Source organism: Neobacillus paridis, from assembly GCF_016765675.1.
In the GTDB taxonomy this organism is placed as follows: Bacteria; Bacillota; Bacilli; order Bacillales; family Cytobacillaceae; genus Neobacillus; species Neobacillus paridis.
The window spans coordinates 288,358-519,043 of record NZ_JAESWB010000168.1 but is presented as its reverse complement, the minus strand read 5'-3'; the positions used below and the strand labels follow the sequence as shown (position 1 = coordinate 519,043).

Sequence of the window (230,686 nt, the reverse complement as noted above, 5' to 3'; positions counted from 1 at the left end):
TTTGACTGCCAAAGCGATATTTATTTCCCCGTGGATCAATCACCCAGCCGCCGCCAATCGTTTCCTGCGGACTTGGTCTGCGTAAAATAAATCGGTCTCCGCGTTTCGCCAGGATCTCTTCATCAAGCCGTAGCTGGCACAAGATTTCACCATTTTCCTGTTTCACTTCATTGCGGTCAAAAAAGACAATTCGGCCCATGACTTCTGTTGTTCCAATATGCAGCTTGATCGGCATCCTTTGTTTAATCAAATGCTCCAGCTTATCCACGACATGGATGGCCACATCGACGACCTTTGTGACAATAAAATGTTCCGTGGAAACAAGCACATCGCCGCGTTCAAGCTCCTCTTTGGAAACCCCCGAAAGGTTAATCGCCGCCCGTTGGCCCGCATAGGCTTTTGCGGCCGGTTTATGATGCACTTGAATCTGCCGCGCCCGGACTTCAAGCCCCTTTGGCATAATTTTTAACAGTTGCCCTTCCTCAACCGTTCCCTCATAGACCGTTCCCCGGACAACCGTCCCTTGGCCTTTCACGGTAAACACCTGGTCGATTGGCAGCCGGAATGCCCCTTTGGCATCACGCATATCCTGCTGTTTCAAGGTATCAATAATTAATTCTTTTAGCTCGGTGATGCCTTTCTTTGATAGGCTGTCAACGAGAACAAATGGGGCATCCTCAAAGACCGTGCCAGTAAGTTCCGTTAAAATATCGTCTCTTACAAGTTCGATAAAGTCTTCATCAACACGGTCAATTTTGGTAATCGCCACAATTCCATTTTTGATTCCTAAAAATTTTAAAATCTCTAAATGCTCTCTTGTCTGCGGCATCACTCCCTCATCAGCTGCAACGACTAAAACGACTAAATCAATGCCGGCAACACCAGCAATCATTTGCCGGATAAAACGCTCATGACCCGGGACATCGATTACCGAAATTTGAATTTCCTGATCCTCATATAATGGGGCAAATCCGAGTTCAATCGAAATTTGCCGTTCCTTTTCCTCTTTTAACCGGTCTGTATCAATATTTGTTAAAGCTTTTGTCAGCGAAGTTTTGCCATGGTCAATATGTCCTGCCATTCCGATCGTAAAATATCGTTTTTCCAAGCCCGCCACCTTCTTTACAGTCTTCTCCTTTACTGTAGCTCGAATAAGCTAATTGTTCAAGCGAACGAATTGATGACGAAAATTAGGTTCTGCACCAAGCTAAATATGTTCACAATTTGTTAAAAATAAACTATAATAATAATATAAATTTGCCTTAGGGAAACTTTTGTTGATGGACGAAACAAACATCCGCATAGGAAAAAAGAAAGGATGATTTCTTATGGGTCATACAAATTCACTGGCTGTTAAAAAGGCTCAAGCTTCGGAGCGACGAACCGTTTTAGCTGCAAGAGATGCCATTGAGGGAAAAGTAACAGGCATCCGTGCCTTGCTGCCATTTATCGGGCCGGCATTTATTGCCTCGATTGCTTACGTAGATCCAGGGAATTTTGCCACAAACATCCAAAGTGGTGCTCGTTTTGGTTATAAAATGCTCTGGGTAATTGTGTTAGCCAACCTAATGGCCATGTTGTTACAAAATATGTCGGCAAAATTAGGAATCGCTACGGGACAAAACCTGCCTGAGGTTTGCCGCCAGTATTTGCCGAAATGGCTGACGATGATTATGTGGATCGTCTCAGAACTTGCAGCCATGGCCACTGACCTGGCCGAATTTTTAGGAGCGACATTGGCTTTAAATTTATTGGCCGGGATCCCGATGTTTTATGCGGTGATTATCACTGGAATAGTTACTTACTTCATTTTGCTTATGGAAAAATACGGCTTCCGGCCCATAGAAAAATTTATCGCTGCATTTGCGATGATTATTGGCCTATGTTATTTAGTAGAAACCGTACTGTCAAAACCGAATTTTGCGCAAATTGCCTATCACAGCGTTGTACCATGGCTTGGTAATAAAGAAAGCATCATGCTTGCCGTCGGCGTCATTGGGGCAACCGTCATGCCTCATGCGATTTACTTGCATTCAAGTCTTACGCAAAACCGGATTGTTCCTCGCAATGATATGGAAAAAATAAAGATTCAAAAATTCAGTTCGCTGGAAATTCTGATTGCCATGTTTCTTGCCGGATTTGTAAACTTGGCGATGATGTATATGGCGGCTTCCGTATTTCATACATCAGGAAAAAGTGATATCGCCGACCTGACAACTGCTTATCACACGCTTACACCGCTGCTCGGTTCGGCCGCAGCCAGTGTGTTCTTGATTTCTTTACTTGCCTCCGGTATTTCCAGTTCTGTTGTCGGTACCATGGCGGGGCAAGTGATCATGCAGGGATTTGTCGGCTTTGCGATTCCCGTTTGGGTTCGCCGACTCGTGACCATGCTGCCGAGTATTATTATCGTTGCTATCGGTGCCGACCCGACGCAAACCCTGGTCATCAGTCAGGTAATCCTTAGCATCGTCCTGCCATTCCCTGTCATCGCCTTGATTTACTTTACCCAAAAAAGGGAACTGATGGGAGTATTAACGAATAAACGGATCACAACCATCGTTTCAAGCCTGTTTGCGATCATTATCCTAGGGCTAAATATCTGGCTGGTAATCCAGGCATTTATCGGATAAAAAAACCGAAATTTTGCACTCAACCGCAAAATTTCGGTTTTTTCTTTGGCCGATAGGAAAGTATAAAAACTTTCCTATCAGGCATAAGTGTAACTACGCCTCATGAACCGCCTTAAAGGCTCGCCAATCGGCGAGTTTTCTTTAAATTTTCCAAGGGATTTTCGCTAATTTATGCAGTTTCCCGCCATTTATCTAATTGGTAAACACAAATTCCGTCCTGCTGCCGGTTTGTCCGGCAATAACCTCGAGTCTGGCATCAATCCGCTCCTTCAATTCCGGAACGTGCGAGATGATACCAACCAAACGGCCACCGTTTTGAATATCCAACAAGGCCTCAATCGCCTGATCAAGCGACTCAGGATCCAAAGTGCCAAATCCTTCATCGATGAACATGGTCTCCAATGATACGCCGCCAGCATAATTTTGGACGACATCTGCTAGTCCAAGTGCCAATGAAAGCGACGCTTTAAAGCTCTCACCGCCGGATAATGTCTTGACATGGCGTTCCTGGCCGGTGTATTGGTCAAATACCAGCAAATCCAAACCGCTTTGGGCGTTTCCTTTAGCCCGGTCTGTTTTCCTGAGCAGCTGGAACCGTCCGGATGTCATTTTTCGCAGCCGCACATTGGCTTCGCGTAAAATATCATCCAAAAAGGCAGCCAAGACGTAACGCTCAAAGGTGATTCGGAAGATATTCTGCCCCTTTGTAATCTCATACAAATGTCCAATCAGTTTATAACGCTCCTCGAGCAGCTTCATCGACTCATTTAACTGTTCAATCCGCTGATAGATTTCTTCATTGTCGCGCTTTTTCACAAAAATATCAGTTCGTTTACTATTTAATTCAGCAATTTCTGCTGCTAATTTTTCCAATTCGGCTTTTAACCCGGCTACATCAGGCACCTTTACATCTTTTAACTTGATCGTTAATTCAGCAAAGCGATCGGAGACGGATCGTAATTCTTCGCGGTAGCTGCGAATTTCTGCTTCCAGTGTTTCGATGCTGGCAGCTGAAAGCTTCGAGTCATGATAAACCGTATAATTTTCAAATCCCTGTTCGGAAAGTTGATTTTTAAAGGTTTCCCGTTCAACCCTAAGCTCCTGTTGTTTCGTCTGAAATAACTTTTCGGCTTCCAGCAATCTTGCTGCCTCAGCGGCCTGCTTTTGTTTTACCGCTTGTACCCGCTTTTCGGCCTCCTCCAGCTGCTTCATCAGTAACTGCTGGCGTTCCTTTAATCCGGCAAGCGTTTTTTCATACTCTGTGACCGAGCGAAGATTTTCCGGGATAAGTGACATCATTCGCGAAAGATTGGTTTTCTTTTCAGTAAATTGCACGGTCAACAGCGTTACGTTTTCCGCTAATTGCTGAATGAGCTTCTGTAACTTCTGCTTGTCCGTTTCCTTTTTTTTGAGCTCCAGCGTAATTGGCTCAAGCTGTTGCAGCTGTTCTGCCAATTTCTTTTGCTTAAGGGCAAGATTATTTTTAGCCAGAGTGACTTCTGTTTTGACCGAAAGCACATCTGTTTCCGTAAAATCAATCCTTTTTGCCCGAATCTCTGCCAGTATTTCATCCAGCCCTTCCCTTTGGGTTTTCTCGTCTGACTGGCATTGATACAGCCTTGCTTCATCGGCCGATTTTTCTTCCTCCCATTTGGCAGCCTGGGCCTTGGCCGCTTTTAAGTCCTCCTCATTAGGAATGTTGTCACCAAGATGCCCCGCCGGTGAGGGATGGTGGACCGATCCGCAAACCGGACAAGCCTCCCCCTCTTGAAGTCTTGAGGCTAATAGGGCTGCTTGTCCATTCAGCCATTTTTGCTCCAAGTCGGCAACCAACGCCTTTGCGTCCGTTAATCTGGCAAGTGTATTCACAAATTGTTTAGAACTGGCTTCAAGATTTTGTTGTGCTTTTAAATAACGTTGTTGCAGAAGTTGGAATTTATCTAGGATGTCCAGTTCAGCCTGCAGCCTTTCCAGCTTTCGCTCATTTTCAAGATAGACAAGCTGCCCTTTTTCAATCTCCGTCTTCTGCTGCTGCAGGCGGCTGAGTCTTTCTTCTACTTGCGCCAAATTCTTTTCCGCCAATGACTGGTCCTTTTTGACAGCTTCTAATTCCGCTGCGACAGCCGACGTTTGTTTCATCAATGAAGCGAATGAATAGATGTCATCCTTCAAATTGCTTAAGCGATTGATTTCATCGAGGAGCGACTGTCGTTCACCCTCACGTGCAAGCTCCTGTTGCAGCTGTTCTTCATGTTGTTGAGCAAGACCCTGCAATTTTTCGATCGCCGCTTTGATTTGCTGAACATTTTCAGCTACTAGGTCGGCTTCGCGTTTTAAACGGTGGCATAGTTCTTCCTGTTTAGCTAAAACGGCTGCCCTTTGCCCCCTCCGGATCTGGTTTTCTTTTTCAGCAAAAAGATCAGCTTGTGAAGTCAGCAGTGCTTTTTGATTCTTTAATTTTTCGAGGGTTTGCAGTTGCTCCAAGATCGTTTCGGCTTCAGAAAGCTTGGCTTTCACCTGATCCTGCCGCAGGACTTGGGCTTTTAACTGTCCGTCTAATTGTTCAAGCAGTTCAGCCAACCCGCTGATTTCCTCCTGCAAAAGCGGCAAAATCAGCGTATCATTCTCACTGCCAGCCCCCACATACTCCCGCAATTCATCATTCGTAACAGCTTGGATCCTTCGTATCGCTTCATTTCGTGATTGAACTTGGGCATCAACCGATTTCTTCAGTTCGCTCGCTTCTTCCTTCAGTTTTTCCTCGACCAGTTTATATACTTGAGTGTGAAACAGCCGTTGCAGAATGACCTCCTTATCCTTGCTGTCGGATGTTAGCAGTTTGCGGAATTCTCCTTGGGGTATCATTAAAATCTGCCGGAATTGATTGGCATCTATTAACATGATCTCTTTTATCTTCTCTTCAACATCAGTAATTTTCGAAGCTAATAGTTTTCTCTCACCATCCGAACCCCAAATATATAACTCCGCCTTGGCCCCAATGGTAGTACACCCATCGCCTTTTTCTTTCTTTTTTAACTGCTGTGGCGACCGGGTAATGGAGTAAACCTGATTTCGTAAGGAAAAATCTAACGAAACCTCTGTCAGCAAATCATCGCTGGCAAAATGGCTCCGGAGTTCAGGACCATTGCGATCCTCGCCGCTTGCTTTCCCATAAATGGCATAGCTGATGGCGTCAAAAATAGTCGTCTTGCCGGAACCGGTTTTTCCAGAAATAACAAACATTGTTCGATTACCAAGTTCTGTGAAATCAATACATTCCCGTTCCGCATAGGGGCCAAATGCCTGCATCGTCAATCTTATTGGTCTCATTTGACAGCAGCCTCCCCTTTTAATACTTTTTCGATCATTTCCGCCATCACCGCTTTTTTCTCGCTCGTAAATGCGGATGTCGTCATTTCTGTGTAAAATTGTTCAAATAGCTCTATCTCCGATTTCTTCTCAGCGCGGATGGCATTAAAGGATTGTTTCTTTTTCAAATTCAAGACATCAATTTTTCGTTCAAGATGCAGGACGTTGGGGTATACCTGCCTTAGTTTATTGATCGGGTCAATTAACGCGCCTTCATCAAGCAGAGTTATTTTTAAATAATCATCTGTCCGTTCCTTTTCGTAAAATTGCGGATCAAGCAGTTGATCGATAAATCCGACAAGCTCCCGCATATCATGCTTCGGGGTTAGAGAGCGATAACGATGGGTGAAATTTCCACTCTGATCTATTTCAATAATCGAAATGGATTTATTTTGGGTTGCTTCGGAAAAAGAATATTTTAATAGTGAGCCGGAATATTTCACTGTTTCATGACGGATGGCATCGGGGCTGTGAAGGTGGCCAAGGGCCGTATAAGAAAAAGGAGCAAACAATTCCGCACCGACGCAACCGGAACCGCCGACCGATAGGACCCGTTCGGAATCCGATGTTTGCCCGCCCAACACAAAGGCATGTCCTACGAGGACATTTGGTTCATTAGGGTTAATCGTTTCTTCGATTCTTCCAATCAGCGCCTTCATAGCATCATGATGGGAATGGATTGAATCGTCCCCTAAAAGTTCCCGGACGACACCTGGTTCAGCGTAAGGAAGGAGATAAAAGTTCACTCCATTTATGCGAACCGGTTCAAAACAGTTTGCCAGTTTGCCGGATAAATAGAATTGACTATGCTTATACCATGAGCTGCCAAAAGAAAGCCGTTCGGCACTATCGTGGTTTCCGGCAATTGCCACAATTGGTGTCTTCGCTTCAACATTAATTTTAAATAAAATTTCATCTAACAATTCTACTGCATCGGTGGGCGGAACGGAACGGTCATACAGATCGCCGGCAATGACGACCGCATCCGGCTCTTCCTCTCGAACGACGTCGACAAATTGATTCAACACTTCCCGCTGGTCCGCCGTCATATAGACACCGTGCACCAGTTTTCCTAAATGCCAATCGGCGGTATGGATAAATTTCATCAGATCACCCTGTTTTTTGATAAACTAGATTTTTCAATATCTCTATTATAGCAAATTACCGATTCACCAGCTCTGGTAATTGATGATATGAATACTCAAAACAACAAAAAACAGCCCGGCAATTGTACCGGACTGTTATAGTCAGTATGAGAAATTACTTCTTAGTTACGTTAGCAGCTTGAGGTCCACGAGCTCCTTCAACTACTTCGAAAGAAACTTCTTGACCTTCTTCTAAGGTTTTGAAACCTTCTGATTGGATTGCTGAGTAATGAACGAATACGTCGTTACCGTCTTCTCCTTCGATGAATCCGAAACCTTTTTCTGAGTTAAACCATTTTACCTTACCGTTTTTCATTAAAAAAATCCTCCTATTGGCCATTCAGCCATGTTTAAAATTCACCAAATTACAACGTACCTAGCTTTACTTCATTACCTTATCCATTCTTGGTTTAAACCTTGAACAAGCTTGTAACATAAATCTAATAACGTGTAACGGCTGATTAAAATTTAACATTTCTAAGAAGTAATGTCAAGTTTAGGGCGCATGACACAAATTGACACCATTCTGCCCAGATAATTTAGAAATCTCGTCCCCACCCCTAAAATGACAGACATATGGGCGGTTTTTAACCAAAAATCGGTCAGTTTTATGATCTTCCCGAACGAAGACATAGCCTTCTTTGTCAATATTTGCTGAAAACTTTTTCACTCTTCCTGTTTTTTCTCGATGACGTTATGGAAAAACAGCGAAGAAATTAATTCTTCAGTGTCAGCGAAACCTCATCGTCTTCCTTAAACTTATCCAATATCGTAATCGTATCAACGAGGTGATTATTAAAAATTTGTTTTGCCACTGCCAAAAGCTCGATGAGCATCGGATCTTTCAGGGTATAAATGACTTTATTCCCATCTTTCGTACCAGAAACGATATTTTTGGCTCTTAACACTTGCAGCTGCTGTGAAACGGCTGATCCCTCACTGCCCGCAAGTGTCTGAATTTCGTTTACGCTTTTGTCTCCTTCAGCAAGAATTTCCAAAATGCGAATTCTTAACGGATGAGCAAGAGCTTTAAAAAATTCGGCTTTAAACCGCTGCACTTCTAAATTCAATTGATCAACTCCTTTACATCGCTAGAAAGTAGCAGTTAACTTTTTCCTGCCGCTTTCTACGCTCTCAGACTTGGAAAGTTCTTTACACTCATGAAAGGCAAAGTGCTTGCAGCCGAGGCACTTATTTTTGTTAATCTGTTCCAAAGCAAATTGAATCGCATCTCCCGTGTGCTCGAAGAAATGCTCTTTTCCAATCATATCGTATAAGCCCGTCTTCTTTAAAACCATTTCCGGCTGCGGATTAAGACCCGATAATATTACTATACCATTTTTCGAAAAATGATGGACAATCCTCGATAAATTTGCTTCTCCAGTAGTGTCCATAAAAGGAACCCGGCCCATCCGCAGCAGCAGGATTTTCGGACGATAATTAATCGTCTTCATAATCGTTTCCTCAAACGTTAAAGCCGCCCCAAAGAATAGTGGACCTTCGATATTAAAAATACTGATTTGTGGGCAGTCATGTGTATCGGAAACCATGCCTGTTTCCACCTTTTTACGTTTTGTCTCATAATTTGGCAGTGCTTTGGCGGTAATCATGATATCGCTCATCCGTTTTACAAACAGAATTGCCGACATGACCAGGCCAACCTCTACGGCCAACGTTAAATTGACAAACACCGTTAATAAAAAAGTCACCACCAACACTAGGGCATCAGTAGATTTTGTTTTTAAAATATGGCCAAATACTTTTCTTTCACTCATATTCCACGCCACCACCATGAGAATCGGGGCCATACTTGCAAGCGGAATATAAGACGCATATTGGGCAAAAAAGATGAGCACAAGCAGAACGACAATTCCATGAATGATTCCTGATAAAGGTGACACTGCACCATTCTTAATATTCGTGGCTGTCCGGGCAATGGCCCCGGTCGCTGGAATCCCGCCGAATAATGGCGTGACCATGTTGGCAATCCCCTGACCGATCAACTCCTTGTTGCTGTTATGGCGGCTATTCGTCATTCCGTCGGCAACCACAGCCGAAAGCAGCGACTCAATCCCGCCAAGCATCGCAATAATAAAAGCTGGTTTGATCAGATTCATCATGACGTCCAAGTTGATATCAGGTATATGAAACTTCGGCAGCGAACTTGGAATTTGGCCATAGGCTGTTCCAATGGTGGCGACCTGATCCGGAAAAAGCATGGTCGCGAATAAGGTAGAAACCATCAATCCAATCAAAGGACCAGGAACTTTAGGGGCAATCTTTGGAGTCAGGATTATGGTAACCAGACAAATGCCAGCCGTTAAAATACTATAGACATTGGTTGTATGCAAATGGACAAAAATTTCTTGAATGTTTTTTACAAACTCCTCATGTCTTTTCATGCCCTCTAAGCCCAGAAAACTGGCAATTTGTCCGGTGAAAATGGTCACTGCAATCCCGGTCGTAAATCCAATTGTTACTGGTCTTGGGATGTATTTAATCAGCGATCCTAGTTTAAAAATCCCTAATAAAAGAAGGATGATTCCGGCCATAAATCCGGCGATGAGCAGATTTTCATATCCGTACGTCATGACAATTCCAAATAAAATCGGAATGAATGCACCTGTTGGGCCGCCAATTTGATACTTCGATCCGCCAAATAAGGAGATGAGAATTCCGGCAACAATGGTCGTGTAGATTCCATACTCTGGCTTCACTCCTGAAGCAATAGCAAAAGCCATGCCAAGCGGGATCGCGATAACCCCTACAATCAATCCGGAAACCAGATCCTTTGGCAGGCTCTTTAAAGAATATTGATGGAACCTTTGGTTAATAAACATATTCACCCTTCTTATCTTATTATTTTTGTATATCTGATTATTTGAATATATAATAATAGTTGAGGATAATCAAGCTATTTTGGCAAAAAATGTTCACTTTACAATATTTTTAGGAAGTGATATAATGATCGGGCGATGAGCTGAATTGTGTAAGTCGAAAAACATTCCTTTAGGGAACACACAATGTGGAGTGTGGTTTTTCGCCTCAATCTGAGAAAAGTTTTAGCGCCTTGTCGCTGGAGCTGGACAATATACAAAAGACGTCTGAAGAATCAGGCGTCTTTTGTTGTTTTTATGGCTCTTTTTTCCTACTTATTTTAAAATAGAAATTGGAAGTTCATTTTAAGTGAGTGGAGGAGTAAGTGTGTACAATCACGAAATCGATTATAAGATTTACGGCGATGATATGCAGTTCGTTGAAGTTGAACTTGATCCGCAAGAAACGGTTGTGGCTGAGGCAGGCAGCTTTATGATGATGGAAAATGATATTCACATGGAGACGATTTTTGGTGATGGATCCGGTACTGGCGGCAGCGGCTTAATGGGAAAACTCTTCAGTGCTGGTAAAAGGGTCCTTACTGGAGAAAGCTTGTTCATGACCACTTTCACCAATACCGGTTCAGGCAAAAGACATGTTTCCTTTGCCTCACCGTATCCGGGGAAAATTATTCCGATGAATTTAAGTGAATTTGGCGGAAAAATTGTCTGCCAAAAAGATGCGTTTTTAGCAGCGGCAAAGGGTGTATCTGTCGGAATTGAATTTCAACGAAAAATCGGTGTTGGCTTCTTCGGAGGCGAAGGTTTCATCATGCAGAAACTCGAAGGTGACGGGATGGCATTCGTTCATGCAGGTGGAACAATCATCAAAAAAGACCTTCTTCCCGGACAAGCACTGCAGGTTGATACCGGCTGTCTGGTGGCGATGACGAGAGATGTTCAATACGATATCGAATTTGTCAAAGGCATCAAAACGGCCCTGTTTGGCGGCGAAGGTTTATTTTTTGCCACCTTAAGAGGACCAGGCTCTGTCTGGATTCAATCTCTTCCATTCAGCAGGCTCGCCAGCAGAGTATTTGCTGCAGCACCTTCGCGCGGTGGTTCTAAAGATGAGGGCAGCATTGCCAAAGGAATTTTTGATATGTTTAATGGAGATTAATTATTAAAAAAGGCAAAGTCGGTGTGACTTTGCCTTTTTTAAAGCAGTCTTACTTCAATTCTGAAAATTTTTTGCCTTTCGGGTAAATATAGCGGTTCTTCTTTATCCAGCCATCTGATCCTTCCGCCTTTCGGGCAATTAGAGCGGTTCTTCTTTACCCAACCATTCGATCCTTCCGCCTTTCGAGCAATTAGATCTGCAGATGTTCTTTTATTTCATTTTTAGGTCGTTTTTTTGTCGTTCAATGTATTGGTCGCGCTCACCGCCGTCGGCTAGTTCTTCGGAAAATTCATGATTGGTTTGCTTCCCGACGAATTTACCAGTCCGGAGTGTTTTCGGCAATAAATTATTATTGGGCGCAGACTGTTCATTCCAATCTCCCATTGTAATCACCTCAATTTTAGTTTCCTTCATTCCGGGAAAATTATCCTCAAAAGGATTCAACATCTTCATCATTATTTCCCATCTTTTGATACACAAATTACCGTTTCCAATAGTAAAATCACTCACCAAAACCGCTATTTCCGCATAAAAATATTATTATATAATAGCAATGCCCTTTAAACTCGTACCATAATAAGACCTTGTCAAGCATAAATATTCCATTTTTCCCCCATACTATTATAAAAGGATCCATTGAGGTGAAAAATATGGGACTGCTCAGCTCGTTTTATCAGTGGCGAGAAACAAGATATCAAAACCATCTCTCCAACATGAAAGACCAGGGTAAATGTCCTGATTGTCAAGGCCGAGGATATACGGTTTATCCCTATAATGAATTTGCCTACTTTAATTCGTTTGATTGTCCAAGCTGTCAAGGCAGCGGCAGTTATTCCGACTGGGAAGCCATGAATAATGAACCTTTTTAAAGTCAATCCCATTATAGCTCCAACCCTTTGGTATCTATAATGGGATTGGCCAGCAATGATTTAAATCTTTTTTAGATCAAGGAATTCTGACGAAGAGGATAAATTTTTGGGGGTGCTCTGCTTGTCTATCATCGTCTATCAGACATTTGTGATTAAACAGGATCAGTTTAAAGAAGGAATTGAAAATTTAAGAGAGATTAAAAAGTTCAGAATGGAGAATTACAATCATAAAGTCGACATTCTGACACCTGTTTCCGGAAAAGATCATACATATGCTTTGCTATCAACATATGAAGGTTTAGCGGAAATGGAATTGCAGAATAAGAAAATGTTTGAGGATGAAGAGTATTTAGAGCTTATTGGTCCTTTTTTCCTAGAAAACATTGTTGAAAATAGCCTTTATACCCAAATATATCGCTCGCTGCGCGATCAGCCGAAAGAAAAAAGCAAATAAATAATTGATCAAAAAGCGTGCAGAAAATCTGCACGCTTTTTTAACCGTTAATCGCGATCCAAAAGTTCGGCGCCGGCAATTCCCGGTTTTGTCATTTCGTAAATATTTAAAATGAGGTCCAATTCCTCTTCCGTTAAGACATCATGCTGCAGGCATAATTCGCGGACAGACTTGCCAGTGGTAATCGCCTCTCTGGCAATTCTTGCTGCTGTCTCATAGCCTAGATGCGGATTTACAGCGGTAATGATCCCAACACTTTTTTCGACATAATCTTTTAAACGTCCCTCATTTGCCTCAATACCTTTAAGACAATTATCGGTAAACGTGCGGAAACCGTTGTTCATAATACTAATAGATTGTAGTAAATTAAACACCAAAACCGGTTCCATAACGTTTAATTCAAGCTGCCCCGCCTCGGAAGCTAGGCAAATAGTATGGTCGTTACCGATGACTTGGAAGGCGATTTGATTGATCACTTCCGGCATGACCGGATTTACTTTTCCCGGCATAATCGAAGAGCCCGGCTGACGAGCAGGAAGACTGATTTCTGCCAGACCAGCTCGTGGACCTGATGCCATTAAACGTAGATCATTGGCAATCTTGGACATATTCATCATACAAACTTTTAAGGCTGCGGACACTTCAGTATAAGCATCGGTATTTTGGGTTGCATCGACAAGATGATCGGCATTGACTAACGGCAGCCCGGTAATGTCAGCCAACTGTTTCACCACATCTTTAATGTATTTCGGGTCGGCATTTAATCCAGTACCTACTGCTGTAGCGCCCATATTGACCGGATATAAATGTTTATACGACTGCCTGATCCGCTTCATGTCTCGTTCAATCACTCTTGAATAGGCTTCAAATTCCTGCCCAAGACGAATCGGCACGGCATCCTGAAGGTGAGTCCGCCCCATTTTGATGACATCCTCAAATTGCTTTGCTTTTTCCTTGAACACCTGATGCATATCCGCCATCGTTTCCAGCAATTTTTCCAGTAGCTTTAGTGCTGCAATATGGATCGCTGTCGGAAAGACATCATTGGTTGATTGTGACATATTCACGTGACTGTTAGGACTTAAATGAAAATAATCCCCTTTTTCATAACCAAGAATTTCTAGTGCCCGATTGGCAATGACCTCGTTGGCATTCATATTCATGGAAGTCCCCGCACCCCCCTGAATTGGGTCGACAATAAACTGTTCATGCCACTTCCCTTGCAATATCTCATCGGCTGCTTGCACAATCGCTTCGGCCAGACCGCTGTATAAACGCTTTGTATTCATATTGGCAATAGCCGCCGCTTTCTTTACCGCTGCCAGTGCTTTAATTAGTTCTTCGTGGATGCGGTAACCGGTAATCGGGAAATTTTCAACTGCCCGGAGTGTTTGAATTCCATAATAAGCATTGGCCGGAATCTCTTTTTTCCCTAAAAAATCCTGTTCGATTCTTTTAGTCTCTTCTAACATTCTGTTTGCCCCCAAGCTTAATCGTATATTATATTAAAATATCACATCGGTGGATTAGCCACCAAATCCTATTATACTTCTTCTATCCTTTAGCTGTAAACGTTTGCACCTTTATTACCTTTTTTAATTAGTAAACTGCTTTATATATAACAAAATCGTTAGCAAATATTAATTTTTAGTAAAGATTAATTATTGGAATTAGATGTATAATAAAACTAAAGGAATGAGTTTCTATTTATTTTTCAAATATTCGAGGAGAGAGATATGAAAGCACATGAAATTATGTTGACCGATGTCCATAAAGTAAAACAAAGCGATACGGTAAGAACGGTAATTGAAAAGTTTATCGAATATCGAATCAGCGGACTTCCTGTCGTCAATGAACGCAATGAAATTGTTGGCTTTATTAGTGACGGTGATATTATGAGTTACATTGGCAAACATGAGGACCGGGTTCTGGATAATTTCTATTATTCTTTTGTGATCAAAGGAGATCTGGAAGAATTCGAGGACAGAGAAAAGCGGCTGTTAAATTTAAACGTGATGGAAATTGCCAAGAAAAAAGTTATTAAAGTATCATGGAACGAAGATGTTGAAAACATTGCTGCGATTTTAGGAAAAAAACATATTAAAAAGGTACCGGTCGAGCGCAATGGGGTATTGGTCGGCATTATCAGCCGGGGAGACGTCATCAGGAGTTCATTTAAAGCCTTGCTATAATCCTTAAAAAAGATCTGACAACAACACGTCAGATCTTTTTATCGTTCCTAATGAATTCCCTTCTTCTTAAAACGTCCGCCGCGAACCTCGGAGATGTCGGCAATAGCGAGGAAGGCTGAAGGGTCTATTTCCTCGACAATGGTTGTCAATTTCGATTCCTCCAGTCTCGTAATGACACTAAAAATAACCTTTTTATTATCTCCCGTATAAGCCCCTTCTCCTTGTAAGTAGGTTACTCCCCGTCCTAAACGCGCATTTACCGCCTCGCCAATTTCCTCCGCTACGTCGCTGATAATCCAAACTGATTTCGTCCCTTCCAATCCGGCGACTACCCCATCGATCGCTTTTGAAGCGATGACATAGGCGAGCAATGAGTACATTGCTCTGTCCCAGCTGAAGACAAAACCGGCGGTTCCTAAAATAAAGATATTCATGATCATAATGATTTGCCCGACGGAAAAAGGGACCTTATTATTGATCACAATTGCCAGTATTTCCGTTCCATCTAACGCTCCGCCGTTACGGATTACCAATCCTACTCCGATCCCTAAAATCATCCCGCCGAAAACCGTTGCCAGCAGGATATCTTCTGTAAAAGGGGGAATTGGATGGAAAAAGGTTGTAAAAATGGATAACACAATAATTCCATAGACAGTGGATAAGGCAAAGGTTTTACCCATCTGTTTATAGCCTAAATAAACAAATGGCAGGTTTAAGATAAATAGAAAGATCCCCAGTTTCCAGCCTGAAAGATAGGAAAGCATAATCGAAATGCCTGTAATTCCACCATCAATGACCTTGTTAGGTACTAAGAAGATTTCTAGCCCAGTCGCCATGAGAATGGCACCAATCGTAATGCCAATGACACGAAGAATAATTTTTGAAAGAGGAAGCTTGCGATGTTGAATCGCCAGAGGTAACTGATCTGTCATAAAATCACACCTTTATTATTCAATTTCAGGATCCTAATGAAACCGATCTCTGTTTACAATGATACCATTTTTCAGAAAACCGGCGAACAGTTCCGACTGTTCGCCAGCTTTTTACATATATTAGTCAGTAAATCCAACCATCATAACATCCGGGTCAGAACCAACTCGTTCATCTTTGTTTAATCCATCGATGGTTTCCATGTCTTCGGCCGTTAATTCAAAATCAAAAATATTGGCGTTGTCGATAATTCGTTGCTCTTTGATTGATTTTGGAATCGTCACAACTTTGTTTTGTAAGTCCCAGCGCAGGATGACTTGTACCGCTGATTTTCCATACTTTTTACCAATTTCAGTTAAAACTGGATCGTTAACCAGCTGCCCCTGCTTCAGCGGTGACCATGCCTCTAGCTGGATCCCCTCTTTTTGACAATAGGCCAGCAAATCCTTTTGCGTTAAGTGTGGATGAAATTCTACTTGGTTAACCATTGGTTTAATTTCGCAATCCTTCAATAATTCCTCCAGATGGTGAATTTTGAAATTGCTGACACCAATAGCACGCACTCTTCCGTCTTTATATAGCTTTTCCAGTGCCTTCCAGGTCTCTTTAAATTTATTTTTACCAGGCCAATGGATTAAGTATAGATCCAAATAGTCTAACCCCAGCTTCTTTAGACTTGTTTCATACGCCTGAAGGGTAGATTCATAACCTTGATCAGAATTCCAAACCTTCGAGGTAATAAATATTTCTTCCCTTGGCACGCCTGATTCTTTAATCGCTTTGCCGACGCCTTCTTCATTTTGATAGACGGCAGCTGTGTCGATTGCGCGATAACCATGCTTTAGCGCCGCTCTTACGGATTCAATGACCTCTGAACCCTCTTTCACTTTAAAAACACCAAGTCCAAACCAAGGCATTTTCACGCCGTTATGTAATGTCGTAGTATCTGTCAAACTGGTTGCCATTATCATTACTCCTTTCTCTACATAACCTACATCTTTATAGTACATCAAATTAGAAAAACTATCCAACAAGAAAACTTCGCTAAAAAAGCACCCATCTTGAGATGAGTGCTTGATTAAAGAATATTTTTCTATACTGCCTCGGAATCGTGGGTCTCACTTTTTGATACTTCCCCTTGCTTGTTTCTTTTTAGGAAAAATGACCCGACAACTAAGACGGCAATTAACAGGGTAAGGGTTACTTGCGAACGCATTGAATCAAGTTTCCAAGAGCTTTGACAGCCCTAATATAGCGGCCGCCAAAGCCTTGATATATTAAAGCTCCCCAATACTTTCTTTAAGCGTCCTTACGATAAATGCAAGATCTTCTTCGGTGATACTTAATGGTGGTGAAAGCTGCAAAATATTATTGAAACCGGCAACTGTATCACCATTCTTACCGACAATTAAGCCCTTTGCCCTGCAGCTGTTCATGACTTTATTCAGTTTTTCGACAGCAGCTGGCTGTTTCGTTTGTTTGTCTTCGACTAATTCAATCCCTATAAGCAAGCCTTTGCCGCGAACATCGCCCACATTCGGATGTTCCTTTAACTCTGCTAATTCTTGTAACAACCGTTCTCCCAATTCTTTTGACCGCTCTACTAAATTTTCCTTTTCCATGATCTCGAGATTTTTCAATGCCAGAGCACAGGCCGCCGGATTGCCGCCAAATGTGTTGACATGGCGGAAACGATCATAGTCATCACTGCCGATATAGGTCTCATAAATTTCTCTTTTAACGGCTGTAGCGGATAATGGCAGATAGGCACTGGTAATGCCTTTGGCCATGGTAACAATATCAGGCTTTACCCCGTAATTCATGAAGCCGAAAGGTTTTCCGGTGCGGCCAAAGCCACAAATCACTTCATCACTGATTAACAGGGCACCATGTTTTTCACAAATTTCTTTCACCCTGGCCATATAGCCGTCAGGCGGCATTAATATACCTCCGCCGGTGATAATCGGTTCCATAATGACTCCGGCAATCGTCTCACTTAATTCCCATGTCATGACGCGGTCGATTTCTTCCGCGCTTGCTAACGTCTCCACGTCCTCAGGGTGGCGATACGTGTCGGGAGGAGCGACATGAAGAAATCCTTGACCGAGCGGCTCATATTTATACTTTCTTTGCGCCTGTCCAGTTGCTGCCAGCGCTCCCATAGAATTGCCGTGATAGGCACGATAACGCGAGATAAATTTATAACGCCCGGGATTCCCTTTTTGATGGTGATATTGGCGAGCAATTTTAAAGGCAGTTTCATTTGCTTCCGATCCACTGTTAGAAAAGAAAATAACGTAATCATCACTCAGCCATTCGTTCAGTTTTTCGGCCAGTTTAATAGCAGGCAGGTGGCTTTGGGATAATGGGAAGTACGGCATTTCCTCCAGTTGTTCGTAAGCCGCCTTCGCCAGTTCCTTCCGACCGTAGCCGACATTTACGCACCAAAGTCCAGACATTCCGTCCAAATAGCGGTTTCCGTTAATATCCGTGACCCAGGCCCCTTCTGCCTTGGTAATAATTAAATTGGACGGGCTTGGCCCTGCACCACGCATTGCATGCCACAAATATTTTTCATCGATTTCTTGAAAATTTTTCGTTTGCGTTTCCATTATCATCATTCCCATCTACATTTTATCTCGCTTTAACGGGCAGTAAGACCTCCTCCAAAGCTATAGTAAAAAACGCAGAAGTTCAAGTTGGGAGATAGCTACCCTTGTAGTTTCAGTTTATAAATAACGGGCTGTAAGCATTTTCTTGCGAGTATAGAATTCTACCCCATCTTTACCATTGGCATGGAGATCGCCATAAAAAGATTTTTTGTAACCAGAGAATGGGAAAAAGGCCATCGGTGCCGGGACTCCAAGATTAATCCCAAGCATGCCGGCGTCAATTTCATCACGGAATTGGCGAATCGCCTTGGCACTGTCGGTATACAAACATGCCCCGTTAGCAAACTCGGATTTATTGGTTAATTCAATTGCCTCTTCTAAACTATCAACACGGACAATGGAGAGAACAGGGGCAAAAATTTCATCCTGCCAAATTTTCATATTCGTTTGGACATGGTCAAAAATGGTTGGCCCCACAAAATATCCTTGATCCTCCACCTGATCTTTCCTGCCGTCACGGATTAATGTTGCCCCCTCTTTTTCGCCCAGTTCGATATAGTCAAGCGTCCGTTTTTTATGGGATTCACGAATAACCGGCCCAAGGAATACATCCTCATCCATGCCATTTCCAATCTTGATTTCATCTGCAGCCTGCTTTAAGCGGCTGATTAATTCGTCGGCAATGTTGCCGACCGCGACTACGACGGATGCGGCCATACAACGTTCCCCGGCAGATCCAAAGGCTGCGCCAATAATATTTTTCACGGCATTGTCCAAGTCAGCATCCGGCATGACAATGGAGTGGTTTTTTGCCCCGGCAAGCGCTTGGACACGTTTACCATTGGCGGCAGCTGTTTTGTAAACATATTCGGCGACCGGCTGGGAACCGACAAAGGAAACAGCCTTTACATCCTCATGTTCGAGAATGCCGTTTACGACATCATGTGCACCATGAACGATGTTTAAAACACCATCCGGCAGTCCGGCTTCTTTAAAAAGTTCTGCCAGGCGGTTCGCCAACAGCGGTGTTCTCTCAGATGGTTTCAGGACAAATGTATTTCCGCAGGCAATCGCTAGTGGAAACATCCAGCAAGGAACCATCATTGGAAAGTTAAATGGGGTAATGCCGCCAATGACCCCGATTGGATAACGGTACATCCCTGATTCAATCTCTGTAGCAATATCTGGGAGTTGATTTCCCATCATTAACGTCGGTGCTCCAGCGGCAAATTCGACACATTCAATCCCTCGTTGCACTTCCCCATATGCTTCCTCATAGCTTTTTCCATTTTCTAACGTAATCAGCTTGGCTAATTCCTGCCAATGATCTACTAACAGCTGTTGATAGCGGAACAGAATTCGAGCACGCCTAGGAACGGCAACCTTCCGCCATGATTGATAGGCCTTTTTAGCTGCTGCAACAGCCAAATCCAAATCTTCTCTCGTAGAAAGTGGAACCCGGGCAAGAATTTCCCCGGTTGCCGGGTTTGGTACCTCTTCGATTTGCGTGCTTGATGAATCGACCCACTGTCCGCCGATATAGTTTTTCAAAATCTGCAAGTCTTGTGTCACAGTCATGTTTAAACCTCCTGATATGATTTTTTGCCTGTGAAACTATTATATCCGTAAGCGAAAGCGCATTCATTAGACATAATGTCAGTTTATTTTTATAAATTTCTAAACATTTAGGCAATTATTAACCAAAATGTCCGATATTCAGATAAATGTAAACTCACCGACTGGCGAGTCCGTAAGGACGGTTCATGAGGTGTAGTTGAATTAATGCGATATAGGAAGTATAAAATTAGGATAAATTTTATACTTCCTATTAGCCAAAAAAAGGCAAAACCAACTGGTTTCACCTGATTATGTAATGCTGGCCGGGGATAGGTAACCATAAGCTGTTAGCGCAAATTCGATAGCTTGCCGTTTCGGGCTTCTCATAAAATCTTCACCCAGTAGTTCGACTATCTTTTGCAGTCGTTGGTACAGTGTTTGGCGGACAATAAATAGTTGTGATGCGGTTTCTTTTTTCGAACCATTACACATTAGATACACTTTTAATGTTTCTAATAATTTCCCATTATTCTCGCGATCATAGCTGATAACAGGACCTATATGATCATGGACGAAATCAATCAGTTCTGGCTCACCGATCAATGAAAAAAGCCGATAGATGTACAATTCATCGTAAAAGCGCTTGAAAGCTTCATGTTGGCTGCCTTCCAGAATATTCATGGTATCTTCCGCTGTTTGATAACTCTTTTTAACTTCCGTTACCTTATCAACAAACTTACCGACCGCAATTTGAGGTACAATCTCCAATGTGTTTTCAATTTGCTGGAGACCTGCTTCCATTCGTTGTTTCCAATCGTTTCTATTGCGCACATTAACCAGAATAAAAACAAGAAAGTTTTTTCTCATTGTTGAAAACAGGGCAAACCCTTGCGTTTGAAAAACGGAGCGAAAGAGAATTTTCAAATGAGTTTCCTCCAGATGATTGGCTCCAATATGCGCAATTTTCCATAAACAGGCGATGCAGCCAGTTGGTTTTCGATTTGGCTCCAACTCGGTAATACGGCGATGTATTTGGTCTTCGTTTAATACTCCATCAAGCCATTTTTGAATCCATTCGGCTTCGATCGTTTTTCGCCGTTCTTCAAAATATAATTCACGTAGTGCATTTTGTGCTAAAGCTGTAGTCGTTCGGTCTAAAATGATCTTTTCATACTCTGAAACCGGATTTGATTCTGAAATGATAGTTAAATCTGCCAATTTTTGCTGTAAGGCTTGGATTTCCCGGTGGACAATATGACTATTGTTTTCTTTGATTAAGGGGAGAATAGATTTCAGATCCTGTCCAGACTGCTTCGATAAATATTGTACTTTCCCTTGAACGGGGGTAAATAATACATCCATTTTCAAATGTTCATGCAGGAACCTGAGAATCTTTTGTTCCGAATGGGATGTTAGCAGTAATTGATTTAACTGATTAGAGTATTCTTCTAAATCTGAAATCATTTGATAGTGTTTCTTTATTAGAAGCGAGTTTACATCTTGAGTTATGTCGACGAAGCGTACTTTATGATGAAAAACAATTAACGGAAAATGATGGTGATTAGCTAGTTGAATAATTTCGTTAGGAATCGATGGAATGTACGTTCCTAATTCAATACAAATTCCAGATGCCCCGGAATCTATCAATTTTTCGAAAACAGTCAGAAAAAGCTGCTTGCTTTCCTTCCAACCCACCCCTGTGGAGAGGATTAATTCATTGCCGTTTAAAAGTTCTTCAATTCCCGCCACCTCCATGATGTGAATCCATTTGACAGTCCGCTCGAGCCCCTCTTTTCCCGCTATCACTTCAGCATCGCGAAAATTTCGATTTTCTAATATTTCCTTTACTGTTAGTCTGCCATCATGTCGCAAAGCTGATCACCACCTTCTTGTAGAAAACTATCACAATTATTCTTACAATTTACTACATTCTATCTGTAGAAAAAAGAGGAAATATTACACTTTCTATCCATATAACTTTGACCGAGGAAACTTTTTTAACCCGCATTACAAATGTAATCGCCGGCTAAAAAGGTTTCTCTAGACCCACCCACATCCGATTGATATGATTAAATTGGGACAAGACAAGTGTGGGGGCATTTATGATGAATGAAGAAAAATACCTATCTTTAAAAAAAGGAGAACAAGGGGCAATCCTTAGTATTTTTGCTTACTTGTGTTTATCCATAATCAAATTATCTGTTGGTTATGTGGCGAATTCTAATGCACTTAAGGCTGATGGACTAAATAATACAACTGATATTATCTCCTCAATTGTTGTCTTAATTGGTCTAAAATTATCACAAAAACCGGCAGATATGGACCATCCTTACGGTCATTGGAAAGCTGAAACTGTCGCCTCCATGGTTTCTTCTTTTATCATGATGGTTGTAGGGATTGAAGTTTTAATCGAAGCATTTACCACAGTACTTAACGGCAAGGAAGAATCTCCGGACCCGATTGCAGCAGTAACTGGATTAGTCTCAGCTGCTGCGATGTTTCTTGTCTACCGTTACAATCTGAATTTAGCCAAAAAAATCGACAGTCAAGCGGTTATGGCCGCTGCTAAAGATAATTTATCAGATGCCATGGTCAGTGTTGGCGCAGCACTTGGAATCATCGGTGCCCAATTCCACCTTCCGTGGCTCGACCCGGTTACAGCGGTAATTGTTGGGATCTTAATCTGTTATACGGCTTGGAAAATTTTTCGTGACACCTCTCATAATTTAACAGATGGCTTTGATGTCAAGCAAATCTCTGCCTTTAAAGAGACGGTCCAAGGAATTATTGGAGTGAAAGGGATTAAAGATATCAGGGCCAGAAGCTATGGCAATAACGCTGTTGTCGATGTTGTCATCTTGGTTAATTCCAATTTGAATATCCGCGAAGCCCATGATGTCGCGACCAAGGTCGAAACAGCACTGATGAACAAACATAATGTCTATGATGTCAATGTCCATGTAGAACCAAATTGAAAATAGATGTTGATCTTTTCTTAGCGGCAGACTATTAAATTGTCTGCTTTTTCATTTGCCTTAGACTTCTGCATTGTGCATAAACAAACGTTGTCTGTTTCAAACTATGTACATTATGTTGATAAGGAGTTAAGCTGATGGAACAAGAGTTGTCTTACGGTAGTGATTACAAGTTTATTCCGGCGACTTCAATTGGCAGCGGGGTGGGAGTTTCGGTGGCAGCGGATGTGTACTGCCATACTATTCAGATTGTCAATATTTGCTTAGTGGGAGCTCTAGGAGCAAAAGAGTTCGTTTTGGTCGATGCCGGGATGCCCGGTTCCGCCGATGATATCATTGCCTTAACCGAAGAGCGCTATGGCGCCGGTAGCAAGCCGCAGGCAATTGTTTTAACCCATGGACATTTTGACCATGTAGGCGCCATTATTGAAATAGTAAAGCATTGGCAGGTCCCTGTCTATGCTCATGAACTGGAGCTGCCCTTCCTAACCGGGAAAACAAAATATCCCGAACCTGATCCATCTGTGGAGGGGGGAATGGTAGCCAAAATGTCGTCTATGTTTCCTAATGAGCCGATAAATATCGGAAACCAGGTAAGCCCCCTCCCCGCGGATGGAACGGTTCCGCATCTGTCCGGTTTCCGCTGGATTCATACACCAGGACACTCGCCGGGACATGTATCTTTCTTTCGTGAGCAAGATCGGATGTTAATTGCCGGTGACGCCTTTATCACCGTCCGGCAAGATTCATTATATAAGGTCATAATCCAGGAAGAAGAAATAAATGGACCTCCCAGATACCTGACAACGGATTGGCAGGCAGCTTGGGATTCCGTTAAAAAATTGCGGGACTTGCATCCAAGTACTGCCATCACCGGGCACGGTGTCCCCATGTCCGGTGAGCCGCTGACAATGGGACTGGAAAGACTCGTCAATGAATTCGCTCAAATCGCCATTCCTGACTACGGAAAATACACTGACAGAAATACCCATTAAATGAAAACTCGCTGACTGGCGAGTTCTTAAGGACGGTTCATGAGGCGTAGTTGAATTTATGCGACATAAGAAAGGTGTCAGGCACTTTGTGTAATTTCCACATGGTGCCTGACACCCTAATTTCTTTTTTAAACCATGACTTTGCAGATGTTGTTGGTAAATTCTACTGGATCTTCGATTGGGAGACCTTCGATTAAGAGCGCCTGGTTGTATAACAGGCTGGTGTACAGCGCCAGCTTCTCTTTGTCGTTGGCAAAAGCATCTTTCAATGATTGGAAGACACTGTGATTAACATTAATTTCCAGTACTTTGTCAGCTTTAATGTTTTGATTATTTGGCATCGCATTCAGGACTTTCTCCATTTCAATCGAGACGTCTCCATCCGCCGTTAAGCAAACCGGATGTGATTTCAATCGTTTGGAAACGCGAACAGCCTTTACTTTGTCACCAAGGGCAGCCTTCATTGCTTCAAACAATTCTTTGTTTTCAGCTTCTTCAGCTGCAGTTTCCTTAACCGTGTCATCCCCCTCAATCCCTAAATCACCGCTGGATACGGACTTAAATTCCTTGTCCTTGTAGTTCATAATGACTTTAATCGCAAATTCGTCAATATCTTCGGTGAAGTAGAGAATCTCATAGCCTTTATCCGCCACTAATTCCGTTTGTGGCAGTTTTTCAATTCGTTCATTGGTTTCACCGACAGCATAATAAATATATTTTTGCTCTTCCGGCATTCTTGAGACATATTCCTCTAAGGTTACCAGCTTCTTCTCTTTCGAAGAATAGAACATCAAAAGATCCTGCAATTCCTCTTTATGCATGCCAAAATCGCTGTAAACCCCAAATTTCAATTGTCTCCCGAAGGATTTGTAGAATTCTACATATTTATCGCGTTCATTTTTTAATAAACTTTGCAATTCACTTTTAATTTTTTTATTGATATTTTTTGCGATCAGCTTTAATTGACGGTCATGCTGGAGCATTTCTCTGGAGATATTCAGCGATAAATCTTCAGAATCAACCATCCCTTTGACAAAGCTGAAGTAATCTGGAAGCAGGTCGGCGCATTTATTCATAATCAGCACGCCGCTGGAATACAGTTCCAGCCCCTTCTCATATTCCGGGGAATAATAGTCAAACGGAATTTTTTCCGGAATATAGAGAATCGCATTATATCTAACGGCTCCATCTACTTTGATATGGATAGATTTCAGCGGCTTATCAAAGCCGTAACGTTTTTCGGCATAGAAGTTATCGTAATCTTCCTGTGTTAACTCATTTTTATTTTTGCGCCAAATTGGCACCATGCTGTTGATGACTTGTTCACTGGTAACCTCCTCGTACTCACTTTCGCTGCCTTCTTTTAACTTGCTTGTGGTTACATCCATTTTAATAGGGTAGCGAATGAAATCGGAATACTTTTTAATAATCTCTTTTAAGTGGTACTCTTCAAGATACTCGTCATACTTCTCGTCTTCGGTATTTTCCTTTATTTTCAAAATGACTTCCGTCCCGACGGAATCCTTTTCGCATGGCGTAATCGTGTAGCCTTCCGCACCCTTCGATTCCCACTTATATGCTTCTTCACTGCCTAAAGCCTTGCTGATGACCGTCACCACATCGGCAACCATAAAGGCCGAATAAAAACCAACCCCAAATTGTCCGATAATATCATAGCCGTCTTTTAATTCGTTCTCGTTTTTAAATGCCAAAGAGCCGCTCTTGGCAATAGTACCAAGATTATTTTCGAGTTCTTCCCGAGTCATCCCAACCCCGGTATCAATAATTTTCAATGTTCTGTTGTCTTTATCTGCGACCACTTTTATGTAGTATTGATCTTTATCAAACGTTAAGGAATCATCTGTCAACGCCTTATAGTAAATTTTATCAATTGCGTCGCTGGCATTAGAAATAAGCTCACGTAAAAAGATTTCATGATGAGTATAAATGGAATGAATCATCATGTCTAATATCCGTTTCGACTCTGCTTTAAACTGCTTTGTTTCCATACTGATCTCTCCTTCAATTTTTGACATTGTCATTATAATCGTTAGAAAGGCGTCAAGGCAAACAATTAGCACTCTCCCATCAAGAGTGCTAACCACTATTTTCATACCACAAATTCAACTCTTAGTCAATTATCAAGTTACGATCGTTCGAGGATTTCGCTTTGACGAAGCCATTTCGTTGCCACCCATTTTTCTCCCTTGAGGACGGGAATACTGCTGTGCAGCGACATTCTGTCTACTTGCCCTTTACTGTTTCCATAATGAAAAAAGGCGGCCGCTCCTTTTTTCGGAGTGATCGAGACCCCGGCCTTTGGAAAAATCGTTTCACCGCCTTGAGGGACATCATTTAAATAGATTAAAACCGTTGCAATCCGCTGACCACCTGTATTCTCATTAATCTTGCTGGCGGGATAATAATCAAAATGCGGTTTATATTCTTCTCCCACTTTATAATGCAGAACCTGAAGCCCCTCGCCATTTTCGATCGGAAAATTGGTTAATTCTTCGATTCTCTTTTCTATTGTTGCAACGAGCGGCGTCTCACTCAGACGATAATAAGTACCTGAACTTGTCCGGCCGGGAACCGTTTTTATTTCTCCAGTTGCAGTATCCACCACCCGTGATGGCTTTAAACGATTTTTCGAGAGGGCAATCAATTCATCACACTCTTCTTCACTTAACAGATTTTCCAAATAAAGGATAAATGGTTTTTCCACTCTCATTAAGACTTTTATGTCACGGTCGGATGTAGCAATGATGTTTCCTTTTTGACCTATTTCCGGGATTTCATAGATATAAGGCTGTTGTTCACGTGCGAGTACCTCAACAGGTGTATTATTAACAAGCTTTAACAAGGTTCTATAAGCAAAAATCGGGTCAAAACCTTTTTTTATCATGGCATTGGCAATTGCCTCCGGGCTGGCACCAGTTTTCATCGTATTGACAATCCAGTCTCGTAACTCCACCGAAATATGGGTTATTTTTTCCATTTATTATCCCCTCTTTTTCAACGTTAGCTTTGAGAGTTATTTTATCATAATCTAGAAAAACGTTTTGAACAAAAAGCGCACAGAATTATCGCTGCTCGCCTTCACCGCAATTTTCATCGATTGGTAGGGTCACTTCAATGATTGTTCCCTTCTGATTACTGTGAATTTGGAAAGAACCATTATGATTTTCAATAATTTGCTTGCTAATCATTAGACCTAACCCGGTCCCTCCATCTTTTGTTGAAAAAAAGGGTTGACCAATTCGATCAAGATGCTCCTGGGGAATCCCGCATCCTTCATCAATGAACGTAACTTTCAGTTGTTTTCCTCCATCTGTTTCAACATTGATATTGATTTCTCCGCCATCGGGCATGGCCTCAATCGAATTTTTCAATAAATTGATAAATACTTGCTTTAAATGATTTTCATCACAGCGAACTGGTGGAATATCGGACAAATAATAGATATTGATCTTAATATTAGTCATGATCGCTTGTGTATCAATCAGTGCCTTCACATGTTCCAAGATTTTGCTGAAATCCGTCTGTTTAAATTTTAATTCCTGTGGTCTTGCCAATATGAGTAATTCACTTAGAATCAACTCGATTCGACTCATTTCAGATTTGATGATTTCAAGATAGGAAAGATTGCTATCAGAGTTTGCCTCCAGCAGTTGGAGAAAACCTTTGATCGCCGTCAGCGGATTTCTGATTTCGTGCGCAATCCCAGCCGCAAGCTGACCAGCAACGGATAACTTTTCAGATTGGAGTAGTAATTGTTGTGTTTTTTTCCTCTCCGTAATATCCCGAACAATAATGTGTCGTGCAGGTTCATGTTGAAAAATGGTCGGAATCGCTTTCACTTCGGCGTCAAAACTAGAACCATCATTACGGATCAGGATTTGTTCAAAAAAATCAACTGGCTTTCCATTTTCAACCTCTTTAATCCGGTTTTTTACCACTTCAATATAAGATGGATGGATAAAATCAAGCACCGTTTTCCCAATCAAATCTGCTTTAGTCGATACGCCAAATAATTTTACAGCTGTATCATTGGCAAACAATATATTATCTTTTCCGGAAATGATAACCGCATCCGGGGAGTGTTCTACAATTTCACGATAAATTTCTTCCCGTTGGCGAATTTCATCAGATATAACTTTTCGTTTTCGTTTAATTTCAGTAATATCTTTAGCAACGCCATAAACGCCGACAATTTCATCATTTATGACAATCGGGTAAATGGTAATATTGACATCGAGGATTTCCCCACTTTTATGGTTGATTTGACAATCAAAGTTTTGTAGTTTTCCTTCCAACGATTTATAAAAGTAAGAAAGTGCCCGGTCTAAATGATCTAATGCAACAATTTTCATATACGTCATTTGTGAGAACTGTTCCTCATTATAGCCAAACAACAGCGAGCATGCAGGATTTAAAGGGATAAAATAGCCGTCTAAATCCATAATATATATGGCATCGGAATCACTGGCAAAGAGCGGGTTGTAGCGGCTCAGTCTTTCTTTGATATAATTTTCTAGTATTTTCCTTTTTTCTTTTTTAATACTCAATATCGAACTGTCCATCTCTCTCTTTAAATTCCTTTCCTGAATACTATGATTATATGTAAACTCGCCGACTGTCGAGTCCGTAATGCGGTTCATGAGGCGTAGTTGAATTTATGCGACATAGGAAGTATAGAATTAAGAATAAATTTATACTTCCTATTAGCCAAAAAAGCCAAATTAAAAATAGACAAATTTTCTATTTCTAATTTGACTCATGACTAGTGCAAAGTTTGCCTAGCTCATTCTCACCATTTATTACCTTATAGGTCAAATACATTGTTCTCTTATCCTAATATAATTTTAATCTTAATTGATTTCATTTTCAATATAAGAATTACTTTTATTTTCCATATTATTCATTTATTGATTAGAAATCAGGCTTTCTCATCTACAACCTTTTCAACATATTCGGATTGCTCCAATCATAAAATGGACAAGAAGGCATGTCCTTGGGAGGAATGGATGTGAAAGTAAAGCAACTTAATCAACCAATTTGGGTGGATTTCACGTAACAATGAAAAAACAAATCTTAACTTATTTCTGTTTACTATTTGGTGCCACTTTGCAAGGCATGTCAATGTCCTTGTTTTTGTTTCCTCATTCCATCCCTTCCGGAGGAGCAGCAGGTCTGGCCATTTTAATGAATCATTGGTTTAATTTGTCGCTAGGTTTTTCCTTATGGCTTGCAAATATCGTTTTTCTTTTGTTTGCATTAAAATATTTTGGCTATTCTTGGACGTTTCGAACCATTCTTTCAGTGGCAACCACCTCCACAGTCGTTTCCATTATCACCTCTTACGTTCCCCATATACATATACATATTTTGTTCGATTTAGCAGCAGGAGCCGTTCTCTTTGGGGTTGGGGTCGGTTTATTGATTCGGGCAGGAGCATCAAGCGGCGGAATGGTCATCCCGGCGTTGATGATTGCTTCCTATAAACACTGGAGTCCCGGGAAAGTGATGATGGGAATTAATCTGCTTATTTTTGTTTGTACTGCTATGGTGATCAATTATCAAATCGTCATCTATGCGATCATTTGCCAATTTTTTTCTACCAATATTATCGACTTTATCTATCAGTTAAATTTTCATCAATTATTATTCTTATCTGCAAATTGGCGGAAAAGATAAGGAAGATCCCGATTTAAAGGATCTTCCTTTCAATTAAATATAACATAATCTGCTTTACCGATTGTTCAATTGTTAATTTATTTGTTTCAATCACAATTTCCGCCTGGCGAGGTGCTTCATATGGCGAGGATATGCCGGTAAATTCGGAGATTTCCCCTATTCGCGCCTTTTTATACAATCCTTTCGGGTCCCTTGTTTCGCATACGTCGATAGGGCAATGTAAATAGATCTCGATAAACTCATCCTTAGGAAACATTTTACGGACTAATTCCCGATCCTCAAGGAAAGGAGAAATAAAGGCGGTCAGAACAATTTGTCCGCTGTCTACAAACAGCCTTGCCACTTCACCAATCCTGCGGATATTTTCTCTGCGGTCTTCTTTGGTAAAACCTAAATCACTGTTTAACCCATGGCGGATATTATCACCATCGAGAACATAACTATTAAATCCTTGAGAAAATAAAGCGTGACCGACCGCATTGGCTAAAGTGGACTTTCCTGAACCCGATAATCCTGTAAACCATAATACACAGCTTTTATGACCATTCATTTCCTGTCGATTTGTTTTTGTTACTGTAGATTGATGCCAAGTAATATTCTTTCCCATCCATTACACCCTTTTAGTTTTTTGTGTAAATTTCCTTCATCCCTTGAATGAGGATTTCGATGACCTCCGGACGGCTGAATTCCTTTGGGGGCTGTTCTCCGTTTGCCAGCATCCCTCTTACCTTCGTTCCGGATAGAATCAGATGAAATTCTCTGCCGTGCGGACATGTTTTTTCTGAAGCCATGTTTTCGCATTTTTTACAGTAAAAGCTGTGTTCAAAAAATAACGGTTTGATCCCTAGCTCTTCTTCTGTAAAGTGACTGAATATTTGTTGAGCGTCATATGTTCCATAATAATTGCCGACTCCGGCATGATCTCTGCCGACAATAAAGTGGGTACAGCCATAATTTTTCCGCACTAATGCATGAAAGATCGCCTCTCGCGGACCGGCATAGCGCATTGCAGCCGGAAATACCGAGAGAAAAACCCGGTCCTTTGGATAATAGTGATCCAATAATACTTGATAACTTTTCATGCGAATTTCACCCGGAATATCATCAGCCTTTGTTTCTCCCACCAAGGGATTTAAGAATAATCCGTCAACAATCTCTAGTGCTGATTTTTGAATATACTCGTGGGCCCGGTGAACCGGATTGCGGGTTTGAAATCCTACTACGGTATTCCAGCCAAACTCAGCAAACTTTTGCCTTGTGTCAACAGGATCTAAATAGAAGTCGGAAAATTGCCTCTTTTCCGGTCTTTGAATAAGCGTTACCGGTCCGCCCAGATAGACAGCGGGGCGTTCGAACAGTTTTTTTACCCCGGGATGGGCCATATCTGTAGTTTGATAGACCATTGCCGCTTCTGTTACTTTATTAGGTGAATATTTTTCGGTTACTTCCATCACACCATAAATTTGATCATGGTCAACCAAATGGACGATTTCACCAATTTCAATTTCCGCTGCCTTTTGTTCAGTTACAGCCAGGGTGATTGGTAATGACCAGGGAAGGCCATTTGCTAATCGCATTTCGCTGACCACCGATTCATAATCTGCTTTTCCCATAAATCCCTCAAGCGGACTATAGGCTCCATTGGCGATCAATTCTAAATCACTAAGTTCAAGGCTATCTATCTCGATATCATTGCGCAAAAAATCGATTGGATACTCGGGGTTGAATCGATTGATCAACTTTCCACCGTGTGGAACACTTTTACTCATCCTTTCTCCCTCCCAAGTCAAATGTTGTAATTATAATTGATGTAGACCACATTCTGTTTTTGGATGCTCTGCCCATCTGCCGGCACGAAAATCTGAAGAATTGGTTACCGGCAGGGTGCATGGTGCACAGCCAATACTGGGATACCCTTGGTCATGCAAGGGGTTATAGTCCAGTTCATTTAGTTCGATATAAGACCTAATGTCCTCCCACGTCCAATGAATCAGCGGGCAAATTTTGATGTTATGAAATTTTTCATCTTTATTAATATATTGCGTTTTTTGTCTTGCAGGGGATTGTTCTCTTCTTAGGCCGGATATCCAGGCTTTTTTCTCCTGGAGTATCTCTTTTAACGGCTCAACTTTTCTCAATTGGCAACAAAGATTTGGATTTACTTTCCAAAGTTCCTCCCCATACTCGTGAGCTTGTTCGGCCAGCGATAATTTGGGCTTAACAATTAGAAACTCAAGAGATGGATAACGTTGTTTCACTTTTTCGATTAAATCGTACGTTTCCGGAAAATGTAATCCGGTATCAAGAAAAAAAATTTTTGCATCTTTATGAACTTTATGGATTAAATCTAGCAACACAATTCCTTCGGCCCCAAAGCTGCAGGAATACACGATTTCATCTTGATACTCATGAAATGCCCATTTTAATATATCCAGGTAATCCGGATATTGTTTTAAGATTTCTGTTAACCTTTTTTCGTCCCAGTTTTCAAACGTTAATGGTACCGGCATGTTTGTTTCCCTCCTATCCATCTTGGAACGGTACTGTGATGCAATCATTGTTTTCGACTAATATTTTATTCATCCTGTTGATATCGCCGTAACGGGATAGTGAAATGAGCGCTCTGATCCAAGAACCGTGACCAAACACTAATATATTGGAATAGGCCTGATATTTTTTTAAAAATAAGCTAATCCGTTCTTCGAAGTGGTCCATCCTCTCACCTAAAACAAGCACTTTCGGGTTTTCCAGCCATTCATTCCCGAAATCCTCGAAAAGTTTTTCCTTTGATTGGCCTTCAAATCGACCGAAATTCAATTCATCCAATAAACGTTCCGTCTCCGGATGATACCCATAAAGCCGGGCCGTTTGCTGTGTCCTTCTGAGTGTACTGGCCAACACGATATCAAATGGTGAAAGAGTTTGGAGAATTTGTTGATTGAAGGCAATCCTCCGCTGATCGGTATCGGAAACATCTGAAATTGGGATATCCCGGCTTCCTTGAAGCCTTTGTTTCCTGTTCCATTCTGTAGGAAGGTGGCGGATTAAAGTAATTCGCATTCAAGGTCCTCCAGATAAAATGTTTCACTTCTTAAACCGCAGCGCTGGGCCTCCAGGACTAACACATCATGAAGCTTTACATTGCCCAGATTGACATTCGGACCGATTTCCTTGATAAAATACATCTGCTGTTTGGCTGTAGGGGCTTCAAAAATGATTTTACTTGAATCGATTTTGTTACAAAGTTCCGCAATTAATTCGGATTTTACATGACCATCGTTTTCATAAATTCCGGAGGTGCCGGAATCCCTTCCTTCGGTAATGACATATTCACAGCCCGCTGCCAATAAACGCTTAATTTCTTCCTTCCATTTGGAAGCAGGCATAATATGATTAGCATCTTTTGAGCCAACCTCGGCGATGACATGAAATTCGTCTATTAAATTAGAAATAATTTCTATTCGTTCCATCAAGGGAATATCAAGCGTTCCATTCGAAATCTCGATCCATTCGATCCCTAATTGATGCAAATAAGCTTTATATTCCGCCAATTTATTTTGGTGGTAACATTTTTCAAATAAAGTTCCTCCACAATAAGGTTTAACGTCAAACTCTTGATAAAGTTCAACTTTCTTCTTTATATTCGGTGTCACATAGGCTGATCCAACCCCAATTTTCGCCAGGTCAATTAAATGACTATAGTCAGATAAATAATTGAATAGTTCTCCTATTGGCGTGCCTAAATCAATAATCGAGGTTAATCCATGGGCCCTTTTTCCGGAAGTTCTATTTGGCAATGTCAGAAAATCCATAGGAAACCGTTCGCCTCCTTCTTTTTTCTAGGATAGATTATTCAAAAATTGGGTGAAGGTGTAAGGATTAGGCATTTTCCTTATAAATTAGGCATTTGCCTTGTATAAACTTTCTTCCCATTTCAAAAGCTAAAAAAGCTTACTTTTACAGTTAGGGGTGTACATTCATTGCCAAAGCAAAAAAAGAAAGGCTTGACCATTTTCGCCATCAGCTCCATTCCGCTTATTCTTGTTTTGGGAAACTCAATGTTGATCCCAATTCTACCTAAAATGAAATCTGAGCTGGATATTTCCCAATTTAAAGTCAGTCTCGTCATTTCCGCTTTCTCGATTGCAGCGGCTATTGCCATCCCAGTTTTAGGTTATTTATCGGACCGTTTTTCAAGGAAAGCCGTTATCATACCGGCACTCATTTTATATGGCTGTGGCGGGCTTCTGGCTGGTGCGGCCGCGGCATGGTTCGGCAATTCCTACTTATGGATTCTGGCCGGGAGGATTATGCAAGGGATTGGTGCAGCGGGAACGGCACCAATTGCCATGGCCTTGACGGGCGATTTATTTAAAGGTGGAGAGCAAAGCAAGGTCTTGGGGTTGGTCGAGGCCTCCAATGGAATCGGGAAAGTCATCAGCCCAATTATTGGATCACTGTTAGCACTTTTATTTTGGTACGCGGCCTTTTTTGCTTTCCCAATTTTTTGCTTAATTTCTGTCTTATTAACGATCTTTTTTATTAAAGAAAAGAAGGCGGAAAAAGAGCCTCCGCCTGTCGGAAAATATGTGAAAGGGCTTGTCTCTGTTTTTAAAACGGAGGGCCGCTGGTTGTTTGCCGCCTATTTGACGGGAGCCACCTGTTTATTTACATTATTTGGGATTTTATTTTACATTTCTGATATTCTCGAGAAAGACTATAAAATCGATGGATTGTTAAAAGGGGCGATTCTGGCGATACCGTTATTATTTATGACCACCACTTCCTACATAACTGGAAGTAAAATTGGAAAAAAAATGATGCTGATGAAATCATTAATCATCTTTGGTCTGCTTTTAATGACGACCTCATTTGCCTGTTTGATCTTTTTTAAAAAATTGATCCCGTTTTTTGCGGTTCTCGTCGTCAGCAGTATTGGAACAGGCCTTGTCCTGCCATGTATTAATAGTTTTATTACCGGTTCAGTTCCTACCGACCGCCGCGGTTTTGTGACTTCCTTGTACGGATCTGTTCGATTTTTGGGTGTGGCCATCGGCCCGCCAATTTTTAGTAAGTTAATGGACTGGTCGCGACCGGGGATGTTTTTGACAACAGCCGGATTAACCTTATTATGTGGGTTACTCTGCATGGTACTAATCAAGGTGGCGAAAAAGAAGCCCACTAAAGAAAATGATTCACTATTTGAAAAACTGCAATTTACCTAGAAAAGCACAGGCGCCTCGGCGTGGCTCGCTTGAACATGATAAAGGAGTAGATTGACATGCAGATTTATTTTTCTCCTGAAGTGATTACACCGGAATATCAAGTATTAAATGTTGTGGATACAAAGAATAAAGGTGTCGGCAATGTGGCGTTTCTGTTTGCCGAAAAAAAATTATACGTGTATGGCATTTTGGAGGATGAAGAAGTAGGCGCTGATTTCCGGGATTTGGTTACCCCCTATATTAAAGGATTGGCCAAGGCCAAACCCGATCTTGATATTTTTGCCTGCTTATATGTTAGCTGTAAAAAAATAAAATTAAATGAGGAAGAGGAAAATTCCTAGGTTTGAAAAAGCTCCCTTCAAGGAGGGTTACATTCGTCTTGGATTGAGGGCTTTTTTTAAAAAATTGGGCTAACAAGGCGTTTGACCACTTCATACTTTATTGATGTAATATAGATTAGAAAAAATGGAGTGTGTGCCCAATGACGATTGGCATTATTTTGATGGGGCTTTTAATCGGCTTTATGGTGGGACTTACAGGGGTAGGCGGCGCGGCATTATTAACGCCAGTACTCATCTTATTAGGGATCAATCCAGCGATTGCCGTCGGGACAGATCTTGCGTATAATTCCATCACAAAGCTTGTTGGTTCAATCCAGCATTGGCGGCAAAAGACAATCAACCTGAAATTAATGAAATACTTGGCAATCGGCAGTATTCCTAGTGCGATTGCAGCGGTTGGACTGCTCCATTTATTCGATTCCTATTTCCATAACCAGGAACAAATCATTAAACATGCTTTAGGATATGTCCTTATTTTGGTAGCCTTGGCAACATTAATCAAAACATTTATGAAAAAGAAATTGGAATGGAACCGGATGCAGTTAAAGTCGATACATGAAAAAAGGGCTTTAACGATTGCCATCGGAGCCGTACTTGGCTTTATCGTCGGTTTAACCTCAATTGGTTCAGGATCCTTATTTGCTCTGGCAATGCTGTACCTGTATAAAATGAAACCTTCCGAGTTGGTTGGAACAGATATTGCTCATGCCTTTTTATTGGTAACAGCTGCCGGTATCATGCATGCGGGAATTGGCAATGTCGATTACTTATTAATGATTAACTTGTTATTAGGCTCTGTACCAGGAGTCGTAATGGGAAGTACCCTATCAGCGAAAATTCCGGCAAAACCATTAAGAGCCGTCATGGCGCTAATGATTTTATTCAGCGGATTGAAATTAATTTAAAGTCCCCAATATTGTAAAAACACGGTTGTATAACCGTGTTCTTTTTCTTTAAGTTATATCACTCCAGTTTTCTTGAATTGTAAACTTTTCCTCTTTGTTTCGCTTCCCGAAGATTTTTCAAAAAACTTGTCCTGCTATGGTAGAAGCCATCATATACTGTATTGGAACAGACATTGTTTAGGAGGAAACCATGTTTATATTTATTGAATTAGCCGTGCTGGGAATGGCTTTATTAAGAATTCTCTCAGGCAGTATTGAAATTATTGCTGCTATTTTAATGATGAAATTTAATTCCGTTGAAAAAGCTCTGATGATTAATAGTTCTCTTGCACTAGTCGGACCCATTATTTTAGTCTTAACGACAACCATTGGGGTTCTGGGGATGGTTGGAAACCTATCCATTGCGAAAATCGTCTGGATTTTTCTCGGAGTTAGCTGCATTTTAATTGGAGTAAATCTAAAATAAACAAACTTCAGATACTATCATGATCGAACAGTCAAGAGGAGTTCTCCTCATTGCGAAGAGAATGATAAAGCCCGAAAAAGACACTCCAACACCGGGAGTGCCTGCATTTTCGGCGGTATCATTTGGGTGGATGCCATTAGTCTTGATCACTATTAAACCATTCCTCTTCCCATTCATCCTCTTCATACTCACTACACCATTTATAATTTCTTTTTGGGAAAGTTAATACATAGTTTTTTAACATTTTATAGCGAATTAGTTTTTGATCCTGCGTTAACGCCCTAGCCCAGGCATATGTTTCGATTAGGTCAATATAGTCCATGTAAATTCGATGATAAATTTGATCGAGGCGTTTTTTTTGCGCCAAGGTAAAAGGAATATCCTTGGTACAATCTAAATCGGAATCCACTGTTTCTTCAAACTCCTGAATCGGACCGAGTTTATCGATGGCATTCTTGGTATCCCAGTTTTTCTTTACCGATTCTTTATGATTTGATTCCAAATTCTCCTGTGTATTCATGACCGCATTAGCAGCCTCAACAACTGGCTGGAAAGACAACAGCAAATACGAAACGAAAAAAAATCCGAAAAACAGATATTTTTTTCTCATCCATTTTCTCCTTCAAACCATCTGGAAATTGCATGTCAATAAGAACATGTAACTTACCATTTCCCATTAATCATCCATGTGGTCATCATCGTCATGCCCATCATCGTCGTCATGATCATCATGATGCCCATCATGCGAACCTTCTTTTTCTACTTCCACAACTTGGCCGGTTTTGGCATCCACTTCGACTTCATAAACGGTACCAGAGCTTTGAATGATGACCTCGTAATACTCCCTGCCATCGTCTGTTTCCAATTTCACTCTTACCACTTCACCTTTTACCTTTTTTAAAGCAATTTCTTCCGCTTGTTTTTCTGTAATACGCTTATTTTCTGCTTTTTCCAAATGGCCAGTATCGGCATATGTAGCGTGGAAGAAACCGCCAAAACTAACTGGAAGCAATAATACTGTTAACAAGATGATTCTTTTCAAAAATCTCACACTCCTTTATTTTTTATTATTTTTCGTAGTAAAGATGTTTCCTATTCATTAGCTTTCATTTATTTGTCCAAAAAATAAAAACAAGCTGGGTAAATACCGTTACGATTTTAGCACACTTCGCAAATAATACAGTATCGGTATATATACACCTAAGGGGAGAGGATGATGACGTCAAATGGTTTTTTTCGTTTTCTAAAACCATTTATTAAGAAAATAAACAAATTCAAAGGACGGCTGCATTTTTGGAACAAAAATGAAGGAAAGCAAATGGGGGATAAGTATATAAATTGGAAGCTTGGGATCGAGCGTCCCTTCTACCTAAGTAAAAAATTCTCGATCCACCAGTCCATTACAATTACTGGGTTTCAATCAGCCCATGGTAATTCTTGGCCGATTAAATACTCCATTGTAAAGATCAGCTATTTGGGAACTTCGATTAAATATTTTGACAGCGTTATTTTTTCCAGGGATTATTTGGAAAACGAATTCAAGCATACTTTTCACGTCCCAAATGGATCAGATTATCAATTGGAAATCTTTAATTATTATCAATATCATACGTGCGGGAAACTGCAGATTTTACAAAATGATAACGAATTGACGGATACAGAAAAAAATCCCAATAAACTCCAGCATTCTGCCAATTTTTGAAGGAAAAATAAAAAGGGAGTGTTTTGCAGTGTTTAGTTTAACAGGTGCAGAAATAAGTCATTTTTTACTAGCAATGGGGTGTTTGCTGGCAACAGCACATCTATTAGGATTTCTCGCTGAACGGATCTTCATACCGAGGGTAATTGGAGAAGTGGCTGCTGGTTTAGTTCTTGGGCCTACCCTATTAGGACACTTCTTCCCTGAAACCTTTAAATGGTTATTTCTTGGTTTTCCAACAGAAGATAAGTTATTCGGACTGCTTTATCAATTTGGTTTGCTGATGCTAATGTTTTGCTCCGGATTGAAATTTCAGACCCGATTTAATAAAGCTGATATAAAATTAACCTCTGGGTTAGTTATCGGAGCAACGATTCCCGCTTTCATTGTCGGATGGGTTGCCGCTGATCTTTTTAATATTACACCTTATCTTGGGACAGCCAACAATCCATTGGCAATGAAAATCGTAATTGCCATCTCCATAGCGATTACTTCCATTCCGGTGATCTCCAAGATTTTTAATGACTTGGGGATTATGCATACGCGTTTTGCCAAAATAGTTGTCGCTTGCGCCGGTATCCACGACATCTTGCTCTGGGTGGCCTTAGGATTTGCCACTGCTATTGCCAGCCAAGGCGGCATATTTACCATCGGCACGGCTTTCAAGAGTGTTGGAACATCCTTTGGTTTTATCATAGGTACATTTGTCCTCGGATATTTCCTGTTTAAACGTTTAACCATTATTAAACAAAATATCTTGTTTCGCTCTTCCAATTTGGGTTATTTCCTATTTATTATGTTCATACTCGCTTCAATTGCCGGCAACCTACACGTTGAAACGATATTTGGTGCACTTTTAGCTGGTATTGTGGCGAAAGTTGCTCTCCCTCAAGCAATGGCAGAAAGGCTGGAACAAGGGGTATCCAATATTTCATTCTCCTGGTTTATTCCCATCTATTTCGCTACAGTGGGACTGCAATTGGATCTCGTCAGACATTTTAACCCGCTGTTTTTCCTAGCCTATTTCTTATTCGCGACATTGACACAGACCTTGGCCGTTTATCTAACATCACGCAGCTTGAAGCAAGATCGTTTTACCAGTTTTAATTTGGGAGTTGCTATTAATGACCGCGGCGGCCCCGGGATTGTTCTTTCATCAGTGGCCTATACAACCGGAATTATCAACCAGGAATTTTTCGCCATCCTGGTAATGCTGGCACTAGTTACTTCCTGGATTCCCGGTACTTGGCTGCGGATTGTTGTAAACAAAGGCTGGAGGCTGATGCCAGGTGACGAAAATTTAATTCCACGCAAAAGGGACGACGATGAAAAAATCAAAGTCCTAAATCAAACTGTTTAGGAGTCTTTTGACTCCTTTTTTTACATATCTTTTTTTATTAGATCATTAGGCAGGATCATTTTTGCAGTGTATTTCTTCCGCCATTGAATATCTTAAAGGTTAGCTACTTCAGGCTGATCTACTACATCCGGGTTCAGTTCAGTTGTACTGCTTAAAATACTACTTGAAGTAATCACTCCTCCTGTGTTAAATATTCCTGAACCTCCTCGGTTTTTTATAGTTAATTTTGGTGTCGTGAAAGCAGAATCCCCCATATGGAGGACACCTCCGGTAACATTGATGATTTCAATGGCAGTAATGAGTGCAGGCATTAAATCCCTTCCTTTATACTTATTTTCATTTCATCCTATGCAGACAGTTATCCCGATGTTTATGAAATGTCTTTACATATTTTTACATGGCGTACTTCTTTAGCTCACATTAAAATAAACAAACGGGGCAGATTAACTGTCCCGTTTGTTTATTTCTTTTTTCTTTCTTGGGCTTTTAATGCCACCTTTTCAATTCCACTGTTGGCAAATTCAACATCTGTCGGAGGCAATGCCGGATTATTTGGAGAATGTTGATTCTTCTTTTTCGCCATTTTTTCAACTCCTTCTTCGTTTAGGTTACAGTGTTCCCTGAGAATACCAACATTATTTCTGTCTAAAAAATGATTAAAAAATTTTTTTGGATGCATTCTAGGAAATGTGTGTTTGAAAAAATTAAAGGAGGAAATACACATGACAAATCAAATCGACACCAATAAGTTAAAACAAGCGGAGGCAGCCTCTTCTATTGCTAAAGACATGATCACCTCGGCAATTGAACAATCAGCTGCGAACACCACTCTTGCGTTAGAATCATTAAAACAAGCATCTGCTGAAGTTGCCCAAGCTCAAACATTAATTAGCCAAGTCCAATCACAGCTACAAACCCAAGCATCTGCAACAAAGGAATAAAGTGAAACTTCCATCAGTGGGGGTTTTCTTCATCCCCACTGATGGTTAGTTGAACCAATCGGACCTTTACGGGCAGTTGATCCCCCACCTAGATTCCTTGTAGACTTAGACTCTCGAGGTGGGGGTCTTACTGCCCGTTAAGGCGGGATAAAATCCAACCGGAAAATTTTTCAACAGAAAAACGCATACAACAAGGGCTTCTTTAGATTCCAAGAAGCCCTTCCCAATTCTCTACATTAAGCGGATCATTCCCTCTTTCCTTTTGGAGGTTCTATAATAAATTCCTCATGAGCAACTCTTTCCCAAAATGTCCAGTGAATTAATCCATAAATTTGTGTGAAGCTGGTTTCTTCCAAGTACCACCCTACCTTGATATATAGGATTTTTTTTATTTTTGCTGGCAACCATGTGTTGAATATTGTCAAATGAGGGAGTATAATTGGAAATGTTTCGGGCAATTTGTTATATCATACCAACAATCTATGAATATATTCATTAAGCTACTATAGTTAAATGACATGATACATACAATTTTTATGATAGAAAAAGAAAATTACTTTGGTTTTAATTATTTCAATATTTTTATAATAAGGGGAGAAGGGGAATATGGGTATAGTTCTAATGCTAATACTTGCTGCTGCGTTGGTCGTTCTGTTTTTCTGTGGTTATTTTGTTGGAGTGTTAAAAGAAAAGTATGGCAAGAAAAATGTCGTAATTTTTGTACCTATCTTAATCTCAATGTTTATGTTTCACCTCATAATCGCGATTACAGAGTTGGCAAAAACTGCGAGATGGCAATAATTTTGGATTAAATAGTAATATAACGAAGAAAAACTAAACTTGGTTTAAAAAAATCATATTTGAAAAGCTTGAAAGCAGGAGGATCCACATCCCCTGCTTTCTTTCATCTATTTTTGCTGCCCCTGCCAAGGAATTTCATTTTACCACATTTTTTCTAACTTATCACCGAACTCGTCATTGTAAGATGTCTTTTTTAGCTACTCCATTTCCAAGCTTGCTGGTAAAAGCAGTTCTGCTTCGGTTCCTTCTCCTTCTTTACTTTGTATTTTTATTTCACCCTTGTGCAACTTCATGATTCTTTTCGCAATATGAAGGCCCAAACCAAAACCTCCAGTCTCTCTGCTCCGGGCTTTATCCACACGGTAAAAACGTTCAAATATGTTATTAATCTCTTCTTCTGGAATGCCGATCCCATAATCTTTCACACGAACAATGGCATGCAAATCATTTTTTTCTAAAAAGACATCAATTTTTTCATTGCTATATTTAATCGCATTATCGAGCAAAATAATAATCGCCTGTTTCACCTTTAATTCATCCGCCATAATAAGGATCGGTGCTTGCTCGAAATGAAGAGTGATTTCTCTTTTATAAACCTCTTTCAGCTGCTTTAAAATGGTTTGACATAACGATACAAGATTAACTACATCGATGTCCAAGTCAACCTCTTTTTCCAGTGAAGCCACATTCAAAAAGGTTTCTGTCATTTTTTGAATTCTGGTTGCTTCAGAGTGAATAGCTTGGATCGCTTCACTTGCCATTTCTTTGTCTTCCAGCCCATGCCGCCTTAACAAATTGGCATAACTCTTAATAACAGTCAACGGTGTTTTCAGCTCATGGGAGGCATCAGAAACAAACTGGGATTGCTTTTCAAAATTTTCCTCCAGCCTGTCTATCATTCGATTGAATGTATTGGCCAATGTTTGAAGTTCATCCTTCGTATCATTTTGAATAATAATCTTCTTCGGCACCCCGCTTCGCTCAATATCTTTCATTGTATTGATCATATTGAAAATCGGCCTCATAATGATATTAGATAACCATCTGCCGCTCAACAATGATAAAATAGCAGCAAACACTGTGCTTACCCCAAGAATCCATAAAAGGGTATCTTTCCGCGATTCCAGGCCTTCCAGTTCTTCACCAATCTCAATAATACTCCCCTTTAAAAGATGTCCGCCTTTTATCGGAACACGGACGATTAATACCTGCTTTTCCTTATCTTCTATTATAAATAATTTCCTCTCAGATTCCCGGGATTTTACCAATTTCCCTTTCACTTTTTTGGCTAATTCCTGTTCATTTGTGACTTCATACAGGATTTTTCCGTCTGACTGTATGATTCGAATATAGGAATCTTCCGTTAAATTATCCTTTAATTCACGGATGATTTGGTCAGAAGTTTCATTGGTATGGATATTTTTAATTATGTCCTCTGCCTTTTGAAACGCCATATCCTCTTCCATACTGATGGTTGTTTGCATAAATAAAACAAAAACGACAATGTTAATCAATATTAAGATGAACAGCATCCATGCGGTCGTTAACAGATTAATTTTTAATGTGATCCTCATTTGCGTGCTCCTTTATCGTATAGCCGATGCCTCTAACAGTAGTAATAAGTGAAGTTGAAAAACCGTCTTCTATTTTTTTACGCAAATGTCGGATGAATACGTCAATCACATTTGTTTCACCCTCAAAGTCATAGCCCCAGACATTTAGAAGGATGTTTTCTCGGGTAACCACTTTATTTTTATTTAAAATCAAATACACCAGCAGGTCATATTCTGTTGGAGTTAAGGTGATGGAGGTACCTGCCCTTGTCACTTCTCTTGTATCAGTGTCGATTTCCAAATCTCCTACAGACAGAAGGGAGTCATCATCCTTAAGTCCATTCTTCGAATAATGACGAAGACAGGAACGGATTCTTGCTAATAATTCCTCAATTTCAAACGGCTTTGTCACGTAATCATTAGCACCTTGGTCAAGCCCCGCTACCTTATCAAATGTGGTATTTCGGGCGGTTAGGAGAATAACAGGAATGTCCTCATTCTCCTTACGTAATCTCCTTAACACCTCAATCCCGCTTAATTGGGGGAGCATCACATCCAATAAGATTAAATCAATATCACTATGTAGAGCTTTTTCCAGTCCGTCTTTGCCGTTATGTTCAACCGTTACATTATATCCTTCATATTCCAATTCCATCTTTAAAACACGGGCAATTTGAATTTCGTCTTCTACGACTAAAATGTTGGTTTTCACGAATATCCCCCCTGCAACATCATAACCTTGTACAAGTAAATTTTCCAATAACTATCCTTTGCTTGAAAAACCTTTTGTAAATCGAGACGATTTTCTCTTGCATTTTCAATCGGAACCGCGGACAGGATATAATCTCCGCCCAGCTGTTTAAAAGCGTGGATATTTAAATTCAAATGACGGATAACCTTCGAAGAATGTTTTGAAAACATATAGTTTTTTCCCAATTCATCGACAAAGAGATAACACCGGCCGCCCCATTGATCAAAGTAGCTTTTTAGCGCTTTATTTTTTGCCAATTCCGGAGCAATGATTTTCCGAAATTGATGTTTATAAGACAACGGGTAAAAGTTATTGTACGTATCCAATGTATACAACCCATTATACTGGGCAATTGCCGGATGCAGGCCAATACTTGCGACTCGGTAATCCTGCACAGGCTTGCCGATAAACTTCTTAATCTCAGCAAATTCCTTCACAGCGTAAAACTCTCCAAATGACGGTGAAGTGTGATACCGAATTTGTTCGTTTGAAGGAATCAATACACCCATCTGCAGCACGGCGAAAACCACAGCTGCGATGCGCCATTTTTTCTGATACCGCCAGAGGATTTGCAATGATACGGCAAATAAAACATATATAATCATTGGCCGCAAATAATGATAACGCGAAAAATTAAACGTGTTTAAAATGCTGATTTTTTGCTTCAAAGGAACCCAGCCTTCATACCACCAAAAGGCATACCAGACCGATAACAAAAAATTAGCAAGGTGCAGGCCGATAAATAGTTTTTCTCTCTTCCAGCTTTTTTGGACAATCACGATTACCAGAGCGATCAAGGACACTGGCAGAATCACAAACTCAAAGAGGGTTTGATCCTGATTATGCCCGATAATATAATTCTTAAAGATAAGCATAATTGTTTGCATCAAGTTATTTTTCGATTCAAAAAACTCTGAGCGGTTCGTTTTTTCATGCGAAAAAATAAGGGAAGCGATCTCCCGGTATTCAATTGCTAAATAAATCACCGTCATATAGGCAATCGAGAATAACAGCCGTAACCTCGGTTTTTTAGTCCTGATGGCATCCACCAGCCAAACTACCCCCATCGCACTTAGAAAAAAGAAAAAGCCTAACATAAAGGTGGAATAAAACGGTAATAGTGTAATGGTCACAATGCTAATGATCATTTGTTCACGATTGCGGATATTCATGAAGGCCCATAAGGCTAATGGCATTCCTACTATACTTAACATTCCATTTGGCCAGAAGGGTATCAAAGCAAAAGTTAACGCCGAAACGATGATGATGAATCCTTGATTTTCCCCTTGAATCACGTATTTCTTTAATAATAGATACATTCCTAAAAAGGCGAAAAAGCGTGAGATGGCTTGATTAAGCCCATAGGCAATTACAGGAGGAAAAAAGCGAAACAGCTCGACAATCCCATAGTATTCTGAGTAAAAGGCATTTCTTGATAGTTCTCCATTAATAATCTGTGGAATATTTGCCTGAATGGGACCAAATAATTGACCGCTATCGACTAATACCTTGTACCAGGCGATATTCGAATCCAAATTGTCATGAATCCGCATATGGGCATGTTCACCAAGAATAAAGTACGGTGCAACCCAAAGGGCAATAATCAAAATAGCCAATAAGAAATAGATCCTCTCGCGTGTAAAAACAGTTCTTTTCATTTTCTCCAATCCTCCCCACATTTATAAACACCGGTTCTTTCAAGCCGGTGTTTTTGCGCTCTTTTGCGGGAAAACAATCCATTTTTGCAAAGTGTAATTTAATAATGTATAGAAACAAGTACTAACGAAAATGGCGAGATCCGTTGACATGGCAGCAGAAAAAATATGGGTATGATTCAATACCAAATGGACGGCCTGCTTTCCGATGGAGAAGGATACGAAATAGCAGAACAAAATAACGCATGCAAATCGAACCACACTCTTTGAAACCGAAGCTCTGCTATTAAAGGTAAAACTTCGGTTCAAGCAATAGCTGACACACGCCCCTATTGTATTTCCTAAAAAGGTGGCTATCCAATAGGATAGTCCGAACAAATGATAGAAGAGAAACATGACGGACAAGCCAATAATGGTGTTGGCAACACCTACCAAAATAAAGCGTATAAAAGTAAATTTCATTTTCCCACCTTATTCATAAGGACTTTTAGCTTCTGTTTTCCTTCGTTATGATTTGAAAAGGCATCCACCTCAATCGTATATCTTGGACGCCGCTTCACTTCTCGATAAATTTTTCCAATATATTCTCCAATAATTCCCGTGGCTAAAAGCTCTAAACCGCCGACGAACCAAATCGATATAATAATGGAAGTCCAGCCTGATTCCGTATGTCCGGTTAGTTCTTGGACAATCGCATACCCGCCGGCAAGCGCGCTAATGATCACAGCCAGAAATCCTAAAAAAGTCACAAAGCGAATCGGGGTAATACTAAAGGAAGTAATCCCATCAAACGCAAAGGCAAACATTTTTTTCAATGGATACTTGGACTCTCCTGCAACTCTTTCTTTTCGGTCATAGAAAACTTTCGTTGATGGAAAACCGATAAGAGGGATGAGTCCCCGTAGAAAAAGGTTCGTTTCCTTATATTTAAATAATTCATCCAATGCTCGCTTGCTCATCAAGCGAAAATCGGCATGATTTGGAATTAAATTGATCCCAATTTTATTCATAAATCGATAAAACCCTAAAGCCGTTGTCCGTTTGAAAAATGTATCGGTTTCCCGTTTATCTCTTACCCCATACACAACGTCAAAGCCATCCCGATATTTTTCCACGAACGTACGGATGACCCGAATATCATCCTGAAGGTCGGCATCAATGGAAACCACACAATCCGATTGTGCGGCGGCTGCTTCGAGCCCTGCTAAAAGGGCATTCTGATGACCAGCATTTCTGGCTAATTTTAACCCTTTCACCAATGGATTTTTTGCCATTTCTTTTTCAATTAAGACCCATGTCCGGTCCCTACTGCCATCATCGACAAAGAGGATTTTACTTTCGCTTGATATCAGGAAGTCATCGATTAAATTGGATAATACTGCTGATAATTGTTTCGAAGTTTCCGGAAAAACTTCTTCTTCGTTGTAACATGGAACAACGATAGTTAAGATAGGTCCTTTCATGATAATCACTCTCCCTTTTGATCAGATTTAGGATTTCCTCTGCAATGCCTACAAATTCTTTACTAATTCATCCACGCGGACACATGTGAAACCCTTTGTTTTCACTTGTTTTAATACATCCTTTAACGCATTAATGGTATTCCTGGGAGCTTCCAACTCTGCACCCAGTGTATCGCCGCAGTCATGCAGCAGGATGACATCCCCGCCTTTTATGCTTGAAAGGCGTTGTTTAATCTTTTCACTGCCGCCCGAGGTCCGCCAATCTTGCGCCATGATCGACCAGAGAATAATCTTGTATTTACTTCTATTGACAAAATCAAAAAGATTGAGCATTCCCCATGGTGGCCGATAATAAACAGGTCTAACCCCAATGACATTTTTGATAATTTCCGCTGTATCCTCGAGACCCTTGCGAACCTTCCAAGGGGACATGAACCAGTTCGAATGGTGTACATAATTGTGGATCCCAATTAAATGGCCTTCCTGATGCATTCGCTGGATGAGCTCGGGATGTTTTTCCGCTCTAGAACCGACCACAAAGAAGGTAGCTTTCACCTCGTTTTTCTTCAATAAATCAAGCAGAATTGGGGTATAAATCGGATCCGGCCCGTCATCAAAGGTAAAAGCAATCTTTGAGGACTCGTTGCCTCTTCTAAACACCTTTAGGCCTAAACCGTGTGTTAAAAAATAAGGGACTACGGTGTATAATAAAAAGAAAAAGATGATAACTGAAATCATGTAGCCCATCCTAAATACTCACCTCAATTTCCTCTCGCTTTTGCATGGTTCTTATATTTGTTGATTTGGGTGATTGACCGCGTTTCGCCGCCCTGACAATCACACGAAGGGCATCTCTGGACGAGGTTTTGGTTTGATATTTTTTGATTCGCTGTTGCATCCATTTTAACGGTGCGGAATCACGAACAAGATTCTCAATTTGCCCAATCAATTCTTTCTCTGACTTCGCAACGAAGGCGATTCCTGAACGGTATAAGTATTCCGCATTGTCTTCTTCCTGGCCAGGGAGCGAGTGATAGATTAGTAATGGCAAGTCCATCACCATTGCCTCAGAGGTTGTCACTCCCCCGGGTTTGCTGATCATTAAGTCTGATATGGCCATTAATTCATGAACATTTTCACAGTATCCTAAAATTCTCACATCATGCTTGGAGTCGTTAAATTCCCACTCTAATTGTTTTTTCAACTTCTTGTTTTTTCCACAAACAATGAAAATCTGTATTGGGATAGAAATTGATTCTAATGCCCGGAAGGCTGAAAGTCCTTTTCCAAAAAAGCCGTCTCCTCCTCCCATGATGAGAATAGTGAATATATTGGGATTAATCCTATATTTCTCCAGGAGAAGCCCCTTTGGAAGAACCTCCAAAAATCTTTTTCGCACAGGTATTCCAGTATGCTTGATTTTATCCTCCTCTACCCCTAATGCAATCAAACGGTCGCGCACCTGAGGGGAACCGACCACGTATTGGTCTGTATAGGGATAAATCCAATAAGAATGGTCCGTATAATCGGTGATGATGGTTACCGCTGGAATATCAATCAATCCCTGCTCTTTTAATTTCGAAATAATTCCGGCTGCAAATGGATAGGTACTGACCACCACTTTTGGTTTTATTTCCCGAATGATTTTAAGCATGGTCTGCATCCCCGATAAAAAGACCGAATTTAACGTGACGGAAAAGGAATTTTTCACACGGGTTTTCTTATACAAAAAGCTGTACACTTGAGGAAACTTCTTAATTCCTCTTTTATAAATGTAATGACTGATTGGATAAAGATAGGGATGAATCCACTCCATGATATCAATCGTAATAGGCTCCGCATCAGCAAGCAGATATTCTACGGCTTCGCTTATGGCATTTGCCACTTGTTTATGCCCCTCGCCAAAGGTGGCGGATAGAATCAGGTATTTATCCTTTTCACATTTAATCATGTCCTTTCCCTCCTCTTCTATGCCCTTAGGGTAAAAACAAAACCTTTTTCATATTTATTCTATCTCCTGTTCAACAGGAATCTTTGATGTGATTACTACCCTCTTAATCTAACACCGATTTTTTTTAGACCATTCATTTTCATCAATTTTTAATGAAAATGACAGGTGATTTTTAAATTGGATCCCGGGAAAAAGAAAAGAGTCGCACCAGTCTTTTTGTGGTGCGGCTCCTTCTTTAAGCCTTTCTTCTATAAAAAAATTCACAAAATCGATTTAAGCAAACCTGCTAATGGAATAGCGGTCAATCGGTATCGAAGTTTCTCCATCTAAAATCAGTTCGGTCATCAATGTGCCGACGAGTGGAGAAAGTGTAACACCGCTGTGCATTGCGGCGACATACAAATTTTCCACACCTGGGATTTTTCCTAAAATCGGAAAACCATCCTCTGGCATGGCGCGAATTCCCGAGAACGCGCGGACCACTTTCGCTTTTCTTAAGGAAGGCACATAGTGGATAGCCATATTCGCAGTCTCTTGAATCACATCCAATGTAGTTGCCCGGTTGAACCCTTCCTCCTCCATCGAATAGCCAATAAGCACCTCTCCATTAAATGCCTGTCTTAAGCCGCTAATGGTATAATTTAAAAAAGGTTTTAGCGGTTCGGTGACAAGAATTTGGCCTCTTAATTGGTTGATTGGAATCGTCACTTCTACAAGTTTCCCTAATTCTCTTGACCAAGTACCGCCGGCAAGCACAAGATTTTTACACTCAAACCTACCTTTTTCTGCCCTAACAATAAATTTTCCAGGCAGCTTTTGAATTTCGGTTACCTTGTTATATGTAGAGTATTGGACGCCATTTTTCTTGGCTGCCCGCATATAACGATCGACCAAGCGGAAAGGATTCACGTTGCCATCGATGGAACTATATGTCGCACCGACAATATCCGGGTTCAAGGACGGCTCTTTTTCAAGCGCTTCTTCACGGGACAATACCTTAATTTTGATCCCAATCGGTTCGTAGGCCTCTGCAAGACGCTCCGCTTTTTCCCTGTCGAGTTCGCTGAAAAATGGTGACAAACCGCCTGTTCGTTTGTATTCCACATCGCCAATCTTTTTTGAAAGGTATGGATAAAGCTCCGCACTATACATACTAAATTCGGCATACCAGGAAGGTGTTTTATTATGAACCCAAACCCAAGCTTGGGTCGAGCCGGATGTACCTGACAATGGAAATTTTTTATCCAGGACAACGATGCCTTCTTTGTTTCGTTCCGACAGATGATAAGCGATACTGCTTCCTACAACACCGCCACCGATTATAATCGTTTCATAGCTTGTTTCCATTTATTTCACCTTCCCATCCTCTAATTCCACCTCATCCAAAACAGATTTAACAGAAGAAAAAGTTGTACTATTGGTTGCCAATGTCTCCAGTTTAATTGGACTAATGGGCATTCTCATCCGCGGCAGCGGAATCTGGTGAAACTCCATTCCTGTTTGTTCGTGGATCACGCCCGCCACGAGGCAATTGCATATTTTCGATTGGCAAGGTCCCATGCCGCAGCGTGTCAATCGTTTAATATCATCGAATGTTCTCGCACCATTTGCAATAACTTCTACAATTTCCTCCAAACTAATTTCTTCACAGCGACAAATAATCGTGCTTTTATCCAATTCATTCACCTTCTGTCTCTTTTACTTTTGAATCAAGAGATAAACTGGTCCTTTAATACAGGATGTGCGAATTTTTCGATATGCTGATTTCTGGCCTGCCAAACTTTAAGATTAGATCTTGTTTCGATAGACTCCAGTTCTTTCCATAACGACTGTTTCCCTTCTTCCACCGCTTCCTTACTGATTGCACCTAAAGCTGCACAGACATTAATACCGGCAAGCATTCCTGTAACAAGTAAGGCACCTTGAGTACTGATGCCGGCCGCATTTCCCGCTAAAAAGACATTTTCACAATCTGTTTGGAAATCATTATTGTATTGCGGAACCCATCCGCCCAACTCTTCTTGGTGGCCAAATGAACACCCCAATTGATAAAAAATATCTAAAATCGGTGACCTGCCGCCATCGACACAAACCAAATCCACTTTTTCTGTCCAAATATCTTCCCCTTGTTGAATATCAACCTCCGACACCGCCCCAATTCCCCTTGCCTCCTTAATGGAGGAGTTCAACAAGATAGGGATACCGATTTTTCTAACCTGCTCTACTTTTTCCGTGCCGTTTGCTTTCACACCAGTATTTTTTTCAACAATCCCCCTAATCCGGACGCCTACTTTGGAAAGCTGCAGTGCAACATCCATGGCAAAATCACTCGATCCGACGATGACCGCATTCTTCCCAGGTTGAACAAAATTCCGATTCATTAACGTTTGCGCGGCGCCAATCGTCATCACTCCGGGAAGTGTCCATTTTGGAAAGGCGATGGCATTTTCAGACGCACCTGTAGCGACAATTGTTTTCTTCGCCCTAAGAGGAAAAACATTCTTTTCATCGGTAATGCCAACACTACCATCTTTATAAAAACCAATAACGCGGTGCCCCAATAAATAACGAATCTCAAAATCTTCTAATTGTCGGGACAAATGGGCAGCCAATTCAAATCCGCACATCGGTTGATAAATGGAAGGCAAGGAAGAAAGGACCTGCGTCTGTTGGACCAATTGCCCACCCATTGATTTAGACTCATCAACAAGCGTGACTTGCAAGCCCCTGGAAGCCGTCTCAAAGGCAGCAGCCAAACCGGCCGGACCTGCACCGATAATTAATACATCAGTCTCCACAGCATTCACCCCTTACTTCCGGGTCTTCATCATTCGGGTAAATTTTCATCCCATCTTCCACCATTGTCTGGCATGTACGCACATGGTCTTCGCCATTTATGGTCGCGTAACAGCTACAACATCTGCCTTTTGTGCAAAAAAGCCCTCGTGGCTGAACCAAATTTCTGCTTGAACCCAAGCGTTTAATCCCATTAGCCATTAATGCAGCGGCAACGGTTTGTTGTTCATAGGCAGTGTATGGAAGATCATTAAAATAGATGGTTATAGTTTTTTGTAGCTGTTCCCCTAACACTGGATGATGTTTAATATGCATAAAAACACCTTCTTCTCAGTTTTTCGAAGCAAACACTTTACCAACGCCCAGTACCCTTTCAATCACAACCATTAAAACAAAGGTTAATAGAATCATGATACTGGAGACGGAAGTGATGATTGGATCATATTGATATTGCATATACGTATATATTCGAACTGGCAATGTAACCACGTCTGTGCTGACAATGAATAATGCTACCGTCAAATCATCAAAAGAAGTGATAAAGGCAAAAATGGCCCCTGCGATGACACCGGATTTTATCATGGGCAAAGTAATTTGAAAGAATACTTTAAAACTGCCTGCCCCTAAATTCATCGCAGCCTGTTCGATTGAACGGTCAAACCCGACTAAACTTGCGACTACCAAACGCATGACAAAAGGAATGGTTAAAATAATATGACCAATGACCAAAGCAATTGGGCTGGCAGCAATTCCAATCCAGGAATAAAACTGCAACAGGGCCACCCCAAATACTACTGATGGAATCAAAAGTGGCGAACCCACCAACTGAACAATCGCCGTTTTCAATTTAAACTCATATCTGACAACAGCTATGGATGCCATCGTTCCGATAAAAGTCGCAATTATCGCCGTTCCGAAAGCAACGATAATGCTTAATGTGAATGATTGCATAAACTCAGGATGGTCTAGTAACTCCGTATACCACCTCAATGTAATTCCTTTCGGCGGAAACACTATATACTCGGTAGTTGTCAGCGATGACAATAACACTACTACTATTGGAGCTGCTAGAAAAATGTAGACCAATAGACAAAAGAGATTCAAGCCAGCTTTGGGCAATACCTTCCTCATTGTATGGCCACCCCTTTTTCTGATCGAGTAAGTAGTTTACTGTATACAACAATGGTAATCGTAGCAATAAAGATTAATAAGAAACCAATCGCCGAACCATATGGCCAATTCAACATGGTTGTTACCTGTTCATATGTCAGGAAGGACATGACCTTTACCTGTGGCCCGCCAAGAATCGCTGGGGTAACAAATGAACTCACTGCCAAACTGAACACCATAACCGAACCCGCAAAAATCCCAGGAAGTGTTAACGGCAAAACGACAGAAAAGAATGTTCTAATTGGACTTGCTCCTAGATTTTGGGAGGCTCTAATTACACTCGGGTCAATTCTTTCAAGTGAACCCATGATACTTAACACCATATATGGGAATAAAACATGCACCATTCCAATTACAACACTAAATTCCGTATATAACAGGGTAAGTGGTTTATCAATCCATCCCATCTTCATTAGGGTATTATTAACAACGCCATTATTGGACAACAAAATAACCCAGCCGTAACAGCGGATGACCATGCTGATCAATAACGGTGATAATACCAATAAGGTTAAATAATTTTTCAACCTGCCATTGGCTTTCGTAATCTGATAAGCAACCGGATAGGAAATGACAATCGCCACCAATGTCGTTAACAGACCGATTTTTACCGTTCTCCATAATACACCCAAGTAAAATTTGTCGAAAAGAAACTTTACATAATTTTGCAGCGTCCATTCACTGCCAATTCCACTTCCTGCGTCAAATGTCTTAAAACTTGTGATAAAAAGAAAAAACAATGGCAGCAGAAAGAAAAAGATAAAAATTGCCAAGGTTGGAAGCAGTAATAACCACGAATCAAGCTTTTTTCGTGTTAATCTTTTTTTCTCCTGCTTATATAAGATTTCTTGTTCTTGTTGCACTTCCACTTCCGCTTGCATTCGAATTCACCTCACTTTTTCACCAGCAATAATTCTTCAGGATTCCATACAGCATATACATCCTGTCCCTCTTTTATTAAATCGGGATTTAAAACAGTATTGGAAATGTCGGCAATCAACTGTTTTTCTTTGAATTGCAAAATATAACGGGTTTTTGCCCCTAAAAACATTTTTCTTTCCAGCTTAACGTGAAGACCCTCACGATTTGTTTGGGCGAGCTGGATTTTTTCAGGCCGTAGATAGAAATTCATTACAGAATCCTTCACCCCGAGTTTTGAAATGACCTGTTCATACCCATCAAAGGTTATCTTGCATTGCTGACCATTGTACGTCTCCACAACCTGGCCTTGAATCTGGTTTACTTCCCCTATAAACCGTGAAACAAAGTCTGTTTTCGGATGGTTATAAATCTCCACCGGAGTGTCCATTTGTTCAATTCTACCTTCATACATGACTGCTATCCGGTCGGAAATGGCGAGCGCTTCTTCCTGATCGTGGGTGACAAATATAGTGGTAATCCCGACTTTTTTCTGAATTTCCACTATTTCTTCACGCATTTCTTGCCGCAACTTGGCATCCAAATTGCTGAGCGGTTCATCCAACAGTAGTACTTTGGGTTTAATGACAAGAGCTCTGGCTAATGAGACACGCTGCTGCTGGCCGCCAGACAGTTCCTTTGGATAGCGTTTTTCATAGCCTGCCAAGCGCACCATTTCCAGCGCTTCCAAAACGCGTTCCCTTATTTCACCTTTTGGGACTTTCCGTAACTTCAAACCATAAGCGACGTTATCAAAGACCGTCATGTGCGGAAAGAGAGCATAGTTTTGAAAAACCATGCCCATTTCCCTTTTGTTCGGCGGAAGCAGGTGAACAGGCTTGCCGTCTACCACAATTCTTCCGCCATCAACTTCCAAAAACCCGGCAATCATATTGAGAGTCGTAGTCTTGCCGCATCCTGAAGGTCCAAGAAAGGAGACGAGCTCCCCTTTCTTGATCTCAAGATTCATCTTTTTTACAACTTCTGTTTTGTCAAAAGTTTTTACTACATTTTCAAGGCATAGATAACTCATGGTTTCACCTCATTATTAGTGGGCCACTTCGATTTCTTTATTTGCTCTCTCTGTCCACTCATCACGTTTTTGATTGATATACTCCCAATCCACTTTTACAAGCTTGGAAATTTGCTCTTCTCCATAAATGATCTTATCGAGAATCTCTCCGCTCAATTTCACCTTCTTATTAACTGGTCCGTCAAACAAGGATTTGGCAAATTCAGCCTGTACTTCTTCGCTTAAGACATAATTGACAAATTTCTGGGCAAGTTCTTCATTCGGTGCCCCCTTAACGACGCTGACAGTTGACATTAAAGCGGGTGCCCCCTCTTTCGGGATGACAAACTCGATCGGGAATCCCGTCTCTTTTAACGTAAATACACGACTGCTGCCCCAAGCACTAGCAACAGTTTGTCCTTGTAAAAAGTAATTGGAAACATCCGCTGTTTTATCAAATGTCACCGCATTCTTGGCAATTTGCTTCATTTTATTAAAGCCAGGTTCAATATTTTGTTCACTACCGCCATTTGCTTTTGCCGCCATGATGAGCATTTGCAGTCCGTAAGTATTAGAGATGGATGGCAATACCAGTTTTCCTTTGAACTTAGGATCCGCTAAATCATTCCAAGAAGAGATCGGTTCCCATTTGTTCTGTTCAAACATCTCTTTGTTATAAGCCAATCCAGTAGAAATAATCCCGAACCCAACGCCGATATTATCCTTGTCTTTTGCGATATCATAAACATTTGCTAGATTCGTTACGATTTTTTCATCCAAAGGCGCTAGCAAGCCAAAGGATTTTGCTTGTGCTTGAGGACCATCATCGATAAAGGCCACATCAATTTGGGGGTTATCCTTTTGTGCCTGTAGTTTGGAAACGGTGTCTACCGAACTACCGGTAATGTATTTCACTTTTACGCCAAATTCCTTTTCAAATTTTGGGATTACGGTTTCCTTCATTTTTTTCTCATAACTTCCCCCGTAAGCTGCCAATACAAGGGTTTTGCTATCTTTTTTTCCTGTCTCTTTAGAATCGCCGCCTGTTTGACTGCTGCTGCATGCCGATACAATTAGCAACATTAAACTAATCAACCCAATCAGTATCGATTTCCGTTTCACCATTTTTTCCTCCTCATTATCGGTCATTCACACTTTCTTTATTTCAATCATTAAATAGTCGTTTACAGTCGGTTTTCACCCCTCTTTTTCTCACTGGAGTTTGCAATTTTATATAAATATAATATTGCCAATTTTCAGATATATATTGCCAAAAAAATATAAAGTTATATATTTTAAAATATAATATTATAACTTTATCAGTTAGACCACTTTATCAGTTAGAATTTGATTTCTGTATAATAGGTAAGTTCTTGCCGGTCATAAAACTGTGAATATTCAACAATCTCCCCTTGTTTGGAGTAGGTAAACCGTTCCCATTTAAAAACCGGTGCACCTGGTTCAACTTGCATTCTTTCTGCTTTTTTACCTGTTACAATATATGGTCTAACAAACAACTTGGCCTTATCTAAGGCGATATGATATTTTTTAAGCAAAACATTGTAAATCAGTTCATTTTCTATGTCCTCTGGGGTAAGTCCTGGGCATAATTTATAAGGAAGATAAGTATATTCCAGTGCTTCAGGGATGTCTTTATTAATTTTTAATCGCTTAATCTTATATATCTTGGCTTTAGCTTCTAATTTTAGTTTTTCGGCGATTTCCTTATTCGAGTCTTCAATCGAAAAGCTAATTAATTCATGAGGATGTTCCTCATTATCCGTAATCAAAGAAAACATGGTGCCAATATCCTGCTCATTTTGGCCCCCTGCAACAAACGTCCCTTTCCCTCTCTGCCTGTACAGATACCCCTTATTAACAAGCTCAATAATAGCCCGCTTAACGGTTATTGTACTCACATCAAACAAGTCTGCAAGTTCTTGTTCCGTCGGCAGCTGATAGCCTACGTCCCATTGCTTGGATATAATTTTCTCCTCCAGTACCTCTTCCACCTGCCGATAAAAAGGAACGTGGCTATTTTTATCTATCTTCATTTTTCATTCACCTTTTAGTAATGTTATAACTTTATAATCTTATATTGTTTGAGTTGTTAATAAATATTTTATTAACATATATCTGAATTGTCAATATTTTTCTAATGTTTGCTACATTAATAGCTTTAGCGTATAAAGAAAACTACCAGTTGAAACAAACAGACTGTTTCCAGAAAATTAGTTTCACAAGTTGGTGTTGAATCATCTTGATGCTTTAACCCATTCCACTGTGTTTATGACGGATATTCCTGTTTTATTCCAGAACAAAGGAAGCCTCTCTATCACATACCAGTCAATGCGATTCAGCCATTTCTTGGCTATTGGGAAGATAATTGATTTGAAAAGTTAGCGGAGGGTATTTGGACTAACTATTAATGGTCAGCCCCCTGTTGCGTTAAAGTTATGGGGGCTGACCACAATACTCGTTTATATGTTATATTGTCTTTTAAATTCAAAAATTTCATTAACAGCCTGCTGATACCCGCCCGATTTTCGTAAGGATTCTTTCATTTTGGCCGCAGCTTGATGGAATGATGGCTGGCTCAACACCTGGTCTGCGGATTCGCGCAGCTGTTTTGCCGTCAAGCCTTGCATTTGTAATGGCATGCCGGCTCCGATTTTGGCAACTTGGTCGGCAATGACCGGCTGATCTGCACTCTGCGGAATGACAATGAGCGGAACCCCAAAATAGAGACCTTCGTGGACACTGTTCATGCCGCCATGTGTGATAAATAATTTCGTGTACTTCAGCACCTCTGTTTGTGGAAGATAATTTTTTACAATAAAGTTTTCAGGTATCTCTCCCAAATCAGCCTGCGGAACTTTTTCCCCAATCGACATGACCACAGTATGTTCCGTATTGCCAAATGCCTCGAAACACAGCTTGTAAAAATCAATTGCTTGATTAAAGACAGTTCCCAGGGATATGTAAATCGGGCTTTTTTCCATAATTCCTGGTAAATCGAAGTTCTCATCCGTCTTTCTTGAAGTGATGGAAGGACCTACAAATTTATATGTTTCGTCGAATTCCTCCTCAAAAGGTTGAAACTTCCTAGTTGTATAAACGATTGTTAACGGTTCAGGATTACAAAATACTTCATAGGGCGAATGGATTTCCACACCATACATTTCCTTTACCTTTGCTGTCAGCCTGTGATATTCACTGAATGTTTCTTGAGGAATATTTTTTGCAAGCTGTTTGAACATGTTATCGAATGAGCTTTTAGACTGTGCAAAAGAAGTACACGAATTGACGGCCGGAAGCTTAAGGATTTGCCCAAGTAAGCGTCCACAGCCAAACATCGAATCATGAATGATGTAATCAAAGTGCTCACCTTTGATTTGCTTAAGAACCTCAGGGATTATAATATCTGCCGTTCGCAAAAGTCCAATGATTCTTTCAAGTACATTATTTCTCCCACCTGAGATAAAAGCCTTTAAAAATTCTTGAACATTAAAGGTCCTCACTGTCGCCCCCGTTTGCTCCATGCGCTTGCGATAATCCTCAATTGTAAAATACACGACCTCTTCGCCGCGCCTGATCAGCTCTTGCACCACTCCGATGGTTGGATTGACATGACCAACTGATCCGCCATTTATAAATAAAACTCGTGCCATGATACCTTCTCCTTTTGTAAAAAGTCCTTTGGGAAGATCTAAGTACTTTTATAACCCCTTTTTAACATTACTTTGAACCTCATTCAATCCCTTATAAGCTTTCTGTAATATAAAACTCGGCCGCTTCTTTTGCTTCCTTATCATACCATAAATGTGGAACGTTCTTTTGATTTTTATCATATTCCTGTAACCTTAAAATTTTCTTAACAAAATATATATGATTGGCGAGGAGATATCTTGATCAAACCGAATCAAATAAATAGAGGGAAATAACTCAGACAGTTATTTCCCTACTATATAGCCAAAAAATATTATCGAAGCATGCTCTGTGGCTAACTTTTTCACTTGTTGGGTCACGTAGAACCCCTCCCCATCTTTTTTCACGTGAACGGTTCGGGCCTATTTTGCATTCTCATCGGGTTGATGAATTCCGAATATATTGCCTTCGGTGTCAATGTAGTATCCTTGCCAGGCCATGCCAGGTAAGGCATATTTGGGGATTGCAACCTTGCCGCCATTCTCAATAATTTTTGCTTCCGTTGCATCGTAATTTTCCACTTCCATTGTACAAGCAAAGGCATTTAAAGCTTGGTTTGCTTCCGGTGGAGCACTTTGACGCTGCATCAAAGCACCATTGATTCCCGGTTCATTTTCATCACCTGTTACAGCTCCAAAGTAAGGCATGCCTGCATAGTCACTCCAATCTTGAAATGACCACCCAAATACATCTCCATAAAACTTCTTTGCACGTTCCATGTCATTCACATGTATTTCGAAATGAACTAATCTTCCCATGACGCCTCCTATTTTATAAAAATTTTTTCCATAAATTATTTCGCTAACTAGCCCCAATTTTCCTCTATTATAATAAATATTATGGAAAAATATTCATTGTACAAATCTGCTTAGGCAATCATTACTTACTCACGCAATTGCTTGTTTTCTTCATCCTGCTTGTTGATACGTCGTTTCAAGGAATCAATGATGCGATCTATCCCTCGTAAGCTTTCTGTAATTCCGCAAGGTCAAATTTCTTCATTTTTAGAAATGCTTTTGTTAGGCGGGCAAGTTGCTCGGGTGTGCCCTTGCTCATCATCTCGTCCATCTCACTTGGCACGATCTGCCAGGATATACCAAACTTATCTTTCAGCCAGCCGCATTGCTCCGCTTCCGGTACCGCAGAGAGTTGATTCCAGTAATAATCGATTTCTTCTTGTGTGTCACAGTACACCATAAAGGAGATGGCCTCGTTAAAACTGAATTTATGCTCATAAGCGCTATCCATTGACGCAAACCACTGATTCTCTAGCATGAAATCCGAAAACATGATCGTTCCCTCTTTGTCAGGCTCCATTCCTTTAGGGTAACGGGCGACAAGTCCCTGTCTTGCGTTCTTAAATACTGATAAATAAAAACGCATTGCCTCTTCCGAGTTACCGCATTGATCCCCGACAAACAAAAGTGACGGCAATATTGGAGGCCTTTCTTCACCTTCTGGATTGGTTAGGATTAACTGCCAGGACAAACCATACTTGTCCTGGATCCAGCCATATCTTTCACTGAAAGGATATTGGCCAAGCGACATTAACACAGTTCCGCCTTCGGACAATTTGTTCCAAACCTCATCTAATTTGCCTCTTGCGTCTTTTTCTCGCGATGGGTCAAAATTAACGAAAAAAGATATCGATGGATTCATTTGGAAAAAAGGACCTGCACTGATTGCCATGAACTTCTGCCCCCATAGCTCAAAAGTGACAGTCTCAGAGTCGCCTGAGGGTGTTCCAGGGATGGTGGTTACATCGATAATTTTCGAGTCTGGAAAAATAGCAGCATAAAACTCGGCTGCTTCTTTTGCTTCCTTATCATACCATAAATGCGGAACGATCTTTTGATTTGAATTTGACATCGTTATCCCTCCAATATATTCTGAAAATAGATTTCTGTCTTATTTCATCAGGAATGTTTTTAGTAGCCTCGCCTATTACTAAAATATTCTTTATAACAGCATCAGAAATTAAATCATTATCCATAAAATCATCAAAAGAAAGTCCCTGTGTGTATTTTTCAACTTTTACTGCAGCAGTTAAAATATCTTCTAAAAATACTCTAGGCTCCCTCTGCATACTTTACACTCCTTAAAATACTGTCTTTCAATGCTGGCTTTATATCATCGATGATGACCAAATCAATGGGCTTTTGAAATCGATCTTCAAGATCAAATTTTAAATCCATGTAATGATCAAAAGATAATTTAGTACGGTCAAATTCCACCAGCACATCTATATCACTGGTACCTTTCTGTTCTTCTCGACTATAGGAGCCAAACAAACCAATTCGTTTTACACCATATTTTTCTTTCCATGTATTTAAATTTTTTGAAAGTTCCTCAAGGATTTCTTGTTGCGATAACATCAATATTGCCGCCTATTTTCTCCATAATTCTTTATGCTCATTATATCTCTCTTTAATAATTCTCCAAAGAAAGGAAAAAGCCTTGTTTGAACGTAGGGATCTTCTAAGCATTTTAAAATTCAAATAAATCTCTTTAGGTTTTACTCCATTAAATGACCCGATATGTACCTAGTTAAAGGAAACGCGGCACCTCCTTTTGAAAATTCGTACCCGTTAATGATACGGATGAATTTAACTTAATCGCTATTTACTACAAGTGAAAGTTCATCCAATGCGTTTTGGATCTCATCTTTGGTGTTATAAAAGTGGGGGGCAATCCGGATCACATCTTTTCTGGCGGATACAATAATCTTTTTTTCCTTTAGGATTTTTTCTGTTTTTGATGCATTTTTTGTGTAAAAAGACACAAGACTTGTTAATAGGGTCTTTTCTGTTACTTTATTTTCATATTCTTCCAAAGGTATTCCATTAGAGGAAGAACGTATAATAGAAAGATGATTTTTATACTTTTCCTGTGCATATAAGATATGGCCGATAGTAGGAAAATCGGAATCTGTAAAAACAATCTCTTTCCTATTTTGATGATCTGAAAAGGAAGAGACAATTGAAGAAAAAACATCGGAGACAGAACATAGTATAGCTATCTCTTCTTTTTCAGCTCCAATTAGTTCGGCAAATATGGCTCTTGCCTGGCCTGCTCTCTCCAAAGCAGCAACCCAATTACTTCCATTAAGAACCAAACTTTTATGATATTCGTCTATTGCTGTTGATACAGGTTTCGCTATTGCCCCTTGTGAGCAACTTGCAAGATGTATGTGACTCGACAATATCGGAAATAAAGACCTTGTCCCGGATAGATTCAATTTTTATTCACTCCCTTCAGATTTTTATCTCTCCTGTTCGAATATATGTTTCGATTCGATCGGAAATCTCTATTTTTGAGCCAGAAGCACTTAGCCAGTCGTTCCTACAAAATGCTTGTAATTCTTCTTTTAACCAATAGAAATCTTTTAAGCTGTGATCATTAATATCTTTAGTTAAATTAAGTCGCAAAAAATCATCTCCTAATATGCTTAATAAAAATATAGGACATTTATTCTTTTAATTCAAAATAGTCATTTGAAATAGCAAAAAATTTTTAAAAATGGTTCATTCTCCAACTTGTTGCTAATAATAAGGACGTTAAACAATGAATGGAGGAGGATTTGTATGCAACAGGATCAACAAGCTAAAGAGAATTTAGGTTCTGGCTCTAGTGGGAAAGCAGGATTTTCCGGGACTGATCCCCAAAAAGTAAAACAAGAAATTCAAAAAGATGTAAGCGCAGGACAAGGTGCCATGACTTCCCGGGAGGCAGGAGCAATGCGCGATTAAATTTTTTCAAAGAAAGGAAAAAGCCTTGTTCAAGGACGACAAGACTTTTTTCCTTTTAGTCGGATAGAGTGATATTGAAAAGTCATCACAATACCAATAAATATTGAATCTGATTTGGGGTGATTGGAGTTATTGCATGAATGTGATAGCCGATACTGAACAGCTGTGCTAAGGTTTCTGCACAATTATATCGGGGAGGTTCAATCGGTGCATGGAAGCTTTTATAAAGTGCAATAAATTCATTATGAGTAGTACAATGGAGCAAAACGACATGTCTCCCCGTCCATGCCTGACCAATTATTGACTCTGTTTGATTTTCATTATGATCCCACAATTTCTATACACCCTCATTTTTGATACGATAGTTTATGTATAGAAATTAGTTCATTGTTCACTTTTTTACTTAGAACATTACGACAAAAAAACCGTACGATCTATTTCACCGTACGGTCCGTTTTTAAGTCTATACTAATCATAGATTTTTATCCGTTTACAACTTCCCTTTTTCCCTGTCCTGTGTCACAATGGATTCAAGCAAATATGCCTTTTCAAAGCCGTCTCGGGTGGCTTCACCAAGGGATCCATAGCCTACTGCATCTCCTAATACAAACATATTTTCCATCTTATCCCTTAATGGTTCCTCTAATGGGTTATAGGCTTCGATTCCCATCGCAACAATCACATACTCCGATTCAATTTCCCGATATTTTCCAGATACCAAATCCTGTACAATAGTACTGTTCGGAAGAATTCTTTCCAATTTATGATCAGTCACAATGTCCACATTTATATTTTTCAGCTTATCAAGAAGTCTTTGTCTTGTATCAGACCCAATTCTTTTGCTAGCTTTTGTTGGAATTTCTACAAATGTGACAGCATTGCCAGCTTCCGCCAGGCGCCGGACTGTTCCATGACAGGTCATGCCGCTTCCTACCACTGTTACTTTATTCTTAGTGAAAACTTTTCCCTGTAAGACTACGTCTTCATAAGTATAAACATGCTCTAAATCATTGCCCTCTACCTGTGGGAGCCTCGGTCTGCCGCCTGTTGCCAATAAGACAGCATAAGGATTGTAAGCTGTGATATCTTCAACAGTAGCCTCTGTATTTAAACGGACATCAATATTTAAACGTTTCATTTCATTGCTAAGATAACTAATGTGCCATGTCATTTTCTTGCGATAAATGGGGTCAGATACAAGGTGCAATTGACCACCGAGCTTATTTTCTTTTTCAAACAGAGTGACATCATATCCTTTTAGTGACAGTGTTCGTGCCGCTTCCATTCCGCCCGGTCCGCCGCCAACGATCACAACATGGCGGTTCTTATTAGAAGGAAGGCGTTGCAGTTCCTTAAACTCCAGTTCTCGGCCTGTTCTGGCATTAATGGAACACCGAACATGCAAGTTTCCTGTTACTGAATGCAGACAATGAAGACAGTTGATGCATTTTCTAATTTCAGCTTCGCGTCCTTCCTTTGTTTTTTTTACCCACTCAGGATCAGCAATTAAACCCCTCCCGATGGCGACAAAGTCCGCTTTTTCCTCAGCTAAAATATTTTCTACAAATTGTGGTTCACGAATGGACCCGACAGTGATAACCGGAATATTTACTTCTTTTTTTACCTCCTCTGCCAAATAGACTCTCCAGCCTTGTTCAAATAACGGAGATTCAATCATTTTGTCCATAGAGTCATAGGTTCCGCAGCTAATGTGCAGTCCATCTACTCCTAGTTTTTCTAAGTACCGACAAATGGCCTTGCCTAACTCTAAATCGATTCCGCCATCAATAAATTCATCCACACTGAGACGAACGGTAATAGGGTAATCCTCACCGCATTTTTCTCTAATGCCAACGATGATTTCCTTGAGAAATCTCATTCGATTTTCAAAGCTTCCGCCGTACTCATCTGTACGTACATTGGCCTCAGGGCTTAAGAACTGGTTTATTAAATAACCATGGGCACCGTGAACTTCGACGCCGTCAATCCCTGCCTGTTTACACCTTACAGCAGCCTGAACAAATTTATTTACCAGTTCTTTTATTTCTTTTGTTGTTAATTCCCGAGGTTCTTCCCCCACTGCAGCACAAGCAACATTACTGGGAGCAACAATTTGTTTACCATTTATTAATGAAGAGTTTGACTGTCTGCCTGCGTGATGGATTTGAACAAAAGCCTTCGCTCCATATTTATGTATCGCATTGGCTAAACGATGGATCCCTGGAATGAAGCGATCTTCGTCCAGCCTTAATTGCCTGACAAATCCTTTTCCGTATTCATACTCAATACAAGTAAATTCAACGATAATTAACCCGGTTCCTCCCTTAGCTCTTTCTTCATAGTAGGCAATAAGATGATCCGTGACTTCGCCTTCAATACCAGCTAGATTCGTTCCCATTGGAGGCATGACAATTCTGTTTTTCAGTGTTAGATTGCCTATTTTGCCTTGTTTAAATGTGTTTTTGTAATGCATTTTACAGCCTCTTTTCTATACTTGTGAAAAAACTCACATAAACTATTAAAAAATTTAACCTACGTTTAATTATAAAGAAGTTGACAGAAATTTTCACAACTACATTTGATAATAAAGTGACAATCGTATTTCAACCACTACATGAGTCTCCATAACAATATGCTATAATTTTGAGGGGAAAATAAAGATAGAGGTGACCATTCTTGGCTATACATGTTGTACTATATCAACCAGAAATTCCGTCTAATACGGCAAATATTGCACGTACTTGTGCTGCAACGGATACCGCTCTGCATTTAATTCTGCCGCTTGGCTTTTCTACTGACGAAAAAATGATAAAACAAACTGGTTTAGATTTCTGGCATCTTGTCAACATCACGTACTATGACTCACTAGATGACTTTTTTTCAAAAAATCATGGGGAGTTTTACTATATTGAGACGTTTGGTGAAAAACCACATTCAGCCTTTGATTTCAGTGATGGATCAAAGGAGCATTATTTTATGTTTGGGAAAGAAACCACGGGTTTACCAAAAGATTTATTAGAAAAAAATAAAGATCACTTTTTGAGAATACCCATGAGTGATCATGTTCGTTCACTGAACCTTTCGAATACGGCTGCGATTTTAGTGTATGAAGCTTTGCGCCAGCAAGGATATCCCAATTTAACATAAAAAAATCTTCCGGATTGGAAGATTTTTTCGTTTTTGTCACTAAATCGTCTCACCAAGTGGGATCACGGCTCCCTGCCTTTTGCCTTTTTTTAGCTAATGATGAAAAATGGGACTTTAGTTTTTTTTCGTTTGGATGGTCATCGACATATGATAAAGTACCGATGATTCAAAACAGAAAGGCGGAGTTGATGTTGGGTGAGGGAAAAAAAGGGAAATCAAGCAAATCATTGTGGCAGCCGCTTTTGGCTGCACCTGCGTTATTTTTTCTTGCCCCTGTCGGCATTGGACTTTACCTCACTCATCCCCTACCGGCAAAAACCAGGAAAAACCCGAAGGATTACGGTCTCGAATTCGAGGAGATTGAATTTTTCAGTCGAAAAGATCAGGTAAAGCTGTCTGGGTGGTGGATCCCCGCTGCTTCCAAGCATAGTAAGAAAACTGTTATTACAGCACATGGTTATATGAATGAACGAGCCATGGAAGGGATTGAGGGCCTGCGGCTTGCCAAAGTTCTTTCGAGACAAGGATACAATTTGCTGATGTTTGATTTCCGCAATGCAGGAAAATCAAAAGGAAGAACCGTGGGGTTGGGGTACTATGAAAAACACGATTTATATTCAGCGATTGAATATGCTGCAGAGAAAAAAAATCAGAAAAAGATTGCTCTTCTTGGCTGGAGTATGGGTGCTGCTACTGCGCTTATTGCCGGATGTGAACATCCTGCGGTGTCAGTCATTATTGCCGATAGTCCCTTTAGTGATTTAGAACCTTTTTTAAAAGAAAACCTTTCTTATTGGACCAAATTACCAAAACGACCTTTTACACCGATAATTTATCATTCTATGCGAAAGCTCCTCAACATTGACCCTAAAGAAGTTTCCCCTATTAACAAGGTAGCCAGCACGAAAGGAAGAGCCATATTATTGATACACAGCAAAACAGATGAAGCAATTCCTTTTACCGAAAGCGAAAGACTATATCAATCCATACCATTTAACAACCATAAAGAATTGTGGCTGACGGAAAAAGCAAAACATATTCATTCGTATTTTTTATATAGGAGAGACTATGAGCTCCGTATTCTGCGGTTTCTTAATAAGCACTTAAGGTTTGGATGAACTCATCGTCATTAAATGAAAAGCTTTCAATTTTACGCAATGAACGATTGTCTATTAACAACATTGGATGCATGTCGAAAACGCAAGAAGGCAACGCCCACATTTTTCACTTCAAGTCAGTTGCCTTTCCTATCCAAAAATTTCTGAATTTTTTGATTCCAATACAATTAATAAACTCCTTCACCGATCACCCCCGAACAAAAAGCCTTGCTCCCTAATCGAAGCAAAGCCCCCATAAGCTTAAATATTAAACACTGTCCTTAACACACTTAGCTGGAAATTGCACTGCATCAATCGATGTTACATGTACAGCAGGTCGTCGTCCGTGGTTCCATTTCCCATTTAGGGCACGCTCGATTTGAGCCCCTAGTTGCAGAAGCAATCCATCTTCTCCTTGCCGTGTAAGCGCGTGAATTCCAAGTGGCAGCCCGTTCTCAAGCTCAGCCATCGGCAGCGAGATACCCGGAAGGCCGCAGAGGTTGGCAATCGGAGTATAAGAGAATATGCGCCAGAGGTTCTCGAACCAGTCGTAGACGGATGGATTTTCACTGATCGTCAAATACTCCTTCGTTCCAACCAAGGGCGTCGGTAAGGCCATCGTTGGGGTAAGGATGATATCCCAGTCTTCAAAGAAGGAGGCTAGCCTGCGGGAAGTATCGTTGAACACCGCCTGCATCTTCGCGCGCTGCCTATAAGAGTAGAAACGGCCTTCTTCCCAGACCCGAATACACATCGGTTCAATCAGGTTGGCTGGCGGCTGTTCCAAGCCTTTTTGCTCCAATAGACCCGAAATGGTTTGGGTAAAATTCATAATATAGCACTCGGTTTGTGCCCTATAGGCGGCATGAAAGTCAATGTCCGGGATCACCCACTCCACGTGATGACCAAGCGCCTCGAGAAAGCGGGCGGCCCCCTCCAATTCAGCAACAATATGCGGTGTGGCCTGATAATCACCCCACTCATGTGAAACGGCAATACGAAGTTTTTTCGGATCGCGCCGTATAAGCTCGGAGTAAGGCTCGGGTGGCAGCCAATAGGGCATGAATTCGCCCGGTGCTCCTCCTCTGCAGCTGTCCACAAAGGCAGCAGTATCACGAATAGTGCGGGAGTGGCAGCCCTGAACGGAGACTACTCCCATCAAATCGGAACTGTAGGGAGCAACCGAAAAGACGCCACGGGACGGCTTCAAACCGATGTTGCCGTTTACACCAGCAGGAATGCGAATCGAGCCGCCGCCATCAGTCGCATGTGAAAGCGGAATGATTCCGGCCGCAACCGAAGCTGCTGTTCCAGCAGAAGAGCCGCAGGTTGTATAGTCAAGATTCCAGGGATTTCGTGTAACATAAACGGCTGGATTCTCAGCTGAACTGCAGAGTCCAAACTCTGGTGTTGTCGTCCGCCCGATGATGTTGAGACCAGCTTGGCGGATGCGGCTGGTTAGAAAGCTATCGGCTGAAGAACGATTTCCTTGCATCAGAAGAGACCCCATCTCCTGTAAGCGCCCCTTAACAGTGGGCCCCAGATCCTTCATCAGGAATGGTATTCCCGCAAACGCCCCATCTGGGTTCGTTCCGTCTTTCATAGGGTCATGAACGGCATCATCGAAGACTTCAATGACAGCGCTAATCGCGGGATTTAAGGCGTCGATGGCAAAGGCAGCCTGTTGAGCTACCTCCTGCGGAGTAATCTGACCTTTCCGTACCAAATCGGCAAGACCGATGGCATCAAGGTTAGCCCATTCATTCCAGCTCATTGCTAAATTCACAAAGTTTCACCCCTTTATATTGGTTCATATCGGATCTTTATAAAAGGGCAGTCTCATCAGTGTATGCACCTTAATTTATAAAGACTCTACCTAGTCCAATGTCAGCAAATTTTGATTCAATAAGCCTTCTTATTACTTCCTGATCGTCCACACAGTTATATACAGGCCATTTTAACCGCTACGCTTTAAGATGACTGAATAAATCTTTATGAGCGATAATTCCTCCAACACTTTCGGCAGATTTAACCGCATCAATGATGGCACTCTCCATGACCTTTGCTGCCAGCCCGCCAATAACATCAATTGAGACCCTTTCCCCTCCGGTAGCAACAGCAAAAATAGTATCGCCATCAAACATCGTATGAGCTGGAAAAATAGTCCTGGCATACCCATCATGAGCCATTTGTGCCACCTTCGTAGCCTCTGCCTTTGTGAGTTCGGCATTCACGGCAATCACTCCAATGGTCGTATTTGAACCGGGCGAGATGGCAGGCTGATAGTTTTTGGCAAGAATTTCAAGACTGTCAATAATCCTTTCGTCCTTATACACCCCTGCTAAAATTTCTCCAGTCGCTGGTTCACGGACATCACCAACAGGATTAACGGCGACAATCGCACCAATGACAACCCCATTTTCCAAGCAAATTGATGCACTACCTAGACCGCCCTTCATACAAAACTCGAGTCCGGCTAACTTACCGACGGTTGCACCGCAGCCTGCCCCATAGTTTCCGGTACTAAACTTTCCGGTTGTTGCCACTTTTGCTGCTTCATAGCCCATTCGCCGATCCGGCCGGATCTTTGGGTCGCCAACAGGGAGATCAAACAGGACCGCCGCTGGAACAATCGGAACCCTGGCTACCCCTACATCCAAGCCGATCCCTTTTTCCTCCAGAAATTGCATTACCCCTGAAGCCGAATCCAAACCAAACGCACTGCCCCCGCTTAAAGTGATGGCATGCACTTTATCGACGAGATTAATTGGGTTTAACAGGTCGGTTTCCCGGGTTCCGGGAGCAGAACCCCTCACATCTACTCCCGCAACCGCTCCATTTTCAAAAATGACAGCCGTACAACCGGTCAATGCCTGATGGTTTTCTTTATTGCCTACCTTGACTCCCGGCACATCTGTGATTTGATTATACATGGCTTATAAATCCTGAGAAATCTTTGATTTTTTATTTTTGCCAATCTGTTTCCAAGCCAAAACAACCGCCAAGGTAACGATGGTCCCAACAATCGCTTCAGGAATCCCGTTTGTTACACCGACTGTCCAGGCGACTCCTGGAGTCATGTAATGACGGATGACGGCCATCGTTAAAACAAGAACGGTATTCGTTAATGTTCCAAGAAAGGCGGCAACTGCAACTGCCAGATATTCACTCTTGCGGCGAATTCCAGCATACACCAGCCAGGCGACAACTCCGATAAAAAGGCGTGGCAAAATGGCAACCATTGGATCCTTAAACAGGGGAACTGTAGCGTTTAAGAACGATGAGATTCCAAAAATGGCGCCAACAATTAAGCCGACAACCGGCCCCTGCATAATTCCACCAATAATCGCCGGAATATGCATAATGGTCGCATTCCCTGCCGCTGTCGGAACAGGAATATAGCCTAACCGCGTCACACCCAAAAGAATCGCTACTGCACCTAGCACGCCTGCAATTACGATATCACGAACCGTTAATGATTTTTTCATTCCATTTTCTCCCCTTTATTTTTGGTATTTAAATAGGAAACGGATAAAACAACAGCAGTAATGTCAATAGAAGGCCGACCAATAATATTAGATAATCCTTCGTCACAGCCTTATAAACAGAATAGGTGCTTCTTTCGCCCCCCGGCGTATAGCAGCGGGCTTCCATGGCAAGGATTAAATCCTCCGCCCTGGCTAATGCGATATTAAATAAAGGAATAATGATGGGAAACATTTCTTTTGTTCTTTGAATGATTCGCCACCAGCTGCCGCTGCCAAAGTCGGCCCCCCTTGAAGCTTGTGCTTTCATCATTTTTTCCATCTCAATCGCGAAGGTGGGTACGAACCGGATGGAAATCGTGGTAATCAATGAGATTTCATGGACCGGAAAGTTCATTTTCTTTAACGGACTTAATAGGCTTTGAATGGAATGGGTTAATTCTGTGGTGGAAGTTGATAATGTAAGAACACTGCTTAAGAAAATAATTTCAATAAAACGAACGGCGGAAACAATCACTAATCGAATACTCTCACTGGTTATTAAGATAAAGCCATAATCAACAAAAACCTTGCCGCCGGAAAAGAGCTGTCCTTGGAAAAGCAGCTGTAAAACGGCCAGGATGATAATAAACGGAATCGCTGGTTTCACCCCGGACAGCCCATAGCTGATCGGTATTTTCGAGGCCCAGAACAAGTAAAGTGACAGAATGAGTCCTACCGCGTTGCCGATATAACTGGTATTTAACGCTATTGCCACCACGAGGAAAACAAAGATCAGCAGCTTTATTCTTGGATCTAATCGATGAATAAACGAGCCCGTTGGCACGTACTGGCCAATGGTAATATTCCGGGAAATATCAAATTCGCTGGACATGCTCCGTCCCCTCCTTCCTGCCAGCAAAAAGCTTCATAATTTCGTCTGCTGCTTCCGTAATCGAAAAGGCATCCGTCCTTACCTGATAGCCAAGGTCAGTTAAGCGATACAGAACCTGTACCGTTTCCGGGGTACCAATTTGATGCCTGACAAGCTTTTCTTTATCAGTAAAAATTTCCTTTGGGGTGCCACTCAACACGTCCTTTCCGTCCGCCATCACATAGACTCGGTCAGCCAGCATCGCAACTTCCTCCATATTGTGGGACACAAAAATGACGGTTAACTTTTCTTCCTTGTTGAGCCGTTTAATTTTATCCAGCAGCTCATTCCTTGACCTTGGGTCGAGACCCGCCGTCGGCTCATCGAGAACCAGAATCTTTGGTTTCAAGGCGAGAATTCCTGCCAAAGCTACCTTCCGTTTTTGCCCGCCGCTTAGAGCAAAGGTCTGCCTGTCTTTCATTTCCTCAAAATCCAAGCCGACAACAGACATCGCCCACTTGACACGCTCCCTCACCTCCTTTAACGGCAAACCCATTTTAAATGGCCCATAGGCGATATCATCGCCAATGATTTTTTCAAAAATTTGATCCTCCGGATTTTGAAACACAATGCCTACTTTTCGCCTCAATGTTTTCAAATCGATTTTTTTCTTTGCTAAATCTTCACCATCAATCACCACCCTACCGGATTCTGGACGAATCAGCCCATTCAGGTGCTGGATTAACGTCGATTTTCCCGAACCGGTATGTCCAATGATAGCAATGCATTCCCCCGCCTCTACATACAGATTGGTTCCTTTTAAGGCAACATGCTCCATCGGAGTTCCTTTCATATAGGTATGCGTAAGGTTTTCGATTTCGATGATGGGTTTGACCGTCATGATCCCACCCCCCCGCTTAAGAATTCCTCGACTTCACCGATAAACTCATGTTCATGAATGATATCCCTGGAGAAATCGGCAAATTGGCGATGAATCACTTCGGCCATTTGGCTAACGGAAGGCACCTCCAATTTAAGAGCCTCCAATTCTTGCTTATGTTTAAAAATTTCCCGCGGAGTACCATCCATGACAATTTCGCCGTCCTCGACAACGATAATCCTACCAGCCTCCGCTGCTTCTGACATATGGTGGGTCACCGTAATAATGGTCATCCCCATATTGTTCATTTGTCGCATAACCTGAATAACTTCTTTTCTCCCAAAACTGTCGAGCATGCTGGTTGCTTCATCAAAAACAATACACTCCGGCTGCATTGCCAACACCCCGGCAATGGCGACCCTCTGCTTTTGCCCCCCAGACAGATGATGCGGCGGCCGGTGACGAAACGGAGACATTTTCACAACATTTAAAGCCTCATCTACTCTTTTTTTCATTTCTTCCCTTGGAACGCCAATATTCTCCAATCCAAATGCCACATCCTCCTCCACGATGGTCGCGACAATTTGGTTATCAGGATGTTGAAAAACCATGCCCACCGCTTGACGAATGGCCCGTTTCTTGTTGGTATCCTTGGTGTTATGACCATGAACCCAGACTTCCCCATGATCGGGGGTCAAGATCCCGTTAAGGAGTTTGGATAAGGTAGATTTTCCTGATCCATTGTGGCCGATTATGGCTACATATTCACCAGGGAATATGGAAAGGGAGATATTCTTTAGAACGGATACTTTCGTTTTTTCATTGATTTTGTAGGAAAACGAAACATTTTCCAAGCGAATAATCGGATCCATTTTACTCTCCTTTCGATTTGCTTTTAAAAAATCAGAAATCTATTAATGTATTATTACAGGAAATCTCTGAAGCTTTAAAACCTCTATTAACATTCACCAACGTAAAACAAACCCTTTGTATACCGCTAATATTTCAGGGCCACGTTCTTCACTTGTGTATAATTTTGCAATGCCTCTAACCCTTTTTCTCGGCCGAAACCACTTTTTTTGTATCCTCCAAATGGCTGCGCAATGCCTCCGCCGGCCCCATAGTGATTGATAAATACTTGGCCGCATTGAAGCCCGCTGGCAACGCGGTGAGCAACTCCGACGTTTTCAGTCCAAATGCCGGCAACAAGTCCGTACGGTGTGCCGTTTGCCATTTCAATTGCTTCTTCTTCTGTCTCGAAGGTGGTCACGGTCAAAACAGGGCCGAAGATTTCCTCTTGGGCTAGATCATGGCTCACAGGAACGTCATCCAAGATGGTTGGCTGCAGATAGTAGCCTTGTTCGCACCCTTCAACCAACTGACGCTCTCCTCCAGTTACGATCCTAATCCCGTCCTGCTTGGCAAGGTCAATAAAACCTTGGATACGATCAAATTGCTTTTTGGAGAGCACTGGTCCCAAATCGTGATCATCCATTCCGGGACCAATCGAAAGCTTCTCCATTGCAGCAGCCAGCTTCCGTACGAACTTTTCTTTTATTGATTTTTCAATCACCAAACGAGAGCCTGCAGAACAAGTCTGGCCTGCATTTTGGATAATCGACTTGAGCACCCACTTAAGAGCCTGCTCTTCATTGCAATCAGCAAAGACAATATTTGGGGATTTCCCGCCAAGTTCAAGGGTAACGGGGACGATATTTTGGGCAGCTGACTCCATGACTTTTTTCCCAGTCTCAACCGAACCTGTAAACGTAATATGGTTTATCTCGGGGTGAGCTGAAAGCGCAGCACCGGCCTCATGACCATAACCGGTTACAACATTCAAAATACCTTTGGGCAGCCCTAATGGCTCGATTACTTCAACCAGCTTAAGCGTTGTTAACGGTGTATCCTCTGCTGGCTTCAGGACAGCGGCATTCCCGGTAGCGATGGAAACAGATATGCTTCTTGCGGCAATTTGCAAAGGATAATTCCAAGGAATAATATGTCCGACAATCCCAATCGGTTCGCGAACAGTATAATCAATGATTCCTGGTTCAACTGGAATGGTTTCTCCAAGAATTTTATCGGCGATCCCAGCGTAGTATTCAAAATAGCGTGCCGCAATCTCGACATCTACAGCGGATTGGGACAGTGGCTTTCCGACATCTAGCGTCTCTAATTTTGTTAATTCTTGTTTATTCTCGCGAATGATTTCCGCTGCCTGGTAAAGAAGCTTCCCCCGATGATAAGAACTAAAGGTCTGCCATTCTTTTGAATGAAATGCTTTTTTTGCTGCTTTTACGGCAAGGTCAATTTCTTCCCTGTCCCCTCTTGGAACATACGCTAAAATGGAACCATCCCCTGGATTTTTCACTTCTATTAATCTAGCTTTTTTAGGGACTACCCATTCACCATCTATATAACAGCCTCGAACTTGGGCATCGACTGGCTTCACCCGTTAAATCCCCCTTCCTCCATCTACATTTAACACAGCACCTGTCACAATCGACGCTTCCTTTGAACATAAATATACAAGGGAATTAGCAATATCGATTGGCTCGATCAGCCTTCCCATCGGGACACTTTTCTTAAAAACAGATTCTTTTATAATTTCAAAATCCTGTTCCTTTGCCGTAAAACCACCAAGCATATCCGTATCTGCCGGACCCGGGTTGACAACATTTACCCTAATCCCGTACTCGGCTAATTCAATGGCCAATGCTTGTGTAAAGGAGACCAAGGCACCCTTTGAAGCGATATAGGCATTTAAGCCGGGCCTTGGTCTCACCATGGAAATGGAAGCGATATTGACGATCACTCCGCCCCGATTCTTTTTCATGTATGGGACAGCCGCACGGCAAGTTAAAAATGGAGCCGTTGCGTTGACACGAATAATTTTCTCCCAATCTGCTAAGCTCACTTCTTCAATCGGCGTTGCTGGCTGGGCAATGCCTGCAAGATTCACAAGCCCGTCAATGCGGTTAAAGTTTGCAACTGCAGTTGAAAAAACATTCGTTACTTCCTCTTCCTTTGTCAAATCCGCTGCAATCGGCAATAATTGGTCACTTTCCTCCACTCCGTCCACATTGAGATCAACAGCCACAACTATAGCTCCTTCTTCTAAAAACCGTTTAACCGTTTCTTTCCCCATTCCTCCCTGTGCACCTGTGACAACAAACACTTCATTTTCCAATCTCATCGTGATCGACCTTCTTTAACAAATTGTAATTGTTGTATTGCAGCTCGAATGCTTGAGCCCATTTCACTTGTCGTTGAACTGCCGCCTAAATCAGGTGTTCGTACTTCTTTTTGGACAAGGACCTGTTCAATTGCGTCCAAAATGACTGCTGCTAAATCCTCTCTCCCCAAATGCTCAAGCATAAGTGCTGCCGACCAAATTTGGGCGATTGGATTGGCGATGCCTTTGCCGGCAATATCAGGAGCAGAACCATGGACCGGCTCAAACATGGATGGGAAATCTCCCTCCGGATTTAAGTTTGCCGAAGGGGAAAGCCCAAGCCCTCCTACAACCGCGGAGCCTAAATCACTTAATATATCCCCGAACAAATTGGAAGCAACCACTACTTCAAAATCTCCCGGCCTCAAAACAAAATAAGCTGCTAGAGCATCAATGTAATAGCTTTGCAGATGAATAGCCGGAAAATCTTTTCCTACCTCGTTTACAGCCTCATCCCATAGTTTCATGGAGTGGATGATTGCATTTGATTTTGTCGCGCTTGTGACCGTCCTTTTCCCCTGCCTTTTAGCATATTCAAAAGCAAATCTGGCAACCTTTTTCGTACCGGTCCTTGTGATGATGGTGTTTTGGACGGCAATCTCCTGTTCCATGCCCGGATACAATCGGCCACCGCTATTGGAGTATTCACCTTCAGCGTTTTCCCTGACAATGACAAAATCGATATTTTCATCCATATACCGGCAAGGCACTCCCTTCAATAATTTAACCGGACGTAAATTAATATACTGCTTGAAATTTTTCCGGATTGGCATGATCAACTCCCATATCGTCACATCATCAGGCACTCGTTTATCGCCGATCGCCCCGAATAAAATCGCATCATATTTTTTTAAAGTATCAAGAGCATCTTCCGGCATCATTTTTCCATGTCTTAGATAATACTCACTACTCCAATCAAATGTCTCAAATTCGATTTCAAATGAAGGATCCAGCTTTTTGAGTAGTTCCAGTACTTTTACTGCTTCATTCACTACCTCCGGGCCGATACCATCCCCAGGAATGACAGCAATCTTATGGGTTGTCATATTTTCCACCTCTTATTCTCCAAATTTTAGGAGGGTACTATCAGACCAAATAAAGCGTTTACAAAAAGGAATAGAGTAAGAACAGTTCCAGCTTTACTTTCCTGATTCAGCTATTTTTGCCGAAAAGACCTTTTCAGGTAATTCAAGATGATTTCGCATAATCACTGAAGCCTTCCTGCAGTTTCCATGTAAAATTTGATAATAGATGCTTTCATGCTCCATTAATATCGTTTCAATAACACCTGGAACTTGAAAAAATTTGGCTATCTCTGAACGGTAACTATCAATCAGAAGCGTTGTAATTTTTTGCAACACTTGATTATTGGAAGCTTTTGCGACAGCGATGTGAAATTCAACATCCCACATTGCAAAATTTTCATAATCGTTTAAGCTTTTCTTCATTCCGTCGATCGTTCTTTCTATTTCTAAAAGATTGTTATTGGTTCTTCGTTTGGCCGCTAATGAGCTTGTTTCACTCTCAACTATTTGTCTCGCTTCGACAATTTCAAGAAGGTTATTGATATTATGGAAAATTAATGATGAAAATTCGGGCGAAGCAAACGTTCCTTCTTCTGATTTATTCAGGTACGTACCTTTCCCTTGATGAAAACTTATAATCCCTACTGCAGATAATTTAGTAAGAGCTTCTCTGATAACGATTAAGCTGACCTGATAGCGGTTTGCCAATTCCTTCTGGGAAGGCAATTTATCACCATATGTATAAACTCCATTTTCCACATCTTTCAAAAAGACATCCACTACATCATCGACGAGGGATTTACGTTTTATTGCCATGTTTTCCACCTCCGTTTCACTGTTCATATGATATGATAACTTAAGAATACTGTACAAACACAATTCAGAATTGTCAATATATTTTTATAATTTCAGCAGTCTAACAATTAGCATAATGAGAGCTAGCATTGATATTTGAGATAGTAGGACGGAACTAACATTCAGATTAAGGTTTCACTTTATTCATGAAATAGCAAAATTCATATAATTGAAAAATTCACCGTGTAGTTATAAACGCTGATATCTTATTAGGTTCCTAGTCGTATTTAGTACTAACCGAACCGTTCGAATCATATTTTTATTAAAAACAATGGGAAGGAGTGTCATGTTAAGTGAGAAAAGTAAAGGTTCGGTTACGGCCCATTGTTAGCAGGATCAATTTACCCACCGTTTTGAAAACAGCGATCCTCCCGGGTGAATCAACTGAAAGATTATTCATTGCCACCCAGCCAGGAGAAATCTTTTACATAGGAAATGGAGATGTTAGGACCTTTTTAGATATTCGCCCGCAAATTATCAAACTTGGTACTTCTGGTGGTTATGATGAACGGGGACTGCTCGGACTGGCGTTTCACCCCGGATTTTCTTATAACGGTTTGTTTTACCTTCATTATTCGGTAGCCGGAACACAAGGTCCAGGTGCTCTTTCTGAACGTTTTCAACCTGACCCGTGTGATCCCAAAACCTTAAACCTAAGGTGGACAAATAGAGAAGCTCATTATGATCATATCGATACAGTGGAAGAATGGATCCTACAAGCGAATGGTCAACCTCAAAAACGACGGACATTACTTAACGTTAGAAGACCATTCTATAATCATAATGGTGTCAATAGTTTAAACTTTTCACCTGAAACAGGAAAACTTGTGTTAACAAGCGGAGATGGCGGAGCAGGCTATGATCACTTTAATTTAAGCCAGGATAATATGGAAATAGCCGGTAAAATAATTGAAATCGACGTAGTAAAGAATACCAATATCTCTAATCCCCCCGCGGTCACACGTTTTAACGAACTCCCCGCCCCGATTCAGGAAACTCTGACGGTAATCGCCAAAGGGGTTCGCAATATACCAGGCATTTCCTTTCAAAGACTTTTTAATCAGTATGTCAAATATATAGGAAATGTCGGTCAGGATCTGGCAGAATCAATTTTTTCATTCGTACATTATAAACCAATACCGGTTACGCAGCTTATTCAAGCTTCTTTGAGGAACATCGAACCTGACCAAGAAGGATTTATTAATTTTGGCTGGCGAGGATGGGAAGGGGCATTTCCCACTTCAATTATAAAGGGCTGTTCGGCAAATCCGACTTTGGATGAGAAGATAATTGCTTATTACGATGAAGCGGTCATAACTTCAGTGAAGCGTCTTCCGCCTCTTACTAGTTATTTTCATCAAGATCCCCGCCCCGATAAGTTTGAAGGAACTGCACTTACAGGAGTGCAACCCTATATGGGGGATGAAATCCCCGCTTTAACGGGAAGCGTTGTGTTTACTGATCTTGCGAGACATGAAGAATCTCGGCCTCCGGTCAGAGGGGTTTTAGCTTATACAAGGGTAAGAACAGATGGTAAATTAAATGATTATCGTATCATTGAAACCGATGATCACTTTGGGTCTCAATCAGCCTATTACGTTAGTTTGGGAACAAATCTGGATCAAACAAGACTATATTTAGGGGTGTATGGCTCTACAAAAGTGACTGATTTTAACCAAGGTACTATTTTTGAAATTGTTCCATAAGAAAGCAGCTCCAGCCATGCCTCAAAAATCTATTTTCAGCACGATCCTCTATCGCATGAAATATATCATTCATTCGAATTTCAACTCGCTTTTTTGAGATTTTGCCAAGAAATAAAAAATCCGAATACCAAAAGTCTATAAGTAAAGTTATTTATTTTTGAGTTCTACAAAAAAACTACATCTAATGCCTTGCAGTAATACCATTGTAATATGAAAGGCACTAAAGATAGATATTTGCCTACTTGTAGTGGCTTTCAAAGTATTAAATTTATGGAATGAAATTGACCTTTTCAATCAATTAATCCCAACACTTTTCACAAGCCCAATAACTTTGCTTCGCGGGATGGTTGGGTCATGCTGGACAACAAATGCTTTTGCGAACTTGTCCAAATATTGCGGCTCATGGGACTTCGGTGTCAGGATAACCAGTTTTCTCTTTAATTCCTGCACATACAAATCAAATACCTTCACTTTGCGGATCTCATCTAGCGCACTGTCAAATTCATCCATAACAATAAAGTCTGGGGTTGTTTGGAGATTTTGTAAAAGAGCTAAAGCAAATAGTAAAGAGCTTAAAGATTCCTCTCCCCCTGATACTCCTTTGCCCACTTTTCCCCCTCTGGCTTTAACACTTACATCCTCTAAAGCACCGCGATGACCTTCTTTACGAGCTTTAATATACAAATAAAAATGAGTGCGACTTCTTCTGTCTTCAATTGATTCCCAGCTGATTTCACCTTCAAATTGAAACTGGCTCATATAATATTTAAAACGCTTCTGAAGCTCGAGCACACGCATATTAATTGTTGTTTCCAGCTGCTCCTTCAGGTTTTCCATTCGCTCAATATCCTGTTCAAGCAAAATTTTTGTCCGTTTGTATTCATTGTCAAGCCGCTCATATTCAAGTTTAACTGTTTGATAATTTTCTTCGGCTGCAGGGTCAATACCCGATTCTGTCCGTGCATTCTGAAACTCAATTTTTCCATTTTCTCGGTTTTGTTTTATTTTTGCAACAGAAGGCAGTTGTTCAATGGAAGTTTTAGCAGCCGTAGTGGTATAAATATCAGGGACTAAATACTTCAAATCCTCTAATTCTTTAATCGTTTTAACAAGCTCTAATTGCGCCGCTTCTTGATCATCGGAGTAGTTTTTCTGCTGCTTTTCAAGAGAAGAAATTTTCTGCTTAGCATCCTCCAAATGATCATGCCAGTTTCGAATATCCCGCTCCAGCTTCGTCATTTTTCGGTCCAACTCATCAAAATCATCTTCAAGGCTTTCAATTATATCCTTTTGTTTTTTCAAAAACTCCTTTTCTTCGTCGGCCTTCTTTTGCAGACTGTTCCGTTCCTCATATTTTTCCTTCATTTTTCCTAGTTCAATATATACAGCCATTTCATCGTCTAAAACTCCTTTAAAAAAGGATTGCCTTGCCTGCATCTTTAATAGTTCACTTTCCGCTTCCTTTAATTTCGTAATTTCTTCTTCAATCGTCTTTTGCGCGGCTATTTCATCCTCATATTTCTGATTCCGAAATACCCGCTCGTGTTCGGCAACCATAAATGCTTCTGATTCTTTCACCTGATGAATGACACTATTCAGCTCTTGGATGGATTTCGTATCCACGGCTATTTCTGTTTCAATAACTTCCAGCTTCGAATTCAAATCGATTAACAGCTTCTCTACTTCCTGCTTCCTGTGCTTTAAGGCTTTTACACTTAAAATATATTGATTTTTCTCCTGGGAACCACGGATTCCCATCGGGTCGATTAATACTCCATTTTTAATCGCGAACAGACCGTCTTTAAAAAATTGTTCCACCCACCATAATGCTTTCATGGCCTGTGGAAGGTCTTGTTCCAAAAGGGTTTCTTTCACCTTCAAATGAAGTGCCGGCAGATTGGTGATTACACGCTCAGGTCGAACTGTCATTAATGGCACATGATATAAATCATTTGGGGGTGTACACTCCTTACCGTCAAAAAAGATGGTATATTTGATTGCTTCAAACAAATGCTCATCCTTCACCTGTGCCGCCTTGTCCAACTCGATTAATTCACGGAGAGGATAGGCTTTGATTTGCCGCTTACGGAAATAGCGTATTGATTCCTGCTGCCTGGACGATAAATTGCGCTCATCCACAAGCAAATTGTACTCCTCTTGAAGCTCGTCCCTTTTTCTTAATAGGCTGTACTTGTGGTCCTTATTACCTTCCACTCTTTTATCCAGCCTATCTATTTTCTCTTGAACCTTATAGCTGCTTCCATATTGCTGCAGTCTCTCAAGATGGATCACTTTTAATCTTTCATCCGACTCAATTTCTTGTTTAAGGCGGGTTGTCAGTTCCACCTTCTTTTTCCAGAAGGTATTTTTCATTTGTAATGCCGATTTGTTCTGCTCCAAGCTTTGACTGATTTGCTCAAGCTCCGCTGAAACAGCTGCTAGCGCTGCTTTTACTTCTTCTTCTGTTCTCATAATCTGTTTTTTTCGCACCGTAATCTCTTCTAGCTCCACATTAAGGGCATCAATTCTTGCTTGGATTTGTTTAAGGCCAACGCCTGTGTCCTTTACTTTTTGCTGTTCCATTTTAATCTTTAAATCCAGCTGTTCTTGTTCAGTTTTATAAGCTTCCAACTGTTGCTCATCTTTTTCTTTTAAGCTCTTTTTTACAATCAGATCATCTTTAGACTCACTGATATCATCATCAAATTGGTCAATTAACTCCTCTAACCGGGAAATTTCCTGCTTGTAATGGGCTTCCAAAAGCAGCAATGATTCAATATAAAGCCTTCCGCCCTCATGAAGCCGTTTTTGATTATCCAAAAAGCGGTCTAATGCGCTCTTTTTCATTGATAGCTCTTGTTTCAAAAGCTTTACGTTCGTTTCGGCAATGCGGACCGTTTCCTCTGTATCTTTCACCTTTTCCATGCTTTCTTCCCAATCGCGCTGCACCCGATCGATCCCATGCATTTCGCTAAAAATACGGAAGCGCTCCTCGGGATGCATGACGGCAAATTGATTTACTTCCTGCTGATACCATATTAAATAAAAGAGATCGGGATCGACCTTATATTTATATTGCAGGTCCCGTTTGTAGGCAGAAAAATTAAACACACGATCCCCTGAAGTGTAGCGTATTACTTCTTCCCATTCATCAATCCGATCTCCGGTAGAAATACTGTATTCTTTTTTCACGGGCTGTCCCGGATCCTGGACAATTTTTAAGGTGAATTCAATATACTCAGGAGCATCTATCTTCATTAAGCCATCATTTTTGAAAAGGAAGGATATTCTCGCCTTCCACGTTTGGTCTATGGGTAAATTTCGTGATTTTAAACCCTCGACGTCAACTTTTGCGGAATATAAAACGGCCCCCATACAAAAGGTAATCGTTGACTTTCCCGCTCCATTTGGTCCAGTAATCATAATATGGTCATTGGCACCAGATAAATCGATTAATGTCGGGGAATAGTCTCTAATCCCAGAAAATTGAAAGCGCCATGGAATCATTCGTTTTCCCCTTTCTGATATAAGTTATATCGTTTAAAAAATTTCAACACTTCTTCTTTATTTAATTGATTGGACTGGCTGAACTCCGTCATTCTTCTTAAAAAAGAGTCTGAAAACATATGAACACCGATTGCCGTCAGCTGATAGGCTTTTTCCTGAGAATTGGTATCGTACTCTTCAATCGCACCAATTTTTTTAAGGGGATCAAGGTTGATCAAGATTCGCTGATTGGCTTTTGTGGTTTCATGACCAAAAGCATCAAGGAGTTGATCAAAAAGGGTGAATTCCTGCTGTAAAACCTCTTGCTGATAAAACATGTACAAAAGAATGGCCAAACTTTCTTTTGTCAGTGTACTGCGGGCTGCTCTTGCCGGCACTCGCATCATTACAATCACCTGGTCGCGCCGTTCATCATAAATGACCCTCATGTAACGGCTGAGCGCCTGATTAACTCTTGTTAAAAAAGAATGAAATTTTTCTTCATTCCCTTGGATTTTTAGCTGCTTCTCTACTTCTTTTCTAGAAAGCCCAAAGTTCCCTGAACGGATTGAAGCGGAGGATGAAAATAAAATGTTCATAAAGGTCAATTCCTCTTCCTCCGTTAAGACTCCTTTTAAAGACTGCATCACATTGAGGGGACTCACATTCAGTTCATCATTCTTCATTTTTATCTGAGTCGATTCGTTTATTTCGTTTCCTGATAATGCTGGATCCATCGTCACGGTTCAACCACTCCCATTTCCGTTCATATTTTGGCAGATTGATATTTTCGTGCGCTTTCGTTATCGTAACCTTTTTACTCCCTACTAAAGCTGAGATCGCCGTAATGGCATTTATGGCATCGCCCCATTCGGATGAAGTCGCTTCAACGATGACCTGCTCCATCGGCGCTTCTTCATGATCTTCAAAAAAAGCTTCAATGGCTTCTGTATTAATCATTGATTTCGTCAGCAGCCAATTGGAGTTTCCCATTAATTCGTCCAATTCCTCCTCAGAAATCTCCTCCGCAATAAAATCAATCTCTTCGTCCGTTACATCCAACGGTGACACATATGGCTCATACGTTTCTAAATAATGAACAGCTTCATCAATTGCTTCTGGCGGCAGGGAAGGAGCAAATTTAACCGGAAACCACATGCCGTCTACCGCCTCATCCTCGTACTGATTTTGTTCCATAAAGCTGAATAATTGAAAAACATTCGGGATGTCTGATTCAAGTGGAGGATTGTACATCTGAATGATAAATTCACGTACTTTTTCCGGCCGAATGGTGGAAGACAGCGGTGTCTTTTGCATATGCGTAAACTTTAAATACTTGTTAATCATTCCTAAGCTTAAGTTCGTTCCCTCAGCAAGAATGGCTGTTCCTTTTTGCATTAAATCAGAGAGAACTAAGCTTTCTTCGAGTGTTTGAAACTGGCGGAAGCGTTCCTGCAGCTTTCCTTCAAGCTCTTGCATTAATTGATGGATCACCTCAAGCTGCGGAAGCGCATTGCGGTCGGCCAGTAATTCCAGCTCACGTTCTTTGATGATCTGCAGGGCATTCTCCACGTTCCGGACCATGCTGGCAATTTTGTTGCCTCCGGAAATGCCGTGATCATCATAGGCTTCGCTCAATTCTGCATCACGTCTCGCTTGAAAAAGCGCTCGGCCAATGTCATCGTGAAGATAGTATGCCAACGAGTCATTCGCCAAACGAATAAGGGCATCCATCATTCTTTTTCCGGTATCCCGCATTTTCAATAGCCGTGATTGCTTTGAAATCCAATTATATTTAAGCAGTACATTAATAATCTGATCAACCTTCTTTTTACTGGGCGGTTCCGGGTCGGAATAGCGGTTCCGGTAGCGATAATAAACGGTCTCCGAATTTTCAATCGGGTCATCCAATCCAAGCGCTTCCTCATTGATTAATTGGATGATACGCAGAAAACGTAATATTTCCACCGGCGTTTGAAAAGTATTCTGTGACGTTAAATCTCCCAACACTCCCGATAAGCAAGCAAGATCCCACATCGACTGCATTACTTCCGGAGCTGATTCATCAGCTTTGAAAATGGAAATCAATGATGGATCCACTTTTTCCATTGTGCTACACCTCCTAATACTACTTCTTGTTCCATCCTTTTATTTTTTAGGAATACCCGCATATAGTTTTCGTATTTCTCCCAGTTTGTCAACGTCTCCCCATCTGCAGTAACCCATTTTACCAGCAGTTGATGAGAGACAATGGAGCACAATTCCTTTGCAATCTGCAACCCGTCCGGATCATAATCACTCCAAATGAGCACCTGCTCCACACTGCTGTTTTTTAACAGCTGTTCTATACAAAGCTTATGGGAAGAACGGACATGCCCGTCCACACAGATGACGAGCGAATGATTTTCTTTTAAGAAATCCTTCTCAGCAGCCATCCGTGTTAATACCGCCCGATTTTCAACAAGCCAGATGTTCGTTGCATTGGTTGAATAGTTTTCTTCAGAGATGGATAGATCTGTCAACGCATGAACCGGGCCATATTGATAGGTAGAGTACTGCCCGGTTATTTGTCCTGAAAAATAGAGCGGAGTGATTTTTCCGAGGCTGATCATCCCCAATAAGGCTGCTGGGCATTGTGTAATGATTTCCAGTTGTTCGAGAAATTCTTCCTTATTCGCGTCGAATTGCTTGGAACCGCCTATTTCTTTGTAATAGCCAGCACCGATCTCTTTCCAATCGAACTCTTCCTTTTTCAGGCATATCTGTAAAAAAGCGGATAAAAAATGAAGAAATTTTAGTTTCTTAGAAACTGGCCAAGTTACAGAAAAGTAGTCATTAAGATCGTTAATTTGGAGCCGGCACAGTTCATGAATGAACGCTTGGCATGCTTGGATAGCACTGCTTCTTCTTTCCTCCGAGAACTTGGAAGGAACCTCAACCAGCATAACCGAGTTATTTTTCCAGCTGGTAAATTCCTCTTCCAGTCTCGCTTCTTTTACACGAAGTTGTTCTTGATGATAGCAATACAAACGAAAGCCCATCCTATAGCTTTGGGATTCAGGTGTTTTACCATCTTTTTTAAAACGGATTTCTTTCATGATCCAGCCTTGTTCAAACCACTTTATCGTGTTTGGATGATGGTCTTCCAGCTGAACTTTCTTCTTCGGTGTCAGGCTGAGCCTTAATAATTCTTCATCAACTGCTTCAAGTTCTTCACTATTCATTTGAGCGAAAGTTAATAATCCCGTCAATCGAAAGGTTCTTTCCGTCCGTTTGATTATTTTCGCATCAATAAAAGTATCACCATTCATCGAAAAATCGAGCTGTTCCCCACTTTTCAAGATATATTTTTGAATAAAATTCATTTCATCTTGTTTTAACATGTTTCTTTCCTCATTTTCTTCCTTTACGTTTAATTTTAACAAATTCCTATAATGGATATGATCTGGCATTGCGTATGCTTCGATTATTTCTACATCTTTCATATCACATAGTTTTCTTAAAATCGCTCCAATATCTTTTCTTAATTTTCCGTACACAATTTTCCTTCTATATTTTGGAATGAAAACGATATGGTACTTACAATTCCACCTTGTATGTGATAAACTATTGTCGCTCGACATGAGCAGGACTCCTCTCGTTATTTGAAGTTGGTTTGACGGCCATCTTCTATTATAACGATTGGAGTTTTTTTCTGGTACAGCTCTACAAGTTTTGTTTGCATACAGGCAGAGCCTGTGGTTTAAAAAGACTAATTATTAAAGCCTCCTGAAATTGGAGGCTTTATTAAATCCATTTATTAAATCTTTTAAAACAGGAATCTTTCTAACGATGATATCACTTTGTTCACGCTTGAGTGATGGAATGTCGATTGTTTCCTCATCCAGTCGCTCTTCTTTCAATACTTTTAACAGTTTTAAGTTTTCTTCAGAAATGGCTTTATCCATTCTTGAAACGACATCATCTAACTTCTCCCGATGTAAAATTGCTTCCTGCATAAGAGAAGATAAGCTGTCAATAATATAAGTCAAGTTCCTCATCTGTTAAGTGGTATTGGATCGTTTTTGTCGTCCGTTTCGGGAAAATCGGAGTGCCATCAAAATTCACCAAGTTCTCTTTTAATCTTCTTATGATAAACGGATTGCTTTTCTCCCTCAGGGTTTCATTAACGCCAGTACTTGAAAAAATATCTTCATCAATGAGCCTCATTAGGTGGCGGAAATTTTCCATATCACCTTTGTGAGGAGTCACAGTAAGTAACAAACAATTCGGTACTTTTCTTAAAATCATTTCACCCAACTGATAAAGCTTTGTCCGTGTCGTCTTTTTCTTGATTGTTCCATGTGTATAAGCCGCCATCTTATGGGCCTCATCAACAATAATTAAATCGAATTGGGCCTTATTAATTAGCTGTTTAACATCATCCTTAGCGGCCCAATAGACAGAAGCTAGGCAATGATTGTTTGAAATAAATGGATTTTTACCCCCATATTCATTCACAACGGCCCGATTAATGATATGGAATGACTCTTGGAATTTTTCCTGTAATTCTTCCTGCCATTGCTTAAGAACAAGAGGTGGAACCAATATCAATATTCTCTCGACACTATGCCTTGCTTTAAGTTCCTTAATAAGCATACCAGACATGATTGTCTTTCCTGCCCCCTGGATCATCCGCCAATAAAAATCGGATCTGCGGTACTTGCAGCATTCGTCCATAAACTGCTTCAATTTGGTGTGGTAATGGTAAGACATTTGCATTCCCTAGTGCCCTTGTCTTCGCATACATCACTTCATTTTGCATTGTATTATAAAGCAAGTAATGGTGGATATCTCGCGAACTTAATTGTTGGTTTTCAGTTTCAGGCGTATTTAATCGCTCCATTGAAGTAAATGCATCTTTTTCTACTAACAGTTCAAAGAATTGATTCGAATTTCTCCCTATCGCTTCGATCACATAAAAAGTATCATCGATAGCTTCACATTTCTTTATTTCCACTGTCTCGGGAAATTGCGGCCCCTTGACTATATCACCAATTTTCAACATAGGAATCCCCTCCTACAAAAGAACCCCTATTCACAGGAATAAGGGAATTAGCTTTTCAATTCTACCATAGTCATATCAATGCTTTTTATAAGCTCAAACTTATTTTTCATTAAATCGCTTACTGAAATGTCGTAATGAAACGGAAAGAAAAGGACATTGTTGTTCATTAGTTCAATCGGGAGTATATGCGAATCATTAATAGTAAGCAATACTTCCGCCATCAACTGCAACAATTCCTGTGAATGGATTTCCATTTTTTTTGCCATTGAATAAGCACGATTTTTTTGAAGTTCAGTAATACCCCAAGACTTTATACTCGTCAAAACCGCACTAGTTGCTACTTCCACTTTACGACGCTCTCCATATAGATTTTTCATTTTACTTCCTAAAGTCTTGCTGGGAATGACATCTTGCATCCGAAATTGAAGCCCTAATTCTTTAACTAAATCTTTAAAGAAAGGATATGCTAACATTGTCATACACCAATGAAGCAATAATCTCTCAACAGGTTTTATAAATGGCATCATCTCAAGTGCCCGGTCGCGAATTAATCGATGATCTTCTTCAACTAAATACCATATTTTCATCAGTATTGTTACTGTATTTTTACGCGACTTGGGACCGCTGATATCTGCCCGTAGGAAGTTGTCCAAAACCTCATACATTTCCTTTCGCTGCAACCTGCGTGCTTCATTTGCAGTAAAATCAAGGTGATGCAGTAACACCTTTTGATCAAATCCAATTGGTTTTGCCATCATAATCTACCTCAAGTTTAAGAAATTACTTTAATAAAAGGAACAATAACTTCCTCCATACTAATACCGCCATGACTTATAATGGTCTCCCCTTTATTCACAAAGGCTAAACTATCCTTAGCTAATAGTACATGAAATTTCTCCGGCAAGCCAATATCGTGCCATTTAATTGATTGATCAAATTTTTCTGCAGCCGCATCTCGTAATTCTACTGAATCATAAATACGGACCCGTTCACCTTTTGTCTCAGCAATAACTCCTTCATTTATTCTTCCAATTCCGACACTTTCCCTATTTCCATGGTCGGCAGTTATATAAACCGTAAAACCTTCATTTTGCAAATCTTGAATAAGTTTTAGTAGGTAATTCGTTTCTAACCAAATATTTAATTCGGAAAATACACTTTTTGATCCTTGAACCGCTCCATGTAAAACCTTATCGATTATGTCTATAACCGCTCCATAAACCCTTATATTAGATTGTTTTAATGGCGAGATATTCTCCCTTTGATAGAATGCCTGTCCTAAACCTCTTTGATAGGAAACATTTATCCGTGAGATCCCTCTATCCTCCCAAAACGTAGTCCAAGCAAAAGATTCTTTATTTGTTGTTGATATAGAATTAGCAAAATAAGATGGTCTAAGTCCAGAAAATATCGCTTGTCTGGAAACTGCTGTAAGCGTAGGGACCCAGGCAAATACCCCATTTTCTTCAAAAGATAATCCGTCCTTTGCGAGATGATCGCGAATCTGAAACCATTGGACAAAACTCATTCCATCCATTACCAATAAAGCAACCTTATCCTCATTCTGGCTTGCAATATAATGAGGTATCTGGTGAACCATTTTTGGAACCGGCAAATGAGGTAACGATATCAGCGAACCATATTGATAAAGCATCCATTTTTCAAAATGTTCATCTATTATATTGCTTATTCCATTTACCTCTTGAGAATACAAACCTGTTGATAACGAAAGAGCCTTTAACTGCCCATAAGCTTGAGCAATCTTGGTCCAATCCTTATACCTATTTTCAGAGAGTTTAGCATCCTTTAACTGTAAGTAGAGATATTTTAATTTTTCATCATTATCTTTCCCATTATCTATTTCAATCCCGACATGCATCCAGGCTGGGAATTTAGCAGGCTGATACCCTTTTACACGTTTGATTAACCCTTCCAAAAATAAATTATCTAAAATACTCCGAATAAGTGGATTAGAAAAAGAATAGGCAGAATATTCAGCAAATTGTTCAATTGCTACACCATTTTTTTGCAGTGGAAATTGATTAATTTGGTCTACAAAATGATTCCACTCATCTTCTAAATATTTATAAAAAAAATGAGCAGACATTACCAAATCTTGAATAGGAAGTTTCCTTAAATCAGTCTTTAGATTTAGGTTATCAATAACGAATCTTTTTATAACCTTAGGGACAGAGTCTAATTCATAATGAATCGTCAATAACAATTTCCACAATTCAGCCCGGCTATGGATCATATCATATGGCAACTTATAAATATTTTTTGCAATAAAATCCAAAGTTTCTTTATCAGAAGAAGAGCCTTGATACCGCTCCTGGGCGGCATACAAGGCATCATATACTTCTTTATCAAGCTCCCTGATAACAGGTGTTGAGAATTTGGGAAAGATGATCGAAACATCTAAGCGCGTTCGCTGCCCCGACTGAATTAAATCATAGGGAAAAACATTATAGTCTTGCCCTTCAGCTCTAACAAGGAGACAGATTTTTTTATTTTCAATTTTGATTCGATAATCACGTTCAAATTCATACCGAAATAAAATACTTTCGTTAAAATTAACTACATAAATATTTTCCTCTTTCAATTTTCCAAGTATCCATTCATCTAAAAGTAGCTGATCATTGTCAAGGACAAGATACAATGCGTTATTTGCATTGAATTGTTTCAAAATTTGGTCACGCCAATTGGCCATTTTCATCTTCTCCTTGCCCTACATTATAATCCTAAGCGAATTTGTGCATTATCATAGTACATTAACAGCTTATCGTCTTCTTGAATCACACTTCCAGGCAGGCGATCACCTACGGTAACAATCTTTTGGTAATCCTTATCCCCCCAAGCTTTTTTAAAGCCGGCACGAATGGCTTCCGTACGGAACTGCTTGAGTTTTTTCTTACTCTTTGAAAGTTCCTCAACATATCCTTCAAATTCACGTAGCAAGGATTTTTCACGCAATTTTTCCAAATCTGCTTGTTTATTCGGATCTGGAACATACCAACGATTTAGCGCCTTTTCTTTTAATTTTGCATCATCGTTTTCTAACCCGCGTAAATCCTTATAATTCTTTCGAAGATAGCTAGCAACTTGGTCAGGAACTGGTTCGTCTCCATCGTAACGCAAGAAATTTTGGTTTAGCAAATCATCTAACTCCGGCAGCATTTCATGCTTAGCTATATGTTGAATTTCTTTCATAAAATTCGGATGTATATCTTGACGTGTCTGAGGTTTTTTCATAAGTTGTTGACGAATCCATTCTATTGCACTAGTTTCATCTGTTACTAGCCAACTCGATTGAACAAATTCCTTGGCCAAAATTCGCTTTTTATCATACTCCACTACCTGACTTTCTAAAAAGGCCATTCCATCCCTGATTGGGAACTTCTGTATGATACCTTCTTGGAATTCTCCAGAAGAAATTGGTACAGATAATCCATTTTGAACATGGTAGGCAACCATTCTATCAAATAAGACACGAGGGGTTCTTTCAATAATAACTTCAGCTTCTCCTTTTTTTCCGAGAAATATCGGTAACTTTTCTAAATGATTTCTCACAAAATTCCATGCAGTTTCGACAGAATTTATCGAATCTGACATACTTTTTACCATTTCCTTTGACGGCTTATAAGCTGAGATTACCAAATCTTGTTTAACTGCTGTGGTTGAAGTTATAGCCTTAAAGCTCCCCTGCTTTTTATCCAGCGCTGCAACATTAGCAATAATAAAACCTGCACGTTCTATGGCTTCTCGAATAATATTCCAGATAGATGCTTGTGAATTACTAAATTCTACTGTAATCCACCGACCCGGTTTCAAAATCCGATAATACTCTTTGAAACTTTGTATCATCATTCTCCTATAGAAATTGTTATCTTTATGATAAGAGGAGTTTACTATCGCTTCATGCTGATATTGGGTTAATACTTTTAACCACGATTCCCATAAAAAATTCAATTCAGAATACATTAAGTTTCCGCCAAATGGAGGATCAGTGAATATATAATCGATAGAACTTTCACTAATACCCGTCAATGTAACAGAACCTGTTGATTGAACCTGAATTAATTTTGATGGTTGAAGTTTTCTTGCTCTAAGGACTCCTTGTAGTTTTCCTTCTAACCATTGGATTACATTCCATTCCCTAATCATTGATGAAACGTATAAAGTCCCTGAAAGTATCATATTTGGAAAACTAGATTTTGGTCTAAATCTTTGTAACAAAGTCAGACCGAGCAAACCTCCAGTCATTACACTCAAAAGTAGATCCTTAATATCATCAGATTGATTAGATTCTTGAATTTTATGGTAAAATGCAGAAAGCAATAATAAATTCCTTTTGGTATAAAAATGATGAACATGTGTTATGCCGAAATGATACCCTGCTCTCCATGAATCCCCCCACTTTTCACCTATTCCCATCATAGGATTTATAGGAAACCAATATGGTATCGAAAATTGTTTAATCTGTTCTAAAGTTTGCAAATCCTGCTCACTTGGAGTTTTCTCATATTCTACGTCACGGTATGAATAATTAATTAAGACTGGAATTCTTTTTGTAGTTTGAATTACTTTTGACGTACTTTCATCAAAGTATGATTCAATTGCTCTTTCTAAAGTCTTCTTCGAAATTTCAGTATTGCAATGATTACATTTAAATTCTGAGTAAACCTTTCCAACATCTTGGTCTACAGCAACATCCCAAAAAACCACTTCTTCCGTACAGTTCGGACAAACGAAAACATCACTCCATACTGTATAATTTATATTTCCCTTTGCATTCTGATGTTTCCCGTCAAAATTGTGATCTGTCTGATATAACCATCCAAATTCATCTTTTAGTTCGCTTAATATTCGTCTTGCTTCCCTTTCAAAATTATTAACATTAACAGGAGTATTATAGACCTTTCCAATAAATGTAGCTGCCGTTGACAAATCATTAAGAATTGCTTTCCTGTCACCTAATTTTGACACGGTATTGTTTTCATCGTCTACTATGTCTCCGTTGTCAAGAATACGATACCCTAGGTTCTCCACAATAGATTTATTCGAACACATTTGTGCTGCAATACCAGTCATACCTGTTCCTGAGAAACCATCAAATACAATATCACCCGGAGAAGTATAGTGAAGTAAATACCTCATTATTGCTTTATAAGGAACCTTTGTATGATAGCTATGAGCATTATAAATAGGATCCTTCTTCCCCTCGCTCACATCTGATGCAAAAGGTTCTCTTTTATAATTATCGTGGGTTATCTGATTATCTTTTTTTTCCTTATTCCAATCATTAATAAAATTATTTAACCAAGGATTAGGGCACGCAGTATAATAAGGGGGATTTGATAAATTAATAATATCTTCATCGTTTCCTATTGGGAAACCTTCAATTTTTTTTAATTCAGGCAATTTTTTTCTTAATTCTTCTCTAAAATACTCTCTTCTCTCTTCATCATTTTTAAAAGTCATACCCAAACAGACAACCGGTTGATTGTCTGTTTGGGAATCTGTATTTTCAAACGATAACTGCTCTGTTTCATATGACATTTTAGTACACCTCGTCATTTCTTAAGCATAACCCGAATTCGATTTGTTGGTTGGTTTCTAACTGTCTGTTGAATAAGCATCTCAAATCTTCTTCGGAGTTCTTCCACCGTTAATGGACTTCCATTCGCCATCATGTCTGTAATTTGATCTAAAGTGATTTCAACTTTATTAATCCCTTTTAACAAATCATTAATGGCTTGAATTAATCGTATATCAATTGGCAGACTAAATGATTTTTGTGAAATGAACTGTTGAACCAGTTCTTGCTGTTCCGGTCTTAGTAATGCAATATTTTCTTTAATGGTTGGATCATTAAAGTTATTTAACAACGTATTTGTCCAGTTATTCAGTAATTCGCCAAGTTCATCTTCTAATGTCTCCAACTTATATTGATTTAAAGATGCTTCTTCTTTCGGTCTGAATTTACAGTGCGGACATGTTGCGGAATGCTGTAAATCCTCTCTTTTCAATTGATAGCAGGTAATAAATGAATCCAATCTTCTTTGCCAATCAGAAAGGACATGATTAGGCAAAATATCAATTTTTTGAGCTAATTCCCTTAAAGCTTTCAAACGTTGATCATTTAGCAAACCGCTCTTTTTCATATCTTGGGTTGCATTTAGCCTTGATTTGTCATGCAATCCCATATATAAACGAATATATTCATCTTTTAGTTGTTCAATTGTACGGCTTTCTGAAGAATAGTCCTCTCCTTCTTTTAAAGCAATGGATAGGTCGTATAACGCCGCATCCACTTTTTGACTCCATTCATGATTTCGATCAAGATGAAGTTTCGCCTGAGTAAGGTAATTGGCCACATTTGTGAATTCTCTTACTTTCGTCTCAAGCTTCTCCAATTTTTCTAATTCTTTTAAATGAATATCTTGTGCCAAGATCTCCTCGGCGGAATACCTTAAATTATGCATTTTAGCCGGCGAATCATAGCGCCCAATTCCTTCTAAAAATCCTTTTAAGTCATCCATTTTTTGAACATACTGTCCAACCTCTGCTGTTGAAAAAAGTGTTCCGTCCCAAATTGGTAAACCTGTTCGAATGGTAGGAATCATCCTAACAACTTTTTGTAATTTGTTGTTAGCAAATTCCATTACTCGACGAATGCCAAAAGCTAAGTTTTCTCCCTCAAGGTTCGGTATCCGAACATCGGATATTTGAAAAAGTGCATTAATTGCAGCAACCGGAAGGCCACTTGGTTTTTTTACGTGATTAAAATAGGTAAGCTGTCCTAACGGTAATCGAGAAAATTCTGTATAATTCATTGCATCATAAGACTTGCCGTCTACGTTAACAACCAATTCTCCAGCATGGACAAGTGCGGCAAGCACAACTAGGAAAAGTTCCGGTTCTAGCTTAAATTCATAAGTAAGACGCGTGTCTTCCGTTCCTTTAATTGTAATGGTTTCAATTAATTCGGAAGCATTTAAAACTTGCCCGTGTCCTTTTTCATTTAATTTATTCATTACCCATTTGGCATAGCCTGACCTATGAACATTTATCTTACCATTTTGGTCAAGTAAGACCAATCCATCTAATATTGCAGTACCTTGTCTCGTCTCCCTGCCGGAGATTTGAACAAGTGCATCTGATACATAGGAAGGCAGGTTCTCTTTGTTCAAATAAACATTTTGCAATCTTCTGAATGAGGGGTAATCAGGATATTTTTGTTCAAACCAATCTGTCAATAGACCTTCAGAAACGGAATTTATAATTTCAATCACACTGGCATTTTGCGGCAGCATCATGCCGAACTCTAAAATATTTGCTGTTTTACCGCGATAAGTAATTTCATAAACATGAACGAAGTTATCACTTAACCATTTTACAAGTTCCTTAAAATAAGTTTCCGACTTTCTTACATACAATTGCTTTGTTGCAGAAGTAGCATTTATTCCCAGTTCCCTAGAGCCAGCATACATCTTTAACAATCTTATAAATTTCTCTTCTTTTATAGTCAGCTTAAAAAAGACTTCATCTGCATTTTGTTCATCCTTAAATTTCACTTCACTGAACGGCTTTAACATATAAATATAAAAATCTCGTTCAGGTTGGGCGGTTGACCGTTCATTCGGTGCACCAAAGAATAGGTACCCCTGCCGAGTCACTTTATGGGCTTCCCAAGGCAGATTATGTTTCCAGATTTTATATCCCGTAACATAGGTATTATCCGCTACCCCTGTGGCTTGTTTAAGCACTTCAAAATAATAGCTATCCAGTTTATCGTCTTCAATTGTTTCAGCTTTCTGCTCAATTAAATCATCAACAGCAATATCTTTTTTCAAATCCAAATAATATTGTCCATTGCTTTCGTTCGTTGAAATATATTGAAAACTAACTGTTTTTTGGATTTCTCGTAAAGCTGCCTCGACAGTGGTTTTTAGAAAATCAGACGGATTATCATCTTCTAAAAGCATTTCTAAGCTCATTGTGGAATGCAAAAACAAATCATCACGAAATTCCTCTGGTGTTAGGCCAACCTTATCAAATATATCACTTGTAGCAAGACGGTAGATTGCCAAGGCATTTACAATTCTAATGGCCATCGGCTGATAGATTTTTTTGGTAAACGCATTTTGAATACGATCCTTTAATATGCGCGACTTGTCCAGTACTTCACGGATATCAGGATTACTTTTGTAGGAAGGGTCTTCTTCAATGTATTTCCAGTAGCTGTCATAGGAAACAAGTCCTGGGGCTCCCTCTGGAACATCGTCCTCAAGAATCCGCTTAATTTCATTACTTATTGTTTTCAATGCCACCCTTTTTTCAGCAACATTTACTTTCTCAAATGTGGTTAAATAAGCTGGATGGATTGGGAAGAGATTAACATACATTTCTAGATCTTCACTTAAACGGGTATATAATGAAGTAAACCGACTCAAATGCTCACGAATAAGCGCTTTTTGTTTTTCATCCTTTTTAAGTAATCTTTGTGAAACAACAAATGCAATATCTTCACGGACAATACGAACTTGTTCAAAACGTTCTTTAACTCTTCGTAAAGAATCCGCTACGAATCCAAATTTAGGATTATCAAATAGCATTTCTTGAATACCTGCAATAAAACGCAAGCGAGTTTTACTACAAACTTCCCCTACTTCCCGTAAAAAGCCAAGATCTAATGTAAGTTCCTGTTCTTTTCTGCTTCTTAAGTAGTCTAATAACTCATCTACCACAAGCATAAGCCCTTGGTCCGGAAATGCCTCTTGGAAAAGCCCCATCATTTCAGTAAGTGCATCTTTATTATTGCGGACTTGATCTATAGACGGGAATTTAAAATCAACCCCCATATCATATAGTCCCTCTTCTAATGCTTCACATAGTATATCTCTCAGTGAAGTCCGAACGCTGCCAATTTCAGTACGAATAACTTTAAATTGCCCTTCGATTTCTTTTGCCTTTTGTGCAACACGCTCATTCTTGATATAATTGCTTGCACCGTCCATTTCGGCAATCGTTGAAATGACACTCATTAAGTGTGATTTACCTGTTCCATAATTACCGACAATGAATAATCCCTTATTATCTACTGGCCGACGGAACTGTAAATGTTCAATGACAGCTTCATCTAGCTGCTCCGCCATTCTTTCTGAAATAACATATGTATCAATTAAATGAACTGCTCGATCCTTATCATTTGCATCTGTTAATTGAATAACCGATTCAATTGGTTCAAATTGGACTAAATCACGATATTTCATTTGTCTCTTCCCCCTTTATTCCGTCACTACAATTCCATCGAATTCTTTGCACTCATAATATTCAGGATGCCCAGGCACCGCATACGCAAAACGTCGGCCATCGTAACTGCCTTTCCATGAAACGACTAGCGTATAGTTCCTGCTAAAAGACTGTAAAAGCTGAATGACATCTTGTTTTAAGGTCGGGTCAAATAATACCTCAATATGATCCAAGCAAAGTGTTCTTCTCCCCGCATTTCTTAAGATATCGCTTAGCAGGTTATGGACTCTTCCGGCCATACGCTTACTTGGATACTCTTTTAATTTTTCACTTAACAGCAAACTAATATTTAGAAGTGGTATTCCCAAGTTTTCAGCAGCGTTTTTAACAGCGATTCCTTTAGGATGCTCACAAACAAGAATCATTTTATAATATTTTGATGAGATACTACTTAACTCCTGCTCAATCTTTTTTACGAGGTCAGCACTCATTACAACACCTTCAAAGTATTTATTTCCTTCATTAAATTCTACCTAATTTCAATGATCTTTGGTATATGTGTTCAAAAAAATTATCCCAGTTCCCTATCTTTCCAATATATATCCAACCGGTTCGGACATTCAACAATCGGGATAACAATGGACACATACACTCATGTATTGCCAAACATGCAAAAGAAGCTGCCCAGTAGTTTGAGCAGCTCATTAAGTAAGTAATATGTAAATCTGACATTGTGTCCATTTGGTGTCCGCTTAAATAAGCTTTGCGGATTTTAGGACAGAAAACCTTCTATTCACAACTGCAAAAAAAGCATCAAAATCCTTAATATAACTGGTTTGGCGGGACCGTGTGGGAATCGAACCCACCTGACCTGGCACGCAGGTCACAAGCGGTTTTGAAGACCGTGGGGGACACCAGTACCCCATCCAGCCCCATTTAGAAAACAAATGTACAATTCCTATTAAAATCTTTAATGCATTTCCTATATTACAATAGAATATAGTATTAATCAATGAAACAGCTTAAATTGTCAATCATGCGTCATTACGACTATTCAAATTAAGCAAGCAGTCAAACAAACTATTCCCTTTCTTCTAGTGAATACTTGTCTTTTCTTCCTTAAAAATACTATAATTTATCTAACGATATTATTTGTAGGTGAAATAGAGATGCTTCATGGTTGGTTTTTATGGTTTATTCTTTTTTGGGTTGTGTTTCTCGTTGGGTCGATGGCAATCGGCGGATTCTTTATGTTCCGCAAGTTTTTAAAGAAATTGCCAAAGGAAGACGGCAAATCGGACATGGAATGGGAAGTCCATTATGTAAATGAGTCTCGTCACCTTTGGGGACCGGAAGAAAAATCGCTGCTAGAAGATTTAGTCAGTCCCGTTCCAGAGTTATTCCGTGATGTGGCAAGACATAAAATTGCCGGAAAAATTGGCGAACTTGCCCTAAAGGAAAAGGCACCCAAAATCACCGAAGATCTTGTCATTCGCGGATATATTATGGCAACGCCAAAGCGGGATCATAAATTTTTACGAAAAAAATTATTTGAGAATCACATTGATGTCACTCCATATGAGCATTTATTCTAATCGTTCCATCCTGGGACGGTTGTTTTTATACTAAAAACACTGACCGCTGCCGATCAGTGTTTTAAAATTATACCATTTTGATTCCATGAAGCTCTTTATAAAGCTTCATATAGGAACGATACATGGCCACCCGCCACGGGACAATCATGCTGTAGGCAAGCAGGAAGAACATCCCGCTTAACTGGCCAATATCAATGGTACTGCTTAAAATGCCCTTCAAGGCAAGACGAATCACTAATAACCCAATGAGAATGAAGATAAACGCCTTGGACCGCTTTAAATAAATATCATTGTCACGGATTTCAAATTTAGAGGTTTTGATCAGCAGGATGGAAAATAGCATTCCCACCACAACAGCCTCGAGAATTTCCATTGGCGTTAATCTAAATTGCGGCATTGTGTACATGATCGCCCCAGTCGACATAAAAATGGGCGGTAAAATTATTTTTTTCACACTTGTCGGTTTCTTCGCTGCTTTCATCCGAACAAACAGGACGAAGAAGCCCATAAAAACTGCACCTATCGAGGAAAAAACCACATAATTCATACTTTACATTCTTCCCTTATTAACGTATTTATGTTACTCATTATACTTTAAAAGCTATGAAATTGAGAAAGATTTTTACTTATTTTCTGTTCCCAAATTTTCATGAACGAAGGAATCGGATACATAAAAAGGAAAAACCATCTAACTTTACGTTAAATGGTAATGAATGGGTGAAACTATCTTACTAGTACTTAAAACCCGGTAAAACCGCCAAACAAACTTTGAAAAATATTAATAATCTTTGTCATCCAGTCAAAGTATAAGACAATTCCCATAACAATCATAATGTAGCCGCCGACTTTCATGATTTTACCGCTATGCTTCCGAATCCATTTCATCCGGCCGATAAAGAATGATAAAATTAGGAATGGTATCGCGAAACCGAGGATATAAGCGATCATATAGATCATCGCTGAGCCGGGATTCGTCGCAGCAAGCATAATAACAGCCGTTAGTATGGGGCCGGTACACGGTGTCCAGCCCGCTGAGAAGGCCATTCCGATTAACGCCGAGCCAATATATCCCGAAGGACGGTTTTTAAATTCGAAGCGGCGGTCCTTCATCAGAAATTCCGGTTTTAAGATACCTACAATCACCAATCCAAAAAAGACTATAAAGATCCCGCCAAGCTGGCGAATTAAATCTTTGTATTGGGTGAAGAAGTTACCGACAAATGAAGTGGCAAATCCCATTGCGATAAAAATAACCGAAAAACCCAATAGAAAGAAAATGGTATGTAATAGGCTGCGTTTTTGTAGTAAAGCATTTTCAGTTTGCAATTCCGCTACCGACATCCCGGTAATATATGATAAAAATGCGGGATATAATGGCAAGCAGCACGGAGAAATAAAGCTTAAAAAACCGGCTCCGAAAGCTAAAAATATATTTACATCAGACATATTAACACTCCCAATATAGTCGATACCCTTTCATTCTAACAAAACATTTACTTAAAAGATAATAATTATTATGAAAGAAACACATTTCCATTCATTTGTTCACAAAACGTTCAATAATTAAATCTTTGGTTAAAGAATTTTTTATCCGCCTCCTTTGAAATATTTTACAACTTAGGTTATACTAGTAAAATAGTAACAAAAGAGAAATGAATACTTCTTTTCATATCATTTATCATGATTTTCCAGAAAGGACATCGGCTGTGCTAAAAAATGAATTAATTGCTCTAATTGAAAAAAAACGCGCTGAATTAGTTCAGGCTGCTAATATGAACGGCTTCACCTCCACCATCGCTATCCGCCGAAGTCAAGAACTGGACCAATTAATCAACGAATATAATCGAAATTATATAAAGAAGGTCCCTTCTCAACCTATTAGTGGCTGGACAAGAACCAAACAACTCATGTAAATATCGGAAAAGCCTGGAACTTGCTCCAGGCTTTCCTTTTTAATTGGCAACATCTTCGAGATGTTCCACGCCCCCATTCTGCAGCAAGAACATTTTATGATACAATCCTCTTTGTGCCAGCAGCTCTTGATGGGTACCGCGTTCAACAATTTCTCCCTTGTGAAGAACAAGAATTAAATCGGCATCTTGAATGGTTGATAAACGGTGGGCGATGGCAATCGTTGTTCTTCCTTTACGCATTTTCGCCAACGCTGTTTGAATCGCTTCTTCTGTTTCTGTATCGATATTGGCAGTTGCCTCATCGAGAACTAGGATTTTCGGATTGGCGGCAATTGTCCGTGCAAAAGCAATTAACTGCCGCTGGCCGCTGGAAAAAGTGGCGCCCCTTTCGACCACCTTATGATCATAGCCATCCTCAAGGCGTTCAATAAATTCCTGCGCCTGAACAAACCTCGCTGCCTCCTTTACCTGTTCATCCGTCATATTACTTTGATGGAGACGAATATTATCTTTAACTGTCCCATAGAACAAAAACGGATCTTGCAAAACTAATCCCATTTTCTTTCTTAACTCACTTTTTGAATAATCGCGAATCGACTTCCCATCGATGAAAATCTCCCCCCGTTCAAACTCGTAAAATCGCATCAACAAATTAATGATGGAACTTTTGCCGCTTCCGGTATGACCCACAAGCGCGACTGTTTCCCCGGGATTAGCCGTGAAAGTAATATTTTTTAACACATCACGCTTTCCATCATAGGAAAAGCTTAAGTTGTTGAACTCAATTTTCCCGTCAGTAATTGAAACATGCGGGTCATCACTTTGAGCCGGGGCTATTTCCTCCTCATCCAATAATTTGAATACCCGGTGCCCGGCGACAATTGCTTGCTGATATAAAGATAACCGCATCATCATTTGATTAACCGGTTCAAAAAAGCGATCCAAGTAATTAATAAAGGCATAAATAACCCCAATTTGAATCGACTGGTGCATCGAAGTAATCCCAAAGTAGCTTAAAACGATTATCAAGGCAAAGATATAAATCAGGTCAATCGCCGGCCGCAGCAGCAAGCCATCTATTTTGATATTCTTCATTCCAGCATTATAATGCAACTCATTAATGTCACCAAATTCTTTGCGCAGTCGTTTTTCCTGACGAAATACTTGGATAATCGACATTCCTTGAAGTGACTCGCTTAGCTTGGCATTTAGTTGACTCAATCTTTCACGCATATCGAGATAGAATTGAGAGCTCCATTTTCGGTAAACCACCATGACCAAAAGCAGGATTGGAATAAGAATTGTACAAAAGATCGCTAATTTTACATTCAAAATAAACATCGCAATAAATATTCCGGAAAGCAGAAAACCGCTTTGAATAAAAGTAGAAATAACGGTGACAAACATATCTTTAATTGCTTCGGTATCATTCGTGACCCGTGAGACAATGCTTCCGGCAGGCGTTTTATCAAAATATTTTAAACCAAGCGCCTGTACCTTTGAAAAAACATCAATTCTCAGCTGTTGAATGATATACAAGGCAATTTCCTGAAATTTAACTAGTTGAAAAAACAGTAGGATCGCTTTGACAATTTGAATTCCCATATATGCTGATCCGAGAAGCAGCAACGGCTTAAATTCTAGTCTGCCGGGCTGGAGGTAGTCATCAATAAAAATCGCCACCAAGATTGGCAGGACAATATCGCCAATTGTCGTTAACAGCAGCAAAAAGAATGCCCAAATGATAATCCGTTTATGCGGCTTTGTATAGGAAAGCAGGCGCACTAACACCTTTCGTTGTTCACGTCCAGAGAGCTCTATTTTCTCTACCATATTAATGTCCCCCCTGCTCGACAAGTTCTTCAAGCTGTTGATGTAGGTACATATGCCTGTACCAGCCGTCCAATTCCATTAATTCCTCGTGAGTACCGCTTTCGATTATTTTGCCCTCTTCCAAAACGATAATCTGATTCGCATGTTGGACAGCACTTAGACGATGTGATGTTATGATTGTCGTTTTTCCTTCACGATTTTGTTTCAACGATGATAAAATCGCTTCCTCTGTTTTTGCGTCAACAGCTGACAAGGAGTCATCCAGAATTAAAACTTCCGGATTCATTAACAGGGCACGGGCAATTGAAATTCTTTGTTTTTGTCCGCCCGATAATGATACGCCGCGCTCCCCGACGACGGTTTGATAACCGTCGGTAAATTGAAGGATATCCTCATGAATATTAGCTATTTTTGCTGCCGCTTCTATTTCCGCCTTGTCAGCATCCGGATTGGTGAAGGCGATGTTTTCCGCTACGGTAGCTGAGAATAAAAAATGATCCTGTGGGACATAGCCGATAGCTTGGCGTAATTTATCGATCTTGTAATCTTGTAATCTTGCACCACCAAACCAAATGTCCCCTTGATAACCTTCAAATTCACGGATTAACAGCTTCAATAAGGTGGTTTTTCCCGCACCTGTTTTACCGACAATCCCTAATGTTTCTCCGCGGTTAAGTGTAAAATGGATGTCCTTTAAAACTGGGGCCGTTTCACCTGGATAGGTAAATTCTCCAATCCTGTATTCAATATCACCGTGTGGAACAAGATCCAATGCATTTTCTTGATCGATGATTTCTACTTTTTCCCTCAGCAAGGCTGAGACACGGTCATAGGAAGCACGGCCGCGTTCAACAATGTTAAATAACCAGCCAAAAGCCAGCATCGGCCACACTAACAGCCCTAAATAGGTCGTAAACGAAATGAGTTCTCCAATTGTTAGTTCACCAGCAAGGACATACTTAGCTCCAAAGACAATCGACAAGAAAAAGGAAATCCCAACAATGATGGAAATGGTTGGATCATAAAGAGAATCAATTTTAGCAACAAGCAAATTCTTTTGAACGACATCTTCCGATTGCTTGCGGAAATCTTCAATATCTTCTTGTTCCTGTCCAAAAGTTTTGATAACTTTTATTCCCATTATACTTTCCTGGGTTTTATCGTTTAAAGAAGAAAAGGCTTCCTGCGCCTTATAAAAACTTCTATGCAGCATCGTTCCAAACCAACTGGTTAACATCGCCATAAACGGCATCGGAATTAAACAAATAAGGGTAAGTTTCCAGCTTATCGTAAAGGCCATGGCAATGATGACAAAACCTCCGGTCGAAAGCGAGTCAACCAGTGTTAGAACACCCGATCCCGCAGTCTGTTGAATCGCCGCCAAGTCGTTAGTTGCATGAGCCATTAAGTCGCCAATCCGGCTTTTTTGGTAAAACGCTGGGGACATATTTGTAAAATGATGGTATAATCTATTTCTCAAAATTTTGCTTAGCTTCACAGACGAACCAAAAATCATTATTCTCCAATAATACCTTAAGACATACATCACAAGGCCGACAGCTATGAGCACGAATACCCACTCCGCAAGCAGCTTCATCGTCATGGTTCCTTCATTAATATGATCAGCGACAATTCCAATAATTTTTGGAGGCACCAGTTGCAGCAGAGCTACCAGCAATAATAGGAAAACTCCTAATAAATACGACTTTTTTTCTTGTTTAAAAAACCAGCCTAGTTGAAAAAACACTCTCATCACAACACGCCCCCCACACAGTTGAAATCTTTGTTCTATGTAAATTAACACCATTATCAGATATTTAGTCTATCGAAGTTTAATTTTATCAAACATTAGCAAAATAATAAAGATTAAGACATGTGGTTTAAAAATGAAAAAAAGCACCCAATTGTGAGTGCTTGTCCAGTTTCCTCATTTCATTTGCTTGTTCATGGCGTTCATCATTTGTCGGATCTTCTTTTCCGATGGTTTCATACCCATTTGCATCATCATCGTCTTTAACATTTGTTCATTAATTGGTGGATTTTTCTTCAAATAGCTCATCATATATTTGCGAGCGATGAAAAATCCTAGTGCTACACCAGCAAGTAATGCCAGTATACCAACTAGAATATACATACCCATTAAACTTCCTCCTTCATGTTGTCTACCATACAACAGTGTACTAGAAAAAAAACAATTAGACAATATTTCATTGCATTGAAACAAATTTTCTTTCTTTTATTGGCTTTAACCAGCCAAAGCGCTCATGTTCGAGATCGATGGCTAAAAAGGAAGCTTCACATTTCCGCAGAACCTCAAAGAAGGCAGTCTCAGCTTCATAACTACCTTGAGCTTCCACAGTAATCAAGTCTTGATAAACTTCTAGCTTGGCCCTGCTTATTTTTCCACTTATCTCAATGGTATATGCACCACGTTCTGCTTTATAGCCCCTCATCCGGCCCAATTGTTTTTGAATCAGTTGATGAATTTTCAAAACTTCTAATTTCTTTGTTATAAAGTCGATTTGTTTATGTATAATGAATTTCAGCTCGCCGTTTGCGTTTTGATATTCTTGAAAAAGCCGAAAAAATAACCGTTCTCTTCCGAAGTAATGAGTGGCAAATTCCTCTTCAATTAAGTATAGTTGATATTTTCTCACACGGACCTCTCCTTCGCAGACAACCTTTTTTCCATTATAGAAAACAAGCAACAAAACATTTGTCTTACGGCGGCAAAAAACGACACTAATTTTGTCGAAACCAGGATGAAATCCCTATTTTTATTAATTCGCTGTCTTTACAAAGAATCCTTTAATTTTCCCAAAAAAATGAGAATGGAATTAATCCATTCTCATCGCTTCAAAACTGTTCATTATAATAGGCTCTTTACGAGCGAAACCACATTGTTTACATTAAATCCATATTCCTCCATCACCTTTTCACCAGGAGCAGAGGCGCCAAATTTATCAATCGCTAAGACAGCTCCTTCATCGCCGACATATTTATGCCAGCCGAATGAAGCACCCATTTCAATGCCAAGGCGTTTTTTCACACTCTTTGGCAAAACAGATTCTTTATACTCTTGCGATTGCTCTTCAAAGCGATCCCATGAAGGCATGCTAACGACGGAAACATGGACACCTTCACTTGCAAGGACCTTTTGCGCTTCGACTGCCAAACTTACTTCGGAACCGGTCGCTAATAATAAGGCATCCGGAGTTTCCTTATTTGCAGGGGAAACCACATATGCACCTTTAGAAACACCTTCATAAGCATTTTGATCCGTTCCTTTTAAAGTAGGCAGATTTTGGCGGGTTAATACAAGTGCCGTTGGTTTGTTAGTAGACTCCACTGCCAATTTCCATGCTGCTGCTGTTTCATTCCCATCTGCCGGACGAATTACTGAAAGATTAGGCATTGCTCTTAATGCTGCCAACTGCTCAATCGGTTCATGTGTCGGTCCGTCTTCCCCCACAGCAATACTATCATGAGTGAACACATAAGTGACAGGTAAACCCATTAATGCTGCCAGGCGAATGGCCGGACGAAGATAATCGGAGAAGACAAAGAAAGTTCCGCCAAATACCTTCACTCCACCGTGCAGGGCAATCCCATTCATCGCTGCTCCCATGGCAAACTCACGAACACCAAACCAGATATTGCGGCCTTCATATTCGCCAGGTTTAAAATCACCCGTTCCTTTTATTGTTGTTTTGTTGGAACCGGCAAGATCTGCTGAGCCTCCAATTAGGATTGGCAGGTTTTTAGCGATGCCGTTAATGACTTCACCAGAAGAAGCACGGCTTGCCAGGCTCTTTCCTTCGCTATAAACCGGAATATCTTTATCCCAGCCTTCAGGCAATTCATGTTTGATTGCCGCTTCCAGCTGGCCGGCGAGTTCTGGATATTGGTTTTTGTACTGGGCGAAAAGTTCGTTCCATTCTTTTTCCTTTTTCGCACCATTTTCACCAATTAGTTTATTGAAGTTTTCATAGACACCCTCTGGAACATAGAAATCTTCCTCAAACGTCCATTTATAGGCCTCTTTTGTCAGCTTTAATTCATCGGCACCAAGCGGAGCACCATGAACACCGGATGTGCCGGCACGGTTTGGTGAACCATAGCCAATAATCGTTCTTACCTCAATCATGGTCGGATGTTCCAAATCATTTCTTGCCTCTTCAAGAGCAGCGGCAATTTCCTCAAGATTATTCCCATCTTCAACACGAAGATATTGCCATCCATATGATTCAAAACGGCCTTTAACACTCTCGGTAAAGGACTTATCTAGATCCCCATCAAGTGAAATATCATTTGAATCATAAAGAACTACTAAGCGGCCTAATTTTAAATGGCCGGCAAGTGAAGCGGCTTCAGCAGAAACGCCTTCCATCAAGTCACCGTCACCGCAAATGCTATATGTAAAATGGTTGACCAGTTCATATTGATCCTTATTATAGACACTGGCAAGATGTCTTTCAGCCATTGCCATACCAACCGCCATGGCAATTCCTTGTCCCAGAGGACCTGTTGTAGCTTCTACTCCTTCAGTATGACCGTACTCCGGATGACCAGGTGTCTTGCTGCCCCATTGGCGAAATTGTTTTAAATCATCCATTGTCAAATTATATCCCGATAAATGCAGCAGGCTGTACAACAACGCAGAACCATGTCCTGCCGATAAAATAAAACGGTCGCGGTTAAACCAATGCGGATTTTTAGGATTGTGGTTCATAAATCTTGTCCACAAAGCATACGCCATTGGGGCTGCCCCCATCGGCATTCCCGGATGTCCGGAATTCGCTTTCTCGATTGCATCAATCGCAAGCGTCCGGATGGTCGTAATGGATAAATCATCAATAGTATTAAACATTATTTACATCCTTTCTATCCCTAGGATTATGAATACATCATTAATAATATAGTGACATAAAATTTAATTCAACAAATTACACCAATTCAGGTAGTTTGTTATTATTTTGACACAGAAATTCTTATATATGTAGAAAAAGGAATACAGCATGATTGTATTCCTGGTTAACTTAATGAAGTTTATTTTGTTTTCTTGCTTTAAGTTTGGCCGGTGTTACATCGTTCCCCAGTGGATCGATAAATGTCGCATTGGTTAACGTGTCAAGCATATTGGCCCGAAATGCTGCCAAATATTCACTTCTTAACTTTGATTGTTCTTTTGCTTCTGATTCTGTTAATCCGGTTGTTTTTGCTTTCCTGGCAAGTTCATTAATTCTTGCGATTTTCACTTTGGATAGCATTGAAGCACATCCTTTCAAAAACTGATTGCAAGAATTAATGTACTAAAAAAACTCCGTTCTGACAAGGGAAAGGATTACTCATCCTTATTTTCTATATATTCCTGATATCTTCTATGTACAGTAGCTTTTGATATCTTATAGCCGAATCCCCTCATTGTGGCGGCAATTTCAGCAAAAGTTAACCCATTTTTTCGCAGTCTGTCAATCTCTTCAATTGGGACTTCAATTTTTTCTCTCCCTGAATGCTCGCCAAGATTCTTTAAGTTTCGCTGCGGCTTATATCCATGCTCGACAGCACGCTTCATTCCCCGTTTTATCTTCACATTATGAAGCTTTCGCTGATACTCTTCCACCATTCCGACAATTTTTAATACCATTGAATCTGATTCGGAAAGCTGCAATTCTCCATTATGTGCGATGCTGTAGAGCTTGATTCCTTCTTTTAAAATACAATGCAGCAGCGCTATTTTGGCGTTGCCCCTTCCAAGCCGAGTTTCATCTTGAATTAATACAGCTTGGACTTCGGGGTCCTTGATTCTTTCCAGCAGTTCAAGGATGCCTTCCCTGTCAAAATCATAGCCGCTTGCCTGCTCTTTAATAATTTTGTCAATTTCAAATTGATTCTGCTTGGCTAGTTGGATTAATTCTTCCTCTTGACGTGCAAGAGAAGTTTCCTGTGTTTCCTTATTCGTGCTTACACGACAGTAAATAATCGCTTTCATTGTTAATTCCTTTCTATTGTTTAGAGACGCTTGCAAGCTCAGTAGCGGCAGGAGCTTTATTTGAAACAGGTATAACAATCTTTTCGCCTGGATAAATCTGATCATCAACTTTTTCATTATGCCTTTTTACCCAGTTAACGAACTCAGCCTTTGATAGTGAATGCTGTCCGGAATACTGTCCTGCTATTTTCCAAAGTGAATCTCCTTCGGAAACAGTTACCTGCAAATAATCGTTTTGATCTTCGGATCCATGTTGAAAGGATAAAATGATGGCAAAGGAAAAGCTTAGTAAAATAAGAATAATAGCATACGAGAATTGGTTCCATAGTTTTTTCATTGAAAACACCTCTTCAAAGAATATACGTTCGCTTAATTTAGTTTTATTATAAAACGAACATTTGTTTTATGTCAATATATTTTCGAACTTATGTTTGTATTTACGGTCAGATCATGGTATAATTATGGTAACAAAATGAAGATGAGGTGCATTTTATCATGGTAAAAATATCAAAGCGGCAACGGGATATTCTTGATTTCATTAAAGACGAGGTTAAGAGTAAGGGCTATCCCCCTTCCGTTCGAGAAATTGGCGAAGCTGTTGGACTAGCCTCCAGTTCGACTGTTCATGGTCATTTGGCTCGTTTAGAAAGCAAAGGACTGATCAGACGAGACCCTACGAAGCCTAGAGCGATCGAAATTTTAGAAGTGGATGAAAATGCCCATATACCGAAAAACAAAGTAGTAAATGTACCGGTTGTCGGGAAAGTAACCGCCGGTCTGCCGATTACGGCGATTGAAAATATTGAAGAATATTTCCCGCTTCCCGAACGGCTTGCACCTTCGGAAGAACAAGTATTTATGTTGGAAATCATGGGCGAAAGTATGATTGAAGCCGGCATACTTGATGGCGATTATGTAATCGTCAAACAGCAGCAGACTGCTAATAACGGTGATATTGTCGTGGCGATGACTGAGGAAGATGAAGCGACATGTAAGAGATTTTTTAAAGAGAAGGATTATATCCGCTTACAGCCGGAGAACTCTACAATGGATCCAATTATCTTAAAAAATGTTTCCATTTTAGGAAAAGTCATCGGTGTCTATCGGCAAATTCATTAAACAGAAAAACGCCTGGCAATTATTTTAGTTGCAGGCGTTTTTTATGGGGCAATTTTGGGGCAACCTAAATTTTTACCTCGATAAATACGACCTGCCCCACAAAAGAAAAAGCCCAAACGCTTAGAGCGCCAAGGCTTTCCCAAATTAATACATGCTCATATATTGCTCGCGTTCCCAAGGGTGTACAACTGACCGAAACATATCCCATTCTATTTCTTTGGCATCAATAAAGCGTTCGAAGATATGACCGCCAAGTGCACTGACAATTACTTCATCCGATTTTAGGAGATCTAATGCATGTGCTAATGTAGCCGGCAGATCGATAATCCCCTCTTCTAACCGTTCCTCCTGGCTCATCACATAAATGTTACGATCAACGGCTGCTGGTGGGGTAAGATTATTTTTAATCCCATCCAATCCTGCTTTGAGAAGGACTGCCATGGCCAGGTATGGGTTCGCTGACGGATCAACACTGCGCACCTCAATCCGCGTACTTAAACCGCGGGATGCCGGAATTCGAACTAGTGGTGAACGATTTTGCGCGGACCAAGCAACGTAGCACGGTGCCTCATAGCCGGGAACCAAGCGCTTGTAGGAGTTAACAGTCGGGTTGGTTACAGCTGTAAAGCTTGGGGCATGCTTAAGGATTCCGGCAATAAATTGACGTGCCGTTTCACTCATTTGCAAATCACCCGTTTGGTCATAAAAGGTATTTTCACCATTTTTAAATAATGAAAGGTTCATATGCATGCCCGATCCCGCAACTCCAAACAACGGCTTTGGCATGAAGGTAGCATGTAAGCCATGCTTCCGGGCAATTGTTTTGACCACCAGCTTAAAGGTTTGGATTTGATCACAAGCGGTTAAGGCATCAGCGTATTTAAAGTCAATTTCATGTTGTCCGGGTGCAACTTCATGGTGGGAAGCTTCAATTTCGAAGCCCATTTCTTCCAATTCAAGGACAATATCACGACGGCAGTTTTCACCAAGATCTGTTGGCGCAAAGTCAAAATAACCGCCTTTATCATTAAGTTCTAATGTCGGTTCACCCTTATCATCTAATTTAAATAAAAAGAATTCTGGCTCAGGTCCAAGGTTGAAATCAGTGAAGCCCAGCTCCTTCATTTCTTCTAGTACACGTCTTAGATTATTGCGCGGGTCCCCGGCAAATGGAGTGCCATCAGAATTATAAATGTCACAAATTAAGCGGGCCACCTTGCCTTTTTCCGCTGTCCACGGGAATACAACCCATGTATTTAAGTCCGGATATAAATACATATCAGACTCTTCAATTCGAACAAACCCTTCAATCGATGAGCCATCAAACATCATTTTGTTTTCCAAGGCTTTTTCCAATTGACTGATTGGAATTTCTACGTTTTTAATCGTTCCCAGAATATCTGTAAATTGTAGACGGATAAATTTTACATTTTCCTCATGTGCCATCCGTCTAATGTCTTCTTTTGAATACTTTGCCATTTTCCCTTACCTCCGCTGATTTTGAGTTTAGTGAAAAAACCTTGAAAGATCGCTTTGCCGTAATGATGAGCGATTCAATCTGCCTGCGTGCAGCATTTCATTTCGCAGCAGCCTGCGCAGCTCCTCATCTGTTAAATCACGCTTAACTTTGGTTTCATGCTGTTCCTTCCCATTTGCATGCTGCTCCTTGACCAAGAAGAGCTGTTTGATGCCTGCCATGTTCACGCCTTGATCAATTAAATCTTTGATTTCTAATAATCTGTCAATATCATTCAAACTGAAAAGCCGCCTATTCCCCTCAGTTCTTGCTGGAGAAATTAATTGGTGTTCTTCATAATATCTGATTTGCCTTGCTGAGAGTTCAGTCAGCTGCATAACTGTACCGATGGAAAACAGCGGCATGGAACGGCGAATCTCCTTTCCACTCACCTTAATTTCTCCTCCCTTCAAAATTTATAATGTCATTATATTCCGTGTAAGGAAAGGTGTCAAGTTCATGTTAGAAAATCTAACATAGGAATTTTTATAAAAAGAACAGCTTGGAAAAAAGCTGTCCCATGGGTTAAGCAAGTGTAATTAATTGTTTCTCAAGTAAATCATCGATGGCCAGACAAACCGCCAGTTTTACATGTTCATATGTCAGTCCGCCCTGCACATAGGCAACATAGGGAGGGCGTATCGGGCCATCAGCAGTCAGCTCAATACTCGCTCCTTGAATAAAAGTACCAGCGGCCATAATGACATCATCTTCATACCCCGGCATATAGCTTGGCTGCGGCGTAACATAGGAATTAATCGGCGAGGCAAATTGAATGGCCTGGCAAAAAGCAATCATTTTATCGGGATCATCAAATCGTACCGACTGAATTAAATCTGTTCGCTCTGCATCCCATCTTGGCGATGAATTCATTCCCAATTTTTCAAGGAGTGCGGCTGTAAAGACTGCCCCTTTTAACGCTTGGCCAACTACGTGGGGAGCAAGAAAGAAACCTTGATACATTTCCAATAGGCTATATAGGGATGCACCGGCTTCAGCGCCAATCCCTGGGGAAGTCAAGCGATAGGAGCAAGCTTCCACCCACTTTTTCTTGCCGACGATGTAACCGCCGGTTTTGGCGATACCGCCGCCGGGGTTTTTAATCAAAGAACCAGCCATCAGATCTGCGCCGACGTGACAAGGTTCCTGTTCTTCTACAAACTCGCCATAGCAGTTGTCCACAAAAACAACCACATCCGGTTTTATTTCTTTGACGAAACGAATCATTTCTTCGATTTGCCGGATGGTAAAAGAAGGCCTGGTGGCATAGCCTTTGGAACGCTGGATTCCAATCATTTTCGTATTTGATGTAATTTTGGAAGCAACCTGATCCCAATCTACTTGACCATCAGCCGTAAGTGCAACACTGTCATAAGAAATACCGAATTCCTTTAACGAACCGACACCATTTCCACGGATGCCGACGATTTCTTCAAGCGTATCATACGGCTTGCCAGTCATGTAAAGCAGTGCATCTCCAGGGCGAAGGACACCGAATAGGGCCGTCGAGATCGCATGGGTCCCGGAAATAATTTGTGGACGAACAAGTCCAGCCTCACCACCGAAAACATCAGCATACACAGATTCCAGCGTATCTCTGCCGATATCATCATAACCATACCCTGTCGACGGAGTGAAATGAGTATCGCTAACCCGGTATTTTTGAAAGCTTTGTAACACCCGGAATTGATTTATTTCCGTCCGCTGATTAATTTTTTTGTGCACCTCAGCGATTTGTTGTTCAACTTCGATTACAATCGGCTGAAGTTTTTCCCCATTTTTCAATTGTTGAAACATGTTATGATTCTCCTATCTCAGCTTGATATTTCTGTAATTGTCCGGTAATTTGATGGTCAGAAAATGAATACCCTTTGCAGCAGTATACCTGCTTTTCTTCTTCAAACCTCAGTTCCCGTAAGATTGTTTCATTTTTAAGTTGTGATAGCAATTTCCCTTCTGTCGACGGAATTTGTACCTCGTATGGTTTCATCATCGCTACCATCATTTGTTCAATTTTCACTTTTAGATTGTGACGATCCTCCTCGTTAAAGGCACTGATAAAAATGCTAGGCGAGTCAGCCGTCGGAACGAAATCAGGATGTCGGATATCCCGCTTATTGTAAATAGTCAGCTGGGGAATATTTTTTACATCCAGTTCCTCTAAGAGTTTGCCAACCGTTTTTTCATGCTGATAATAATCAGGGTTGGACATATCGACAACATGAAGAATAAGGTCTGCCTCCTTCACTTCCTCAAGGGTTGAACGAAATGCGGCAATCAACGTTGTTGGCAGGTCCTGGATAAACCCGACTGTATCAGTAATCAGTGTGTGAAAACCGCTTGGTAAAATCATTTTTCGCGTCATCGGGTCAAGCGTGGCAAACAGTTGGTTTTCTTCATAGGATCGCGCTTCCGATAGACGATTAAATAAAGTGGATTTGCCGGCATTTGTATAGCCGACGATTGCCATTTGGAAGGCTTTATTCTTCTTCCTTCTTTCGCGATATCTTTCCCGATGCTGGACAATTACGGATAGCTGTTCCTTGATATCATCTATCCGGCGGCGGATATGTCGCCGATCCGCCTCAAGCTTTGTTTCCCCCGGTCCTCGGGTTCCAATTCCCCCGCCAAGACGAGATAATTCGGTTCCCTGTCCGGCCAGTCTTGGAAGTATGTATTGAAGCTGTGCCAGTTCCACCTGGAGTTTTCCTTCTTTGGAGCGGGCCCGAGTAGCAAAAATATCTAAAATAAGCTGCGTACGGTCAATAATGCGAGCATTGATTTCATGAGCTAAATTGCGCTTTTGACTTGGTGATAATTCATCATTAAAGATCACGATTTCCGCTTCTAGTTCATCAACAAGTACTTTTAGTTCTTCCACTTTCCCTTTCCCGACATATGTAGCCGGATGTGGCCTCTCCCGTTTTTGAACGACAGTAGCAACAACCTCCCCCTGTGCTGTTTCCGTTAAGGAGGCAAGCTCTTCCATGGAGTAATGAAAACGTAAATCATCCTCTAATGTTTGACAGCCGACCAGAACCGCTGTTTCCTTTGTATCCTTTTGCTCCAAACATATCCTTCCTTTCCAAAAGGTCTCTAACACATCATAACAAAAAATTCCCTGATACTCTAATACGATAAAAAACAGGTAAATTGCTATTTTTCCAAATGAATCAATTAAGAGTTTTTTATTACAACTTCTATGTTTTAATACAATATTAAACAAGAATTGTCAGCACATATCCAAACAACGCAAATAAAACGGCAGCAACTCCTGGTTAGTGATGTCCCCGAATCCTGCTTGCACGATCGAAACAGTGCTCGCATAGATTTTCTTCTTCAACTGCGTAGATGAGCACATCATCCAAACGGTCATGTGGAAGTAGCCGTTTATTCACGAAGAAAATTAATGATAAAAGGCTATTCGTGATGCGTACCGAAAAGGATCGCTTATTTTTTATATTTCGGGCTTACCAAGAATTAGCCAAAATGATATTGGTTGCATAATTAACAAACGAATTCAGAAAAATTAAAAGGTTTAAGTCAAGTGTAATACCTAACCTAAACCTTAGAGTTTTCCTAAACAAAAATCCATGTATAATAATTTGGGAAAAATTCATTGAAAGATGGTTAGTTTTTCCACCAACCGTTTACTTCATATTCACATTTTATTAGGTAATAAGATAATTGAGCACCAATGGCTATTGCATTACCTTTTACTCCTAATTTTATTAGTTTTTTAGCTGCAAGTTTATATTGTCCATCAACAATATATGTTACGATAGAAGCTATTGCATTAACTGATAGAATTTCACCAATTCCATTTTTTATTTTTTTCTCAATACAACGATCTACTTTGATATCCATTGGTGAAATAATACTTTTGTCTCCTTTAGTAGGGATTAATCTACTCTGCATTAAACTCATATCCTGTTTTAATTGTTCTAACTCTGGACTTGAACCAAAATTGTCTTCGATCATTTTAAAATCTAACGTTAATAAATTTCCATTGCTATCTTTAATCGCCGCATCTTCAAAAATAAATTCTAGCTGTTCAGCCATTTCCTGAATCTGATTTTCCTCTGCTCTGCTAATTTCCTCAGCCCTTGCAATCGTAGAAAAAGAACTTCCGAATAAAGTAAGTACAAATGTTATTAATAAAATAGTTTTTAATCTTTTTTTCATTTTAATACCAATTCCTTTCACTTACTCAAGTGATAACAATACACATTTTATCTGTTTGTGCTCCTTGAGCGTATTTTTATTAATCTTGTGTCATCGGTGTTAACTCCAATTCCCGCGAAAATGTGTGGACATTTCTATTTATGAAATAATCCGATTTGTCATGCCCCATATTTAGTGAATAACTGTAAGTAATATTTCTGATATCCTCCTCTCTTATTTTATTATCAATTAATATATTACCATATAAAACCATTTTTTCAATTATTTAATATAATTTGAAAAAAACTAGGATTATGGTAATATAAGTTTATTAGATTCAAACATTAGGCATATTGAAACTCATACAATACTGCACCAGTATAGAACTTTATCGACTCTGAATTTAAGCGTCTCATTCCCTCCCTACTTCTTAAGGAAATTTAGCTTACCAGCAAAAATCTCATCAAAAAGATGGGCATCAAGGAAAAAAACGCCACTTAAAGTAATAGTAAAAGTGGGATAATCTATACAGCAAGGTATAACAAGTAAACTTTTTATAATTTTGATTATCGAGGAGGAATAGTTTGAAAGAGCGATGTACTTCATCATTAATAATATATGGGCATAGCAAAACAAACCTACCAAATAAGTAACTTGGAAAGGATTGTATTAATTTTTAGATTCTATACGTACGTAAGCTTATCGGGGATCTGATAACCTAGATTTTCTAGGAAACGTATTGCTATTTCTTCTGTTATCAGGGGGTAAGTTGGTTTTGGCCTAGACTCTATATTTTATAACTATTCTTTAAATGGCAAGTTTTATCCGGCATATGGTAAATAAAAATGAATATCTTGTATGCTATTGCAATAATTGCATTAATTCTCTTTCATTAAATTTTGTAACTTGGGCACAGCGAAAGGAATGATACTTAATATGAAGTTTCTTTATAAGAATATTATTTTATTTATATCAATATTTATAGTTTTGATTTTTTTTGATTACTATAGGGATAATACTTTTAATTGGCTTGAGAATATTATACAATCTTTACTCTTTGTTTTGATTTATAGTTTGTTTATGTGGTTGTTAGATAGTAATAAGAATAAATAATACCTGAATTATTCATACTTCCTTACAAGTGGAAAATTAAAGCCCTGCCTGGAAATTCTACGCCCCTTTGGTAATAATTCAGGGGGAGATCTCTGAATTATCGGAAATACCAAACTGTGGGCTTAGAAAAACTACTGTTTTTGGGTATACTTCCCCCTTGGTCTAAAAACAGGTTTAAAAAAAATGGCTGTTTTCGTATTGTTTGTAGTTTTTGCGGATTAACAGCGACCGTTCCTTTCCCAAACCTATTAAATAGCAATAAAGTTTACGAAAACAGCTTTCATTTTTTGGGTGCATAACTAATTTAGCTGGATTCCTTGATTGGTATGCATTTTTAGGTGATCAGAGAATTTTCATGAATAATTCAGGTAATAATATAAAAATCATTAGCAAACAGATTGACCTTAACAATATGATTTCGTAAACACCGACACCAATATCGATACCTAATTATTCTTAATCCAAAGTATGGACGAAAAAATATACAATTAGTATTGATATTGGTGTAAATACAACCAGTACTTTTCCAATACCTGATACAAGTATATGGAAATTAAAGAGACATCTCATGTCTAACCATTTGCAAATGATTGAGACTTTCCCATCAAAGATTTCTGAATCCCCAGATTAATGAGAAGAAAAATGATGCTTGAGCATTATATGATAGCCAGCGCTTTTGACGCTGGCCAGTAGAATTATATCTTTTGTGTTAAAAAAATTTGAAAGAGAATTAAGGGGTTGATCCTAACCATCTTCTTCAAATACCAGATCATTGCTCCTGATGGTCATTAAGTCATGACGGTCATAGCTGTTGAGCATTAATAGCCGCATCGCCTGGGCGCGAATCGACTTTTCAATGATATTCCGAACGTAGCGACCGTTGGAAAAACTGTTCGGACTTAAGACCGACTTTACCCAGATAAGGTGATCCTTTAACTTTTTTTCAGCCCCGTGACTTAGCATATACTCCCTTTCCACAAGCATTCGCGCCGAAATCTCCATTAGCTGATCGATATTGTAATCAGGAAAATCAATAACTAGGGGAAAGCGTGAATGGAGCCCCGGGTTCAATGATAAAAAGTAATCCATTTCCCGCGAATAGCCAGCAAGAATCAGGATGAATTCATGCTGCTTATCCTCCATATGCTTTACCAGCGTATCAATTGCTTCTTTTCCAAAATCCTTTTCTCCACCGCGTCCCAAGGAATAAGCCTCATCGATAAACAAGATTCCTCCCTGTGCCTTCTTAATCAAGTCTCTTGTCTTTTGCGCGGTATGACCGATATATTCACCAACAAGATCCGCTCGCTCCGCTTCAATTAGATGTCCTTTTGAGAGGACATTCATTTTTTGGAACAACTTTCCGATTAACCTGGCAACTGTTGTTTTTCCAGTACCGGGATTTCCTTTGAACATCATATGAAGCGCCTGCTTTTTGGCTTTTAAACCCATTTCCTCACGTTTTTTATTGACATAAATCCAGGCATAAATTTCTTTTATCATTCGTTTCATTTCTTCCATTCCAACTAATGCCTCAAGCTCCGCTTCAATTTCTTTAAGGGCCGAATGCTCAGGGGGAATGTCCTTTGGAGCAACTTGAAAGTCAGGTAAATCTTTCGTAATCGCTTTTCGTGTTTGGGAATTGAGAACAATGCTTATTTGTCCGTTGCTTTTCATGCGAATCGGTTGTTCCAAAGCTTTCACCTCTCAATCTGCGAACAACATGGCGAATTTTGCATAATCCTTCATTTTATTTGTATTCACAATTTGCTGAAATCATTATTATTTCCTAGATAAATAAAAAGAGCCCGAAAAAGGGGCTCAGGGTTCGTTCATCTATTTTATTGCTGTTCCAGTTCAAGCTGGACATTTCTTTGCGGGGCAAAGGTTGAAATCGCATGTTTAAACACTAATTGTTGTTTTCCCTCTGATTCAATTAGGACCGTAAAATTATCAAAGCCCTTAATTTGACCGCGCAATTGGAAACCATTCAGCAGAAAAACCGTAACATGAATATTTTCTTTTCGGCACTGATTTAAAAATTGATCCTGAATATTAATCGTCGTTTTCATTATATATATCCTCCTCTTTTATCTCTACTAATATGTATTCGATTTTACTTGAAGCTTTCCTTCAATATATTGTGAAATTTCCATTTCTTTTTTTGACAAATCGTTCACATTTGTTAGATCAAACCACTTTACCTCCATTTTATTCCGAAACCAGGTTAATTGTCTTTTAGCATAACGGCGCGAGTTTTGTTTTAACTTCTCGACAGCTTCTTCAAGTGAAATTTCACCGTCCAAATATTGATATATTTCTTTATAACCGATGGCCTGGATGGATTGACAGTTCCTCAAGCCCAGCTGATACAGCTGCTTAACCTCCTCTAAAAGTCCCTCCTCCATCATGGAATCAACGCGGGCATTAATTCGTTGATATAGCTGCTCCCGGTCCATCGTCAAGCCTACAACAGCAGCGTTGTACAGAATGTCGGCAGGGCCGATGTTTTCGAACTCGTTCCTTGGCTTACCCGCTTGATAATAAATTTCAAGAGCTCGAATGACTCTTCTAACATTATTTGGATGAATCGCTGCGGCACTAATCGGATCAACTTTCATTAACTCTTGATGTAACGCTTCATGCCCGATTTCCTTTGCTCTTTGTTCAAGCTCCTGCCGTAATTTTTCATCACCGGACACATCTGAAAAGCGATAATCATAAATAACCGACTGAATATAGAGTCCCGTGCCGCCAGCTATAATCGGCAGCTTTCCTCTTCCGGCGATCTCCGCTATTTCTTCGCGAACAAGCTGTTGAAATTCAGCGACGGAAAAACTTTCGTTTGGCTCCTTTATATCAATTAAATGATGGGGAATACCTTCCATTTCATCCTTTCTGATTTTAGCTGTACCGATATCCATCCTACGGTATATTTGCATCGAATCTCCGCTGATAATTTCACCATTAAAACGTTTTGCCATTGCAACACTTAGCTTTGTTTTTCCTACAGCTGTAGGTCCGATGATGACCAGTAACTTTTGCTTTAGATTCAATCTTTTCACACTGCCTCTTGTTTATTTTCAATGGGAAAAATATTCCGTTACTCATATCGTAACATAAAATTAAAAAGCAGTTGAACATCAAATAAGTATATACAATAATTTCGGTTTCTATGCGTGATTTGATTTATTTTTACGATTCTGTATCAAAATTAGAAATCCTTTCCTGCTTGATTACATTTCCTTGACGGTTTATTTACAATCTACATTCTACCCTCAAAACCATGTTAACCTTGTTCGTATGTTATTTTGTAAAAACACGAATGTCAGCAACAAGACAATTTTTGCAAAAAAATATGAAAAAAGGTGAAAGTATGTTATCAGGATTTGATATTGGAATTGATCTCGGAACAGCAAATATTTTGGTATATAGCAAGAATAAAGGAATTGTGTTCAACGAGCCCTCGGTTGTTGCCATTGATACGGTTACAAAAAATGTCGTAGCGGTTGGCTCGGAAGCGAAAGAAATGATTGGTAAGACTCCGGAAAAAATTGTTGCACTCCGTCCCTTAAAGGATGGAGTTATTGCTGACTTTGATGTAACAACTGAAATGGTCAAGCTGGTGATGCGAAAGGCTTCAAAAAAAGCAGGGATTTCACTGCGTAAGCCGAATGTTGTCGTTTGCTCTCCGTCCGGTTCTACCAGCGTCGAAAGGAGAGCCATTCAGGATGCCATCAGAAATGCCGGTGCAAAAAAAATAACCATGATTGAAGAGCCTGTTGCTGCAGCGATTGGTGCCGGATTGCCGGTCGATGAACCAGTTGCTAATGTAGTGGTTGATATCGGCGGCGGTAATACCGAGGTGGCAATTATTTCCTTTGGTGGTGTCGTTGCCTATCATTCCATTAAAATTGGCGGTGACCGTCTCGATGATGATATTGTTCAATACGTCCGTAAAGAATACAATGTTTTAATCGGTGAAAGAACTGCTGAAAATATAAAGATAGAGATCGGCTATGCCCTTGTAGATCACGCGGAGGCCTTTATGGACGTCCGCGGTCGTGACCTAGTAACGGGTTTGCCGAAAACCGTAACTCTATCGTCCTATGAAATTAGGGATGCAATGAAGGAAGCATTACTGCATATTTTGGAAGCTGTCCGCGCGACATTAGAGGATTGTCCCGCTGAGATGAGCGGAGATATCGTTGACCGCGGGGTGATTTTAACTGGGGGCGGCTCCCTGTTAAAAGGGATGGAAGAGTGGCTAAGCAAGGAAATCTTTGTTCCCGTTCAGCTTGCCGAAAACCCGTTGGAGTCGGTAGTACTTGGTACCGGAAAAACGCTGAAATATGTAGATAAGATTGTAGCTGCAACTGCCACGAAATAAGTAGGATTGGCTTGATGAAGGACTGTTCTTCTATTTTTGGATAACGTTTTGTCCTTCATTAGCTTGATGAAAGACAGTTGTATTGTTTTTAAACATTGTTTTGTCTTTCATTCACTTAATGAAGGACAGTTTTCTGGGGTTTAACTGCAGTTTTGTCTTTCATCCGCCTTTTGAAGGTCGGCTGCCTTGTGTTCAAACGCCTTTTTGACTTTCATCGGTCTTTGTGGGTCATTCCCCATGTTTTTAAGCAATGTGTCTCTCATCAATGCCATGAAAAAAAGGAAGTCCGATTACGCAAATTGGACTTCCTTTTTTAATCATTTACATCACGCGTTTGAACATCTTTTCCATCTCATAAATCGAGTAGTGGATGATGATCGGTCGGCCATGTGGGCAGGTAAAGGGATCCGACGCCTTTCGCAAATCATCGAGCAGCGTTTGAATTTCATCATTACGCAAATGGCGGTTGGCTTTAATCGAGGCCTTGCAACTCATCATGATTGCTGCTTCTTCCCGCAGTTTCTTGATGTCAACCTTTTTCATCGCTAATAACTGTTCAATCATTTCCTCGATAATCTCCTTTTCCTCACCCTTTGGGAACCATTGGGGATGAGCACGAATGATAAAGCTGTTCACCCCGAATTCCTCCAAAAACACCCCCACCTTCTCCAGTTCGGCCCGGTGTTCGATAATCTTCAAATACTCATCCGTAGAATATTCAAAAGTTAAAGGAACCAGCATTTCCTGTAATTCGGAGGCAACCTGTCCCACTTTTTCACGAAAATATTCATATTTTAACCGTTCCTGGGCTGCATGCTGATCAATGATATATAAACCATTTTCGTTTTGAGCGAAAATATAGGTTCCATGCATTTGCCCGATTGGATACATACGCGGCACACGGCTTTCCTCTTGTTTGGCTATGGTTGGTACTTCGGGTTCACCAAACGGTTGAAAATCCTCGATTGCCGGCCCGCTATGAAAAATAGGCTCCCCATTTGACCATGCCTGTTCTTGGTGATGGCTATCAACCGGATCAGGACTCGTTAATTCCAGTTCACAAAAGCCCGGTTCTTCTTCCTTTTTGCTAACAGATGTCCCCAGATTGGGCTGCTCCTCACGCAATACCGCCGCAGATTCCATCGCTGCAGACGGCTTAGATTGTGGTGTCCCTTCATTAAGATCCAAAGCGGTCTGTTCGGAAACCTCAATTTCTTTTTTCACAGAAGAATAGGCAGTTGGAATGAGGATCTTGGATTTAAATACATTTTTTATCGTTTCCGAGACCAATTGATTGAGATCAGCCTCTTTACTAATCCTCACTTCCATTTTCGCTGGGTGAACATTCACATCGACCAGCAGCGGATCCATTTCAATATTTAACAGCACAATCGGATAGCGGCCGATCGGCAGTAATGTATGATAGCCATCCTGAATGGCTTTAACAAGCGGATAATTTTTAATGAACCTGCCATTAATCATCGTCGAAATATAATTTCGCGATGCCCTAGTCACCTCAGGCATTGAGGCGTAGCCGCTGATTTTAAAATCCAATGACTCTGCAAAAATAGGAACAAGTTGCTTAGCTATACTCATTCCATAAATGGCGGCAAGTACTTGACGAACATCACCATTGCCGCTTGTTTGCAGCAGCTTCCGCTCATTATGGATTAACCGAAAGGCGACATCGGGATGGGCCAGTGCCAACCGGTTGACGACGTCGGTAATATTCCCAAGCTCAGTATGAATTGTCTTCATATACTTAAGCCGGGCCGGAGTATTGTAGAACAAATCAGTAACGGTGATGTCGGTCCCTCTTCTGCTTGTAGTTTTTTCAAACGTGACCACCTTGCCGCCTTCGATGACCACAAGACTACCAGGCCCTTCCCCCGTGGAGGTCTTCATTTCAAGTTTGGAAACAGAAGCGATACTTGGCAGAGCCTCACCGCGAAAGCCAAGTGTGCGAATCCGGAATAAATCCGTTTCGTCTTTGATTTTACTGGTCGCATGGCGTTGAAACGCCAGCAGGACATCATCTTCTTCAATGCCATTGCCATTATCAATAATCCGGATTTTTGCCAAACCGGCCTCTTCTACCTCAATTTCGATCACGGTACTTCCGGCATCTACGGCATTTTCCACCAATTCTTTTACAACTGAGGCGGGGCGTTCGACTACTTCTCCCGCCGCTATTTTATTAGAAAGGACATCATCTAATTGAATGATTTTCCCCATATTTTCCGCCTCCTAACTTTTCAGCCTTTTAACTTTTTGTGTAGCTCATACAACATGTTAATTGCCTGAAGCGGTGTGACATCTAATAAGTCCAGTTCGCGGATTTTATCCAGCACCTTTTTCTCCTTGGAGGAAAATTCCGGTTTCTTAACTTCCTTCGGTTCATCAAAAAAGGATAACTGGGCAGCCTGTTCAGAAAAATTCTCGACCTGTACAGCTGGTTCACTAGGTTTTACTGCTTCCTTCACGGTTGGAACCGTCTCCACTGGAGACTGTTCAAGGGCTGATAGTATTTCATTGGCGCGGTCGATTACTTCCTTTGGCAAATCGGCTAACTGGGCAACATGGATTCCATAACTTTTGTCGGTTGGACCCTGTTTAATTTTATGAAGGAACACTACCTTGCCATGATGTTCAATCGCACTGACATGAATATTTTTCAATTTACTAAGCTCTTTTTCTAAAACTGTTAGCTCATGATAGTGGGTTGAAAATAAGGTTTTCGCGCCAATTCGGTTATGAATATATTCGATAATTGCCTGTGCCAATGCCATGCCATCATAGGTCGAGGTTCCGCGACCGATTTCATCGAATAAAATTAAGCTGTTTTGCGTAGCATAAGCAATCGCATTCTTTGCTTCCAGCATTTCCACCATGAAGGTACTTTGACCGGAAATTAAATCATCAGCCGCACCGATGCGTGTAAATACCTGGTCAAAGATGGGCAGGACCGCCTCACTTGCGGGAACGTAACAGCCAATTTGCGCTAAAATCGCCATTAAGGCAATTTGCCGCATATACGTACTCTTACCGGACATATTTGGCCCTGTAATCAATAGAATTTCCCGTTCGCTGTCCATATAGCAATCATTGGGAACGTACTCCTGTGAGTTCAGCACCTTCTCCACCACCGGATGCCGGCCATCTTTAATGACGACCCGGCGCTCGGCAGAAAATTGTGGTTTAATATAGCGGCGGTCTTCACTCACCTGGGCAAAGCATTGCAGAACATCAAGCTCGCTGACGACCTTGGCAAGCGCCTGCAAGCGGGGAATATACTCCTTAACAATTTCCCGTATTTCCGTGAATAAATCATATTCGAGTTCGCTGATTTTTTCTTCTGCTTGTAAAATTAACGCTTCTTTTTCTTTTAATTCCGGGGTAATAAAGCGCTCGGCATTCGTCAGTGTTTGCTTCCGTTCATATCTGCCCTCTTCTAAAAGATGAAGGTTGGCCCTAGTAACCTCAATATAGTAGCCGAATACCCGGTTATAGCCGACTTTCAATGACTTAATTCCGGTCTTCTCCCGTTCTTCCCGTTCCAGTTGAGCAATCCATGTCTTGCCGTTGCGGCTGGCATCGCGATATTGATCCAGCTGTTCATTATATCCGTCACAAATGATGTTTCCTTCCTTTAACGAGATTGGAGGATTTTCGACAATTGCCCGCTCCAATAAGTCCGTGACTTCTTCGCACGGATCAAGACCTTCCGCCACTTCGTTCATTTTTTCATTTTTCATGTTTAATAATATTTGCTTTAACGATGGCACTTGCATCAAGGAGCGTTTCAACTGTACTAAATCGCGAGCATTGACATTGCCAAAGGCAACACGGCCAGCCAACCGTTCTAAATCATACACTTCCTTTAATTTATCCCGCAGTTCTTGACGTTCAAAATAATGGTTAAGAAATACAGCGACCAATTCATGACGATGCTCAATTTTTTCACGATCAATTAACGGCCGGTCGATCCAGTGCTTTAACATCCGGCCGCCCATCGCCGTAATCGTTTCATCCAGGAGCCATAGCAATGACCCTTTCTTTCCTTTTGAACGGATCGTTTCCGTCAGTTCGAGATTCCGTTTGGAATAATAATCAATTTTCATATACTGATGAATTTGATAGGTGGCAACGGGCTGCAAATGGTCAAGACTTCTCTTTTGGGAACGAAACAAATAATTCAGCAGCCTTGCGGAAGTTTGCTTTAATTTTTCCTGATTGAGTTGTTCCAGCAGTTGGGCAAATTGAAATTCTACGGAACTATTATCCTCAAATGAAATGACCAATACATCGCGTTCCCGCAGTTTTTGCTGCAGCTCGCCGGGAAAGTCGCTTGCAACGACAACTTCCTTAGCCCCTAAAACAGCGATCTCATTCAACACTTCTTCAAAATGATTGGAAAGCAGGGTTACTCTGTTTTCTCCGGTAGAAATATCAGTGTAAGCTAAACCATATGTCCGATCTTCAAAGGCGGTGACCGAAGCAATATAGTTGTTCTCTTTTTCGGCTAGTCCTTTGCCTTCCATCATCGTTCCCGGGGTGATTAGCTGAATGACTTCCCGCTTTACCATGCCCTTTGCTTTTTTAGGGTCTTCCATTTGTTCACAAATCGCCACTTTATAGCCTTTGGAAATAAGCTGTTCAATATAATTGGAAGCGGAATGATAAGGAACGCCGCACATTGGAATTCGTTCCTCCGCCCCGCCGTCACGTCCAGTCAAAGTAATTTCTAATTCCTGTGAAGCTTTGATCGCATCATCAAAAAACATTTCGTAAAAGTCGCCTAAGCGAAAAAATAAAAAGGCATCCGGATAATCTGCCTTAACTGATAAATATTGCTGTATCATTGGCGTGTAAGCTGTCATCATGACCCTCCACTGCTTTAAATTCTTCGAGTATCTTCGACAATCTATTATAACATAAACTGAGCTTACATTATGAGAATGAAAAATCTTCTTTAAGTGAATAGGCCGATGAGACATATAAATGCAGAAATTAATGTCGTAATATTCAGATTCAATTTCTTTCCATTACATGCTATGATTTTATTAGGGATGGTGGGCAATATGGAGTGGTTTGGCGGCAGCTATAAGGAAAATCCATTTATAATGTTTTCTGCTAATCATCTTATTATGTTAGCATTTCTCTTGATCATTTCGGCTTGGATTTTTTTATTTCGGACAAAACTAAGAGCGAAGGATTGGCGTTCTAGCGAAATTGGATTAGCGATATTGCTCACTCTTTTTGAAGTTACCTACCATGTCTGGTTGATCCGAAATAGAATCTGGCATGTCAGTGACTCGCTTCCATTAGAATTATGCAGCATTAGTTTACTTTTAACGATTATTTTGTTATTAACCAAGAAAAAATGGGTTTATGAAATTCTGTTATTCACTGGGCTATTGGGGGCAACTCAAGCATTAGTTACACCACTCTTGTATTATGATTTCCCACATTTTCGCTTTTTGCATTTCTTTTTTACTCATTTTATGATGATTTGGGTGCCGTTGTATTTTACCTGGGTGAAAGGCTATCGGCCGACCATCTGGTCTGTGGTAAAACTGCTGTTGTTTTTGAATGTGTTACTGCCGATAATCATGGCCGTTAATAAACTGGTGAACGGCAATTATATGTTTTTACGCCATAAGCCAGAGAGTGCCAGCTTGCTGGACTATTTAGGACCTTATCCTAACTATATTTTTTCGATGGAAGGACTGCTTATTGCCTTAAGTTTACTCATTTGGCTGCTATTTCGAAAAAAAGCAGGAAATAAACCGATTCGTCCAAAGGGTCTTCCCCGTTAAAAATTTTTATTTGACGTTTCCGGGCTAACTCTTTATAATAGATAACGTTCCATTAATAAGTTCATATTTGTCCTAGTAGCTCAGTTGGATAGAGCACGATCGAAATTGCTGCCCTGACTTTGCTACAGCGTACTGATCGAGCCGCTCCTTGAGTAGTCTTTCTGAGATCAGGACGACAAAGAACAAGGTATTAGTGAAACAAAAAGTTAATAAATTATTATCATGTCCTAGTAGCTCAGTTGGATAGAGCAACAGTTTCCTAAACTGTAGGTCGGAGGTTCGAATCCTCTCTGGGACGTCACTGAAACCCTTGCATTGCGAGGGTTTTTCTATTTTTTGTATTAAATTTCACTATTATCCTTCACTCCAAGTATTCTTCCCTTAGCACACACCTTGTTTTTTCTGTCCACATTTTAAAAGGTACTTGTGTTATCATAAGAGTGGGACTCTATGGGAGAGTATCAAGAATCCAAACGAGGAAACATGAAAGATATCATTTAAATAAATAAATTTAAATATGAGGAGGAATAAGAAATGACTGTAGAACAAATGTTCGAACGGCTTTTGAAGGAAATCACTGGGGTAAAGGATGATCTTGGTACTGTTAAAAATGATCTCGTTGCTGTTAAGGATGAACTTGGTACTGTTAAAAATGATCTCGTTGCTGTTAAGGATGAACTTGGTACTGTTAAAAATGATCTCGTTGCCGTTAAGGGTGAACTTGATACTGTTAAATCTCAACTCGATGAAAACACAGAATTGATAAAAGCTGTAATCCACCGACAAGAGGAAACAAACGCAAAGTTAGAATCTCTTTCAATGGATGTTCATAAAGTGCACGGCGAACTAACCTCCTTAAAAGAAGGTCAAGAACGACAAGATAAGATTCTCGAATCATTGGCCTTGCGTTCACTTGAACAAGAAACAGAACTTCGTGAATTAAAAAGAGTAAAATAAAAAAGAATTGGACCGTTCGAAAATATTATGGCATGCCCGTAGAAAGTAACTTGCACGCGTTGATGCGTGTTTTTATTTTATACAAACAACAAACAGGAGAGAAAAATTACGTACAGAAATTTATTATAAGAAGAATTGAAAAATGGCTCATAACCACCCTTTCATTCAAGGGTGGTTATGATTTGATGTGGGATGGCCGTTGGACATTAGCCTCGTCCCAATACTTCCTTTGCTTTTTGTAAAGCAAACTCGACAACATTGTCCATATCGTAATATTTATATTCGGCTAACCGGCCGCCAAAAATGACGTTGCTCTCGGCATTCGCCAGCGCCTTATATTCTTGATATAGGGCGCTGTTTTTTTTATCATTGACAGGATAGTAAGGCTCATCGCCGCGCTTCCATTCAACGCTGTACTCACGACTGATGACGGTTTTAGGCTGTGTGCCAAATTCAAAGTGCTTATGCTCAATGATACGGGTATATGGGGTCTCGCGATCAGTATAATTGACGACCGCATTGCCCTGGAAGTTGGACATGTCGACAATCTCAGTTTCAAACTGTAAACTTCGGTATTCCAAAACTCCAAATTGATAGTCAAAATAAGCATCAATCGGGCCCGTGTAAACCACCTTATCGGCAATGCTGTCCCATTTATCTTTGGCGGCCAAATAGTCTGTATTGAGTACCACTTCAATTCCTTCGATCATCCGCTCTACCATCGCGGTATAGCCGCCAATCGGTATGCCCTGATATAGAGCGTTAAAGTAGTTATTATCGTAGGTAAATCGAACCGGCAGCCTGCGGATAATAAAGGCCGGAAGTTCATGGCATGGGCGCCCCCACTGCTTTTCGGTGTAGCCGCGAATTAATTTTTCATAAATATCAAGTCCAACAAGATTAATCGCCTGCTCCTCTAAATTTTGTGGCTGCTCCACATAATTGGCACGGCGCTGCTCGTCAATTTTCCGCTTAGCTTCTTCCGGTGTTACTACGCCCCACATTTTGTTAAAGGTATTCATATTAAATGGCAAATTGTATATTTCGCCATGGAAATTGGCCACCGGGCTATTGGTATAGCGGTTAAATTCGGCAAATTGGTTAACAAATTCCCATACTGCTTTATTATTCGTATGAAAAATATGGGCTCCATATTTGTGGACCTGAATACCTTCCATTTTTTCAGTATAGATATTTCCTGCAATATGACCGCGTTTATCAATGATGAGGCAGGATTTTCCGGCTTTTTTCGCTTCATGGGCAAACACCGCACCATAAAGACCAGCACCAACAATTAAAAAATCATATTTACTATTCAATAAGATCATTCTCCAAACAAATAGTTAAGCTATTTTTTATTTTTGACTGTTAATTAAAGCCCACCATTTTTTGTGATATTTTGTATGCTCCGACAGAGATGCTGCGACCAACCCGGCCGGGTAAATTAATCATTTGTCCCATAATACCGTATTTGAGACTATGGTAAAGCAGTAAATCCTTTTCCTTAATATAGTTCCACAATTCTTTTTTCTTTTTCAGATTCTCTTTTGTTCCTGAACGTATTAACAAAATAGCAGACACGACGGTCACAATTTCCAAATGGTGGAGCAAATACTGACGAAGCTTTGGATTTTCAATACTTTCAATTTGTACCTGCTCAATCATTAACTTATTTACTTTGATCTGTTGATCGATTCTTTTGATCATGACACTTTCATGAACCGATTGGTCTTCCCTACCGATAAAATAGCGATAAAAATCGACATTGAGATAATACATTCTCTTAACATGCGGAAGCGGAACATAAACAAACAAGTTGTCTACATAGAAGGTGTGTTTTGGCAGTTCTAACCCGCAATCTCTTAATAGTTGAGTTCGGTAGATAACAGAATGCATTAAAATATATTGTCCTTTACGAAAATTCCTAATCTCATTCCAGGTAAAAACCTTTCCTTCAGGAAGAACATTTTCATATTTCATCACTTTTTTATAATGTGTACCTTCTTTTTCATAAACAAAATTGCTGATGATCATATCAACCATTTTTTGTTCCGTTACAAATTCACTAATTTTTTGCAAGAGTTTAAGATACGCTCTAGTATCTACCCAGTCATCACTATCGACGACCTTTAGATAGCGTCCGGTTGCATTACGGATACCGGCATTTACGGCTTCACCGTGTCCACCGTTTTCCTGGTGAACCGCCTTTACAATCGTGGGATATTTTTTTGCATATTCATTGGCAATTTCAGCTGTTTGGTCAACGGAACCATCATTTATAATCAACAGCTCTACGTTTTCCCCACCTGGTAGAAGCGATTCTATACAATACCTCATATATTCTTGTGAATTATAGCAAGGAATGACTACAGATAATAATTTCATATTTTCCCAACCTTTACTATTTCTATTAAATCCCTTCATTTAAGAAGGTTTCCAAATATATAAATCGAAAATTTTATTTTAAATGATTTATGTCCTATACGATTAATCCATAGGATAATAATACACCGTTTGCAAAAAAGTAACACGTTTATACAATAGAATAACAGGAAATGCATAATCTTGGAATACTTGGACTAATTTTGTTCCATAATATTATTGTACCCTTTTATATTATACTATGATATTTGGTTTTTTTGTTAGTCACATTTTACCTTTGCCTTGGCTGCTTTTTCTCGGTATACCCGATATGAAAAGTACCCACAGCCCTTTATGACACTCTCCGCTATTATGTTGGCACCAGTCGCTAAGTGATCCAATAAAATAAAACTAGCTATATCATTATAAAATGACCAGAAGTGATAAGGAGTGGTTATATGGGAGCCATTAACGGAAAGGAATTTATTGAGCGGATTGACTGGCTTCATGCAAATATTTGGCTTGACGGCAAAAAAATAGACGGAAAAATTTCTGAGCATCCCGCCTTTAGGGGACTTCTCCAAAGTAAAGCATCCCTTTACGACCTACAGCATTTACCGCACCTCAAACGCAAATTAACCTATATTTCCCCAGAAACAGGCGAAACGATTGGGCTCTCTTATTTACAACCAAAATCATGTGAAGATTTAATGAAAAGACGAACGATGATGGAAATTTGGGCGAGACATACCCATGGGTTGATGGGAAGAAGCCCGGATTATATGAATTCAGTTGTGATGGCTTTTGCCTCTTCTGCAGGCGCTTTGGAAGGCAAGGAAAACTGTTTTCCCGATAATATTCGCTCCCTGTATAAACGGGCTAGAGAAAACGACTTATCATTTACCCACACCTTTATAACTCCTCAGGTGAACCGCTCTCAGATTAATCTAGATTTTTCAACAGAGCCGATTTCGGCACGTGTAATAGATAAAAATAATCAAGGGATTATTGTAAAAGGAGCCCGCCTGTTGGCGACACAGGGCGGTTTGACCGATGAAGTGCTGGTTTATGCTGCCGGGGGATTTTTTAATGAAGCGGAGGCCTTTGCTTTCTCTATCCCTACAAATACAAATGGGTTAAAGTTTATTTGCCGGGAATCGTTTGTGGGTGGAGATTCTTCCTACAATTATCCGCTCAGCTCGCGTTATGAAGAAATGGACACCATTCTCGTTTTCGACAACGTCTTGGTTCCATGGGACCGGGTCTTTTTTTACGATAATATCGATGCGGCCAATGATTTCATCCAGCAAAGCTCTTTCCATCATTTTGCCACCCACCAGGCCGTGACAAGGCAAATCGTAAAAACAGAATTTATCCTAGGGCTGGCCGGGCTTTTGGTCGAGACAATCAATGTCAGCAGCTATCAACATATACAAGAGAAACTGTCTGAGATCATTATTGGCCTGGAAACGATGAAGGCCCTATTAATCAAGTCGGAAGTAGAGGCAGAAATAGATCAATGGGGATATATGCGGCCCAGTATGACAGCACTGCAAGTTGCAAGCAATATTTTTCCAAGAATCTATCCGCGCTTTAGTGAAATTATTCAATTAATCGGGGCAAGCGGAATGGTGACCTTGCCGACAGAAGAAGATTTTAAATCAATGATTCGAACAGATTTGGACCAATATCTTCAAGGTTCCTGTCGATCTGCTGAGGACCGGGTAAAAATCTTCCGCCTTGCCTGGGAATTGACGATGAGCTCCTTTGGTACCAGGCAAACCCAATATGAAAGATATTTTTTTGGGGACCCCATACGGCTTTCCAGTCTGCTTTACAAAACCTACCCAATCGAGCAACATATTACGCAAGTCACCGACTTTTTAAAAATTGCAGATTAACAGCACCATGTGATCTATTCACATGGTGCCAGAAACTACCTGCTTTTTGGATAGTAAGGGTCTATTATTCTCCCAAATGACATTTACCGGAATATCGAAGTAACTGGAAAGCTGCTCGCTTGACAGCATTTCTCTCGTATTTCCGGCAGCGAATACTTGTCCTTTTTTTAACAATAGGGTTTTGTTGAAAACAGGCAATATTTCTTCGACATGATGGGTGACATAAATGATCGTCGGCGCCTTCGGTTTGGCGGCAATTCTTTCGATAGATTCCAACAATTGTTCCCGGGCAATAAAGTCCAAGCCGTTTGTCGGTTCATCGAGAATGAGCAGAGACGGATCTGCCATTAAGGCCCGGGCTATTTGCACCCGTTGTTTTTCCCCCTGTGAAAGTGTTTCATATCGTCGGTTGGCATAATCGTTACATCCCAACTCCTCGAGCAATGCACCTGCCTTTTGTCTCATTTCATCAGTAGGTATTTCATAGAGACCAATGGAGGCAAATGCCCCGCTTAAGGTGACTTCAAAGGCATTATCATTTGGATATAATTTATCCTGCAATGATGAGGAAACAAAACCAATTTGCTTGCGAAGCTTCTCGCCTAAGTAAGTTTTCCCAAATTCCATCCCAAGAACGGTGATCTTTCCTCTGGTAGGAAAATGATAAGCATTTAGTAAATTTAAAATGGCGGTTTTCCCGGAACCATTTAAGCCGAATAACACCCAATGTTCTCCTTGCTTTATTTCCCAGTTAATATTTTCTAAGATCCATTGCCCGTCCCGTTTTAAAGAAACATCCTCTAGCTGTAAAACCATTGCCATTCTCCTCTCAACTGATAGAACTATATCCTATATGGTATCAAAATTTTCAAAAAATAAAAATGAAGAATCTTGATTTTTCATATATACAAGAAATACCAGCAAACACTCAGGGTTATGCTGGCATTTCTCAAACGCGAACTATTCTTTTGCTAATTGTCTGTATTTCCCACTAAAATAAATAAGCGGTTCTGAATCTTCCATATGAATGTTTGTCACTTTCCCAATAAATAGCGTGTGATCTCCCTCTTTGTGGGCAGCAGATACTTCACAGGTTATTTGCGCAATGGCACCTGGTAAAACAGGAGCATCACCAAGGCGGTTAAATACAATATTCCTGTCTTCCTGCTTCATTTGTCCGGCAAATATCATCGACATTTCTTTTTGATCAGCTGCTAGAATATTTACCGAGAACTTGTTGCTTTCTGTAATTTTACCAAGCATTTGCGCTCTTTCGTCAATCGAGATAACTACTAGTTTTGGGTGTAATGATACAGACATAAAGGCATTCGCGGTCATCCCATGAACATGACCCTCCACCTCTGTTAATACCACGGTTACTCCGGTGGCAAATTTTCCCATTGCATTGCGAAATTGACGATCATCCAATTTATATACTCCTCCTTAGCGGCAAATTCATTGTTTTACTTCTATATTATCAGAAAGGCGTGAATAAACAATTAATTTTTATTTTTCTTATGGGTGTTATGAGAAACTCTTCGTTCTCAAAATAACAAGACTAACTAAAATAAAGGAATCTCTTTATTTTTATGACCTGCCAATATACACTAGAAGAAGGACTTGAATTGGAGGTGACAAAGTGACGTTCCCTATTTTAGACACTAAAAGATTAAAATTAATTGAAATTACCCATTATCATTTGGACAGCATATTCACTATTTTATCAATGGAAGAAGTGACTAAATACTACGGAACCGATCCGTTGACATTACCGGCAGAGGCCACAAAATTAATTGATATGTATCATAAAAATTTTATCGACAAACGGGGAATCCGCTGGGGAATAAAATTAAAGGAAAACCAACAGATTATTGGTACGATTGGCTTAAATGGACTTCAGTTAAAAAACAAACGAGCTGAAGTCGGGTATGAACTCCATCCGGCGTATTGGCGGCAAGGATATACGACAGAAGCGTTAAAAGAAGTGCTTTCCTTTAGTTTTCGGCAGCTGGGATTACATCGGGTTGGAGCATTTGTTTACCCAGATAACATCATTTCTCTAAATCTCCTGCAGAAGTTCGGCTTCACCAATGAAGGTTTGCTCCGCGGCTATATGTATCAAAATAATCAATTTCATGATACTTACGTCCTGTCGTTGTTAAAGGATGAATGGGAAAATAGCCAGGAAGGCTAGCCTGGCTTTTATTCTTCAAAATAATTTTTAAATTCCTTGGGGTTCTTTGCTGCCTTGCCTTGACAATAAGGATTATGTTCAGTTACATTTTCCGCATCAAGATTTGTCTTTATAACCAACATCGGTTCTGAAGGTTTTTCGACAATCAGGCGATCCGTAAGTTGATTAAAATCAGGAAGATTTTTATTTCCAGGCTGTCTTGGTTCCATGTTCATGCACCTCCTATTATTAAGGTGCATACGTTTCATATTTTTTATGAAAAAAACTAGGAAGCAAAAACCTCCTAGTTATCATTATTCTTCTTCACCGCCGACAAGGAAATCCGGGTTTAGTTCTTCGAATTCTTCATCGTCAACATCCATTCCCCAATCTTCTTCCTCTTCTTTACAGCCATCCGGATTGACACGAACACAAACCTTTGTCTCTCCGATGACTTCGACGAGGAACTCCCTTTCTACATGGACGATAATTCTGTTGCCGTTCGGGGAAATAACCGCTTCGCAGGTATTGGGCTGCTGCAGTACTTTAGCGACAATTTCGTTATCATCCAGGCTATCGTTGTCACGATACTTTAACTTAATGACATCGGTATATTGAACACGTTCGGTAACAACCTCTGTTTTGGTATTATCATTAAAAGAGTACCAAACGTTGATGTCATAGGAGCCATGGATCTCTACTGTTTTGCCAACTTTTTTCGCGTTGTATTTATGGTTGATAACCCAACAGCCAAGTATGCTCGATGGATTATGTGCCGGGCTAATCGTATGATTGGACTGAGTATATTTACGTCCTTTCGCGACTACGGCCTTCGCAAATATCTCTCTGTATTCTCCCATTTCGCGCGAACCTCCTCATTTCTGTTTCATTTCATCCTATGCGAATGTCTAGACTAGTGTGAGTTGATTTTTTTCTAAATACTGGCTAAAAGTTTAGTCAAGACATTTTATGCAGGATAAATAGAGGTGTTCCGCTTCATCATTAGGCAGAATATGCTGGGAGATGAAAATAAACCAGGCTTTTAACAGCCTGGTTTACATGATTAATGTTCGTGGTCACAATCTCCGTGACCGTCACATGAACCGCCGCTTTTGATGCTAGCGCCAGTTTCGCCGCGCAAGACGTCGCCACCGGTAGAAATAATGATTTCGTCCGTTACCGTATTGGAAATGGTTGAAGCAATGAGTTGCAGCAGTTCATTGACTTCAAGCTGTGATTGCTTAAATTCCTGAACAATGGGGATCTCATCCAATTCCTTTTCAATTTCCGCAATTTTTTCCTCAACCTTTTTTAAAGCTTCCAGTTTGCCGTAATGCTGAAGATTGACTGCTTGTTTTTGCAGTCCTTTGATATCAGCAATTAATGTTTTCACCTTTGGATTTTCATGAATATGGGCTTCTGCTCGCTTAAAAAAGTCCACTTCATCCGTTTCCGCAATCATTCGTGCTAATTCCGCAGCACGAGCGACGATATCGTCTTTTGTATATTTCGCCACCTTATTTCACCTCAGCTGGTTCTATTTCTTCTACCATTTCTCCATTTAAAGACCAGGTTTTCGCTTCTGTAATTTTCACCTTGACAATTTTGCCAATTGCTGATTTAGGTCCGATAAAGTTTACTAGCTTGTTTTTCGTTGTGTAACCTGCAAGGACATCCGGATTGTTCTTGCTTTCCCCATCAACCAAGACTTCAACAATTTGACCCTCGTATTTTTTCATTGCTTCAGCAGAAAGCTCATTCACGAGGTTATTTAGACGCTGTAAGCGTTCCTTCTTGACTTCCATCGGAACATTGTCTTCCATTTTCGCCGCTGGTGTTCCTTCCCTAGGGGAATAAATAAACGTATACGCTGTTTCATAGCCGACTTCCCGATAAAGTGAAAGCGTCTCTTCAAATTGTTCGTCGGTTTCGTTTGGATAACCGACGATAATGTCCGTTGTTAAGGCAACATCCGGAATCGCGGCTTTGATTTTTCTGACAAGCTCTAAATATTGTTCTCTTGTATATTTTCGAGCCATAATTTTCAAGACTTCTGTTGAGCCTGATTGTACTGGCAGATGAATATGATTCATCAAGTTTCCACCCTTTGCAAGAACTTCAATCAGACGGTCATCAAAGTCGCGTGGATGGCTTGTTGTAAACCGCACCCGAGGAATATCGATTTTCCGGATTTCATCCATTAAATCACCAAGACCATATTGAATATCTTCAAAGTCTTTCCCGTAAGCATTTACGTTTTGACCTAGAAGTGTTATTTCCTTATAACCCTGAGCCGCCAGTTGACGGACCTCCTGGATAATTTCCTCTGGACGGCGGCTGCGCTCTTTTCCGCGTGTATAAGGAACGATACAATACGTACAGAATTTATCACAGCCATACATAATATTTACCCATGCCTTAATATGACCGCGGCGTTCTTTTGGAAGGTTTTCAATAACGTCCCCTTCCTTAGACCATACTTCCACCACCATTTCCTTAGACATGTAAGCTTCATTTAAAATGTATGGCAGACGGTGGATATTATGGGTTCCAAAAATCATATCAACATGTTGGTATGTTTTTAAAATTTTGGTAACAACAGATTCTTCCTGTGACATACAGCCACAGACACCAAGTAATAAGTCTGGGTTCTCCATTTTTAATGCCTTTAAATGACCCAATTCACCAAAAACTTTATTCTCAGCATTTTCTCGAATGGCACATGTGTTAAGCAGGATAACATTGGCATCCTCAGTCCGATCTGTAGGTTCATATCCCAATGCCAAAAAGATGCCAGCCATAACTTCCGTATCATGCTCATTCATTTGGCAGCCATACGTACGAATATAGAATTTCCGTCCCTTTCCCAAGCCTTTAAATTCTTCGGGGATTACAAAATCATTATGGTATTGAACTTCTTCTTTACCGCGTTTTTTAGCATCTTTTAATGAAGGCGCTGTAATGATTTTGGTAAAATACTTGCTATAATCCTTAGCGGATTTTTTGTCCGAAGAATTAGCCGTATTTACTTGCTGACTTTCTAAACGTTGTTTTTCATTCATGTATGAAAAAACTCCTTTCTTTGCAAAATAACCATTAACACAAACTTTTCATAAGCAACGTGAAAAAGGCACATCTGCACATTATAATAGTATAAAGGTTTCATTGCTTGAAAACAATAGAAAATCCCGGGACCATATCATCCCGGGACTCTCAGTATAGATAATATTACATAAATTCTGCCACTAATTTATCAAAGTGTTCTTGGTTAAGGCTTAGGTCTGCTTTTGCTAATGGAGCTTCAGAGTATCCATGAACTAACTCTTGATAAGAAGGATGCTCTTTATTTTGGTAGATAAGCCCTGTTACCAAGCCATTATGCTTCATCAATGTTTGCATGGCCATTTCACGGTTTGCGGGGTCATAGCCTTCAATATCACTTAATTTCGTTAAGTTTTCTTTAAACCAATCATACGTGTTGACTTTATTATAAGTAACACATGGACTAAACACGTTGATTAAAGAGAAACCTTTATGTTTAATCCCCGCTTCGATCAAAGCTACAAGTTCTTTTAGATCAGTTGAAAAACCTTGGGCAACAAACGTTGCTCCGGCAGTTAGCGCCATTTCCATCGGATGAACAGCTTGTTCGATGGAACCCATTGGTGTAGATTTTGTTTTAAAACCTACTGCTGAACGTGGCGATGTTTGCCCCTTTGTTAAGCCATAAATTTGGTTATCCATTACGATATAAGTAATATCGATGTTACGGCGGATGGAATGAATCGTATGAGCCATACCAATAGCATAACCATCACCATCACCGCCGGATGCAATAACGGTCAAATCACGATTGGCCATTTTTACTCCCTGAGCAATTGGCAGAGAACGACCATGGATTCCATGGAAGCCGTAAGAATTAATATATCCTGAAATACGACCGGAACAGCCAATACCAGAAATGACAGCCAAGTTTTCCGGTTCCAAGCCGACATTCGCCGCTGCCCGTTGAATCGCTGCCTGTACAGAGAAGTCCCCACAGCCAGGACACCAGTTAGGTTTTACATCATTTCGAAAATCTTTAAAAGTGGCCATTTAGAACAACTCCTTACATTTTGAATGTACTTCATGAGGCAGGAATGGATTGCCATCGTATTTAACAAATTTCGTAATTTTATCGGCATAGCCTACATTCATTTTTAAAATATTGGCCAATTGACCTGTAGCATTATTTTCAACTACCAGTACCTTCTTCGCAGAACGAACAAGCGGAAGCAATTCGTCTGTTGGGAATGGGTGAATTAAACGGACATGAGCATGGTTTACTTTCAATCCATCCTTTGCAAGCCGATCCATCGCTTCTTCAATAGCACCTCGAGTAGAGTTAAAACCAACGATTAATAAATCAGCCTCTTCATGTGGTGCATTTTTATATACAGGTGTTTTGAAATGAATATTTTCAATTTTACGTAACCGTTTATCCATTTGCTGAATCCGGTTTGCTGCCGATTCAGAAGGTTTACCAGTTTCCGCGTGTTCAACCCCGGTAACATGGTGAATACCGTTCTTCATCCCAGGGATAGTACGTGGTGAAATGCCATCCTCTGTTACTTCATAGCGTTTAAAGTAACCTTTGTTTGGAATCTCTGGAAGTTCTTCTGTCACGAGTTTACCGCGGCGAATTTCTACTTTGGAAAAATCAAGCGGTTCCACCGTTTGTTTACCAAGAGACAATTGTAAATCAGATAGAACAATAACAGGGCATTGATATTCCTCGGCAAGGTTAAAGGCTTCAGCAGTATCATAGAATGCCTCTTCAACCGTGCTTGGAGCAATCACGATTTTTGGAATTTCACCATGAGTGCTGTAAATCATTGCCATAAGGTCAGATTGTTCTTGCTTTGTCGGCAGACCAGTAGAAGGACCACCTCTTTGCGTATCAACAATGACAATCGGCACTTCGGTTATACCAGCAAGACCAATTGCTTCCGTTTTTAATGATAGTCCAGGGCCTGATGAAGCTGTCAGGGCACGAACGCCGCCGTAAGCAGCACCAATAGTCATCGTACATGCGGCAATTTCGTCCTCCGTTTGGATAACCGCACCGCCGAGTGCCGGTAATTTTTTGATTAAATATTCCATAATATCAGATGCTGGTGTAATCGGATAGGCAGCCATGAAACGGCAGCCGCCGGCAAGTGCGCCTAACGCGATGGCATCGTTGCCAATCATAAACATACGGTGTTTACCGTCTGCTTTTTCAAGCTGCATGGTTGGAACCTTACCATCCATTTTCTCTTTCGTATAGCTGAAACCAGCATTAATCGCATCCATGTTCTTGGCAACAACCTGATCCCCTTTTTTGCCAAAAATCTCACGAACTACTTCTTCAAATACGTGAATATCTAAATCCAAAATAGCTGAAGTAGCACCAATCGCTACCATGTTTTTCATTAATGAAGTTCCTAATTCTGTTGCAATTTCCGTAAATGGAACGGCATATAATGAGCTTTGCGTGTCTTCAGGTTTTTTCGGATTAAATTTTGCATCTGCAAGAATAACCCCATTGCTATGTAGCTCTTTGTAGTTTAAATCAATAGTTTCCTGGTCGAATGCCACAAGGATATCAAGGTCATCAGAAATAGAACGAACTTGTGTCGTACTTACTCTGATCTTGTTGTTGGTATGACCGCCTTTAATACGTGATGAAAAGTGACGATAACCATACAAGTAATATCCCAGGCGATTCAGTGCAATTGCAAAGATTTCCCCCGTACTTTCAATACCTTCCCCTTGTTGTCCGCCAACTTTCCATGAAAGTTGATTGATCATTAGTTACACCCCTTTGGATATGTAAAAAATAAGTAGCTTGAATCATGTATTAGAGTAGCACATTTCCGAGCAATTCGCTAAAAATTAACATAACATTGTTAAAAATAGAGAATTTACTAGAATTAAGGCCACCTCTAAACGCTTTCAATTCTAGACCTATGTTAAAAAAAATGCAACCCTTCTGCCTGAAATATTGTCTAAAATATGAATATTTTTTTATAATTTTAAATCAGCACTTTGGTTTGCGAGATTTTTAGCCTAAACAAATGGGAGAAACCTATATTCTTAAATATTTTCCCCTTCATTTTTATAGCAAATAATCCCTTCATTTTAAAACAGAAAGTTTTATTGTAGAATAATATTTTTTCGTGCAACTCGATTATTTTCCAAAATGAAAACTCGCCGACTGACGAGTCCTTAAGGATGAAGACAGAGGCGTAGTTGAATTTATGCGACATAAGAAATTATAAAATTCGGAAAAATTTTATAATTTCTTATTAACTAAAAAAGGGAGGAACCTAACCATGCATGAAAAAAACCTGCTTGTTATAAACAACCAGGCAGCCATTTTTAAATTTTTGCGTCGTGTTCTTCGCTTGGATTTTATTGTTTTTAGCGTGGCTCTACAATTAACTTTATAGCTGTGCGTTCTTCCCCGTCAATTAAAATATCGGTAAATGCCGGGACACAAATTAAATCAACTCCGCTAGGTGCTACAAATCCTCGAGCAATGGCTACTGCCTTTACGGCTTGATTCAATGCACCCGCGCCAATTGCCTGTATTTCTGCCGCACCTCTTTCACGCAGAACTCCGGCAAGTGCACCAGCTACAGAATTAGGATTAGATTTTGCTGAAACTTTTAATATTTCCATTCCTAGCTCCCCCTTGTAAAATCCCGATTCCGCATGAGCAGTATCATGAACAAATCAGGTATATATCATTCCACTCCTACTATATTCAAGAGACAATAGACATATTCCGGCTTGGACAAAAAAAGGCGTCAGACGACTATGTTTGTTTCTTACATAGTGGCTGACACCTCTATTATGAATAAAACGGATGATCATCATTAATCAGAATTGGTTCAATCTTTTTAGCAAGGCCTGTTTTGGAATCCAATTCTATCGTTACAGCGCTTAATTGGTTTCTGCCGCCAGTAGGCACCTCAAAGCGGACTGGAAGACTGGTAAGGAATCGTTTTAATACTGCAGACCTCTCCATCCCGAGAATGCCATCATACGGCCCTGTCATCCCGACATCTGTGAGATAAGCGGTTCCACCTGGCAAAATCCGATGATCTGCCGTTTGAACATGTGTATGCGTCCCGACGACCGCGGACACTTTACCATCAAGATACCAGCCGAGAGCCTGTTTTTCACTCGTGACTTCAGCATGAAAGTCAACAAAGATAAAAGGGGTCCTTTCCTTGGCAATTGAAATCAGTTCGTCCGCCTTCTGAAATGGACAATCGATTGGATTCATAAAGGTACGGCCTTGTAAATTAATGATCGCTACCTCGACTTGATTCATTTTGATAAAAACAAGTCCCTTTCCTGGTGTACTTTTAGGAAAGTTTGCCGGCCGGACTAAATACTTTGCGTCATCAATAAACTCAAAAATTTCCCGGTTGTCCCACGCATGATTCCCAAGCGTTATCGCTTGTGCACCTTGTTCGAGAAACTGACGGTAAATTTTTTTAGTAATTCCCCTTCCTCCTGCAGCATTTTCTCCATTTATAATGGTTATCTGCGGGCTATATTTTTCCTTTAATTTAGGTAAATACTCTTTTACCATATCCCTTCCTGATGATCCGACAACGTCGCCGATAAATAGTAAGTTCATCTATATACCCTTTCATTAATAAAATTAAGTTTGTTCGCATCGATCATTAGAAATAACGAAAGCGGTGCAGATGCACCGCTTATTTTGCGTATTCTACAGCTCGGGTTTCACGAATTACTGTCACTTTAATATGGCCTGGATAATCCAGTTCATCTTCAATACGCTTGCGAATATCACGTGCCAAGCGATGTGCCGCCAAATCATCAATAGCATCCGGTCTGACGATAATCCGGATTTCACGACCTGCTTGGATGGCATAGGATTTTTCCACACCCTCATAGGATTCCGAAATCTCTTCAAGTCTCTCAAGCCGGCGGATATAGTTTTCCAGCGTCTCACTTCGTGCGCCTGGTCTGGCAGCTGATAAAGCATCAGCAGCGGCAACTAACACAGCAATGATCGAAGTTGGCGCAGTATCGCCATGATGTGAGGCAATACTATTGATAACCACTGGGTGCTCCTTGTATTTTGTGGCAAGTTCCACTCCAATTTCTACGTGGCTGCCCTCTACCTCGTGGTCAATCGCTTTACCGATGTCATGGAGCAAGCCGGCACGTCTTGCCAGCATTTCATCCTGACCGAGCTCAGCAGCAAGCAAGCCTGAAAGCTGGGCGACTTCCATCGAGTGTTTTAAGACATTTTGACCATAACTTGTACGGAATTTTAACCGCCCCAATATCTTGATCAAATCTGGATGAAGGCCATGAACACCTACTTCAAAGGTGGTTTGTTCTCCCACTTCCCGAATATACTCATCCACTTCCCGGCGGGATTTTTCGACCATTTCCTCAATTCGCGCTGGGTGAATACGTCCGTCCTGAACAAGCTTTTCAAGTGCTAATCTGGCTGTTTCACGCCGAATAGGATCAAAGCCTGAAAGAATAACAGCTTCAGGGGTATCATCGATAATCAAATCAATCCCAGTTAAAGTTTCAAGGGTACGAATATTTCTGCCTTCACGTCCAATGATTCGTCCCTTCATCTCATCATTTGGAAGATTGACGACCGATACAGTCGTTTCCGCAACATGGTCAGCAGCGCAACGTTGGATTGCAAGCGATAGGATTTCTTTCGCTTTTTTGTCAGCTTCCTCTTTCGCACGATTTTCGCTTTCCTTAATCATCATCGCAGTTTCATAAGAAAGTTCTTTTTCCATCCGGTCTAAGATGATCGTTTTCGCTTCTTCGCGCGTTAAGCCCGAAATTCGTTCGAGTTCAGTTTGTTGTGTACTTACCAACTCGTCCACTTTGCTTTCCATCTCTTCAATATGCTGTTGTCTTTGGTTTAGAGAATCATCCTTCTTTTCTAAAAGATTTTCACGCTTGTTTAACGTTTCCTCTTTTCGATCTAAATTCTCTTCTCTTTGCAGTAAACGATTTTCTTGTTTTTGCATTTCAGTTCTTCGTTCACGAACCTCACGTTCTGCTTCAGTCCGAAGCTTGTGAATTTCATCCTTTGCTTCAAGCAAAGCTTCTTTCTTTAAAGCATCAGCATCACGTTTCGCATCTTCAATAATCTGTTCAGCAGCATTTTTTGCACCCGTAACTTTTGCTTCAGCAATGGATTTATGAACAAAATAGCCAACAACGGCACCGACGATAAGGCCAAGCAAAATGGAGATGATTGTAAATGGTTCCATCGTTACACCTCCTCTTGCTATGAACTTTTGATACAATTTTTTAAGTGTCGGCATGTACATTGTTTAGACTCAACATACAGCAAGCACTAAGGCTTTTCGCAATTGTAATATTACCAAAAATGTAAAATATACAATCTAATTGTAAAGGTGTACATATTCATTGTCAAGGTTTACTCCTGTTGGCACTTTGAAATATTTTGAAATTAGTATAATAAGTATGTATTGATTATTCATAACCACGTATAAATATTTATTATAAACAAAGAGCAAAACCACCTTGGGCTTTGCTCTTGCAGGTTAATCCAGTAATTCAAATTGTTCGTCATCATTGCTTTCGACGATGGTCTTTTCACTATCTAAACCATAATGCTCACGGATTTTCTGCTGGATTTCCATACGAATATCAGGATTTTCTTTTAGATAAAGCTTCGCATTTTCGCGGCCTTGTCCCAATCTTTCATCATTATAGGAATACCATGCGCCGCTTTTTTGAATAATATCCAATTCAGCACCAATATCAATAATTTCGCCTTCCTTAGATATTCCTTCTCCATACATAATATCCACTTCCGCAGTACGGAATGGCGGTGCCACCTTATTTTTGACGACTTTGATTTTTGTCTTGTTCCCCACCATGTCATTGCCTTGCTTTAATGTTTCCGCACGGCGGACTTCAAGGCGAATCGTCGAGTAGTCGAGTAGGGAGCCACCGCCTTGCCTTCTTTCGAAAGCAGGTTTGTGTCACCCTCTCGCAGAACCGTACGTGATGCTTTCACATCATACGGCTCCCCGTTTTACCTGTATCTAGAATGCCAAATCGTTATTCTTAGACTCTGATGCTTGCATTTTCTTGTGCTGGTCCAGCTTGCCTGAATGCAGTTTTCTGTGGCAGTTATTTTTTGACCCATCCGCACAAAGTACCAGTGTTTTACGATTTCTGTAAATGTGCATTAACTCCCAGAACTTTTTGTTCTTTTTATTCTTAATGTTTTTTAATTTTCTAATGTGGTGGACTTCAAACGGCCCTTTATCGTCCCCACACCATTCACACTTGTTCGCCCGCATACGCTGGACAATTTCTGTTCTGGCGTAATTGGTTACTATGTGTTTTTCATTAATGACATTAATATTGGAGTCTACATTTTCCAGTTCTTTTACAACTATAATATCTCTATAAGGGAACAATTCCGCAAAAGCAATATACTCCTTATCATCTTTACCGTTTTTTATGAAGTGCACTCCCCAATTTCCATTGTCATTCACATATGCTTTCACTTTAGTTCCATTGAATTCCATATATTTATTCCGAAGTTTACTGACTTTTGTTTTATGTTTCCCTGCAAGGGTTTTTGCAAAACTTTGACTAAACAGTTGATGAACAGAACCTAGTTTTTCTTTGACATCAAAGGCAAGTTTGTAATATTGGTATAATCCGCCAAACTCTGAGTTATACTGCCTAAGGATTTCTAAAGGGCTGTTTACTAACAGGTAAGGTCTGTGGATTGCTTTCCATCTACCGTCGTTAGTGATTTTAATCATCCTTTTATCGACTAAAAAATCCTTAATCTTATCGTGTGGCAAAGAGAGCTTGATGTTTTTTGAGTCAACCCTCTTTTTAACCATACGTCCACTATTTTTTGTCAGAGCCACTTTTCCTTCGTGTCTAGTTCCTACGAAGATATCGTATCCAAGAAATCTAACTTTCTTAGAGTTATGTGTGATCAGCGTTTTTTCTTCACTCAGGTCAAGACTAAGTTCTTCTTTTAGAAATTCACCTAGTCTTTCCTTAATCATTTTGGCGTCTTCTTTCGTACCAATGATACTAATGAGGAAGTCATCCGCGTATCTTACATATTTCAATCTTCGATAGTTTTCATCGAATTCATCCATTGCCGGTAGTTTTCTCATTTTCAGTTGAAGCTCTCTAATTTCTTTGGTTTCTTTCTCGCGTTCTTCAGGTGTTAACTCCTTTAGTTCTCTGCGGACTTTGTATATGATTTTTGACAAATACTTATAGTGTCTATCTTTTTCGGCTATTTGTCCTTGGAGGTGGGTTAAGCGATACTCGTTCCGCTCTTGAAGAAGCTTTTCAAGTTTTTCTTCTAATGCCTCTTTTTCTTCCAGAGTCAGCATTTTTAGCTTTTTCCGTCTGGCATAAATCTTATCAGCGATAAGTTTATATTCGTTGTTCGCTCTTCGTTGTCGCTTTGTAGTGTTATATTCCAAGGAAATTTGCTTTACCTTTTTATCAAGTTCATTCAGGTAAATGTTGGCCAGGATAGGCGATACAATCCCTCCTTGTGGAGTTCCTGCATACGTTTTGTGTAATTGTCTTTCATATACATAGCCAGCCTTGAGAAATTTCCTTACCAATCTTAAGAATTTCTCATCCATAATTCTTTTCCGTAAGAGTTCAATCATTTTGTTGTGGTTGATATTATCGAAGAAGCCTTTTATGTCTCCCTCGATCCACCATTTGGTTCCTGTGAACTGTTGTTTTACTTGATACAGTGCTGTGTGACAACTTCTATTTGGTCTGTAACCATGTGAGGTGTCTTCAAACACTGGTTCGTAAATGACCTCGAGAATAAAAACCATAACTTGTTGAACAAGTTTGTCGTAGAAGGCAGGTATGCCGAGCGGTCTTTTCTTTTTTGGGTCATTTTTCTTAGGGATTTCAACTCTTCTTACGGGTTCGGGTTCGTATGATTCATTCTTGATTGCTTCTATTAGAGTTTCAACATGTTTCAGTGAGAAGCCGTCAATTGTTTTGCTGTCAGTTCCTTCGGTCATATTTCCTTCTTTGGAGTAGATTTTTGCATATGCTGCTTCATAGAATTCGATATTATAGAAGTGTTTGATTAACTTATCGAAACGATATGTTTCGTCCTTGGCTCTAGATTCCAGTATCTGTAATACTTGTAATGGATTTCTCAAGGTCTCTCACCTTTTCCTTTCATTTCTTACAGATGTGTAAAACTGCTGTCCTTCGCCAGCACCCTCTCTATCTTTTAAGCGTCATTTACCACCGGTTTAAGGGGGAATGATTTATATTAATTTCCCCGTGGTCTGACATTGTAGATCAAGATGGTGTCATACATCCTTCGATGTATGTGTGGGCGGCTTTCCCGCTTCCGTATTTACGGCAATCCCTGTTAATTCAGGTTCCTCAGACTACTATGACAGCTCCGTAACCATATTGGGTATTCAGTTTCAGATAAACATAGCTAGTTTTCTCTAGCATCCCAACTTAGGTCATCCCGATGTCTCATATATTCGATAATTTAGCGATTTCTACTTAGGTTCCCGTTCGACACTATATCCCTTATAGGATTGCTCACGACTTCATTCCGTCTAACCAAACGCAAAATTCTAATACGCTGGCGTAGTCGTGTACCCTCCTGTGATAGCCTTTCGTAAGGAGGATAGCTGCGCTTACTAGCCGCAGTGTCTAGGTTTAAAGCAGTGTAGCCTTGACCATATAGAAATCTTTTTCATCTAGACATTCAGTTGCAGATTTGAAAGGCTAATCTGACTTATGCCGTTACCAGCAGGCGATACTCCCCCTTAGGTTTCCCTTTGGGATAAGCTGGTTGATGATACGAGAGACGGTTCTCGCAGTCTTTTGCAGACAATCGAAATATATGCCTCATCGGCACACAAACTTCAGCGCGCGACCCCCAGGAGTTGTCTCGGGATTTCCGAACATAACCCCTACTTTTTCCCTAATTTGGTTTATAAAGACAGCAATTGTTTTCGATTTGTTGATAGCACCTGATAGTTTACGAAGAGCTTGGGACATCAAGCGTGCTTGAAGACCAACATGGGAGTCTCCCATTTCACCTTCAATTTCAGCTTTTGGTACTAATGCTGCGACAGAGTCAATGACAATGATATCAACAGCACCACTTCGTACAAGCGCTTCAGCAATTTCAAGCGCCTGTTCACCAGTATCAGGCTGGGAAAGTAATAATTCATCAATGTTAACACCTAATTTTTGCGCATATGCCGGGTCCAAGGCATGCTCAGCGTCGATAAACGCGGCTTGTCCACCGATAGCCTGCACTTCAGCAATGGCATGAAGGGCTACGGTGGTTTTACCAGATGATTCAGGCAGTATTGTTATCACAAGGCTTTTTATCCTTGCTTCTGGAGGTCACCCTCATTATTACACGCTCTGGTGTTTTACGTGTAACTACAGCTGGTCATTTCCAGCTCAGCTCAGCGTACATATTCTCCCTCAGCTTAAACCTGTTAGGGAAGGGACACTCTTGCCAAGATTATATTCTACTTAATTGTAGGTTCACTTGGTACGCGTTACGGTGCTGGATGCTTTTTACTTCACCCAGTTACCTCGGAATTTTCTCTTATATAGAGATGTCTTCCGATTTTGCCCCTTTCATCTTATTGGTCTCCCAACAAGCGGGCGATCTTTCGTTTTACATTTGGAAAGTCGTTCTTCACATCATTTAGATATAGGAGAGACTTTCCATTAAATAAACGAATCATTCACCATAAATTTCAATTATTCTTCCCCGAGGATATCCCCCGACTCCGAGTGCTGCGTCAAGTGCCAGGGAGCCGCTTGGTACGGTTGAAATTTTTGTATCCGTCTTTTCTCCCATTTTCATAATGGAACCTTTACCGAATTGTTTTTCTATTTGTTTTAGCGCCATTTCTAACGCGGCCTTACGGTCACTCACAAATAGACCTCCTTTATAAAAAATTTATTTGATTGCTGGAATCTATGAAAATGAAACCTATTATTAATATACCTTTTTTCGTGCCATTTGTCGAGTAAAAATACGAACATTCATTCGAATCGTTTGCCGCAGGTTTTAATGGAAAAACAGCCATATTTCACAACTTCTTGCAGCTATCGCAAAGATTTTTCCTTAAAAACCGCTTTTTCACTTATTATCAGACAATTCAATAAAAAATCACAGAACACTAATCAAGTATTCTGTGATTCCTGCAATCTCTTTATTAAAAAATAACAGCCATATTTAACGGTCCGAATTCGATTGGCTTCCCTTGGACCCCCAAGGGTAATTTTTTCTACAACTGTCGGCCTGCCTTTAATCGACATGCCAATATAAACTGTCCCGACCGGTTTTCCTTCCAATGGATCTGGACCGGCAACTCCTGTAAAACTTATGCCAATGTCCGTACCAAAAATTCTCGCGGCATTCTCCGCTAATTCCTGAGCACATTGTTCGCTGACAGCGCCGTACTTTTCTAACGTCTCCTGCTTAACCTGTACAACCTGCTGCTTGATTTCATTTGCGTAACAAACAACTCCGCCCTTAAAAATCGAGCTGGCACCGGAAATTGAAGTAATTTCCTGTTGGAATAAGCCGCCCGTTAAACTTTCCGCAGCTGTAATCGTCAGTCTTTTCTTCTTTAACACTTTTGTCAATTCCTCCAAGAGTGAGGAATTGTTGTACCCATATAAAAACTCCCCTGCCCGCTGCTTGATTTTGTCTTCGGCTTCATCAAGCATGGACAATGCCACAGCTTCATCGGTATGTTTAGCGGTCAGCCTTAAGGTCACTTCACCATCGCCAGCAAGCGGGGCAATGGTCGGATTACTTTGGTTATCGATCAGATCAATAATTGCTGTTTCCAATGCAGATTCACCAATTCCAAAAAAGCGCAACACACGTGACACAATTTTATGATTGGACTCTACTTCTGCGGAAAGCACCTTGCTCCCATATTGCAAAAACATCGGTTCCAGTTCCTTTGGCGGCCCAGGAAGAAGCATATAAACATGCTGTCCCTTTTTCAATACCATTCCAGGTGCCATGCCATGATCATTTGGAAGAACTCTTGAACCCTCTATTACCAACGCTTGCTTTCGGTTATTTTCGGTCATTTGACGGTTTGTCCGTTTAAAGAAAAGCTCGATCCCAGATAATGCCGCTTCATCCATTACAAGCCGTTTTCCAAGATGACGGGCAATCGTTTCCTTGGTTAAATCGTCTTTGGTCGGTCCGAGCCCGCCGGTAAAAATGATGATACTGGCCCGCTGTTCAGCAATTTCAATTGCCGACTCCAGCCTGTTGGCGTTATCTCCAACAACAGTATGAAAAAATACATCAATTCCTAGCCCGGCTAACTGTTGAGACAAAAATCTGGCATTCGTATTGACGATTTGTCCCAGCAGCAGTTCCGAACCCACTGCGATAATTTCAGCATTCATTCCCATTCCCCCCTTGCTCTAAATAGGCTTATATTGAATTTTTAAATACATGGGTGTTTTTCGCAAAATAATCCCAGCCGGACCAAATTGTAAAAAATAAGGCCACCCATAATGCTAAAATATCAAAACGGAATGGGATAAGCGCAAAAATAATATTATGTAATAAACTTGCCGAAATCGCGATAATTTGCGTCCAGGTTTTAATTTTCCCCAGCATATTAGCGGCCACAACCTCGCCTTCACCCGCGAGCAGCAAGCGAAGACCTGTGACAGCAAATTCCCGGCTAATAATAATGATGACAATCCATGATGGCGCATAAACATCATTTAGTTCAACTAAAACAATTAATGCCGACGCGACAAGCAGTTTATCTGCCAGCGGGTCCAGAAATTTCCCCATATTCGTTACCAGGTTATGTTTACGGGCATAATGACCGTCAATCCAATCGGTTGTCGAAGCGATTATAAAAATTAATGCACCGACAAAATGGGTAACGGGAATATCTGCCCCCAGCAAGTGGATTCCCCCCCAATGAAAGGGAACAAGCATTACAATTAAAAATAAAGGGATTAATAAAATTCTTGAAACGGTTATTCTGTTTGGTATATTCATTTGATTTCCTCCTAAAGCACACAAGAAACTCCGTGTGCTTTAACACATTGATAAGAAAGTGAAAAAATAGCCATCAGCAGATGACTATTCGTTCTTCGGAACATATTGGATCGTAATGTTCTGCTGAACTATTTTAGCCGGATCCACTGCATACTCAAGCTTTTGGTCATTGATAAAGATTTCTGTATTAACAGCATTGCCGACAATAATATAGGCACTGCTTTCTCCTGTTAAATCAACAGTTTTACTTCCAGCTTGCTCAGTTTGTAACATCCCAGAATAAAAGGTTTTCCCTTTGCCGTTAGTAATGCTTACCCAGGTCTTCCCCTTGGAAACCAGTTTTACAACAAATTGATCAGCATTTTTCAACTCAAAGGTTGTCCTCTTGCCTTGACTGTTTACAACTGAAAGTTGTTGCTGAGTTTCCGCTGGAGTAGTGGTCGTTTCCTCCTTAGAGCCTTCATTATCACCATTATCTTGATTCTTATTTTGCGGCTCCGCTTTTTCAGTCGTCTTGGCCTGATTAAGGTTATTTTCTACCTTTACCTGTTCATTTTTATTGTTGTTTGATTCTTTTGCATCGTTACCAGCAAAATAGGGTAAAAAATAATACAAGATCCCCATTACACCAATAATAAAAACCCCAATAAGAACTTTGGGCAGGACATCAAATATTTTTGAATTCCCTTCTGTAATGGACTTATGGGTATTTACACGTGAAAGCTGCTGCGGCAATTCTTCATTAAAAGATGCCGGGATCTCACTCTTATAGGTCTCAAAGATTTCTTCAGGATTAAGTCCCAATGCCTCTGCATACTGCTTAATAAAGGCCCTGACATAGAAATTTCCGGGCATACTCGAGTAATTGCCCTCTTCAATTCCAATTAAATATCGTTTTTGAATTTTTGTGATCGATTGCAAATCATCTAAACTTAAATTTTTGGCTAAACGGGCTTCTTTTAATCGATTCCCTAATTCAGTCACTAACAAACACCTTCCAATTTATTAAAAATTAAAGTCACCAAAATCTGATCCGGAGAACATATTATGTTCATCTACAACGTCGTAAGTAATCACTTCATCCGCATAATTTCTAAGCTCAATAATATAATCGAAATCGTCAAGTGTGTATTCAGAATTTTGCACAAAAATATCGGGATGTTCAATTACTTTTACCGCCGGCATGCGCATTATTTCTCTAACTAGCTGCCAATGGCGTTCATTCGCACGTCTTGTAGAAACAATGCCATCAAAAATAAATAAATTATCGGCGTTGTACTCATCCTTAATCAGTTGGTTGCGAATCGTTTGCTTTAAAAGAGTGGAAGAAACAAATAGCCACCTTTTATTGGCACAAACACTTGCAGCAACGAGCGATTCCGTTTTTCCTACCCGGGGCATTCCACGGATGCCAATTAGTTTGTGCCCTTCCTGCTTAAATAATTCTGCCATAAAATCCACTAACACACCAAGCTCGTCCCTAACAAAACGAAAGGTTTTTTTATCATCCGCATCTCTTTGAATATATTGTCCGTGGCGGACGGCAATACGGTCACGAAGCTTCGGTTCTCTTAATTTAATTACTTTTATTGTATCCATTTTATGTAAAATTGACTCAAGCCGTTTTATTTGATCACCATCATTTGCTAACATGAGCAAACCGCGTCTACCTTGATCTACTCCGTTTATGGTTACAATATTGATAGAAAGCATTCCCAAGAGGGAAGAAATATCACCTAGCAAACCAGGGCGGTTTTTTTGAATCTCATATTCTAAATACCACTCTTTTTTCATCTTAGCCCCCCTTGATAGTTTCGACAATATTTTCACTTATCCGTACCTAAACCCTATCATAAATGATTTCATGGCAAGATGAAAGAAAAAACACGATGATTCAAGTAATATTTAAAAAAAGAGAGGGAGGATGACCTCCACTCTCTTTACTGTTTCACAAGTTTAACCATTACATTAGCAATTGCCTGCTGCTCTTGTTCATCGGCAACCGACCACATGTCTGCAAGAACTCGCTGCTGCTCATTTTTGGGGTCCACATTTTCGGCAAGATAGTCCCCAATTTGGTGAGCCAGGTTGCTAATGGCCCCCTCACTCATCCCCTGACTTTGTGCATTTTCGAGCCGGTTACCAAGAAAGTCCTGCCACTCTTTCCAGTTATCTAAAACAGACATCGTTTACCCTCCTTTTGGTATGGTACAAAGTTATTTTGCGAAAAGAAGATTAGATCTATGCATCTTATCTTGTAAAATTTTTCAGCTGTACCAGCCGCCGTTAACCGCCAGTATTTGTCCGGTTATATAGCTGGCTTTGTCAGATAACAGAAACGCTGCAGCATCAGCGATTTCCGCAGGAAACCCGAGCCTTCCCATTGGAATCTCAAATGCGATCCGGTCAACCTCTTCTTGGGAAAATCCCTCCATCATGGGGGTGTCAATTGCCCCCGGAGCAATCCCATTGACTCGTATTCCGTTTAGCGCCAATTCCTTGCTTAGTGCTTTGACAAAGGCAATTTGAGCACCCTTAACTGCAGAGTAGGCCACCTCACAAGCTGCACCTGTTTGCCCCCAAATAGAGGTAATCACAATGATATTTCCCGCGCCCTTAGCTAATAATTTGGGCAATAATTCTTTTGTTAGCATAATCGGGTTTAAAACATGAACATTCATTAACGCCTCTAGATCTGCAAGCTGTAAGTCCATTAATAAGCCATATTGACTGTTTCCACCACAATGAATGATGCCATCCAATGAGAAGATTTGTGAGACAATTTGTTTATATCCATCCGGCACAGCCAAATCTGCCTGGATGGGTATATACTCTCCCCCAAATAATTGAAGCCTATCTAATAAACTATTGATCGCTTGTTCATTTTTATGGTAATGAAGATATAAATGATAGCCTTGCTGGGCTAAATGATAGGCAATCGCTTGTCCGATTCCCCCGCTTGCTCCCGTAATTAAGATGAATTTCTTCATTTCGTCCACTCTTTTCATACTTTAACATGTAAATATTGGCAGGAAAAAGCACCGCTGTTTGCGGCGCTCGCCTATTTTTATTGATTCGGAACTACTTGACAGATAGAGAACCGTTCTTCGGCAATAACCTCCTCTGCCAATGATTCAACATCACTTAAAGTGATTTCCTCCAGTGTCGGTACGATTGCAAAAAAGTTCATTTCATTAAATGCATAGCGGGTAAACTGATTGGCAATATAATCAGGTGAGTTAACAGACCTTAAAAATGCGCCAATTTTTTTCCGCTTCGTTCTTTCCAATTGTTCCTCGGTAAAAGTTCCCCTTTTTTTAGCACTAAGCAGAATCTGTTCAATTCGCTCCGCGAGCACATCAGGATCTTTTGTATCCCCGCCAATCATCGCAAATCCAAATCCTTGTTCCTGTGTATAATCATATGAAAAAGAATCGTCCACTAAACCATCATTATATAGATTGTTATAATGTTCAGAGCTTTTACCAAATAAAAGATCGAGAAGCAGGTTCATCGTTAATTCATTTTTCAGCATTTCTGCTCCTATTTGATCGACATGGAGCGCCTTTATTCCAACTAAGCATTTCGGGGTTTGCACATTCATTTGCATCACTTGTTTTTTCTCGGCCGCTTCTGTTGGCTCTTCAGCAAATTGACGTTGTATTTCTGGCATATCCTGATAATCTTTTCTCGCTTGATTTTCACGGACCTGATTCATAATCTTGTCAGGGTCAACAGGTCCGACAATAAACAGCAGCATATTGCTTGGATGATAAAAAGTATTATAGCACTCGTACAGCCAATCCTTGGTAATATGGGATATGGATTCAATGGTACCGGCAATATCAATCCGGACAGGATGATTTTTGTATAAGTTTTGAATTAAACCAAAATATAAGCGCCAATCAGGATTATCATCATACATCGTTATCTCCTGGCCGATGATACCTTTCTCCTTTTCCACCGTTTTGTCGGAAAAATAAGGACTTTGCACAAAATCAATCAGCGTTTCCAAGTTTTTTTCAACTTCAGCCGTGCTGGAAAATAAATAGGCCGTTCTTGTAAAGGAGGTAAAGGCATTGGCTGAAGCACCCTGTTTACTAAATTGCTGAAAGACATCACCGTCTTCCTTTTCAAACAGCTTATGCTCTAAAAAGTGGGCAATTCCATCGGGTACTTTCACAAATTCACTTTTACCAAGCGGTACAAACGTATTATCTACCGAGCCATATTTCGTTGTAAAGGTAGCATATGTTTTATTGAAGCCTTTTTTTGGCAAAATATAAACTTCCAGACCATTTGCCATTTTTTCATGGTAAAGCTCTTCCTTCAACTGATCATAAGTAATTTGCTCCATTATTTGCCCTCCTCTGATCCAGTTAAGAAATAAATCGTATCCAGGTCGATTTTGCCCGCAACTTGAATGATTTCATCCCTTGTTACTTTCTCCATTTCCGTCAACCAGTCATCTATTGTGATATCTTTATGGGCTACGACATTGTGATAGAGTATTTCCAGCAAGCCTCTAGATGTATCAAGAGTTTCTAAAATTTGATTACGGATAACAGCCTTTGTCTGTGTTAATTCTTCATCCGTAAAATCGCCTTTTTTCATGGCTTCCATTTGTTCATGAATAATCCCAACAGCTTGATCATAGTTTTTTATATCGATTCCGGACATAACCATCATCAACCCTTTATGACTTTCCAGACGGCTGGCAGCATAATAAGCAAGGCTTGCCTTTTCCCGTACATTAATAAATAATTTTGAATGCGAAAACCCGCCAAAAATCCCGTTAAAAACTTGCAGCGTAAAATAATCAGGCTCGCCATATTTACTATTTGTCCGATAACCAATGTTTAATTTTCCTTGCTTCACGTTCTGCACTTCTTTAACCTCATTAACCTTGGATCTCTTCTCGACATCTTGGGTGGTGGCCATCTGCGGTGTCCGGTTATCAAATTGAAGCAGCCCGGAAACGATTTCGGTAACTTCCTCTGCTTTAACATCGCCAACTACGTATAAGTCCATTTCATCTTGTGAAAATGCCTTTTGGAAGTAAGCAAATAAATTTTCAGGGGTAATCGAATCAACATCCTCCAAGTCGCCATTCACCTGAAGCGCATACGGCTCACCTTTACACATTTCCTCAATCAGGCGAACATTTGAGTAACGCATTTTGTCATCATAGACGGATTGGATTCGCTGTTTTAACGTTCGTTTTTCCTTTTCCACGGTTTCACGGTCAAATCCATGTCCGGATGCATTGGGATTTGTTAATATTTCCGTTAATAATTCCAGTCCTTTTTTCAGTAAAGGAGTGGGGTCAGTCAAAAATTTCTCGTTGGCAATTTCAATTAAAAAGCTGATGACGTGATATTCGCCTTTTTTTGCCAAATCCACAAATAGCGTCGCCCCATATAGTTCATCGAGATAGGCCCGCAGTATGGTTGTTGATGGATATTTTGCTGAACTGCTTTGCAGCACCTGAGGAAGTAGCGCTCTTTTGGTAACATCCTCTTTTGTTAAAGGAGCTTTCATTCTCCAAACAAGCGTATTGGTCTTATATTTTTCCGTTTCAATCACATGAAGTTTATAACCCTGCATTTCCGTGATTTTTTCTGTGGCTGCAGCCATTTAGTTTCCTCCTTTAAATAGGCTCTTTATTTATGATATGTAAACATTTTTCTTTATATCTTTTCCCCTTAAATAAAAGCTATACTAATGGCTATTATTTTACAAGTTATAGGTATTAAAAAAGGACTCCCGAAAAAAACCGGGGGTCCTGGTATCTTTAAGATTATCTACCGCCCTTGATGTAGTGGGTACCATCTGCTTTTGGAGCTTCGGCACGGCCGATAAATCCAGTCAAAGCTAAAATGGTTAAGACATAAGGGGCAATTAACAAATAGACATTAGGGATATCCTTCAAGAACGGTAAACTTGAGCCGATAATACTGATACTTTGGGCAAAGCCAAAGAATATTCCAGCGCCAAGAGCACCGAGTGGATTCCATTTACCAAAAATCATTGCCGCAAGTGCCATAAATCCTTGTCCACTGATGGTGGCGTGGCTGAAATTGTTGGCAATAGATTGTGCATAAATAGCACCGCCGATACCGCCAAGCGCCCCGGAGATAATAACTCCTAAATAACGCATTTTGGTGACATTAATCCCCATTGTATCAGCTGCCATTGGATGTTCACCAACCGAGCGCAATCTTAATCCAAATGGAGTTTTAAAAATAATATACCAGGCAAAAATGGCGACGATGATAGCTAAAAAGGATGTCCAATACGTATCCTGGAAAAAGATTTTCCCAATAATTGGGATATCTTTTAGCACCGGAATATCAATCTTGTTGAACCCTTTACTAATAATCGCTGTTTCCCCTTTACCATACATTTGCTTAACAAGGAACATACAAAGTCCAGCCGCCAGCAAGTTGATAGCTACCCCGGAAACGGTATGATCGGCACGGAAGGTAATCGCTGCTACCGCATGAATCAAAGAGAATAACGCACCAGCAGCCATCGCCACAATTAAAGCAACCCAAGGTGTTGCATTTCCGAATGTACCAACAAATGTTAAGTTAAACACAATCGAGGTAAACGCACCAATCAGCATTAAACCTTCAAGACCAATATTAACAACACCAGAACGTTCTGAAAAAATTCCACCCAACGCAGTGAAGATAAGAGGAGCTGCCCATAGTAAGGTGGACGGAACAACAATAATTAAAATTTCCATTAAGCTCATCTTATTTCACATCCTTCTTACCGAATCTGTTAAGAACTACTCTTATGATGTAACTTGACGCCACAAAGAATACAATTAAAGCTATAATTATATCAACTAGTTCATTTGGTACACCGGCCTCAAGCGGCATGTTGAGTGCTCCAACTTTCAAGGCACCGAATAAAATGGCGGAAAAGAAAACTCCCAGCGCCGTATTACCGCCGAGCAAGGCAATCGCAATTCCGTCAAAGCCTACTCCGGTAAAACCACTTTTAACGGTGACATATCCAAAAGTACCTAAACCATCCATCGCACCTGCCAATCCGGCAAATGCCCCGGAAATAACCATGGATAGAATAATCGTTCTATTTACATTCATCCCGGCATATTGGGCGGCATCCTGGTTAAAGCCGACAGCACGCAGTTCAAAGCCTTTTGTCGTTCTTTCCAGTAAAAACCACATAATGAAACAACAGATCACTGCGATGATAATCCCCCAGTGCAGCCTTGAATAGTCCGTAATGCTTTGTAACCAATCAGATCGTAACGAGGCAGATTCTTTAATCATCCCCGTTCTATCCTTATGATTGGTCAAAACATTTTTGATTAGATAGTTTGACACATGTAAGGCTGTATAGTTCAACATAATCGTAACAATAACTTCGTGAACGCGTAAACGCGCTTTTAACAGCCCTGGAATATATGCCCAGAGAGCCCCGGCAACTGTTGCTGCGATAATCGCCAGAGGTAAATGGATAATCTTGGGAAGATCAAATGAAGTTCCTACCCAGACTGCCGCAAGCCAGCCAACGATAAACTGGCCCTCAACCCCGATATTAAATAACCCAACACGGAAGGCAAAGGCTACCGCCAATCCGGCTAAAATATACGGTGTAACCTGGCGGACAACTTCTCCAAAATAATAAACTTCCCCAAAAGCACCATTCCACAATGCGTTATAAGCGGAAATTGGATTGTAGCCGCTGACTAACATGATAATCGTTCCAACGATAATCCCCAATAAAACGGCAATAATAGGTGTGATAATCCCCTGCAAACGTTTAGACATTAGTACCAGCTTCCTTTCTGCTCGACCCAGCCATCAACAGCCCAAGTTCTTGTTCATCTGTTTCTTTAGGATCTACTACTGCCACAATTCTACCTTCATAAATAACAGCAATTCGGTCGCTGACACTCATAATTTCATCTAACTCAAATGAAACTAGTAAAACAGCTTTTCCATGATCGCGCTGCTCAATCAAGCGCCTGTGAATAAACTCAATGGCCCCAACATCCAGTCCACGGGTTGGCTGGGCTGCAATTAATAAATCGGGATTGCGATCCACCTCGCGGCCAATTATCGCTTTTTGCTGGTTTCCCCCGGAAAGTGCACGAGCCAAGACATATTCACTTGGTGTACGAACGTCAAACTCACTAATTAAGCGCCTTGCCTGATTATAGATTTCTTTAAAATTTAAAATCCCGTTTTTGGAATATGGCTTTTGATAATAGTTTTCCAGTACCATATTTTCGCCAATCGGGAAATTCAACACAAGACCATGTTTATGCCGGTCCTGAGGAATATGGCCAACACCCGACTCCATAATTTTCCTTGGTTTATGGTTAATTAACTCTTTCCCATTGACTTTAACACTGCCACTCTCCGCCTTACGCAGTCCGGTGATGGCCTCAATTAATTCGCTTTGACCATTACCGTCAACACCGGCAATGCCAACAATTTCCCCGGCACGAACCGATAAATTAAGGCCGTTTACGGCAGTAAGCCCCCTTGAATCCTTAACCACTAAATCATTGATTTCCAATACGTCTTGCTTCGGTTCAGCAGGTTTCTTTTCAACCTTAAAGACAACATCATGTCCCACCATCATTCGAGCCAGCTCGTTCGGATTGGTTTCACTTACATTAACTGTCCCAATCCCTTTTCCTTTACGAATAACAGTACAGCGGTCGGCCACTTCCATGATTTCTTTTAATTTATGAGTAATCAGGATGATAGATTTACCTTCTTTGATAAGAGTTTTCATGATTTGAATTAATTCAGTAATTTCCTGAGGGGTTAATACTGCCGTCGGTTCGTCAAAAATTAAAATTTCCGCACCGCGGTACAGCGTTTTTAAGATTTCAACTCTTTGCTGCATTCCAACTGAAATATCAGAAATCTTAGCTTGCGGGTCAACAGCTAAACCGTATTGCTCGGAAATTCTTCTTACTTCTTCTTCGGCCTTTTTAATATCAATCCGGCCGCCTTTGGTAATCTCTTTTCCCAAGATAATATTTTCGGTAACAGAAAATACATCCACTAACATAAAGTGTTGATGCACCATTCCAATACCGAGATCATTGGCGACGTTAGGGTCTGTTATTTTTACAGGCTGCCCTTTTACCCGAATTTCGCCCGCTTCCGGCTGATATAAGCCGAACAGAACATTCATCAGAGTTGATTTACCGGCGCCGTTTTCTCCAAGCAAAGCATGAATTTCGCCCTTTTTTACTTGAAGGGTAATGTTATCATTGGCGACAAAATTACCAAACTCCTTACGAATGTTCAGCATTTCAATCACATAATCCATTCATTTCTCACTCCCCATGATAAGGTGGAAATTTTGTCCATTAGTAGTAAGAGGTCAGACCTTTATGAGTTTTAAAAAAATCGGGATATGCCTCCCTCTGAAACCCTAACCGAAAAGTAGAAAGTATGAGTATTTCTGCTTTTCAGTTAAGCTTCCATATAGGCAGGAATAAGTGGGAACAACATTCCCGCTTATTCCTGAAAAACATCGTTATTTGGCTTTAAAAGTCTTTAATTCCTTAAGAGTACCTGGAACTTTTACAGCACCAGATTTAATTTTGTCTGTCCAATCTTTTATCGCCTTTTCGATATCAGCTTTGTTAGCTACGCTGCTATTAATTGGCGCTGCGGCAACACCATCTTCAGCCAGGCCGTACAAGGTAACTTTTCCGCCAGGGAAATTACCTTCTTTAGCTTTAGTGGCAATGTCTTGCACAGCTACGTCTACACGCTTAACAGCAGAGGTTAGCACAACATCTTTACCCATATCTGATTGGTCGCGGTCTACACCAATTGTCCATACGGTAGCATTTGGATTTTTAGCTTTCCGGTCATTGGCTTCTTTAAACATACCATTACCTGTAGCACCAGCGGCAGCGAAAATGACATCTACACCTGAAGAGTACATTTTAGAAGCAATGGATTGACCAAGTTCTGCCTTGTCAAATGCACCAGCATATTGAACATCAACAGTTGCTTTTGGATTAGCTGCTTGAACACCAGCTCTGAAACCAGATTCGAAGCGCTCAATAACTTCGCTTTCCACACCGCCGATGAAGCCGATTTTATTTGACTTTGTTGTCATTGCAGCAGCAACACCAACTAGGAACGAAGCTTCTTGTTCTTTAAAGAGGATGCTGGCAACGTTTGGTTCCTTTACTTCGGAGTCAACAATCGCAAAATGTTTATCTTTTTGCTGTTTGGCAATTTCATCAACGGCACCTTGCATCATGAAACCAATACCAAAGACTAGGTCAAATTTTTGCCGTGCCAATGTATTTAAGTTTGTTGAATAGTCCGAGTCAGACTTGGATTGAAGATAGGTATAACCGCCTACACCTTTTTTCATCCCGTTATCTTGACCGAACTTTTGCAGACCTTCCCAAGCGGATTGGTTGAATGATTTGTCATCGACACCGCCAACATCAGTAACCATGGCAACAGAAAAGGCTGCTTTCTTGTCTCCATTTTTAGCTGTGTCGTTCCCTTTGTTGTCATCACTCTTTCCACATGCACCTAATATTGTGCCAGCAGCGAGAACTAGTGATAGCGCCAGTCCAATTTTACGCTTTTTCAAGGTATTTACCCCCTAAATTGTTGTTTGATTAAGCAGAAGAGTTTAAAGCCAGAATTGGTTGCGTTTTCAAAAGCATACTTAAATTATACGCTTCCTTAGAACATGAAAACGGAACTTATCTGCTTTAAAGTAGTTTACCGAATAAAGGACAGCTTCATCCATTTCATCGAAATGCATTTGTTTTAAAACTAACAAAGCAGTTTCCGGATCACATTCAAGAATTGGGGAAACTTTTTCGTGATAACCAATTGGTTCGATTTCAGCGACCGCGTATGTAATTTTTCTGTTTGCCTCTTCATCCAAGACATGAAACATTGATTCCTCTCCATGAGAAAAGGTTTCCGGTAAAATGTGTGCTGGAACCTTGTCAATGCAGTATACAACAGGTTCACCATTTGCGGTCCTTACTCTCTCGATCACGACAATTTCCTCATTTTTTAAACATGAGAAACGGCGAATATCCTCCTCGGTAGGCTCTTGTTTTGATGATCTTAGGAAAATGGTCCCCGGCTTCATGCCAGCCTGTTTAATCATGTCAGTAACACTATTTAATTGTTCGATCCCTGAGGTAAATAATGGCTTAGAGTTTACAAAAGTGCCAACGCCGTGACGTCTTATAATCACATTTTCTTCTTCAAGGATTCTAAGTGCTTCACGGAGAGTTGCCCTGCTGACACCAAGCTGTTTAGCCAAATCGAATTCGGAAGGTAATTTTTCTTTTTCTTTATAAACCCCTTTTTCAATGTCATCCTTCAGGTGATCAATGACTTGTAGATATAAATGCCGGTTATCTGACTTAATAGACATCTGTTTCCTCCAGCCTTTTTCCTAAGACATCAGACCTCTGATATCATCCCTGCTAATCGAGATTAATATTACCATTTTTTCTTGGATAAATAAATAGGATTTCATGATTTTGTCGAAAAAAGGATAAAGGAAAACAGTTGTCAAAAAATCGCCATAGCGTTTTAGAAAAATCTTGATATAATCTTACTTTGTCTGCAAAAAAATTATGAACTTTGTTCCTCGTTAATTGGTTTGGACACCAGCACGGCACGAGGTTTACTGCCTTCATAGGGACCTACTACGCCGCGCGCCTCCATTTCATCAATCAGCCGGGCAGCCCGTGTATAACCAATTCGGAAACGGCGCTGCAGCATCGAAACAGATGCGGTTTGCATTTCGATAATTAATTCTACCGCTTCAGCATATAATTCATCTTCAACTGAATCTGTAATTTCCGGTAAATCATCCGGAATCATTTCTTCCTGGTATTGGGCCTTTTGCTGGGAAATGACAAAATCGACGACTGCCTCGACTTCCTCATCGGAAAGAAACGCCCCTTGGACACGAACGGGTTTCGATGCACCTACCGGCATAAACAGCATGTCACCTCGGCCAAGCAGTTTTTCCGCCCCCCCCATATCCAAAATCGTGCGTGAATCGGTAGCGCTTGAGACTGCAAAGGCGATTCTAGATGGGATATTGGCCTTGATAACACCTGTAATAACATCGACTGAAGGTCTTTGTGTAGCAATAATCAAGTGGATTCCGGCCGCCCTAGCCATTTGAGCAAGACGTGTAATCGCATCTTCCACATCGCCTGAGGCCACCATCATTAAGTCGGCCAGTTCGTCGACAATCACTACAATATATGGCAGTAATGGCTGCTTATCATTCTCGTCGAGATTATGCTTTCTGATATGCTCGTTATATCCTTCAATATTTCTCGTACCAGTATAGGAAAAGAGTTCGTATCTTCGCTCCATTTCACTGACGACCTTTTTCAGTGCCTGCGATGCTTTTTTGGCATTGGTGACAACAGGCGCCAATAAATGGGGAATTCCATTATAAACATTTAATTCCACCATTTTCGGATCAATCATCATTAATTTAACCTCATGAGGCTTTGCCCGCATGAGAATACTGGTAATGATCCCGTTAATACAGACACTTTTCCCGCTCCCTGTTGCTCCGGCAACAAGTAAGTGCGGCATTTTATTTAATTCAGCATCAACCGCTTCACCAGTAATATCTCGGCCTAAACAAATTAATAATTTTGAATCGGGCTTATCATTTTGTGTGGCTTCTAATACTTCTCTTAGCGAAACCACAGCAATTTCGGAGTTAGGAACTTCTATCCCAATCGCTGATTTTCCCGGAATTGGCGCTTCGATTCGGATATCTTTAGCGGCCAGCGCCAGTGCCAAATCATCACTAAGACTGACAATTTTACTAACCTTTACGCCAACATCCGGATGAACCTCATATTTTGTTACCGCCGGTCCTAAATGAACCTGGGTTACGCGGGCTTTCACACCAAAGCTCTGGAAGGTCCGTTCAAGCTTAGCGGCATTCGCATGAATCAGCTCGTACTCTCCCGTCTGATCCGTTTTCTTCGGCAGTTTTAGCAGTTCAAATGGAGGTAATTGGTAATCAACATTTTCCACTTCGGTAAAAGTGATCGACGGTGAAAGATCATCGTCCTCTTCTTCGGGAGCAGTCTTAATCCTTTTTTGGGCTTCTGCCTGCTTAGGTTCCCGTGGCAGTTCCTCATGATATGCACGGTCTGCAAAGCTGGAAATAATCGGCTCCGGATTTGTAATTTCTTCTATAGGTGGCGGCCCTTGAGGCGGGGTTGACACCATTTCCGGCTGCTGATTTTCATGTGCTTGTCTTCTTTGCCTGCGTTCATTTTTCTTTTCTTGCTGCTTTTGCTTCCATTCTCCTAGGTCGTTCTTAAAAGCACCCCATTGATTTTTGGAAAAGTCGAAGCCCGCAGTCATCACTTTAGCGACAAGATCACCAAGCGATTTTCCTGTTAGTAAAATAAAACCGATGATAATGAAAATAAAGGCAATGATTTTTGTACCTGTTTCGGCAAAAAGATAGTGGAATAAAGCGAACAATATTGCCCCTAAGATGCCTCCACCAAGGTCGGAAGTACTAGTTTCCCCCCTAAGTTCCATCATAAACAATTCCCACGTATTTCTAATCACACTTGGATTCTTAAATTTACCGTCATTGGTTAGAAGATGAAATAAGGTTACATGGCTCAAAAGGAGGAGTGCGGATATGATAAAATAGCTTCCAACTAGTTTGAGATGAAAAAGAAAGGGGATTTTCCTTTTCCACATTAAGTAAACACTCAGTAATACGAGACCGATTAACCCGAGCATGTACCATTCGCCCATCCAAAAACGGAAAAAAAGCACGCTTGCCCTGCCGACCGCCCCAAGCTTTGCTATGGATATGATAGATAATGCTAAAATTGCCAAGGCCGACAATTCATATTGAATGGTTCGTTTCATCTTTGTTTCTCGTCTTTTAGCTTGTCTTCTCTTTTTTTTGGCCATTTAATCACCTTATCATTGGATTATGGTTTCTAAAGCCGCTATAGGTTGTCCATAATGGCTTAGTTTCCCTTGAAAGGAAAAGCAGCCCGATTGGCTGCTCTTGTTCACCTAACCCGATTATACCATAATTAACATCTAGAAGAAGACTTCACCATCAAGGCTGGCAAAAGAAATTTTGGCCCCTGGGCTAACCCTCGAGTCCATATAATGCTGTGGGTCACTGCTTATATTTCTGATAACCTGTACATGGTTGCCATCCACCTGTTCTACAATCAAGGGGATCCCTTGGAAACTCGCCATTTGCTGTTTACCGAAGCTGTCCATTTCAGGGGGGAAGACAAGCTCTTGTGGCATCATTGTATAAAGAATCATTGAATCAGCCCTTCTTTTTCATTTTTTCTTAAGTCTATTAATTCATTTAACTTTTTCATTGCCTGACCAATACCGCCCACTTCATCAATTAACCCGTATTTAACGGCATCGACACCAATTACGTTTGTTCCGATATCCCGCGTCAGGTTCCCTTTGGCAAACATTAAATCTTTAAAGGTTTCTTCCGTAATGTTCGAATGTTTTGTGACAAAGCTGACGACCCGTTCTTGCATTTTATCCAAGTATTCAAAGGTTTGCGGGACGCCAATGACCAATCCTGTTAACCGGACAGGATGAACCGTCATCGTAGCGGTTTCGGCAATAAATGAATAGCTGCAGGAAACTGCAATTGGAACCCCAATGGAATGTCCCCCGCCCAGAACAATGGAAACAGTTGGTTTGGACAACGATGCCAGCATTTCTGCAATTGCCAGTCCTGCTTCGACATCTCCACCCACTGTATTTAAGATGATGAGGACTCCTTCAATATTGGGATTTTGTTCGATTGCTACTAGCTGTGGGATTAAATGTTCGTATTTTGTTGTTTTATTTTGCGGCGGAAGCGCCAAATGTCCTTCTATTTGACCAACAATTGTCAGACAATGGATTTTGGAATCACTGGATAGTTGCGGTACATTGGTTTGTCCCAGCTGTTGGATCTTATCAATAATCGCGGAAGAAGGATTTTCCTCTTTCTGAGGCTCACTGCCCTCCGACGGCTGTTCGGTTGCATTTTTTTGTAAATCCTGATCCATTCTGATACTTCCTTTCCAAGCATGATATTTTTTAGTATTTACTTAGGAGCTAAATTCATGCTTAGAATTTCGCCAGAAAAAAAGCATCCGATGGCTTGAAGAGGTCACCTCTTTCGCTATCGAATGCCTATTATTTATCTATTAAATCTCCATAATAATTGGCAAAATCATTGGCCGTCTCTTTGTTTTATCAAATAAAAAGCGGTTCAATTCATCACGGATTTCCTGCTTTAAACTTGCCCAATCAAACGAGTCCTTTGCAATATTTCTTTCGACAATCTCTTTCACTAATTTCGTAGAATGATCCATCAATTTTTCCGATTCCCGTACATAAACGAATCCTCTTGAAATGATTTCCGGACCGGAGGCTATTTTCTTTTCTTGCTTTGTTAAGGTTACGACAACGATAAGAATACCATCCTGTGATAATAGTTTTCGATCCCTTAGAACGATATTGCCGACATCGCCAACACCGATCCCATCAACCAGGACATTCCCCGATGGTACTTTTCCGGTAATGGAAATTGTTCCATCCTTCCATTCAACGACATCTCCGCTATCAGGTATGCAAATTTGCTCCTCATCAAGGCCCAATTCCAGCGCGAGTTTTCGGTGTGCCATCAACATCCGATATTCACCATGAACAGGGATAAAGAATTTTGGTTGCATTAAATTGATCATGAATTTCAATTCTTCCTGACTGCCATGGCTGGATACATGAACGGTTCGTTTTCCAGAGATGACATTAGCTCCTGCCCTAAGAAGCATGTCGACTGTTTTGGCTAGAAACAGCTCACTTCCCCTCAGTGGTGAGGCAGCTATCAATACGGTATCTCCCTGCTGAATATTCAACAGTTTATGGCTTTGTTTGGCCATTTTCTGCAATGCCTCGATTGGCTCTCCTTGACTGCCCGTCATCAGTATGACCAGATCTTTATCTTCATAATCCTTGATTTCATTGATTGGAATAATTAAATCATCGGCAACCTCCAAGTAGCCTAAGTCAAGAGCAATATGATAGATGCGTTCAAGACTTTTCCCAACCACTGCGACCTTGCGCTGATTCTCTTTTGCCGCATCAAAGATGTGTTGAATCCGATTGATATCCGATGCGAAGCAGGCGGCAATAATTCTTCCTGGAGCATTATAAAAGGCGTTTGACAATTCACGGGTAACGATTGCTTCAGATGTCGTGTATCCAGGTTTTTCTGCCTCGGTGCTATCTGACAGTAAACATAAAACACCTTGTTCACCAATCGAAGCCATTTTCCTAATTTCTGGTTTATAAAGTGTTGTTGCCGCTTGGTCGAATTTAAAGTCGCCGGTATAGACAATCACACCTTCAGAAGTATGGATACAGACACCAATAGAATCAGGGATGCTATGATTCGTTCTGAAAAAACTGATGTCAGCAGATCCCATCTCAATGATATCGTTTGAATCAATCTCGATAAAATTCGCCTTCCCTTTATACTCCTGTTCCTTAAGCTTTGCAAGGGCCAGAGCCAGCGTTAATTTCGTCCCGTAAACCGGGACATTAATATTTTCGAGAAGGTATGATAATGCGCCAATATGATCCTCGTGTCCATGTGTTAAAAATATTGCTTTTACCCGATCCTTGTTTTCCCTTAAATATGTAATATCCGGAATGACCATATCAATGCCAAGCATTTCTTCCTCGGGGAACATTAGGCCGGCATCAATAACAAAAATGTCCTTGTCCACCTCGACCAGGTACATATTTTTTCCGATTTCTCCTAAACCACCAAGTGCAATGAACTTAATGGAGTTATTTTTTTTCTTTCCCACTAACTGAACCTCCTATGTTGTATATCTGATTTTTTCTATAAAACCTTTTAACTGTCTATTCCCGGCTCCTTTATCAATAGAGTGTTGTCACGTTACTAATTGGTCCGATCGAATTCAGTTATGACTATTATACTTGAAATTTGAAAATCATTACAACCATTAATCAGATACACAGTCACAACGGTGTGTTTTTAGATCGAAGTACCGCAAAATAAATGACTTTTTTTCAGTTGAAAAAGCCCGGTCCATGAAAAAAAGAGCCAACGACTGTAATTGATCGTTGGCTTCTTTTATATGATGATTAAATTTCATTTAACAGTGCGTTTAATTTTGCCCGTTCCTGCTCCGTAAGGCCTACAAGCGGAAGCCTCACTGTTCCAACATCCAAGCCCTTTAACTGTAATGCCGTCTTTACCGGGGCAGGGCTTGGAGCAGTGAATAATCCTTGCATAATTGGCAATAGTTTCTGATGAAGTTGAGCTGCCTGAAGATAATGGCCCTCAAAAAATGCTTGAACCATCTCTTGCATTTCGTTGCCAATGACATGGGAAGCAACAGAAACGACCCCTGTTCCACCAATTGAGAGCACCGGAATGGTTAAGCTGTCATCGCCGCTATAAAGCAGAAAATCATCAGCAGTATGAGCGATGATCTGAGCCATCGCACTTAAATCACCGCTTGCTTCTTTTACTGCTATAATATTTTCAACCTTGGAAAGCCGGATAATCGTCTCAGGGTGAATCGTTACCGCTGTACGCCCGGGGATATTATAAATCATAACCGGAAGTGTGGTTGCCTCTGCAATCGTTTTAAAATGCTGATACAGTCCTTCCTGATTGGGTTTATTATAATAAGGGGCTACCAGCATAATCGCATCAACACCAAGCTGTTCCGCTTTTTTGGTCATTTCAATCGATGCATAGGTATTATTGCTGCCAGTACCGGCAATAACAGGGATTCTTTTATTGACAACCTTAACCACATGGCCAAATAAAGCCAATTTTTCCTCTTTTGATAAGGTCGGGGATTCACCGGTTGTTCCCGCAACAACCAGCGATTCTGTTCCATGATCGATTAAATAATTGATCAATTTTGTCGTTTTGGCGAAGTCAATATGCCCTTTTTTATTAAAAGGGGTAACCATGGCTGTAGAGATGCGCCCAAAATGAACCATTTTCTCTTCTCCCTTCGAAAACAGCTGATCTCCCAAATCAGCCTTTTTCTTCGAATCTAGCTCTTGCGCTTTTTGTTCTTAGTCCATGTTTTTTAAAGAGGCTTCAATGTCCGAAGGTTCAATTTCAAGTGACTCTTCTTCTAATTGAAAAGCATCATGTAAGGCATTGACTGATTGAACCAAATCATCCTGCTTTACCAATACCCATATGGTTGTATGGCTGTCTGCAGACTGCAAAATGCGAATACCTTTATTGGAAAGAGCGGTGACGATTTTAAAGGTAACTCCCGGCACACCAGCAATTCCGGCACCAACGACGGAAACCTTGGCACAATGGCGTTCAACAATCGGCTCATACCCCATTTCCGTTAAAACCTTTACAGCACGATCTGTCATTTCTTCCGTAACCGTATAAACAACGCTGTTAGGAGAAATGTTAATAAAGTCGACGCTGATTTTTTCATTCGCCATTGCCTTGAATACTTCTGCCTGCAGGTAATACTGATCCTTCTTAGCTAAAACCTTTATTTGCGTGATATTGGCAACATGAGCTATGCCGGTTACAAGACGTTCTTTAATATCACTGCCACGATTATTGCGATTGATGGTAGTGACTAAAGTACCCTTCTTATCAGAATAGGTTGAACGAATCCGGATTGGTACTTTTGCCTGCATGGCAATCTCGACAGCTCTTGGATGAATGACCTTTGCCCCCTGATAGGCCATATTACAAACCTCAGTATAAGTCACAACTGATAGTGGGCGTGCATTTTCCACTATTCTTGGATCGGCCGTCATGATCCCTTCTACATCTGTAAAAATATCAATCCATTCCGCATTAAGGGCTGCTCCAAGAGCCGCAGCTGAAGTATCACTGCCGCCCCGGCCTATGGTCGTAGTATCCCCATTTTGGGCCGCACCTTGAAATCCGGCAACAACCACGACATCATGGTGCTCTAATTCCCGGAGGAGACGGTCACACTTCATTTCGACAATTTTAGCATTGGTGTGGTCGCTGTTTGTCCGGAAGCCTGCCTGAGCTCCTGTTAATGCTACTGCGTTTATGCCGCTTTCAAGCAGCATATTTGTAAAAACAACACTGGAGATAATTTCTCCGCAAGACATTAATAAATCGTGTTCTCGTTTAGAAAGCTTGCCTGTATTACCGCCGATCAATGATAGCAGGGTATCCGTTGCATAGGGGTCGCCTTTCCTCCCCATTGCCGATACAACCACTACCACTTTATAACCATCGGCTAAAGATTTTTCAATATGCCTCTGTGCATACTTCCTGCTTTCCTCGTCTTTTACAGATGTTCCGCCAAATTTTTGAACAATGATTTTCATGATGACAATTAAACCTGCCTTTTTTTAAGGTTACTTGGATTTTACAATTCCTAATTCAATTAATCTTTCAGCGATTTGAACAGAGTTCCAGGCAGCACCCTTCAGAAGGTTATCCGATACAACCCACATATGAAAGCCTAATGGCTCGTCAAGATCCTTTCTAATTCTGCCAACAAAAACATCATTTTTTCCGACACAATCAGCAGGCATTGGATAAATTTGATTTTCCGGATCATCTTGTAAAACGACACCAGGGGCATCCTTTAGCAATGCTTTTATGTCATTTGCCTTGACGCCTTCAGTCTCAATTTCAAAATAAACTGATTCAGAATGACCGACTGCAACTGGCAGACGCACGCATGTTGCGGCCACTTGAAGCTCCGGTAAGTGCATGATTTTCTTTGTTTCATTGATCATTTTCATTTCTTCAAAAGTAAACCCATTTTCTTGGAACTTATCAATTTGGGGAATCGCATTAAAGGCAATTTGATAGTGTTTTTTATCAGATTTTACTGGTAAAATATTGGCTTCAACGTTATCTTTATTAATAATTGCCTTTGTTTGCTGCATCAACTCTTCAACCGCTGCAGCACCTGCACCTGAAACTGCTTGATAGGTCGAAACAAGCACTTTTTTCAGGCCGTATTTTTTGCGAATCGGTTCTAAGGCAACAACCATTTGAATCGTTGAGCAGTTTGGATTCGCAATGATCCCATTGTGTTCATAAAGATCAGCTTCATTTACCTCTGGTACAACTAATGGGGTATTTTCATCCATCCGAAACGCACTTGTGTTATCGACAACAATCGCGCCGCGTTTTACCGCTTCAGGAGCCAATTCCTTTGATACACTACCGCCGGCACTGAATAGGGCAATATCGACGCCTTCAAAGCTCTCGGGTTTTGCTTCTTGGACCGTTATTTCCTCACCATTAACCGTCAATTTTTTTCCTGCGGAACGTGCTGATGAAAGCAAGGTTAGTTTTTTAACAGGAAAATTCTCTTTAACTAATGTTGAAAGCATTTGTTGTCCAACCGCTCCCGTTGCTCCTACAACTGCAACGTGAAATCCGTTTTGCTGACTCATGTTTCGTTCCCCTTTCATTTACACTGGCTAAGTTATTTCAATATTAGAATCTATTTTTGAATGCCAGCATTCATTATCTTTATTTTTATTTCAACAGTAGGAATCATTTCTGTCTACTGTTGAATGATTATTTTATTTTAACATATTCTAATAAAGAAATAACCATTTTTAATAAAAGGTAGGGGATTATTCGTTATATTTATACTTCTCGATAATGACCGGCTGGTATTGTTTTCCTTCTATTGCTGCTTCTACCGTTTCCTTTAATAAAGTCATTTTTGCAACCAAAGAATTTGGTTTTTTAAAGGGGTCATCCTGGCCATATGGAATGAAATAAATATTTTTGGTTGCCATTAATTTCATTAAATTTACTCCATTTAGTCCCAGTGCATCATTGGTGGAAATGCCAAGAACGACCGGTTTTAAATTTCTTAATGTGGCCTTTGCTGCCATTAGCACCGGGCTATCATTAATGGCATTGGCAAATTTACTCATCGATACCCCGGTTAGGGGGGCAATTACCATACAATCAAGCGGGTACTTTGGACCTAAAGGTTCTGCTTTTACGATCGAGTCAATGGCTTCATGGCCGGTTAATTTTTCAATTCGCTGGATCCAGTCCTCTCCGTTACCAAAGCGTGTTTCAGTGTTTTTAACTGTAAAAGTAACGATCGGAATGACCTCAGCCCCATCCTGTACCAGCTTTTCAATTTCTGGAAAAACTGCATCATACGTACAATGGGAGCCTGTTAGTCCAAAGCCAATTCTTTTACCCTGTAAACTCATGAAGCATTCCCCTTTCCTTTTTTTAGCGTTTCTTGGAGCAGCTGGGTGAGAACATCCGCTAAGATTCGCCCAGCGGTTTTTGGAGCGACGATTCCTGGCAAACTTGGGGCAAGCAGCGCTTTAATACCACGTTTTTCGGCATAGCGAAAATCAGTTCCTCCCGGTTTGGAAGCTATATCAATGATGAGAGTATGCGGTGGTAATTTAGCGATCACACTTGCACTTACAATTAATTGAGGGACTGTATTGATTAAGATGTCTGTAGTGACTACTTCCTTTTCGATATCGTTTAAATGAAATGGGGAAAGTCCCATTTCCGTAATTCTGGCAAGATGTTCACTTTTTCTGGCACCAACCTTTACCTTCGCTCCCAAGGCATGAAAGGCTCTGGCGATACTCATTCCGCAACGGCCCAGCCCCAGTATGGTGACATTAGAACCATGGATGGTAAAGTCAGTATGTTGAATTGCCATCATGATCGTCCCTTCTACGGTAGGAATGGAATTATAGATGGCAACATCATCCCTTGAAAATAACTGAACAAGTTTCCTTCCGGACTGGTCAATAATCCCATCGAGATAGGGGTTGCTGATTCCGGAGTAAATCGTGCAATGTTCTGGAGTCTGTGCCAGGATTTCTTTTGTCAACACTACTTTTTCGTTAGAAAATATGGTTTCTACCTGTCCTTTTAAATTCGTTCCGGCCACTGGTAAAATAACGGCATCTATCAAAGAAAAGTCAACCTCATCTATTTTTTCCTTTACAGCACCTGTGAAGGCGTGGTCAAGCTGTTCGAAGCCAATTAGAGAAATCCGGGCGTCTAATTCCGTTAACTTTCGGATTATCTCCAGTTGTCTGGCATCTCCACCAATCACGGCTATCTGCATCCCTGTCAGCATGAAAACTTTCACCTTCTTTTTAAAAACTTTTATAGGATGAACAAGCCAGTGTTTCCTTTAGAAACTCATCGAAAATATTACCCCTGCTTCATATTACTTCCTCATCATATGTAATAGCGGTTCAATCTGTGAGTTTTCCCTTTGCTGAAAAAAAATTAGCCCAAGCAAAATTCATTTGCTTGGGCTTTAGGGTATTTTATTCTTCTTCAGGTACATCAATAATGATCATTTCGGATCCTATTTTTTTTATATGATTCCATGGGACCCTAATTTCTTCCCCTTGTTTGCGAAATCCAAACCATTTTAAAGAAGGAATCAATAGTGCCTGAATTTGTCCTGTATTTTCATTAATCTCCAAGTCTGTCTGTCCAAGTATACCTAGCCGCTCTGCCTTTTTTACATCGACGATCTCTTTTCCGCTTAATTCACTCAGCCTCATTTGAAAAACCCCCCTTTCAACCTCTTTTCTATAAGTGTATCGAGGGAAGTCCTTATTTAGAATAAGAAAAGCGTAAGCGCCTTGGTCATCGCCGTACAAACTGGAGGGGCTTCGACTGAGATAAAGGAAACACGATGAACAGAGTGAATCGATGTTGACTTATCGTAGGGAGGAGACCTGAAGTTTGCTAGGCGATAGTCGCTGGAGCTGGACAATAAAGAAAAAACAGTTCGAGAAGCGAACTGTTTTTAAACTATGTTATCTGGCATTTCCTCATTAGGGCTGACAAGTGAAATAGAATATTGATCAGAAAAAATCCTTCTGGCCATCTCATTTAAACCATTTTTCGTGACTTTGTCGATTAGTTCAATGATTTCATCTAATGAACGGTGACGTTTTAACAGCAGTTCATTTTTGCCGTTGCGGCTCATACGGCTGTTGGTACTTTCCAAGCTCAACATTAAACTGCCCTTCAGCTGTTCTTTACTATTGGTTAACTCTTTATCGGTAATTCCATCCTGCTTTAATTTTGTTAACGTTTCCTGGATGGTGTCAAATAGTACGTTGAGCTGACTCGCTCCCGTTCCACCATAAATGGTAACAATTCCACTATCTTGATAGGCCGAATGGTAGGAGAAAACAGAGTACGCTAAACCTTTTTGCTCACGAACTTCCTGGAATAATCTGGAACTCATGCTGCCACCTAAAATATTATTCAGGGTAATTAGACTGTAAATATCCTCATGACCGACTTTTAATCCTTCAAAGCCAATGCATAAATGAGCCTGCTCGGTTTCTTTTTTCCGGAATATTTTATTGGTGTGAAACGACGGGATATTCTCGCTTGTTTCCCGTTTCTCTCCTTGATAAGATCCGAAATACTGTTCCACATCTTCAATAAAGGATTCAGGCACATTACCAGCGACTGATACGACAACATTTTCCGGAATATATCTTTCCTGAATATATTTCCTCAGTGAGTCACCATTAAAGGTATTTAATGTTTCTTCTGTTCCTAAAATTGGATAACCTAATGGATGTTCACCATAAACAGCTTGACTGAGCAAATCATGAACAATATCATCAGGAGTGTCCTCATACATTTTAATTTCTTCAAGAACAACATTTTTTTCTTTCTTTAACTCCGTCTCCTCAAATGTTGAATGAAAGAACATATCAGCAAGCACATCTAAAGCCAATTTAGCATGTGTATCCAAAACTTTTGCATAATAGCATGTGTACTCTTTAGAAGTAAAAGCGTTAACCTGACCGCCAATACTATCAAAGGATTCAGCAATTTCTTTGGCAGTTCGGGTGGTAGTGCCCTTAAAAAACATATGCTCAAGGAAATGGGAGATCCCATTCGTTTGTGGATTTTCATGTCTGGATCCGGTACCAATCCAAATACCGATCGCAACCGATCGGACCGTTGGAATTTGTTCTAATACAATTCTTACTCCATTTTTACATGTATGTTTGTTTATCATCAACTTCCTCCTGTCTATCACAGCAGATGCTTCCACCCCAATGTACATTATACCTTTTATAGCTACTTTCTCCAACTTTTAACTAATTTGTTTTGTTTATTATTATCCTTTCTTCCTTTAATAAATCAGATACCGTTCCAATTTTATAGTTTTTCTGTTTAATCAGGGTAATTAATCGATCAAGAGAAGCTGCTGTTGGTTCAGTTGGATGCATCAGAATCATGACGCCATTATCTATTTTATTCATTACACGGTTAATGAGCGTTTCCGGTGTCGGTTTTTTCCAATCCACTGTATCAACTGTCCACATAATCGTCTTCATCTTTAATTCATCGGCTATTTTTACCGTTTCATCCCGGTAGCTTCCGCTTGGCGGTGCAAATAAATGACATTTCTTTTCAGTTGATGCTTCTATGATTTCATTTGTTTTAACCATTTGTTCTCTAGCATGGGCTGCTGTTAATTTTGCCATATCTGGATGAGAATAGGAGTGATTTCCAACCTCATGACCAGCACTTACGATCATTTTTGCCAGTTCCGGATTTTTTTTCACCCAATTGCCCTCTAAAAAAAAGCTCGCTGAGACGTTGTGTTTTTTTAAAGTGGCCAGCATATCTGATAAATACTCATTTCCCCATGCCACGTTAATGATAAACGAAACCATTGGTTTATCCGGATGCCCCCGGTAAATAGGAGAAGCCGGCAAATCATTTAAATGAACTTTGGGTCTTATTTGGGTGAAAACGAGTTTTTTTTCGTCAAAAACACCATTTTTTTTCATATTTTTATATGAAGCGCGAATATCAACCTTGATTCCATTGTATCCCGGTATAGCTTTCCAAACTCGATCTATTTTTGCATCCGAAGGCGGCTTTTCATATGTAGGTGCATTATTTTTAATGCTTTGGTAGAGCGAATCTGTCTCTTTTATTGCAGGCAGTGCTTGATGATTTAAACCAGCAACATATTGCTTCACTATGGGAGTATTGACAAACCCCCATGCAGCAATACAAAAACCAAATATAATCATTGCCTTTTTCATTCTATTTTTCCCTCCTTCCATACAAATTATGTATGACAGGGACAAGGTAGAACATAAAGTAAAAGCGCCTCGGTTACCCCCGACAAGCAAATGTTCTTCGCCCCTAAAAGTCCGCTTTTCAACTTTTGGGGGCGAAGGTTATTTGACCTCGAGGGGGTAGGCGCTTGAACTGGATTAGAACATAAAGTAAAAGCTCCGTAGAAACAAGCACAGCTTGTTCCTGCGAAGCTTATTCTCTCAGTATCTTTCCTTAGCGGTCGCTGAAAAACTAAAAAAAGCCAGAGACTTAAAAGCCCCTGACCTTCTTACTACTTCTATTTAGAAGATTAACTATGTTCTTCTGCTTTTTCCCGCTGCTCCTTTAGGACTACTTTACGGGATAAATTAACACGTCCGTGCTTATCGATTTCCGTCACTTTTACCAAGATTTCGTCGCCAAGTTTGACAACATCCTCCACTTTACCTACCCGTTCTTCGGCTAGTTCAGAAATATGAACTAAACCATCTTTTCCAGGGAAAATCTCAACAAAAGCACCAAATTTTTCAATTCGTTTGACTTTTCCGAGGTAAAGCTGGCCAACTTCAACTTCACGGACAATGTCTTCAATAATTTTCTTTGCTTTTTGATTCATGTCTGTGTCGGCAGAAGCAATAAAAATGGTACCGTCCTGCTCGATATCGATTTTTACCCCAGTCTCTTCAATAATCTTATTGATTTGTTTTCCGCTTGGTCCAATCACATCACGAATCTTATCCGGATTGATGGTCATCGTTAAAATCTTCGGTGCAAATTTCGAAAGTTCCTCTCTTGGTTTGGCAATGGTTGAAAGCATATGTTCTAAAATCTGCATTCTTCCTTTTTTCGCCTGCTGCAGAGCTTCCTCCAAAATTTCACGTGACAGCCCCTTAATTTTGATATCCATTTGTAAGGCCGTTACACCTTTAGCTGTCCCTGCTACTTTGAAATCCATATCTCCAAGGTGATCTTCCATTCCCTGGATATCAGTCAGAACGGTATAATGTTCACCAGATTTGACAAGTCCCATGGCAATTCCGGCAACAGGAGCTTTAATAGGAACACCGGCATCCATCAATGCCAACGTACTTCCACAAATACTTGCCTGCGATGTAGAGCCATTCGATTCCAATACCTCAGAGACCACCCTGATGGTATACGGAAAATCCTTTTCCGATGGAATTACTGGTTCTAAGGCACGCTCTCCCAAGGCTCCATGGCCAATTTCCCGACGGCCTGGCCCACGGATTGGACCGGTTTCCCCGACACTGAAGGATGGGAAATTATAATGGTGCATCCATCGCTTTTCTTCTTCAATTCCAAGTCCGTCCAAGATTTGTACATCACCCATCGCCCCAAGGGTACAAATACTGAGAGCTTGTGTTTGTCCCCGGGTAAATAATCCTGAACCATGGGTACGCGGCAAAACGCCTACTTGTGAGGATAATGGACGGATTTCGTCAATTTGACGTCCGTCTGGGCGAATTTTTTCAACCGTGATTAGACGGCGGACTTCTTCTTTAACAATCTTGTCCAAGATTTGTTTTACTTGTTTAAGGTCATCTTCAGTCGCTTCCTGCTCTTCGTACTTTGCCAGGATTTGATCTTTTATTTCTTTAATCGCATCCTCACGGGCATGCTTTTCCGGTACTTGAATCGCTTTAATCATGTCTGCTTCACATAATTCTCGTACTTCAGCCTCAAGCTCTTTATCGATTTCAAAAAGCGTTACCTGCAACTTTTCCTTACCGACTTCAGCAACAATATTCTCTTGAAATTCTATTAGCCGTTTAATTTCTTCATGGCCAAACATGATCGCTTCGAGCATGATTTCTTCCGGTACTTCATTTGCCCCCGCTTCGACCATGTTAATCGCATCTTTTGTGCCGGCAACCGACAGATGGATATCACTTTTCTCCGATTGTTCAACAGTCGGGTTAATGACAAACTCGTTGTCTACTCGGCCGACCACAACACCAGCAATTGGTCCTTCAAACGGAATATCTGAAACACTGAGTGCCAAAGATGATCCGAACATTGCCGCCATTTCAGGGGTACAATCTTGATCTACGCTCATTACCATGCTGATAACTTGTACCTCATTACGGAATCCGTCAGCAAATAGCGGACGAATCGGCCGGTCAATGAGGCGGCTAGCTAAAATCGCTTTTTCGCTTGGCCGTCCTTCCCGTTTAATAAAGCCGCCAGGAATTTTCCCAACTGCGTATAAACGTTCCTCATAGTTGACCGTTAACGGAAAAAAATCTAAATTTTTCGGTTCCTTCGAAGCGGTTGCTGTACTTAATACAGCCGTATCACCGTAACGGATTAAAACTGCTCCATTGGCCTGCTTGGCCAGCTGTCCAATTTCCACTGTCAGCTTGCGTCCAGCCCAATCGATGGAATATACATGTTTCTCTTGATCCATATTTTTACCCCTCTCATCTTAACTACTTTGGAGGATGATACGAAATAAATATTTCGCTGTAATCATCTACTTTTGGAAAATATAAAAAAAGCCGTTAAAAGCTTATGTTGTCATTTCAAATTAATATTAGTATGCTCCATTTAGTCCAGTCTTAAAAATATGTATATAATATTCATTTATCTTTTTTCACTAATAAAAAAGCGGGAAAATTCCCGCTTCTGTAAACTAACGACGTAGACCAAGCTTATTAATTAACTCACGGTAACGTTGAACATCCTTGTTACGAAGGTAAGTTAAAAGATTACGACGCTTACCTACCATTTTCAACAGACCACGACGTGAGTGATGATCTTTCTTATGAACGCGTAAATGGTCGTTCAAAATGTTGATTTGTTCAGTAAGGACAGCGATTTGAACCTCTGCAGATCCAGTATCATTCTCATGAGTTTTGTACTCATTGATGATTTCGTTTTTACGTTCTTGTGTCAGTGCCATCCAAGTTCACCTCCTATTATCCAAATCACCTGTTACTGAGCATGCGTTGGTGAGGCGACATGCCAAGTAAAGGTTCATTTAATACGTAGTTAAGAATACAACGTTTTCCGTCAAAATGCAAGTTCTATCACTAATAATATCCAAGATATTCTCAATTTAATCAACCTTGGTAAAAAGTGTACCCGCTTTTCTAAAGTATTCGGAAGCATTTTGTTTGTCCTTTTCAATTTGCTTGATCAAATCATCAACCCCTGAAAATTTTTGTTCTTTTCGTAGGTATAGATGCCATTCAACCACTGCCTCTACCCCATAGATGTCCTGGTCGAAATCAAAAATGAACACTTCGATTGAAATCTTTTGGTTGTCCCTATGAAATGTTGGTTTATAGCCCACATTGCATACTCCCTGATGCCATCTATCTTTAACCTTTATTCTGACAGCATAAACTCCAACCGGGGGTATACTATATTCATCATTTAGTTCAATATTGGCTGTTGGAAACCCAAGTGTTCTCCCGCGTTTGTCTCCTTGGATGACAATCCCAGTTGTCGTATAATATCTTCCTAACAGGCTTGGAATAGAATCAATTTTTCCTTCCTTCAGCAGACCGCGAATTCTTGTCGAGCTTACTTTTTCATGGTTATCTGTATATTTTGGTACTACTGTATAAGTAAATTGCTCTCTCGAATGAAACGGCAATGTTTCCATATTGCCTTTCCCCATTCGTCCATACGTATAATCAAATCCAGCGACTACATGCTTTACATTCAAGCCGATGATATATTGATCAACAAATTCCTGAGGCAGCAAGTTGGCAAATTCCGCAGTAAAATGAACAATAAATAAATAGTCCACTCCAAGCTGTTCCATCACCTTAATCTTTTCAGATAATGGCGTTATATATTGTACCTGCTTTTTTTCCCTCGCTAACACTACCGAAGGATGCGGATCGAAGGTCATCACCGCACTGCTCATGCCCTTGTTCATTGCCTGTTTTTTTGCTTCAAGAATCACCTGTTGATGTCCCAAATGAACACCATCAAAATAGCCCAGAGCCATTACCAATGGCGGTATCTCTTGTTTCGTTATGTTTAAAGGAAACTCTAACTTCATTACTTCCAATGGAAACTCACCTTTTCTTTACCTTAACCTTTATTCTGGATTGCTCCTCAATACCTTAACAGGTTTTAATAGATCTGACTTGCTAGGATGCTTCGCATAAATAGCCAACGCCAGTCCATCTTTTGTTTCTACAACAATAGGCCCGGTACATGATTTTAAATTTTCTGGAATGGCTAGTAATACACCATTTTTCACTTTCTCTGCTACTTTATCATTTATTTTTAATTTGGGCAAATGAGAAAGCGCCGTTTCAAGCGGCTTTAAAATGGTTTCCACTTTTCCCTCTGCTGCTAATTCTTCAACTTCTTCTAAGGTAAAACAGTCCTCCAGTGAAAACGATGCCGATCGAATCCTCGTTAAGCTTGACATATGCGCCGGATAACCTAATTTTTCACCGATCATAACCGCCAACGTTCTAATATAGGTCCCTTTACTGCAGTCTACTTTAAACCTAAAACGGATCGTTTCTCCGGTCCACTTAGAACAGTTGTCCAGAAGTTGAATCGAATAAATGGTTACCTTTCTCGATGGTCGTTCAACTTCAATTCCTTTTCGAGCATACTCGTAAAGACGGACTCCTTTGACCTTCACTGCCGAAAACATCGGTGGTGTTTGAACGATTTCGCCTGTTAATGAATCGAACACCTGTAAAATATCATCACGCAAAATCGGTTTCATAACAGGTTTTTTGGCAACTATTTCCCCAGCAGCATCTTCTGTGGTCGTAGAATAGCCAATCGTTACCTCACCCTCATAAGCCTTTCCGGCATCTGTCATATATTCAGCAACCTTGGTTGCTTTTCCAATACAAATTGGGAGAACACCGGTGACTTCCGGATCCAAAGTACCCGTATGACCAATTTTTTTGGTTTTTAAGATTTTTCGTAATTGATAAACACAGTCATGACTCGTTAACCCAGCTGGTTTAAACAATGGTAAAATTCCTTCCACCATTCATTCTCTGCTCCTTTCGTCCCGAAAAAAATGGATAGACGATTGTCTATCCATTTCACCTGTTCAATCGAGGTGTATCATGTCTATTGATTTTTTTCTTCCTCATTTGTTTCCACAGATTTTTCTTCTGTATGGAGTTCATGAATGAGTGATTCAATCCGATTTCCATAATCGATTGATTCATCAAATTCAAAAATGATTTCAGGTGTTTTGCGCAGCCGAATACGGTGGCCAATCTCGGATCGGATAAATCCTTTCGCCTTTGCGAGTCCTTTTAATGTATTTTCTTTCTGCTCATCATCACCCAATACAGAAATAAATACTTTGGCTTGCTGAAGATCTCCTGTTACTTGAACGTCCGTCACCGTTACAAAACCGATCCGCGGATCTTTAATTTTACGGCCGATTATGTCACTTAGTTCTTTTTTCATTTGCTCTCCAACACGATTTGGTCTATGGCTCATCACATTCACCTCTTACTTTAAAGCCATTCTATTTCGGTGATCGTTCTTTCTATTTCCGGAAACGAATCGATAAATTTTAATACATTTTGCAGCTCTTGTTCAGCCCCGATCCGCGCTTCGGAAATAGCAGCGATGCCAATTTTTGTTCGCTGCCATACATCTTGAAAGCCAACCTCAGCTGCGGAAACATTGAATTTTTGCCTAATCCGGGTAAGAATTCGCTGCAATACTGCCCGTTTCTCTTTTAAGGAATGGGCATCATAGATGATGCATTCACAGTCGGCAACGCCGATGATCATTTACGTTCCACTTCTTCCATTACAAATGCCTCAATGATGTCTTCCTCTTTAATATCATTGAAGTTTTTGATGGTAATACCACATTCATATCCTTGTGCCACTTCTTTTACATCGTCTTTGAAGCGTTTTAGGGCATCTATTTCACCTTCGAAGATAACCACGCCATTGCGGATCACGCGGACACCGCTGTCACGTGTAATCTTGCCATCAGTGACATAGGAACCGGCAATTGTTCCAACTTTGGAAACCTTAAAGGTCTGACGAACCTCGGCCTGACCAATAATTTTTTCTACAAATTCAGGATCAAGCATTCCCTTCATCGCAGCTTCCATTTCCTCAATAACCTTATAAATGATACGGTGAAGACGAACATCAACTTTTTCAGCTTCCGCAGCACGTTTAGCATTGGCATCCGGACGGACATTAAAGCCAATTACAATGGCATTGGAGGCAGCAGCAAGGGTGATATCCGATTCATTTATAGCCCCTGTACCATTATGGATAATTTTAATATTGACACCTTCTACATCGATTTTATTTAATGATGCAGCTAATGCCTCTGCGGAGCCTTGAACATCAGATTTTAGAACAACATTAAGGTCCTTCATTTCTCCTTGCTTCAATTGTTCAAATAAATTATCTAGGCTGACGCGCACTTTTTCGCCGCGCTGGGCAACCAATGCCTGCTGAGCACGAGCTTCACCAACATGACGGGCTGTTTTTTCATCATCGAAAACAACGAACCGGTCACCCGCCTGCGGCACATCATTAAGGCCGGTAATTTCGACTGGAGTAGATGGTCCAGCATCCTTTACACGCCGACCTTTATCATTTACCATTGCCCGGACACGGCCGAATGTATTACCGACAACTATTGGATCGCCAACCTTTAATGTTCCATTTTGAATTAGCAATGTAGCGACAGATCCACGGCCTTTATCTAAGCGAGCCTCAATCACAGTACCCAATGCTTTGCGGTTTGGATTTGCCTTTAATTCCGCAACTTCGCTAACAAGTAAAATCATTTCCAGCAAGTTGTCGATTCCATCGCCATTTTTTGCGGAAATAGGAACAAAAATAGTATCACCGCCCCAGGCTTCTGCCACTAAACCATATTCGGTCAACTCCTGCATAACACGATCAGGGTTGGCTGCTTCCTTATCTATTTTATTGACGGCGACTATGATTGGAACATCCGCTGCTTTGGCGTGGTTAATCGCCTCAACTGTTTGCGGCATAACCCCATCATCAGCAGCGACAACAAGAACAGTGATATCGGTAATTTGCGCTCCGCGAGCCCGCATTGTTGTAAATGCCGCATGCCCAGGAGTATCAAGAAAGGTAATTTTTTTACCGTTTTCAACTACTTGATAGGCACCGATATGCTGGGTAATTCCGCCTGCTTCGCCTTCCGTTACTTTCGTATTCCTAATCGAATCCAGTAATGTTGTTTTTCCGTGGTCAACGTGACCCATGATGGTGACAACTGCCGGCCGTTCCACTAAGGATTCTTCTGGATCAGGAGTAAAATACACCTCTAAATCGGTAGTATCAACTCTGACTTCTTCTTCGACCTCAACACCATACTCGCTGGCAATCAATTCAATGGCATCTTTATCTAAATCTTGATTGATTGTTGCCATTACACCGAGCAAGAAAAGCTTTTTAATAATTTCAGAAGGCTCTCTGTGTAATTTTTTTGCGAGTTCAGCGACCGTTAAGGATTCAGTAAATGTAATCTTTGCCGGAAGTTCTTTTTCCTTCTTCTTTTGCGGAGGAGTCTCCACTTGTTGATAGTTTTTCCGCTTATTATGATTACGATTTTGATGATGATGAGGTCTGGACTTTCCTTTATTAGACTGGAATGCTTTATTCTCTTTTGATTGGTACTCCTGATCGTGCTTCTTTCCTTCTTTACTTTTTGGTGAAGCAGCAACCTTAATCTTGCTCGGTACAGCTACGGTATCTTCTTCGTCTTCAAAAGCCTTTGGTGACGCTTTTGCTGCTACCTTTGGCTGTGCATCTGGTTTTTTCGTTTGTTTTGGCTGAGAAGGACGGCCGTTCCGTTTTGCTGAAGATGAAGAATTTGCCGGCCTTTTCGGCTTTTGATTTACCTGTTTCTTCTCTTGGGTCTTTCTTTCACTTTTATTATAGACATCATCAAGCTTTTTAATTTGAGCCTCTTCTAATGTTGCCATATGGTTTGTAACTTCTATATTCATTTCTTTTAATTTTGAAATGATTTCTTTACTTGAAAGATTGTGTTTTTTTGCATATTCATAAACGCGTAGTTTACTCATTGTTTTCACCCCCGCTAGAATTAATCGAGCAACGTTACCAGTTTCTTAGCAAATCCATCATCCAATACAGCTACAACAACGCGGGCTTCTTTGCCAATCGCCTGGCCAAGAAGATAACGATTTTCCACTATTTTTAATGGAACATTGTATGAATTACATTTATCTGTAATCTTTTTCGTCGTATTTTGTGAGGCGTCACTGGATAATAAAACGAGCTTTGCCTTTCCGCTCCGGATTTCGTTAATACTTAACTCCTCGCCCGAGATAATTTTTCGTGCCCGATTGGCCAATCCAAGCAATGATAACCATTGATTTTGTTTCATTTGGATGACCCGTTCTCCTTCTCAATTAATGAAAGCAGTTCTTCATAGATTGCATCTGTTACAGGTACTTCTAGATGATTAGATAAAATATTTTTCTTCTTCGCTAACAGAACTGCTTCCTTATCCCTTGAAAGGTATGCCCCTCTTCCCGATTTTTTTCCGGTTAAATCGATCGAGACTTCCCCTTCTTTTGTGCGAACGATGCGAACGAGTTCTTTTTTCGGTTTCATTTCACCGGTAGCCACACATTTGCGCATAGGAACTTTTCTCTTTGTGTTCACAATCATTCACCTTACCTTTAATCAAACTTTTCTTCTTCTTCAAAGTTGGAATCAATTTGATCATCAAACAACTTGATCATTTCTTCCCGTGGATAGATTTCCAGTTCACGTGCTTCCGTTTCCGACTTAATATCAATCTTCCAGCCGGTTAATTTCGCAGCAAGACGAGCATTTTGTCCTCGCTTGCCAATGGCCAGGGAGAGTTGATAATCAGGAACCACGACTGTCGTTGCTTTTTCATCCTCGTTTACAATCACATCCAGCACTTTGGAAGGACTTAAGGCATTGGCCACAAAAACAACCGGGTCATCCGACCATTTGACAATATCGATTTTTTCGCCTTTTAATTCATTTACCACAGCCTGTACCCTTGCTCCTTTTGGTCCAACACAAGAACCAACCGGATCCACCTCAGGATTATCCGAATGAACGGAAATTTTTGAGCGGTCACCTGCTTCGCGGGCTACAGATTTAATTTCGACTGTCCCATCATAAATTTCCGGTACCTCAATTTCAAATAAACGTTTTAATAATCCTGGATGAGTGCGTGATACAAAAATTTGTGGTCCTTTTGTTGTCTTTTCTACTTTTGTAATAAAGACTTTAATTCGGTCATGCGGTTTATACCGTTCATTTGGCATCTGTTCATTTACTGGCAATAAAGCTTCGATTTTTCCTAAACTGACATAAATAAATTTGGAATCAAGCCTTTGAACAATTCCGGTCATGATATCTTCTTCGCGGTCGATAAATTCGGAGTAAATAATTCCTCTTTCCGCTTCCCTTACACGTTGGGTGACAACTTGCTTGGCTGTCTGTGCGGCAATTCTGCCAAAGTCTTTAGGTGTCACTTCCATTTCGACGATATCTTCTATTTGATAATTTGGATTGATACGCTGGGCATCCTCCAACGAGATTTCCAGACGTGGATCAAAAACTTCTTCTACTACCTCTTTGCGGGCAAAAACCCGCATTGAACCGGTTTCTAAATTTAAATCAATTCTAACGTTCTGGGCCTGATTAAAATTTCGACGATACGCCGAAACCAGTGCTGCTTCTATTGCTTCTATTAATACATCTCTGGAAATGCCCTTCTCTTTTTCCAGAACGGTAAGAGCATCCAATAATTCGCTGCTCATTTTTTTGTATCCCCCTAATCCTGTTATTTTTCTTTTGGGTAATCATTACGAAAAAGTGACAGCAAGCCTTACAGCAGCGACTTTTTCATAAGGAATTTCAATGGTTTCTTTTCGGGTTTTCATTTTCATTTCGAGTTTAATCTGTTGACCATCAAATTCAAGTAAAATACCTTCAAAGCTTTTTTCACCATTAATTGGTTCATACGTTTTAACTAAAATATTTTTACCAATCGCCTTCTCAAAATCCTTTTGTTTTTTTAATGGTCGTTCAGCACCAGGAGATGATACTTCCAAAAAGTAGTTGTGTGGAATGGGATCCACTTCATCCAGTTTCTCACTAAGACGTTCACTTACCAAACCGCAATCTTCAATGTCCACACCAAGCTCTTTATCAATAAATACGCGAAGAAACCAGCTTTTTCCTTCCTTCACATATTCTATTTCCACCAGTTCTATGTCAAGCTCTTGACAAATCGGTGCGGCCAGTTCTTCGACCACTTCCGTTACTTTGCTCATGCCATACCTCCTTTTCCACCCAGACCGATCTTTAGCGGAAGCTTTATCAAAGTAACAAAAAAACCACTGTAAACAACACGAAAGAGTGGGAGAATCCCACTCTTAGATACGAGAGTAATCTTTAGTATTTCCAATAAAACTATACCATAACCATATTGTTTATGCAAATCAGAAAAGCGGAAGCACCCCTAGAATAAGGAGAGTTGGTTTTGTTCTGGCAGTGATTCCAAACAGCCCTGTTTATCCAAATATTCCAGGATGGTTTTGGACACCTTTCCACGTTGCTGCAGGTCTTCCTTTGATAAAAATTCCCCTTCTGCCCGAGCCTTGACGATATTTTGGGCGGCATTAGTGCCAAGACCTGGGATAGAATTAAATGGCGGGATTAATGAATTCCCATCAATGATAAACTCTGCAGCAGCCGATTTGTATAAATCGTAATTTTGGAAAGAGAAACCTCTCTGGGTCATTTCCAATGCCAATTCTAAAACAGTTAGCAAGCTTTTTTCTTTATTTGAAGCTTCTAATCCTTTGGCATTGATTTCTTCCATTTTGGCCCGAATCGCTTCTGGCCCACGTGTCATGATTTCAATATCAAAATCCTCAGCCCGCACGGTAAAATAGGCAGCATAGTATAAAAGCGGCAGATGAACTTTAAAATAGGCAATCCGTACCGCCATTAATACATAGGCAGCAGCATGGGCTTTAGGGAACATGTATTTAATTTTTTTACAGGAGTCAATATACCACTCAGGGACATTATTCCTGCGCATCTCCGCTTCCATTTCTTCCGTTAACCCTTTTCCTTTACGGACAGATTCCATTATTTTAAACGCAAACGAAGGTTCAAGCCCCTGATAAATCAGATACACCATGATATCATCCCGACAGCCAATCACCTCACTTAAGGTACAAGTCCGATTTTGGATCAATTCTTGGGCATTGCCCAGCCAAACATCTGTGCCATGTGACAGACCGGAAATTTGGACAAGTTCGGAAAAAGTGGTTGGTTTTGTATCTTCAAGCATTTGCCGTACAAATCTTGTCCCAAATTCAGGAATTCCAAGTGTTCCGGTTTTACACATAATTTGTTCCTCAGTTACCCCCAGTGATTCGGGACTGCTAAAGATTTTCATGACTTCGGGATCATCCGTTGGAATCGTTTTAGGATCAATTCCGCTTAAATCCTGAAGCATTCTGATTACCGTCGGATCATCGTGACCAAGAATATCCAGTTTTAGGACGTTATCATGAATGGAATGGAAATCAAAATGGGTTGTCCGCCATTCCGAATTCCGGTCGTCCGCCGGAAACTGGATCGGGGTAAAATCAAATACGTCCATGTAATCTGGAATAACGATAATTCCGCCTGGATGCTGACCGGTTGTCCGTTTAACACCCGTACAGCCGGCAGCGAGCCGTTCCACTTCGGCATTGCGGATATGCAAATTATTATCCTGTTGATACGCTTTTACATAGCCAAAAGCTGTTTTTTCAGCCACTGTGCCGATTGTTCCCGCACGGTAGACATTGTCTTCTCCAAACAACACCTTCGTATAATTATGAGCTCTTGGCTGATATTCACCGGAGAAGTTCAAATCAATATCAGGAACCTTATCCCCTTTAAAACCTAAAAAGGTCTCAAAAGGAATATCGTGGCCGTCTTTGCGATACTTCGCCCCACATTGTGGACAATTTTTATCAGGTAAGTCAAATCCCGATCCGACTGAACCATCATTAAAGAACTCTGAATGTTTGCATTCCGGACAAACATAATGTGGCGGCAGCGCATTCACTTCGGTTATTTCCGTCATTGTTGCCACTAACGAAGAACCGACAGAGCCCCTTGACCCGACAAGATAGCCGTCATCAAGAGATTTCTTGACTAATTTGTGGGCGATTAAATAAATAACCGCAAACCCATGGCCAATAATACTTTTTAATTCTTTTTCCAGCCTTGCCTCAACAATTTCCGGCAGCGGGTCGCCGTATATTTTATGGGCCATTTCATAGCTCATTTGCCGAATTTCTTCTTCCGCACCTTCAATTCTTGGTGTATATAATTCATCCTTTATCGGCTTGATCACATCTATCATATCAGCAATTTTATTTGTGTTGGTGACAACGATTTCCTTAGCCTTTTCTGCTCCTAAAAAGGCAAAGGCATCGAGCATTTCATTGGTTGTCCGAAAATGAACATCGGGAAGTTGATGACGATTGAGCGGATTGGCACCGCCCTGAGAATTAATCAGGATTTTCCGATAGATCTTATCATTTTCGTTCAAATAATGGACATTCCCGGTTGCGACAACTGGAATCCCCAGCTTGTCTCCCAAAGCGACGATGTTGCCAATAATTTGCTCGAGCGCCTTTTCATCACGGACCAGTTCCGTTTCAATCAACGGTGCATACACTTGCTTTGGCATGACCTCTAGATAATCATAAAAACGGGCAATTTCCATGACTTCCTCCGGAGGCTTTTGCATCATTCCTTCAAACACTTCACCTTTGTCGCAGGCCGAGCCAACAATAATTCCTTCGCGGTATTTTTGCAGAACTGAGCGAGGGATCCTTGGCACACGGTAAAAATATTCAACATGAGCAATCGAAATTAATTTAAATAGGTTTTTTAAACCCGCCTCTGTTTGGGCCAAAAGCGTGCAATGATAGGGTCTGGCTCGTTGATAAGCATTGCCTTTTCCCATATATTCGTTAAATTCATCATGATACAGAATCCCTTTTTCATGGGCTTCCTTTAACATTTTCATTAACAAATAACCTGTCGCCTCAGCATCATAAATGGCTCGGTGATGCTGTGTTAATTCGACATCATATTTTTTCGTCAATGTATTTAGGCGGTGGTTCTTTAGTTCCGGATGCAGGAAACGAGCCAGTTCCAGAGTATCAATGACCGGGTTGGCCGCTTTTTCAAAACCGATTTTTTGATAACCGACATTTAAGAAGCCCATATCAAACGTGGCATTATGTGCAACCAGGATTGCATCTTGAGCCCAATCACGGAACTTGGTCAGCACTTCGGAAACTTCCGGAGCATTTTCCACCATTTCATCAGTTATACTGGTCAAATTAATCGTGGTCGCTGATAAACGATGATGGGGGTTGGCAAATGATTCAAATCGGTCAATAATCTCCCCGCCTTTCACCTTTACTGCAGCAAGCTCAATAATCGTGTCATACACAGCAGAAAGTCCCGTTGTTTCAACGTCAAAGACAACATAAGTATCCTCTTCAAGCAGACGGTGAGCATCATTATAGGCAATAGGAACACCATCATCGACTAAATTGGCCTCGACCCCATAAAGAATTTTTATATCATGTTTCTTTCCAGCACTAAATGCTTCTGGAAAGGACTGGGCAACTGCATGGTCGGTAATGGCAATCGCCTTATGACCCCATTTTTTCGCCTGGGCCACAAGTGTGCTTACTGGCGTGACAGCATCCATTTGACTCATGGGGGTATGAAGATGCAGTTCAACGCGCTTTTCTCCCTCTGGTGCCGTATCCTTGCGTTCAACCGGTTTTATTTCATGAATATCGTTCGCAATCATCACGAGGTCGCGCACAAAGGTATCATTTTGAATACTGCCGCGAACCTTTACCCACATGCCTTTTTTCACACGTTGAAATTGATTGGCATCCTCTTTATCACGGGAAAACATTTTGACCATGATGGAGCTTGTATAGTCCGTAATTTTAAATGTAAGCAAGGAGCGGCCGCTTCTTAATTCACGGATTTCGGCATCAAAGATATACCCCTCAACGACAACTCGTCTTTCCTCATCAACAATTTCGATCATGCTGCGCAGATCGCTGTCATCCTTTATCGAAAGGCCAATTGAAAGCGGTCCTTCACTGGCATCGCCATTGTCTTGGTCTTTCTCGGCCCCCTGCTTTTGCATTTCTGCCAATGCTAAAAGTGCTCTTTCATGATCCTCTTGTTCCTTGGCTTGTAAGAACTGCTCATATTCATTACTGTTCGCTGCTTTTTTTACTTCCATTTCAATTGAAATTGCCGGAAACCCGAAAGACTGGAGTGTGGTTGCGATCACAGAACTATATTTCCGCTTAATCGTTAATCCTTCAGCTTCATTATGAACAGCGACTGTCAGTTTATGCCCGTTAACCAAGGGGATTTGTTCATTTAAAAGCTTTAATAGAGGGGGGGAAATGCCGTCTATTTGCTGAATACAATAACTCCAGTATTGTTGCAGTAATTCTTGAGTATACGTGGGACTTTCAACATTGAATTCATATGAAATTTTTGCAATATGCGAAAAAGTTTTCTCAAGTCTTGTAGCAAATTGAATATACACATTAAAGGGAAGGATTTTTTCAAGCAAAAATTGAAAATGCCACTTCCTCGATTTCTTTTCAACCAATAACCTTTCAATTTGCGCATTATTAAAATGCACTACAACAGCATCGTCAACCAATTGCAGCTGCTGGAGCAAGAGTTGGAATCGCTTTTTATTGCCAAGGGCATGTTCGCTCATCGTTCTCTCTCCCATCTTATCTATCTATCATTTTCTATCAAGAGATAATTATATCATATCCCGCCGACTAATTCGGTTTTATTCGACAAAATCCATCAGCCATTTTTCGCTACTCTATTTTATTTTTGCAAAAAAAAGAGAACCACTTGTAGGTTCCCATCATTGTTTCTATTTCAAGAAAAACCGTTGAATATCATTCCAGGTGACGACAAGCATCAGCAGCATAAGTAAAGCAAAGCCGATAAAATGAACCATGCCCTCTTTTTGTCTGTCAATTGGTTTCCCTCTGACTGCCTCTATCGCAAAAAACATCAGCCTGCCGCCATCAAGTGCAGGAATTGGTAATAAATTCATAATCCCTAAGTTAATGCTTAATATCCCAGCCCATTTCATTAAATAGAAGATGCCGGATTTCGCTACTTCAGCAGTAGAATTGTAAATTCCTACCGGCCCCGACAAGGCATCAATCGAAAATTGGCCAGTGATCAGCTTTCCGAGCATAACAAATATTTGTGTTGTCCAGAAATATGTTTCTTTGGCACCTGCCGTAATCGCTTGAACAGGAGATTTTTCCATTGGGCTGTAAACACCAATAATCCCCATTTTTTGACCATCTACTGTTTTTTCCTGAGGAGTTACCTGAATCTCTCTTTCTTGTCCATTACGGACGATTGAAAATTCCAGTTTTTCATTTGGATGTTTGCGGATCACATCAACCACATCTGACCAACTTGAGATCTCCGAACCATTAATACTTTGGACAAGGTCTCCTTGCTGCAGTCCGGCAGCCTTTGCGGCCCCATCCGGAGTAATAACTCCCAATTTTGGTTCATTAGTGGGGACACCCTGCAATAAGGCAATCATAATAAAGACGATAAAGGCCAAAACAAAGTTCATCATCGGACCTGCAAAAATGGTCAAAAACCTTTGTCCTAATGTTTTCGAAGCAAATTGTCTATCAATGGGAGCCAACTGTGATTCAACACCGTTTTCAACAATCACTGCCGTTGGAGCAATCGAAAAAGTGTGTAAATTTTCATGATCATCATCGGGGTATCCTTTAATCAACAGATCTTTTTCAATGTCAGCATCTTCAACTTCAATAATCCGAACATCAGGAAACTTATCCTTGTTGTTTATGATGATTTTATTTACCTGATCTTCCTTATTAAACAACAGTCCAATCCGGTATCCTGGTTTAATTTCGAGCATTTCCGGATCTTCACCGGCCATACGGACATAACCGCCAATTGGCAATAAGCGAATCGTATAGGTCGTTTCGCCTTTTTTATGGGAAAATACTTTTGGCCCCATTCCAATGGCAAATTCCCGACAAAGAATGCCGGCCCGTTTGGCAAAAATAAAGTGACCAAACTCATGAAAGAAAACCAGTGCGCCAAAAATGACAATAAAGGCAATAACTGTATTCAAAAATAAAACCACCTTTTTTTAGGGTTGGGAAGTCTCTCTAACGAAGTAGTGTATTAACATACTTTCTAGTTTCCTTATCAATTTCTTGAATCAAATCCAAACTTGGAAATTCGACTGTCTGATGATGGTTTAACGCCTTCTCAACCAAATCTTCAATTTGTAAGAAACGAATTTTACCTTGTAAAAAGGCAGCTACCGCAGTTTCATTGGCAGCATTCAGCACGGTTGGCATCGTACCGCCGATTTTACCCGCTTCATAGGCAAATTGTAAACAGCGGAACCGCTTGAAGTCCATCTCTTGGAAATGTAATTGGCCAATCTTTGCCAGATCAAGTCGTTTTCCGGTTGCAAGCGGCAGACGGTCTGGATATGTAAGCGCATATTGAATCGGAACCCTCATATCTGGTGTCCCAAGCTGTGCTTTAATACTGGAATCATGAAATTCAACCATCGAATGGATGATGCTTTCTTTATGAAGCAGGACATCAATTTTTTCATACGGCAGGTCGAACAGCCAGTGTGCCTCAATTACTTCTAATCCTTTATTCATCATCGTTGCTGAATCAATGGTAATTTTTGCACCCATCGACCAGTTTGGATGATTCAATGCCTCTTCAACCGTAACGTTCTCTAACTCACTTCGGGTTCGGTCACGAAAGCTGCCCCCAGACGCAGTTAAGATTAACCGTTCAATATTTTTATCTTTCTCCCCTTGAAGAGATTGAAAAATCGCAGAGTGCTCACTGTCAACAGGCAGGATGGCTACATTATGTTTGCTAGCTGCCTCCATGACCAAATGACCGGCAGTAACAAGCGTTTCTTTATTGGCAATGGCAATTGTTTTTCCAGCTTCAATCGCTTTTAATGTTGGATTTAATCCGATGCTGCCGAGCACTGCATTCACAAGAATATCAGCTTTTTCATAGGTTGCTGTTTCCATGATGCCTTCTTCCCCGTATATAAATTTTATATGGGGATATTCCTCTTTTAATGTATTATAATCGATATAGTTTTGTACAGAAACAAGCTCAGGCTGAAATTCTTCGATGATTTTTCGTGTTAAAACGACATTTTTCCCCACAGACATTGCCTTTAAACTAAATTCCTCAGGGTGTTCACGAATAATATCCAGCGTTTGCGTACCAATTGAACCGGTGGCGCCCATTAAACTAATTGTTTTCAAGTATGTCATCTCCTGATCATTTAACAATTTCTTCAGCCAATATGGAAAAGAGACAGCAATGGCAGAACAAATAGGAGGCTGTCGAAACGGTCAAGGATCCCTCCATGGCCTGGTAAAATATTCCCCGAGTCTTTCACATTAAAATGGCGTTTATAGGCAGATTGCACCAAATCACCAAGTTGTCCAAAAACAGACAAAATGACGGTCATTGCAATTAATGTGATGATGGTTGCATTGATGTCGGAAAAAACACCAAACAATATGCCAACGACAACGGCTGAAATGATTCCGCCAAAGAAACCTTCCACTGTTTTATTTGGGCTGATTTCCGGCCAAAGCTTTTTCCTTCCATAGGCTCTTCCAACAAAATATGCCCCTGAATCGGTAGCCCAAACAATAAATATGGAATAAAAAATATAGACTAGTCCAGCCTCACGCGTTTGGATGAAAAAATAAAAACCAATGCCTACATAAATGGCTGATAATATCGTAAAAGCAGCATTTTCAAAATCAAAGCGGTTCTTTGTTATAACCGTATAAGATAATAATAAAAGGATTAAGGCAATGCCTATTTCTGTTTTCGAATAATAAAAATCAACCAATACCTCGTTTGGTAATAATATCGTCCAAAGCAAGATTGATGTTAAAATGCCATAAGGTGAAAATATACTTAGTTTTTTCATCCTCAATAATTCAAACAGCCCAACAGTGGCAAGCAGGTAAGTCATCAGTACAAACGGAAGCCTGCCATAAATTACGATTGGCAAAAAAAGGGCTGCAGCGACAACTGCGGTTATGATTCTTTGCTTCATTTAAATGTTCACACCTTTAATGTTTTAGAGAAGGTAACAGACGAGTTGGTGCTTCAATATTACTTTTTTGATTCAGCAAAAACAGGAACGTTATTATATACCGCCAAACCTTCGCTGGCGTTTTTGATACACCTCAACAGCTTCCAATAAGTGTTCCTCACTAAAATCAGGCCATAATACGTCCGTAAACCAAAACTCAGAGTATGCTAATTGCCAAAGCATAAAATTGCTTAGGCGAATTTCCCCGCTTGTTCGGATTAATAGATCGGGATCGGGAAATTCAGCCGTCATTAGATAAGAAGAAAATATCTGTTCCGTTAACTCTGATTCCTTGAGCTTACCATTTTGACAATCATTTAAGACCTGTTTTACGGCGTCGACAATCTCCGCCCTGCTTCCATAATTTAAAGCGAAGTTTAAAACGAGCCCATCATTGTTTTTTGTTTCTTTCATAGCTTTTTCAATTGCCCTCAGAGTATGTTCAGGAAGTTGATTTTTATAGCCCATCATTTTAACCTGAACATTATTTTCAATTAACTCGGGGAGAAAAGTCCCTAAGAACTCCTCAGGCAGCTTCATAATATAGTCCACTTCATTTTTTGGACGTTTCCAATTTTCTGTTGAAAAAGCATATAATGTCAAAGTTTTGATACCAAGATCATTGGCCAGCATCGTCGTTTTCCGAACCACTTTCATCCCTTCATGATGGCCCGCAATTCTTGGCAGTGCCCGTTTTTTGGCCCAACGTCCATTACCGTCCATTATAATCGCCACATGTTCGGGAATCGGCGATTTCTTTATCTCTTCTATTTTATCTCGGAGTATGGAAGAGTTATTTTGGTTCTTCCAAAGCCTTAATTTATTTAACATAACATTGCTCCTCCAAATAATTAATCTTTTCCTCCGAATAAAAACTTTGTTTGTAAAATCTATGTATCGGACCTGCTTCTTTTATATGGTTATATCATAACAAAAAAATCGAAAGATATCTCTAAAAAACAAATGTAATTGAGGTGATATGAATATTGTACCAATACATCTTTACCAATTAAAGGAAGTGTATGCACTTCCTCCGCTTTTCTTATCTTGTGGAGTACTCCCACTTTACCACCAATAGGAAAAAAACCCCCTAAAAAGAGGGTTTAAAAAATCGACAGTACTTAAATTTCCATAATTTCTTTTTCTTTATCCTTTGTAATTTGATCAATTTTGCTGATATGCTCATCTGTTAGCTTTTGAATATCATCAGAATACCCATGAAGAGCATCTTCTGTTATTTCTCCACTTTTCTCCAGCTTTTTCAATTCATCGTTGGCATCGCGGCGGATATTACGGATTGCAATTTTTGCTTCCTCTGCTTCTTTTTTGACTAATTTCACTAATTCCTTCCGGCGTTCTTCCGTTAATTGTGGAATAGCAAGCCGAATAACGGTACCATCACTGGAAGGATTTAAACCTAAATCAGATTTTAAAATAGCTTTCTCGATATCGCCCAAGATTGATTTATCATAGGGTTGAATAACAAGTAATCTTGCCTCCGGAGTAGAGATTCCGGCTAGTTGATTTACAGGTGTCGGCGCACCATAATAATCCACTGTAACTCTATCCAATAATGAGGCACTTGCTCTCCCGGCCCGAATGCTCGCCAGCTCTCTGGTGTAGGCTTGAATTCCCTTGGTCATTCTTTCTTTTGCCGAATTAATGACTTGTTTTGGCATTATTTTTTCCCCCTAACGATTGTACCAATTTTTTCACCCAAAACTGCTTTTTTAATATTTCCAGATTCCGTAATAGAAAAAACGATGAGCGGGATATTATTATCCATACATAATGAAGAAGCGGTTGAATCCATGACCGCTAACCCTTCCTTAAGCACATCAAGGAACGATAAGTCATCATATTTCGTAGCATTAGCATCCGTCCGCGGATCTGCCGTATATACGCCATCGACATTATTTTTTGCCATCAAAATAACCTCGGCATCAATTTCGGCTGCCCGCAGTGCTGCCGTAGTGTCAGTCGAGAAATATGGATTTCCGGTTCCAGCAGCAAATATAACTACGCGTTTTTTCTCCAAATGCCTGATTGCTCTTCTTCTAATATATGGTTCAGCTACTTGGCGCATTTCGATTGAAGTTTGAACCCGGGATTCGACACCCAAATGTTCTAAACTATCCTGTAAGGCCAATGAATTCATAACCGTAGCCAGCATTCCCATGTAATCTGCCGTCGCCCGGTCCATTCCCATCTCACTGCCAATTTTACCACGCCAAATATTACCGCCACCAACAACTACCGCTACCTCTACCCCAAGCTCAGCAATTTCTTTTACCTGGGTAGCGATTGATTTAATGATCGAAGGTTTAATACCAAATCCTGAATCTCCAGCTAATGCCTCCCCGCTTAATTTTAAAACAACACGTTTGTATTTAGGACTACTCATATAAACCTCCACATGGTTAGAAAAGCTTAGGGTGCCTGCATATGTACAAGAAGAACCGTCAAAAAAATTTTCAACCTTCTTGACGGCTTTTGCTTTAAGATCACATAGGGACAATAGCGCCCTCAAGCTAAACTTTTTTCATATTAAGTATTTCTTTAAAAATAGGGAACACGCATTGTGTCCCCTATTCAACTCTATTACAGTGAACAGTTTCTTAAAACTTCAGTCATGTTATTTTCAAGAAAAGTTGACTATTTTTTATTCACTTGATTCATAACTTCTTCAGCAAAATTGTCTTCGCGCTTTTCAATACCTTCGCCTACTTCGTAACGAACAAATTCACGAAGTTTGGCACCTTTTGATTCAACAAATTGACGGACTTTTTGATCCGGATTCTTAACAAAAGCCTGATCAAGGACACAAACCTCTTCAAAATATTTACCAAGACGGCCTTCAACCATTTTTTCAACGATTTTTTCTGGTTTGCCTTCATTTAAAGCCTGTTGTGTTAATACTTGACGTTCATGCTCTACTTCTTCTTGCGATACCTGATCACGAGATACATATTTAGGATTTAGGGCAGCAATATGCATCGCAACATCTTTAGCAGCATCTGCGTCAGTTGATCCTTCCAATACTGTTAAAACTGAAATCCGTCCCCCCATATGCAAATAAGCGCCAAAAGCGTCATTATCCGTTTTTGATAAAATAGCAAAGCGGCGAAGGGTTAATTTTTCACCAATTTTTGCAATCGCTGCATTAATATGATCGGCAACGGTTGCACCGTTTTCCATTGTTTGTGTTAAAGCTTCTTCAACCGAAGCCGGTTTGTTTTTCAAAAGATGCGCGGCAAGTTCTTTTACAAGAGTTTGAAATCCTTCATTTTTAGCAACGAAGTCAGTTTCAGAGTTCACCTCTAAAATAACCGCATCATTTCCCTCTGTTGAGATAGAAGTTAATCCTTCCGCTGCAATCCGGTCTGCCTTTTTAGCTGCTTTGGCAATCCCTTTTTCACGAAGGAAGTCAATTGCTTTATCCATGTCACCATTTGTTTCAGTTAGCGCTTTTTTACAATCCATCATACCAGCGCCAGTTTTTTCACGTAGTTCTTTTACCATTTGAGCAGTTATTGCCATAACAAAGTTCCTCCTTTAATATACTATGTACCCATATCTTAGCCAATCAAGCTGAAGATAAAACTTTTTCAAATGACCATTTCTTTAAAAAAAGGTGATAAAGGGTCTCCCTCTTATCACCTTTTTATTAGTTTACGTTATTAAAATTAAGCTTCGACAACAGTTTCTTCGCCTTGTTTTGCTTCCAGGATGGCATCAGCCATTTTAGAAGTTAATAGTTTAACGGCACGAATGGCATCATCGTTTGCAGGGATGACAACATCGATTTCATCAGGATCACAGTTTGTATCAACAATCCCTACGATAGGAATGTTTAATTTCTTGGCTTCAGCTACAGCGATGCGCTCTTTACGAGGGTCAATAATGAATAATGCATCTGGAAGCTGCTTCATATCTTTGATTCCGCCTAAGAATTTTTCAAGGCGTTCCTGTTCTTTCTTTAATTGGACAACTTCTTTTTTCGGTAAAACATCGAAAGTCCCATCTTCAGCCATTCTCTCAATATCCTTTAAACGACCGATACGCTTTTGAATCGTTTCAAAGTTTGTTAATGTACCGCCTAACCAGCGATGGTTTACATAGTACATACCTGAACGTTCTGCTTCTTCTTTTACTGAATCTTGAGCTTGTTTCTTTGTACCAACGAAAAGCATTGTTCCGCCATTTGCAGCAAGCTCTTTCACCCAGTTGTAAGCTTCCTCAACCTTCTTAACTGTCTTTTGCAGGTCGATAATATAGATGCCGTTACGCTCGGTGAAGATATATTTCTTCATCTTAGGGTTCCAACGGCGTGTTTGGTGTCCAAAATGTACACCAGCTTCAAGCAATTGCTTCATTGAAATAACTGACATGTAATTTTTCCTCCTAATGGTTTTGATTTCCTCCGCCTGCATCATCTTTAAACAGAAACTGCACATGGCAGCACCACCTGTTTAAATCAACCGGCGTGTGTATTCACACCATGAAATAATATAGCATAGACAAAAAAAACAATCAAGTTTAACTTTAAAAAATAAGTGTCAGGCATCATATGAAGGTTCACATGGTACCTGACACCTCTACTACTTTTTAATGAGATTTAAGTTTTTCCAGCTCTACTAGGAATTTATCATTGAGGACTTTGATATAGGTCCCTTTCATTCCAAGCGAACGAGATTCAATTACACCAGCGCTCTCCAACTTTCTTAATGCGTTGACGATCACGGAGCGGGTGATGCCGACACGGTCGGCAATTTTTGAGGCGACTAATAAGCCTTCATGGCCATTTAGCTCTTCAAAAATATGTTCTATCGCTTCCAGTTCACTATAAGATAAAGAGCTTATAGCCATTTGTACGACCGCTTTACTTCTAGCTTCTTCCTCAATTTCTTCTGCTTTTTCACGTAAAATTTCCATACCGACAACAGTAGCTCCATATTCAGCAAGAATCAGATCATCATCCATGAATTTTTCATGTAGTCTCGCCAGTATTAATGTACCCAAGCGTTCACCACCGCCGATAATCGGGACAATAGTCGTTAATCCTTCACGGAATAGGTCTCTGTTTTCAACGGGAAAAGCTGTATATTCACTTTCAACCCCTAAGTTAGGAGAGGTTTCTGTAATGCTGAATAAGCTTTGAGTGTACTCTTCAGGGAATTGACGTTCTTCAAACATTTTTTTCATGCGTTCATTTTCAATCTGTTGATAAATCGAGAAGCCTAAGAGCTTGCCGCGGCGGCTAACAATGAAAATATTCGCTTCAATTGTTTCACTTAAGGTATCTGCCATTTCCTTAAAGTTTACCGGCTTTCCAGCAGCCTTTTGTAATAAAAAATTAATTCTTCTAGTTTTTGTCAGTAAATCCATCTGTTTCTTCCTCCTAAATAACTGCAACCATTATTAATTTTTTTTAAATATTTAAGCTTGCCTTGCAAAAAAACATGGTAACTCCAATATCTTCTAGAGAATATATTGGCTTAAATCCTTATTTTTCGAGATGGCCCCAAGTTTTTCATCCACATACTGCGGTGTGATCGTGATTTTATCCAGTGTAATTTCAGGTGCCTCAAAGGAAAGATCCTCCAATAGTTTCTCGAGAATGGTGTGAAGTCTTCTGGCACCTATATTATCGGTATTTTGATTCACTTCAAAGGCAATTTCAGCAATTCTATGAATAGCATCGTCAGAAAATTCAATTTGTATACCTTCTGTTTCCAATAATGCATGATATTGTTTAATCAGGGCATTGTCAGGCTCCACCAAAATCCGATAAAAGTCTTCCACTGTCAATTTCGTCAATTCAACCCGAATTGGAAACCGACCCTGCAGCTCTGGGATTAAGTCTGATGGTTTGGCCATATGAAAGGCACCAGCAGCAATAAATAATACATGGTCAGTTTTGATTGGACCGTATTTTGTTACGACTGTAGAACCTTCGACTACTGGCAAAATATCCCGCTGTACTCCTTCCCTGGAAACATCTGCAGAAGAACCGCCAGAATTTTTACTGGCAATTTTATCGATCTCATCAATAAAAATAATTCCGTTTTGTTCGGCACGATAGATCGCTTCAGTCGTTACTTCATCCATATCAATCAATTTGGCTGCTTCCTCATTGGTCAGGACTTTTCTTGCTTCACGAACCGTTAATTTTCGTTTCTTACGCTTTTTGGGCATAAGACTGGAAAGAGCATCCTGCATATTCGTGCCCATTTGTTCAATTCCGGAGCCTTGAAGCAAATCAAACATAGAAGGGGCTTGTTCTTCTACCTCCACTGTAACGACTTCATTCTCCAATTCTCCTAATGCTAGTTTTTCTTTGACAATCTTTCGCTTTTCATGGATCGAGTAATCCTCCTGGCTGACTTCCTGCTCTGGAGAAGAATTTCCCCCGCCAAATAACATTTCCAACGGGTTTTTATAATTTGTTGCCTTTTTTGCCGAAGGAACTAGCAATTCAACCAGCCTGCTGTTAGCGTTTTCTTCGGCTCGTTCCTTCACACTTTGCATCCGCTCCTCTTTCACGAGACGAACAGCTGTTTCAGCAAGGTCACGAACCATTGACTCAACGTCACGTCCTACATAGCCAACTTCGGTAAACTTGGTGGCTTCAACTTTCACAAACGGTGCACCAACCAGCTTGGCAATTCTTCGGGCGATTTCGGTCTTACCTACCCCGGTCGGACCAATCATTAGAATATTCTTTGGAATAATTTCGTCTCTCAAGTTTTCAGTCAACAGACCTCTTCTGTATCTATTTCTCAGAGCAACAGCAACAGCCTTTTTTGCATCCTTTTGTCCAATGATATATTGATCAAGTTTTTCAACAATTTGGCGGGGGGTTAAATTGGTTGTTCTTGCCATTTTATGTCTCCTTCCATTATAACTCTTCAACAATGATGTTGTGGTTTGTGTAGACACATATATCCGCAGCAATTTCTAATGAAGCTTTTGCTATTTGCTTGGCAGATAATTGTTCCCCAGCGTATCTTTTTAGGGACCGTCCCGCGGCCAACGCATAATTTCCACCGGAGCCAATCGCAAGAATTCCATCATCAGGTTCGATCACTTCACCTGTACCGGATACCAATAGGAGATTCTCGCGGTCCATCACAATCAGCATTGCTTCCAGTTTCCGAAGCACTTTATCACTTCTCCACTCTTTTGCCAGCTCAACAGAAGCTCTTTGCAGGTTTCCGTTAAATGCCTCTAATTTCCCTTCAAACAGCTCAAAAAGGGTAAAAGCATCGGCTACCGATCCGGCGAAACCGGCTATTACCTTCCCATTAAAGATCTTTCTAACTTTTCTTGCAGTATGCTTCATCACAACCGCATTACCTAAGGTAACTTGACCATCACCCGCCATAGCACACTCGCCATTGTGGTGAATGGCAAAAATCGTTGTTGCATGAAATTGATCCATTTATGGTCCTCCCTTTTGGAGTAAATAATGTTTCTCGATTTGTTCAGTTTAACTTATGTAAAAATTCCCAAAAATATCAACAGGAAATGATCTGTTTCCACTTATCCCTAAATAAATGAAAATTAGTAACATTATCGACAAACTGTTAGCTTCATGTTCAGCCTTGAACAAAAAAAAAGCACTAATTTACCCAATGGTTCATTTGTATATTTTGAATAATCCCACAACATTTGTAAATACATTATACAGAACTTTAATAAAACTTTCACATTTACGAGCATCAAGGCAGCCAAAAGCTCTTACATCATATCACATATTATTCATCCATGCAAGATATTTTACAAAAATTTCATAAAGTTCTGAATTGTCTATAGTGATGGTCCATACTTTTTTGTCTACAATCATTTAAGCCCATTTTGCATTGTACTACACGTTGCAAAAACAAAAAAGATTAAAAAGAAAAAATAGAAGAGCGGACATCTGCCCACTCTTAGCTTTGCGGTTCCTCCTTGTAGTCACACTTGATGCATTGGACCTGGACACCTTTCTTTAACTTCTTTTCTACCAAAAGTCCGTCACATTTCGGACAGTTTCTTGGCAGCGGTTTGTCCCAAGAAATAAAATCACATTCCGGATAGCGACTGCAGCCATAGAACAATCTTTTTTTCTTACTTTTTCTTTCGATAATCATGCCCTTTTTACAATTAGGACAAGTAACACCAATTTCTTTGACAATCGGTTTTGTATTTCGGCAGTCAGGGAAATTACTGCAGGCCATAAACTTCCCGTAGCGTCCCATTTTAAAAACCATGGGACTACCGCAGATTTCACAATCTTCACCAGCAGGTTCATCCTTTATTTCCACTTTTTCCATTTCCTGCTCGGCTTTGGCTAGATGAGTTTCAAATTCTCGGTAAAATGCATCGATCAATTTAATCCAGGGCATTTTGCCTTCTTCCACATAGTCCAATCCTTTTTCTAATCTCGCTGTAAATTCCACGTCGATAATATCCGGGAAAAATTCTACCATTACTTCATGGACAATTTCCCCAAGCTCTGTCGGAATAAAGCGTTTATTATCAAGCGATACATAGCCGCGCTTTTGAATCGTATCGAGCGTCGGGGCATATGTAGAAGGGCGGCCGATTCCAAGTTCCTCTAATGTTTTTACCAATCTTGCTTCCGTATATCTTGGCGGCGGCTGGGTAAAGTGCTGTTTAGGTTCAAGATCTTTTTGGAACACTTCGTCCCCCTCCTTAAGGTCAGGAAGCATTTTGTTGGTTTCATCCACTTGGTCATCAGTACCTTCAACATACAGTTTCATAAACCCAGGAAATTTAATTTTTGAGCCGGTTGCACGAAAAATGGCATTGCCATTCTGCAAATCAACACTCATCGTATCCATTACCGCCTGTGCCATTTGGCTCGCTAAAAAGCGTTCCCAAATTAATTTATATAACCGAAGTTGATCTCTTGATAAGAATGCCTTTAAACTATTGGGTTCTCGAAATGTGCTGGTTGGCCGGATTGCTTCATGGGCATCTTGGGCATTTGTTTGTTTTCTCTCTTTTCTATTATCAGACTTTAGATAATTTTCTCCGTAGGCAGTCTTAATAAAGTTAACGGCTTCGTTCTGGGCCACTTCTGATATCCGGGTAGAATCGGTTCTCATATAGGTAATCAAACCGACCGTACCTTCTTTTCCCAATTCAATCCCTTCATATAGCTGCTGTGCCAGCATCATCGTCTTCTTGGCCCGGAAATTTAATTTTCTTGCTGCTTCCTGTTGCAAAGAAGACGTCGTAAACGGCGGTGCCGGATTTCGCTTTCGCTCTTTCTTGCTTACGGATACCACTTTGAATTTATGACCATCCATCTCCCGCAGGATTCTTCGTACGTCTTCTTCCGACCTTACTTCTGTTTTTTCCTCACCGATTAAAGAATGGAAGCTTGCCGTAAATTGGTCTGTCCCTTTTATGAGTTCACAATCGATGGTCCAATATTCTTCAGGAATAAAGGCCTGGATCTCTTTTTCACGGTCAATAATCAATCTTACCGCCACAGATTGAACCCTTCCGGCACTCAAGCCTTTTTTAACCTTTTTCCATAAAAGCGGGCTTATATTATAACCTACCAGCCGATCCAAGACTCTTCGTGCCTGCTGGGCGTCAACTAAATCCATATTAATTGGACGCGGATACTTAAAAGATTCCTTGATCGCATCCTTGGTAATTTCATTAAAAACAACCCGGCAGTCTGATTTAACATCCAATCCAAGACTATGCGCCAAATGCCAGGCGATTGCTTCCCCCTCACGGTCAGGGTCGGCAGCGAGATAAACCTTTTTTGCCTTTTTAGCTGCTGTCTTTAGTTCTTTTAACACTGGGCCTTTGCCGCGGATCGTAATATATTTGGGTTCAAAATTATTTTCAACATCAACCCCTGTTTGGCTTCGGGGTAAATCTCGCACATGGCCCATCGATGCTTTTACTTTATATTTTTTTCCTAAATATCGTTCAATCGTTTTTGCTTTTGCTGGCGATTCGACGATAACAAGAAAGTCAGACATTTCCATTCCTCCTCTAAGAGGGAAAATATGAAAGCTCCTGGATGATAGCCAAAAAAGCTTTTCCTTAGGTGCTTACATAGTTTAGGAAGTTTTCTAAATTTCAATTTCTAAGCTAGAAAAAAACTTTTACAAAACTCCTTATCCCAAAAGTGATTCATCTTAATTTATTTACAATATTATTTATTAGTTTTCATCTTATTCTTTTTTTCGAACATCTGTTGGAAAATGTATAACAGATTAGAAATAATTTCAACCTTTTTATACTATATTTTCATTTTTTATTCAAAAAAACGCAATTTTTTAAACGTTTTTTCATAATTTAGTTAGAGTTTTATCATAATTCTTCTAAAATATCCTCAGCTTTGGTGATCAGTTTTGCCCCTTGCTGGATTAAATCATTTGTTCCCAAGGAAAAAGGATTAAAAATACTGCCTGGCAGCGAAAATACTTCACGGCCTTCATTAACTGCAAAATTTGCTGTAATTAAGGAACCACTTTTTCGTTTGGCTTCAATAATAAATGTTCCTCTGGACAAACCGCTAATGATCCGATTCCGTGCGGGAAAGTGCCATTTTTGCGGCTTGGTATCCGGTGGATATTCTGAAAGCACCAGTTGTGTGTCCATCATTTCTAGTGCCAAATTTAAATTCTCTCTTGGATAAATATGATATAATCCCCCTGCAAGAACACCAATGGTGCGGCCGCCATTTTTTATCGCATATTGATGGGCAAGGGCGTCAATTCCTTTTGCCAGACCGCTGACAATCAGGACATTATTTTCAATTAATTGGGGGAACAGGAGCCTAATGGCATTTCGGCCATACTGTGTTGCCTGCCGTGATCCGACAACTGCCAGCTTCGGTTCTCGTTCAAGTAAGGAAATATCGCCCTTCGCAAATAAAGCCCATGGCGGTTGATAAATTTCCTTTAAATACACAGGATATTCCTTATCAAATATCGTGATAACCTGGATATCGTTTGATTTATATTGCTGAATTTGCTCATGAATGAGTTCGGGAAAAAAGCAATCGATCGATGGGTTTGAAGAAGGAGTTTCATTTGTGGGGAAAACCATTTTTAGTTGTGCAGTTGAATGATTTGGGTGAAGCAATTCAAGCATCGGGTCTTTCTGCAATATTTTCAATACATTATTCCACGAACTATTTGGATAATGAAGCAATGTTATCAGTCTTTCTCTGAATTGATTCATCAACAAGATTCCTCCATTATTTTTTATTGAGTATCTGTAATAAGCAAGCAGTGTTTGCACTACAGGGCGCTCCCGCCTAAAAACGCAGAAATAGCCCCTCTTGCTACGAGGGACTATCTGCGGTTCATTCATCGGTGTCTGCGGATTCATGACTAGCTGCGAGCCTTTAGCGCTGTAACCTTTTTTAATGAGTTTTACATTTCTCGTACAAGCCTTTTTCTTTAAGGACTTCGATTAACGTTTCTCCCATTACAGCTGGGGTTTCCGCCACTTTAATGCCGCATTCGTTCATAACACGAATTTTCTCATCGGCTGTACCTTTACCGCCGGAGATAATTGCGCCGGCATGGCCCATGCGCTTACCGGGAGGGGCAGTACGGCCGCCAATGAAGCCGACAACTGGTTTTGTCATATTTGCCTGTACCCATTTCGCCGCTTCTTCCTCAGCGGTACCACCGATTTCACCAATCATGATGACGGCATAAGTTTCAGGGTCTTCATTGAAAGCTTTTAACACATCGATAAAGTTTGTTCCATTAACTGGGTCGCCGCCAATACCGACAGCCGTTGTTTGACCAATACCAGCTTGAGTTAATTGATGTACCGCTTCGTATGTCAATGTACCCGAGCGGGAAACAACACCGACATGACCTTTTTTATGAATATAGCCAGGCATGATACCAATCTTGCATTCATCTGCTGTAATCACACCTGGGCAGTTCGGACCGACTAAGCGAGTCTTCTTTCCCTCCATATAACGTTTCACTTTCACCATATCCAAAACTGGAATATGCTCGGTAATACAAATAACAAGATCCAGTTCAGCATCGACTGCTTCGATAATAGAATCAGCCGCGAATGGTGCAGGAACATAGATAACAGATGCATTTGCTCCGGTCGCTTCTACCGCTTCTCTTACGGTATTAAATACAGGTACCCCTTCTACTTCTTGTCCGCCCTTACCTGGAGAGGTTCCGCCAACAATCTTTGTACCATATTCAAGCATTTGTTTCGTATGGAAACGGGCAGTGCCGCCAGTAATCCCTTGAACTAAAACTAAAGTATCTTTATTAATAAAAACGCTCACGTTCATTCCCCTTTCTTTCGATCCTATTTAACTAGTGAAACGATTTTTTGTGCGCCGTCTGCCATCGATTCAGCCGCAGTAATGTCTAAACCTGACTCTGAAAGGATTTTCTTACCTAAGTCAACGTTTGTTCCCTCTAAACGAACAACAAGCGGAATTGTTAGTCCAACTTGCTTTGCTGCTTCTACGACACCTTCTGCAATGACGTCACACTTCATAATTCCGCCAAAAATATTGACAAAAATACCTTTTACATGGGGATCAGAAAGGATAATTTTAAATGCTTCCGTAACCTTCTCAGCTGTGGCACCACCGCCAACATCCAAGAAGTTTGCTGGCTCGCCGCCATAATGCTTAACGATATCCATTGTCGCCATTGCCAGTCCGGCACCGTTAACCATACAGCCGATATTTCCATCTAAAGCGATATAGCTTAAATCATATTTAGATGCTTCGATTTCTTTTGGATCTTCTTCTTCAAGATCACGATATTCTAATACGTCCTTTTGACGATATAATGCATTGGAATCAAAGTTTAATTTAGCATCCAAGGCCATGACTTTTCCATCACCGGTTACAACCAATGGGTTAATTTCCGCAATCGAGCAGTCTTTGTCGATATAGGCATTGTAAAGTCCTGTCATGAACTTCACCGCCTGATTAATCAATTCCTTTGGAATATTGATATTGAAGGCCAGACGACGTGCTTGGAACGGCATTAAACCAAGAACGGGATCAATTTCCTCTTTAAAAATTTTCTCTGGTGTGTTGGCGGCAACTTCTTCGATCTCTGTACCGCCTTCTTCGGAGCCCATTAACACGACTCGGGAAGTAGAACGGTCCAAAACTAGGCCAACATAGTATTCTTTTTTGATGTCACAGCCCTCTTCGATTAATAGACGCTTTACTTCTTTTCCTTCCGGGCCTGTTTGATGTGTCACCAATGTTTTTCCTAAAATTTCGCTGGCGTATGTACGAACCTCATCAAGATTTTTCGCTACTTTAACCCCACCGGCTTTACCCCTTCCGCCTGCGTGAATTTGCGCTTTTACGACACAAACTTCCGTGCCTAATTCTTTGGCCGCTTCAACGGCTTCTTCTACCGTGAAAGCTACTTTACCATTTGGAACCGTAACTCCATATTTTCTGAGGATCTCTTTCCCCTGATACTCATGGATATTCATTTCCCATCCTCCTCAATTTTACTGTTTGCAAAAATTGACTCCGTTTTCATTTTATATGAATGAGTTTAACCTTGTCTACCATTAAGCAATAAATTATATTACTCTAGATTTTTTATCTTCAATAATCGTATATACCCCAAAAATTATTTTAAAATAAGAAATTATTATTTTTTTACTATAACAAAAAACAGGCATAATAGCCTGTTTTAAAAATATATTTATGAGAATAGATTTGGCATATAGATTTCTTTTATTGGTGAAAAAGATTTCCGGTGATAGGGGGTTATTCCGTATTTCTTAATGGCCTGTAAATGCTCCTTTGTCCCGTATCCCATATTATGTTCAAAACCATATTCGGGATAGCTCAGGGAAATTTCCTTCATTAGCTTATCTCTTGTTGTTTTAGCAACAATAGAGGCTGCGGCAATCGAAATACTCTGGGCATCTCCTTTAATAATTGATTCTGACGGATAAGGAGTCATGAGCGGCATCGCATCGATCAATAGAAAGTCAGGCTGGATATGTAATGAGGCGATTGCTGATTTCATCGCCTTCTTCGTCGCTTCATATATATTGATTTCGTCGATTTCATCAGCTTGAATCTGGGCTATACTGACTGAAACAGCTTCTCGTTTAATAATTTCCGCATATTCCTCGCGCTTTTTTTCTGATAGCTTTTTGGAGTCATCGATCCCCGGCAAGTAGAAATTATCCGGCAAAATAACGGCAGCGGCCATTACCGGACCAGCGAGGGGGCCCCTTCCTACCTCGTCCACACCGGCAATTAGTTGATATCCCTGGAACCAGAATTTTCGTTCATATTGAGTCATCTCATGAAATTTGGCTTTAAGAAACTGTTCTTCTTCCCGTAATTTCCGCCATTTATTCAGGCTTTTTTGAACACCAATCCGGCTATCTTTTTCAAGTTCAAGGATATAGGGATGAAGCTCATCCGTAATAGCTGTCAGATTCTTTTCGATTTCTGCAATCGACGGTCGTTTCATATTCGTCACCTTAACTTTTCAGATTTACAGAGTTGTTATCTCAAAATCGCCTGGTTTTTCAAACGAGATCGGTCCAAATTTTTCAGAGCGGATTTCCCGGATGACAAGTTCGGCCACTTTATCATAATCGACCATCCCGCCACCCATCAAGCAGCCTCTGAGCCTGCCTATATGTTCGAACAGCTCAACAGGGTCATCCGGCAATTCCAGAAGATGATAGCGATCCTTTAAGCGCTCGGGGTACGCTCGTTCTAAGAATTTCAAAGCATAGATGGATAAATCATGCAAATTTAATAACGTATCCTTTATCGCCCCGGTTATCGCCAATTTCATCCCAACCTCCTGGTCTTCAAACTTCGGCCATAGAATCCCGGGGGTATCAAGCAGTTCCATTTCTTTGCCAACCTTTATCCATTGCTGCGCTTTTGTCACACCAGGGGTATTGCCGGTTTTAGCAATATTCTTTTTCGCCAAACGGTTAATCAGTGTAGACTTTCCAACATTCGGAATTCCTACGATCATCGCTCGTATTGCCCGTGGTTTTACACCTTTGGCTTTCATCCGGTCAAATTTTTCCTTGAGAATTTCCCGAGAAGCAGCGGTTAGCTGCTTTAAACCTTCGCCGGTCAATGAATTAATTGTAAGAGACTGGAGTCCTTTTTCCGCAAAAAAAACTACCCACTCCTTTGTTGTCTCTTTATCTGCCATATCAGCCTTATTTAATAGAACTAGTCTTGGTTTATGTTGAATAATCTCATCAATCATCGGGTTTCGTGAAGAATACGGGATTCGTGCATCAACCAATTCAAAAATAATATCAACTAGCTTTAATTTTTCTGTGACCTCTCTCCTAGCCTTTGCCATATGACCAGGAAACCATTGGATCGTCAAGCGAATCACATCCTCCCGTCTATTTCAATTTTACAATATGGGCATCACTTATCGGCCAAAAAACAATCGTAGCCTTTCCAATTACTTTGCTCATTGGAATGGCACCAATATGACGCGAGTCTTTACTATAGCGGCGATTATCACCCATGACAAATAATTCGCCCTTTGGAACCGTTTTGCTGCCTACTGCTGTTTCTTCCAACTTGAAATCATCGGTAAGCGGACCATCCGCCACTTCGCTCTTGTATTGATCCAAATACGGTTCTTTGTAAGCTTTCCCATTAACATATAAAGTATCATTTTTGTATTCGATTCGATCACCCGGGAGCCCGATCACACGTTTAATGTAATCTTTCTTTTCGGGTGCATGAAAGACGATAATATCAAAGCGTTTTGGTTCACCAATCCGATAGCTTAATTTATTTACAATCATCCGATCTTGATCCTTTAGTGTCGGCATCATTGACAGACCATCCACTACAATCGGAGCAAAAAGAAAATAGCGAATAACTGCTGCTAAGGCTACCGCTATTAACAGTGCCTTTGTCCATTCCCAGAGTTCATTTTTCTTTTTCGTCATACATAACCCACCATTCCTACAAAAAAATATTATTGAGATTATTGTACATAACTTTGTTCATTTAACACAACGGGCTTAAATTTTTAATCAAAATTTAATGTTTCGTCACCCTCAACATATGGCGGGAGAATGATATGTATGAAAAAAGAGCTTGCCCGGCAAGCTCCTTTCTTTTTCATATTAGCGAATTTCTTTAATACGAGCCTTCTTACCGCGAAGATTACGTAAGTAGTAAAGTTTTGCACGGCGAACTTTACCGCGGCGAATTACTTCAAGCTTCGCAATTTTTGGGGTGTGTAATGGAAATGTACGCTCAACGCCTACTCCATAAGAAACTTTACGAACTGTGAAAGTTTCACTGATTCCACCACCACGACGCTTTATCACAACACCTTCAAAAATCTGAATACGTTCGCGGGTACCCTCGATAACTTTTACGTGAACACGTACAGTATCGCCAGGACGGAACGCAGGCAGGTCAGAACGCAATTGTTCTTTTGTGATTTCTTCAATTAATTGATGCATCGTTTTCAACTCCTTCCAACAGATGCTCATGCACAAAAATAAGAATCAACCGTACAGCGGAACATCGTTATAAGACCAGACTGAATAAATTCAGCTAAAGTCACAAGATGTATAATACCATAATAATGACTGCCCCGCAATACTAGTTGACTTCTTTTTCAACTTCTTGGAGCCATTTTTTCTGCTGTGGGGTCAGTTCTATTTTTTCTAATAAATCCGGCCGCCTTTCCAAGGTTCGCCGCAATGCTTCTTTATTGCGCCACTCTTCGATTAATTTATGGTTCCCGGAAAGGAGCACATCCGGTACTTTCATACCGTGAAAATCAGCCGGTCTTGTATAATGAGGATGTTCTAACAATCCAGTACTAAAGGAATCCTTTATATGTGATTCAGCATTTCCCAACACTTCTGGCAATAGGCGGACAACGCTGTCGACTACCACCATAGCCGCAAGCTCACCGCCGGTTAACACATAATCGCCAATCGAGATCTCGTCAGTCACGATATGCTTTCGGATTCGTTCATCATATCCTTCGTAATGACCGCAAATAAAAATAAGATGTTCTTCCTTGGCTAGTTCCTCCGCCTTTTTCTGATCATATCTGGTCCCTTGAGGACAAAGAAGAATCACTCTTGGTTTTTTACAGGCTGCCTTTTCTTTTAGGTCGGCAACAGCAGCAAAAATTGGCTGTGGCATCAGCACCATACCTGCACCGCCGCCATAAGGGTAATCATCGACCTGAGAATGTTTATTATCAGCGTATTTCCGGAAATTGACAACATTGTAGGTTACAGCTGACTTTTCCACTGCTTTTTGTAACATGGAATGCCCCAGCACTCCGGAAAACATTTCGGGAAAAAGAGTTAAAATATCAATCTGCATCATGATAATAACCCTTCCATCGGTTCAATTGTGACCGTTTTATTTTCGACATCTACCTGTTTGACGACATCTTCAATATAAGGAATTAAAATCTCTTGCCCACTCTTGGATTTCACCACCCAGACATCATTTGCCCCAGGCGTAAGAATTTCACTAATTTTTCCAATTTCTTCGCCAGAGGGGAGGAGAACATGGCAGCCAATAATTTCGTGAAAATAATACTCATCCTCTTCCAATTCCGTTAACTGCGATTCAGGCACCTTCAAAATGCCCTCACGGAATTTCTCCACTAAATTTATATCTTCGTACCCTTCAAAAGTGAGTAAATCAAAATTTTTATGTGTACGATGGTTTTGAACCGTTAATTCAAGCGGTTCAGTGGATTTAGGCAAAAACAAATATAATTTATTTCCCGCTTTATAGCGCTCCTCGGGGAAATCTGTCTTGGAAATGACACGAACTTCCCCCTTTATGCCATGGGTATTAACCACCTTGCCAACATTAAACCATTTTTCCATATGTACTTCACCTTCTATCTTATATCCTCGATAATTCCATCTTTAATCACAATCGTCGGTTGGGTTCCTGAAGTACTCCAGACATCTCCTATTTTAACTTCTATGAGCGCTTGAACTTCCTTTTCCTTTAATTCGCTTCCTAAAGGTAGGATATGCAGCTGTTCTATTTGAAACTCAATCAGCTTTATTTTTTCCTTTCGCATTTGAATCTCTTTTTCAAAATGTTTTTTGAGTGTTTGAGGCGAAAAGGTTTTTGTTCGTTCTAATCGTTTTAATTCAAAATGAAGTTGATCACATTCTTTTTGAAGCTGCTGTTTGTGGGCTTGATATTGATCAAAAAGCTGCTGCTTGCTGCTTTCGGTTAATATTTGCTTGACGACAACCGTCTGGATTAGCTGCATTTTGAGTCCTCCTCTAAACTGGGGCATTTCCTGTAGCAAAAAAGGGAGGAATCAATCCCTCCCTTTCGCCAAGATGCAAATAGCTACTCACCAATTTCCAAAAATATTTTCTTTTGTTGTGATGATCCTGCTGCATAAACAACAGTCCTAATGGCCTTTGCAACCCGCCCTTGTTTACCAATCACTTTACCCATATCGGCCTTATTTACCCATAAATGGTAAGTAATCCGGGTATCTTCCTCTTCAACATCAACATGTACTTCTTCAGGAAAATCGACAAGGGGCTTAACAATCGTCTCAATCAATTCTTTCATGGCTGCTCAATTACTTACTCAATTTTGCATTATGGAATTTTTCCATAATACCTTGTTTTGAGAACAGATTACGGACTGTATCAGATGGTTTCGCACCATTTTGCAGCCACTTAAGAGCGAGTTCCTCATTGATTTCAAGTTGAACTGGTTCTGCAACCGGATTGTAGGTACCAACTGTTTCAATGAAACGTCCATCACGAGGAGAACGAGAATCAGCCACAACGATACGATAGAAAGGAGTTTTCTTTGCTCCCATACGTTTTAAACGAATTTTTACTGCCATAATTAATAGCACCTCCGAATAGTTTCACACAAGAAATAATATTAACAGATAGGTATTATGTTGTAAAGGTTTTTTTCTTTACGCTCATTATTTCCAAAAATTACTTTTTTAAAAAGGCTTGAACGGGAATTTAAAGCCGCCTTTTTTCTTTACTTTTTGCTGCATGCCCGACATTTGCTTCATCATTTTTTTCATTTCTTCAAATTGCTTGAGCAACCGGTTTACTTCAGCTACAGTCCGGCCGCTTCCCTTGGCAATCCTCCGCTTGCGGCTCGAGTTCATGAGCTCAGGGCGAAGCTTTTCATCCTTCGTCATCGATTTAATGATTGCCTCTACATGAGCGATTTGTTTTTCATCGATTTGAATATTATTTAAACCTTTGATTCTATTTGCGCCTGGCATCATTTTTAACAATTCATCAAGCGGACCCATTTTGCGGACTTGAGCAAGCTGATCTAAAAAATCATCAAGGGTGAATGTTGCTGTCCGCATTTTCTGCTCTAGTTCTTTGGCCTTTTGTTCGTCAATATTGGACTGCGCTTTTTCAATTAGTGTCAGGACATCGCCCATGCCCAAAATTCTCGATGCCATTCTTTCCGGGTGAAACGGCTCAAGGGCATCCAATTTCTCGCCAAGACCAACAAATTTAATCGGCTTTTCCGTCACTGCCCGAATCGATAAAGCCGCCCCGCCGCGGGTATCGCCATCAAGCTTTGTTAATACAACCCCGGTAATCCCGAGCTGTTCGTTAAAGCTTTGAGCAACATTAACGGCATCTTGTCCTGTCATGGCATCAACGACAAGAAAAATTTCATCAGGCTTTGTTAATTCCTTGATTTCTTTTAACTCATCCATCAATGCCGCATCAACATGAAGCCGGCCTGCCGTATCAATCAGAACATAATCGTTATGATCCTCTTTTGCTTTCTCAATCGCCTTTCTGGCTATTTCCACCGGACTTATTTGATCCCCTAATGAAAAAACTGGCATGTTCAATTGCTTACCAAGAGTTTCCAGCTGCTTTATTGCAGCTGGGCGATAAATGTCTCCTGCGACCAGCAATGGTTTGCGATTGTATTTCTTGCGCAGCAAATTGGCGAGCTTTCCAGTTGTCGTTGTTTTCCCGGCACCCTGCAGACCCACCATCATGATAACAGTCGGCGGACGGCTGGCAACGGCAATTTTACTCTGTTCGCCGCCCATAAGCGAGGTTAATTCTTCATTTACAATCTTAATGATTTGCTGTCCGGGGGTTAAGCTCTTCAGTACCTCTTGTCCGACAGCACGTTCACTGACTTTCTTAACAAAATCCTTGACGACCTTAAAGTTAACATCTGCCTCAAGAAGAGCAAGACGAACTTCTCGCATCATTTCTTTTACATCCGCTTCTGAAACCTTTCCCTTACCACGGATTTTTTGAATCGTACTTTGCAGTCGGTCGGCTAATCCTTCAAATGCCATCAGCGCCGCCTCCTAATCTAAATTCTCCAGCTCGACTATTGTATCAAGCAATTCCTGCTTTGAAGGGTTTTCCTCCAGAAGCAGCCTTTTCATTTTTTTTAAAAGTCCGGCACGCTCGTGAAATTTTTGCAGTAATAACAGCTTTTCTTCGTATTCCTCGAGCATTGCTTCCGTTCGTTTAATATTGTCATAAACGGCTTGACGGCTGACATCATACTCTTCGGCAATCTCACCAAGAGAGTAATCATCAAGATAGTAGAGAGACATATAGCTTTGCTGCTTGGGCGTTAACAACGAGTGATAGAAGTCAAACAAGTAGTTCATTCGTGTTGTCTTTTCCAGTATCATGCCCAGGTCCCCCTTTTATGTTAAGTTAAAAGCCTTTACAAAGAGTTTACACAGCGAAAATGTTTATGTCAAGAAAATGTCTTTACAATCCCGTTTACAATAATTTCTTTATATTTTTCAATTATTCTGCTTTCTCCACTTGATCGGCAAATAATCCGTAAACATATTTTTCGGCATCAAATTCCTGGAGGTCATCCATTTTCTCACCGAGACCAACAAATTTTACCGGGATATTTAACTCTTTTCGAATCGCCAGGACAATCCCGCCTTTCGCGGTACCATCCAGTTTTGACAGGACAATCCCGCTAACAGCGGTTGCTTCTTTAAAGGTTTTCGCCTGGATTAAAGCATTTTGTCCGGTAGTTGCATCAAGGACAAGCAGGACTTCATGCGGTGCTCCAGGAATTTCCCGTTCAATGACCCGCTTTACCTTTTCCAGCTCTTTCATTAGGTTAACTTTGTTTTGCAGCCGGCCAGCGGTATCACAAAGGAGGATATCGACCTTGCGTGATTTTGCCGCCTGAATCGCATCAAACATTACCGCTGCAGGATCGGAACCTTCTGCCTGTTTGATCGTCTCAACCCCAACTCTGTCACCCCAAACCTCGAGCTGTTCAATCGCACCGGCACGAAACGTATCTCCTGCTGCTAACAGAACTTTTTTTCCTTCGTTCTTAAACTTGTGTGCCAGCTTTCCAATGGTTGTCGTTTTTCCAACACCATTGACGCCGACAAATAAAATGACCGTCAGCCCGTCTTGTTGAATATTTAAATGCGCGGATTGTTCTTCACCTGAATTATATATTTCCACCAATTTTTCGGAAATGACACTTTGGACCTCCGCAGGGTCTTGAATATTCCGGCGTTTGACTTCCAGCTTTAACTCATCAATTAGCTCCATTACCGTCGCAAAGCCGACATCGGCCTGAATAAGAATTTCCTCCAATTCTTCAAAGAAGTCTTCATCCACTTTACGATATCTGGCAATCAGATCATTTACTTTCCCGGAAAAATTGGACCTTGTTTTGGTCAGCCCGTCTTTAAACTTTTCGGTCACGGAATCAGTAGATTTTGTGATTTTCTCTTTTAATTTCTTAAAAAAACTCATACCCGTCACTTCCCTTACATTAAGATTCTACCAGTTCTTTTGTATCCTCCAGACGAACAGATACCATCTTTGAAACACCTGATTCCTGCATGGTTACACCGTAGAGGACATCGGCCTCCTCCATGGTTCCCTTTCGATGAGTGATGACAATAAACTGGGTTTCGCTGCTATACCGTTTTAAATATTGACTAAAACGCTGGACATTGGCTTCATCCAGGGCTGCCTCTACTTCATCAAGAATACAGAAAGGCACAGGTCGGACCTTTAAAATCGAAAATAATAAGGCAATCGCTGTTAACGCCCGTTCTCCTCCTGACAGCAGCCCTAAATTCTGCAGCTTTTTACCAGGCGGCTGAGCAACAATTTCAACACCTGTATTTAAAATATCCTCGGGTTCCGTAAGAATCAGGTCTGCTCTACCGCCGCCGAAAAGCGCGCGAAAAACAGGTTCAAAATGTTCACGAATCCCATCAAATGTTTGCTTGAAACGTTTTTTCATTTCCTCATCCATCTCGTCGATGACTTGGAAAAGCGTATCCTTTGCCTCCTGCAAATCTGTCTTTTGGACAATTAAAAACTCATAGCGTTCGGAAACGCGCTCGTATTCTTCAATCGCCCCCAGATTAACATTGCCGAGTTCATCAATGGCCAGTTTAATCAGCTTAACCTTCTTGCGCGCTTCCTCAACAGGAATTGTAAGTGGGTATTGTTCCTTTGCACCATCATAAGACAACAAATATTCTTCTCTTAAGCGGGCTAATCTGTTTTCCAGTTCTACATCCAAGCGGTTCAGTTTTACTTCCTCATCCTTTAATACAACCGTCATGCCCTTATGAAGCCGCTTGACTTCTCTAGTTTCAATTTCCAAGTTTTCCAAGGTATCTTGGAGTTCCAGTCGCTCCTGTCTTCTCGCCGTAATTAACTGTAAGGTTGCTTCTTTATCCTGCTGTTTTCTTTTAGCTGCAGCCTCCAATTGCTCCTCACCTGAGGTACTGCTCGACATTTCTGTCGATAAAAGCTCCAAATCCTCGGTAAGAACAGACAGTTTTTGTTCACTTTCCCGCAACTCTGATTCGATTGCAGCAAGCCGTTCTTTTGAATGGATATATTGCTCGTTCTTTGAAGTAAATTCAATCTTTAACTCGTTTATTTCCGTGATAAGTGTTTCTTTTGATGTCAGTTCACTCGTCTTTTGCTCTGTTAGTTGGACTATTTGTTTATCAAGTTCGGAAATTTGCGTTTGAAACATCGCCAATACTTGGGTATTGGTTTCTTTTCTTTTGGTTAACTCGCTAATTTCTTCTGAAAATTGCTCTTTTTCAAGGTCATAGATGGCTAGACGTTCATTAATATTTTTTTCTTCCAGCTCGGCTTCACGAAGATCCCCTTTTAGGGTTTGTTCTGAAAGTCTTAATTCCTCCCCGGACTTTCTTATTGCTTCAAGCTGCAATTCACCGAGACGGATTTCCTCTTTTAACGACTTAACAGTTTGCTCAAGAGATGCAGTCTTTTCCTCCATGATCGCAAGTTTCTTTGTCAGCTCTTCAAGCTCACCTTTTCTTGTTAACAATGAAGATGTTTTTTGTTTAACGGCACCGCCGGTCATCGACCCGCCGGGATTGACAACATCGCCGTCAAGCGTCACAACGCGAATGCGATACTGGAGAATTTTCGCCAATTCATTGGCACCCTTTAGGTCTGTCGTAACGACGACACTGCCTAATAGATTGTTCATGACATCGGAATATTTTTTTTCAAACTGAACAAGACTGACAGCCGTGCCAACGAAAGAGGGGTGATTCTGAATCAATGACAGTTGTGTCTGAGACAAAGACCGCCCCTTAATAACACTCAGTGGTAAAAAGGTCGCTCTGCCAAATGAATGCTGCTTTAAATACTGTATGGCCGCCCGTGCGTTCGTCTCGGTATCGACGACAATGTGCTGCAAAGAGCCACCAAGGGCAGTCTCCAGTGCTGTTCCATATTCTTTCGGAACTTGGATAAGCTCCGCAACAGCGCCGGCAATTCCTTGCAGCTTGTTGCCGCGGGCTTTCAGCACTTCTTTAACACCCTGGAAGAAGCCCGAATAATCTTCCTCCAATTCTTCAAGCATGTCCTTTTTCGATTTGGCCTGTTGCAGCAGCTGATAGGCTTGATACAAGGTTTTTTCTTGCTTTTGGAAAGTTTTTTTTAAGGCTTCTAGCTGCCGTTGTTGCTCACGAAAGCCGGCTACTTGAGCATCAAGTTTCCGGCCGGCCTCTTCCAGCCGGGTTTGTATATCAGACCTTTTCTTCTCGGCTTTTTGCCGCTCTGACAGAAACCTTGCGTTTTCCTCGTCGAGGCGGACGATTTTTCTTTTCTGCTGTTGAAATTGCTCCTCAATGTATTTCAATTCGTTTTTGGCACCAGCCTGCTTATTCAACAGTTCAATATATTCAGCCTTTAAGCTATCAATTTTTTCATCAATGTTTTCGGCAAACAACTGGAGCTTTTCCTGTTTTTGTTTTAACAGCTCCTTTAGTTTACCTACCTGTTCCTCGAGTTGTCCGACGGTTACCGCTAAAGAATCCCGATTCTCCTTTAATCCGGTAATCTTATCCGTTAATTCGGCCATGTTCATTTTTAATTGTTCTTTATTTTGTGCTGCATTTTTCCGCCGCTCTTTCAATACTTCCTTGCGCCCTTCCAGCTTTTCCAGCTCTTCGCTGGCATAAAGAAGGACGTTTTGCAGTTCCGTAATGGACTCGTCCAAAGCGGAAATTTGCTCTCTTGTTTCAATAATTTTTGCTTCTTTTAATTGAAGCTCACTAGATAGCTTCAATTCTTCCTGCTGATGGTCTTCAAACTGTTTAGTAAGGTTTTCCCATTTCTGATTTAGTTCTTCAATTTCATAGACGGTTAAAGCTACTTCAAATTTTTCAAGCTCTTCTTTTTTCTCCAAATAGTCTTTAGCCATCGAGGCTTGAATTTTCAGCGGCTCAATTTGGCTTTCCAACTCGTGAAGAATATCATGGACACGGTTTAAATTTTCTTGTGTTTCCGCCAGTTTTCCTTCTGCTTTTTTCTTGCGGTTTTTATATTTTAAGACTCCTGCTGCTTCTTCAAAAATGGTTCGGCGGTCCTCTGCCTTGCTATTTAAAATTTCTTCCACTTTTCCTTGGCTGATGATCGAAAATGCTTCCCTGCCAAGTCCGGAATCCATGAATAAGTCAACGATGTCCTTTAAGCGGCACGGCTGTTTATTAATAAAAAATTCACTCTCTCCTGAGCGGGATACCCTTCGTGTAACACTTACTTCATTGTAATCAATCGCCAGTCCTTGATCCTCGTTATCAAGCGTTAAGGTCACTTCAGCAAAATTCAGCGGTTTTCGCGTATCGCTGCCCGCGAAAATGATATCTTCCATTTTACTGCCTCTGAGCGACTTGGCTGATTGCTCCCCCAATACCCAGCGGATGGCATCCGTAATATTGCTTTTGCCGCTCCCATTCGGCCCAACGACCGCTGTGACTCCAGTTACAAAATCGACACTGATACGGTCAGCGAATGATTTAAAGCCAATAATATCCAACCGTTTTAAAAACATTCAATAATCCTCCCAAAAATGCTTAGGGATTTCTCCTCTTAAAACATTTGACCATTCTATGTTGTTTTGTTTTTAACTTTATTAAGCGATACCTCAATCAGTGGGGGGTTCCTGCCGATTTTAGGCGGGATAATGCCATTTGGGCGGCATGCTGTTCGGCCTCTTTCTTGGACCTGCCGGTTCCCACCCCTAATTCTTCTCCATTTAATGTGACCCTTGAGACAAATTCTTTATTGTGGGCAGGTCCCTTTTCCTGCAGGACCCGGTATTCAATTATACCTGTACCATCCCGCTGAACGATCTCCTGCAATTGGCTTTTAAAATCCATCACATGAGAAAAAGCACCGGCATTAATTTTCGGAAAGACAGTCTTTTCCAAAAAACTAATAACGCTGTCGATTCCTTGATCCAAATAAAGAGCGCCAATAAATGCTTCAAAGACGTCAGCCAAGAGGGCCGGACGCTCTCTGCCACCTGTCATTTCTTCCCCTTTACCAAGTAAGATTAATTTTCCAAATTCAAGTTCGTTAGCAAACTTAACAAGTGACGGCTCACATACAATGGCAGCTCTTAGTTTCGTCAACTCTCCTTCCGCCATTGTCGGATATTTTTTGAAAAGGAACTGAGAAACGGTTAGTTCTAAGACGGCATCTCCTAAAAATTCAAGTCTTTCATTATCTTCAAAAGGCTTTCTTCGATGCTCATTCACATATGATGAATGAGTAAAAGCATGTTTTAATAATTTTTCATTCGTAAAGGTAATCCCTATTTGCTCTTGAAATTTTTTAAATTGCCTTTCTATGGTCCGATTATTACCTTCATTTTCTTTCCCGTTCCAACGCATTAACGTCTCCACCTTGCAATAAATTTGAATATGCTATTGTTAGTTTAAGAAAAACTACCACAAAAAGCAAAAAAACCTGGCAGTTTCGTTTCATCGGCCAAGTTCTATTCTACATAAGAAAGCCCCGTTTGAAAACGGAGCTTTGATGTTTTGATTCTAACGAAATTACTTTTTGCTATTTATGTAGTTCACAGCATCACCTACTGTGCTAATCTTCTCAGCATCTTCGTCAGAAATTTCCATATCGAACTCATCTTCTAATTCCATAACGAGTTCCACTACATCAAGGGAATCAGCACCAAGATCATCTTTAAATGAAGCCTCAAGGGTCACTTGGGACTCGTCGACGCCTAAACGATCAACGATGATCTTTGTTACACGTTCTAATACATCTGCCATGCTCTTCACCTCCCCTCAAGCTATTATAAAGGATTTCTGTCAGAGAATAAACTATAACATTACCATTCCACCGTCGATATTTAATGTTTGCCCGGTGATATAGGCGGCATCGTCCGAGGCCAGGAAGGCAGCCGCTTTAGCAACATCTTTTGGTTCCCCTAAACGTGCCAATGGAATTTGTTTTAACATTTCTGCTTTTATCTCTTCCGGCAGTTGATCCGTCATATCTGTCGTGATAAAACCAGGTGCGATCGCATTAACAGTGATATTCCGCGAAGCGAGCTCTTTTGCGGTTGTTTTTGTCAAGCCAATCACTCCCGCTTTTGCAGCTACATAGTTGGCCTGGCCGGGATTACCGCTGACACCGACGATCGAAGCAATATTAATAATCCGCCCTTTGCGCTGCTTCATCATTTGCCTTGTGACCGCTTTTGTCACTAAAAAAACCCCTTTTAGGTTAATATTAATGACATCATCCCATTCTTCTTCCTTCATTCTCATGATTAAATTATCCTTTGTTATGCCGGCATTATTCACAAGAATATCCAGACTGCCAAAACGGTCTATCACACTTTTTACCATTTCAGTAACATTTGCTGAATCGGAAACATTGCATTTATACGCAAAAGCATCCCTGCCAAGAGCTTTGATTTCATCGACTACTTCATTTGCTTTCGCTTCACTGCCGGCATAATTTACGGCCACATTGGCACCCTGGCTTGCAAGTTCAAGGGCAATTGCCCGGCCGATTCCCCGAGATGCTCCTGTTACCAGTGCTGTTTTTCCCGTTAAACTCATCATTTTTCCTCCTTTAAGGCATGGATTACTTGCGCTGCGCTAGCTTCGTCCGAAACTGAATAGGCTGTCACTGTCTTATCGATTTTTTTTATCAACCCGGAAAGGACCTTTCCCGGACCGATTTCAATGAAAGTGTCCACACCCATGGCAATCATTTTTCGCACCGAGTCATCCCATAATACGGGAGAATACAGTTGCTCGATTAATTGATCCTTGATTTCGGCTGCGGAATTAATTGGTTCTGCAGTCACATTAGCGACAACCGGAATGCGGGCATCATGCATCTCTAGACCATCTAAAACTTCCCGCAGCTGGGTTGCAGCCGGCTTCATTAATGGAGAATGGAACGGTCCGCTCACTTCCAGCGGCAATACCCTTTTTGCACCAGCTTCTTTTGCCTTTCCTCCTGCCAATTCCACGCCTGTTTTTGAACCGGAAATGACAATTTGACCAGGACAATTTAAATTGGCCAGTGCAACAGGAGACCCGGATGCTGTAACCTCTTCGGTAACGGCTAATAGTTTATCACGCTCCAGCCCTAAAACAGCAGCCATGGAGCCTTCACCATTCGGTACGGCATTTTCCATAAATTCGCCTCTTTTTCTGACCGCATATACCCCATCTTCAAAGTTTAGTACTCCGGCAGCGACAAGTGCGGTATATTCACCAAGGCTGTGACCGGCGACAAAATCTGGAACTATTCCTGATTTTTGAAAAAAATGCAAAATCGCGATGCTTGTGGTTAAAAGTGCAGGCTGAGTGTTCACTGTTAGTGTCAGTTCCTCTTTGGGACCTTCGAAAATTAATGTGCTCAATGAACTGTTTAATGTTTCATCAGCTTTTTGAAAATAGGCCATAATATCAGGATGTTTCTCGGCAAGCTCTTTCCCCATCCCTACAGTTTGAGATCCTTGCCCAGGAAACACAAAAGCGATTTTTCCCATATGATCACTCCCTATTGTTTATTCTCTTCCACCGTTTGTTTGACCATGCCGACAACATTATTGGCAACCATTTCTCTTGTTTGTTTTACTGCACTGAAAAGCGCCTGGGCATTTGAGGAACCATGTGCCTTGATGACCGGAGCTTTTAAGCCAAAAAGCGCTGCCCCGCCGTATTCAGAATAATCCAAGGTATTTTTCAATTGCTTCAGGTTGGGTTTTAAAACGGCTGCAGCCAGCTTGCTTTTAACGCTGCTCATTAAAGCCGTTTTTAACATTTTAAACATCCCCAGAGCAGTGCCTTCAATCGTTTTTAAGACCATATTACCGGTAAAACCATCAGTAACAACAACATCGGCGACACCAGAAAGCAAATCACGCGCCTCCACATTACCGATAAAATTTACTTCTGCGGTTTTTAACAGTTCAAAAGCATGCTTCGTCAGTTCGTTTCCTTTTTTTTCTTCCGTTCCAATATTCAAGAGGCCAACCCGCGGTTCTTTAATGCCTCTGACCTTCTCACTATATATCGAGCCCATCATCGCATACTGCAGCAAATGTTCAGGCTTGGCATCGGCATTTGCCCCTACGTCTAACAATAAAAATCCCTTGCCGTCAATGGTGGGCAGCGTCGGTGCTAATGCCGGCCGATCGATTCCTTCGATTCTTCCGACCACAAATAACCCAGCTGCCATGAGAGCCCCGGTATTTCCTGCAGACAGGCAGGCATCCGCCAATCCTTCAGCTACCTGACGAGCCGCTAGCACCATCGAAGCATCTTTTTTGCGGCGCACCGCCCTGACTGGTTCATCAGTGGCCAAGATGACCTCTGTTGTATGTATCGCAGAAATTCGTTCATGTGGTGTTAATGTTTCATTTATTTTATCTTCGTCTCCGACAAGGATCAGTTCAATATCTGAAAAGGCTTCAACAGCCTTCATCGCTCCTAAAACAATTTCCTTCGGGGCATTGTCCCCGCCCATCGCATCGATTGCAATTTTCATCTGTCTCATCCTTTAGCTAGTTTTTGAACGGTACATCTCAAAGTCTCCGGTAAAGACTGGTTCATTATTCACATAACTGATTACTTCAACAAAGGTCCTGCCAATTGCCTCATCAATTTTGGTAACTCTGGCTTTGGCCACAACGCGTTCCTTCAGTTTAACCGACCGTTTAAACTGGATATTTGCCTTCGCTGTCAGGGCTAACTCATCATTGATAACCGCTACCGCCAGTGAATTGGCCTGGGCAAACAAATGATGCCCGCGGGCAATTTGATTTCGCCTAAACACATGCTCTTCCTTGACATCCAAAATGGAAATGGCACTTCGATCAGGCTCAATATCAATGATTTCACCAATCACTTCATCAAGCGGCAAGGAACGGACTTGATCTTCAAACCGCTTTTCAGCCACCGATTTTATCCGCTCACGAAGCTCAGGAATAGAAAGTTCCAATCGGTCCAGACGGATCGTTTGGACACTGACATTAAATGTTTCAGCAAGCTCCTCATCCGTTACAAAAGGATTTTCATTAATTGTGGCAGCTAATAACTTCTGCCGTTCTTTTTTGTTTCGTCGCATTTCATACACCGTCCGAGATCTTATGACTAGGTACTAAGAGTAGTATAAAATTTAAAAAGGCAGATTGCAAGAATAACTTTTATTCTTGCAATCTGCCTTCGCTTTCCGCTTTTCGATCAATCCAGCTTTTCGCCGGCTAGGATACCGGATTCCTCCAACCTTTTTCTTAAGAAACCATACTCAGGTGAGGACCAAAAATACTGCGATTGGATTAGAATGGCCGCATCATTGCGGGCAGTTTCCAAGGCACGATAATCGTGAACCATATCAGCTACCTTGAACTCTGGTATACCGCTTTGTTTCTTTCCAAAAAAGTCTCCCGGTCCTCTCAACTCCAGATCCTTTTCACTAAGCACAAAACCATCATTTGTCTCAGTCATGATTCTCATTCTTTCCTGCCCTTCCTCCGATTTAGGACTGGCCAGGAGAATACAATAGGATTGATCACTTCCCCGACCAACACGGCCGCGGAGTTGATGCAGCTGTGACAGGCCAAATCTTTCCGCATCATAAACCACCATGATCGTCGCATTTGGCACGTTCACTCCAACTTCAACCACGGTGGTTGAAACAAGGACCTGCACTTCATTCGTGCTAAAGGCTTTCATAACAGAATCCTTTTCCTCAGAGTTTAGCCGGCCATGCATTAAACCAACACGATATCGATGTTGAAAATATTGACTTAATGCTGCATGAACATCAATCGCGTTTTGAACATCCAGCTTGTCCGATTCTTCGATTAATGGACAGATGACGTAAGCCTGGTGCCCCTTGACTAATTCCTTCTCAACAAATGCAAGAACCCGTTCCAACATTTCCGGTTTCGCCCAATATGTCTCGATAGTTTTTCTTCCAGCTGGCATTTCATCAATAATGGAAACGTCCATTTCACCAAAAACCGTGATCGCGAGCGTGCGGGGAATCGGTGTTGCCGTCATAAATAAAACATCGGGATTTTCCCCTTTTTCCCGCAAAATCCGCCGTTGCGCAACGCCAAAACGATGCTGTTCATCCGTGATTACCAGCCCCAGCCGTTTAAAAGAAACCTCATCCTGAATCAGCGCATGTGTACCGATTAAAATATCGACGTTTCCATTAGCCAATTCTTCAAGAATTTCCCCTCTCCGCTTTCCTTTAATCGAGCTTGTTAACAACTCACATCTGACTGAAAAAGGCTCTAAAAGCTGCTTTAAGCCTGCGGCATGCTGTTCGGCTAATATCTCCGTTGGTGCCATGAGTGCACCCTGAAATCCTGCTGTCACAGAGGCATATAGACCGATGCCCGCTACAACTGTCTTTCCGGAGCCCACATCACCCTGTAACAGTCGATTCATCCGGTAAGGAGAGCGCATATCTGTTAAAATTTCATTGACCACCCGTTTTTGGGCATTGGTCAGTGGAAATGGCAGACTGCTAATGAACCTCTCTACGCTCTTAAGATGAAAATTCTGGTTAATTCCAGGGGAATGTTCCCGTTCAAACTTTCTTAACCCCTGCATCTTTAATTGAAACAAGAGAAATTCCTCATATACAAAGCGCCTGCGGGCTTGCTTCAGATCCTCCTGATTCTGTGGGAAATGCATTGCCCTGATAGCTTCCCGGCGGCCTTGAAGCCGATACTTTTGAAGCATCGTTACAGGCAAGGTTTCTTCAATAAAATGGCCAAATTGCTGAAAAGCAAGACGGATAAATTTTCGCATACCTTTTGTTGTTAATCTGCCTTTTAATGAATAAACAGGTTCAAAGTCATGCTGTTTCGTGTTAAAGCCAAGCTGCAGTTCATTCGCCGTAATGGTCTGGCGATGGACATCCCATTTTCCGGTCACCGTTATTGTTTCATTCATAGCAAGTTTCTTTTTCAAATAAGGCTGGTTAAAAAAGACTACCTTGATTAGATAGCGTCCGACCAAAAGTCGAAATGTCAGTTTCGATTTTTTTCCGCCATAATAGGCAAGAGAAGGCTCACTGTGAACCTTCCCTTCGACTGTCACTTTTTCTTCATGGTCGACCTCTGCTAAGTCGCGAAGGCGATAGTCCTCATAACGGTAAGGAAAATACTCTAATAAGTCCTGAATCGTAACAATTTTCATTTCAGCTAATGTTTCAGCCGTTTCCTCACCAATTCCTTTTATGACCGTTACTGATTGGTTTAGATATTGATTCACTTTTCTTTGAGCGGCATTCCAAATATTTTTGCCGCAAGCGCACGGCCTGTCGGGGTAGCCGCCAACCCTCCCTGCGCAGTTTCTTTTAATGCGGTCGGCATCGATTGACCTATTTTGTACATGGCATCAATAACTTCATCACATGGAATTCGGCTGGTAATTCCGGCTAAGGCCATATCGGCTGCCACCATAGCATTGGCTGCCCCCATGGCGTTTCGCTTCACACAGGGGACTTCCACCAGGCCAGCAACCGGGTCACAGACCAATCCAAGCATATTTTTCAACGTAATCGCCATCGCCTCAGCACATTGCTGCGGCGTTCCTCCTGCCATTTCAACAATGGCGGCAGCCGCCATTCCGGCAGCTGAACCGACCTCTGCCTGACAGCCCCCGGCGGCCCCTGAAATCGAAGCATTGTTAGCAACTACAAAGCCAAAGGCCCCGGCGGTAAAAAGAAATGAGATCATTTGCTCCCTAGTCGGGTTCAACTTTTTCTTTACTGCAAATAATGTCCCCGGTACGACGCCAGCAGAACCGGCTGTTGGAGTTGCGCAAATGGTTCCCATCGCCGCATTGACTTCGTTGGTGGCAACCGCTTTACTTACCGCATCAAGAATGGTCTCACCTGTAAGGAAATTTCCTTTTTCAATATATTTTTGCAACAGAACCGCATCCCCGCCGGTTAAACCCGAATGGGATGTCACCCCTTTTATTCCTCGCTCAACCGCTTCTTCCATCACGGTCAGATTTCTTTCCATGAGAGCCATGACTTCTTCTTTTGAACGGCCGCTTACCGCTGCTTCCTGCTCAATCATGATTTCAGAGATTTTTTTATTTTGACTGACTGCCAATTCCACTAATTCGGCTACATTACGAAACATAAAATTCCTCCTTCAGCTGCCATTAATGCTTAATCTACAATCTTCGTTACTTTTAAAATATTGGGAAGCTGTTCAAGTTCCACAAGCAGCTGATCATCAATATTCTGATCTACTTCAATAGTCATGAGTGCCATTTTCCCAACATCTTTGCGGGCAACTTCCATATGACCAATATTGATTTCGTATTTGGCAAGGGTATTGGCAACGCTGGCGATCGCTCCAAAACGATCGTTATGGACGACGAGAATCGCGGGATGGTTACCAGAAAGCTTCAGCTCAAAACCATTCAACTCGATTATTTCTATTTTACCACCGCCTATTGAAATTCCGACCAATTCCAATTCCCCATTGTGATCGCCCATCATCACTCTGGCGGTGTTCGGGTGGTCTGTTACGGCATCTTCTTCGATAAAGTTAAGTTTAATCCCCCGCTCCTTGGCAATATCGAGAGCGTGAATGATCCTTTGATCATCCGTATCAAAATCTAATAAGCCGCCAACAATGGCAACATCTGTACCATGACCTTTGTATGTTTTAGCAAATGAACCATATAAAGAGATATTCGCCCATTTTGGTTCTCGGCCAAAAAGACTACGGGCCACCCGGCCTATTCTTGCGGCACCAGCTGTATGTGAACTTGATGGTCCAATCATGACAGGACCGATAATATCAAAGACACTCCTATATTTCACAAACCTTTCCTCCCTAAAGCAAATGCTGTTAATACATCTCTATTCATTTGCTTAAAAATGTCTCTACCTATTTTAAAAAAATAATGGTGGATCTCCCCTAGAGACCCACCTACTATTTTATCGATTCCCTATTCAATTGAAAAGATAAAAGAATACAACGGCTGCTGACCATTATGAATTTCAATTTCCACATCCGCATAATTTTTCCCGATAAATTCCTTTAGCTGATTCACTTCTGATTCGGTTACGCCTTCTCCATAAATGATCGTCAAGATTTCTGAATCATCATCCAACATTTGTGCTAACAAGTCTTCGGCAGCCGTCATTTTATCCTTATTTTTAACGACTATCTTTCCTTCAGCAATCCCCATGAAATCATCTTTTTCAATATCCAATCCATCTATTTGCGTATCGCGGACAGCAAAAGTGATTTGTCCTGTCTTTACATGCTTCAATGATTCCTTCATTGCCGCTTCATTTGTTTTTGCATCGGCATTGGGATTGAAGGCAAGCAGTGCTGAAAGCCCTTGGGGAACCGTTTTGGAAGGAATAACATAAATTTCCTCTTCAGCTACTTGAACCGCCTGTTCAGCCGCCATAATAATATTTTTGTTATTTGGCAAGATAAAAACCTTTCGCGCATTAACTTCCTTGATGGCCTTGACAATATCTTCCGTACTGGGATTCATTGTCTGGCCGCCTTCAATAACCGCATGGGCACCGATGCTTTTAAATAAATCTGCAATGCCCGCACCCATGGAAACCGTGACAATTCCATATTCCTGCTGTTCCTTTGGTGCAACAGGGTGGTCAGATTCTAAAGTGTTTTTGGTTCCGCCAACAATCTGGGAATGTTGCTGGCGCATATTTTCAATTTTCATATTGATTAAACTGCCATAACGCTGTCCATAATTTAAAACATTTCCAGGCTGTTCCGAATGAATATGAACTTTTACCAGTTCATCGTCGGCAATCACAAGCAGTGAATCACCCAGCTTGCTTAGATCGTTACGGAATACTTCCTCTTTGAAAGGGTTTTTCGCAATCTTTGCGTCCTCAAATTTAACCATAAATTCAGTACAGTAGCCATAAACAATATCCTCTGTGTTCATATGACTTTGAACGCTTTTATGGTGTTCGGCATTTACCAATTCATCCATCGACGGAAGAACATTGGCGTTATCAGATAGTTTTTCACCCTTTAGTTCGGCAAGAAATCCCTCATACACACATACAAGACCTTGGCCGCCGCTATCAACAACTCCTACTTCCTTTAACACCGGAAGAAGATCAGGCGTTCGCTTTAAAGAGGCTTTTGCTTCCTTTAAAACTGCTTCCATAATGACAATGATATCATCGGATTTTTCAGAGGCTTGGACACCTTTTTTGGCTGCATCTTTGGCGACAGTTAAAATAGTCCCTTCTACTGGCTTCATGACGGCTTTATAGGCAGTTTCCACCCCTGCCTCAAAGGCCTGGGCAAAATCACTTCCTGAAATAACCGCTTTATTTTCAATCGATTTTGCAAAGCCGCGAAAGAGTTGGGAAAGAATGACCCCGGAATTTCCTCGGGCTCCCATCAGTAACCCTTTTGAAAGGGCCACACCAACCTTGCCAATATGTTCTTGAACATTATTTTTAACTTCTCTTGCTCCGGAGGTCAAGGATAAATTCATATTTGTTCCCGTATCGCCGTCCGGTACTGGAAAAACGTTTAGAGCATCAACCATCTTGGCATTTGCAGCCAGATGATTCGCAGCATGGATGACCATCTCGGCAAAACGTTTTCCATCTAGTGCTGTAATTGACACAAAACTTCCTCCTTATTAAGGTTGAGTCACACGAACTCCCTGAACGTAAATATTTACCGAGTCAACGGCAAGTCCAACAGTCTTATCAAGGGTGTATTTTACCTTTGATTGCACGTTGTGAGCAATTTCGGAAATTTTCGTTCCATAGCTGACAATAATGTACATATCAATATGTATTGCCTCATTTTCCTGTCTAACAATAACACCGCGGGTGAAGTTTTCTTTCCGCAATATTTCCGTAATACCATCTTTAATTTGATTTTTGGAGGCCATACCGACGATTCCGTAGCATTCAATTGCCGCTCCTCCAGCAATCGTAGCGATCACTTCGTTTGAAATATCAATTTGTCCGTACTTCGTTTTTAATTCGATGGACATGAATCGTTCCTCCTTTGGATTTTTGCTCCTAGGCTACAGTCATTTTACTATAGTGAAAGCGATATTGGAAGCCATAGCTTTCTTTTTACTATGAGAGCATTTTTAATTAAGTATTGTCAAGGTTTTTTTCTTGAATACATTTTGTCCGGTTCAAACATCTAGGTATTTTCGCTTTTCGCTATTGTCTAGCTATAGTCCCAGGGGAGTGGCACTTTCGCTTTTCGCTATTGCATTCGTATTCGTTGTATGGTAAATTATTAAAGTATGTGAAGACTAGAAAATTGGACTGAGCCATTTTTCTATAGTACTTTGTTTCTAAACATTACTGTTTATGCTGTTGGTAGTTAAGGAGGGATAATCTATGCCACGTAAATGTGTTGTAACTGGAAAGAAAACAACCACTGGTAACGCACGTTCACACGCTATGAACGCTAATAAGCGCACATGGGGTGCTAACCTACAAAAAGTACGTATTCTTGTTGATGGCAAGCCAAAACGCGTCTGGGTTTCGGCAAGAGCGTTAAGATCCGGTAAAGTTGAACGCGTATGATTTAGCGAAACATGAGCATCCTTTTGGGATGCTTTTTTCATTCCATCCTATTATATATTATTTCCTAATTGACAAAATAAAAAGCACCCAAAAGTTATGGGTACTTCACGTTTATCGAAAGGTATTAAATCATCCTTGAGCTGAATTTTTTATTCTTTCTTATGAAACACACCAATCATCGCCCGGACAATGCCGCCTAGAAACTTCGGCAGTTTAATCGTATAAAATTTCATACTGTCCCTCCTCACCAATCTCACGTCGCTTCTCTTATCACTTTTAACTTGCAAACGTCAATATCATATTATTCAAACTGACGAAATCAGTACCACCTAACAAGCCTATTAATCATGGCTTCTTACCACTATTAATATGCCTTCGGAAAATGAAAAAGTACCATATTCACTAATAAGTTCATTACTAATACATAGTGTCGAACCAAGAGAAATATGACGATTTTTCAAGGGATATTTAAAGCCGGAAAGTGTGAGATTACTGATCTCAAGCGTCAGGGGAATAAACGAAATGTATTTTTCTGTTTCCCGTTTTTTTAATTCATACATTCCTGGTCCTTTGATAAACATCTCGTTACATCTGTCAATTAAATAAATATCTGTTGCCTGCTTGGTCTTTAACGGTTGAACAAGCAGCTGAACATTGGCAAATAAATGATCAAGCCGGCCACCGGTAGCTCCAAACAGCCGGATTGTTTTAGGTCTCTGGGCTAATGCCCAATTAAGGGCAAGCTCCGTATCTGTTTCATTCTTTATCGGCTGAAATCGTTTCAATTCTGCTACTTTCGTTTCAATCAACGCTAATTCTTCCGGTGAGACGGAATCAAAATCACCAAAAGCTATTTCCGGAGTGATGTTTCTTTTTAACAAATGAAAAACTCCGCGGTCAACACCGACCCAGATCGCCCCATCTCCTTTATATTGCTGCAAATTAGGCAAAAGGTCTTCCGGGCCCCCTGCCAGGATATTGATAACCATAACAGTACCTCTCTCCCCTAAGCAAAAAGCCGGGCATTAAAGCCGGCTCTTTAGCTGCGCAATGGCATTCGCATAGTTTTCTTGATTATAAATGGCTGAACCTGCGACGAGAACATTTGCCCCTGCTTGGGCACATTGAACAGCCGTTTCTGAATTAATGCCGCCATCTACTTCAATTTCGATGTCCAACCCTTTTGTTTCGGCCATTTGCTTGACTTGAGTAATTTTCGGAAGCACTTCCGGAATGAACTTTTGTCCGCCAAATCCAGGATTAACCGACATTAATAAAACCATGTCAATGTCACCAATAATATGCTGAATCGTATCGACCGGAGTTGCCGGATTTAACACAACGCCCGCTTTGACCCCAAACGATTTAATCGTTTGAATCGTGCGGTGCAAATGGCGGCAGGCTTCTACATGAACTGTAAGATAGTCAGCTCCTGCTTTGGCAAATGCGTCAATATACTGATCAGGGTTTTCAATCATCAGATGGACATCAAGCGGCAGTTTGGTAATGGGCCTGATGGCCTCGACAATTAACGGACCAATAGTGATATTGGGAACAAAATGTCCGTCCATTACATCAACATGAATGTAGTCGGCTCCAGCTCTTTCAACTGCTGTAATTTCTTCCCCCAGCTTGGCAAAATCGGCGGAAAGAATGGAGGGAGCAATTTTTATCATTACTAATACCTCGGCTTTCTCTCTTTAATTTCTCGTAAAAAATCAACATAGTGTTCATAACGGTATACCGGGATCTCTCCTGCCTCTACTTTCAGTTTGACACCGCATTTTGGTTCTTTCAAATGAAGGCAGCCGCGA

The 230,686-nt window shown here is 40.7% G+C and carries 212 protein-coding genes, 2 tRNA genes and 5 pseudogenes (2 of these 219 running past the window's edge); 30 read left to right on the top strand and 189 right to left on the bottom strand.

Annotated features, from left to right (window positions below):
• Window positions 1–1,108, bottom strand: partial view of a selenocysteine-specific translation elongation factor gene (gene selB, locus JK635_RS11525; protein ID WP_202654078.1) — the 5' portion only. 773 nt of this gene lie to the left of the window's left edge; the window shows 1,108 of its 1,881 coding nt (coding positions 1–1,108); it begins with the start codon at window positions 1,106–1,108; the stop codon falls past the left edge of the window.
• 220 nt (window positions 1,109–1,328) lie between these two features.
• Between selB and JK635_RS11520 the strand changes: the two genes are divergently transcribed.
• Window positions 1,329–2,633, top strand: coding sequence for an Nramp family divalent metal transporter (locus tag JK635_RS11520; protein ID WP_202654077.1), 1,305 nt, complete (start codon window positions 1,329–1,331; stop codon window positions 2,631–2,633).
• A gap of 192 nt (window positions 2,634–2,825) precedes the next feature.
• Here the strand turns inward: JK635_RS11520 and JK635_RS11515 are convergent, their stop codons facing one another.
• From JK635_RS11515 to JK635_RS11495, 5 genes are all read right to left on the bottom strand, one after another.
• The gene (locus tag JK635_RS11515) at window positions 2,826–5,963 is read right to left on the bottom strand and encodes an AAA family ATPase (RefSeq protein ID WP_202654076.1); all 3,138 of its coding nucleotides are present in this window, start codon (window positions 5,961–5,963) and stop codon (window positions 2,826–2,828) included.
• A complete protein-coding gene (locus JK635_RS11510; RefSeq protein WP_202654075.1) occupies window positions 5,960–7,108 on the bottom strand; it encodes an exonuclease SbcCD subunit D in 1,149 nt (382 codons plus the stop codon). Before JK635_RS11510 ends, JK635_RS11515 begins: the two co-directional genes overlap by 4 nt.
• Window positions 7,109–7,262: 154 nt before the next feature.
• Window positions 7,263–7,463, bottom strand: coding sequence for a cold-shock protein (locus JK635_RS11505; protein WP_202654074.1), 201 nt, complete (start codon window positions 7,461–7,463; stop codon window positions 7,263–7,265).
• Between the two features lie 400 nt (window positions 7,464–7,863).
• Window positions 7,864–8,217, bottom strand: coding sequence for an ArsR/SmtB family transcription factor (locus JK635_RS11500; RefSeq protein ID WP_202654073.1), 354 nt, complete (start codon window positions 8,215–8,217; stop codon window positions 7,864–7,866).
• A gap of 21 nt (window positions 8,218–8,238) precedes the next feature.
• A complete protein-coding gene (locus tag JK635_RS11495; protein WP_202654072.1) occupies window positions 8,239–9,987 on the bottom strand; it encodes a SulP family inorganic anion transporter in 1,749 nt (582 codons plus the stop codon).
• Window positions 9,988–10,351: 364 nt separating this feature from the next.
• Here JK635_RS11495 and JK635_RS11490 point away from each other — a divergent pair, with 364 nt between their 5' ends.
• A complete protein-coding gene (locus JK635_RS11490) occupies window positions 10,352–11,143 on the top strand; it encodes a TIGR00266 family protein (RefSeq protein ID WP_202654071.1) in 792 nt (263 codons plus the stop codon).
• 210 nt (window positions 11,144–11,353) lie between these two features.
• On the opposite strand, the gene JK635_RS11485 is transcribed toward JK635_RS11490, so the two are convergent.
• Entirely contained in the window at window positions 11,354–11,599 is a 246-nt protein-coding gene (locus JK635_RS11485; RefSeq protein ID WP_202654362.1) for a hypothetical protein, read from the bottom strand.
• 194 nt (window positions 11,600–11,793) lie between these two features.
• Here JK635_RS11485 and JK635_RS11480 point away from each other — a divergent pair, with 194 nt between their 5' ends.
• Together JK635_RS11480 and JK635_RS11475 are read left to right on the top strand one after the other, a co-directional pair.
• Window positions 11,794–12,012 carry a DnaJ-like cysteine-rich domain-containing protein gene (locus JK635_RS11480; protein ID WP_202654070.1) on the top strand — a complete coding sequence of 73 codons (219 nt, stop codon included), beginning with the start codon at window positions 11,794–11,796 and terminating at the stop codon, window positions 12,010–12,012.
• A gap of 112 nt (window positions 12,013–12,124) precedes the next feature.
• Window positions 12,125–12,466, top strand: a complete 342-nt coding sequence (locus JK635_RS11475) for a hypothetical protein (RefSeq protein WP_438803832.1) — start codon at window positions 12,125–12,127, stop codon at window positions 12,464–12,466.
• Window positions 12,467–12,513: 47 nt separating this feature from the next.
• Here the strand turns inward: JK635_RS11475 and aspA are convergent, their stop codons facing one another.
• Window positions 12,514–13,938, bottom strand: coding sequence for an aspartate ammonia-lyase (gene aspA / locus JK635_RS11470; protein ID WP_202654068.1), 1,425 nt, complete (start codon window positions 13,936–13,938; stop codon window positions 12,514–12,516).
• 264 nt (window positions 13,939–14,202) lie between these two features.
• Here aspA and JK635_RS11465 point away from each other — a divergent pair, with 264 nt between their 5' ends.
• Window positions 14,203–14,658 carry a CBS domain-containing protein gene (locus JK635_RS11465; RefSeq protein WP_202654067.1) on the top strand — a complete coding sequence of 152 codons (456 nt, stop codon included), beginning with the start codon at window positions 14,203–14,205 and terminating at the stop codon, window positions 14,656–14,658.
• Between the two features lie 47 nt (window positions 14,659–14,705).
• Here the strand turns inward: JK635_RS11465 and JK635_RS11460 are convergent, their stop codons facing one another.
• The 5 genes from JK635_RS11460 to JK635_RS11440 all read right to left on the bottom strand — a co-directional run bounded on the left by JK635_RS11460 (window position 14,706) and on the right by JK635_RS11440 (window position 21,629).
• Window positions 14,706–15,590 (bottom strand): YitT family protein, encoded by an 885-nt coding sequence (locus JK635_RS11460; protein ID WP_202654066.1) that lies wholly within the window; start codon window positions 15,588–15,590, stop codon window positions 14,706–14,708.
• A gap of 120 nt (window positions 15,591–15,710) precedes the next feature.
• The gene (gene pgoN / locus JK635_RS11455) at window positions 15,711–16,553 is read right to left on the bottom strand and encodes a glyoxal/methylglyoxal reductase (protein WP_202654065.1); all 843 of its coding nucleotides are present in this window, start codon (window positions 16,551–16,553) and stop codon (window positions 15,711–15,713) included.
• Between the two features lie 312 nt (window positions 16,554–16,865).
• Window positions 16,866–18,200, bottom strand: coding sequence for an aspartate aminotransferase family protein (locus tag JK635_RS11450; RefSeq protein ID WP_438803830.1), 1,335 nt, complete (start codon window positions 18,198–18,200; stop codon window positions 16,866–16,868).
• 117 nt (window positions 18,201–18,317) lie between these two features.
• The gene (locus JK635_RS11445; protein WP_202654064.1) at window positions 18,318–19,778 is read right to left on the bottom strand and encodes a CoA-acylating methylmalonate-semialdehyde dehydrogenase; all 1,461 of its coding nucleotides are present in this window, start codon (window positions 19,776–19,778) and stop codon (window positions 18,318–18,320) included.
• 288 nt (window positions 19,779–20,066) lie between these two features.
• Entirely contained in the window at window positions 20,067–21,629 is a 1,563-nt protein-coding gene (locus JK635_RS11440) for a PucR family transcriptional regulator (protein WP_202654063.1), read from the bottom strand.
• 233 nt (window positions 21,630–21,862) lie between these two features.
• Between JK635_RS11440 and JK635_RS11435 the strand changes: the two genes are divergently transcribed.
• Together JK635_RS11435 and JK635_RS11430 are read left to right on the top strand one after the other, a co-directional pair.
• Window positions 21,863–22,732: a cation diffusion facilitator family transporter gene (locus JK635_RS11435; RefSeq protein WP_202654340.1), complete on the top strand. Its 870-nt coding sequence runs from the start codon at window positions 21,863–21,865 to the stop codon at window positions 22,730–22,732.
• Between the two features lie 137 nt (window positions 22,733–22,869).
• Window positions 22,870–23,727: an MBL fold metallo-hydrolase gene (locus JK635_RS11430; RefSeq protein WP_202654062.1), complete on the top strand. Its 858-nt coding sequence runs from the start codon at window positions 22,870–22,872 to the stop codon at window positions 23,725–23,727.
• Window positions 23,728–23,855: 128 nt separating this feature from the next.
• Here the strand turns inward: JK635_RS11430 and htpG are convergent, their stop codons facing one another.
• From htpG to JK635_RS11415, 3 genes are all read right to left on the bottom strand, one after another.
• A complete protein-coding gene (htpG, locus tag JK635_RS11425; RefSeq protein WP_202654061.1) occupies window positions 23,856–25,736 on the bottom strand; it encodes a molecular chaperone HtpG in 1,881 nt (626 codons plus the stop codon).
• A gap of 137 nt (window positions 25,737–25,873) precedes the next feature.
• Window positions 25,874–26,725, bottom strand: a complete 852-nt coding sequence (locus JK635_RS11420) for a 2OG-Fe(II) oxygenase (protein WP_202654060.1) — start codon at window positions 26,723–26,725, stop codon at window positions 25,874–25,876.
• Between the two features lie 85 nt (window positions 26,726–26,810).
• Window positions 26,811–28,295 (bottom strand): PAS domain S-box protein, encoded by a 1,485-nt coding sequence (locus tag JK635_RS11415; protein WP_202654059.1) that lies wholly within the window; start codon window positions 28,293–28,295, stop codon window positions 26,811–26,813.
• A 511-nt stretch (window positions 28,296–28,806) separates the two neighbouring features.
• On the opposite strand from JK635_RS11415, the gene JK635_RS11410 reads away from it, so the two are divergent.
• Window positions 28,807–29,424 carry a YitT family protein gene (locus JK635_RS11410; RefSeq protein ID WP_202654058.1) on the top strand — a complete coding sequence of 206 codons (618 nt, stop codon included), beginning with the start codon at window positions 28,807–28,809 and terminating at the stop codon, window positions 29,422–29,424.
• Between the two features lie 13 nt (window positions 29,425–29,437).
• Here JK635_RS11410 and cysC read toward each other — a convergent pair whose 3' ends face one another.
• Genes cysC through JK635_RS11385 form a run of 5 tightly spaced genes read right to left on the bottom strand, consistent with a single transcriptional unit; the run spans window position 29,438 to window position 33,236 of the window.
• Complete coding sequence (cysC, locus tag JK635_RS11405; RefSeq protein ID WP_202654057.1) at window positions 29,438–30,031, bottom strand: adenylyl-sulfate kinase; 594 nt, start codon at window positions 30,029–30,031, stop codon at window positions 29,438–29,440.
• Window positions 30,032–30,044: 13 nt separating this feature from the next.
• Window positions 30,045–31,193 (bottom strand): sulfate adenylyltransferase, encoded by a 1,149-nt coding sequence (sat, locus tag JK635_RS11400; RefSeq protein ID WP_202654056.1) that lies wholly within the window; start codon window positions 31,191–31,193, stop codon window positions 30,045–30,047.
• Window positions 31,194–31,223: 30 nt separating this feature from the next.
• Entirely contained in the window at window positions 31,224–31,934 is a 711-nt protein-coding gene (locus JK635_RS11395) for a phosphoadenylyl-sulfate reductase (RefSeq protein ID WP_202654055.1), read from the bottom strand.
• A gap of 13 nt (window positions 31,935–31,947) precedes the next feature.
• Window positions 31,948–32,484 (bottom strand): histidine phosphatase family protein, encoded by a 537-nt coding sequence (locus tag JK635_RS11390; RefSeq protein ID WP_202654054.1) that lies wholly within the window; start codon window positions 32,482–32,484, stop codon window positions 31,948–31,950.
• Window positions 32,469–33,236, bottom strand: coding sequence for a phosphosulfolactate synthase (locus JK635_RS11385; RefSeq protein WP_202654053.1), 768 nt, complete (start codon window positions 33,234–33,236; stop codon window positions 32,469–32,471). The genes JK635_RS11390 and JK635_RS11385 overlap by 16 nt, the downstream gene beginning before the upstream one ends.
• A 168-nt stretch (window positions 33,237–33,404) precedes the next feature.
• Here JK635_RS11385 and JK635_RS11380 point away from each other — a divergent pair, with 168 nt between their 5' ends.
• The 4 genes from JK635_RS11380 (at window position 33,405) to JK635_RS11365 (ending at window position 36,361) form a co-directional block, all read left to right on the top strand.
• Complete coding sequence (locus tag JK635_RS11380) at window positions 33,405–34,649, top strand: MFS transporter (protein ID WP_202654052.1); 1,245 nt, start codon at window positions 33,405–33,407, stop codon at window positions 34,647–34,649.
• A 56-nt stretch (window positions 34,650–34,705) separates the two neighbouring features.
• Window positions 34,706–34,990: a hypothetical protein gene (locus tag JK635_RS11375; protein WP_202654051.1), complete on the top strand. Its 285-nt coding sequence runs from the start codon at window positions 34,706–34,708 to the stop codon at window positions 34,988–34,990.
• Window positions 34,991–35,130: 140 nt separating this feature from the next.
• Window positions 35,131–35,895, top strand: coding sequence for a sulfite exporter TauE/SafE family protein (locus JK635_RS11370; protein ID WP_202654050.1), 765 nt, complete (start codon window positions 35,131–35,133; stop codon window positions 35,893–35,895).
• A 190-nt stretch (window positions 35,896–36,085) separates the two neighbouring features.
• Window positions 36,086–36,361 carry a YqhV family protein gene (locus JK635_RS11365; protein WP_202654049.1) on the top strand — a complete coding sequence of 92 codons (276 nt, stop codon included), beginning with the start codon at window positions 36,086–36,088 and terminating at the stop codon, window positions 36,359–36,361.
• 136 nt (window positions 36,362–36,497) lie between these two features.
• Here the strand turns inward: JK635_RS11365 and JK635_RS11360 are convergent, their stop codons facing one another.
• Window positions 36,498–36,971, bottom strand: coding sequence for a DUF2680 domain-containing protein (locus JK635_RS11360; protein ID WP_202654048.1), 474 nt, complete (start codon window positions 36,969–36,971; stop codon window positions 36,498–36,500).
• A gap of 66 nt (window positions 36,972–37,037) precedes the next feature.
• Window positions 37,038–37,403: a PepSY domain-containing protein gene (locus JK635_RS11355; RefSeq protein WP_202654047.1), complete on the bottom strand. Its 366-nt coding sequence runs from the start codon at window positions 37,401–37,403 to the stop codon at window positions 37,038–37,040.
• A gap of 171 nt (window positions 37,404–37,574) precedes the next feature.
• Here JK635_RS11355 and JK635_RS11350 point away from each other — a divergent pair, with 171 nt between their 5' ends.
• Together JK635_RS11350 and JK635_RS11345 are read left to right on the top strand one after the other, a co-directional pair.
• Entirely contained in the window at window positions 37,575–38,063 is a 489-nt protein-coding gene (locus JK635_RS11350) for a hypothetical protein (protein WP_202654046.1), read from the top strand.
• Between the two features lie 28 nt (window positions 38,064–38,091).
• Entirely contained in the window at window positions 38,092–39,420 is a 1,329-nt protein-coding gene (locus JK635_RS11345; protein WP_202654045.1) for a cation:proton antiporter, read from the top strand.
• 92 nt (window positions 39,421–39,512) lie between these two features.
• Here JK635_RS11345 and JK635_RS11340 read toward each other — a convergent pair whose 3' ends face one another.
• Together JK635_RS11340 and JK635_RS24705 are read right to left on the bottom strand one after the other, a co-directional pair.
• Entirely contained in the window at window positions 39,513–39,731 is a 219-nt protein-coding gene (locus JK635_RS11340) for a spore germination protein (RefSeq protein WP_202654044.1), read from the bottom strand.
• 149 nt (window positions 39,732–39,880) lie between these two features.
• Window positions 39,881–40,003, bottom strand: coding sequence for a hypothetical protein (locus JK635_RS24705; RefSeq protein ID WP_306792937.1), 123 nt, complete (start codon window positions 40,001–40,003; stop codon window positions 39,881–39,883).
• A gap of 139 nt (window positions 40,004–40,142) precedes the next feature.
• Between JK635_RS24705 and JK635_RS11335 the strand changes: the two genes are divergently transcribed.
• Together JK635_RS11335 and JK635_RS11330 are read left to right on the top strand one after the other, a co-directional pair.
• Complete coding sequence (locus tag JK635_RS11335) at window positions 40,143–40,361, top strand: hypothetical protein (protein WP_202654043.1); 219 nt, start codon at window positions 40,143–40,145, stop codon at window positions 40,359–40,361.
• A gap of 606 nt (window positions 40,362–40,967) precedes the next feature.
• Window positions 40,968–41,162: a hypothetical protein gene (locus tag JK635_RS11330; RefSeq protein ID WP_202654042.1), complete on the top strand. Its 195-nt coding sequence runs from the start codon at window positions 40,968–40,970 to the stop codon at window positions 41,160–41,162.
• Between the two features lie 197 nt (window positions 41,163–41,359).
• Here the strand turns inward: JK635_RS11330 and JK635_RS11325 are convergent, their stop codons facing one another.
• From JK635_RS11325 to JK635_RS11210, 23 genes are all read right to left on the bottom strand, one after another.
• Window positions 41,360–42,736: a sensor histidine kinase gene (locus JK635_RS11325; protein ID WP_202654041.1), complete on the bottom strand. Its 1,377-nt coding sequence runs from the start codon at window positions 42,734–42,736 to the stop codon at window positions 41,360–41,362.
• Entirely contained in the window at window positions 42,714–43,427 is a 714-nt protein-coding gene (locus JK635_RS11320; RefSeq protein WP_202654040.1) for a response regulator transcription factor, read from the bottom strand. The genes JK635_RS11325 and JK635_RS11320 overlap by 23 nt, the downstream gene beginning before the upstream one ends.
• Window positions 43,424–45,124: a DUF6044 family protein gene (locus JK635_RS11315; protein ID WP_202654039.1), complete on the bottom strand. Its 1,701-nt coding sequence runs from the start codon at window positions 45,122–45,124 to the stop codon at window positions 43,424–43,426. Before JK635_RS11315 ends, JK635_RS11320 begins: the two co-directional genes overlap by 4 nt.
• A gap of 39 nt (window positions 45,125–45,163) precedes the next feature.
• A complete protein-coding gene (locus JK635_RS11310) occupies window positions 45,164–45,583 on the bottom strand; it encodes a GtrA family protein (protein ID WP_202654038.1) in 420 nt (139 codons plus the stop codon).
• Window positions 45,580–46,584 carry a glycosyltransferase family 2 protein gene (locus JK635_RS11305; protein ID WP_202654037.1) on the bottom strand — a complete coding sequence of 335 codons (1,005 nt, stop codon included), beginning with the start codon at window positions 46,582–46,584 and terminating at the stop codon, window positions 45,580–45,582. Before JK635_RS11305 ends, JK635_RS11310 begins: the two co-directional genes overlap by 4 nt.
• Window positions 46,585–46,632: 48 nt before the next feature.
• The gene (locus tag JK635_RS11300) at window positions 46,633–47,331 is read right to left on the bottom strand and encodes a polysaccharide deacetylase family protein (protein WP_202654036.1); all 699 of its coding nucleotides are present in this window, start codon (window positions 47,329–47,331) and stop codon (window positions 46,633–46,635) included.
• 1 nt (window position 47,332) lies between these two features.
• Window positions 47,333–48,535, bottom strand: a complete 1,203-nt coding sequence (locus JK635_RS11295; protein WP_202654035.1) for an MGDG synthase family glycosyltransferase — start codon at window positions 48,533–48,535, stop codon at window positions 47,333–47,335.
• Between the two features lie 273 nt (window positions 48,536–48,808).
• Window positions 48,809–49,882, bottom strand: a complete 1,074-nt coding sequence (locus JK635_RS11290) for an NAD(P)/FAD-dependent oxidoreductase (protein ID WP_202654034.1) — start codon at window positions 49,880–49,882, stop codon at window positions 48,809–48,811.
• Window positions 49,883–50,221 carry a (2Fe-2S)-binding protein gene (locus JK635_RS11285; protein ID WP_308078777.1) on the bottom strand — a complete coding sequence of 113 codons (339 nt, stop codon included), beginning with the start codon at window positions 50,219–50,221 and terminating at the stop codon, window positions 49,883–49,885.
• 23 nt (window positions 50,222–50,244) lie between these two features.
• On the bottom strand, window positions 50,245–51,333 hold the full coding sequence (locus JK635_RS11280) for an NAD(P)/FAD-dependent oxidoreductase (RefSeq protein ID WP_202654033.1): 1,089 nt from the start codon (window positions 51,331–51,333) through the stop codon (window positions 50,245–50,247).
• Window positions 51,323–51,646, bottom strand: a complete 324-nt coding sequence (locus JK635_RS11275) for a (2Fe-2S)-binding protein (RefSeq protein WP_202654032.1) — start codon at window positions 51,644–51,646, stop codon at window positions 51,323–51,325. The genes JK635_RS11280 and JK635_RS11275 overlap by 11 nt, the downstream gene beginning before the upstream one ends.
• A gap of 15 nt (window positions 51,647–51,661) precedes the next feature.
• Window positions 51,662–52,462 carry an ABC transporter permease gene (locus JK635_RS11270; RefSeq protein ID WP_202654031.1) on the bottom strand — a complete coding sequence of 267 codons (801 nt, stop codon included), beginning with the start codon at window positions 52,460–52,462 and terminating at the stop codon, window positions 51,662–51,664.
• Window positions 52,459–53,382, bottom strand: a complete 924-nt coding sequence (locus tag JK635_RS11265) for an ABC transporter permease (RefSeq protein WP_202654030.1) — start codon at window positions 53,380–53,382, stop codon at window positions 52,459–52,461. Before JK635_RS11265 ends, JK635_RS11270 begins: the two co-directional genes overlap by 4 nt.
• A gap of 11 nt (window positions 53,383–53,393) precedes the next feature.
• Window positions 53,394–54,452, bottom strand: a complete 1,059-nt coding sequence (locus JK635_RS11260; protein ID WP_202654029.1) for an ABC transporter ATP-binding protein — start codon at window positions 54,450–54,452, stop codon at window positions 53,394–53,396.
• A 15-nt stretch (window positions 54,453–54,467) separates the two neighbouring features.
• Window positions 54,468–55,553 (bottom strand): ABC transporter substrate-binding protein, encoded by a 1,086-nt coding sequence (locus JK635_RS11255; RefSeq protein ID WP_498043865.1) that lies wholly within the window; start codon window positions 55,551–55,553, stop codon window positions 54,468–54,470.
• 218 nt (window positions 55,554–55,771) lie between these two features.
• Entirely contained in the window at window positions 55,772–56,485 is a 714-nt protein-coding gene (locus JK635_RS11250; protein ID WP_202654027.1) for a GntR family transcriptional regulator, read from the bottom strand.
• Between the two features lie 426 nt (window positions 56,486–56,911).
• A complete protein-coding gene (locus JK635_RS11245; RefSeq protein ID WP_202654026.1) occupies window positions 56,912–58,102 on the bottom strand; it encodes a macrolide family glycosyltransferase in 1,191 nt (396 codons plus the stop codon).
• 399 nt (window positions 58,103–58,501) lie between these two features.
• Complete coding sequence (locus JK635_RS11235; protein WP_202654025.1) at window positions 58,502–58,897, bottom strand: VOC family protein; 396 nt, start codon at window positions 58,895–58,897, stop codon at window positions 58,502–58,504.
• Between the two features lie 196 nt (window positions 58,898–59,093).
• Complete coding sequence (locus JK635_RS11230) at window positions 59,094–60,008, bottom strand: VOC family protein (protein ID WP_202654024.1); 915 nt, start codon at window positions 60,006–60,008, stop codon at window positions 59,094–59,096.
• Complete coding sequence (locus JK635_RS11225; protein WP_202654023.1) at window positions 59,965–60,225, bottom strand: HepT-like ribonuclease domain-containing protein; 261 nt, start codon at window positions 60,223–60,225, stop codon at window positions 59,965–59,967. The genes JK635_RS11230 and JK635_RS11225 overlap by 44 nt, the downstream gene beginning before the upstream one ends.
• Complete coding sequence (locus JK635_RS11220) at window positions 60,209–60,514, bottom strand: nucleotidyltransferase family protein (RefSeq protein WP_202654022.1); 306 nt, start codon at window positions 60,512–60,514, stop codon at window positions 60,209–60,211. Before JK635_RS11220 ends, JK635_RS11225 begins: the two co-directional genes overlap by 17 nt.
• Window positions 60,515–60,750: 236 nt before the next feature.
• Window positions 60,751–61,377, bottom strand: coding sequence for an aminotransferase class V-fold PLP-dependent enzyme (locus JK635_RS11215; protein WP_202654021.1), 627 nt, complete (start codon window positions 61,375–61,377; stop codon window positions 60,751–60,753).
• A 16-nt stretch (window positions 61,378–61,393) separates the two neighbouring features.
• Window positions 61,394–61,567 carry an SAP domain-containing protein gene (locus JK635_RS11210; protein WP_306792935.1) on the bottom strand — a complete coding sequence of 58 codons (174 nt, stop codon included), beginning with the start codon at window positions 61,565–61,567 and terminating at the stop codon, window positions 61,394–61,396.
• A 156-nt stretch (window positions 61,568–61,723) separates the two neighbouring features.
• Between JK635_RS11210 and JK635_RS11205 the strand changes: the two genes are divergently transcribed.
• On the top strand, window positions 61,724–61,888 hold the full coding sequence (locus JK635_RS11205; RefSeq protein WP_202654020.1) for a hypothetical protein: 165 nt from the start codon (window positions 61,724–61,726) through the stop codon (window positions 61,886–61,888).
• A 490-nt stretch (window positions 61,889–62,378) separates the two neighbouring features.
• Here JK635_RS11205 and JK635_RS11200 read toward each other — a convergent pair whose 3' ends face one another.
• Window positions 62,379–64,361, bottom strand: a complete 1,983-nt coding sequence (locus tag JK635_RS11200; protein ID WP_202654019.1) for an oxidoreductase — start codon at window positions 64,359–64,361, stop codon at window positions 62,379–62,381.
• Window positions 64,362–64,564: 203 nt separating this feature from the next.
• On the opposite strand from JK635_RS11200, the gene trmL reads away from it, so the two are divergent.
• Window positions 64,565–65,035, top strand: a complete 471-nt coding sequence (trmL, locus tag JK635_RS11195; protein WP_202654018.1) for a tRNA (uridine(34)/cytosine(34)/5-carboxymethylaminomethyluridine(34)-2'-O)-methyltransferase TrmL — start codon at window positions 64,565–64,567, stop codon at window positions 65,033–65,035.
• 161 nt (window positions 65,036–65,196) lie between these two features.
• Window positions 65,197–66,153 carry an alpha/beta hydrolase gene (locus tag JK635_RS11190; RefSeq protein WP_202654017.1) on the top strand — a complete coding sequence of 319 codons (957 nt, stop codon included), beginning with the start codon at window positions 65,197–65,199 and terminating at the stop codon, window positions 66,151–66,153.
• 247 nt (window positions 66,154–66,400) lie between these two features.
• On the opposite strand, the gene JK635_RS11185 is transcribed toward JK635_RS11190, so the two are convergent.
• The 10 genes from JK635_RS11185 to JK635_RS11140 all read right to left on the bottom strand — a co-directional run bounded on the left by JK635_RS11185 (window position 66,401) and on the right by JK635_RS11140 (window position 76,429).
• Window positions 66,401–67,918, bottom strand: a complete 1,518-nt coding sequence (locus JK635_RS11185; protein WP_202654016.1) for an amidase — start codon at window positions 67,916–67,918, stop codon at window positions 66,401–66,403.
• A 178-nt stretch (window positions 67,919–68,096) separates the two neighbouring features.
• A complete protein-coding gene (locus JK635_RS11180) occupies window positions 68,097–69,065 on the bottom strand; it encodes a P1 family peptidase (RefSeq protein ID WP_202654015.1) in 969 nt (322 codons plus the stop codon).
• A gap of 3 nt (window positions 69,066–69,068) precedes the next feature.
• Window positions 69,069–69,620: an ECF transporter S component gene (locus JK635_RS11175; protein ID WP_202654014.1), complete on the bottom strand. Its 552-nt coding sequence runs from the start codon at window positions 69,618–69,620 to the stop codon at window positions 69,069–69,071.
• A gap of 28 nt (window positions 69,621–69,648) precedes the next feature.
• Entirely contained in the window at window positions 69,649–70,491 is an 843-nt protein-coding gene (locus JK635_RS11170) for an energy-coupling factor transporter transmembrane component T family protein (protein ID WP_202654013.1), read from the bottom strand.
• Entirely contained in the window at window positions 70,475–71,371 is an 897-nt protein-coding gene (locus JK635_RS11165) for an energy-coupling factor transporter ATPase (protein WP_202654012.1), read from the bottom strand. Before JK635_RS11165 ends, JK635_RS11170 begins: the two co-directional genes overlap by 17 nt.
• Window positions 71,368–72,222: an energy-coupling factor transporter ATPase gene (locus tag JK635_RS11160; protein WP_202654011.1), complete on the bottom strand. Its 855-nt coding sequence runs from the start codon at window positions 72,220–72,222 to the stop codon at window positions 71,368–71,370. The genes JK635_RS11165 and JK635_RS11160 overlap by 4 nt, the downstream gene beginning before the upstream one ends.
• A 125-nt stretch (window positions 72,223–72,347) precedes the next feature.
• Complete coding sequence (locus JK635_RS11155) at window positions 72,348–73,805, bottom strand: aldehyde dehydrogenase family protein (protein WP_202654010.1); 1,458 nt, start codon at window positions 73,803–73,805, stop codon at window positions 72,348–72,350.
• Between the two features lie 3 nt (window positions 73,806–73,808).
• A complete protein-coding gene (locus JK635_RS11150) occupies window positions 73,809–74,549 on the bottom strand; it encodes an SDR family NAD(P)-dependent oxidoreductase (RefSeq protein WP_202654009.1) in 741 nt (246 codons plus the stop codon).
• On the bottom strand, window positions 74,546–75,634 hold the full coding sequence (locus JK635_RS11145) for a tartrate dehydrogenase (RefSeq protein WP_202654008.1): 1,089 nt from the start codon (window positions 75,632–75,634) through the stop codon (window positions 74,546–74,548). Before JK635_RS11145 ends, JK635_RS11150 begins: the two co-directional genes overlap by 4 nt.
• 93 nt (window positions 75,635–75,727) lie before the next feature.
• A complete protein-coding gene (locus tag JK635_RS11140; protein WP_202654007.1) occupies window positions 75,728–76,429 on the bottom strand; it encodes a FadR/GntR family transcriptional regulator in 702 nt (233 codons plus the stop codon).
• 332 nt (window positions 76,430–76,761) lie between these two features.
• Between JK635_RS11140 and JK635_RS11135 the strand changes: the two genes are divergently transcribed.
• Entirely contained in the window at window positions 76,762–78,174 is a 1,413-nt protein-coding gene (locus JK635_RS11135; protein WP_202654006.1) for a PQQ-dependent sugar dehydrogenase, read from the top strand.
• Between the two features lie 294 nt (window positions 78,175–78,468).
• Here JK635_RS11135 and JK635_RS11130 read toward each other — a convergent pair whose 3' ends face one another.
• The 13 genes and pseudogenes from JK635_RS11130 to JK635_RS11075 form a co-directional block, all read right to left on the bottom strand.
• Window positions 78,469–81,681 carry a coiled-coil domain-containing protein gene (locus JK635_RS11130; protein WP_202654005.1) on the bottom strand — a complete coding sequence of 1,071 codons (3,213 nt, stop codon included), beginning with the start codon at window positions 81,679–81,681 and terminating at the stop codon, window positions 78,469–78,471.
• Complete coding sequence (locus JK635_RS11125) at window positions 81,678–82,346, bottom strand: hypothetical protein (RefSeq protein WP_202654337.1); 669 nt, start codon at window positions 82,344–82,346, stop codon at window positions 81,678–81,680. The genes JK635_RS11130 and JK635_RS11125 overlap by 4 nt, the downstream gene beginning before the upstream one ends.
• Complete coding sequence (locus tag JK635_RS11120; protein WP_202654004.1) at window positions 82,336–83,769, bottom strand: hypothetical protein; 1,434 nt, start codon at window positions 83,767–83,769, stop codon at window positions 82,336–82,338. The genes JK635_RS11125 and JK635_RS11120 overlap by 11 nt, the downstream gene beginning before the upstream one ends.
• The gene (locus tag JK635_RS25480) at window positions 83,745–84,884 is read right to left on the bottom strand and encodes a DUF7281 domain-containing protein (protein WP_368857088.1); all 1,140 of its coding nucleotides are present in this window, start codon (window positions 84,882–84,884) and stop codon (window positions 83,745–83,747) included. Before JK635_RS25480 ends, JK635_RS11120 begins: the two co-directional genes overlap by 25 nt.
• 210 nt (window positions 84,885–85,094) lie before the next feature.
• Window positions 85,095–85,283, bottom strand: a pseudogene (tnpA, locus tag JK635_RS24250) (IS200/IS605 family transposase); the annotation flags it as partial.
• 135 nt (window positions 85,284–85,418) lie between these two features.
• Entirely contained in the window at window positions 85,419–85,691 is a 273-nt protein-coding gene (locus JK635_RS11110; protein WP_202654002.1) for a hypothetical protein, read from the bottom strand.
• A pseudogene (locus tag JK635_RS26895) lies at window positions 85,681–86,707 on the bottom strand (DEAD/DEAH box helicase); the annotation flags it as partial. The gene JK635_RS11110 and the pseudogene JK635_RS26895, both read right to left, overlap by 11 nt.
• A 47-nt stretch (window positions 86,708–86,754) precedes the next feature.
• Entirely contained in the window at window positions 86,755–87,465 is a 711-nt protein-coding gene (locus tag JK635_RS11100) for a hypothetical protein (protein ID WP_235888022.1), read from the bottom strand.
• A 14-nt stretch (window positions 87,466–87,479) separates the two neighbouring features.
• On the bottom strand, window positions 87,480–89,417 hold the full coding sequence (gene pglZ / locus JK635_RS11095) for a BREX-3 system phosphatase PglZ (RefSeq protein ID WP_202654001.1): 1,938 nt from the start codon (window positions 89,415–89,417) through the stop codon (window positions 87,480–87,482).
• A 23-nt stretch (window positions 89,418–89,440) separates the two neighbouring features.
• Window positions 89,441–92,266, bottom strand: coding sequence for a DNA methyltransferase (locus JK635_RS11090; protein ID WP_202654000.1), 2,826 nt, complete (start codon window positions 92,264–92,266; stop codon window positions 89,441–89,443).
• A 14-nt stretch (window positions 92,267–92,280) separates the two neighbouring features.
• Window positions 92,281–95,982 carry a DUF6079 family protein gene (locus JK635_RS11085; protein WP_202653999.1) on the bottom strand — a complete coding sequence of 1,234 codons (3,702 nt, stop codon included), beginning with the start codon at window positions 95,980–95,982 and terminating at the stop codon, window positions 92,281–92,283.
• Between the two features lie 15 nt (window positions 95,983–95,997).
• Complete coding sequence (gene brxF / locus JK635_RS11080; RefSeq protein ID WP_202653998.1) at window positions 95,998–96,453, bottom strand: BREX-3 system P-loop-containing protein BrxF; 456 nt, start codon at window positions 96,451–96,453, stop codon at window positions 95,998–96,000.
• A gap of 346 nt (window positions 96,454–96,799) precedes the next feature.
• Window positions 96,800–96,896: transfer RNA gene (locus JK635_RS11075), tRNA-Sec, on the bottom strand.
• Between the two features lie 235 nt (window positions 96,897–97,131).
• Between JK635_RS11075 and JK635_RS11070 the strand changes: the two genes are divergently transcribed.
• Complete coding sequence (locus tag JK635_RS11070) at window positions 97,132–97,557, top strand: DUF2621 domain-containing protein (protein WP_202653997.1); 426 nt, start codon at window positions 97,132–97,134, stop codon at window positions 97,555–97,557.
• A 67-nt stretch (window positions 97,558–97,624) separates the two neighbouring features.
• Here the strand turns inward: JK635_RS11070 and JK635_RS11065 are convergent, their stop codons facing one another.
• Both JK635_RS11065 and JK635_RS11060 read right to left on the bottom strand, forming a co-directional pair.
• The gene (locus tag JK635_RS11065; protein WP_202653996.1) at window positions 97,625–98,104 is read right to left on the bottom strand and encodes a CcdC family protein; all 480 of its coding nucleotides are present in this window, start codon (window positions 98,102–98,104) and stop codon (window positions 97,625–97,627) included.
• 191 nt (window positions 98,105–98,295) lie between these two features.
• On the bottom strand, window positions 98,296–99,003 hold the full coding sequence (locus JK635_RS11060) for a cytochrome c biogenesis CcdA family protein (protein ID WP_202653995.1): 708 nt from the start codon (window positions 99,001–99,003) through the stop codon (window positions 98,296–98,298).
• Window positions 99,004–99,209: 206 nt separating this feature from the next.
• On the opposite strand from JK635_RS11060, the gene JK635_RS11055 reads away from it, so the two are divergent.
• On the top strand, window positions 99,210–99,470 hold the full coding sequence (locus JK635_RS11055; RefSeq protein WP_235888021.1) for an aspartyl-phosphate phosphatase Spo0E family protein: 261 nt from the start codon (window positions 99,210–99,212) through the stop codon (window positions 99,468–99,470).
• Between the two features lie 39 nt (window positions 99,471–99,509).
• Here JK635_RS11055 and JK635_RS11050 read toward each other — a convergent pair whose 3' ends face one another.
• The 8 genes from JK635_RS11050 to yneA all read right to left on the bottom strand — a co-directional run bounded on the left by JK635_RS11050 (window position 99,510) and on the right by yneA (window position 107,632).
• Window positions 99,510–101,303: an ABC transporter ATP-binding protein gene (locus JK635_RS11050; RefSeq protein ID WP_202653994.1), complete on the bottom strand. Its 1,794-nt coding sequence runs from the start codon at window positions 101,301–101,303 to the stop codon at window positions 99,510–99,512.
• 1 nt (window position 101,304) lies between these two features.
• The gene (locus JK635_RS11045; protein ID WP_202654334.1) at window positions 101,305–103,056 is read right to left on the bottom strand and encodes an ABC transporter transmembrane domain-containing protein; all 1,752 of its coding nucleotides are present in this window, start codon (window positions 103,054–103,056) and stop codon (window positions 101,305–101,307) included.
• Between the two features lie 174 nt (window positions 103,057–103,230).
• Window positions 103,231–103,443, bottom strand: coding sequence for a YneF family protein (locus JK635_RS11040; protein ID WP_202653993.1), 213 nt, complete (start codon window positions 103,441–103,443; stop codon window positions 103,231–103,233).
• 67 nt (window positions 103,444–103,510) lie between these two features.
• Window positions 103,511–103,960: a sporulation inhibitor of replication protein SirA gene (gene sirA, locus JK635_RS11035; protein WP_202653992.1), complete on the bottom strand. Its 450-nt coding sequence runs from the start codon at window positions 103,958–103,960 to the stop codon at window positions 103,511–103,513.
• A 212-nt stretch (window positions 103,961–104,172) separates the two neighbouring features.
• Window positions 104,173–106,173 (bottom strand): transketolase, encoded by a 2,001-nt coding sequence (tkt, locus tag JK635_RS11030; protein WP_202653991.1) that lies wholly within the window; start codon window positions 106,171–106,173, stop codon window positions 104,173–104,175.
• Window positions 106,174–106,342: 169 nt separating this feature from the next.
• On the bottom strand, window positions 106,343–106,573 hold the full coding sequence (locus JK635_RS11025) for a DUF896 domain-containing protein (RefSeq protein ID WP_202653990.1): 231 nt from the start codon (window positions 106,571–106,573) through the stop codon (window positions 106,343–106,345).
• 74 nt (window positions 106,574–106,647) lie between these two features.
• Window positions 106,648–107,295: a YneB family resolvase-like protein gene (locus tag JK635_RS11020; protein WP_202653989.1), complete on the bottom strand. Its 648-nt coding sequence runs from the start codon at window positions 107,293–107,295 to the stop codon at window positions 106,648–106,650.
• Between the two features lie 13 nt (window positions 107,296–107,308).
• The gene (gene yneA / locus JK635_RS11015) at window positions 107,309–107,632 is read right to left on the bottom strand and encodes a cell division suppressor protein YneA (protein ID WP_202653988.1); all 324 of its coding nucleotides are present in this window, start codon (window positions 107,630–107,632) and stop codon (window positions 107,309–107,311) included.
• A gap of 158 nt (window positions 107,633–107,790) precedes the next feature.
• Here yneA and lexA point away from each other — a divergent pair, with 158 nt between their 5' ends.
• Complete coding sequence (gene lexA, locus JK635_RS11010) at window positions 107,791–108,414, top strand: transcriptional repressor LexA (RefSeq protein WP_202653987.1); 624 nt, start codon at window positions 107,791–107,793, stop codon at window positions 108,412–108,414.
• A gap of 144 nt (window positions 108,415–108,558) precedes the next feature.
• On the opposite strand, the gene glnA is transcribed toward lexA, so the two are convergent.
• The 8 genes from glnA to miaA form a co-directional block, all read right to left on the bottom strand.
• On the bottom strand, window positions 108,559–109,893 hold the full coding sequence (gene glnA / locus JK635_RS11005; protein ID WP_202653986.1) for a type I glutamate--ammonia ligase: 1,335 nt from the start codon (window positions 109,891–109,893) through the stop codon (window positions 108,559–108,561).
• 27 nt (window positions 109,894–109,920) lie between these two features.
• On the bottom strand, window positions 109,921–110,322 hold the full coding sequence (locus tag JK635_RS11000) for a MerR family transcriptional regulator (RefSeq protein ID WP_368857084.1): 402 nt from the start codon (window positions 110,320–110,322) through the stop codon (window positions 109,921–109,923).
• A gap of 133 nt (window positions 110,323–110,455) precedes the next feature.
• Entirely contained in the window at window positions 110,456–111,727 is a 1,272-nt protein-coding gene (locus tag JK635_RS10995; protein ID WP_202653985.1) for a methionine gamma-lyase family protein, read from the bottom strand.
• Between the two features lies 1 nt (window position 111,728).
• Window positions 111,729–113,000: a GTPase HflX gene (hflX, locus tag JK635_RS10990; RefSeq protein ID WP_202653984.1), complete on the bottom strand. Its 1,272-nt coding sequence runs from the start codon at window positions 112,998–113,000 to the stop codon at window positions 111,729–111,731.
• 560 nt (window positions 113,001–113,560) lie between these two features.
• On the bottom strand, window positions 113,561–114,115 hold the full coding sequence (locus JK635_RS10985; protein WP_202653983.1) for a hypothetical protein: 555 nt from the start codon (window positions 114,113–114,115) through the stop codon (window positions 113,561–113,563).
• Window positions 114,116–115,951: 1,836 nt separating this feature from the next.
• Window positions 115,952–116,902, bottom strand: a complete 951-nt coding sequence (spoVK, locus tag JK635_RS10980; RefSeq protein WP_202653982.1) for a stage V sporulation protein K — start codon at window positions 116,900–116,902, stop codon at window positions 115,952–115,954.
• 146 nt (window positions 116,903–117,048) lie between these two features.
• Complete coding sequence (gene hfq, locus JK635_RS10975; RefSeq protein WP_202653981.1) at window positions 117,049–117,279, bottom strand: RNA chaperone Hfq; 231 nt, start codon at window positions 117,277–117,279, stop codon at window positions 117,049–117,051.
• Between the two features lie 27 nt (window positions 117,280–117,306).
• Window positions 117,307–118,263, bottom strand: a complete 957-nt coding sequence (gene miaA, locus JK635_RS10970; protein ID WP_202654332.1) for a tRNA (adenosine(37)-N6)-dimethylallyltransferase MiaA — start codon at window positions 118,261–118,263, stop codon at window positions 117,307–117,309.
• A 320-nt stretch (window positions 118,264–118,583) separates the two neighbouring features.
• Here miaA and mreBH point away from each other — a divergent pair, with 320 nt between their 5' ends.
• On the top strand, window positions 118,584–119,597 hold the full coding sequence (mreBH, locus tag JK635_RS10965; RefSeq protein ID WP_202653980.1) for a rod-share determining protein MreBH: 1,014 nt from the start codon (window positions 118,584–118,586) through the stop codon (window positions 119,595–119,597).
• Window positions 119,598–119,918: 321 nt separating this feature from the next.
• On the opposite strand, the gene mutL is transcribed toward mreBH, so the two are convergent.
• Both mutL and mutS read right to left on the bottom strand, forming a co-directional pair.
• Window positions 119,919–121,832, bottom strand: a complete 1,914-nt coding sequence (gene mutL / locus JK635_RS10960; RefSeq protein ID WP_202653979.1) for a DNA mismatch repair endonuclease MutL — start codon at window positions 121,830–121,832, stop codon at window positions 119,919–119,921.
• 20 nt (window positions 121,833–121,852) lie between these two features.
• On the bottom strand, window positions 121,853–124,477 hold the full coding sequence (gene mutS, locus JK635_RS10955; protein ID WP_202654331.1) for a DNA mismatch repair protein MutS: 2,625 nt from the start codon (window positions 124,475–124,477) through the stop codon (window positions 121,853–121,855).
• Window positions 124,478–124,678: 201 nt separating this feature from the next.
• Here mutS and JK635_RS10950 point away from each other — a divergent pair, with 201 nt between their 5' ends.
• From JK635_RS10950 to JK635_RS10940, 3 genes are all read left to right on the top strand, one after another.
• The gene (locus JK635_RS10950) at window positions 124,679–125,416 is read left to right on the top strand and encodes a YwaF family protein (protein ID WP_202653978.1); all 738 of its coding nucleotides are present in this window, start codon (window positions 124,679–124,681) and stop codon (window positions 125,414–125,416) included.
• Between the two features lie 224 nt (window positions 125,417–125,640).
• A tRNA-Arg gene (locus JK635_RS10945) sits at window positions 125,641–125,714 on the top strand.
• Between the two features lie 236 nt (window positions 125,715–125,950).
• Entirely contained in the window at window positions 125,951–126,373 is a 423-nt protein-coding gene (locus tag JK635_RS10940; RefSeq protein ID WP_202653977.1) for a hypothetical protein, read from the top strand.
• A 206-nt stretch (window positions 126,374–126,579) separates the two neighbouring features.
• On the opposite strand, the gene glf is transcribed toward JK635_RS10940, so the two are convergent.
• Window positions 126,580–127,692 (bottom strand): UDP-galactopyranose mutase, encoded by a 1,113-nt coding sequence (gene glf, locus JK635_RS10935; RefSeq protein ID WP_368857083.1) that lies wholly within the window; start codon window positions 127,690–127,692, stop codon window positions 126,580–126,582.
• Window positions 127,693–127,741: 49 nt separating this feature from the next.
• On the bottom strand, window positions 127,742–128,758 hold the full coding sequence (locus tag JK635_RS10930) for a glycosyltransferase family 2 protein (protein ID WP_202653975.1): 1,017 nt from the start codon (window positions 128,756–128,758) through the stop codon (window positions 127,742–127,744).
• Window positions 128,759–129,192: 434 nt separating this feature from the next.
• Between JK635_RS10930 and hpaB the strand changes: the two genes are divergently transcribed.
• Entirely contained in the window at window positions 129,193–130,635 is a 1,443-nt protein-coding gene (gene hpaB / locus JK635_RS10925; RefSeq protein WP_202653974.1) for a 4-hydroxyphenylacetate 3-monooxygenase, oxygenase component, read from the top strand.
• A gap of 18 nt (window positions 130,636–130,653) precedes the next feature.
• On the opposite strand, the gene JK635_RS10920 is transcribed toward hpaB, so the two are convergent.
• Window positions 130,654–131,451, bottom strand: coding sequence for an ABC transporter ATP-binding protein (locus JK635_RS10920; protein WP_202653973.1), 798 nt, complete (start codon window positions 131,449–131,451; stop codon window positions 130,654–130,656).
• 144 nt (window positions 131,452–131,595) lie between these two features.
• Entirely contained in the window at window positions 131,596–132,063 is a 468-nt protein-coding gene (locus JK635_RS10915) for a flavin reductase family protein (protein WP_202653972.1), read from the bottom strand.
• Between the two features lie 211 nt (window positions 132,064–132,274).
• On the opposite strand from JK635_RS10915, the gene JK635_RS10910 reads away from it, so the two are divergent.
• A complete protein-coding gene (locus tag JK635_RS10910; RefSeq protein ID WP_202653971.1) occupies window positions 132,275–132,829 on the top strand; it encodes a GNAT family N-acetyltransferase in 555 nt (184 codons plus the stop codon).
• A gap of 8 nt (window positions 132,830–132,837) precedes the next feature.
• On the opposite strand, the gene JK635_RS10905 is transcribed toward JK635_RS10910, so the two are convergent.
• The 89 genes and pseudogenes from JK635_RS10905 to JK635_RS10465 all read right to left on the bottom strand — a co-directional run bounded on the left by JK635_RS10905 (window position 132,838) and on the right by JK635_RS10465 (window position 228,322).
• Window positions 132,838–133,038: a hypothetical protein gene (locus JK635_RS10905; RefSeq protein WP_202653970.1), complete on the bottom strand. Its 201-nt coding sequence runs from the start codon at window positions 133,036–133,038 to the stop codon at window positions 132,838–132,840.
• A gap of 84 nt (window positions 133,039–133,122) precedes the next feature.
• Window positions 133,123–133,668, bottom strand: a complete 546-nt coding sequence (locus tag JK635_RS10900; RefSeq protein ID WP_202653969.1) for an outer spore coat protein CotE — start codon at window positions 133,666–133,668, stop codon at window positions 133,123–133,125.
• A gap of 203 nt (window positions 133,669–133,871) precedes the next feature.
• Window positions 133,872–134,324, bottom strand: coding sequence for a YlbF/YmcA family competence regulator (locus JK635_RS10895; protein ID WP_202653968.1), 453 nt, complete (start codon window positions 134,322–134,324; stop codon window positions 133,872–133,874).
• Window position 134,325: 1 nt separating this feature from the next.
• Window positions 134,326–135,870 (bottom strand): tRNA (N6-isopentenyl adenosine(37)-C2)-methylthiotransferase MiaB, encoded by a 1,545-nt coding sequence (gene miaB, locus JK635_RS10890; RefSeq protein ID WP_202653967.1) that lies wholly within the window; start codon window positions 135,868–135,870, stop codon window positions 134,326–134,328.
• A 166-nt stretch (window positions 135,871–136,036) separates the two neighbouring features.
• Complete coding sequence (locus JK635_RS10885; protein WP_202653966.1) at window positions 136,037–136,903, bottom strand: 2-oxoacid:ferredoxin oxidoreductase subunit beta; 867 nt, start codon at window positions 136,901–136,903, stop codon at window positions 136,037–136,039.
• Window positions 136,904–138,640, bottom strand: a complete 1,737-nt coding sequence (locus tag JK635_RS10880; protein WP_202653965.1) for a 2-oxoacid:acceptor oxidoreductase subunit alpha — start codon at window positions 138,638–138,640, stop codon at window positions 136,904–136,906.
• Between the two features lie 612 nt (window positions 138,641–139,252).
• Window positions 139,253–139,513 carry a stage V sporulation protein SpoVS gene (spoVS, locus tag JK635_RS10875; RefSeq protein ID WP_038541258.1) on the bottom strand — a complete coding sequence of 87 codons (261 nt, stop codon included), beginning with the start codon at window positions 139,511–139,513 and terminating at the stop codon, window positions 139,253–139,255.
• Between the two features lie 172 nt (window positions 139,514–139,685).
• Window positions 139,686–140,483 carry a TIGR00282 family metallophosphoesterase gene (locus tag JK635_RS10870; RefSeq protein ID WP_202653964.1) on the bottom strand — a complete coding sequence of 266 codons (798 nt, stop codon included), beginning with the start codon at window positions 140,481–140,483 and terminating at the stop codon, window positions 139,686–139,688.
• Between the two features lie 79 nt (window positions 140,484–140,562).
• The gene (gene rny / locus JK635_RS10865) at window positions 140,563–142,122 is read right to left on the bottom strand and encodes a ribonuclease Y (protein ID WP_202653963.1); all 1,560 of its coding nucleotides are present in this window, start codon (window positions 142,120–142,122) and stop codon (window positions 140,563–140,565) included.
• Window positions 142,123–142,419: 297 nt separating this feature from the next.
• Window positions 142,420–142,836, bottom strand: a pseudogene (locus JK635_RS10860) (recombinase RecA family protein); the annotation flags it as partial.
• Window positions 142,837–142,926: 90 nt separating this feature from the next.
• Window positions 142,927–145,059 (bottom strand): reverse transcriptase/maturase family protein, encoded by a 2,133-nt coding sequence (locus JK635_RS10855; protein WP_202653962.1) that lies wholly within the window; start codon window positions 145,057–145,059, stop codon window positions 142,927–142,929.
• Window positions 145,060–145,783: 724 nt separating this feature from the next.
• Window positions 145,784–146,236 (bottom strand): annotated as a pseudogene (locus tag JK635_RS10850) (recombinase RecA family protein); the annotation flags it as partial.
• A gap of 397 nt (window positions 146,237–146,633) precedes the next feature.
• A pseudogene (locus tag JK635_RS10845) lies at window positions 146,634–146,825 on the bottom strand (recombinase RecA); the annotation flags it as partial.
• Between the two features lie 251 nt (window positions 146,826–147,076).
• Window positions 147,077–148,327, bottom strand: a complete 1,251-nt coding sequence (locus tag JK635_RS10840) for a competence/damage-inducible protein A (RefSeq protein WP_202653961.1) — start codon at window positions 148,325–148,327, stop codon at window positions 147,077–147,079.
• 28 nt (window positions 148,328–148,355) lie between these two features.
• Window positions 148,356–148,940: a CDP-diacylglycerol--glycerol-3-phosphate 3-phosphatidyltransferase gene (gene pgsA / locus JK635_RS10835; RefSeq protein WP_202653960.1), complete on the bottom strand. Its 585-nt coding sequence runs from the start codon at window positions 148,938–148,940 to the stop codon at window positions 148,356–148,358.
• A gap of 84 nt (window positions 148,941–149,024) precedes the next feature.
• Entirely contained in the window at window positions 149,025–149,924 is a 900-nt protein-coding gene (locus JK635_RS10830; protein WP_202653959.1) for a helix-turn-helix domain-containing protein, read from the bottom strand.
• A 21-nt stretch (window positions 149,925–149,945) separates the two neighbouring features.
• Window positions 149,946–150,734: a DUF3388 domain-containing protein gene (locus JK635_RS10825; RefSeq protein WP_202653958.1), complete on the bottom strand. Its 789-nt coding sequence runs from the start codon at window positions 150,732–150,734 to the stop codon at window positions 149,946–149,948.
• Window positions 150,735–150,880: 146 nt separating this feature from the next.
• A complete protein-coding gene (locus JK635_RS10820; protein WP_202653957.1) occupies window positions 150,881–151,126 on the bottom strand; it encodes a DUF3243 domain-containing protein in 246 nt (81 codons plus the stop codon).
• Window positions 151,127–151,207: 81 nt separating this feature from the next.
• Window positions 151,208–151,930: an elongation factor P 5-aminopentanone reductase gene (ymfI, locus tag JK635_RS10815; protein WP_202653956.1), complete on the bottom strand. Its 723-nt coding sequence runs from the start codon at window positions 151,928–151,930 to the stop codon at window positions 151,208–151,210.
• Window positions 151,931–152,007: 77 nt separating this feature from the next.
• Entirely contained in the window at window positions 152,008–153,297 is a 1,290-nt protein-coding gene (gene yfmH, locus JK635_RS10810) for an EF-P 5-aminopentanol modification-associated protein YfmH (protein WP_202653955.1), read from the bottom strand.
• On the bottom strand, window positions 153,297–154,577 hold the full coding sequence (yfmF, locus tag JK635_RS10805; RefSeq protein WP_202653954.1) for an EF-P 5-aminopentanol modification-associated protein YfmF: 1,281 nt from the start codon (window positions 154,575–154,577) through the stop codon (window positions 153,297–153,299). The genes yfmH and yfmF overlap by 1 nt, the downstream gene beginning before the upstream one ends.
• A 163-nt stretch (window positions 154,578–154,740) precedes the next feature.
• Complete coding sequence (locus tag JK635_RS10800) at window positions 154,741–155,700, bottom strand: ABC transporter permease (protein ID WP_202653953.1); 960 nt, start codon at window positions 155,698–155,700, stop codon at window positions 154,741–154,743.
• A gap of 1 nt (window position 155,701) precedes the next feature.
• Window positions 155,702–156,748, bottom strand: a complete 1,047-nt coding sequence (locus JK635_RS10795) for an ABC transporter permease (RefSeq protein WP_202653952.1) — start codon at window positions 156,746–156,748, stop codon at window positions 155,702–155,704.
• Entirely contained in the window at window positions 156,741–158,270 is a 1,530-nt protein-coding gene (locus tag JK635_RS10790) for an ABC transporter ATP-binding protein (RefSeq protein WP_202653951.1), read from the bottom strand. Before JK635_RS10790 ends, JK635_RS10795 begins: the two co-directional genes overlap by 8 nt.
• A gap of 210 nt (window positions 158,271–158,480) precedes the next feature.
• Window positions 158,481–159,566, bottom strand: a complete 1,086-nt coding sequence (locus JK635_RS10785; RefSeq protein WP_202653950.1) for a BMP family lipoprotein — start codon at window positions 159,564–159,566, stop codon at window positions 158,481–158,483.
• Window positions 159,567–159,644: 78 nt separating this feature from the next.
• Window positions 159,645–160,373, bottom strand: a complete 729-nt coding sequence (locus tag JK635_RS10780; RefSeq protein ID WP_202653949.1) for a GntR family transcriptional regulator — start codon at window positions 160,371–160,373, stop codon at window positions 159,645–159,647.
• A gap of 203 nt (window positions 160,374–160,576) precedes the next feature.
• On the bottom strand, window positions 160,577–162,922 hold the full coding sequence (locus tag JK635_RS10775; protein ID WP_202653948.1) for a DNA translocase FtsK: 2,346 nt from the start codon (window positions 162,920–162,922) through the stop codon (window positions 160,577–160,579).
• A 135-nt stretch (window positions 162,923–163,057) separates the two neighbouring features.
• A complete protein-coding gene (locus tag JK635_RS10770) occupies window positions 163,058–163,294 on the bottom strand; it encodes a YlzJ-like family protein (protein WP_202653947.1) in 237 nt (78 codons plus the stop codon).
• Window positions 163,291–164,049: a ClpP family protease gene (locus JK635_RS10765; RefSeq protein ID WP_202653946.1), complete on the bottom strand. Its 759-nt coding sequence runs from the start codon at window positions 164,047–164,049 to the stop codon at window positions 163,291–163,293. The genes JK635_RS10770 and JK635_RS10765 overlap by 4 nt, the downstream gene beginning before the upstream one ends.
• 141 nt (window positions 164,050–164,190) lie before the next feature.
• Window positions 164,191–165,858: a ribonuclease J gene (locus JK635_RS10760; protein WP_202653945.1), complete on the bottom strand. Its 1,668-nt coding sequence runs from the start codon at window positions 165,856–165,858 to the stop codon at window positions 164,191–164,193.
• Between the two features lie 301 nt (window positions 165,859–166,159).
• Window positions 166,160–167,032 carry a 4-hydroxy-tetrahydrodipicolinate synthase gene (gene dapA / locus JK635_RS10755; RefSeq protein WP_202653944.1) on the bottom strand — a complete coding sequence of 291 codons (873 nt, stop codon included), beginning with the start codon at window positions 167,030–167,032 and terminating at the stop codon, window positions 166,160–166,162.
• Window positions 167,033–167,110: 78 nt separating this feature from the next.
• Window positions 167,111–168,379, bottom strand: coding sequence for an aspartate kinase (gene dapG / locus JK635_RS10750; RefSeq protein ID WP_202653943.1), 1,269 nt, complete (start codon window positions 168,377–168,379; stop codon window positions 167,111–167,113).
• A gap of 30 nt (window positions 168,380–168,409) precedes the next feature.
• A complete protein-coding gene (gene asd / locus JK635_RS10745; protein ID WP_202653942.1) occupies window positions 168,410–169,465 on the bottom strand; it encodes an aspartate-semialdehyde dehydrogenase in 1,056 nt (351 codons plus the stop codon).
• Between the two features lie 186 nt (window positions 169,466–169,651).
• A complete protein-coding gene (gene dpaB / locus JK635_RS10740) occupies window positions 169,652–170,251 on the bottom strand; it encodes a dipicolinate synthase subunit B (protein WP_202653941.1) in 600 nt (199 codons plus the stop codon).
• Window positions 170,248–171,150, bottom strand: a complete 903-nt coding sequence (dpaA, locus tag JK635_RS10735; RefSeq protein ID WP_202653940.1) for a dipicolinic acid synthetase subunit A — start codon at window positions 171,148–171,150, stop codon at window positions 170,248–170,250. Before dpaA ends, dpaB begins: the two co-directional genes overlap by 4 nt.
• Window positions 171,151–171,346: 196 nt before the next feature.
• A complete protein-coding gene (locus JK635_RS10730) occupies window positions 171,347–171,589 on the bottom strand; it encodes a YlmC/YmxH family sporulation protein (RefSeq protein ID WP_202653939.1) in 243 nt (80 codons plus the stop codon).
• A gap of 248 nt (window positions 171,590–171,837) precedes the next feature.
• On the bottom strand, window positions 171,838–173,076 hold the full coding sequence (locus tag JK635_RS10725; RefSeq protein ID WP_202653938.1) for a M16 family metallopeptidase: 1,239 nt from the start codon (window positions 173,074–173,076) through the stop codon (window positions 171,838–171,840).
• An 82-nt stretch (window positions 173,077–173,158) separates the two neighbouring features.
• Window positions 173,159–174,118: a polysaccharide deacetylase family protein gene (locus JK635_RS10720; protein ID WP_202653937.1), complete on the bottom strand. Its 960-nt coding sequence runs from the start codon at window positions 174,116–174,118 to the stop codon at window positions 173,159–173,161.
• A 326-nt stretch (window positions 174,119–174,444) separates the two neighbouring features.
• The gene (gene pnp, locus JK635_RS10715; protein WP_202653936.1) at window positions 174,445–176,562 is read right to left on the bottom strand and encodes a polyribonucleotide nucleotidyltransferase; all 2,118 of its coding nucleotides are present in this window, start codon (window positions 176,560–176,562) and stop codon (window positions 174,445–174,447) included.
• A gap of 225 nt (window positions 176,563–176,787) precedes the next feature.
• Window positions 176,788–177,057: a 30S ribosomal protein S15 gene (rpsO, locus tag JK635_RS10710; protein ID WP_202653935.1), complete on the bottom strand. Its 270-nt coding sequence runs from the start codon at window positions 177,055–177,057 to the stop codon at window positions 176,788–176,790.
• A gap of 156 nt (window positions 177,058–177,213) precedes the next feature.
• Window positions 177,214–178,179 carry a bifunctional riboflavin kinase/FAD synthetase gene (ribF, locus tag JK635_RS10705; protein ID WP_438803829.1) on the bottom strand — a complete coding sequence of 322 codons (966 nt, stop codon included), beginning with the start codon at window positions 178,177–178,179 and terminating at the stop codon, window positions 177,214–177,216.
• 30 nt (window positions 178,180–178,209) lie between these two features.
• Window positions 178,210–179,130 carry a tRNA pseudouridine(55) synthase TruB gene (gene truB, locus JK635_RS10700; RefSeq protein WP_202654329.1) on the bottom strand — a complete coding sequence of 307 codons (921 nt, stop codon included), beginning with the start codon at window positions 179,128–179,130 and terminating at the stop codon, window positions 178,210–178,212.
• 86 nt (window positions 179,131–179,216) lie between these two features.
• A complete protein-coding gene (gene rbfA / locus JK635_RS10695; RefSeq protein ID WP_202653934.1) occupies window positions 179,217–179,597 on the bottom strand; it encodes a 30S ribosome-binding factor RbfA in 381 nt (126 codons plus the stop codon).
• A gap of 17 nt (window positions 179,598–179,614) precedes the next feature.
• The gene (locus JK635_RS10690) at window positions 179,615–179,893 is read right to left on the bottom strand and encodes a DUF503 domain-containing protein (protein WP_202654328.1); all 279 of its coding nucleotides are present in this window, start codon (window positions 179,891–179,893) and stop codon (window positions 179,615–179,617) included.
• On the bottom strand, window positions 179,893–182,196 hold the full coding sequence (gene infB / locus JK635_RS10685) for a translation initiation factor IF-2 (RefSeq protein ID WP_202653933.1): 2,304 nt from the start codon (window positions 182,194–182,196) through the stop codon (window positions 179,893–179,895). Before infB ends, JK635_RS10690 begins: the two co-directional genes overlap by 1 nt.
• 20 nt (window positions 182,197–182,216) lie before the next feature.
• A complete protein-coding gene (locus JK635_RS10680; RefSeq protein WP_202653932.1) occupies window positions 182,217–182,519 on the bottom strand; it encodes a YlxQ family RNA-binding protein in 303 nt (100 codons plus the stop codon).
• Entirely contained in the window at window positions 182,516–182,800 is a 285-nt protein-coding gene (rnpM, locus tag JK635_RS10675; protein WP_202653931.1) for an RNase P modulator RnpM, read from the bottom strand. The genes JK635_RS10680 and rnpM overlap by 4 nt, the downstream gene beginning before the upstream one ends.
• A 17-nt stretch (window positions 182,801–182,817) precedes the next feature.
• The gene (gene nusA, locus JK635_RS10670; RefSeq protein WP_202653930.1) at window positions 182,818–183,939 is read right to left on the bottom strand and encodes a transcription termination factor NusA; all 1,122 of its coding nucleotides are present in this window, start codon (window positions 183,937–183,939) and stop codon (window positions 182,818–182,820) included.
• Window positions 183,940–183,984: 45 nt separating this feature from the next.
• Window positions 183,985–184,455: a ribosome maturation factor RimP gene (gene rimP, locus JK635_RS10665; protein ID WP_202653929.1), complete on the bottom strand. Its 471-nt coding sequence runs from the start codon at window positions 184,453–184,455 to the stop codon at window positions 183,985–183,987.
• Between the two features lie 188 nt (window positions 184,456–184,643).
• Window positions 184,644–188,969, bottom strand: coding sequence for a PolC-type DNA polymerase III (locus JK635_RS10660; RefSeq protein WP_202653928.1), 4,326 nt, complete (start codon window positions 188,967–188,969; stop codon window positions 184,644–184,646).
• 168 nt (window positions 188,970–189,137) lie between these two features.
• Entirely contained in the window at window positions 189,138–190,400 is a 1,263-nt protein-coding gene (rseP, locus tag JK635_RS10655; protein WP_202653927.1) for an RIP metalloprotease RseP, read from the bottom strand.
• A gap of 37 nt (window positions 190,401–190,437) precedes the next feature.
• Window positions 190,438–191,583, bottom strand: a complete 1,146-nt coding sequence (gene dxr / locus JK635_RS10650; RefSeq protein WP_202653926.1) for a 1-deoxy-D-xylulose-5-phosphate reductoisomerase — start codon at window positions 191,581–191,583, stop codon at window positions 190,438–190,440.
• Window positions 191,584–191,615: 32 nt separating this feature from the next.
• On the bottom strand, window positions 191,616–192,395 hold the full coding sequence (locus JK635_RS10645; protein ID WP_202653925.1) for a phosphatidate cytidylyltransferase: 780 nt from the start codon (window positions 192,393–192,395) through the stop codon (window positions 191,616–191,618).
• A gap of 93 nt (window positions 192,396–192,488) precedes the next feature.
• The gene (uppS, locus tag JK635_RS10640; protein WP_202653924.1) at window positions 192,489–193,265 is read right to left on the bottom strand and encodes an undecaprenyl pyrophosphate synthase; all 777 of its coding nucleotides are present in this window, start codon (window positions 193,263–193,265) and stop codon (window positions 192,489–192,491) included.
• 290 nt (window positions 193,266–193,555) lie between these two features.
• Window positions 193,556–194,113, bottom strand: coding sequence for a ribosome recycling factor (frr, locus tag JK635_RS10635; protein WP_202653923.1), 558 nt, complete (start codon window positions 194,111–194,113; stop codon window positions 193,556–193,558).
• Window positions 194,113–194,838, bottom strand: coding sequence for a UMP kinase (gene pyrH / locus JK635_RS10630; protein ID WP_202653922.1), 726 nt, complete (start codon window positions 194,836–194,838; stop codon window positions 194,113–194,115). The genes frr and pyrH overlap by 1 nt, the downstream gene beginning before the upstream one ends.
• 251 nt (window positions 194,839–195,089) lie before the next feature.
• Window positions 195,090–195,974 (bottom strand): translation elongation factor Ts, encoded by an 885-nt coding sequence (gene tsf, locus JK635_RS10625; RefSeq protein ID WP_202653921.1) that lies wholly within the window; start codon window positions 195,972–195,974, stop codon window positions 195,090–195,092.
• A 146-nt stretch (window positions 195,975–196,120) separates the two neighbouring features.
• Window positions 196,121–196,825: a 30S ribosomal protein S2 gene (gene rpsB / locus JK635_RS10620; RefSeq protein ID WP_202653920.1), complete on the bottom strand. Its 705-nt coding sequence runs from the start codon at window positions 196,823–196,825 to the stop codon at window positions 196,121–196,123.
• A gap of 217 nt (window positions 196,826–197,042) precedes the next feature.
• Window positions 197,043–197,822, bottom strand: coding sequence for a GTP-sensing pleiotropic transcriptional regulator CodY (gene codY / locus JK635_RS10615; RefSeq protein WP_202653919.1), 780 nt, complete (start codon window positions 197,820–197,822; stop codon window positions 197,043–197,045).
• A 93-nt stretch (window positions 197,823–197,915) separates the two neighbouring features.
• Window positions 197,916–199,319, bottom strand: a complete 1,404-nt coding sequence (gene hslU / locus JK635_RS10610; RefSeq protein WP_202653918.1) for an ATP-dependent protease ATPase subunit HslU — start codon at window positions 199,317–199,319, stop codon at window positions 197,916–197,918.
• A 16-nt stretch (window positions 199,320–199,335) separates the two neighbouring features.
• Window positions 199,336–199,878: an ATP-dependent protease subunit HslV gene (gene hslV, locus JK635_RS10605; protein ID WP_202653917.1), complete on the bottom strand. Its 543-nt coding sequence runs from the start codon at window positions 199,876–199,878 to the stop codon at window positions 199,336–199,338.
• A gap of 490 nt (window positions 199,879–200,368) precedes the next feature.
• On the bottom strand, window positions 200,369–202,447 hold the full coding sequence (topA, locus tag JK635_RS10600; protein ID WP_202653916.1) for a type I DNA topoisomerase: 2,079 nt from the start codon (window positions 202,445–202,447) through the stop codon (window positions 200,369–200,371).
• Between the two features lie 334 nt (window positions 202,448–202,781).
• The gene (dprA, locus tag JK635_RS10595) at window positions 202,782–203,657 is read right to left on the bottom strand and encodes a DNA-processing protein DprA (RefSeq protein WP_202653915.1); all 876 of its coding nucleotides are present in this window, start codon (window positions 203,655–203,657) and stop codon (window positions 202,782–202,784) included.
• Window positions 203,658–203,841: 184 nt separating this feature from the next.
• Window positions 203,842–204,744, bottom strand: a complete 903-nt coding sequence (sucD, locus tag JK635_RS10590) for a succinate--CoA ligase subunit alpha (RefSeq protein ID WP_202653914.1) — start codon at window positions 204,742–204,744, stop codon at window positions 203,842–203,844.
• A 23-nt stretch (window positions 204,745–204,767) separates the two neighbouring features.
• Window positions 204,768–205,928, bottom strand: coding sequence for an ADP-forming succinate--CoA ligase subunit beta (gene sucC / locus JK635_RS10585; RefSeq protein WP_202653913.1), 1,161 nt, complete (start codon window positions 205,926–205,928; stop codon window positions 204,768–204,770).
• Window positions 205,929–206,146: 218 nt separating this feature from the next.
• Window positions 206,147–206,932, bottom strand: coding sequence for a ribonuclease HII (gene rnhB / locus JK635_RS10580; protein WP_202653912.1), 786 nt, complete (start codon window positions 206,930–206,932; stop codon window positions 206,147–206,149).
• Between the two features lie 24 nt (window positions 206,933–206,956).
• Window positions 206,957–207,823, bottom strand: a complete 867-nt coding sequence (gene ylqF, locus JK635_RS10575; RefSeq protein ID WP_202653911.1) for a ribosome biogenesis GTPase YlqF — start codon at window positions 207,821–207,823, stop codon at window positions 206,957–206,959.
• Between the two features lie 19 nt (window positions 207,824–207,842).
• A complete protein-coding gene (lepB, locus tag JK635_RS10570; RefSeq protein ID WP_202653910.1) occupies window positions 207,843–208,403 on the bottom strand; it encodes a signal peptidase I in 561 nt (186 codons plus the stop codon).
• A gap of 180 nt (window positions 208,404–208,583) precedes the next feature.
• The gene (rplS, locus tag JK635_RS10565; protein WP_202653909.1) at window positions 208,584–208,928 is read right to left on the bottom strand and encodes a 50S ribosomal protein L19; all 345 of its coding nucleotides are present in this window, start codon (window positions 208,926–208,928) and stop codon (window positions 208,584–208,586) included.
• Window positions 208,929–209,070: 142 nt separating this feature from the next.
• A complete protein-coding gene (gene trmD / locus JK635_RS10560; protein WP_202654327.1) occupies window positions 209,071–209,811 on the bottom strand; it encodes a tRNA (guanosine(37)-N1)-methyltransferase TrmD in 741 nt (246 codons plus the stop codon).
• Entirely contained in the window at window positions 209,811–210,329 is a 519-nt protein-coding gene (gene rimM, locus JK635_RS10555; protein ID WP_202653908.1) for a ribosome maturation factor RimM, read from the bottom strand. Before rimM ends, trmD begins: the two co-directional genes overlap by 1 nt.
• Window positions 210,330–210,343: 14 nt before the next feature.
• Window positions 210,344–210,730, bottom strand: a complete 387-nt coding sequence (locus tag JK635_RS10550; protein WP_202653907.1) for a YlqD family protein — start codon at window positions 210,728–210,730, stop codon at window positions 210,344–210,346.
• Between the two features lie 83 nt (window positions 210,731–210,813).
• On the bottom strand, window positions 210,814–211,044 hold the full coding sequence (locus JK635_RS10545; protein WP_202653906.1) for a KH domain-containing protein: 231 nt from the start codon (window positions 211,042–211,044) through the stop codon (window positions 210,814–210,816).
• 10 nt (window positions 211,045–211,054) lie between these two features.
• Window positions 211,055–211,327, bottom strand: a complete 273-nt coding sequence (gene rpsP / locus JK635_RS10540; RefSeq protein ID WP_202653905.1) for a 30S ribosomal protein S16 — start codon at window positions 211,325–211,327, stop codon at window positions 211,055–211,057.
• Between the two features lie 108 nt (window positions 211,328–211,435).
• On the bottom strand, window positions 211,436–212,788 hold the full coding sequence (ffh, locus tag JK635_RS10535) for a signal recognition particle protein (RefSeq protein WP_202653904.1): 1,353 nt from the start codon (window positions 212,786–212,788) through the stop codon (window positions 211,436–211,438).
• A 12-nt stretch (window positions 212,789–212,800) separates the two neighbouring features.
• The gene (locus JK635_RS10530) at window positions 212,801–213,133 is read right to left on the bottom strand and encodes a putative DNA-binding protein (protein WP_202654326.1); all 333 of its coding nucleotides are present in this window, start codon (window positions 213,131–213,133) and stop codon (window positions 212,801–212,803) included.
• Between the two features lie 124 nt (window positions 213,134–213,257).
• Entirely contained in the window at window positions 213,258–214,244 is a 987-nt protein-coding gene (gene ftsY / locus JK635_RS10525) for a signal recognition particle-docking protein FtsY (RefSeq protein WP_202653903.1), read from the bottom strand.
• Window positions 214,245–214,263: 19 nt separating this feature from the next.
• A complete protein-coding gene (gene smc / locus JK635_RS10520; protein ID WP_202653902.1) occupies window positions 214,264–217,830 on the bottom strand; it encodes a chromosome segregation protein SMC in 3,567 nt (1,188 codons plus the stop codon).
• A gap of 97 nt (window positions 217,831–217,927) precedes the next feature.
• Complete coding sequence (gene rnc / locus JK635_RS10515) at window positions 217,928–218,674, bottom strand: ribonuclease III (protein WP_202653901.1); 747 nt, start codon at window positions 218,672–218,674, stop codon at window positions 217,928–217,930.
• Window positions 218,675–218,839: 165 nt separating this feature from the next.
• Complete coding sequence (acpP, locus tag JK635_RS10510) at window positions 218,840–219,073, bottom strand: acyl carrier protein (RefSeq protein WP_202653900.1); 234 nt, start codon at window positions 219,071–219,073, stop codon at window positions 218,840–218,842.
• Between the two features lie 51 nt (window positions 219,074–219,124).
• Window positions 219,125–219,871 carry a 3-oxoacyl-[acyl-carrier-protein] reductase gene (fabG, locus tag JK635_RS10505; RefSeq protein WP_202654325.1) on the bottom strand — a complete coding sequence of 249 codons (747 nt, stop codon included), beginning with the start codon at window positions 219,869–219,871 and terminating at the stop codon, window positions 219,125–219,127.
• Window positions 219,871–220,815, bottom strand: a complete 945-nt coding sequence (gene fabD / locus JK635_RS10500) for an ACP S-malonyltransferase (protein WP_202653899.1) — start codon at window positions 220,813–220,815, stop codon at window positions 219,871–219,873. The genes fabG and fabD overlap by 1 nt, the downstream gene beginning before the upstream one ends.
• A gap of 11 nt (window positions 220,816–220,826) precedes the next feature.
• Window positions 220,827–221,816 carry a phosphate acyltransferase PlsX gene (gene plsX / locus JK635_RS10495; protein ID WP_202653898.1) on the bottom strand — a complete coding sequence of 330 codons (990 nt, stop codon included), beginning with the start codon at window positions 221,814–221,816 and terminating at the stop codon, window positions 220,827–220,829.
• Between the two features lie 12 nt (window positions 221,817–221,828).
• Complete coding sequence (fapR, locus tag JK635_RS10490) at window positions 221,829–222,395, bottom strand: transcription factor FapR (protein ID WP_202653897.1); 567 nt, start codon at window positions 222,393–222,395, stop codon at window positions 221,829–221,831.
• A 116-nt stretch (window positions 222,396–222,511) separates the two neighbouring features.
• Window positions 222,512–224,560, bottom strand: coding sequence for an ATP-dependent DNA helicase RecG (gene recG / locus JK635_RS10485; protein WP_202653896.1), 2,049 nt, complete (start codon window positions 224,558–224,560; stop codon window positions 222,512–222,514).
• Complete coding sequence (gene sdaAA / locus JK635_RS10480; RefSeq protein WP_202653895.1) at window positions 224,557–225,441, bottom strand: L-serine ammonia-lyase, iron-sulfur-dependent, subunit alpha; 885 nt, start codon at window positions 225,439–225,441, stop codon at window positions 224,557–224,559. The genes recG and sdaAA overlap by 4 nt, the downstream gene beginning before the upstream one ends.
• 29 nt (window positions 225,442–225,470) lie before the next feature.
• Window positions 225,471–226,133 (bottom strand): L-serine ammonia-lyase, iron-sulfur-dependent subunit beta, encoded by a 663-nt coding sequence (gene sdaAB / locus JK635_RS10475; protein ID WP_202653894.1) that lies wholly within the window; start codon window positions 226,131–226,133, stop codon window positions 225,471–225,473.
• A gap of 128 nt (window positions 226,134–226,261) precedes the next feature.
• Window positions 226,262–227,944 (bottom strand): DAK2 domain-containing protein, encoded by a 1,683-nt coding sequence (locus tag JK635_RS10470; RefSeq protein ID WP_202653893.1) that lies wholly within the window; start codon window positions 227,942–227,944, stop codon window positions 226,262–226,264.
• Window positions 227,945–227,959: 15 nt separating this feature from the next.
• Window positions 227,960–228,322 (bottom strand): Asp23/Gls24 family envelope stress response protein, encoded by a 363-nt coding sequence (locus JK635_RS10465; protein ID WP_202653892.1) that lies wholly within the window; start codon window positions 228,320–228,322, stop codon window positions 227,960–227,962.
• Between the two features lie 361 nt (window positions 228,323–228,683).
• Here JK635_RS10465 and rpmB point away from each other — a divergent pair, with 361 nt between their 5' ends.
• On the top strand, window positions 228,684–228,872 hold the full coding sequence (gene rpmB / locus JK635_RS10460) for a 50S ribosomal protein L28 (protein ID WP_007087786.1): 189 nt from the start codon (window positions 228,684–228,686) through the stop codon (window positions 228,870–228,872).
• A gap of 149 nt (window positions 228,873–229,021) precedes the next feature.
• On the opposite strand, the gene spoVM is transcribed toward rpmB, so the two are convergent.
• The 4 genes from spoVM to rsgA all read right to left on the bottom strand — a co-directional run.
• Window positions 229,022–229,105 carry a stage V sporulation protein SpoVM gene (gene spoVM, locus JK635_RS10455; protein WP_199417578.1) on the bottom strand — a complete coding sequence of 28 codons (84 nt, stop codon included), beginning with the start codon at window positions 229,103–229,105 and terminating at the stop codon, window positions 229,022–229,024.
• Window positions 229,106–229,213: 108 nt separating this feature from the next.
• Window positions 229,214–229,861 (bottom strand): thiamine diphosphokinase, encoded by a 648-nt coding sequence (locus JK635_RS10450; protein WP_202653891.1) that lies wholly within the window; start codon window positions 229,859–229,861, stop codon window positions 229,214–229,216.
• Window positions 229,862–229,897: 36 nt separating this feature from the next.
• Entirely contained in the window at window positions 229,898–230,548 is a 651-nt protein-coding gene (gene rpe, locus JK635_RS10445; RefSeq protein ID WP_202653890.1) for a ribulose-phosphate 3-epimerase, read from the bottom strand.
• Window positions 230,549–230,550: 2 nt separating this feature from the next.
• Window positions 230,551–230,686: the final stretch of a ribosome small subunit-dependent GTPase A gene (gene rsgA / locus JK635_RS10440; protein WP_202653889.1), read on the bottom strand. It continues 746 nt past the right edge of the window; only the last 136 of its 882 coding nucleotides appear in the window; the start codon falls outside the window, past its right edge; the stop codon is at window positions 230,551–230,553.

What these genes read in the sequence shown, in the direction of transcription:
- JK635_RS10465 (WP_202653892.1), bottom strand. Translation starts at nt 228,322, where the DNA reads ATGTCCATCGAATTAAAAACGAAGTACGGACAAATTGATATTTCAAAC.
- glnA (WP_202653986.1), bottom strand. Translation starts at nt 109,893, where the DNA reads ATGGCAAAGTATTCAAAAGAAGACATTAGACGGATGGCACATGAGGAA.
- dapA (WP_202653944.1), bottom strand. Translation starts at nt 167,032, where the DNA reads ATGGTTCATTTTGGGCGCATCTCTACAGCCATGGTTACCCCTTTTAAT.
- JK635_RS11390 (WP_202654054.1), bottom strand. Translation starts at nt 32,484, where the DNA reads ATGCGAATTACTTTAATCCGCCACCTTCCTACAGAATGGAACAGGAAA.
- dpaB (WP_202653941.1), bottom strand. Translation starts at nt 170,251, where the DNA reads ATGAGTTTACAGGGTAAAAGAATTGGCTTTGGACTAACAGGCTCCCAT.
- JK635_RS10660 (WP_202653928.1), bottom strand. Translation starts at nt 188,969, where the DNA reads ATGAGCGAACATGCCCTTGGCAATAAAAAGCGATTCCAACTCTTGCTC.
- JK635_RS10985 (WP_202653983.1), bottom strand. Translation starts at nt 114,115, where the DNA reads ATGAAAAAAAGATTAAAAACTATTTTATTAATAACATTTGTACTTACT.
- fabG (WP_202654325.1), bottom strand. Translation starts at nt 219,871, where the DNA reads ATGAGTTTAACGGGAAAAACAGCACTGGTAACAGGAGCATCTCGGGGA.
- JK635_RS11370 (WP_202654050.1), top strand. Translation starts at nt 35,131, where the DNA reads ATGACGATTGGCATTATTTTGATGGGGCTTTTAATCGGCTTTATGGTG.
- JK635_RS11515 (WP_202654076.1), bottom strand. Translation starts at nt 5,963, where the DNA reads ATGAGACCAATAAGATTGACGATGCAGGCATTTGGCCCCTATGCGGAA.
- uppS (WP_202653924.1), bottom strand. Translation starts at nt 193,265, where the DNA reads ATGTTAAATAAATTAAGGCTTTGGAAGAACCAAAATAACTCTTCCATA.
- JK635_RS10720 (WP_202653937.1), bottom strand. Translation starts at nt 174,118, where the DNA reads ATGAAAAAGGCAATGATTATATTTGGTTTTTGTATTGCTGCATGGGGG.
- JK635_RS11325 (WP_202654041.1), bottom strand. Translation starts at nt 42,736, where the DNA reads ATGAGGATCACATTAAAAATTAATCTGTTAACGACCGCATGGATGCTG.
- rpsP (WP_202653905.1), bottom strand. Translation starts at nt 211,327, where the DNA reads ATGGCAGTAAAAATTCGTTTAAAACGTATGGGAGCAAAGAAAACTCCT.
- JK635_RS10680 (WP_202653932.1), bottom strand. Translation starts at nt 182,519, where the DNA reads ATGAAACAAAATCAATGGTTATCATTGCTTGGATTGGCCAATCGGGCA.
- JK635_RS11495 (WP_202654072.1), bottom strand. Translation starts at nt 9,987, where the DNA reads ATGTTTATTAACCAAAGGTTCCATCAATATTCTTTAAAGAGCCTGCCA.
- JK635_RS11065 (WP_202653996.1), bottom strand. Translation starts at nt 98,104, where the DNA reads ATGAATTATGTGGTTTTTTCCTCGATAGGTGCAGTTTTTATGGGCTTC.
- JK635_RS10790 (WP_202653951.1), bottom strand. Translation starts at nt 158,270, where the DNA reads ATGGATTATGTGATTGAAATGCTGAACATTCGTAAGGAGTTTGGTAAT.
- JK635_RS11330 (WP_202654042.1), top strand. Translation starts at nt 40,968, where the DNA reads ATGGGTATAGTTCTAATGCTAATACTTGCTGCTGCGTTGGTCGTTCTG.
- fabD (WP_202653899.1), bottom strand. Translation starts at nt 220,815, where the DNA reads ATGGGAAAAATCGCTTTTGTGTTTCCTGGGCAAGGATCTCAAACTGTA.
- JK635_RS11375 (WP_202654051.1), top strand. Translation starts at nt 34,706, where the DNA reads ATGCAGATTTATTTTTCTCCTGAAGTGATTACACCGGAATATCAAGTA.
- codY (WP_202653919.1), bottom strand. Translation starts at nt 197,822, where the DNA reads ATGGATTTACTGACAAAAACTAGAAGAATTAATTTTTTATTACAAAAG.
- ymfI (WP_202653956.1), bottom strand. Translation starts at nt 151,930, where the DNA reads ATGAAGAAATTCATCTTAATTACGGGAGCAAGCGGGGGAATCGGACAA.
- JK635_RS11395 (WP_202654055.1), bottom strand. Translation starts at nt 31,934, where the DNA reads ATGCCGGTACCATTAACGTTTGAAAACTGGGACGAAAAAAGGTTAACA.
- mutL (WP_202653979.1), bottom strand. Translation starts at nt 121,832, where the DNA reads ATGGGGAAAATCATTCAATTAGATGATGTCCTTTCTAATAAAATAGCG.
- JK635_RS11120 (WP_202654004.1), bottom strand. Translation starts at nt 83,769, where the DNA reads ATGGAAAAAGTGGATCCATCATTGATTTCCATTTTCAAAGCTGATGAA.
- JK635_RS10870 (WP_202653964.1), bottom strand. Translation starts at nt 140,483, where the DNA reads ATGAACTTACTATTTATCGGCGACGTTGTCGGATCATCAGGAAGGGAT.
- JK635_RS11360 (WP_202654048.1), bottom strand. Translation starts at nt 36,971, where the DNA reads ATGAGAAAAAAATATCTGTTTTTCGGATTTTTTTTCGTTTCGTATTTG.
- JK635_RS11340 (WP_202654044.1), bottom strand. Translation starts at nt 39,731, where the DNA reads ATGCCTGCACTCATTACTGCCATTGAAATCATCAATGTTACCGGAGGT.
- topA (WP_202653916.1), bottom strand. Translation starts at nt 202,447, where the DNA reads ATGTCTGACTTTCTTGTTATCGTCGAATCGCCAGCAAAAGCAAAAACG.
- rpmB (WP_007087786.1), top strand. Translation starts at nt 228,684, where the DNA reads ATGCCACGTAAATGTGTTGTAACTGGAAAGAAAACAACCACTGGTAAC.
- rimM (WP_202653908.1), bottom strand. Translation starts at nt 210,329, where the DNA reads ATGGAAAAATGGTTTAATGTTGGCAAGGTGGTTAATACCCATGGCATA.
- JK635_RS11265 (WP_202654030.1), bottom strand. Translation starts at nt 53,382, where the DNA reads ATGCAAGCGGAAGTGGAAGTGCAACAAGAACAAGAAATCTTATATAAG.
- JK635_RS11230 (WP_202654024.1), bottom strand. Translation starts at nt 60,008, where the DNA reads ATGTCAAATTCAAATCAAAAGATCGTTCCGCATTTATGGTATGATAAG.
- JK635_RS11435 (WP_202654340.1), top strand. Translation starts at nt 21,863, where the DNA reads ATGAATGAAGAAAAATACCTATCTTTAAAAAAAGGAGAACAAGGGGCA.
- mutS (WP_202654331.1), bottom strand. Translation starts at nt 124,477, where the DNA reads ATGACAGCTTACACGCCAATGATACAGCAATATTTATCAGTTAAGGCA.
- JK635_RS10920 (WP_202653973.1), bottom strand. Translation starts at nt 131,451, where the DNA reads ATGGTTTTACAGCTAGAGGATGTTTCTTTAAAACGGGACGGGCAATGG.
- JK635_RS11430 (WP_202654062.1), top strand. Translation starts at nt 22,870, where the DNA reads ATGGAACAAGAGTTGTCTTACGGTAGTGATTACAAGTTTATTCCGGCG.
- JK635_RS11220 (WP_202654022.1), bottom strand. Translation starts at nt 60,514, where the DNA reads ATGTTATCGCAACAAGAAATCCTTGAGGAACTTTCAAAAAATTTAAAT.
- pnp (WP_202653936.1), bottom strand. Translation starts at nt 176,562, where the DNA reads ATGGATCAAGAGAAACATGTATATTCCATCGATTGGGCTGGACGCAAG.
- tsf (WP_202653921.1), bottom strand. Translation starts at nt 195,974, where the DNA reads ATGGCAATAACTGCTCAAATGGTAAAAGAACTACGTGAAAAAACTGGC.
- JK635_RS11335 (WP_202654043.1), top strand. Translation starts at nt 40,143, where the DNA reads ATGACAAATCAAATCGACACCAATAAGTTAAAACAAGCGGAGGCAGCC.
- JK635_RS11445 (WP_202654064.1), bottom strand. Translation starts at nt 19,778, where the DNA reads ATGACTGTGACACAAGACTTGCAGATTTTGAAAAACTATATCGGCGGA.
- JK635_RS11305 (WP_202654037.1), bottom strand. Translation starts at nt 46,584, where the DNA reads ATGAAAGGACCTATCTTAACTATCGTTGTTCCATGTTACAACGAAGAA.
- JK635_RS11310 (WP_202654038.1), bottom strand. Translation starts at nt 45,583, where the DNA reads ATGAAATTTACTTTTATACGCTTTATTTTGGTAGGTGTTGCCAACACC.
- ftsY (WP_202653903.1), bottom strand. Translation starts at nt 214,244, where the DNA reads ATGAGTTTTTTTAAGAAATTAAAAGAGAAAATCACAAAATCTACTGAT.
- JK635_RS10800 (WP_202653953.1), bottom strand. Translation starts at nt 155,700, where the DNA reads ATGAGCTTAATGGAAATTTTAATTATTGTTGTTCCGTCCACCTTACTA.
- JK635_RS10770 (WP_202653947.1), bottom strand. Translation starts at nt 163,294, where the DNA reads ATGATTCTTTATACAATGATGCCACAAGAGCTTGTCTTCCCCCCTGAA.
- JK635_RS25480 (WP_368857088.1), bottom strand. Translation starts at nt 84,884, where the DNA reads ATGAATAGTGAAGAACTTGAAGCAGTTGATGAAGAATTATTAAGGCTC.
- JK635_RS11460 (WP_202654066.1), bottom strand. Translation starts at nt 15,590, where the DNA reads ATGACAGATCAGTTACCTCTGGCGATTCAACATCGCAAGCTTCCTCTT.
- JK635_RS11350 (WP_202654046.1), top strand. Translation starts at nt 37,575, where the DNA reads ATGATGACGTCAAATGGTTTTTTTCGTTTTCTAAAACCATTTATTAAG.
- rpe (WP_202653890.1), bottom strand. Translation starts at nt 230,548, where the DNA reads ATGATAAAAATTGCTCCCTCCATTCTTTCCGCCGATTTTGCCAAGCTG.
- JK635_RS11070 (WP_202653997.1), top strand. Translation starts at nt 97,132, where the DNA reads ATGCTTCATGGTTGGTTTTTATGGTTTATTCTTTTTTGGGTTGTGTTT.
- JK635_RS11130 (WP_202654005.1), bottom strand. Translation starts at nt 81,681, where the DNA reads ATGATTCCATGGCGCTTTCAATTTTCTGGGATTAGAGACTATTCCCCG.
- JK635_RS11085 (WP_202653999.1), bottom strand. Translation starts at nt 95,982, where the DNA reads ATGAAATATCGTGATTTAGTCCAATTTGAACCAATTGAATCGGTTATT.
- JK635_RS11175 (WP_202654014.1), bottom strand. Translation starts at nt 69,620, where the DNA reads ATGAAAAAATCATTAACGGTTCGTGATATCGTAATTGCAGGCGTGCTA.
- JK635_RS11420 (WP_202654060.1), bottom strand. Translation starts at nt 26,725, where the DNA reads ATGGAAAAAATAACCCATATTTCGGTGGAGTTACGAGACTGGATTGTC.
- pgoN (WP_202654065.1), bottom strand. Translation starts at nt 16,553, where the DNA reads ATGGCAACCAGTTTGACAGATACTACGACATTACATAACGGCGTGAAA.
- JK635_RS11050 (WP_202653994.1), bottom strand. Translation starts at nt 101,303, where the DNA reads ATGGTAGAGAAAATAGAGCTCTCTGGACGTGAACAACGAAAGGTGTTA.
- JK635_RS10645 (WP_202653925.1), bottom strand. Translation starts at nt 192,395, where the DNA reads ATGAAGCAAAGAATCATAACCGCAGTTGTCGCTGCAGCCCTTTTTTTG.
- hfq (WP_202653981.1), bottom strand. Translation starts at nt 117,279, where the DNA reads ATGAAAACGACGATTAATATTCAGGATCAATTTTTAAATCAGTGCCGA.
- sucC (WP_202653913.1), bottom strand. Translation starts at nt 205,928, where the DNA reads ATGAATATCCATGAGTATCAGGGGAAAGAGATCCTCAGAAAATATGGA.
- JK635_RS24705 (WP_306792937.1), bottom strand. Translation starts at nt 40,003, where the DNA reads ATGGCGAAAAAGAAGAATCAACATTCTCCAAATAATCCGGCATTGCCT.
- rny (WP_202653963.1), bottom strand. Translation starts at nt 142,122, where the DNA reads ATGGAACCATTTACAATCATCTCCATTTTGCTTGGCCTTATCGTCGGT.
- JK635_RS10725 (WP_202653938.1), bottom strand. Translation starts at nt 173,076, where the DNA reads ATGATAAACAAACATACATGTAAAAATGGAGTAAGAATTGTATTAGAA.
- mreBH (WP_202653980.1), top strand. Translation starts at nt 118,584, where the DNA reads ATGTTATCAGGATTTGATATTGGAATTGATCTCGGAACAGCAAATATT.
- JK635_RS11045 (WP_202654334.1), bottom strand. Translation starts at nt 103,056, where the DNA reads ATGAGAGTGTTTTTTCAACTAGGCTGGTTTTTTAAACAAGAAAAAAAG.
- JK635_RS11270 (WP_202654031.1), bottom strand. Translation starts at nt 52,462, where the DNA reads ATGAGGAAGGTATTGCCCAAAGCTGGCTTGAATCTCTTTTGTCTATTG.
- JK635_RS10950 (WP_202653978.1), top strand. Translation starts at nt 124,679, where the DNA reads ATGGAGTGGTTTGGCGGCAGCTATAAGGAAAATCCATTTATAATGTTT.
- JK635_RS11200 (WP_202654019.1), bottom strand. Translation starts at nt 64,361, where the DNA reads ATGCATTACAAAAACACATTTAAACAAGGCAAAATAGGCAATCTAACA.
- JK635_RS10930 (WP_202653975.1), bottom strand. Translation starts at nt 128,758, where the DNA reads ATGAAATTATTATCTGTAGTCATTCCTTGCTATAATTCACAAGAATAT.
- lepB (WP_202653910.1), bottom strand. Translation starts at nt 208,403, where the DNA reads ATGACGAAAAAGAAAAATGAACTCTGGGAATGGACAAAGGCACTGTTA.
- JK635_RS11100 (WP_235888022.1), bottom strand. Translation starts at nt 87,465, where the DNA reads ATGATGGCAAAACCAATTGGATTTGATCAAAAGGTGTTACTGCATCAC.
- nusA (WP_202653930.1), bottom strand. Translation starts at nt 183,939, where the DNA reads ATGAGCAGCGAATTATTGGATGCTCTTACCGTTCTGGAAAAAGAGAAG.
- yfmF (WP_202653954.1), bottom strand. Translation starts at nt 154,577, where the DNA reads ATGGCTGCAGCCACAGAAAAAATCACGGAAATGCAGGGTTATAAACTT.
- trmD (WP_202654327.1), bottom strand. Translation starts at nt 209,811, where the DNA reads ATGCAGATTGATATTTTAACTCTTTTTCCCGAAATGTTTTCCGGAGTG.
- JK635_RS11365 (WP_202654049.1), top strand. Translation starts at nt 36,086, where the DNA reads ATGTTTATATTTATTGAATTAGCCGTGCTGGGAATGGCTTTATTAAGA.
- JK635_RS11150 (WP_202654009.1), bottom strand. Translation starts at nt 74,549, where the DNA reads ATGAGATTGGAAAATGAAGTGTTTGTTGTCACAGGTGCACAGGGAGGA.
- JK635_RS10820 (WP_202653957.1), bottom strand. Translation starts at nt 151,126, where the DNA reads ATGTCTGTTTTAGATAACTGGAAAGAGTGGCAGGACTTTCTTGGTAAC.
- JK635_RS11275 (WP_202654032.1), bottom strand. Translation starts at nt 51,646, where the DNA reads ATGCATATTAAACATCATCCAGTGTTAGGGGAACAGCTACAAAAAACT.
- JK635_RS11450 (WP_438803830.1), bottom strand. Translation starts at nt 18,200, where the DNA reads ATGGAAACGCAAACGAAAAATTTTCAAGAAATCGATGAAAAATATTTG.
- tkt (WP_202653991.1), bottom strand. Translation starts at nt 106,173, where the DNA reads ATGTTTAATACTATTGATGATTTATCCATTACGACCATCCGGACGCTT.
- JK635_RS11165 (WP_202654012.1), bottom strand. Translation starts at nt 71,371, where the DNA reads ATGACGGTCAAACCCATCATCGAAATCGAAAACCTTACGCATACCTAT.
- dprA (WP_202653915.1), bottom strand. Translation starts at nt 203,657, where the DNA reads ATGAATCAATTCAGAGAAAGACTGATAACATTGCTTCATTATCCAAAT.
- JK635_RS11180 (WP_202654015.1), bottom strand. Translation starts at nt 69,065, where the DNA reads ATGTATAATCAAATCACAGATGTGCCGGGAGTCAAGGTAGGCAATAAA.
- frr (WP_202653923.1), bottom strand. Translation starts at nt 194,113, where the DNA reads ATGCCAAAACAAGTCATTAATTCGGCAAAAGAAAGAATGACCAAGGGA.
- dpaA (WP_202653940.1), bottom strand. Translation starts at nt 171,150, where the DNA reads ATGCTGACAGGGATGCAGATAGCCGTGATTGGTGGAGATGCCAGACAA.
- JK635_RS10825 (WP_202653958.1), bottom strand. Translation starts at nt 150,734, where the DNA reads ATGAAAAAAGAGTGGTATTTAGAATATGAGATTCAAAAAAACCGCCCT.
- JK635_RS11480 (WP_202654070.1), top strand. Translation starts at nt 11,794, where the DNA reads ATGGGACTGCTCAGCTCGTTTTATCAGTGGCGAGAAACAAGATATCAA.
- JK635_RS11245 (WP_202654026.1), bottom strand. Translation starts at nt 58,102, where the DNA reads ATGGCACGAGTTTTATTTATAAATGGCGGATCAGTTGGTCATGTCAAT.
- dapG (WP_202653943.1), bottom strand. Translation starts at nt 168,379, where the DNA reads ATGAAAATCATTGTTCAAAAATTTGGCGGAACATCTGTAAAAGACGAG.
- JK635_RS11060 (WP_202653995.1), bottom strand. Translation starts at nt 99,003, where the DNA reads ATGTCTGATGTAAATATATTTTTAGCTTTCGGAGCCGGTTTTTTAAGC.
- rpsB (WP_202653920.1), bottom strand. Translation starts at nt 196,825, where the DNA reads ATGTCAGTTATTTCAATGAAGCAATTGCTTGAAGCTGGTGTACATTTT.
- JK635_RS10995 (WP_202653985.1), bottom strand. Translation starts at nt 111,727, where the DNA reads ATGTTTCAACAATTGAAAAATGGGGAAAAACTTCAGCCGATTGTAATC.
- JK635_RS11295 (WP_202654035.1), bottom strand. Translation starts at nt 48,535, where the DNA reads ATGATTAAATGTGAAAAGGATAAATACCTGATTCTATCCGCCACCTTT.
- JK635_RS10940 (WP_202653977.1), top strand. Translation starts at nt 125,951, where the DNA reads ATGACTGTAGAACAAATGTTCGAACGGCTTTTGAAGGAAATCACTGGG.
- sdaAA (WP_202653895.1), bottom strand. Translation starts at nt 225,441, where the DNA reads ATGTTTCGTAATGTAGCCGAATTAGTGGAATTGGCAGTCAGTCAAAAT.
- infB (WP_202653933.1), bottom strand. Translation starts at nt 182,196, where the DNA reads ATGAGTAAACTACGCGTTTATGAATATGCAAAAAAACACAATCTTTCA.
- JK635_RS10550 (WP_202653907.1), bottom strand. Translation starts at nt 210,730, where the DNA reads ATGCAGCTAATCCAGACGGTTGTCGTCAAGCAAATATTAACCGAAAGC.
- pgsA (WP_202653960.1), bottom strand. Translation starts at nt 148,940, where the DNA reads ATGAATATACCAAACAGAATAACCGTTTCAAGAATTTTATTAATCCCT.
- hpaB (WP_202653974.1), top strand. Translation starts at nt 129,193, where the DNA reads ATGGGAGCCATTAACGGAAAGGAATTTATTGAGCGGATTGACTGGCTT.
- JK635_RS11510 (WP_202654075.1), bottom strand. Translation starts at nt 7,108, where the DNA reads ATGAAATTTATCCATACCGCCGATTGGCATTTAGGAAAACTGGTGCAC.
- JK635_RS11020 (WP_202653989.1), bottom strand. Translation starts at nt 107,295, where the DNA reads ATGAAAGCGATTATTTACTGTCGTGTAAGCACGAATAAGGAAACACAG.
- JK635_RS11260 (WP_202654029.1), bottom strand. Translation starts at nt 54,452, where the DNA reads ATGAGTTATCTATGCCTTGAAAATGTAGTAAAAACTTTTGACAAAACA.
- JK635_RS11170 (WP_202654013.1), bottom strand. Translation starts at nt 70,491, where the DNA reads ATGTCCAGCGAATTTGATATTTCCCGGAATATTACCATTGGCCAGTAC.
- JK635_RS11025 (WP_202653990.1), bottom strand. Translation starts at nt 106,573, where the DNA reads ATGCTATCCAAAGTGAAAATCGCAAGAATTAATGAACTTGCCAGGAAA.
- JK635_RS11160 (WP_202654011.1), bottom strand. Translation starts at nt 72,222, where the DNA reads ATGGATCCGATTATTCGCTTGGAAAATGTTTCGTTTTCCTACAAAATC.
- ffh (WP_202653904.1), bottom strand. Translation starts at nt 212,788, where the DNA reads ATGGCATTTGAAGGATTAGCCGACCGACTGCAAAGTACGATTCAAAAA.
- JK635_RS11465 (WP_202654067.1), top strand. Translation starts at nt 14,203, where the DNA reads ATGAAAGCACATGAAATTATGTTGACCGATGTCCATAAAGTAAAACAA.
- JK635_RS11485 (WP_202654362.1), bottom strand. Translation starts at nt 11,599, where the DNA reads ATGATGAAGATGTTGAATCCTTTTGAGGATAATTTTCCCGGAATGAAG.
- asd (WP_202653942.1), bottom strand. Translation starts at nt 169,465, where the DNA reads ATGAGTCAGCAAAACGGATTTCACGTTGCAGTTGTAGGAGCAACGGGA.
- JK635_RS10775 (WP_202653948.1), bottom strand. Translation starts at nt 162,922, where the DNA reads ATGGCCAAAAAAAAGAGAAGACAAGCTAAAAGACGAGAAACAAAGATG.
- rbfA (WP_202653934.1), bottom strand. Translation starts at nt 179,597, where the DNA reads ATGAGCCATAGACCAAATCGTGTTGGAGAGCAAATGAAAAAAGAACTA.
- htpG (WP_202654061.1), bottom strand. Translation starts at nt 25,736, where the DNA reads ATGGAAACAAAGCAGTTTAAAGCAGAGTCGAAACGGATATTAGACATG.
- JK635_RS11385 (WP_202654053.1), bottom strand. Translation starts at nt 33,236, where the DNA reads ATGGATTTTCTGACATTGCCAAATAGAACTTCCGGAAAAAGGGCCCAT.
- smc (WP_202653902.1), bottom strand. Translation starts at nt 217,830, where the DNA reads ATGTTTTTAAAACGGTTGGATATTATTGGCTTTAAATCATTCGCTGAC.
- miaB (WP_202653967.1), bottom strand. Translation starts at nt 135,870, where the DNA reads ATGAATGAAAAACAACGTTTAGAAAGTCAGCAAGTAAATACGGCTAAT.
- JK635_RS11125 (WP_202654337.1), bottom strand. Translation starts at nt 82,346, where the DNA reads ATGAAGAATGATGAACTGAATGTGAGTCCCCTCAATGTGATGCAGTCT.
- sat (WP_202654056.1), bottom strand. Translation starts at nt 31,193, where the DNA reads ATGAGTAAAAGTGTTCCACACGGTGGAAAGTTGATCAATCGATTCAAC.
- spoVS (WP_038541258.1), bottom strand. Translation starts at nt 139,513, where the DNA reads ATGGAAATATTAAAAGTTTCAGCAAAATCTAATCCTAATTCTGTAGCT.
- rpsO (WP_202653935.1), bottom strand. Translation starts at nt 177,057, where the DNA reads ATGGCACTGACACAAGAACGTAAAAACGAAATCATCAATGAGTACAAA.
- cysC (WP_202654057.1), bottom strand. Translation starts at nt 30,031, where the DNA reads ATGGGAAAGAATATTACTTGGCATCAATCTACAGTAACAAAAACAAAT.
- pglZ (WP_202654001.1), bottom strand. Translation starts at nt 89,417, where the DNA reads ATGGCCAATTGGCGTGACCAAATTTTGAAACAATTCAATGCAAATAAC.
- JK635_RS10730 (WP_202653939.1), bottom strand. Translation starts at nt 171,589, where the DNA reads ATGAGGCTGAGTGAATTAAGCGGAAAAGAGATCGTCGATGTAAAAAAG.
- JK635_RS10765 (WP_202653946.1), bottom strand. Translation starts at nt 164,049, where the DNA reads ATGGATCAGGATTTACAAAAAAATGCAACCGAACAGCCGTCGGAGGGC.
- JK635_RS10450 (WP_202653891.1), bottom strand. Translation starts at nt 229,861, where the DNA reads ATGGTTATCAATATCCTGGCAGGGGGCCCGGAAGACCTTTTGCCTAAT.
- JK635_RS11090 (WP_202654000.1), bottom strand. Translation starts at nt 92,266, where the DNA reads ATGTCATATGAAACAGAGCAGTTATCGTTTGAAAATACAGATTCCCAA.
- JK635_RS10795 (WP_202653952.1), bottom strand. Translation starts at nt 156,748, where the DNA reads ATGTCTAAACGTTTGCAGGGGATTATCACACCTATTATTGCCGTTTTA.
- aspA (WP_202654068.1), bottom strand. Translation starts at nt 13,938, where the DNA reads ATGTTAGAAGAGACTAAAAGAATCGAACAGGATTTTTTAGGGAAAAAA.
- JK635_RS10880 (WP_202653965.1), bottom strand. Translation starts at nt 138,640, where the DNA reads ATGATCAATCAACTTTCATGGAAAGTTGGCGGACAACAAGGGGAAGGT.
- rplS (WP_202653909.1), bottom strand. Translation starts at nt 208,928, where the DNA reads ATGCATCAATTAATTGAAGAAATCACAAAAGAACAATTGCGTTCTGAC.
- plsX (WP_202653898.1), bottom strand. Translation starts at nt 221,816, where the DNA reads ATGAAAATTGCAATCGATGCGATGGGCGGGGACAATGCCCCGAAGGAA.
- JK635_RS11505 (WP_202654074.1), bottom strand. Translation starts at nt 7,463, where the DNA reads ATGAAAAACGGTAAGGTAAAATGGTTTAACTCAGAAAAAGGTTTCGGA.
- JK635_RS11315 (WP_202654039.1), bottom strand. Translation starts at nt 45,124, where the DNA reads ATGAAAAGAACTGTTTTTACACGCGAGAGGATCTATTTCTTATTGGCT.
- rimP (WP_202653929.1), bottom strand. Translation starts at nt 184,455, where the DNA reads ATGAGCAAAGTAACGGAAGTGGTCGAAGAACTGGCCGCACCGATTTGT.
- JK635_RS11520 (WP_202654077.1), top strand. Translation starts at nt 1,329, where the DNA reads ATGGGTCATACAAATTCACTGGCTGTTAAAAAGGCTCAAGCTTCGGAG.
- JK635_RS11040 (WP_202653993.1), bottom strand. Translation starts at nt 103,443, where the DNA reads ATGGGTATGTATATTCTAGTTGGTATACTGGCATTACTTGCTGGTGTA.
- JK635_RS10780 (WP_202653949.1), bottom strand. Translation starts at nt 160,373, where the DNA reads ATGTCTATTAAGTCAGATAACCGGCATTTATATCTACAAGTCATTGAT.
- hslV (WP_202653917.1), bottom strand. Translation starts at nt 199,878, where the DNA reads ATGGATCAATTTCATGCAACAACGATTTTTGCCATTCACCACAATGGC.
- yfmH (WP_202653955.1), bottom strand. Translation starts at nt 153,297, where the DNA reads ATGGAGCAAATTACTTATGATCAGTTGAAGGAAGAGCTTTACCATGAA.
- lexA (WP_202653987.1), top strand. Translation starts at nt 107,791, where the DNA reads ATGGTAAAAATATCAAAGCGGCAACGGGATATTCTTGATTTCATTAAA.
- JK635_RS10885 (WP_202653966.1), bottom strand. Translation starts at nt 136,903, where the DNA reads ATGGCCACTTTTAAAGATTTTCGAAATGATGTAAAACCTAACTGGTGT.
- JK635_RS11290 (WP_202654034.1), bottom strand. Translation starts at nt 49,882, where the DNA reads ATGGAAACAAGCTATGAAACGATTATAATCGGTGGCGGTGTTGTAGGA.
- JK635_RS11205 (WP_202654020.1), top strand. Translation starts at nt 61,724, where the DNA reads ATGCAACAGGATCAACAAGCTAAAGAGAATTTAGGTTCTGGCTCTAGT.
- JK635_RS11235 (WP_202654025.1), bottom strand. Translation starts at nt 58,897, where the DNA reads ATGGGAAGATTAGTTCATTTCGAAATACATGTGAATGACATGGAACGT.
- rnhB (WP_202653912.1), bottom strand. Translation starts at nt 206,932, where the DNA reads ATGAAACGACCGTCGATTGCAGAAATCGAAAAGAATCTGACAGCTATT.
- JK635_RS10840 (WP_202653961.1), bottom strand. Translation starts at nt 148,327, where the DNA reads ATGAATGCTGAAATTATCGCAGTGGGTTCGGAACTGCTGCTGGGACAA.
- JK635_RS11300 (WP_202654036.1), bottom strand. Translation starts at nt 47,331, where the DNA reads ATGGGCTACATGATTTCAGTTATCATCTTTTTCTTTTTATTATACACC.
- JK635_RS10545 (WP_202653906.1), bottom strand. Translation starts at nt 211,044, where the DNA reads ATGAAAGAATTGATTGAGACGATTGTTAAGCCCCTTGTCGATTTTCCT.
- spoVM (WP_199417578.1), bottom strand. Translation starts at nt 229,105, where the DNA reads ATGAAATTTTATACGATTAAACTGCCGAAGTTTCTAGGCGGCATTGTC.
- JK635_RS11140 (WP_202654007.1), bottom strand. Translation starts at nt 76,429, where the DNA reads ATGGCAATAAAACGTAAATCCCTCGTCGATGATGTAGTGGATGTCTTT.
- JK635_RS10905 (WP_202653970.1), bottom strand. Translation starts at nt 133,038, where the DNA reads ATGGAACCAAGACAGCCTGGAAATAAAAATCTTCCTGATTTTAATCAA.
- yneA (WP_202653988.1), bottom strand. Translation starts at nt 107,632, where the DNA reads ATGAAAAAACTATGGAACCAATTCTCGTATGCTATTATTCTTATTTTA.
- JK635_RS11145 (WP_202654008.1), bottom strand. Translation starts at nt 75,634, where the DNA reads ATGACAACCCATAAGATTGCTGTCATTCCTGGGGATGGTATCGGCCCG.
- JK635_RS11410 (WP_202654058.1), top strand. Translation starts at nt 28,807, where the DNA reads ATGAAAAAACAAATCTTAACTTATTTCTGTTTACTATTTGGTGCCACT.
- rnc (WP_202653901.1), bottom strand. Translation starts at nt 218,674, where the DNA reads ATGCGTTGGAACGGGAAAGAAAATGAAGGTAATAATCGGACCATAGAA.
- brxF (WP_202653998.1), bottom strand. Translation starts at nt 96,453, where the DNA reads ATGAGTGCTGACCTCGTAAAAAAGATTGAGCAGGAGTTAAGTAGTATC.
- JK635_RS10900 (WP_202653969.1), bottom strand. Translation starts at nt 133,668, where the DNA reads ATGGGAGAATACAGAGAGATATTTGCGAAGGCCGTAGTCGCGAAAGGA.
- JK635_RS11190 (WP_202654017.1), top strand. Translation starts at nt 65,197, where the DNA reads ATGATTCAAAACAGAAAGGCGGAGTTGATGTTGGGTGAGGGAAAAAAA.
- acpP (WP_202653900.1), bottom strand. Translation starts at nt 219,073, where the DNA reads ATGGCAGATGTATTAGAACGTGTAACAAAGATCATCGTTGATCGTTTA.
- JK635_RS11225 (WP_202654023.1), bottom strand. Translation starts at nt 60,225, where the DNA reads ATGCAGAGGGAGCCTAGAGTATTTTTAGAAGATATTTTAACTGCTGCA.
- JK635_RS11250 (WP_202654027.1), bottom strand. Translation starts at nt 56,485, where the DNA reads ATGAAGATAGATAAAAATAGCCACGTTCCTTTTTATCGGCAGGTGGAA.
- fapR (WP_202653897.1), bottom strand. Translation starts at nt 222,395, where the DNA reads ATGCGACGAAACAAAAAAGAACGGCAGAAGTTATTAGCTGCCACAATT.
- pyrH (WP_202653922.1), bottom strand. Translation starts at nt 194,838, where the DNA reads ATGAGTAGTCCTAAATACAAACGTGTTGTTTTAAAATTAAGCGGGGAG.
- hslU (WP_202653918.1), bottom strand. Translation starts at nt 199,319, where the DNA reads ATGGCAAGAACAACCAATTTAACCCCCCGCCAAATTGTTGAAAAACTT.
- JK635_RS11055 (WP_235888021.1), top strand. Translation starts at nt 99,210, where the DNA reads ATGAATACTTCTTTTCATATCATTTATCATGATTTTCCAGAAAGGACA.